The sequence below is a fragment of the Sphingomonas suaedae genome, assembly GCF_007833215.1.
GTDB classification, from domain to species: Bacteria; Pseudomonadota; Alphaproteobacteria; order Sphingomonadales; family Sphingomonadaceae; genus Sphingomonas; species Sphingomonas suaedae.
This window is the reverse complement of sequence record NZ_CP042239.1, coordinates 3,670,811-3,896,910: the sequence shown is the minus strand read 5'-3', so window position 1 is coordinate 3,896,910 and position 226,100 is coordinate 3,670,811. Positions and strand designations below refer to the sequence as shown.

General features: G+C 65.9%; 219 protein-coding genes and 1 tRNA gene (2 of these 220 running past the window's edge). 118 read left to right on the top strand and 102 right to left on the bottom strand.

Annotated elements, in window-relative coordinates; genetic code table 11:
- On the top strand, positions 1-768 hold the 3' portion of the coding sequence (locus tag FPZ54_RS18440; protein WP_145849266.1) for an aminotransferase class V-fold PLP-dependent enzyme. 390 nt of this gene lie to the left of the window's left edge; the window shows 768 of its 1,158 coding nt (coding positions 391-1,158); the start codon falls outside the window, past its left edge; it ends in the stop codon at positions 766-768.
- On the opposite strand, the gene FPZ54_RS18435 is transcribed toward FPZ54_RS18440, so the two are convergent.
- Together FPZ54_RS18435 and FPZ54_RS18430 are read right to left on the bottom strand one after the other, a co-directional pair.
- Positions 733-1,173, bottom strand: a complete 441-nt coding sequence (locus FPZ54_RS18435; RefSeq protein WP_145849265.1) for a CoA-binding protein — start codon at positions 1,171-1,173, stop codon at positions 733-735. The two genes, FPZ54_RS18440 and FPZ54_RS18435, sit on opposite strands and share 36 nt — an antisense overlap.
- A gap of 3 nt (positions 1,174-1,176) precedes the next feature.
- Positions 1,177-2,151 (bottom strand): Mrp/NBP35 family ATP-binding protein, encoded by a 975-nt coding sequence (locus FPZ54_RS18430; protein ID WP_145849264.1) that lies wholly within the window; start codon positions 2,149-2,151, stop codon positions 1,177-1,179.
- 70 nt (positions 2,152-2,221) lie between these two features.
- Between FPZ54_RS18430 and hflK the strand changes: the two genes are divergently transcribed.
- The 4 genes from hflK (at position 2,222) to FPZ54_RS18410 (ending at position 7,639) form a co-directional block, all read left to right on the top strand.
- Positions 2,222-3,376: an FtsH protease activity modulator HflK gene (hflK, locus tag FPZ54_RS18425; RefSeq protein WP_422396545.1), complete on the top strand. Its 1,155-nt coding sequence runs from the start codon at positions 2,222-2,224 to the stop codon at positions 3,374-3,376.
- On the top strand, positions 3,373-4,236 hold the full coding sequence (hflC, locus tag FPZ54_RS18420; RefSeq protein ID WP_145849262.1) for a protease modulator HflC: 864 nt from the start codon (positions 3,373-3,375) through the stop codon (positions 4,234-4,236). The genes hflK and hflC overlap by 4 nt, the downstream gene beginning before the upstream one ends.
- Positions 4,237-4,403: 167 nt before the next feature.
- Positions 4,404-5,915, top strand: coding sequence for a DegQ family serine endoprotease (locus tag FPZ54_RS18415; protein WP_145850038.1), 1,512 nt, complete (start codon positions 4,404-4,406; stop codon positions 5,913-5,915).
- Between the two features lie 62 nt (positions 5,916-5,977).
- Positions 5,978-7,639, top strand: a complete 1,662-nt coding sequence (locus tag FPZ54_RS18410; protein WP_145849261.1) for a helicase HerA-like domain-containing protein — start codon at positions 5,978-5,980, stop codon at positions 7,637-7,639.
- Positions 7,640-7,763: 124 nt separating this feature from the next.
- Here FPZ54_RS18410 and FPZ54_RS18405 read toward each other — a convergent pair whose 3' ends face one another.
- The 3 genes from FPZ54_RS18405 to queF form a co-directional block, all read right to left on the bottom strand.
- On the bottom strand, positions 7,764-9,044 hold the full coding sequence (locus tag FPZ54_RS18405; protein WP_145849260.1) for a glycoside hydrolase family 130 protein: 1,281 nt from the start codon (positions 9,042-9,044) through the stop codon (positions 7,764-7,766).
- Between the two features lie 36 nt (positions 9,045-9,080).
- Complete coding sequence (locus tag FPZ54_RS18400; protein ID WP_145849259.1) at positions 9,081-11,357, bottom strand: glycosyltransferase family 4 protein; 2,277 nt, start codon at positions 11,355-11,357, stop codon at positions 9,081-9,083.
- A 139-nt stretch (positions 11,358-11,496) separates the two neighbouring features.
- On the bottom strand, positions 11,497-11,943 hold the full coding sequence (gene queF / locus FPZ54_RS18395; RefSeq protein ID WP_422396577.1) for a preQ(1) synthase: 447 nt from the start codon (positions 11,941-11,943) through the stop codon (positions 11,497-11,499).
- Between the two features lie 72 nt (positions 11,944-12,015).
- Between queF and sseA the strand changes: the two genes are divergently transcribed.
- Genes sseA through FPZ54_RS18375 form a run of 4 tightly spaced genes read left to right on the top strand, consistent with a single transcriptional unit; the run spans position 12,016 to position 16,513 of the window.
- Positions 12,016-12,852: a 3-mercaptopyruvate sulfurtransferase gene (sseA, locus tag FPZ54_RS18390; protein WP_145849257.1), complete on the top strand. Its 837-nt coding sequence runs from the start codon at positions 12,016-12,018 to the stop codon at positions 12,850-12,852.
- The gene (metC, locus tag FPZ54_RS18385) at positions 12,849-14,027 is read left to right on the top strand and encodes a cystathionine beta-lyase (protein ID WP_145849256.1); all 1,179 of its coding nucleotides are present in this window, start codon (positions 12,849-12,851) and stop codon (positions 14,025-14,027) included. The genes sseA and metC overlap by 4 nt, the downstream gene beginning before the upstream one ends.
- A complete protein-coding gene (locus FPZ54_RS18380; protein WP_239019639.1) occupies positions 14,024-15,364 on the top strand; it encodes a mechanosensitive ion channel family protein in 1,341 nt (446 codons plus the stop codon). Before metC ends, FPZ54_RS18380 begins: the two co-directional genes overlap by 4 nt.
- A 9-nt stretch (positions 15,365-15,373) precedes the next feature.
- A complete protein-coding gene (locus tag FPZ54_RS18375) occupies positions 15,374-16,513 on the top strand; it encodes a GNAT family N-acetyltransferase (RefSeq protein WP_145849255.1) in 1,140 nt (379 codons plus the stop codon).
- 76 nt (positions 16,514-16,589) lie between these two features.
- On the opposite strand, the gene FPZ54_RS18370 is transcribed toward FPZ54_RS18375, so the two are convergent.
- Positions 16,590-18,290: a hypothetical protein gene (locus FPZ54_RS18370; protein ID WP_145849254.1), complete on the bottom strand. Its 1,701-nt coding sequence runs from the start codon at positions 18,288-18,290 to the stop codon at positions 16,590-16,592.
- 10 nt (positions 18,291-18,300) lie between these two features.
- Positions 18,301-20,019: a hypothetical protein gene (locus tag FPZ54_RS18365; RefSeq protein WP_145849253.1), complete on the bottom strand. Its 1,719-nt coding sequence runs from the start codon at positions 20,017-20,019 to the stop codon at positions 18,301-18,303.
- A 77-nt stretch (positions 20,020-20,096) separates the two neighbouring features.
- On the opposite strand from FPZ54_RS18365, the gene FPZ54_RS18360 reads away from it, so the two are divergent.
- Positions 20,097-20,945 (top strand): metallophosphoesterase, encoded by an 849-nt coding sequence (locus FPZ54_RS18360; protein ID WP_145849252.1) that lies wholly within the window; start codon positions 20,097-20,099, stop codon positions 20,943-20,945.
- On the opposite strand, the gene FPZ54_RS18355 is transcribed toward FPZ54_RS18360, so the two are convergent.
- Positions 20,902-22,119: an argininosuccinate synthase gene (locus FPZ54_RS18355; RefSeq protein WP_145849251.1), complete on the bottom strand. Its 1,218-nt coding sequence runs from the start codon at positions 22,117-22,119 to the stop codon at positions 20,902-20,904. The two genes, FPZ54_RS18360 and FPZ54_RS18355, sit on opposite strands and share 44 nt — an antisense overlap.
- 33 nt (positions 22,120-22,152) lie before the next feature.
- A complete protein-coding gene (locus tag FPZ54_RS18350) occupies positions 22,153-23,481 on the bottom strand; it encodes an MATE family efflux transporter (RefSeq protein ID WP_145849250.1) in 1,329 nt (442 codons plus the stop codon).
- Positions 23,482-23,616: 135 nt separating this feature from the next.
- Here FPZ54_RS18350 and FPZ54_RS18345 point away from each other — a divergent pair, with 135 nt between their 5' ends.
- Together FPZ54_RS18345 and FPZ54_RS18340 are read left to right on the top strand one after the other, a co-directional pair.
- Complete coding sequence (locus FPZ54_RS18345) at positions 23,617-24,036, top strand: DUF1801 domain-containing protein (protein WP_145849249.1); 420 nt, start codon at positions 23,617-23,619, stop codon at positions 24,034-24,036.
- A gap of 69 nt (positions 24,037-24,105) precedes the next feature.
- Entirely contained in the window at positions 24,106-24,483 is a 378-nt protein-coding gene (locus tag FPZ54_RS18340) for an EF-hand domain-containing protein (RefSeq protein WP_145849248.1), read from the top strand.
- Positions 24,484-24,575: 92 nt separating this feature from the next.
- Here the strand turns inward: FPZ54_RS18340 and FPZ54_RS18335 are convergent, their stop codons facing one another.
- The 6 genes from FPZ54_RS18335 to rlmN form a co-directional block, all read right to left on the bottom strand.
- Positions 24,576-25,805, bottom strand: a complete 1,230-nt coding sequence (locus tag FPZ54_RS18335; RefSeq protein WP_145849247.1) for an SAM-dependent methyltransferase — start codon at positions 25,803-25,805, stop codon at positions 24,576-24,578.
- Positions 25,806-25,864: 59 nt separating this feature from the next.
- Positions 25,865-26,614, bottom strand: a complete 750-nt coding sequence (locus FPZ54_RS18330) for a molybdopterin-binding protein (protein WP_145849246.1) — start codon at positions 26,612-26,614, stop codon at positions 25,865-25,867.
- Positions 26,611-27,351 carry a cytochrome b/b6 domain-containing protein gene (locus tag FPZ54_RS18325; protein ID WP_145849245.1) on the bottom strand — a complete coding sequence of 247 codons (741 nt, stop codon included), beginning with the start codon at positions 27,349-27,351 and terminating at the stop codon, positions 26,611-26,613. Before FPZ54_RS18325 ends, FPZ54_RS18330 begins: the two co-directional genes overlap by 4 nt.
- Positions 27,344-28,099: a sulfite exporter TauE/SafE family protein gene (locus FPZ54_RS18320; protein ID WP_145849244.1), complete on the bottom strand. Its 756-nt coding sequence runs from the start codon at positions 28,097-28,099 to the stop codon at positions 27,344-27,346. The genes FPZ54_RS18325 and FPZ54_RS18320 overlap by 8 nt, the downstream gene beginning before the upstream one ends.
- 102 nt (positions 28,100-28,201) lie before the next feature.
- The gene (locus FPZ54_RS18315; protein ID WP_145849243.1) at positions 28,202-28,657 is read right to left on the bottom strand and encodes an outer membrane beta-barrel protein; all 456 of its coding nucleotides are present in this window, start codon (positions 28,655-28,657) and stop codon (positions 28,202-28,204) included.
- A gap of 154 nt (positions 28,658-28,811) precedes the next feature.
- Positions 28,812-30,020, bottom strand: coding sequence for a dual-specificity RNA methyltransferase RlmN (gene rlmN, locus FPZ54_RS18310; protein WP_479685470.1), 1,209 nt, complete (start codon positions 30,018-30,020; stop codon positions 28,812-28,814).
- 153 nt (positions 30,021-30,173) lie between these two features.
- Between rlmN and FPZ54_RS18305 the strand changes: the two genes are divergently transcribed.
- Positions 30,174-30,575 (top strand): DUF4168 domain-containing protein, encoded by a 402-nt coding sequence (locus FPZ54_RS18305; RefSeq protein WP_186456837.1) that lies wholly within the window; start codon positions 30,174-30,176, stop codon positions 30,573-30,575.
- Between the two features lie 46 nt (positions 30,576-30,621).
- Here FPZ54_RS18305 and FPZ54_RS18300 read toward each other — a convergent pair whose 3' ends face one another.
- Both FPZ54_RS18300 and FPZ54_RS18295 read right to left on the bottom strand, forming a co-directional pair.
- Entirely contained in the window at positions 30,622-31,098 is a 477-nt protein-coding gene (locus FPZ54_RS18300; RefSeq protein WP_145849240.1) for a hypothetical protein, read from the bottom strand.
- On the bottom strand, positions 31,095-31,721 hold the full coding sequence (locus FPZ54_RS18295; RefSeq protein WP_145849239.1) for a histidine phosphatase family protein: 627 nt from the start codon (positions 31,719-31,721) through the stop codon (positions 31,095-31,097). The genes FPZ54_RS18300 and FPZ54_RS18295 overlap by 4 nt, the downstream gene beginning before the upstream one ends.
- Before the next feature lie 145 nt (positions 31,722-31,866).
- On the opposite strand from FPZ54_RS18295, the gene FPZ54_RS18290 reads away from it, so the two are divergent.
- From FPZ54_RS18290 to FPZ54_RS18280, 3 genes are all read left to right on the top strand, one after another.
- Positions 31,867-32,526 carry an outer membrane beta-barrel protein gene (locus FPZ54_RS18290; RefSeq protein WP_145849238.1) on the top strand — a complete coding sequence of 220 codons (660 nt, stop codon included), beginning with the start codon at positions 31,867-31,869 and terminating at the stop codon, positions 32,524-32,526.
- Positions 32,527-32,673: 147 nt separating this feature from the next.
- Positions 32,674-33,777: a DNA polymerase III subunit beta gene (dnaN, locus tag FPZ54_RS18285; RefSeq protein ID WP_145849237.1), complete on the top strand. Its 1,104-nt coding sequence runs from the start codon at positions 32,674-32,676 to the stop codon at positions 33,775-33,777.
- Positions 33,778-33,842: 65 nt separating this feature from the next.
- Positions 33,843-34,592, top strand: a complete 750-nt coding sequence (locus FPZ54_RS18280) for a Coq4 family protein (protein ID WP_145849236.1) — start codon at positions 33,843-33,845, stop codon at positions 34,590-34,592.
- Between the two features lie 28 nt (positions 34,593-34,620).
- On the opposite strand, the gene FPZ54_RS18275 is transcribed toward FPZ54_RS18280, so the two are convergent.
- Entirely contained in the window at positions 34,621-35,478 is an 858-nt protein-coding gene (locus tag FPZ54_RS18275; protein WP_145849235.1) for a hypothetical protein, read from the bottom strand.
- A 68-nt stretch (positions 35,479-35,546) separates the two neighbouring features.
- Between FPZ54_RS18275 and recF the strand changes: the two genes are divergently transcribed.
- Together recF and FPZ54_RS18265 are read left to right on the top strand one after the other, a co-directional pair.
- Positions 35,547-36,611, top strand: coding sequence for a DNA replication/repair protein RecF (gene recF / locus FPZ54_RS18270; protein ID WP_145850034.1), 1,065 nt, complete (start codon positions 35,547-35,549; stop codon positions 36,609-36,611).
- A 67-nt stretch (positions 36,612-36,678) separates the two neighbouring features.
- On the top strand, positions 36,679-38,286 hold the full coding sequence (locus FPZ54_RS18265) for a GNAT family N-acetyltransferase (protein ID WP_145849234.1): 1,608 nt from the start codon (positions 36,679-36,681) through the stop codon (positions 38,284-38,286).
- Positions 38,287-38,293: 7 nt separating this feature from the next.
- Here the strand turns inward: FPZ54_RS18265 and FPZ54_RS18260 are convergent, their stop codons facing one another.
- Both FPZ54_RS18260 and FPZ54_RS18255 read right to left on the bottom strand, forming a co-directional pair.
- Positions 38,294-38,887: a TetR family transcriptional regulator gene (locus FPZ54_RS18260; RefSeq protein WP_145849233.1), complete on the bottom strand. Its 594-nt coding sequence runs from the start codon at positions 38,885-38,887 to the stop codon at positions 38,294-38,296.
- Complete coding sequence (locus FPZ54_RS18255; protein ID WP_145849232.1) at positions 38,887-39,300, bottom strand: ester cyclase; 414 nt, start codon at positions 39,298-39,300, stop codon at positions 38,887-38,889. The genes FPZ54_RS18260 and FPZ54_RS18255 overlap by 1 nt, the downstream gene beginning before the upstream one ends.
- A gap of 126 nt (positions 39,301-39,426) precedes the next feature.
- Here FPZ54_RS18255 and gyrB point away from each other — a divergent pair, with 126 nt between their 5' ends.
- The 3 genes from gyrB to FPZ54_RS18240 all read left to right on the top strand — a co-directional run bounded on the left by gyrB (position 39,427) and on the right by FPZ54_RS18240 (position 42,867).
- Entirely contained in the window at positions 39,427-41,982 is a 2,556-nt protein-coding gene (gene gyrB, locus FPZ54_RS18250) for a DNA topoisomerase (ATP-hydrolyzing) subunit B (protein ID WP_145849231.1), read from the top strand.
- A 90-nt stretch (positions 41,983-42,072) separates the two neighbouring features.
- Positions 42,073-42,465, top strand: a complete 393-nt coding sequence (locus FPZ54_RS18245; protein ID WP_145849230.1) for a septal ring lytic transglycosylase RlpA family protein — start codon at positions 42,073-42,075, stop codon at positions 42,463-42,465.
- Positions 42,466-42,519: 54 nt separating this feature from the next.
- The gene (locus FPZ54_RS18240) at positions 42,520-42,867 is read left to right on the top strand and encodes a hypothetical protein (RefSeq protein WP_145849229.1); all 348 of its coding nucleotides are present in this window, start codon (positions 42,520-42,522) and stop codon (positions 42,865-42,867) included.
- 87 nt (positions 42,868-42,954) lie between these two features.
- On the opposite strand, the gene FPZ54_RS18235 is transcribed toward FPZ54_RS18240, so the two are convergent.
- The 3 genes from FPZ54_RS18235 to FPZ54_RS18225 form a co-directional block, all read right to left on the bottom strand.
- Complete coding sequence (locus tag FPZ54_RS18235; protein WP_145849228.1) at positions 42,955-44,247, bottom strand: homoserine dehydrogenase; 1,293 nt, start codon at positions 44,245-44,247, stop codon at positions 42,955-42,957.
- A 128-nt stretch (positions 44,248-44,375) separates the two neighbouring features.
- Positions 44,376-45,326, bottom strand: coding sequence for an isopenicillin N synthase family dioxygenase (locus FPZ54_RS18230; RefSeq protein ID WP_145849227.1), 951 nt, complete (start codon positions 45,324-45,326; stop codon positions 44,376-44,378).
- 141 nt (positions 45,327-45,467) lie between these two features.
- On the bottom strand, positions 45,468-45,959 hold the full coding sequence (locus FPZ54_RS18225) for a hypothetical protein (RefSeq protein WP_145849226.1): 492 nt from the start codon (positions 45,957-45,959) through the stop codon (positions 45,468-45,470).
- Positions 45,960-46,062: 103 nt separating this feature from the next.
- On the opposite strand from FPZ54_RS18225, the gene FPZ54_RS18220 reads away from it, so the two are divergent.
- The 4 genes from FPZ54_RS18220 to FPZ54_RS18205 all read left to right on the top strand — a co-directional run bounded on the left by FPZ54_RS18220 (position 46,063) and on the right by FPZ54_RS18205 (position 48,696).
- Complete coding sequence (locus FPZ54_RS18220) at positions 46,063-47,304, top strand: multidrug effflux MFS transporter (RefSeq protein WP_145849225.1); 1,242 nt, start codon at positions 46,063-46,065, stop codon at positions 47,302-47,304.
- Positions 47,305-47,385: 81 nt separating this feature from the next.
- Positions 47,386-47,727, top strand: a complete 342-nt coding sequence (locus FPZ54_RS18215) for a DNA primase (protein ID WP_145849224.1) — start codon at positions 47,386-47,388, stop codon at positions 47,725-47,727.
- A 90-nt stretch (positions 47,728-47,817) separates the two neighbouring features.
- Positions 47,818-48,231 (top strand): ExbD/TolR family protein, encoded by a 414-nt coding sequence (locus FPZ54_RS18210; RefSeq protein ID WP_239019637.1) that lies wholly within the window; start codon positions 47,818-47,820, stop codon positions 48,229-48,231.
- Between the two features lie 69 nt (positions 48,232-48,300).
- A complete protein-coding gene (locus tag FPZ54_RS18205) occupies positions 48,301-48,696 on the top strand; it encodes an acyl-CoA thioesterase (protein ID WP_145849222.1) in 396 nt (131 codons plus the stop codon).
- 169 nt (positions 48,697-48,865) lie between these two features.
- Here FPZ54_RS18205 and ppc read toward each other — a convergent pair whose 3' ends face one another.
- Positions 48,866-51,541 carry a phosphoenolpyruvate carboxylase gene (ppc, locus tag FPZ54_RS18200; protein WP_145849221.1) on the bottom strand — a complete coding sequence of 892 codons (2,676 nt, stop codon included), beginning with the start codon at positions 51,539-51,541 and terminating at the stop codon, positions 48,866-48,868.
- 170 nt (positions 51,542-51,711) lie between these two features.
- Here ppc and glpX point away from each other — a divergent pair, with 170 nt between their 5' ends.
- Both glpX and FPZ54_RS18190 read left to right on the top strand, forming a co-directional pair.
- Positions 51,712-52,683 carry a class II fructose-bisphosphatase gene (gene glpX / locus FPZ54_RS18195; RefSeq protein ID WP_145850032.1) on the top strand — a complete coding sequence of 324 codons (972 nt, stop codon included), beginning with the start codon at positions 51,712-51,714 and terminating at the stop codon, positions 52,681-52,683.
- A 40-nt stretch (positions 52,684-52,723) separates the two neighbouring features.
- A complete protein-coding gene (locus FPZ54_RS18190) occupies positions 52,724-53,485 on the top strand; it encodes a CPBP family intramembrane glutamic endopeptidase (protein WP_145849220.1) in 762 nt (253 codons plus the stop codon).
- 95 nt (positions 53,486-53,580) lie between these two features.
- On the opposite strand, the gene FPZ54_RS18185 is transcribed toward FPZ54_RS18190, so the two are convergent.
- The 5 genes from FPZ54_RS18185 to FPZ54_RS18165 form a co-directional block, all read right to left on the bottom strand.
- A complete protein-coding gene (locus FPZ54_RS18185; protein WP_145849219.1) occupies positions 53,581-54,351 on the bottom strand; it encodes an ABC transporter permease in 771 nt (256 codons plus the stop codon).
- The gene (locus FPZ54_RS18180; RefSeq protein WP_145849218.1) at positions 54,348-55,304 is read right to left on the bottom strand and encodes an ABC transporter ATP-binding protein; all 957 of its coding nucleotides are present in this window, start codon (positions 55,302-55,304) and stop codon (positions 54,348-54,350) included. The genes FPZ54_RS18185 and FPZ54_RS18180 overlap by 4 nt, the downstream gene beginning before the upstream one ends.
- A 66-nt stretch (positions 55,305-55,370) precedes the next feature.
- Positions 55,371-56,126, bottom strand: coding sequence for a DsbA family protein (locus tag FPZ54_RS18175; protein ID WP_239019636.1), 756 nt, complete (start codon positions 56,124-56,126; stop codon positions 55,371-55,373).
- Positions 56,123-57,472, bottom strand: coding sequence for a M48 family metalloprotease (locus FPZ54_RS18170; protein WP_145849217.1), 1,350 nt, complete (start codon positions 57,470-57,472; stop codon positions 56,123-56,125). Before FPZ54_RS18170 ends, FPZ54_RS18175 begins: the two co-directional genes overlap by 4 nt.
- A gap of 157 nt (positions 57,473-57,629) precedes the next feature.
- Positions 57,630-60,308, bottom strand: a complete 2,679-nt coding sequence (locus FPZ54_RS18165) for an Rne/Rng family ribonuclease (protein WP_145849216.1) — start codon at positions 60,306-60,308, stop codon at positions 57,630-57,632.
- A 459-nt stretch (positions 60,309-60,767) separates the two neighbouring features.
- Between FPZ54_RS18165 and FPZ54_RS18160 the strand changes: the two genes are divergently transcribed.
- From FPZ54_RS18160 to FPZ54_RS18145, 4 genes are all read left to right on the top strand, one after another.
- Positions 60,768-62,018, top strand: coding sequence for an N-acetylmuramoyl-L-alanine amidase (locus tag FPZ54_RS18160; protein ID WP_239019635.1), 1,251 nt, complete (start codon positions 60,768-60,770; stop codon positions 62,016-62,018).
- 134 nt (positions 62,019-62,152) lie between these two features.
- Positions 62,153-64,660: a penicillin-binding protein 1A gene (locus FPZ54_RS18155; protein WP_145849214.1), complete on the top strand. Its 2,508-nt coding sequence runs from the start codon at positions 62,153-62,155 to the stop codon at positions 64,658-64,660.
- A gap of 114 nt (positions 64,661-64,774) precedes the next feature.
- Positions 64,775-65,902 (top strand): peptide chain release factor 2, encoded by a 1,128-nt coding sequence (gene prfB / locus FPZ54_RS18150; protein ID WP_145849213.1) that lies wholly within the window; start codon positions 64,775-64,777, stop codon positions 65,900-65,902.
- Positions 65,903-65,940: 38 nt separating this feature from the next.
- Positions 65,941-66,666 carry a class I SAM-dependent methyltransferase gene (locus tag FPZ54_RS18145; protein ID WP_145850028.1) on the top strand — a complete coding sequence of 242 codons (726 nt, stop codon included), beginning with the start codon at positions 65,941-65,943 and terminating at the stop codon, positions 66,664-66,666.
- 1 nt (position 66,667) lies between these two features.
- Here the strand turns inward: FPZ54_RS18145 and FPZ54_RS18140 are convergent, their stop codons facing one another.
- Positions 66,668-67,069, bottom strand: coding sequence for a JAB domain-containing protein (locus FPZ54_RS18140; protein WP_145849212.1), 402 nt, complete (start codon positions 67,067-67,069; stop codon positions 66,668-66,670).
- A 123-nt stretch (positions 67,070-67,192) separates the two neighbouring features.
- Between FPZ54_RS18140 and FPZ54_RS18135 the strand changes: the two genes are divergently transcribed.
- From FPZ54_RS18135 to FPZ54_RS18105, 7 genes are all read left to right on the top strand, one after another.
- Positions 67,193-67,987 (top strand): thymidylate synthase, encoded by a 795-nt coding sequence (locus FPZ54_RS18135; RefSeq protein ID WP_145849211.1) that lies wholly within the window; start codon positions 67,193-67,195, stop codon positions 67,985-67,987.
- On the top strand, positions 67,984-68,460 hold the full coding sequence (locus FPZ54_RS18130) for a dihydrofolate reductase (RefSeq protein WP_145849210.1): 477 nt from the start codon (positions 67,984-67,986) through the stop codon (positions 68,458-68,460). Before FPZ54_RS18135 ends, FPZ54_RS18130 begins: the two co-directional genes overlap by 4 nt.
- 109 nt (positions 68,461-68,569) lie before the next feature.
- Positions 68,570-69,736: a dipeptidase gene (locus FPZ54_RS18125; protein WP_145850025.1), complete on the top strand. Its 1,167-nt coding sequence runs from the start codon at positions 68,570-68,572 to the stop codon at positions 69,734-69,736.
- A 210-nt stretch (positions 69,737-69,946) separates the two neighbouring features.
- Positions 69,947-70,876, top strand: coding sequence for a bifunctional riboflavin kinase/FAD synthetase (locus tag FPZ54_RS18120; protein WP_145849209.1), 930 nt, complete (start codon positions 69,947-69,949; stop codon positions 70,874-70,876).
- Between the two features lie 155 nt (positions 70,877-71,031).
- Positions 71,032-74,112 (top strand): isoleucine--tRNA ligase, encoded by a 3,081-nt coding sequence (locus FPZ54_RS18115; RefSeq protein ID WP_145849208.1) that lies wholly within the window; start codon positions 71,032-71,034, stop codon positions 74,110-74,112.
- Positions 74,109-74,633 carry a signal peptidase II gene (gene lspA, locus FPZ54_RS18110; protein WP_145849207.1) on the top strand — a complete coding sequence of 175 codons (525 nt, stop codon included), beginning with the start codon at positions 74,109-74,111 and terminating at the stop codon, positions 74,631-74,633. The genes FPZ54_RS18115 and lspA overlap by 4 nt, the downstream gene beginning before the upstream one ends.
- Positions 74,626-75,066, top strand: coding sequence for a DUF3035 domain-containing protein (locus FPZ54_RS18105; RefSeq protein ID WP_145849206.1), 441 nt, complete (start codon positions 74,626-74,628; stop codon positions 75,064-75,066). The genes lspA and FPZ54_RS18105 overlap by 8 nt, the downstream gene beginning before the upstream one ends.
- A 96-nt stretch (positions 75,067-75,162) precedes the next feature.
- On the opposite strand, the gene FPZ54_RS18100 is transcribed toward FPZ54_RS18105, so the two are convergent.
- From FPZ54_RS18100 to FPZ54_RS18085, 4 genes are all read right to left on the bottom strand, one after another.
- A complete protein-coding gene (locus FPZ54_RS18100) occupies positions 75,163-75,891 on the bottom strand; it encodes a TorF family putative porin (protein ID WP_145849205.1) in 729 nt (242 codons plus the stop codon).
- 324 nt (positions 75,892-76,215) lie between these two features.
- Positions 76,216-76,686, bottom strand: a complete 471-nt coding sequence (locus tag FPZ54_RS18095) for a RidA family protein (protein ID WP_145849204.1) — start codon at positions 76,684-76,686, stop codon at positions 76,216-76,218.
- Positions 76,687-76,689: 3 nt separating this feature from the next.
- Entirely contained in the window at positions 76,690-77,334 is a 645-nt protein-coding gene (locus FPZ54_RS18090) for an HAD family hydrolase (protein WP_145849203.1), read from the bottom strand.
- Positions 77,331-77,603, bottom strand: a complete 273-nt coding sequence (locus FPZ54_RS18085; RefSeq protein ID WP_145849202.1) for a DUF3572 family protein — start codon at positions 77,601-77,603, stop codon at positions 77,331-77,333. The genes FPZ54_RS18090 and FPZ54_RS18085 overlap by 4 nt, the downstream gene beginning before the upstream one ends.
- Before the next feature lie 54 nt (positions 77,604-77,657).
- On the opposite strand from FPZ54_RS18085, the gene FPZ54_RS18080 reads away from it, so the two are divergent.
- Positions 77,658-78,020: a response regulator gene (locus tag FPZ54_RS18080; RefSeq protein ID WP_145849201.1), complete on the top strand. Its 363-nt coding sequence runs from the start codon at positions 77,658-77,660 to the stop codon at positions 78,018-78,020.
- A 154-nt stretch (positions 78,021-78,174) separates the two neighbouring features.
- Here the strand turns inward: FPZ54_RS18080 and rpmG are convergent, their stop codons facing one another.
- Complete coding sequence (gene rpmG / locus FPZ54_RS18075) at positions 78,175-78,342, bottom strand: 50S ribosomal protein L33 (RefSeq protein WP_066483558.1); 168 nt, start codon at positions 78,340-78,342, stop codon at positions 78,175-78,177.
- Positions 78,343-78,533: 191 nt separating this feature from the next.
- On the opposite strand from rpmG, the gene FPZ54_RS18070 reads away from it, so the two are divergent.
- From FPZ54_RS18070 to FPZ54_RS18060, 3 genes are all read left to right on the top strand, one after another.
- On the top strand, positions 78,534-78,851 hold the full coding sequence (locus FPZ54_RS18070; protein ID WP_145849200.1) for a hypothetical protein: 318 nt from the start codon (positions 78,534-78,536) through the stop codon (positions 78,849-78,851).
- Positions 78,852-78,855: 4 nt separating this feature from the next.
- Complete coding sequence (locus FPZ54_RS18065; RefSeq protein WP_145849199.1) at positions 78,856-79,422, top strand: TMEM165/GDT1 family protein; 567 nt, start codon at positions 78,856-78,858, stop codon at positions 79,420-79,422.
- Positions 79,423-79,524: 102 nt separating this feature from the next.
- Positions 79,525-80,022, top strand: a complete 498-nt coding sequence (locus tag FPZ54_RS18060) for a Dps family protein (RefSeq protein ID WP_145849198.1) — start codon at positions 79,525-79,527, stop codon at positions 80,020-80,022.
- A 26-nt stretch (positions 80,023-80,048) separates the two neighbouring features.
- Here FPZ54_RS18060 and FPZ54_RS18055 read toward each other — a convergent pair whose 3' ends face one another.
- The 5 genes from FPZ54_RS18055 to FPZ54_RS18035 form a co-directional block, all read right to left on the bottom strand.
- The gene (locus FPZ54_RS18055; RefSeq protein ID WP_145849197.1) at positions 80,049-82,139 is read right to left on the bottom strand and encodes a PQQ-dependent dehydrogenase, methanol/ethanol family; all 2,091 of its coding nucleotides are present in this window, start codon (positions 82,137-82,139) and stop codon (positions 80,049-80,051) included.
- 3 nt (positions 82,140-82,142) lie between these two features.
- On the bottom strand, positions 82,143-83,033 hold the full coding sequence (locus FPZ54_RS18050; RefSeq protein WP_186456836.1) for a helix-turn-helix transcriptional regulator: 891 nt from the start codon (positions 83,031-83,033) through the stop codon (positions 82,143-82,145).
- Positions 83,033-84,223: an alpha/beta hydrolase family protein gene (locus FPZ54_RS18045; protein WP_145849195.1), complete on the bottom strand. Its 1,191-nt coding sequence runs from the start codon at positions 84,221-84,223 to the stop codon at positions 83,033-83,035. Before FPZ54_RS18045 ends, FPZ54_RS18050 begins: the two co-directional genes overlap by 1 nt.
- A 16-nt stretch (positions 84,224-84,239) precedes the next feature.
- Positions 84,240-85,451: an FAD-dependent monooxygenase gene (locus FPZ54_RS18040; protein WP_145849194.1), complete on the bottom strand. Its 1,212-nt coding sequence runs from the start codon at positions 85,449-85,451 to the stop codon at positions 84,240-84,242.
- Positions 85,452-85,574: 123 nt separating this feature from the next.
- On the bottom strand, positions 85,575-87,083 hold the full coding sequence (locus FPZ54_RS18035) for an aldehyde dehydrogenase family protein (protein WP_277872297.1): 1,509 nt from the start codon (positions 87,081-87,083) through the stop codon (positions 85,575-85,577).
- Positions 87,084-87,275: 192 nt separating this feature from the next.
- Here FPZ54_RS18035 and FPZ54_RS18030 point away from each other — a divergent pair, with 192 nt between their 5' ends.
- The 3 genes from FPZ54_RS18030 to FPZ54_RS18020 are packed head-to-tail and all read left to right on the top strand — an operon-like array spanning position 87,276 to position 91,158.
- Positions 87,276-88,886, top strand: coding sequence for a GMC family oxidoreductase (locus tag FPZ54_RS18030; RefSeq protein WP_145849192.1), 1,611 nt, complete (start codon positions 87,276-87,278; stop codon positions 88,884-88,886).
- Complete coding sequence (locus FPZ54_RS18025) at positions 88,886-90,076, top strand: acyl-CoA dehydrogenase family protein (RefSeq protein ID WP_145849191.1); 1,191 nt, start codon at positions 88,886-88,888, stop codon at positions 90,074-90,076. Before FPZ54_RS18030 ends, FPZ54_RS18025 begins: the two co-directional genes overlap by 1 nt.
- On the top strand, positions 90,073-91,158 hold the full coding sequence (locus FPZ54_RS18020) for an acyl-CoA dehydrogenase family protein (RefSeq protein ID WP_145849190.1): 1,086 nt from the start codon (positions 90,073-90,075) through the stop codon (positions 91,156-91,158). Before FPZ54_RS18025 ends, FPZ54_RS18020 begins: the two co-directional genes overlap by 4 nt.
- Positions 91,159-91,183: 25 nt before the next feature.
- Here the strand turns inward: FPZ54_RS18020 and FPZ54_RS18015 are convergent, their stop codons facing one another.
- The 3 genes from FPZ54_RS18015 to FPZ54_RS18005 are packed head-to-tail and all read right to left on the bottom strand — an operon-like array spanning position 91,184 to position 94,537.
- Complete coding sequence (locus tag FPZ54_RS18015) at positions 91,184-91,516, bottom strand: carboxymuconolactone decarboxylase family protein (protein WP_145849189.1); 333 nt, start codon at positions 91,514-91,516, stop codon at positions 91,184-91,186.
- Between the two features lies 1 nt (position 91,517).
- Positions 91,518-92,381, bottom strand: a complete 864-nt coding sequence (locus FPZ54_RS18010; protein ID WP_186456835.1) for a p-hydroxycinnamoyl CoA hydratase/lyase — start codon at positions 92,379-92,381, stop codon at positions 91,518-91,520.
- A gap of 14 nt (positions 92,382-92,395) precedes the next feature.
- Positions 92,396-94,537: an acetate--CoA ligase family protein gene (locus FPZ54_RS18005; protein ID WP_222428329.1), complete on the bottom strand. Its 2,142-nt coding sequence runs from the start codon at positions 94,535-94,537 to the stop codon at positions 92,396-92,398.
- A 234-nt stretch (positions 94,538-94,771) separates the two neighbouring features.
- Here FPZ54_RS18005 and FPZ54_RS18000 point away from each other — a divergent pair, with 234 nt between their 5' ends.
- The 3 genes from FPZ54_RS18000 to FPZ54_RS17990 are packed head-to-tail and all read left to right on the top strand — an operon-like array spanning position 94,772 to position 98,021.
- Positions 94,772-95,689, top strand: a complete 918-nt coding sequence (locus tag FPZ54_RS18000) for a cupin domain-containing protein (protein WP_145849188.1) — start codon at positions 94,772-94,774, stop codon at positions 95,687-95,689.
- Complete coding sequence (locus tag FPZ54_RS17995) at positions 95,686-96,609, top strand: DUF6282 family protein (RefSeq protein ID WP_145849187.1); 924 nt, start codon at positions 95,686-95,688, stop codon at positions 96,607-96,609. Before FPZ54_RS18000 ends, FPZ54_RS17995 begins: the two co-directional genes overlap by 4 nt.
- Positions 96,606-98,021: an aldehyde dehydrogenase family protein gene (locus FPZ54_RS17990; protein WP_145849186.1), complete on the top strand. Its 1,416-nt coding sequence runs from the start codon at positions 96,606-96,608 to the stop codon at positions 98,019-98,021. The genes FPZ54_RS17995 and FPZ54_RS17990 overlap by 4 nt, the downstream gene beginning before the upstream one ends.
- A 47-nt stretch (positions 98,022-98,068) precedes the next feature.
- Here the strand turns inward: FPZ54_RS17990 and FPZ54_RS17985 are convergent, their stop codons facing one another.
- From FPZ54_RS17985 to FPZ54_RS17975, 3 genes are read right to left on the bottom strand one after another with little or no spacing between them, the layout of a single operon-like run.
- Positions 98,069-98,872: an amidohydrolase family protein gene (locus FPZ54_RS17985; RefSeq protein ID WP_145849185.1), complete on the bottom strand. Its 804-nt coding sequence runs from the start codon at positions 98,870-98,872 to the stop codon at positions 98,069-98,071.
- Complete coding sequence (locus FPZ54_RS17980; RefSeq protein WP_145849184.1) at positions 98,869-99,765, bottom strand: amidohydrolase family protein; 897 nt, start codon at positions 99,763-99,765, stop codon at positions 98,869-98,871. The genes FPZ54_RS17985 and FPZ54_RS17980 overlap by 4 nt, the downstream gene beginning before the upstream one ends.
- On the bottom strand, positions 99,746-101,116 hold the full coding sequence (locus FPZ54_RS17975; RefSeq protein WP_145849183.1) for an MFS transporter: 1,371 nt from the start codon (positions 101,114-101,116) through the stop codon (positions 99,746-99,748). Before FPZ54_RS17975 ends, FPZ54_RS17980 begins: the two co-directional genes overlap by 20 nt.
- A gap of 164 nt (positions 101,117-101,280) precedes the next feature.
- Between FPZ54_RS17975 and FPZ54_RS17970 the strand changes: the two genes are divergently transcribed.
- Positions 101,281-101,676, top strand: coding sequence for a c-type cytochrome (locus FPZ54_RS17970; protein WP_239019633.1), 396 nt, complete (start codon positions 101,281-101,283; stop codon positions 101,674-101,676).
- A 9-nt stretch (positions 101,677-101,685) separates the two neighbouring features.
- On the top strand, positions 101,686-102,165 hold the full coding sequence (locus FPZ54_RS17965; RefSeq protein ID WP_145849182.1) for a heme-binding protein: 480 nt from the start codon (positions 101,686-101,688) through the stop codon (positions 102,163-102,165).
- On the opposite strand, the gene FPZ54_RS17960 is transcribed toward FPZ54_RS17965, so the two are convergent.
- Positions 102,159-102,548 (bottom strand): carboxymuconolactone decarboxylase family protein, encoded by a 390-nt coding sequence (locus tag FPZ54_RS17960; protein WP_145849181.1) that lies wholly within the window; start codon positions 102,546-102,548, stop codon positions 102,159-102,161. The genes FPZ54_RS17965 and FPZ54_RS17960 overlap by 7 nt on opposite strands.
- 14 nt (positions 102,549-102,562) lie before the next feature.
- Positions 102,563-103,504 (bottom strand): alpha/beta hydrolase, encoded by a 942-nt coding sequence (locus tag FPZ54_RS17955; RefSeq protein ID WP_186456834.1) that lies wholly within the window; start codon positions 103,502-103,504, stop codon positions 102,563-102,565.
- Positions 103,505-103,637: 133 nt separating this feature from the next.
- On the opposite strand from FPZ54_RS17955, the gene FPZ54_RS17950 reads away from it, so the two are divergent.
- Positions 103,638-104,417 (top strand): HpcH/HpaI aldolase family protein, encoded by a 780-nt coding sequence (locus FPZ54_RS17950; RefSeq protein ID WP_145849179.1) that lies wholly within the window; start codon positions 103,638-103,640, stop codon positions 104,415-104,417.
- Positions 104,414-104,743 (top strand): carboxymuconolactone decarboxylase family protein, encoded by a 330-nt coding sequence (locus tag FPZ54_RS17945; RefSeq protein ID WP_145849178.1) that lies wholly within the window; start codon positions 104,414-104,416, stop codon positions 104,741-104,743. Before FPZ54_RS17950 ends, FPZ54_RS17945 begins: the two co-directional genes overlap by 4 nt.
- Here the strand turns inward: FPZ54_RS17945 and FPZ54_RS17940 are convergent.
- The 8 genes from FPZ54_RS17940 to FPZ54_RS17905 all read right to left on the bottom strand — a co-directional run bounded on the left by FPZ54_RS17940 (position 104,740) and on the right by FPZ54_RS17905 (position 111,895).
- Complete coding sequence (locus tag FPZ54_RS17940) at positions 104,740-105,468, bottom strand: SDR family oxidoreductase (protein WP_145849177.1); 729 nt, start codon at positions 105,466-105,468, stop codon at positions 104,740-104,742. The genes FPZ54_RS17945 and FPZ54_RS17940 overlap by 4 nt on opposite strands.
- Positions 105,465-106,772, bottom strand: a complete 1,308-nt coding sequence (locus tag FPZ54_RS17935; RefSeq protein ID WP_145849176.1) for an LLM class flavin-dependent oxidoreductase — start codon at positions 106,770-106,772, stop codon at positions 105,465-105,467. Before FPZ54_RS17935 ends, FPZ54_RS17940 begins: the two co-directional genes overlap by 4 nt.
- A 126-nt stretch (positions 106,773-106,898) precedes the next feature.
- Positions 106,899-107,420, bottom strand: coding sequence for a flavin reductase family protein (locus FPZ54_RS17930; protein WP_145849175.1), 522 nt, complete (start codon positions 107,418-107,420; stop codon positions 106,899-106,901).
- Entirely contained in the window at positions 107,413-108,531 is a 1,119-nt protein-coding gene (gene ribB, locus FPZ54_RS17925) for a 3,4-dihydroxy-2-butanone-4-phosphate synthase (RefSeq protein WP_145849174.1), read from the bottom strand. The genes FPZ54_RS17930 and ribB overlap by 8 nt, the downstream gene beginning before the upstream one ends.
- A 7-nt stretch (positions 108,532-108,538) precedes the next feature.
- Positions 108,539-108,919, bottom strand: a complete 381-nt coding sequence (locus FPZ54_RS17920) for a carboxymuconolactone decarboxylase family protein (protein ID WP_145849173.1) — start codon at positions 108,917-108,919, stop codon at positions 108,539-108,541.
- Entirely contained in the window at positions 108,916-109,884 is a 969-nt protein-coding gene (locus FPZ54_RS17915) for an alpha/beta hydrolase (RefSeq protein WP_145849172.1), read from the bottom strand. Before FPZ54_RS17915 ends, FPZ54_RS17920 begins: the two co-directional genes overlap by 4 nt.
- On the bottom strand, positions 109,868-111,058 hold the full coding sequence (locus FPZ54_RS17910; RefSeq protein WP_145849171.1) for an LLM class flavin-dependent oxidoreductase: 1,191 nt from the start codon (positions 111,056-111,058) through the stop codon (positions 109,868-109,870). Before FPZ54_RS17910 ends, FPZ54_RS17915 begins: the two co-directional genes overlap by 17 nt.
- Positions 111,059-111,079: 21 nt before the next feature.
- Positions 111,080-111,895: an alpha/beta fold hydrolase gene (locus FPZ54_RS17905; RefSeq protein ID WP_186456833.1), complete on the bottom strand. Its 816-nt coding sequence runs from the start codon at positions 111,893-111,895 to the stop codon at positions 111,080-111,082.
- A gap of 108 nt (positions 111,896-112,003) precedes the next feature.
- Here FPZ54_RS17905 and FPZ54_RS17900 point away from each other — a divergent pair, with 108 nt between their 5' ends.
- The 3 genes from FPZ54_RS17900 to FPZ54_RS17890 all read left to right on the top strand — a co-directional run bounded on the left by FPZ54_RS17900 (position 112,004) and on the right by FPZ54_RS17890 (position 114,507).
- Positions 112,004-112,909 (top strand): LysR family transcriptional regulator, encoded by a 906-nt coding sequence (locus FPZ54_RS17900; protein ID WP_186456832.1) that lies wholly within the window; start codon positions 112,004-112,006, stop codon positions 112,907-112,909.
- Between the two features lie 90 nt (positions 112,910-112,999).
- Positions 113,000-113,506, top strand: a complete 507-nt coding sequence (locus FPZ54_RS17895) for a VOC family protein (protein ID WP_145849168.1) — start codon at positions 113,000-113,002, stop codon at positions 113,504-113,506.
- A 203-nt stretch (positions 113,507-113,709) separates the two neighbouring features.
- Positions 113,710-114,507 (top strand): IclR family transcriptional regulator, encoded by a 798-nt coding sequence (locus FPZ54_RS17890; protein WP_145849167.1) that lies wholly within the window; start codon positions 113,710-113,712, stop codon positions 114,505-114,507.
- Between the two features lie 3 nt (positions 114,508-114,510).
- Here FPZ54_RS17890 and FPZ54_RS17885 read toward each other — a convergent pair whose 3' ends face one another.
- Entirely contained in the window at positions 114,511-115,452 is a 942-nt protein-coding gene (locus FPZ54_RS17885) for a VOC family protein (protein ID WP_145849166.1), read from the bottom strand.
- 68 nt (positions 115,453-115,520) lie between these two features.
- The gene (locus FPZ54_RS17880) at positions 115,521-116,048 is read right to left on the bottom strand and encodes a MarR family winged helix-turn-helix transcriptional regulator (RefSeq protein WP_186456831.1); all 528 of its coding nucleotides are present in this window, start codon (positions 116,046-116,048) and stop codon (positions 115,521-115,523) included.
- Positions 116,049-116,268: 220 nt separating this feature from the next.
- Between FPZ54_RS17880 and FPZ54_RS17875 the strand changes: the two genes are divergently transcribed.
- The 3 genes from FPZ54_RS17875 to FPZ54_RS17865 are packed head-to-tail and all read left to right on the top strand — an operon-like array spanning position 116,269 to position 118,890.
- On the top strand, positions 116,269-117,621 hold the full coding sequence (locus FPZ54_RS17875; protein ID WP_186456830.1) for an MFS transporter: 1,353 nt from the start codon (positions 116,269-116,271) through the stop codon (positions 117,619-117,621).
- Positions 117,611-118,432: an amidohydrolase family protein gene (locus FPZ54_RS17870; protein ID WP_145849163.1), complete on the top strand. Its 822-nt coding sequence runs from the start codon at positions 117,611-117,613 to the stop codon at positions 118,430-118,432. The genes FPZ54_RS17875 and FPZ54_RS17870 overlap by 11 nt, the downstream gene beginning before the upstream one ends.
- Positions 118,429-118,890: a hypothetical protein gene (locus FPZ54_RS17865; RefSeq protein WP_145849162.1), complete on the top strand. Its 462-nt coding sequence runs from the start codon at positions 118,429-118,431 to the stop codon at positions 118,888-118,890. The genes FPZ54_RS17870 and FPZ54_RS17865 overlap by 4 nt, the downstream gene beginning before the upstream one ends.
- Before the next feature lie 82 nt (positions 118,891-118,972).
- Here FPZ54_RS17865 and FPZ54_RS17860 read toward each other — a convergent pair whose 3' ends face one another.
- The 3 genes from FPZ54_RS17860 to FPZ54_RS17850 form a co-directional block, all read right to left on the bottom strand.
- Positions 118,973-121,861: a TonB-dependent receptor plug domain-containing protein gene (locus tag FPZ54_RS17860; protein WP_145849161.1), complete on the bottom strand. Its 2,889-nt coding sequence runs from the start codon at positions 121,859-121,861 to the stop codon at positions 118,973-118,975.
- A gap of 227 nt (positions 121,862-122,088) precedes the next feature.
- Positions 122,089-123,081, bottom strand: a complete 993-nt coding sequence (locus FPZ54_RS17855) for an ABC transporter substrate-binding protein (RefSeq protein ID WP_145849160.1) — start codon at positions 123,079-123,081, stop codon at positions 122,089-122,091.
- A 61-nt stretch (positions 123,082-123,142) separates the two neighbouring features.
- Positions 123,143-124,171 (bottom strand): uroporphyrinogen decarboxylase family protein, encoded by a 1,029-nt coding sequence (locus FPZ54_RS17850; protein WP_222428327.1) that lies wholly within the window; start codon positions 124,169-124,171, stop codon positions 123,143-123,145.
- A gap of 223 nt (positions 124,172-124,394) precedes the next feature.
- Between FPZ54_RS17850 and FPZ54_RS17845 the strand changes: the two genes are divergently transcribed.
- Positions 124,395-127,331: a TonB-dependent receptor gene (locus FPZ54_RS17845; protein ID WP_239019632.1), complete on the top strand. Its 2,937-nt coding sequence runs from the start codon at positions 124,395-124,397 to the stop codon at positions 127,329-127,331.
- A gap of 6 nt (positions 127,332-127,337) precedes the next feature.
- Here FPZ54_RS17845 and FPZ54_RS17840 read toward each other — a convergent pair whose 3' ends face one another.
- Positions 127,338-127,811 (bottom strand): YkgJ family cysteine cluster protein, encoded by a 474-nt coding sequence (locus FPZ54_RS17840; RefSeq protein ID WP_145849158.1) that lies wholly within the window; start codon positions 127,809-127,811, stop codon positions 127,338-127,340.
- Positions 127,812-127,990: 179 nt separating this feature from the next.
- Here FPZ54_RS17840 and FPZ54_RS17835 point away from each other — a divergent pair, with 179 nt between their 5' ends.
- Positions 127,991-130,813 carry a TonB-dependent receptor plug domain-containing protein gene (locus FPZ54_RS17835; protein ID WP_145849157.1) on the top strand — a complete coding sequence of 941 codons (2,823 nt, stop codon included), beginning with the start codon at positions 127,991-127,993 and terminating at the stop codon, positions 130,811-130,813.
- Here FPZ54_RS17835 and FPZ54_RS17830 read toward each other — a convergent pair.
- Positions 130,803-131,669 (bottom strand): ABC transporter substrate-binding protein, encoded by an 867-nt coding sequence (locus tag FPZ54_RS17830; protein ID WP_239019631.1) that lies wholly within the window; start codon positions 131,667-131,669, stop codon positions 130,803-130,805. The genes FPZ54_RS17835 and FPZ54_RS17830 overlap by 11 nt on opposite strands.
- A 510-nt stretch (positions 131,670-132,179) precedes the next feature.
- Here FPZ54_RS17830 and FPZ54_RS17825 point away from each other — a divergent pair.
- Positions 132,180-132,701, top strand: a complete 522-nt coding sequence (locus FPZ54_RS17825; RefSeq protein ID WP_186456829.1) for a phage tail protein — start codon at positions 132,180-132,182, stop codon at positions 132,699-132,701.
- Between the two features lie 143 nt (positions 132,702-132,844).
- On the opposite strand, the gene FPZ54_RS19985 is transcribed toward FPZ54_RS17825, so the two are convergent.
- From FPZ54_RS19985 to FPZ54_RS17800, 6 genes are all read right to left on the bottom strand, one after another.
- Entirely contained in the window at positions 132,845-133,006 is a 162-nt protein-coding gene (locus FPZ54_RS19985) for a hypothetical protein (protein WP_186456828.1), read from the bottom strand.
- A 3-nt stretch (positions 133,007-133,009) separates the two neighbouring features.
- Positions 133,010-134,746 carry an asparagine synthase-related protein gene (locus FPZ54_RS17820; RefSeq protein ID WP_186456827.1) on the bottom strand — a complete coding sequence of 579 codons (1,737 nt, stop codon included), beginning with the start codon at positions 134,744-134,746 and terminating at the stop codon, positions 133,010-133,012.
- A 141-nt stretch (positions 134,747-134,887) separates the two neighbouring features.
- On the bottom strand, positions 134,888-135,118 hold the full coding sequence (locus FPZ54_RS17815) for a PqqD family protein (RefSeq protein WP_239019830.1): 231 nt from the start codon (positions 135,116-135,118) through the stop codon (positions 134,888-134,890).
- Between the two features lie 64 nt (positions 135,119-135,182).
- Positions 135,183-136,040 carry a sulfotransferase domain-containing protein gene (locus FPZ54_RS17810; protein ID WP_222428326.1) on the bottom strand — a complete coding sequence of 286 codons (858 nt, stop codon included), beginning with the start codon at positions 136,038-136,040 and terminating at the stop codon, positions 135,183-135,185.
- A gap of 8 nt (positions 136,041-136,048) precedes the next feature.
- Positions 136,049-136,810 carry a phosphoenolpyruvate carboxykinase (ATP) gene (locus tag FPZ54_RS17805; RefSeq protein WP_186456826.1) on the bottom strand — a complete coding sequence of 254 codons (762 nt, stop codon included), beginning with the start codon at positions 136,808-136,810 and terminating at the stop codon, positions 136,049-136,051.
- A 250-nt stretch (positions 136,811-137,060) separates the two neighbouring features.
- Positions 137,061-137,981, bottom strand: a complete 921-nt coding sequence (locus FPZ54_RS17800) for a LysR family transcriptional regulator (protein WP_145849151.1) — start codon at positions 137,979-137,981, stop codon at positions 137,061-137,063.
- A 118-nt stretch (positions 137,982-138,099) separates the two neighbouring features.
- Between FPZ54_RS17800 and FPZ54_RS17795 the strand changes: the two genes are divergently transcribed.
- Genes FPZ54_RS17795 through FPZ54_RS17765 form a run of 7 tightly spaced genes read left to right on the top strand, consistent with a single transcriptional unit; the run spans position 138,100 to position 145,911 of the window.
- A complete protein-coding gene (locus FPZ54_RS17795; protein ID WP_145849150.1) occupies positions 138,100-140,421 on the top strand; it encodes a TonB-dependent receptor in 2,322 nt (773 codons plus the stop codon).
- A complete protein-coding gene (locus FPZ54_RS17790; RefSeq protein WP_145849149.1) occupies positions 140,421-141,392 on the top strand; it encodes an MBL fold metallo-hydrolase in 972 nt (323 codons plus the stop codon). The genes FPZ54_RS17795 and FPZ54_RS17790 overlap by 1 nt, the downstream gene beginning before the upstream one ends.
- 10 nt (positions 141,393-141,402) lie before the next feature.
- Positions 141,403-142,518, top strand: a complete 1,116-nt coding sequence (locus FPZ54_RS17785) for an FAD-dependent oxidoreductase (RefSeq protein ID WP_145849148.1) — start codon at positions 141,403-141,405, stop codon at positions 142,516-142,518.
- 10 nt (positions 142,519-142,528) lie between these two features.
- Positions 142,529-143,689 carry an MFS transporter gene (locus FPZ54_RS17780; protein ID WP_145849147.1) on the top strand — a complete coding sequence of 387 codons (1,161 nt, stop codon included), beginning with the start codon at positions 142,529-142,531 and terminating at the stop codon, positions 143,687-143,689.
- 2 nt (positions 143,690-143,691) lie between these two features.
- Complete coding sequence (locus tag FPZ54_RS17775; RefSeq protein ID WP_145849146.1) at positions 143,692-144,258, top strand: cupin domain-containing protein; 567 nt, start codon at positions 143,692-143,694, stop codon at positions 144,256-144,258.
- On the top strand, positions 144,258-145,151 hold the full coding sequence (locus FPZ54_RS17770) for an NAD-dependent epimerase/dehydratase family protein (protein ID WP_145849145.1): 894 nt from the start codon (positions 144,258-144,260) through the stop codon (positions 145,149-145,151). Before FPZ54_RS17775 ends, FPZ54_RS17770 begins: the two co-directional genes overlap by 1 nt.
- On the top strand, positions 145,138-145,911 hold the full coding sequence (locus FPZ54_RS17765; RefSeq protein WP_239019630.1) for an SDR family NAD(P)-dependent oxidoreductase: 774 nt from the start codon (positions 145,138-145,140) through the stop codon (positions 145,909-145,911). Before FPZ54_RS17770 ends, FPZ54_RS17765 begins: the two co-directional genes overlap by 14 nt.
- On the opposite strand, the gene FPZ54_RS17760 is transcribed toward FPZ54_RS17765, so the two are convergent.
- From FPZ54_RS17760 to FPZ54_RS17750, 3 genes are read right to left on the bottom strand one after another with little or no spacing between them, the layout of a single operon-like run.
- Positions 145,908-146,858 (bottom strand): fumarylacetoacetate hydrolase family protein, encoded by a 951-nt coding sequence (locus FPZ54_RS17760; RefSeq protein WP_145849144.1) that lies wholly within the window; start codon positions 146,856-146,858, stop codon positions 145,908-145,910. The two genes, FPZ54_RS17765 and FPZ54_RS17760, sit on opposite strands and share 4 nt — an antisense overlap.
- Positions 146,858-148,015 carry an alpha/beta hydrolase family protein gene (locus FPZ54_RS17755; protein ID WP_145849143.1) on the bottom strand — a complete coding sequence of 386 codons (1,158 nt, stop codon included), beginning with the start codon at positions 148,013-148,015 and terminating at the stop codon, positions 146,858-146,860. Before FPZ54_RS17755 ends, FPZ54_RS17760 begins: the two co-directional genes overlap by 1 nt.
- 3 nt (positions 148,016-148,018) lie before the next feature.
- Complete coding sequence (locus tag FPZ54_RS17750; RefSeq protein WP_145849142.1) at positions 148,019-148,921, bottom strand: VOC family protein; 903 nt, start codon at positions 148,919-148,921, stop codon at positions 148,019-148,021.
- Between the two features lie 104 nt (positions 148,922-149,025).
- On the opposite strand from FPZ54_RS17750, the gene FPZ54_RS17745 reads away from it, so the two are divergent.
- The 3 genes from FPZ54_RS17745 to FPZ54_RS17735 are packed head-to-tail and all read left to right on the top strand — an operon-like array spanning position 149,026 to position 150,915.
- Positions 149,026-149,925 carry a LysR family transcriptional regulator gene (locus FPZ54_RS17745; protein WP_145849141.1) on the top strand — a complete coding sequence of 300 codons (900 nt, stop codon included), beginning with the start codon at positions 149,026-149,028 and terminating at the stop codon, positions 149,923-149,925.
- A 16-nt stretch (positions 149,926-149,941) separates the two neighbouring features.
- Entirely contained in the window at positions 149,942-150,151 is a 210-nt protein-coding gene (locus FPZ54_RS17740) for a hypothetical protein (RefSeq protein ID WP_186457020.1), read from the top strand.
- A gap of 14 nt (positions 150,152-150,165) precedes the next feature.
- Positions 150,166-150,915 carry an IclR family transcriptional regulator gene (locus tag FPZ54_RS17735; protein WP_145849139.1) on the top strand — a complete coding sequence of 250 codons (750 nt, stop codon included), beginning with the start codon at positions 150,166-150,168 and terminating at the stop codon, positions 150,913-150,915.
- Between the two features lie 56 nt (positions 150,916-150,971).
- Here the strand turns inward: FPZ54_RS17735 and desA are convergent, their stop codons facing one another.
- Both desA and FPZ54_RS17725 read right to left on the bottom strand, forming a co-directional pair.
- Positions 150,972-152,363: a syringate O-demethylase gene (gene desA, locus FPZ54_RS17730; protein ID WP_145849138.1), complete on the bottom strand. Its 1,392-nt coding sequence runs from the start codon at positions 152,361-152,363 to the stop codon at positions 150,972-150,974.
- Positions 152,364-152,382: 19 nt separating this feature from the next.
- Positions 152,383-153,096: an alpha/beta fold hydrolase gene (locus tag FPZ54_RS17725; RefSeq protein ID WP_239019629.1), complete on the bottom strand. Its 714-nt coding sequence runs from the start codon at positions 153,094-153,096 to the stop codon at positions 152,383-152,385.
- A gap of 116 nt (positions 153,097-153,212) precedes the next feature.
- Between FPZ54_RS17725 and FPZ54_RS17720 the strand changes: the two genes are divergently transcribed.
- From FPZ54_RS17720 to FPZ54_RS17705, 4 genes are read left to right on the top strand one after another with little or no spacing between them, the layout of a single operon-like run.
- A complete protein-coding gene (locus FPZ54_RS17720; protein ID WP_145849136.1) occupies positions 153,213-154,100 on the top strand; it encodes a methylenetetrahydrofolate reductase in 888 nt (295 codons plus the stop codon).
- Positions 154,097-154,951 (top strand): formyltetrahydrofolate deformylase, encoded by an 855-nt coding sequence (gene purU / locus FPZ54_RS17715; protein WP_145849135.1) that lies wholly within the window; start codon positions 154,097-154,099, stop codon positions 154,949-154,951. Before FPZ54_RS17720 ends, purU begins: the two co-directional genes overlap by 4 nt.
- Positions 154,952-154,954: 3 nt before the next feature.
- On the top strand, positions 154,955-155,356 hold the full coding sequence (gene ligA, locus FPZ54_RS17710) for a protocatechuate 4,5-dioxygenase subunit alpha (protein WP_145849134.1): 402 nt from the start codon (positions 154,955-154,957) through the stop codon (positions 155,354-155,356).
- A gap of 1 nt (position 155,357) precedes the next feature.
- On the top strand, positions 155,358-156,197 hold the full coding sequence (locus FPZ54_RS17705; protein WP_145849133.1) for a class III extradiol dioxygenase subunit beta: 840 nt from the start codon (positions 155,358-155,360) through the stop codon (positions 156,195-156,197).
- Between the two features lie 53 nt (positions 156,198-156,250).
- Here the strand turns inward: FPZ54_RS17705 and FPZ54_RS17700 are convergent.
- The 3 genes from FPZ54_RS17700 to dapB form a co-directional block, all read right to left on the bottom strand.
- Positions 156,251-156,327 (bottom strand) — tRNA-Arg (locus FPZ54_RS17700).
- 53 nt (positions 156,328-156,380) lie between these two features.
- Entirely contained in the window at positions 156,381-157,043 is a 663-nt protein-coding gene (nth, locus tag FPZ54_RS17695) for an endonuclease III (protein ID WP_145849132.1), read from the bottom strand.
- Complete coding sequence (gene dapB / locus FPZ54_RS17690; RefSeq protein ID WP_145849131.1) at positions 157,040-157,768, bottom strand: 4-hydroxy-tetrahydrodipicolinate reductase; 729 nt, start codon at positions 157,766-157,768, stop codon at positions 157,040-157,042. Before dapB ends, nth begins: the two co-directional genes overlap by 4 nt.
- 124 nt (positions 157,769-157,892) lie before the next feature.
- Between dapB and FPZ54_RS17685 the strand changes: the two genes are divergently transcribed.
- Both FPZ54_RS17685 and FPZ54_RS17680 read left to right on the top strand, forming a co-directional pair.
- A complete protein-coding gene (locus FPZ54_RS17685; RefSeq protein WP_145849130.1) occupies positions 157,893-158,819 on the top strand; it encodes a M28 family peptidase in 927 nt (308 codons plus the stop codon).
- Positions 158,820-158,912: 93 nt separating this feature from the next.
- The gene (locus tag FPZ54_RS17680) at positions 158,913-160,943 is read left to right on the top strand and encodes a DUF3857 domain-containing transglutaminase family protein (protein WP_239019628.1); all 2,031 of its coding nucleotides are present in this window, start codon (positions 158,913-158,915) and stop codon (positions 160,941-160,943) included.
- Positions 160,944-160,985: 42 nt separating this feature from the next.
- Here the strand turns inward: FPZ54_RS17680 and rpoN are convergent, their stop codons facing one another.
- From rpoN to FPZ54_RS17650, 6 genes are all read right to left on the bottom strand, one after another.
- A complete protein-coding gene (rpoN, locus tag FPZ54_RS17675; protein ID WP_145849129.1) occupies positions 160,986-162,491 on the bottom strand; it encodes an RNA polymerase factor sigma-54 in 1,506 nt (501 codons plus the stop codon).
- 119 nt (positions 162,492-162,610) lie between these two features.
- Positions 162,611-163,387, bottom strand: coding sequence for an LPS export ABC transporter ATP-binding protein (gene lptB / locus FPZ54_RS17670; RefSeq protein WP_145849128.1), 777 nt, complete (start codon positions 163,385-163,387; stop codon positions 162,611-162,613).
- Positions 163,388-163,509: 122 nt separating this feature from the next.
- On the bottom strand, positions 163,510-164,067 hold the full coding sequence (locus FPZ54_RS17665; protein WP_145849127.1) for an LptA/OstA family protein: 558 nt from the start codon (positions 164,065-164,067) through the stop codon (positions 163,510-163,512).
- Positions 164,068-164,071: 4 nt separating this feature from the next.
- Positions 164,072-164,713, bottom strand: a complete 642-nt coding sequence (gene lptC / locus FPZ54_RS17660; protein ID WP_145849126.1) for an LPS export ABC transporter periplasmic protein LptC — start codon at positions 164,711-164,713, stop codon at positions 164,072-164,074.
- On the bottom strand, positions 164,706-165,326 hold the full coding sequence (locus FPZ54_RS17655; protein WP_145849125.1) for a ribonuclease D: 621 nt from the start codon (positions 165,324-165,326) through the stop codon (positions 164,706-164,708). The genes lptC and FPZ54_RS17655 overlap by 8 nt, the downstream gene beginning before the upstream one ends.
- A 46-nt stretch (positions 165,327-165,372) precedes the next feature.
- The gene (locus tag FPZ54_RS17650; RefSeq protein WP_145849124.1) at positions 165,373-166,167 is read right to left on the bottom strand and encodes a TerC family protein; all 795 of its coding nucleotides are present in this window, start codon (positions 166,165-166,167) and stop codon (positions 165,373-165,375) included.
- Positions 166,168-166,371: 204 nt separating this feature from the next.
- On the opposite strand from FPZ54_RS17650, the gene FPZ54_RS20375 reads away from it, so the two are divergent.
- Positions 166,372-167,175, top strand: coding sequence for a cold-shock protein (locus tag FPZ54_RS20375; RefSeq protein ID WP_145849123.1), 804 nt, complete (start codon positions 166,372-166,374; stop codon positions 167,173-167,175).
- Positions 167,176-167,186: 11 nt separating this feature from the next.
- Positions 167,187-168,017, top strand: coding sequence for a glutaminyl-peptide cyclotransferase (locus FPZ54_RS17640; protein WP_277872296.1), 831 nt, complete (start codon positions 167,187-167,189; stop codon positions 168,015-168,017).
- Between the two features lie 121 nt (positions 168,018-168,138).
- On the opposite strand, the gene FPZ54_RS17635 is transcribed toward FPZ54_RS17640, so the two are convergent.
- Positions 168,139-169,140, bottom strand: coding sequence for a DUF1176 domain-containing protein (locus FPZ54_RS17635; protein WP_186456825.1), 1,002 nt, complete (start codon positions 169,138-169,140; stop codon positions 168,139-168,141).
- A 68-nt stretch (positions 169,141-169,208) separates the two neighbouring features.
- Between FPZ54_RS17635 and FPZ54_RS17630 the strand changes: the two genes are divergently transcribed.
- Entirely contained in the window at positions 169,209-170,078 is an 870-nt protein-coding gene (locus tag FPZ54_RS17630) for a 3-hydroxybutyryl-CoA dehydrogenase (protein ID WP_145849121.1), read from the top strand.
- 70 nt (positions 170,079-170,148) lie between these two features.
- Here FPZ54_RS17630 and FPZ54_RS19980 read toward each other — a convergent pair whose 3' ends face one another.
- Both FPZ54_RS19980 and FPZ54_RS17625 read right to left on the bottom strand, forming a co-directional pair.
- Positions 170,149-170,325, bottom strand: coding sequence for a hypothetical protein (locus FPZ54_RS19980; RefSeq protein ID WP_186456824.1), 177 nt, complete (start codon positions 170,323-170,325; stop codon positions 170,149-170,151).
- Entirely contained in the window at positions 170,322-171,590 is a 1,269-nt protein-coding gene (locus tag FPZ54_RS17625) for a NupC/NupG family nucleoside CNT transporter (protein ID WP_145849120.1), read from the bottom strand. The genes FPZ54_RS19980 and FPZ54_RS17625 overlap by 4 nt, the downstream gene beginning before the upstream one ends.
- Positions 171,591-171,840: 250 nt before the next feature.
- Between FPZ54_RS17625 and FPZ54_RS17620 the strand changes: the two genes are divergently transcribed.
- Positions 171,841-172,476: a queuosine precursor transporter gene (locus tag FPZ54_RS17620; RefSeq protein ID WP_145849119.1), complete on the top strand. Its 636-nt coding sequence runs from the start codon at positions 171,841-171,843 to the stop codon at positions 172,474-172,476.
- A 150-nt stretch (positions 172,477-172,626) separates the two neighbouring features.
- Here FPZ54_RS17620 and FPZ54_RS17615 read toward each other — a convergent pair whose 3' ends face one another.
- On the bottom strand, positions 172,627-172,998 hold the full coding sequence (locus FPZ54_RS17615; protein ID WP_186456823.1) for an SdpI family protein: 372 nt from the start codon (positions 172,996-172,998) through the stop codon (positions 172,627-172,629).
- Positions 172,995-173,288, bottom strand: a complete 294-nt coding sequence (locus FPZ54_RS17610; protein ID WP_145849118.1) for an autorepressor SdpR family transcription factor — start codon at positions 173,286-173,288, stop codon at positions 172,995-172,997. The genes FPZ54_RS17615 and FPZ54_RS17610 overlap by 4 nt, the downstream gene beginning before the upstream one ends.
- Before the next feature lie 81 nt (positions 173,289-173,369).
- Between FPZ54_RS17610 and argB the strand changes: the two genes are divergently transcribed.
- From argB to FPZ54_RS17585, 5 genes are all read left to right on the top strand, one after another.
- Positions 173,370-174,269, top strand: coding sequence for an acetylglutamate kinase (gene argB / locus FPZ54_RS17605; RefSeq protein WP_145849117.1), 900 nt, complete (start codon positions 173,370-173,372; stop codon positions 174,267-174,269).
- A 170-nt stretch (positions 174,270-174,439) separates the two neighbouring features.
- Positions 174,440-174,754, top strand: coding sequence for a YggT family protein (locus FPZ54_RS17600; RefSeq protein WP_239019626.1), 315 nt, complete (start codon positions 174,440-174,442; stop codon positions 174,752-174,754).
- Complete coding sequence (locus FPZ54_RS17595) at positions 174,751-175,071, top strand: DUF167 domain-containing protein (protein ID WP_145849116.1); 321 nt, start codon at positions 174,751-174,753, stop codon at positions 175,069-175,071. Before FPZ54_RS17600 ends, FPZ54_RS17595 begins: the two co-directional genes overlap by 4 nt.
- Positions 175,061-175,936 (top strand): bifunctional methylenetetrahydrofolate dehydrogenase/methenyltetrahydrofolate cyclohydrolase FolD, encoded by an 876-nt coding sequence (gene folD / locus FPZ54_RS17590; protein ID WP_145849115.1) that lies wholly within the window; start codon positions 175,061-175,063, stop codon positions 175,934-175,936. Before FPZ54_RS17595 ends, folD begins: the two co-directional genes overlap by 11 nt.
- 106 nt (positions 175,937-176,042) lie before the next feature.
- A complete protein-coding gene (locus FPZ54_RS17585; RefSeq protein ID WP_145849114.1) occupies positions 176,043-178,223 on the top strand; it encodes a TonB-dependent receptor in 2,181 nt (726 codons plus the stop codon).
- Between the two features lie 149 nt (positions 178,224-178,372).
- On the opposite strand, the gene ung is transcribed toward FPZ54_RS17585, so the two are convergent.
- Positions 178,373-179,050 (bottom strand): uracil-DNA glycosylase, encoded by a 678-nt coding sequence (ung, locus tag FPZ54_RS17580; protein ID WP_145849113.1) that lies wholly within the window; start codon positions 179,048-179,050, stop codon positions 178,373-178,375.
- A 58-nt stretch (positions 179,051-179,108) separates the two neighbouring features.
- Here ung and FPZ54_RS17575 point away from each other — a divergent pair, with 58 nt between their 5' ends.
- Together FPZ54_RS17575 and FPZ54_RS17570 are read left to right on the top strand one after the other, a co-directional pair.
- Positions 179,109-179,480 carry a tRNA-binding protein gene (locus FPZ54_RS17575; protein ID WP_145850003.1) on the top strand — a complete coding sequence of 124 codons (372 nt, stop codon included), beginning with the start codon at positions 179,109-179,111 and terminating at the stop codon, positions 179,478-179,480.
- 86 nt (positions 179,481-179,566) lie between these two features.
- Positions 179,567-180,076, top strand: coding sequence for a hypothetical protein (locus tag FPZ54_RS17570; RefSeq protein WP_145849112.1), 510 nt, complete (start codon positions 179,567-179,569; stop codon positions 180,074-180,076).
- A gap of 19 nt (positions 180,077-180,095) precedes the next feature.
- On the opposite strand, the gene ubiG is transcribed toward FPZ54_RS17570, so the two are convergent.
- Complete coding sequence (gene ubiG, locus FPZ54_RS17565; protein ID WP_239019625.1) at positions 180,096-180,857, bottom strand: bifunctional 2-polyprenyl-6-hydroxyphenol methylase/3-demethylubiquinol 3-O-methyltransferase UbiG; 762 nt, start codon at positions 180,855-180,857, stop codon at positions 180,096-180,098.
- Positions 180,858-180,920: 63 nt separating this feature from the next.
- Here ubiG and FPZ54_RS17560 point away from each other — a divergent pair, with 63 nt between their 5' ends.
- Positions 180,921-181,688 (top strand): helix-turn-helix transcriptional regulator, encoded by a 768-nt coding sequence (locus FPZ54_RS17560; protein ID WP_145849111.1) that lies wholly within the window; start codon positions 180,921-180,923, stop codon positions 181,686-181,688.
- A 7-nt stretch (positions 181,689-181,695) separates the two neighbouring features.
- On the opposite strand, the gene FPZ54_RS17555 is transcribed toward FPZ54_RS17560, so the two are convergent.
- Positions 181,696-182,079: a hypothetical protein gene (locus FPZ54_RS17555; protein ID WP_145849110.1), complete on the bottom strand. Its 384-nt coding sequence runs from the start codon at positions 182,077-182,079 to the stop codon at positions 181,696-181,698.
- Between the two features lie 183 nt (positions 182,080-182,262).
- Between FPZ54_RS17555 and FPZ54_RS17550 the strand changes: the two genes are divergently transcribed.
- On the top strand, positions 182,263-183,522 hold the full coding sequence (locus FPZ54_RS17550; protein ID WP_145849109.1) for an aspartate kinase: 1,260 nt from the start codon (positions 182,263-182,265) through the stop codon (positions 183,520-183,522).
- On the opposite strand, the gene FPZ54_RS17545 is transcribed toward FPZ54_RS17550, so the two are convergent.
- Both FPZ54_RS17545 and FPZ54_RS17540 read right to left on the bottom strand, forming a co-directional pair.
- Entirely contained in the window at positions 183,486-183,962 is a 477-nt protein-coding gene (locus FPZ54_RS17545) for an AAC(3)-I family aminoglycoside N-acetyltransferase (protein WP_145849108.1), read from the bottom strand. The two genes, FPZ54_RS17550 and FPZ54_RS17545, sit on opposite strands and share 37 nt — an antisense overlap.
- Before the next feature lie 5 nt (positions 183,963-183,967).
- Positions 183,968-184,384 carry a secondary thiamine-phosphate synthase enzyme YjbQ gene (locus FPZ54_RS17540; RefSeq protein WP_145849107.1) on the bottom strand — a complete coding sequence of 139 codons (417 nt, stop codon included), beginning with the start codon at positions 184,382-184,384 and terminating at the stop codon, positions 183,968-183,970.
- A gap of 51 nt (positions 184,385-184,435) precedes the next feature.
- On the opposite strand from FPZ54_RS17540, the gene FPZ54_RS17535 reads away from it, so the two are divergent.
- From FPZ54_RS17535 to ftsH, 9 genes are all read left to right on the top strand, one after another.
- Positions 184,436-184,942, top strand: a complete 507-nt coding sequence (locus tag FPZ54_RS17535) for a hypothetical protein (RefSeq protein ID WP_145849106.1) — start codon at positions 184,436-184,438, stop codon at positions 184,940-184,942.
- A gap of 59 nt (positions 184,943-185,001) precedes the next feature.
- The gene (locus FPZ54_RS17530) at positions 185,002-186,021 is read left to right on the top strand and encodes an NAD(P)H-dependent flavin oxidoreductase (RefSeq protein ID WP_145849105.1); all 1,020 of its coding nucleotides are present in this window, start codon (positions 185,002-185,004) and stop codon (positions 186,019-186,021) included.
- Positions 186,022-186,707: 686 nt separating this feature from the next.
- Complete coding sequence (locus FPZ54_RS17525; RefSeq protein ID WP_145849104.1) at positions 186,708-187,391, top strand: hypothetical protein; 684 nt, start codon at positions 186,708-186,710, stop codon at positions 187,389-187,391.
- A gap of 79 nt (positions 187,392-187,470) precedes the next feature.
- Positions 187,471-188,700, top strand: a complete 1,230-nt coding sequence (locus tag FPZ54_RS17520; RefSeq protein WP_145849103.1) for a hypothetical protein — start codon at positions 187,471-187,473, stop codon at positions 188,698-188,700.
- Between the two features lie 32 nt (positions 188,701-188,732).
- Positions 188,733-191,015, top strand: coding sequence for a phosphoenolpyruvate--protein phosphotransferase (gene ptsP, locus FPZ54_RS17515; RefSeq protein WP_145849102.1), 2,283 nt, complete (start codon positions 188,733-188,735; stop codon positions 191,013-191,015).
- 106 nt (positions 191,016-191,121) lie between these two features.
- Positions 191,122-191,919 carry a helix-turn-helix domain-containing protein gene (locus FPZ54_RS17510; protein ID WP_145849101.1) on the top strand — a complete coding sequence of 266 codons (798 nt, stop codon included), beginning with the start codon at positions 191,122-191,124 and terminating at the stop codon, positions 191,917-191,919.
- 74 nt (positions 191,920-191,993) lie between these two features.
- Positions 191,994-192,923, top strand: a complete 930-nt coding sequence (locus FPZ54_RS17505) for a tetratricopeptide repeat protein (RefSeq protein ID WP_338419529.1) — start codon at positions 191,994-191,996, stop codon at positions 192,921-192,923.
- Entirely contained in the window at positions 192,886-193,917 is a 1,032-nt protein-coding gene (tilS, locus tag FPZ54_RS17500) for a tRNA lysidine(34) synthetase TilS (RefSeq protein ID WP_145849100.1), read from the top strand. Before FPZ54_RS17505 ends, tilS begins: the two co-directional genes overlap by 38 nt.
- A gap of 69 nt (positions 193,918-193,986) precedes the next feature.
- Positions 193,987-195,945: an ATP-dependent zinc metalloprotease FtsH gene (gene ftsH / locus FPZ54_RS17495; protein ID WP_145849099.1), complete on the top strand. Its 1,959-nt coding sequence runs from the start codon at positions 193,987-193,989 to the stop codon at positions 195,943-195,945.
- Positions 195,946-195,950: 5 nt separating this feature from the next.
- Here the strand turns inward: ftsH and FPZ54_RS17490 are convergent, their stop codons facing one another.
- Together FPZ54_RS17490 and FPZ54_RS17485 are read right to left on the bottom strand one after the other, a co-directional pair.
- A complete protein-coding gene (locus FPZ54_RS17490; protein ID WP_145849098.1) occupies positions 195,951-198,272 on the bottom strand; it encodes a J domain-containing protein in 2,322 nt (773 codons plus the stop codon).
- 10 nt (positions 198,273-198,282) lie between these two features.
- On the bottom strand, positions 198,283-199,983 hold the full coding sequence (locus FPZ54_RS17485; RefSeq protein WP_145849097.1) for an Hsp70 family protein: 1,701 nt from the start codon (positions 199,981-199,983) through the stop codon (positions 198,283-198,285).
- Between the two features lie 138 nt (positions 199,984-200,121).
- On the opposite strand from FPZ54_RS17485, the gene FPZ54_RS17480 reads away from it, so the two are divergent.
- On the top strand, positions 200,122-200,475 hold the full coding sequence (locus FPZ54_RS17480) for a hypothetical protein (RefSeq protein ID WP_239019624.1): 354 nt from the start codon (positions 200,122-200,124) through the stop codon (positions 200,473-200,475).
- Entirely contained in the window at positions 200,469-200,849 is a 381-nt protein-coding gene (locus tag FPZ54_RS17475) for a hypothetical protein (protein ID WP_145849095.1), read from the top strand. Before FPZ54_RS17480 ends, FPZ54_RS17475 begins: the two co-directional genes overlap by 7 nt.
- 28 nt (positions 200,850-200,877) lie before the next feature.
- Here the strand turns inward: FPZ54_RS17475 and FPZ54_RS17470 are convergent, their stop codons facing one another.
- A complete protein-coding gene (locus tag FPZ54_RS17470) occupies positions 200,878-201,933 on the bottom strand; it encodes a DUF3667 domain-containing protein (protein ID WP_145849094.1) in 1,056 nt (351 codons plus the stop codon).
- A 72-nt stretch (positions 201,934-202,005) separates the two neighbouring features.
- Here FPZ54_RS17470 and FPZ54_RS17465 point away from each other — a divergent pair, with 72 nt between their 5' ends.
- From FPZ54_RS17465 to FPZ54_RS17395, 15 genes are all read left to right on the top strand, one after another.
- Positions 202,006-203,262 carry a glutamate-5-semialdehyde dehydrogenase gene (locus FPZ54_RS17465; protein ID WP_186456822.1) on the top strand — a complete coding sequence of 419 codons (1,257 nt, stop codon included), beginning with the start codon at positions 202,006-202,008 and terminating at the stop codon, positions 203,260-203,262.
- A 31-nt stretch (positions 203,263-203,293) separates the two neighbouring features.
- A complete protein-coding gene (locus tag FPZ54_RS17460; RefSeq protein WP_145849092.1) occupies positions 203,294-203,542 on the top strand; it encodes a CopG family ribbon-helix-helix protein in 249 nt (82 codons plus the stop codon).
- Positions 203,543-203,547: 5 nt separating this feature from the next.
- Entirely contained in the window at positions 203,548-203,829 is a 282-nt protein-coding gene (locus FPZ54_RS17455; RefSeq protein ID WP_239019829.1) for a type II toxin-antitoxin system RelE/ParE family toxin, read from the top strand.
- Positions 203,826-204,446 (top strand): nicotinate-nucleotide adenylyltransferase, encoded by a 621-nt coding sequence (locus FPZ54_RS17450; RefSeq protein ID WP_145849090.1) that lies wholly within the window; start codon positions 203,826-203,828, stop codon positions 204,444-204,446. The genes FPZ54_RS17455 and FPZ54_RS17450 overlap by 4 nt, the downstream gene beginning before the upstream one ends.
- Before the next feature lie 91 nt (positions 204,447-204,537).
- Positions 204,538-204,861: a ribosome silencing factor gene (rsfS, locus tag FPZ54_RS17445; RefSeq protein WP_145849997.1), complete on the top strand. Its 324-nt coding sequence runs from the start codon at positions 204,538-204,540 to the stop codon at positions 204,859-204,861.
- 107 nt (positions 204,862-204,968) lie between these two features.
- Complete coding sequence (locus tag FPZ54_RS17440) at positions 204,969-205,391, top strand: 23S rRNA (pseudouridine(1915)-N(3))-methyltransferase RlmH (RefSeq protein ID WP_145849089.1); 423 nt, start codon at positions 204,969-204,971, stop codon at positions 205,389-205,391.
- A 2-nt stretch (positions 205,392-205,393) separates the two neighbouring features.
- Entirely contained in the window at positions 205,394-206,587 is a 1,194-nt protein-coding gene (locus FPZ54_RS17435; RefSeq protein ID WP_145849088.1) for a murein hydrolase activator EnvC family protein, read from the top strand.
- Positions 206,588-206,678: 91 nt separating this feature from the next.
- Positions 206,679-208,019: a S41 family peptidase gene (locus FPZ54_RS17430; RefSeq protein WP_145849087.1), complete on the top strand. Its 1,341-nt coding sequence runs from the start codon at positions 206,679-206,681 to the stop codon at positions 208,017-208,019.
- Between the two features lie 8 nt (positions 208,020-208,027).
- On the top strand, positions 208,028-208,495 hold the full coding sequence (locus tag FPZ54_RS17425; protein WP_145849086.1) for a disulfide bond formation protein B: 468 nt from the start codon (positions 208,028-208,030) through the stop codon (positions 208,493-208,495).
- Complete coding sequence (locus FPZ54_RS17420) at positions 208,492-209,025, top strand: demethoxyubiquinone hydroxylase family protein (protein ID WP_145849085.1); 534 nt, start codon at positions 208,492-208,494, stop codon at positions 209,023-209,025. The genes FPZ54_RS17425 and FPZ54_RS17420 overlap by 4 nt, the downstream gene beginning before the upstream one ends.
- A 22-nt stretch (positions 209,026-209,047) precedes the next feature.
- The gene (locus FPZ54_RS17415) at positions 209,048-209,449 is read left to right on the top strand and encodes a hypothetical protein (RefSeq protein WP_145849084.1); all 402 of its coding nucleotides are present in this window, start codon (positions 209,048-209,050) and stop codon (positions 209,447-209,449) included.
- Between the two features lie 138 nt (positions 209,450-209,587).
- Positions 209,588-211,021 (top strand): hypothetical protein, encoded by a 1,434-nt coding sequence (locus FPZ54_RS17410; RefSeq protein WP_145849083.1) that lies wholly within the window; start codon positions 209,588-209,590, stop codon positions 211,019-211,021.
- A 46-nt stretch (positions 211,022-211,067) separates the two neighbouring features.
- A complete protein-coding gene (locus FPZ54_RS17405; RefSeq protein ID WP_145849082.1) occupies positions 211,068-211,550 on the top strand; it encodes a hemerythrin domain-containing protein in 483 nt (160 codons plus the stop codon).
- A gap of 70 nt (positions 211,551-211,620) precedes the next feature.
- On the top strand, positions 211,621-212,820 hold the full coding sequence (locus FPZ54_RS17400) for a parallel beta-helix domain-containing protein (protein WP_145849081.1): 1,200 nt from the start codon (positions 211,621-211,623) through the stop codon (positions 212,818-212,820).
- Positions 212,817-213,839 (top strand): SO2930 family diheme c-type cytochrome, encoded by a 1,023-nt coding sequence (locus FPZ54_RS17395; protein ID WP_145849080.1) that lies wholly within the window; start codon positions 212,817-212,819, stop codon positions 213,837-213,839. The genes FPZ54_RS17400 and FPZ54_RS17395 overlap by 4 nt, the downstream gene beginning before the upstream one ends.
- 653 nt (positions 213,840-214,492) lie before the next feature.
- Here FPZ54_RS17395 and FPZ54_RS17390 read toward each other — a convergent pair.
- Both FPZ54_RS17390 and FPZ54_RS17385 read right to left on the bottom strand, forming a co-directional pair.
- A complete protein-coding gene (locus FPZ54_RS17390) occupies positions 214,493-215,005 on the bottom strand; it encodes a YceD family protein (RefSeq protein WP_145849079.1) in 513 nt (170 codons plus the stop codon).
- Complete coding sequence (locus FPZ54_RS17385; RefSeq protein WP_145849078.1) at positions 215,002-215,526, bottom strand: ubiquinol-cytochrome C chaperone family protein; 525 nt, start codon at positions 215,524-215,526, stop codon at positions 215,002-215,004. The genes FPZ54_RS17390 and FPZ54_RS17385 overlap by 4 nt, the downstream gene beginning before the upstream one ends.
- A 116-nt stretch (positions 215,527-215,642) precedes the next feature.
- Here FPZ54_RS17385 and FPZ54_RS17380 point away from each other — a divergent pair, with 116 nt between their 5' ends.
- Both FPZ54_RS17380 and FPZ54_RS17375 read left to right on the top strand, forming a co-directional pair.
- A complete protein-coding gene (locus tag FPZ54_RS17380) occupies positions 215,643-216,116 on the top strand; it encodes an outer membrane protein assembly factor BamE (protein WP_186456820.1) in 474 nt (157 codons plus the stop codon).
- Positions 216,117-216,238: 122 nt separating this feature from the next.
- Entirely contained in the window at positions 216,239-216,769 is a 531-nt protein-coding gene (locus FPZ54_RS17375; RefSeq protein WP_145849076.1) for an RcnB family protein, read from the top strand.
- A 282-nt stretch (positions 216,770-217,051) separates the two neighbouring features.
- Here FPZ54_RS17375 and pbpC read toward each other — a convergent pair whose 3' ends face one another.
- The 4 genes from pbpC to FPZ54_RS17355 all read right to left on the bottom strand — a co-directional run.
- Complete coding sequence (gene pbpC, locus FPZ54_RS17370) at positions 217,052-219,148, bottom strand: penicillin-binding protein 1C (RefSeq protein WP_239019828.1); 2,097 nt, start codon at positions 219,146-219,148, stop codon at positions 217,052-217,054.
- 246 nt (positions 219,149-219,394) lie between these two features.
- Positions 219,395-225,148: an alpha-2-macroglobulin family protein gene (locus FPZ54_RS17365; protein ID WP_145849074.1), complete on the bottom strand. Its 5,754-nt coding sequence runs from the start codon at positions 225,146-225,148 to the stop codon at positions 219,395-219,397.
- A 102-nt stretch (positions 225,149-225,250) separates the two neighbouring features.
- Positions 225,251-225,934, bottom strand: a complete 684-nt coding sequence (locus FPZ54_RS17360; RefSeq protein ID WP_145849073.1) for an RlmE family RNA methyltransferase — start codon at positions 225,932-225,934, stop codon at positions 225,251-225,253.
- A 10-nt stretch (positions 225,935-225,944) separates the two neighbouring features.
- A protein-coding gene (locus FPZ54_RS17355; protein WP_186456819.1) for a Ppx/GppA phosphatase family protein crosses the window boundary here: on the bottom strand, positions 225,945-226,100 show its end. Its footprint extends 903 nt past the window's final position; 156 of the gene's 1,059 nt are visible here — the last part of the coding sequence; its start codon lies beyond the right edge, outside the window — the gene reads right to left on this strand; its stop codon occupies positions 225,945-225,947.

The window sequence follows — 226,100 nt, the reverse complement described above, 5'->3', positions numbered from 1 at the left end:
ACGGTGGCGCGCGGCACGGATTTCGACACCCGCTTCCTCGCCGCAGCCCGTAGCGGCGCCCACGATCTGATCTTCATCAGCCAGGTGATGTTCGAAACCGGCGCGGTATTCGGCGCGCTTGCCGACCTCGCCGCACTTGCCGATCCGGACGGCCCCTGGGTCGTCGTCGACGGCTATCACGGCTTCATGGCGATGGAGACCGACCTGTCTGCGGTGGCCGACCGTATCTTCTACCTCGCCGGGGGCTATAAATATGCGATGGCGGGCGAAGGGGTCGCGTTTCTCCACTGCCCGCCCGGCTTCGGACCCCGGCCCGAAATCACCGGCTGGTACGCCGAATTCGCCGATCTCGAAGCCCCGCCGCCGGGCCGGATCGGCTATGCCGCGGATGCGATGCGCTTCATGGGATCGACCTTCGACCCCAGCGGACTCTACCGCTTTGTCGCGGTCCGCGACATGCTGGCCGAGGAAGGGCTGACCACCGCTGAGATCAACGCGCATGTAGCGCCACTGCGCGAGGCGTTGCTCGCCGAAATGACCGCGACGCCGCTGTCAGAAACGGAATTGCTCAACCCGGGCGGCGACCCGCGCGCGCGTTTCCTTGCTTTCCGCTCGCCCCACGCTCCGGAATGGAAGCAGAAATTGATGGATCAGGACATCGTCACCGATGTCCGCGGGGACGTGTTGCGGATCGGATTCGGCCTCTATCACGACCAACGCGATGTCGAGCGGTTAGTCGGCACTCTGCGCGATCTTGGCGACGCCTAGCCGCGGAATTTCGATCGCCGGACAGCGGTCCATCACGACCGTAAGCCCCGCCGCCTCGGCCCGCGCAGCGGCTTCGTCGTTGATCACGCCAAGCTGCATCCACACCGCCTTGGCCCCGACCGCAATCGCTTCGTCCACCGCCTCGCCAGCCGCCATCGGCCGACGGAAGATATCGACGATATCGATCGGGTCGCCGATCTGACCAAGGTCGCGGAACACGAATTCGCCGTGCAGATGCTCGCCGGTGATCTGCGGATTGACCGGGATGACGCGATAGCCATGCTCCTGCAGCATCGCCATCACCCGATAGCTCGGCCGGTCCGGCCGGTCGCTGGCCCCGACCATCGCGATGGTCCGCGCATTTTCCAGCAGCGCCTTGATCTGCGCATCGTCGGTCATCGGCATGGCTCAGCCTTTCTGGGTGTCCAGCCAGGCATTCACCTTCCCGGCCACCTCAGCAAACGCTGCGCCCTCGACCCCGTTCCCCGCGGCCGGGGGGCTGCCCACGTCGGATGCCGTGCGAATCGCAATGTCGAGCGGGATGCGGCCAAGGAATGGCACGCCCAGCCGCTCCGCCGCCGCCTCTGCCCCGCCCTTGCCGAACGGGTCCGACACCTCGCCGCAATGCGGACAGGCATAGCCCGCCATATTCTCGACAATCCCGATCACCGGAATCCCCGCCTTGGCGAACAGGTCGATCGCCCGCGTCGCATCGATCAGCGCAAGATCCTGCGGCGTCGAGACGATCACCGCCCCCGCCGGGCGATGCTTCTGGATCATCGTGAGCTGCACATCGCCGGTGCCGGGCGGCAGGTCGAGCACCAGCGTATCCGCCGCGCCCCAATTGGCATCGACCAGCTGGGTCAGCGCGCCCGCCGCCATCGGCCCACGCCAGGCAATCGCCTGCCCCTCCTCGACCAGCCCGCCCATCGACAGCATCGGCACGCCATATGCGGTCGCCAGCGGCACCAGCTTCTTGTCATGCGCCACGGGCTTGCGCCCCTCGACCCCCATCAGCTTGGGCTGCGACGGGCCATAGATATCGGCATCGACCAGCCCGACCTTGCGTCCCGCCCGCGCGAGCGCGATGGCAAGATTCGCAGAGACGGTCGATTTGCCCACCCCGCCCTTGCCGCTCGCTACCGCGATGAGCCTGCGGTTCACCCGCTGCGCAGTGCGGGCGACGCGGACCTCATCGATGCCGGGAATCGCCGCCGCCGCACGGATATCCGTCTCAAGCGCATTCTGGGCGCCGTCGGGAAGCCCGGTCACGTCGAGGATGATGCTGGCACGTCCGCCTTCTACGCGAACGGTGGCGCGGCCTGCGGCGATCGGGGCGAGCACCGCCTCGATCGCGGCGCGGTCGTTGGTCTGATCGGTCATGCGGGGCACATAGGGCGGCTTTCGCGCGCTGCCACTGTAAATCCTCCGCGCGGTCCCTATAAAGACCTGCATGGCGAGAATGACTGACTGGATTGCACGCGCTCCCGGACTCCGGGGCGTGCTGTGGAACGAGAACAAAGGCCCCTGGGGCGGCGGCAAGGGCGGCGAGGGCAACGGCGGCAAGGACGGCGACGGCAGCGGCCCGCGCAATCCCTGGGCCTTTCCGCCCGAGGGCAAGCGCGGGGGTCGCGGTAATGTCAGCAGCCTCGACGATTTCCTGAAGCGCGCGCGCCGCAGTGGCGGTAGCGGCGGCGGGGGCACGGGCGGGCTGCCGGGCGGGATGCCCGGCAAGCCGGTCGTGCTCGTGGCGATCATCCTGCTGGTACTAGCCTGGATCGTGTTCACCAGCGCGCACGTCATTGCCCCCGAGCAGCGCGGCGTGGTGAAACTGCTTGGCCGCTATTCGCATACGATGGAGCCGGGCATCCGGTTCACCCTGCCCGCTCCGATTACCACGGTCGAAAAGGTGAATGTCCAGGCGATCCGTAACGAGGATTTCCCGGCGTCTAGCAGCGAAAACCTGATGCTGACCCAGGATCAGAATATCGTCGATCTGGCCTATTCCGTGCGCTGGGATATCGCCAATCCGGAGGATTTCGTCTTCCAGATCGCGAAACCGACCGAAACGGTCCGCGCGACCGCGGAGAGCGCGATGCGCGCCGCAGTGGCCGGCGTGTCGCTCAACGACGCGATTGGCCCGGGCCGAACGGTGATCGAGGCGCGCGTGCAGCAGACGATGCAGGCGATCCTTGACGACTACAACTCCGGCGTCCGCGTGCAGGGCGTGTCGATCAAGAACGCCTCCGCCCCGGCCGCGGTGGACGAGGCGTTCAAACAGGTGACTGCCGCGCAGCAGGAAGCCGAGGGCGAGCGCAACCGTGCCCGCGCCTATGCGCAGCAGGTGACTGCGTTGGCGCAGGGTGCGGCGACCGAATTCGACAAAATCTATGAGCAATATCGCATGGCGCCTGAAGTGACCCGGCGTCGCCTTTATTACGAAACGATGGAGGCGGTGCTGGCCAAGTCGAACAAGACCATCGTCGAGGCACCGGGCGTCACCCCCTATCTGCCGCTTCCTGCCGCACGCGGCGGGTCGACCACTCAGCCTTCGGTCCAGCAGGGACAACAGGCCCAGCCAACGCAGCAGCAGGGAGGCCAGCAATGAACGCGATCGTAACGCGGCCGATCCTGTTGGGCGGCATCGCCCTTGCGCTGCTGTTCGTGCTGTTCAACACGGTGTTCATCGTACCCGAGACGAAGCAGGCCGTGATCCTGCAGCTCGAACAGCCGGTACGAACGATCAACGCCTATAAGGCAGGCGAGCAGTTCGGGCGCAGCACCGGAGCAGGGCTCAAGGTCAAAATACCGTTCTTCCAGCGCGTGGTCTGGGTCGACAAGCGCGTGCTCGACATCGACCTCGAGAACCAGCCGGTGCTCTCGACCGACCAGCTGCGGCTTGAGGTCGACGCTTTTGCGCGCTTTCGCGTCGTCGATCCGCTGCGAATGGTGGTGACAGCCGGGAGCGAGTCTCGCGTTGCCTCGCAGCTCGGCCCGCTATTCGGCTCAGCGCTGCGCGCGGAGCTGGGCAAAAGACCGTTTGCATCGTTGCTCAGCCCGGAACGGACCGCAGTGATGGACAATATTCAGGCCGGTCTGCAACGTTATGCGAGCCAGTATGGCGTGGAAATTGTCGATGTGCGGATCAAGCAGGCCAATCTGCCTGAAGGGAGCCCGCTGCAATCGGCGCTGAACCGCATGGCGACCGCCCGTCAGCAGGAAGCGACGACGATCCGCGCAAACGGACAAAAGGACGCGCAGATCATCCGCGCCGAAGCCGATGCGAAGGCGGCGGAAGTCTATGCCGCAGCGTTCAACAAGGACCCGCAATTCTACGACTTCTGGCGCGCGATGCAGTCTTATCGCACCACATTCATCGGCAATGGCCGGGACGCGAATGGCGAGACGTCGATCATCCTGTCCCCCGACAATGACTATCTGCGCGAGTTCAGGGGGCGTAGCAGATAGCGAATGTCAGGAACGGACCGGACCCCGATGGCTGTCGGTTCGTTCATATTCAATCGCCGTTCAGCTATCCTAGGCGAGTAACACACATGACCGATCCCATGCCCGGCAAGGGCGACATGTCCAAGGGCGAAATGACCAAAGGCCATATGACCAAAGGAAAGACCCCCGTGCGCTACGCTTATGCGATCACCTCCGCTCTCCTCGTCGGCGGCGCGAGCGCCGCGCTGGTGCTCCAGAACCCGGCGGGTGCGCAGACCGCGCAGAACGAGCCGGGCGCGATTCAGGCGTCGAGCCCGCGCGCCGGCGCGCCGATGAGTTTTGCCGACATGGTCGCGAAGCTCCAGCCCGCCGTCGTCAACATCTCGACCACCCAGCGCGTGCAGGTTCAGACCAATCCGTTCGCCGGAACCCCGTTCGGCGGCCTGTTCGGCGGACAACAGGGCGGCCGTCCGGTGACGCGCCAGGCCGAATCGCTGGGATCGGGCTTCATCATCTCGGCCGACGGCTATGTGGTGACCAACAACCATGTCATCTCGGCAGGCCAGCGCGGCGCGGTGGTTGAATCGATCAAGGTGACGCTGTCCGACCGGCGCGAATATACCGCCAAGCTGATCGGCCGCGATCCCGAGTCCGATCTCGCGGTGCTGAAGATCGAAGGCGCCAATCTGCCCTTCGTGAAGTTCGGCGATTCGAATCAGTCGCGCGTCGGCGACTGGGTGGTGGCGATCGGCAACCCGTTCGGCTTGGGCGGATCGGTGACGGCGGGCATCATTTCCGCGCTTCACCGCGTGACCGGCCAGGGCGGTCCGCTCGACCGGTTCATTCAGACCGATGCGTCGATCAACCGCGGCAATTCCGGCGGTCCGATGTTCGACCTCAACGGTAACGTCATCGGCATCAATTCGCAGATCCTGTCGCCCACCGGCGGCAATGTCGGCATCGGTTTCGCGATTCCCGCGACCGAGGCCAAGCCGATCATCGACACGCTGATGAAGGGCGACAAGGTCGAACGCGGCTATCTGGGCGTCGGCATTCAGCCGCTGACCGACGATCTCGCCAAATCCTTCGGCGTGCCCAAGGGCAAGGGCGAACTGATCAGCCGCGTCGAACCGGGCGAGGCTGCGGCCAAGGCCGGGATCAAGCAGGGCGACATCATCATGAAGGTGGACGGCAAGGAGGTCACTCCCGACACCACTCTGTCCTACCTCGCGGGGGCGCTGCGCCCGGGCAGCCGCGTGCCGATCGAACTGATCCGCGACGGCAAGCGGATGACCGTTCAGATCACCGTCGGCACCCGGCCACCAGTCGAGCAGCTTGCCGGGTTCGACCCCGACGCCGACGAGGGCGCACCGAGTGAGGAGGATGCCCAGCAAAGCGCAACCGCATCGCTCGGCCTCAGCGTCGCCGCGCTGACGCCGCAGATCGCGCGCAGCATCGGTGTCGATCCGGACATGAAGGGCGTGGTCGTCGTCGGCGTCGATCCCTCGAGCGACGCGGCGCAGAAGCAGCTTCGCCGCGGCGATGTGATCGTCTCGATCAACCGTACTCCCGTGGCGACCCCCGCCGAAGTGGCGCGGATCGTGAGCGAGGCGAAGCAGAATGGCGACGGTCAGGTGCTGCTCTATGTCACCCGCCGCGGCGGCGTCGGCGGCTATTTCGCGGTAGATCTCACCGACTGATTTTCGCTGACCTCGTTCGCGTTTCACCCTAAGGCTGCGCTCCTGAACATCGGGAGCGCAGCATGACGGGTGAGGGCGAGCTGTTCATCGGGGTTGGCGGCGGCGAGCGACAGGCGCTCGTCCTCAAGCGCGCAAACCGCCACGGGCTGATCGCCGGCGCGACCGGCACCGGCAAGACAGTGACGCTTCAGGGTCTTGCCGAGAGCTTCAGCCGCGCGGGCGTTCCGGTCTTCGCCGCTGATGTGAAGGGCGACCTGTCAGGCATCGGCATGGCCGGATCGCCGACCGCCAAGACCCACACCCCATTCAGCAACCGCGCCGCCGAGATCGGATATAGCGACTGGCAATATGCTGCGGCGCCGGTTCAGTTCTGGGATCTGTTCGGCGAGCAGGGCCACCCGATCCGCACCACCATCTCCGAAATGGGGCCGCTGCTGCTCGCCCGGCTGATGGGCCTCAACGAAACGCAGGAAGGCGTGCTGACGATCGCCTTCCACGTCGCCGACGATGACGGGCTGTTGCTGCTCGACCTCGACGACCTTCAGGCGATGCTGGTCCATTGCAGCGAGCGCGCCGACGAGATCAGTGCCCGCTACGGCAATGTCGCCAAAGCGTCCGTCGGCGCGATCCAGCGCCAATTGCTCCAGCTCCGCAGTCAGGGCGGCGAGCATTTTTTCGGCGAACCCGCGCTGAGCATTCAGGATTTCATCAAGACCGACGACAATGGCCAGGGCGTCGTCAACATCCTCGCCGCCGACAGGCTGATGGCCTCGCCCCGACTCTACGCGACCTTCCTGCTCTGGCTGCTCTCCGAACTGTTCGAATCGCTTCCCGAAGTCGGCGACCCCGAAACGCCCAAGCTCGTCTTCTTCTTCGACGAGGCGCATCTGCTGTTTGACGAGGCCCCCAAGGCGCTGCTCGACAAGGTCGAACAGGTCGTCCGCCTGATCCGCTCCAAGGGGGTCGGCGTCTATTTCGTCACGCAAAACCCGATCGACATCCCCGAGGATGTCGCCGGACAGCTCGGCAACCGCGTCCAGCACGCACTGCGCGCCTTCACCCAGCGCGAGCAGAAGGCGATCAAGGCGGCTGCGGAAACCTTCCGCGTCAATCCCGACATCGATGTCGAAACCGCCATTACCGAATTGAAGGTCGGCGAGGCGCTGGTGTCCGTGCTGATGGCAGACGGCGCCCCCTCTCCGGTTCAGCGCACGCTGGTGAAGCCCCCGCGCGGCCGGGTCGGGCCGGTAACGCCGGAGGAACGCCGCGTGCTGATCGACACCGACCTGGTCGGCGACAAATATGACACGCGCATCGACCGGGAATCCGCCGGGGAACTGCTGACCGCGAAGGCGACCGAGGCCGCCGCCGCCGCTGCGGAGGCCAAGGCGCAGAACGACGCCGAAAAGGCGGCGCTCGCCCGAGCGAAGGAAGAGGCCCGCGCCGCCAAGGAGGCCGAGCGTCAACGGCTGGCCGCGCAGCGCGAGACGGACCGTCAGGCGCGGCTTGAGGAAGCGGCGAAGCGCAAGGCCGAGCGCGAAGCTGCCAACAATCCCTGGAACCGCGCGATCAAATCGGCAACCCAGTCCGCCTCCACCGCAGCGGGTCGCGCGGTCGCTGGCGAGGTGTCCAAGGCGATCTTCGGCAAGAAATCCGGAGTCGGCGCCAGCGTCGTCGGCGGGATCGTGCGCGGCGTTCTGGGCGGGCTGTTCAAGGGACGCTGAGATCAGCGTCACAGGACGGCACCGGCCCGCTCCCCACCTGGCCACTCAACGCAAGTATCTATGGGTGGCCGGGTGGGGAGCGGGCCGGTGCCGGATCAGCGTGGGTGAGGCAAATTCGCGCGCCCTACATCACCGCCAGCAGCGACTTGATCGATACGAACGCGAACGCGACCGAACTGTCAGCGACGCCATACGGAATGAAGAGCGACGTGCCGTGGCGGATAGCACCGCACGAATAGACGACATTGGGGACATAGCCCTCACGGTCCTCACTCGCCGCAGCGAGGATCGGCTCGCGCGTCCGGCCGATCACCTTTGAAGGGTCGTCCTTATCGAGCAGCGCCGCGCCGATCGAATATTTTCGCATCGCGCCGACGCCATGAGTCAGCATCAGCCAGCCTTCGTCCAGCTCGATCGGCGGGCCGCAATTGCCCATCTGCACCAGCTCCCACGGGAATTTGGGCGTGATCAGCTTCACGCCCTCGTCCCAATGGGTCAGACGATCGGATTCGATCAGGAAGATATTCTCTCCGTCCTGCCGCCCGATCATCATATATTTGCCGTTCACCTTGCGCGGGAACAGGCCCATGCCCTTGTTGCGTGCGGCGCTGCCGGTCATCGGCACCAGGTCGAACTCGCGCCAGTCGCGCGTACGCAGCATCTCCGACTGAATCTGCGATCCATTATAGGCGGTATAGGTGCCGAGCCATTCGTCGCTGCCATCGTCATGCCGGAAGTGGGTCAGGCGCATGTCCTCCAGCCCGTTCGACTGCGCGCGCGTGATCGGGAAAAGCAGCGTCCCGGACAGCGTCGAATCGCGATGGCGATAGACCTTGACGGGCCCCTCCGGTGCGTGCGCTTCCTCCTCGCGCGCATCGGCGGAGGTGGCGAAGGGCGGCTCGGGCGCCAGTTTCAATTCGTTCTGTTCGGTAATGATCCCCTCGCGAAACGCGACCGAGGAGATATGCCCCTCCCCCACCGCGCGCAGGCTCATCAAAATGCGGAGCGACCCCTTGGGCATACCCGTCTGATCGTAATGCGGAACAGCGCTGGGATTCATCAGCGCGGCGGCGGCGTAACTGTATTCGTGGCAGAAATAGGCGCCGATCAGCTGGCGCTTCTCGTCGCCGATCATCCCACCGTCCAGGCCCAACTGCGCCTCGATCTCGTCATAACGAGTCATGAAGACGCGTCGCGTCTGCCAGTGCCGGGCCTCGAAATCCTTGAGCACCACGGCGAGCTGCGCACGCGCCTCGCCCGGCGACATATCGAGCACCGCCTGAACCAGCCGCTCGGTCCGGCTCGGCGCGCCGTTCGTCGACTGCCAGCCGATGTGAAAGGGCCGAACCACGACGCGCGAGGGATCGGCATGAAGGCGCAGCGGGTGATGGTACAGATCGAGCAATGCGTCCCCCCGGACAATAAGCGCGCCGCGCGCTTCCTATGCGGCGGCCGGTTCCGGGTCTGCCACGATTTGCGCGCGTTGCGAAAGGGCGGAAATCGCGCAATTGGCCAGTTGCAACGCGAGGATCGACTCTGCGCCCTGGTTCCGGTTCAGCCCATGCGGGTTGAGGCCGTCGAAACAGCCACCATCGCCAACGCTGGCAAGTGGCAGGTCGAGATCATTCTGCCCGAGATACCAGCGATAGGCGCGATGCGCTTCCTGCGCCCAATGCGCGTCTCCGGTGGCGGCAAATGCGGCCGCACAGGCATCGATCGTCGCCTGCGCCTCAAGCGGTTGCTGGTCGAATTGCATCGGTTCGGCATAGGCGCGGCCGAAGCTCTCGGTACCGACCGCACGAAACCGCCCCTCGGGCGAGGTCTGTCGGCCCACAATCCAGTCCAGCGTGGAAAGGCCACAAGCAAGCAGGTCAGACCGATTCAACGCATGTCCCGCGCGGATCAACGCTTCGGGGAGCCGCGCATTGTCATAGGCGAGGACGATCTCGAACCATTCCCATTCGGGACGCCGCGCCTCATCCAACAGGTCCATCAACTCGCCGCCGAACCGCTCCAGGATCTGCGTCGAGAGCGCATGGCCCGGATGCGCCTCCAGCATCGCCGCCGCCCCCAGCATTGCGAAAGCGCAGGCGCGTGGGCTGCCGAACTCCAGGCTGATCGATGCGGTGTCGTCGAACAGCATCCGCGCCCAATCCCGATATTTGCGATCGCGCGCTTCGGACGCGGTAACGCCCAGCGCCCAGAGCGTGCGGCCGTTCGAATCCTCCGATCCCGCGTCTTCGCACCATTGGCGGTCGAAACGCATGAAATTGCGGAACCGGCGCTTGTCGGGGTTCCACGCATATTGGACGAAAGCGGCATAGACGCTGGTCCAGCGGTCCCGCTCGCTTTCGTCGATCGGATCGATCCGGTGCATCAGGATCAGCGCCCGGGCATTGTCGTCGATGCAATAGCCGTGGCGCCGGTCGGGGACGGCATAGATCGAATGCTGAAGCATCCCCGTCGCGTCGCTCATCCGCTCCACGGCACGAAAGTCAGGCGTCAAGATCGCCGCCGGGGCCATCGGCGCCGCGCCGATGCGGGGCGGCCGACTGTCGCGCACCGCATCGATCAGGTCGGCCACCGCCTCGGCGATCCGCGGCCAGATCATCGTCCGGCCGCGCGCATAGGCGCGCTGCGCCAGCGTGACGCGCTCCTCCGCATCGTCGAGCAACCCGACGATCGCCCGCGCAAAAGCGGCGCTGTCGCCGAAATCGACGAGCACGCCATGATCGTCGGCCAGGATTTCCGTCGCATGGACATAGGGCGTCGAAACGACCGGTTTCCCCATCGCCACTGCGTAGGACAGCGTTCCGGACGTGATCTGCGCCGGGTTGGGATAGGGTGTCGCATAGATATCCGCCGCCTGGATATGGTCGAGCAGTTCCTCCTGCTCGACAAAGGCGTTCACGAACGCGATGTTCCGTTCGACCCCCAGCGTCGCGGCAAGCGCGTGGAGGCGGTCGCGATAGGCTTCCCCCTCATGCGCCACCAGATTGGGATGAGTCGCGCCCAGGATCACGTAGAGCGCATCCGGATGCCGGGCGACGATGGCGGGCATCGCCTCGATCAGCGTTTCGATGCCCTTGCTCGGCGCCAGCAGGCCGAACGTCAGGATGACCTGGCGCCCCTCCCAGCCGAACCGTTCCTTCATGGCGTCAGGATCGACCAATGCTCGATCGGGAACGCCGTGCGGAACGACCGCGACCTTGCGCATATCGACCCCATGGACCCGATGCAGGATGTCGCGCCCTTTCTGCGCCATCACGATCACCCGTGCGGCGCGGCGGAGCAGGGCTTCCATCACGCGCCGCTCATCGGCGCTCGGCCGCTCCAGCACCGTATGGAGCGTGGCGATCACCGGCAATGTCGTGCGATCGAGCAACGCGATCAGATGTTCGCCCGCTGCACCGCCATAGATCCCATATTCATGCTGGACCCAGATCGCCTGTGCACCCGAAGCATCGATCGCTCGGGCGGTGTCGAGATAGGCGTCACGATCCTGCTGGGGAATGCTCGCGGTGACCTCCGGCGGATAGGCATAGCCCCCGGGACGGTCATCCATCGCATAGACATCGACGCGCATGTCCGGAAAACGGGCGCGCAGCGCCGCGAAGCAATCGGTCGTAAAGGTCGCGAGACCGCATTTTCGGGGCAGGAAATTCCCGATCAGCGCGATGTGATCGACCCTGTCTGGACGCTGCGACCCCTGGACCATTTCGACTTCCTTCGCATCGGCAACATCTGCCGGCCCGGCATTTCGGGCGATGACTCTCCAAACGTTGATGTTTCACTATGGTTGCAACATTGCTGCGATGCAACATCACGACTCGCGACAAAGGACCAGAATCGCGCGCTCAACCGCGTCCGCGATAGCCCGGAACGTCCTGCGTCGGCACCCACACTCCCTCCGGCGGCGCGCCCGATTGCCAGAACACATCGATCGGGATGCCGCCGCGCGGATACCAATAGCCGCCGATCCTCAGCCATTTGGGTTTCATCTCGGCGAACAGACGCTGTCCGATTCCCACCGTACAATCCTCATGGAACGCGCCATGGTTACGAAAGGCGCCCAGGAACAGCTTGAGCGACTTGGATTCGACGATCGTCTCGCCCGGCACATAATCGATCACCAGATGCGCAAAATCCGGCGCGCCAGTGATCGGGCATAGCGAGGTGAACTCGGGCGCGGCGAAGCGAACCAGATAGTCGGTTCCCGCGCGCGGATTGGGTACATAGTCGAGCACCGCCTCTTCGGGGGTGGCGGGGAGTGCACTGTGTTGGCCGAGATGCTTGGGTGTCATGCGCGTCATTTAAGCACTTTCGGCCGATCTGAAAACTCGACGCGGTAACGCGGGCGGATTAGAGGTGACCGCATGGAAGCGCTCGTAACCCCGCAATGGCTGGCCGACGCGCTTGGCGCGTCCGACCTCAAGATCCTCGACGCAACCTGGTTCCTGCCCGATACCGGGCGAAATGCGCGTGCGGAGTTTGAGGCTGCGCATATTCCCGGCGCCGCCTTTTTCGATATCAACGCCATCGCCGACGCCAGCAGCCCGTTGCCGACGATGCTGCCCGATGCCGAACAGTTCGCGCGCCAGCTGGGCGCGCTCGGCGTCGCGACGGGGGACCGCATCATCCTTTACGACAATGCCCCCCACCACACGGCGACGCGCGCCTGGTGGATGCTGCGCGCATTCGGGATCGACGCCGCCCTGCTCGATGGCGGGTTCGCACGCTGGGTGCGCGAGGGGCGGCCAGTCGAGACCGGCCCAGCAACGCCAGCCGCGGCGATAGTGGCAGTAGAACCGAACCCGTTGCGTATCCGCTCGCTCGATCAGGTGAGGGCGAATCTGACGGCCCATGCCGAACAGCTGGTCGATGCCCGTTCCCCCGCCCGGTTTACCGGGGAGGAGAAGGAGACCCGCCCGGGCCTTGCCAGCGGCCACATTCCCGGCGCCGCGAACATCCCCTATTCGGCGTTCTTCAATGCGGACGGCACGTGGAAACACCCAGCCAGCCTGCGCCAGCTGTTCGAGGATGAGGGGGTCGAGGTCGAGCGCCCGGTGATCGCCACCTGCGGCTCCGGCATCAGCGCCGCCGTGATCGTCTTTGCGCTGCACCTGCTGGGCCACCCGGCCGCGCTGTATGACGGCAGCTGGGTCGAATGGGGCGCGCATCCCGACACTCCCAAGGCGACGGGCGCGGCATGAGTCAGGGCGACGGGACGAAGCTGGTCGGTGCGGGGCGCCGCAAGGAATGGACGCAGGGCATCGTCAGCCCGCCGGTCTGGCGCGCATCGACCATCCTGTACGACAATGTCGCCGAACTTCGCGCGGCTGCGGGCAAGGACAGCCATCACCGGCTGTTCTACGGACGCCGCGGCACGCCGACCCAATGGAGCCTCGCCGAAGCGCTGACCGAACTGGAGCCAGGGGCGGAGGCGACCTTCCTCTACCCATCGGGCGTCGCCGCTGTTTCTGCCGCCCTTCTCAGCGTGCTTTCCCCCGGCGACGAGCTGCTACTGGCCGACAGCGTCTATGATCCGACGCGCAGTTTCGCGACCGGATTCCTCGCGCGCTTCGGGATAACGACACGCTTCTACGACCCGATGATCGGCGGCGGCATCGCGGACCTGATCGGCGAATGCACGCGCGCGATCTTCATGGAAAGCCCCGGCAGCCTGACCTTCGAGGTGCAGGACGTTCCCGCCATCGTCGCCGCCGCGAAGGCGCGCGGGGTGACCACGCTGATCGATAACACCTGGGCGACGCCGCTGCTGTTTCCCGTGATCGAGCTGGGCGTCGATCTCTCGATCCTTGCCTGCACCAAATATATCGTCGGCCATAGCGACGTGATGCTGGGCAGCGTCACCGCCACTCCGTCGCACTGGGCCAGGCTGCGCGATACCAGCTTCGCGCTGGGCCAGACCGCGAGTCCCGACGACGCCTGGCTGGGATCGCGCGGTCTGCGCACCATGGCGGTGCGGCTGAAGCATCACGGCGCCGCGGCGCTTGAGATCGCGCGCTGGCTGGAAGTAAGGCCGGAGGTGGCGCGGGTGCTGCACCCGGCACTGCCATCCTGTCCCGGCCACGACCTGTTCCTGCGCGACTTCAAAGGTCCGTCGGGTTTGTTCTCTTTCGTCCTCAACGGCGGCACCGAAGCCGCGCGAGCTGCGCTGATCGACGGGCTGGAATTGTTCGGCATCGGCTATAGCTGGGGCGGGTTCGAGAGTCTGGCGATCCCGGTCGACCCCGGCCGCATCCGTAGCGCAACCCGTTGGGAGGCCGAAGGGCCGATCGTGCGGCTTCAGATCGGACTGGAAGATCCCGCCGATCTGATCGCCGATCTGGCCGCCGGGCTCGACCGCTTCCGGGCGGCGTCGTGATTCCTCCCGCGCTCGCCCGCTGGCTCGCCGCCAACGACCTCACCACCCCGACCACGCCGGAGCTGATCGAAGCGGCTGTGGCAGGCAGCCTTGCGCTTGTTGCGCTGGCCGCCGGATGGCTGGCGGGACGGCGGATCGGACCGAAGATCGCGGCCTTCTGGCACCAGCGCGTCGGCAATCATGCCGGGGGACTGGCGCACCGGATGCACGCGCTGGTCCGCCACGGCAGTGCCGCGTTGTTGCTGGCGATCGTTATCAACGCCTGGCCCTGGGCGGCGTTGGCCGCTGCGGTTCTCGGCTTCGCGCTCGCATCCGCGAGCGCGATGACGATGCTGGTGTTCATGCGGGGGCTGCACATGCCGCGCTGGAGCGCCTGGCTGGCGGCGGCAGTGGTGTTCGTTGCGATCCTGAGTAACGCGATCGGTGGATTCGACGTCATCACAACTACGCTCGACCGGATCGGCATGGATGTCGGCAAGCGTCGGCTGTCGCTGCTCGCGGTGGTGACGGTTCTGGTCACTGCGGTCGCTCTCTATGCCGGCGCGCGGCTCGCCAATCGCATCATCGGCCATTCGATCGCCGAGGCGCGCGGCTTCGATGCGACGCAAAAACTGCTGTTCCAGAAGCTGGCGAGTATCATCGTCATCGTCATCGCCTTCTTCTTCGGCATCGACCTGCTCGGCATCGATCTCACCAGCTTCGCCGTCTTCTCCGGCGCACTTGGGCTTGCGGTCGGCTTCGGTCTGCAAAAGACCGTCGGCAATCTGATCGCGGGGATCATTCTGTTGATGGACCGCTCGATCAAGCCGGGCGACGTGATCGTCGTCGGCGAGAGCTTCGGCTGGGTCAACAAGATCGGCGTGCGCGCGGTCAGCGTCATCACCCGCGACGGCAAGGAACATCTGATTCCGAACGAGAATCTGATGACGCAGGAGGTGGAGAACTGGTCCTTTTCGGACCGCAACGTCCGGGTCCGTATCCCCGTTGGCATCGCCTATGAGTCCGACGTGAAGCTCGCGCAGAAACTGATGCTGGAGGCGGCGCTGGAAAGCCCGCGGGTGCTCGATTCGCCGCGTCCCAATGTCTGGCTCGCCTCGTTCGGGGATTATGCGCTCGAGCATGAAATCCTGGCGTGGATCAGCGATCCCGAGGGGGGCGTCGGCAATGTGAAATCCGACGTACTCAACCGGCTATGGGTGAAGTTTCAGGAGCACGGGATCGAAATCCCCTTCCCGCAACAGGTGCTCCACTTCCGCAGCACCAGGGGCGACCGGATCGGCAGTATTGCCGGGGTTCGTGGCGAAGGACCGGTTGGCGGGAACGAGGACGCTCCCTAAATCGGGACCGTGGACGCCTCGCCAATCACCGCCCGCATCGCCGATGGAGTCGCGTCGATCCCGGCGGCGCATTGGGATGCGTGCGCGGGGAACGGCAATCCCTTTCTCTCCCATGCGTTTCTGTCGTCCCTCGAACGGTCGGGATCGGTGGGCGTTGCTGCGGGGTGGCAGCCCGTGCCGGTCGTCATCGACGGCGCCGACGGAATGCCCGCGGCCATCGCCCCCGCCTATGCCAAGAGCCACAGCCAGGGCGAATATGTGTTCGACCACGCCTGGGCCGATGCCTGGGAGCGGGCGGGCGGGGACTATTATCCCAAGCTGCAGGTCGCGGTCCCCTTCACCCCCGTTCCCGGCCCCCGCCTGCTGTTGCGCGATGGCGCAATGGCCCCCGCCCTGATCGCGGGGCTTGAGGCGCTGGCGGACAATAACCGCCTGTCCTCGGCGCATGTAACCTTCGTCGATGCGGCGCAATTACCGCTGTTCCAACAGGCAGGATGGCTGGTGCGCGCGGGAACGCAGTTCCACTGGCACAACCGCGGCTACGCCGATTTCGACGGCTTTCTGGCCGATCTGTCCTCGCGCAAGCGCAAGGCGATCCGCAAGGAACGCGAACGCGCACGCGAAGGGCTGACGATCCGGCATGTGACCGGCGCGGAGATCATCGAGGCGCATTGGGACGCCTTCTGGATCTTCTATCAGGATACCGGCAGCCGCAAATGGGGCCGCCCCTATCTGACCCGCTCCTTCTTCTCGATGCTGGGCGCGGCGATGGGCGATCAAGTGCTGCTGATGTTCGCCGAGCGCGATGGGCGGCCGATCGCGGGAGCGCTCAACCTGATCGGTGCGGATGCGCTGTACGGGCGCTATTGGGGCTGCGTCGAGGACGTGCCGTTCCTCCATTTCGAGCTTTGCTACTATCAGGCGATCGATGCGGCGATCGCACGCGGGCTGGCGCGGGTCGAGGCCGGGGCACAAGGCGAGCACAAGCTGGCACGCGGCTATGCGCCAGTCACGACCTGGTCGGCGCATTACATCCCCGACCCGGGCTTTCGGCGCGCGATCGCGGACTATCTGGTGCGCGAGCGTGAAGCGGTCGCGCAGGAACAGGAATTTCTGGGCGACATGACGCCGTTTCGAAGGGGCGGTTAGGGCGGCCCACGGCCCGTTTGCCCTGAGCTTGTCGAAGGGCCGCGCCCCGCCGACAAGCTCAGGGCAAACGGAGCGCTTAGACCGCCTTCTTCGCGGCCTCCCATGCCTCCAACTGCTTGCGCTTGTCGCGCTCCAGAAACTCGCGCATCTGCCGAATCTGGCTGCGATAGGGGCCAAGGTCGACCGGGTTCAGGATCGCTGCGGGCGTGCCGTGATCGATCTTGAACAATGCGCTGTTGCCGTCGCGCCAGACCGGAATCAGACCCGCCTCCAGCCTCTTGTCATAGGGCGGCGGGCTGATGACCCACAGATAATCATAGGCATGGCGCGGGAAGCGCGCGAGGCTGACCGCCACCGGGCGCCACCATTCGCGCGGGCATTTGGTGTCGGTCACGATCTGCGACGGATCGTGGCTGAACCCGCGCGCCTGCTGGTAACGAACGGTGAGCAACTGCCCGCCCGCCATCGACCATTGATCGTTGGTATAGGCGAGCTTCCGCACCATCGCCATGCCCGGGAGGTGCTGGAGCCGCGTCATCGTCCATTCGTTGTAACAGGTTTCCCCGACGAAGCTCAGCAGCCGCGCGCCTTCCGGCACATGCTCCAGCGCCGCCAGTTCGCGGTCATAGGATTTGTCGTAGAGAACATTGCTCCACGTGGTCGCCCCCATCCGGACAAGGAAGAAGGCAAGCCCGGCCAGCGCAAGCACCTTGGCTCCGCGGATCGTCATGCCCGGCTTGGGCCGCAGCGAGATCACCGCGATGGCAAGCATGTACGGGGCCAGCCGCATATCGGCATAGGCCGACCCGAACACCACGCGCGGCAGCAGGATGAAAACCGCGATCAGGAACAGCGCCGAAATGCCGAGATGCCGCGAATATTCGATGTTCGGATCGCGCAGCCCCTTGAGCAGCACGAGATAGAGAACGCCGAGGCAGGCGATGTCGAACAGCTGCCACCGGTCGCGCAGCACCATCAGTACCCACCAGATCTTGGCGCGCCAGTTGAACCAGTCGCCGGTGATGCCGCTGACATCGCCCGCACTGCGCCACATCAGCATGAGGATGGCCGGCGGCACCAGCACCAGACAGTGGATGCCCGCCCGGAACCACGGCACCACCCAGCTCTGCACGAAATTCGCGTGCCACGGGCCGGTGCGCGGCGCGCGCAGATCATGCTGGCGGATCAGTTCGGCGGCGAAGCACAATACGCCCAGCGTTCCCCAGCCGAAGGTATGGGTGACCCAGATGATCGCGCCGATCGGCACGAACAGGAACGCGCGCAACCGGATCTTCCCCAGTCGCGCCAGCCGCAGCCACAGCGCAAAGGCATTGAGCGCCAGCGCCATCGACAGCGCGAAGTTCGCGAAACCGAAATGGAAAGCATAGTTATAGGCGAGCGGGAGCGCGAACAGCGCGGTCGCCGGGATGCGGCCATGCACTTCGCGCGCGATCCACAACAGGCCGGTGACGGTCAGCATCGGGATCGTGATGACGATCAGCTTGACCGCCAGCTCCAGCCCGAAAATCGGTTCGAGCGGGATGATCAGCAGGTCGAGCCCGAGATTGCCGATCAGGCTCCATTCGAACTTGTACCAGTCGTTGAGCCAGGGCACCTCGCCATGGCTCAGCTGGACGCGATAGCGCGCCATATGGCCGGGCAGATCGACCTGGGGGGGAACATCGGGCCACAGCAACGGCACCGCCGCCGCAAGCGCGGCGAACAGCACGAACCAGCGCGTCTGCCACCAGCGCAGATCTTCGGAGCCCCCCTGCATCCGACCGCCTTTACTGCGGTGCGCTATCCTCCGGCAAGCGGGTTGGCGAACCGTCTATCGCATAGAGGCCCGAACCGCTCCGTTTCCAGATCGGGACCAGCCATGCAGGAGGGCTCCCCGCGCGCAAGGAGGCAAGCAGCGACTCCGGCGGCGGTGAACCGAGTTCCTCCCACGCTCCCGCGCAATCCGCCAGATAGTCGAGATCGAGCCGCGCGGCCGCGCCTCGCGCCTGCTCCACCGGCATCAGCAGCAACCGGTAAACCGCCAGATTGCCCGAAGCATTGCGATGATAGGGCGCGGCCAGCGCGCGGTGCGGTGTCGCGGCAAGCATATAGGGGCCGAGGTCGATCGGCGCGGCGACCACTCCGGCGGGCTGCACGGCGAGGACATCCAGCAACGCGCCGCCATCGCATTGCGGCGCGGGCAGCTCAGGCGCAAGGAGGCTCCCCAGCGCGGGATAGACGAACCCCGCCGAAGCGATCCAGGCCGCCGCCAGCGCGAATGGTCCACGTTCGCGTGCTTGGGCGATCAACGCAGCCAGCCCCGGCGCGGCGAGCAGCGTTCCGGCATAGACGCCGCGCAACTGCACCAGCGCGAGTGCGAGTGCGGCCAGTTGGAACCCGGCCAGCACGGCCCAGCCTGAACCGCGCGTCCGCCGCCACTGCCACAGCGTCGCTGCCAGCCCGGCAAGCGCCAGTCCGACATAGCCGATCGCATGATCGAGCGGCGCGGCGAATAGCGGCTGCGCCTCCGCCACCCGCGCCAGCCACAGCCGTTCGAGCAACGGATCGACGCTGCCATAGGGCGACAGACATGCGGGTGAGAGGGTCAGCGCAACGGTAAGCGCAACGCCGCCCAATGCTACTGCCGCAACCAGCCTCCCGGGCGCGGCGAGCCAGCGTCCGGCCAGCGCCAGCGCAAGCGGCGCAAGCGCGGCGACCTGCGCCGCCCGCCACAGCGGTGCGGCGAAAGCGTCGCAGCTTGCGGTATTCCAGCCACTCGTGCGGAACAGCAACGCGGCCAGCGCGAGGCCGGGGACCAAGGCAACGCCATAGCCCAGCAGCCGCGACCGCTCCCCCTCCCCCTCCACCGCCCAGCGCAGCGCCAACGCCCCGCCACCAAGCGCAAGGAATGGCGCGGTCTCCATGCCCACGGCCAGCGACGCGACGCTCGCCACCCCCGCCGCAACGCCGCTGCGCCACCCGCCGGGACCGATCACTGCACGAACGAGGACCAGCAGCAGTACAAGCTGCATCCCATGATGGTCGATCCGCCCGGGCAGGAACAGCGCATTGGCCGGATAGGCGAGCGCTGCGATTATCACAGCGACCGGCGCCGACACCGCCACCCGCCGTGCGATCGCTGCGACCAGCACCAGCGCTGCGGCGAACAGCAGCAGCGGCCACAGGATCACCGCGACCAGTTCCGCCACATCCGCGCCCGTCACCGGGGTCAGCACCGCAATGATCGCGCCGGGCACCAGATCGGGCAGCCGCGACCAGTGCATCTCCAGTCCTGCCGCGCCGAGCCGGTGTTGCGACAGATCGCCAAAGTCCTGCCCCGCCAGCCAGTCGCGAACCTGCTGAAGCCGCATGACGTCGTCGGTATCGGGCAACCGCAACACCGACAGCGCCGCCCAGTCGCGCCACGCCCACATGGCGACGAGCAGCAGCGCAAGCCCCACCGCCACCGCATTATCGCGCCAGATCCCGGATCGCGCCGCCCCCATGGCCCTTGCCTATCCCATTCCGGTTAACGTTCGTCGAGCGGCATTGCGGACCCGATGCCGTGCGCTAGGCTGATGGGATGAAGCGCATTCTCATGATCGGCCTGTGCCTGGCACTCGCATTTGCGGGATATGGCTATTGGGAAGCGTTGCGCGATCCTGTCGTGCGGACTGCTGCGATCGGGATGGCGGACTGGCCAGAAGGGCAAGCCCCGCTGCGGGTTGCGCTGCTAAGTGACCTGCACGTCGCCGGGCCCGATATGCCACCCGCGCGGCTGGCGGGGATCGTGGAGCAGGTCAACGCGCTGAAACCGGACATGGTGCTGATCGCGGGCGATCTGGTCAGCGACAAGCGCGTTTCCACCCATCGTTACAGCGAAGATGAGGCAATCGCCCCGCTCGGTAGGCTGCGCGCCCGGTTCGGGGTGGTCGCGGTGCTCGGCAATCACGACCATTGGCGCAGCACCGCCGGCATCCGCCACGCGCTCGAGGCCAACCGCGTCACGGTGCTGAGCAATTCGGTTATTCGCCGCGCCGGGCTGATCATCGCGGGCGCCGATGACGACTTCACCGGCCGCGCCGACCCCGCAGCGCTCGCCCGCGCGGTCACGCCGCTCAAGGGGCCGGTCGTGGCGCTGAGCCACTCGCCCGACATCGTGCCCGCGCTACCGCCCCGCTTCGCGCTGGTCCTCGCCGGACACACGCATTGCGGCCAGATCGCGCTGCCGCTGATCGGGCGGCCGGCCACCATGTCGCGCTACGGCGATCGCTTTGCGTGCGGGCTGATCCGCGAGGGCGAGCGGACGATCATAGTCGGCGCCGGGCTGGGCACCAGCCTGCTGCCCCTGCGCATCGGCGCCCCGCCCGACCTGTGGCTGCTGACCCTTACTGGCCCCGCCGCCCCAGCAACCGCAACCGCAGCGCGTTGAGCTTGATGAACCCCGCCGCATCGCGCTGGTCATAAGCGCCCTGATCGTCCTCGAACGTCACCACCTTTTCACTGTAGAGCGAATAAGGCGACTTGCGCCCGACGACATAGACGCCGCCCTTGTAGAGCTTGAGCCGCACGGTCCCGGCAACCTTCTGCTGCGAATAGTCGATCGCGGCCTGCATCATCTCGCGCTCGGGTGCGAACCAGAAGCCGTTATAGATCATCTCGGCATAGCGCGGCGCCCATTCGTCCTTGAGGTGCGCGGCGCCGCGGTCGAGCGTGATGCTCTCGATCCCGCGATGCGCGAGGTGATAGATGGTGCCGCCCGGCGTCTCGTACATGCCGCGCGACTTCATGCCCACGAAGCGGTTCTCAACCAGGTCGAGCCGCCCAATGCCATGCTTGCGCCCCAGATCGTTGAGCGCCGCCAGCAGCGTCGCGGGCGACATCGCCATGCCGTTCAGCGCGATGCCGTCGCCCTTCTCGAAATCGATCGTGATATATTCGGGCGTGTCCGGCGCGTCCTCCGGGTTCACCGTGCGCGAATAGACATAATCGGGCGTCTCGTCCCACGGATCCTCCAGCACCTTGCCCTCGGAACTGGTGTGCAACAGGTTGGCGTCGGTCGAGAAGGGCGCCTCGCCGCGCTTGTCCTTGCTCACCGCAATCTGGTGTTGTTCGGCGAATTCGATCAGCCTGGTGCGGCTGGTCAGGTCCCATTCGCGCCACGGCGCGATGACCTTGATGTCCGGGTTGAGCGCATAGGCCGACAGCTCGAAGCGGACCTGATCATTGCCCTTGCCGGTCGCACCGTGGCTGACCGCGTCCGCACCGACTTCCTTGGCGATCTCGATCAGCCGCTTGCTGATCAGCGGGCGCGCGATCGACGTGCCGAGCAGGTACAGCCCCTCATAGAGCGCATTGGCGCGCATCATCGGGAACACGAAGTCGCGGACGAACTCTTCCTTGAGGTCGTCGATGAAGATGTGCTCGGGCTTCACCCCGGCGTTCAGCGCCTTTTGCCGCGCGGGCTCGAGCTCCTCGCCCTGTCCCAGATCGGCGGTGAAGGTGACGACCTCGCACTGATATTCCTGCTGAAGCCATTTCAGGATCACGCTGGTGTCGAGACCGCCCGAATAGGCGAGAACCACACGATTGATCTTGTCGGCCATTGCTGTTGCTCCAGAGGGAAAGTCGGTGCGCCTCTAGGCCCGCGCGGGCGGTTCGGCAACCGTGGCGAACAGCCGGGGCAAGTGGATCGCGAGCAACCCGGCGCGGAAGAAATAGCTCGCCAGCAACGCCAGCCAAAGTCCCGTTGCGCCGAACGGACGCAGCAACAGATCGGTCGCAATGTAAAGGCTCGTGGCGAGGCTCGCGGCATTGCGCAGCGCCCGCCCCTGCGTCGCGCCGATGAACACCCCGTCGAGCAGCCAGGCCGGAACGCCGACGATCGCTGCCAACGCTGCCAGCGGCAGGACGGAGCGGGCGGCTTCGCGCACCTCAACATTGGTGGTCAACAGGTCGATCAGCGCGCCGCCGAACAGCAGCGCAGCAAGCGTCGCCAACAGACCGAATCCAAGCGAGAACTCACCCGTCAGCCGGATCGCCCGAAGCAATTCCGCCCTTGCGCGCTTCCCCACCGCCTGGCCCACCCGCGATTCAGCGGTGAAGGCAAAGCCGTCGAGGACAAAGGCGAAGATGCTCACCAGCTGCATCAGCACATGGTTGGCGGCGAGCTGGACCGTGCCGAGCCGCGCACCGGCATTGGCGAGCCACAGGAATAGCGCGAGCAGCGCGATCGTGCGGACCATGATGTCGGCATTGACCGCAAAGAGTCGCTTCCACGCCGCGCCGTGAAAGAAACCGGCACGCTGAGCGAGCAGCGCGCGCAGGCCCGCGATCCGGACCACAAGCGCGATACCGGCGATCAGCCCGACCCATTCGGCGATCGCGGTACCAAGGCCCACGCCGCGTGCGCCCATGCCGAACTGCCAGACAAAAACGATATCGAGCACGCCGTTGACCAGATTGACGAGGATCTGGAGCGCCAGCGTCTCGCGGGTGCGGCCAAGACCGAACAGCCAGCCGCTGATGGCATAAAAGCCCAATGCTGCCGGGGCACCGATAAATCGCGCGGTCACGAACTCCCGCGCCGCCGCGTCCAGCGCGCCACCTCCCGCCAGCAACGCAAAGACAGCCGGGACGAGGACGATCTGGAGCGCGACGAGCACCACGCCGATACCGACCCCCGCCGCGACGCCGCGCACCAGCAGCCCGTCCACCTCCTCCCGCGCGGCGCGCCCATGCGCCTGCGCAGTCAGGCCCGTCATCCCCATGCGCAGAAAACCGAACGCCCAGAAGATGAAGCTGATGATCGCCGTTCCCAGAGCCACCCCGGCGAGCGCGGCGGCGTCGCCGGTCCAGCCGATCACCGCAGTATCGACCAGCCCCACCAGCGGCACCGTCGTCTGGCCGAGCATGATCGGCCAGGCCTGCGCCAGGATCGAACGGCGGGTGAGCGGCTGGGCGGTCATCTGTGCCCCATAGCCCCGCTCGTCATCCCGGCGAAAGCCGGGATCTCGTGAGGCAATCCGCTCCCGCAATCACGAGAAATCCCCGCTTTCGCCCGGATGACGGATCAGGCTATGCCTTCCCTCGGGAGATCGCAAATGGCCGAGATCAAGACCAAGCCCACCCCCGCCGACGTCGCCGCCTTTATCGACGCTGTCGAGCCGCCGGTCCGACGCGAGGACGCCAAGACGGCCTGCGCGATGCTCGAACGGATCACCGGCGAAAAGCCGGCCATGTGGGGACCCTCGATCATCGGCTTCGGCAGCTATCATTATCGCTACGAAAGCGGGCATGAGGGCGACATGTGCCGTCTCGGCTTCAGCCCCCGCAAGGCCGAGCTGGTATTCTACATGCTGACCGACCGCGCGGGCGAAGCGGGGGATCTGGCGCGGCTGGGCAGACACAGGACCGGGAAGTCCTGCCTTTACATCAAGAAGCTGGCGGACGTGGACCTGGCCGTTCTCGAAGAGATGGCCACCGCCGCCTGGGACCATATGAACGCGAAATACCCGGCCTGACCGGTTCGCCTGATTGGTTCGCCTGAGCGGTTCGATTGCCGTTCAGCCGCGTGCCGCTATGCTGGATCCATGCTGATCGCACTCACCCTGCTCGCCCTCCAGGCCCAACCGGTTGGCGTGGCCCCCGACCCGCTACCGAAGGCGGAGGCCGAACGCCGCGTCGCCGAGCGCTTCGCCGATCTCGACCTCAACGAGGATGGAAGCGTGGAGCGCGACGAGGTCCGCGCGCGATTCGATTTCGACGCAAGCGCGGAGGCGACCTATCAGGCATCGCGCCAGTCCAAAAAGGCGAGCGATCCCCGCCCTGAGGTGCGTTCGCCCGCGATGGGCTGGGCCAAGGCCGATGCCTGGTTCGCGGCGGCGGACAAGGATGGCGACGGCAAGGTCACGCGGGCCGAACTGAGCGCGCATCTGGGCGCCGATGTCGAGCAATTAGGCGTCGAATAGTGGTCATCACACCCGCCCCTTTGCCCTGAGCCTGTCGAAGGCTGATCAGCACCCGCGCGGAACGGCGCTTCGACAAGCTCGGCGCGAACGGCTCAGCATGTGCGCAGCCGCGCTTCCGCCTGCGCCATATAGTCGCGCGTGATCGGCAGCGCGGTGCGCGACCGGCTATACTGAAGCTGGTAATTCACCAGCCCGCCATTCTCGAAACTGACCAGCGACCCGGCGAGATAATAGGTCCACATCGCAAAGAACCGCTCGTCATACAGCGCGACGATCTGATCGCGCGCGGCAACGGTGCGATCGTACCAGTGCTGAAGCGTATAGCCATAATGCAGCCGCAGCACCTCCACATCGGTGAGGAAATAGCGCAGCCCCTCATGCCCGCGCACGATCTCCGACAGGGCCGGGATATACCCTCCAGGGAAGATATATTTGGCGGTAAAGGCGTCGGTGACCCCGGGTCCGCCCGCACGACCGATGGTGTGGAGCAGCATCACGCCCTCGGGGGTCAGCAGCTCGCGGCATTTGCGAAAGAAGGTGCGGTAATGCGCCGGACCGACATGTTCGAACATGCCGACGGACACGATCCGGTCGAACTGCCCGGTAACGTGGCGATAATCGATCAGCTCGAACCGCACCTTGCCCGCGACCCCTGCCGCATCGGCGCGATCGCGCGCGACCTTCAGCTGTTCCTCGGACAGCGTCACGCCCAGCACTTCGGCGCCGGTCTTCTCGTGCAGATACAGCGCCATCCCGCCCCAGCCACAGCCGATGTCGAGCACCGTCATGCCCGGCTTGAGCGCCAGCTTGGCGGCGATATGCGCCTTCTTGTCCGCCTGCGCCTGTTCCAGGCTGTTGGCCGGATCGGTGAAATAGGCGCAGCTATATTGCCGGTCGGCATCGAGGAAGAGGTCGTACAGCCGCCGCGACAGGTCGTAATGATGCGCCACGTTGCGCTTCGACCGGCGAGCCATGTTCACCCGGTCGAGCCGGAAGCGGACATTGTCCAGCGCCTGCTTCACGGGGCCGGGGGCGAGATTGCCGGTCTTGTCCTCCCATCGGTTGTTGGCCGTGACCAGGCGCAGCAGCGCGAGAATGTCGCCCTTCTCGATCACCAGCCGCCCGTCCATGAAGCTCTCCGCCGCGCCCAGCGCCGGATCGGTGACGATGCGCCGCGCGACCGAGGGGTCGGTGAACCGGATCGTCACCGGGGACAGCGCCGGATCGGGCGCGCCAAAGCTGCGCGCGCTGCCATCGGCATGGATTACGGTGAGTTCGCCGCGCTTCACGGCGCGAGTGAAGAAATGATCGATCAGCGCCATGCCCGGCACGCTAACGACTGGACGGTCTTTCGCAAGTGCGAAGGTGGTAACAAAGGGCCCTAAATCCCTGCATACCATTCATAGTCGGCGACGTCCTCCCAATAGCCGCCCTTGCCCCGCCCGACGCCGTCGAGCGATGCCACCGCCTCGACCCGCATGACATATTTGGCGTGTTTGTAGCCCAGTTGACGCTCGACGCGCAGGCGGACGGGCGCGCCATGCGAAACCGGCAGGATCCGGTCGTTCATCGCCCAGGCCAGGATCGTCTGGGGGTGGAAGGCGTCGATCAGGTCGATCGATTCATAATAGGCGCCGCCGCGCAAGCTGTCGGCGCAGTGGAACACCAGATAGCGGGCGGTGTCGCGCAGCCCCGCCGCGTCGAGGATCGCGGAGAGCTTCGGCCCCTGCCATTTGCCGATCGCGCTCCACCCCTCCACGCAATCATGGCGGGTGATCTGCGCACGTTGCGGCATGGCGCGCAGGTCGGCGAGCGACAGGCTGAGCGGGCGGGTCACCAACCCATCGACGCGCAGCCGCCAGTCGACGAAGCGGTTTTCCGCCAGCGCGCGGTACGCATCGGTGTTCGGGTTGCGCGTGCCGTTCGAGCGAAAGCGCGGCGACATGTCCTCGGGCGAAAATTCGCGGGCGAGCGCGTCGCGGTTCATGATCGTGCGCTGAAGGCTGCGATGCACCGCCTCCGCCTTGAACAATATGTCGCGCCCGGTCGCGCTTTTGCCGATCGAATCGCACCCCGCGAGCAGCCCGCCCGCGCTGGCAACGATCAGATTGCGGCGGGTGATGAGCGTCACGCCTCCTCCTCCTCCTCCGACGGCACGCGCCAGTTGCCGGTCAGCATCGAGCGGACCTCGTTCAACGGCCCCGCGAGGATAACCAGCGCGAGATGGACGATGATGAACAGCGCCAACAGCATTGCGACGATGAAGTGGATCGAGCGCGCGCTTTGCCGCCCGCCGAAGATGTCGATCAGCCAGGGCCAGGCCGCATTCATCCCCGGCGACATGGCAAGCCCGGTAAAGATCACCAGCGGGAGCAGGACGAAGATGACCCCGGCATAGGAAAGCTTCTGGAAGATATTGTAGGCGCGCGGATTCTCGGGATCGTGGAAGCGCAACGCCAGATGGGCGCGCAGATCGGCCTTGAGATGGCGCCCGGCAAGCTCGCCTGCGCGGATGCGCAGGTCGCGCTGAAAATGGCGGTTGAGCAGGCTGACGACCATGTAGAGCAACAGCGCGAAGCCCAGCACCAGCGCGAAGAACAAATGCCAGCGTCGCGCCAACGCGAGATTATAGGTCGAGGGGATGGTCAGCCACCCCGGCACCCGCGCGGTATCGAACAGCCAGATCAGCTTGAACCAGGGCTGGTCGTAATTGGCGCCGTACTCGCCCCAGTAGAGCTGGCCGTGCGCGTTGAGGATCATCAGCCCGCTGCCCAGCAGCACGATCACGCTGATCGCGGTGATCCAGTGCCAGATGCGCGTCGCCAGCGCGTGGCGGCGAATCACCGCCGGGGGTGGAGCTTCATCCATAGGCACGGGCGAAGAATATCACGGTCGTCGCCGCCGTCACCAGCAATGTCCAGCCGCGCACCACCCCCGGCGACATGCGCTTGCCGATCGCAGCTCCGCTCCATCCGCCGACAATCGCGCCGATCAGCATCGGCGCTCCCACGCGCCAGTCGACCATCGCGAAGCCGATAAAGACGAATGCCGCAGCAAGGTTGGCGATGGCGAGCATCAGCGTGCGGATCGCGAACAGCGCGCGCGGCTCGATATTGGCGAGCAGCCCGTAGGTGGCGGTGGTCATCAGCCCCACGCCTCCACCGAAATAGCCGCCATAGATGCCGAGAATCCCCTGTGCCCCGACCAGCGTGCGCCGACCGATCGTGACGCGCGCATGGAGCCAGTCCGCGGCGCGGCGCCCGAACACCATCACGACGAACGCGAACAGCAACAGCCAGGGAATGATGAAGTCGAACATATCGCTGGGGGTCAGGACGAGCAGCAAGCTGCCCCCCAGCCCCGCGACAAAGGTGATCGTCGCAAGCAACGCCACCGACAGGCCCGCGACCGGACCCAGTTCGTCGCGAAACCCCCATGCGCTCGCGGCAGCACCGGGCAGCAGTGCGACATTCGAGGTCGCGTTGGCGATATTGGCGGGCAGTCCGAGCGCGATCAGCGCAGGCAAGGTCGCAAAGGTCCCGCCCCCCGCCAGGCCGTTCATGATCCCGCCGATGCAACCGGCCCCGGCGGCAAGGAGAAGTGCGGCGGCATCCATCCCCGCCCCTTGCGCCACCCGGCCCGGCGCGACAAGCCTGCAACGAAAAAGGGCGGCTCCAATGGAGCCGCCCTCACCCTCGTCTCGATATCGTCGAGGCGATCAGAAGCGCAGGCCGACGCCGACGCCCGCGAAGTTCACGTCCGGCCCTTCGACCAGCGTGCGGCGATATTCGATCTTGGCGAAAAGCTTCTCGCCCAGATTGTGCTGGTAGCCAGCGCCCGCAAATGCGCCATCGTCACCCTCGGTGAAGCCATAGCCGCCAAGCGCATAGACGCGGCCTGCATCGCCGACCTTCGCACCCACGCGGCCGCCGACGCTGAACAGCACGTCCGCGCCACCGGCAAGGACCTTGTCGGCCGACACTTCGGCGCCGACAAACGCGGTATCGCCCAGGTCGAAGTCATAACCGGCCGCGATTCCCGCAAACGCTTCTTCCTGGCCCTGTGCCCAGGCAATGCCGCCACGAACTTCGGCGCGGCCTTCGCCGGACTGAGCGAGCGCAGGCGAGGCGACGGTGGCGGCAGCAAGGGCCGCAAGAATTACGATCTTACGCATATTGGTATCCCACAGAATGTTATGTTTCTTTGGCTGCAACAGGACGTTGCGACGCCCAGCTAGGCGCGCCTCGCGTGCTTTACAAGACTAACACGGTCCATTTATGCAACAACGCGTGAAAGATGTTGCGCAAATGCAACATCCCGCTCCGGGCCTAGCCCAGTGCTGCCTGTTTCTCTTCCGCCAGCCGATCCAATTCCGCCCGGCTCTTCTTCTCCGCCGCAGTCTTTAGCTGGCCGCAGGCGGCGTCAATGTCGCGGCCACGCGGCGTACGGGCGGGGGCGGAAATGCCCGCACCGAACACGATCTCCTGAAACGCGCGGATCCGTTCGGGCGTCGAACATTCATAGGGCGCGCCGGGCCAGGGGTTGAACGGGATCAGATTTACCTTTGCGGGCAGCTTATAGTGTTTGATGAGCCGCACCAGCTCGTGCGCGTCGGCGTCGCTGTCATTCTTGTCCTTCAGCATCACATATTCGAACGTGATGCGCCGGGCATTGTTCGCGCCGGGATAGTCGGCGCACGCCTGAAGCAGTTCCTCGATCCCGAATTTGCGGTTGAGCGGCACGATCTCGTCGCGCACCTCCTTGGTCACGGCATGGAGCGAAACGGCGAGGTTGACCCCGATCTCCTCGCCCGCGCGCGCCATCATCGGCACCACGCCGCTGGTGGACAGGGTGATACGGCGCTTCGACAGCGCAAGGCCGTCGCCATCCATCACGATCTTCAGCGCGTCGCGGACATTGTCGAAATTATAGAGCGGCTCGCCCATCCCCATCATCACGATGTTGGTCAGCATCCGCCCCTCGGGCTGGCTCGGCCACTCGCCCAGCGCATCGCGCGCCAGCATCACCTGTCCGACGATCTCGCCCGGTTCCAGATTGCGGACCAGCCGCATCGTGCCGGTATGACAGAAGCGGCAGTTGAGCGTGCAGCCCACCTGGCTGGAGACGCACAATGTTCCCCGATCCGCGTCGGGGATGAACACCATCTCGTAATCCTGCCCGTCATCGGATCGGAGCAGCCATTTGCGCGTCCCGTCGGTCGAGACCTGCGCCTCGATCACTGCGGGGCGCGAGACGACGAAGCGCTGGTCGAGCCAGGGTTGCATCGTCTTAGAGATGTCGGTCATCAGACTGAAGTCGGTCACGCCGCGATTGTAGATCCAATGCCACAATTGCTTGGCGCGCAGTTTCGCCTGCTTGGGCTCCAGCTGCGCGGTCTCCAGCGCCATGCGCAGATCGTCGCGCGACAGGCCGAGCAGGTCGATACGCCCATCCGCGCGCGGCTTGAGGCTGCGGGGAACGGGTACGGGATCGATATGCCCGGGTATGGGCATGGAAGGCGCCGAGACTGTCTGCATCGCGCGCCTATAGCGAAGTTCGGGACAGATTTCCATGCCCCACCCATCCCGCAGAGACAACGATCCACCGAGGAAGGGTTGCGAGAGCGTGCCGCAGTCTGGAACCTTGTCGGCGGTGTATCGCATATCCCATCAACGACCCGGAGTGGAATTTTGATTAAGCTGACCCATGCGGCCCTGGCGGCCGGCGTTCTTGTGACCGTTCCCGCGCTGGCCCAGACGACTCCGCCGGCACCCCCCGCACCTCAGACGACGCCTGCGACTCCCGCACCGGTGACCGACGAGGAAGTGACGAAGTTCGCCAAGGCCGCACTGGCCGCCGATGCGGTGAGCAAGGATGCGGCGATCCCGGCAACCGAAAAGCAGGCGAAAATGGCCGAAGCGGTTGTCAGCAACGGTCTGGAAGCCACGCGCTTCAACGAGATCGCGCAGGCATCGCAATCCGACCCCGCGCTTCAGCAAAAGGTCCAGGCGGCGATCATCGCGATCCGCGACGCCAAGCCCGCCACTCCGGCAGGCCCGGCGGCGACCCCGACGCCGACCCAGACCCAGTGATTTTCCGTCGCGCGGTGCCGATCCTTTGATCGGTGCCGCGCAGCCATCAGCGCCGGGCGCATCCCATCGCCGCTGCGTCGATCGCAGTCGCCGCACCTGCCAGCGCATAGACATCGGCAAAGGCGCCGCCGCCGCGCGCCACGCTCTCCACACTCATCGACCGGCTTGACCGCATCGCCGCGACGATCGCGCGATCCGTGCGCGCATCGGGCGCCCAGGCATCGCTCGCCCCGGCCTTCAGCTCGAACCGGCGCTCGCCGATCGCCAACGTCACCTTGGCGCGGGGATCGCGCGCGCGGCTGAGGCGCACATGAATCTGGTTACGCGCGCCCGATCGCGGCCAGTTGGCGACGCTGGCAAAGGCTGCCGAGCGCCCGCGCACGGTGCGCGCGATCGCATAGCAGCGGGCAGGCGCGGCGTCGCGGAACGCGCCCCAGCCATCGAACACGCCCAGCGATTCGCGATCCTGTCCCGTGCTTGGTCCCTGCGCCACAAGGGCAACCAAAAGCAGAAGCGCGATCATGCCGGGGCGTAGCCGGAGCCAAGATGGACCACCGTCTCGACGCCCTGGGCGATCATCGCCACCGATCCTTGCGGCAATCCCGGCGCGATCGGTGCCTCGAACTGCGGATGTACGTCCTGCCCCGTCATCACCCCGCGCAGCACGCGGCTGGAAATGCCGTGCATGATGACCAGCCGATCGCCCGGATCGTCATCGGTGTCGGCCAGCCAGGCGGACACGCGCGCCGCGATCTGGTGGTACCGCTCGCCATCGGGCGCCGGGTGCAGCAATCCCCCCTCGGCGATAATCGGCAGGTCGTCCGCCATCAGATCGGCATAATAGCGCCCGCCCCAGCTCCCCATCCCGATTTCCGTCAGCCGCACATCGCGGCGCGCCGCGTGCCAGTCGAGTTCGAGATGCTCGGCGATCACCGCCAGCGTCTGCAGCGCGCGGCCGGTGTCGGAGGCCCATAAGGTCAGCGCCGGACGCGGACCCAGCCGGTCGCGCAATGCCCTCCCCATCGCGTCCGCCTGCGCGAACCCGGCGCGGGTCAGCGGCGTATGCGGATGATCGCCCTGCAACCGGCGCGCGGCGTTGAACACCGTTTCCCCGTGACGGGCGATGAAGTCGCGACCCTGTCTCATGCTGCCGCGCAGCTACGAGCCGCTGTGGCCAAAAAGCAACGGTTTTTCGCGTTTATTTGACGTTCATGCAACTTGCGCCGCGACGCACCATTTAGCTCCGGACCCGGCGGGCGTGGCCCGCGGGGCGTGTAAAAGGAGTTTAGTTATGCGTACCGTTTTCGCAGCCGCACTTGTCGCTTCGACCATGTTGGCCGCTCCTGCAGCCTTGGCTCAAGACGGCGAAGCCACCTTCACCGGTCCGCGCATTGGCGTGATCGGCGGCTATGACATCATCCGTCCGGGCAGCACTGAAGACAGCGACATCGACGGCGACGACCAGAGCGTCGACGGCTTCCTCTATGGCGTCGAAGCGGGCTACGACATCGGCGTCGGCGGCGCGGTGGTCGGTGTCGAGGCTGAGCTGTCCGAATCGACCGGCAAGGTTAATGTAAACTCGACCGATCCGAATTATTTCGGCTTCGGCGAAGTCGGCACCGGCCGTGACATCTATGTCGGGGTCCGCGCCGGCGTTCTCGCCACGCCGAGCACGCTGATCTACGCCAAGGGCGGCTATACCAATGCCCGCCTGAACGTGTTGGCCAGCGACGGCACCACCGAACTGCGCGAGAATTTCGAGCTCGACGGCTGGCGCATCGGCGCGGGCGTCGAGAAGGCGATTGGCACCAACACCTTTGCGAAGCTCGAATACCGCTATTCGAATTATTCGAACGCGAATTTCGAGTTCAACAACGGCGCGGTGACCGAGGATTTCGACATCGATACCGACCGTCACCAGATCGTCGCGGGCGTCGGCTTCCGCTTCTAAGCGTGATTCCGTCCACAAATGAATGACAGGAAGGGCCGGAGCGGCTTGCTCCGGCCCTTTTTGACGTTAAGGATATCTCGAACTTCCGACGGCAATCCGCACGCCGTCAGTTGAATTGGGGCGGCCGCCCGGGGGTTTGGAATACACATGAAAGCGACGATCGAACGCGCAACGCTGTTGAGGGGCCTCAGCCACGTCCAGTCCGTGGTGGAGCGACGCAACACGATTCCCATCCTCTCCAACGTGCTGATCGAGGCATCGCTTGACGGATCGCTGCGCCTGATGGCGACCGATCTCGACCTGCAGATCGACGAGACGGTTCCCGCTGCGGTCGATCAGGCCGGCGCGATTACCGTTCCCGCGCACACCTTGTTCGACATCGCCCGCAAGCTGCCCGAAGGGTCGCAGGTCGAGCTGACTGCGGCGGAAGGCAAGATCAAGGTCAATGCCGGCCGCGCCAAGTTCGAGCTCGGCACGCTGCCGCGCGACGATTTCCCGGTGATCGCGGAAGGCGAACTGCCGACCGTGTTCGAGTTGCCGGCCGAGATTCTCAAGCAGATCATCGACAAGACCCGATTCGCGATCTCGACCGAAGAGACGCGCTATTATCTCAACGGCATCTTCCTCCACGTCGCTGACGATACGCTGAAGGCGGCCGCGACCGACGGCCACCGTCTCGCCCGCGTCACCGTGCCGCGCCCCGAGGGGGCCGAGGCGATGCCCGACGTGATCGTCCCGCGGAAGTGCGTGGCGGAGCTGCGCAAGCTGCTCGACGAGGTCGACGGGTCGGTTGGTGTGTCGCTGTCGGGTTCGAAGATCCGCTTCGACCTCGGCGCGGCGATCCTGACGTCGAAACTGATCGACGGAACCTTCCCCGATTACAGCCGCGTCATCCCGACCGGCAACGACAAGATCCTCAAGATCGATCCCAAGAGCTTCATGGAAGGCGTCGATCGCGTCTCGACGATCGCGACGGAGAAGACCCGTGCGGTGAAGATGGCGCTCGATCGCGACCGCATCACCCTGTCGGTCACCAGCCCGGACAACGGCACCGCCGCCGAGGAGGTGCCCGGCGACTATGCGGCGCAACCGTTCGAGATCGGCTTCAACTCGCGCTATCTGATGGACATTCTTGGGCAGATCGAAAGCGATCTGGTCGAGGTCCATCTCGCCGACGCAGCCGCGCCGACGCTGATCCGCGAGAATGACAAGTCGCCGGCGCTGTACGTGCTGATGCCGATGCGGGTGTAGCCCCCCTCTTGCGTCGCTTCGCATAATCACTTATTTACATGACTGTCAGTAAAGGCAGTCGCACTATGGCTACGCAGGTAATCGACTGGAGCAAGCCGCGCCGGCGCGAATGGGGTACGGCGCTTGCCGCGCTCCGCCGCCTGCTCGCCAATGGCGATGATACGGTGCAGGTGTTCCGCATCATGCGCGCGCTCAACGGCGATACGCTGGCGCGCAATTATCGCAGGCTGCTGACGACCGCCAATGGCGGCCGAATCGCCTATCAGCGGGTCGAGCTCGCGGAGCGCTTTTCCGACCGCGCCTGGATCGATTCGCTGCCCGAGGGTAGCGTCGGCGCCGCCTATCGCGATTTTCTGGACCGCACCGGCTATTCGGCGACCGGCCTTGCCGAGGTCAGCTATACCGATGCCGATGTCGAACGCGGGGTCGAACACCCGCACGCCTGGTATGGCCGCCGCGAGCGCGACATTCACGATATCTGGCACGTCATCACGGGCTATCAAGCCGACGAGCCGCTGGGAGAGGCGTGCCTGGTCGCTTTTTCCTACGCGCAAACCGGTGGTCTGGGCTGGGCCTTCATCGCCGCGGGGGCGGCACTCAAGAGCCTTCGCGTTACCGGATCGCGTGCCTTCGCGCGGGCGGTGCGCGAAGGCTATCGCCATGGCAAGGCCGCCAGATGGCTATCGGGCGAGGACTATGTCCAGCTGCTCGCCGAACCGCTCGACGCGGTGCGCAAACGGCTGAACATCGGCGATCCTGTGCTGTACCGCGCGGCGCAGACCGAATTGCGCGCCAAGGGCCTGATCGGGATCTGATCACCCACCCGGTCGCGTCGCGACCGCGCTAGATCATGGTCATCGGCGCGACTTCGTCGCTCGGCGCAAGGACCTCCAGGTCGCCGCGCAGCGTCTTGCGATCAAGGATGGTCGGCGGCAGTGCCAGCACCGATCCGCGGAACGATCCGGGGCCGAATCGCTCCAGCCTGAACAGTTCCTGTGTCTGCCCCGCATCGCCGCGCACCGACAGCCGCAACAGCGCGCCGGTCCCGAGCAGATCGGCGAGCGCGCGCGCGAAGTTGCGCCGCGTCCCCTCCTGCTGCAACTCCGCCACTTCGGGCGGGGCGAGATGCAGCGCGATCAGCCTGCCCACCGGTGACAGCGCCTTGTCGGTCGTCGTGACCGCCTCCAAACCGTTCGGTCGGCCATCGCCGATCACGCTCAGCCGCCACACCTGCCCGCGACGCCCGGCAACCTCCTCTGTCCCGATCTTCTCGACCTTGAACTGGAGCACGGGCGGCGGCTCGAAGCGGAACACCCGGCCGTCCGGCAGCCGGACTTCGCGCGCGCCCGGCGTCGCGTCGGGCTCCGCCGCCCGGCGCCGTCGCGCCGCTTCCGCCAGATCCTCCAGCATACCGATGACGTCGGAGCGCAGCGCCGCGATCGGCTCCATCCGGAACTTGGTACCGTCGATCGCAACGCGCTTCTCGTTCATCAGATAGTCGAGCCCGTCGCGCCGGACGATTCCGCGACGCTTGCCGGCATACAGGCGCGCATCGCCATTCCCGGCCAGGCTGACGACGATTGCGTCCGGGCGGCCGTCCTTGCTGTAGCTCGCCTCGAGCCCATCGATGACGGCGGTGGCCGGATCGCCTCCACAGCCGGTCATCCCGAACAGCGTTGCAGCCAGAATCAATCGCTTCATAAATCCCCCCGCCCGCGATGATTGCGCAAGCGCTATGCCTCGGCAAGCCGGAACGCTACATGCCGCCCATGGCCGTGACCCGCCTCGTCCTTACCGATTTCCGCAACCATGCCGACACGCTCCTGACACCGGGCGCGGGGTTCGTCGTGCTGGCGGGCGATAATGGCGCAGGCAAGACCAATGTGCTGGAGGCGGTGTCGCTGCTCGCCCCGGGACGCGGGCTGCGCCGCGCACCGCTGGGCGATATGGCGCGGCAGGGCGGTACCGGCGGCTTCTCGGTTGCCGCGACCCTGTCAGGGGGCAGCGAGATCGGCACCGGCACGCTGACAACGGCGCCGGAGCGGCGCGTGGTGCGCGTCAATGGCGCGTCGGCCGCGGCGACGTCGCTCGGCGAATGGCTGACGGTGCTTTGGCTGACGCCCGCAATGGACCGGTTGTTCGTCGAGCCGGCCAGCGAGCGGAGGCGCTTTATCGACCGGCTCGCGCTGGCGCTGGCGCCGGGACATGCCCATCACAGCGCGCGCTACGAAGCGGCGATGCGCGAGCGCAACCGGCTGCTCGCCGCCGAGGAGCCCGCCGATCCCGACTGGCTCACCGCGCTCGAAGCGCGCATGGCTGAGCATGGCGCGACGATCGACCAGGCACGGCGCACGACCGTTGCCGCGCTCGCCGAAAGCCTTGCCGATCAGCCCCCGGGCCCGTTCGCGCGTGCGGGACTGGCACTGGAGGGGGAAGGCGCGGACGATCTCGCCGCGCGGCTGCGTGCAGGGCGCGCGCGCGATGCGGCGGCCGGACGCACCCTGACTGGCCCCCACCGCCAGGATCTTGCGGTGACGCATCTCGACAAGGCGCAACCCGCCCATCTCTGCTCCACCGGCGAGCAAAAGGCGCTGCTGCTCGGGATCGTCCTCGCCCATGCCGAACTGGTCGCGATGCGCACCGGACGCGCGCCGATCCTGCTCCTGGACGAGGTCGCCGCGCATCTCGATCCCAGCCGCCGCACAGCGTTGTTCGATCGGCTCGCAGGCCGGGGCCAGGTGTGGATGACCGGCACGGAGCCTCAATTGTTCGCCAGCGTGCCGAAGCCGCTCCACCGTTATCGCGTTGCGGGCGGCATCCTCGGCGAGGTTTGATCCGCGTGCGGATTGAACTTTCTCGTATCGCGCGCGTATCGAAAAGCGTCGCAGAACCGGAGCATCGATGACCAGAGCCACCCCCGCCAAGCTCGAAATTCGCAACGCCACGACCGAAGACATACCGGGCATTCTGGCGCTGACGCGCAAAACCTATCGCAACGTCGAAAACTACAGCGCGGGCATGATCCGCGGCCATATCAACAACTACCCATCCGGTGTGTTTGTCGCGCTCTATGAAGGCGAGGTTGTCGGCTATTGTGCGGCGAGCCGGATCGACGAGGAAGTGGCGCTCGCGCCGCACGATTGGGAATCCATCACCGGCAACGGCTTCGGCAGCCGCCACGATCCCACCGGCGACTGGTTGTACGGCTATGAAATGGTCGTCGCGTCCAAACAGCGCGGGCTGCGCATCGGCAAGCGACTCTATGACGCGCGGCGGATGCTGGTCGAGCGGCTCGACCTGAAAGGCATCGTGTTCGGCGCGCGAATGCCCAATTTTCGCCGTTCACTGACACGAATCGACGGGCCACAGGATTATATCGACAAGGTGGTTGAGGGGGAGATTCGCGACCCCACGCTCGGCTTTCAAATCGCCAACGGCTTTCGCCCGATCGGGGTGCTTCCCGACTATCTGCCGGAGGACAAGCCGTCGGGCGGCCATGCCGCGCACATGGTCTGGCGCAATCCCTATGTCGATCCGAATGAGCCGCCGACCCATCGCGTCCCGCGCGATATCGAGAGCGTCCGGCTTGCCACCGTTCAGCTTCAGGCACGCGCCGTCGCCGATTTCGACGAATTCCTGCGCAACGTCGAATATTTCGTCGATGTCGCGTCCAACTATCGCTCCGACTTCGTGGTGTTCCCCGAGCTGTTCACCCTGTCGCTGCTCTCGTTCGAGCCGCACGACCTGACCCCGGCCCAGGCGCTGGACAAGCTCACCAGCTGGCGCAAGCCGCTGGTCGACCGGCTGTCGGAGCTGGCGCTGTCGTACAACGTCAACATCATCGGCGGGTCGCATCCGACCTATACCGACGATGGCGAGATCCAGAACGTCGCCTATGTCTGCCTGCGCGACGGATCGGTCCATGCGCAGGAGAAGATCCACCCCACCCCCGACGAAGCCTATTGGTGGCGGATCAAGGGCGGTGACAGCGTCGACGTGATCCAGACCGACTGCGGCCCGATCGGCGTCCTGATCTGCTATGACAGCGAATTCCCCGAACTCGCCCGCCGGCTGGTGGACGAGGGCGCACGGATCATCTTCGTTCCCTTCTGCACCGACAGCCGCCAGGGCTATATGCGTGTGCGCTACTGCGCCCAGGCCCGCGCGATCGAGAACCAGTGTTTCGTGGTGATGAGCGGGAATGTCGGCAACCTCCCCGGCGTCGAGAATATGGACATCCAGTACGCCCAGAGCTGTATCCTCACGCCGTGCGACTTCCCCTTCGCGCGCGACGGCATCGCGGCGGAGGCGAGCGAAAATATCGAGACGCTGACCATCGCCGACGTCAACCTCGCCGACCTCACCTGGGCGCGCGCCGAGGGAACGGTGCGCAACCTCACCGACCGCCGCTTCGACCTCTACCGCATCGACTGGACGCAGAGCCCGCGCGGCGAGCAACAGATGCCGATCGGCCACGGGCATGAGAAGAAGGGACCGGGCGGGGGATAAGCGCGGGTCAGCCCACGGTCCCCGCTGCGTCGTCACGGGCGGCACGGACCAGCGCCCGGATCATCCACCGGCGGACCGCCTCGGCATCGCCGTCCTCCAGCTCCAGCACATCCTTGAACACGATCATCGCCTCGGTCCCGATGACTAGCGCGAGCGCGTTGGAGAGCATCGTTGCCACCGGCGCGGGGAAGCGCTCGCCCGCACCGGCAATCGCCGCATCGATCAGCGGGGAACGGCGATTCTGGCGTGCCGGGCCCGCCTCGCCCCCTCCCTGCTGGACGGCGCTTGCCAGCATCGCCCGCAAGGCTGGCTCCGTCCGCGCCATCATCGCGGCGACTGCGCCATCGGCAAGCGTGAGCCGCTCGACCAGATCGCTCGGCGCATTTGCGTCGAACAGATCCGGCCCGGGCATCGCGACATGCAGCGCCGCTTCGGTCAGCAGCGCATCGATCCCCGGGAAATAGCGATAGACCGTCGCCCGCGAAACGCGTGCCGCCGCCGCCACCTCGTCGAAGCCGGGCGTGGCGCCCTCGGCGACCAGCCGCGCCGCCGCGTCGAGCAGGTCCTTGCGCGTGCGCTGGCGCTGATTGTCTCGCGCCATCAGGCGAGCTGGGCCTGGATGGCCGCGAGGTCGATCCAGACATTCTCCCGCTTGATCGCGCCGGAGTCGGTGAATTCAACCACATGAAGCAAACGGAACGAGAGCGGGCGCCCCCGCCCCTCCAGCCCGAACGGCCGCCCCACCGCGCGGCCGTGCCACATCGAATCGTCGACGAGGAAGCGGTCGCCATGGAGGCGTCGGAGGCATTCGACACGTCCGTCGGCCAGGTCGGCGAAGAGCGCCTCGTAAAATCCGCGCGCGGCGGAGGGGCCATGGACGGGGCCAGTGGGCCAACCGACGATATCATGCTCGACATCGTCGCTGAACGTGGTGAGCACCCCTTCCACGTCGTCGTGCATCTCGAACGCGAAATGCGCGTCCATCCTGCTGTCCATCTGTGCCGCGCTGAGCATTGTTCCCGTCCTCCCTTTCCCATAGAAGAAATACCGTTATGAGATTCATATCTCATAACGCGACATGATTCGCAATAGTCATCGGAAAGACGCATTTCGCTTCCGTTGTGGGGGTCGCGACCCTATATGCTGGGCATGGCATCCGAAGACGATAAAACCCCCGAAAACACCCCCAACAGCAACAGCTACGGCGCCGACAGCATCAAGGTCCTCAAGGGCCTGGACGCGGTTCGCAAGCGGCCGGGCATGTATATCGGCGACACCGACGACGGGTCCGGCCTCCACCATATGGTGTTCGAGGTTTCGGACAACGCGATCGACGAGGCGCTGGCGGGGCATTGCGACAAGATCATCATCCAGCTGAACGCCGACGGGTCGGTCAGCGTCGAGGATAATGGCCGCGGCATCCCCACCGGCATCCATGCCGAGGAAGGCGTCAGCGCCGCCGAGGTCATCATGACCCAGCTCCATGCAGGCGGGAAGTTCGAAAACACGTCCGACGACAATGCCTACAAGGTGTCGGGCGGCCTGCACGGCGTCGGCGTTTCGGTGGTCAACGCGCTCAGCGAATGGCTCGATCTCAACATCTGGCGCGACGGCGAGGAGCATTACATGCGCTTCGCCTATGGCGACGCCGTGGCGCCGCTCAAGGTGATCGGCCCGGCGAACGGGAAGAAGGGTACGCGCGTCACCTTCCTCGCCTCGACCGAGAAGACCCCCGGCGACGGCGGCACGTTCAAGAACCAGATCGAGTACGACTTCGACAAGCTCGAGCATCGCTATCGCGAGCTCGCCTTCCTCAATTCGGGCGTCCGCCTGTTCCTGCGCGACGCGCGGCATGAAGAGGTGAAGGAAGTCGAGCTGTATTACGAGGGCGGCATCGCCGCGTTTGTGAAATATCTCGATCGCAACAAGACCGCGCTGATGCCCGATCCGGTGGCGATCGCCGGCACCCGCGACGACGTCACCATCGACGTCGCGCTGGAGTGGAACGACAGCTATTACGAAAACGTCCTCTGCTTCACCAACAACATCCCGCAGCGCGACGGCGGCACGCACCTTGCCGCCTTCCGCGCCGCGCTGACGCGTACGATCAACAACTACGCCGATAAGTCGGGCCTTCTGAAGAAGGAAAAGGTCACGCTGACCGGCGACGATATGCGCGAAGGCCTGACCGCCATCGTGTCGGTCAAGCTGCCCGATCCCAAGTTCAGCAGCCAGACCAAGGACAAGCTGGTCAGCAGCGAGGTCCGCCAGCCGCTCGAAAGCCTGATGGCCGACAAGATGGCGGAATGGCTTGAGGAAAATCCCCAGAACGCGCGGCAGATCATCCAGAAGGTGATCGACGCCGCCGCCGCACGCGAAGCCGCGAAGAAGGCACGCGAACTGACGCGGCGCAAGGGCGTGATGGATATCGCCTCGCTCCCCGGCAAGCTCGCCGACTGCCAGGAACGCGATCCCGCCAAGTCCGAACTCTTCCTGGTCGAGGGCGATTCAGCAGGTGGCTCCGCCAAACAGGGCCGTGACCGTCATTTCCAGGCAATCCTGCCCCTGCGCGGCAAGATCCTGAACGTCGAGCGCGCGCGCTTCGACCGGATGCTGTCGTCCAAGGAAATCGGCACCCTGATCCAGGCGATGGGCACCGGCATCGGCCGCGACGACTTCAATATCGAGAAGCTGCGCTACCACAAGATCGTCATCATGACCGACGCCGACGTCGACGGCGCGCATATCCGCACGCTGCTGCTCACCTTCTTCTACCGCCAGATGCCCGAGATTATCGAGGCCGGGCACCTCTTCATCGCCCAGCCGCCGCTGTACAAGGCGAGCAAGGGGCGGTCGGAAGTCTATCTGAAGGACGATGCCGCGCTCGACCAATATCTGGTCGATGCGGGTGTCGGCGGCACCGTGCTCGATACGGCTGGCGTCCACCGTACCGGCGAGGATCTGCGCGACCTGGTCGAACATGCCCGCCGTATGCGCACCCTCGTCCGCTACGTCCCGCGGCGCTACGATCCGATGATCATCGAGGCGCTGGCGCTGGGTCACGGGCTGGACCCGCAGGCGACGCGCGACCAGCGCGCCGAAAGCCTGACCACGGTCGTCACCCGGCTCGACGCGGCGGACGCCGATGCGCGCTGGTCGGCACGCGTGACCGAGGATGGCGGCTATCATTTCGAACGCGCATGGCGCGGCGTGACCGACCATCATATCGTCGAGGCGGCGTTCCTCGCCTCCGCCGAAGCGCGCAAACTCCACGCGCTTGCGGTCGAACATGCCGACAAATATCTCGTCCCTTCCAGGCTGATCTCGTCCAAGGCGAGCGCAGCTGCGGATGCCGCCGAAGCCGAGGCGCCGGCCGACGGCGAGGAGGCGGGCGCCCCCGTCACCGCCGCCAAGGGAGAGGCTCTGGTCTCGAGGCCCAGCCAGCTGCTCGACGCCATCCTCGCATTCGGGCGCAAGGGGCTGTCGATCCAGCGCTACAAGGGCCTGGGCGAGATGAATGCCGAGCAATTGTGGGAGACCACGCTCGATCCGGCCAATCGCTCGATGCTGGTTGTCCAGGTCGATCAGGCCGACGTCGCCGATGAAATCTTCACCCGCCTGATGGGCGATGTGGTCGAACCGCGTCGCGAATTCATCCAGGAAAATGCGCTCAGCGTCGCCAATCTCGACGTCTGATCGCGGAATCCCAACATTGCGGCGCTGGATGGATTGCCGTCCGGTGCCGCTTCTGTTTCATCGCCGCCACCGGAATAAGGGGCCGGATCGATGCGGGGATTCATCGCTTTCACATTGTTGATCGCTGCGGCGCCTGTAGTCGCGCAGGATGCGGCGCCTTCGGCCTCGACGGCCCTCGCGAGCGGCGTGGCCAGCTATTATGGCGATGCCCATGCCGGCAACCGCACCGCCAGCGGCGAACGCTTCGATCCCGATGCCATGACCGCCGCGCACCGTACCCTGCCGTTCGGCACCCGCCTCCGCGTGACCGACCCGTCGACCGGTCGAAGCGTCGTCGTCCGGGTCAACGATCGCGGGCCGTTCCACAAGAGCCGCGTGCTCGACCTGTCCGAAGCCGCCGCGCGCGAACTCGGCATCGTCCGGCGCGGGCGAGCGCTGGTGGAGATTTCCGTCGTCGAGGATCAGCTGGCGGGCGCCGACTGACTCGTTCCCGACTGGCCGCGACCATGCTATGGGCCGAGCGGGAGGTTCGACATCATGCCCCTGTTGCTGCTCGCCCTGGCATTCCAGTCCGGCCCCGATGCCGATCCGATTGCCGCCTATCGCGAAAAGACCCGCGCGGTCATTCCCTGCAAAGCGACCGCCGACCCCGACGAGGTCACCATCTGCGCCTTGCGTGAGGCGGACAAGAAATATCGCGTTCCCTTCGTCACCGCCCGCACAGTGGACAATCGGCCGGCAGAGACCGAACGCGTCCTTGAGGATACGATGTTTCAGTGCGGCGTCTCCGGCCCGTTCCTGGCGCAGTGCAGGGGGATGGTCGGGGTGACGGTGGGCGTGGGGTTCGACGGCAAGGTGGTGCGCAAACGCGAACCCGCGCCGTGACGCCTCACTTTCCTTTGGCGGCGGTCCCGCTCCCCTGAGCGAGCTCAGGGGCGGAATCACAAGGCAAATGCCAGCCGCCCCGCCCGCTCACTCGCCCAATATGTGCATCCACATCGGTTCGCCAGACAGGCTCTGTGAGCCGCGCAGCTTTTCCAGCGCCTGCGCGACGCAGCGCTCGGGGCCCTCATGCGTCACGATCACCAGCAGCACGCTGCCATCGGCCATCGCGCCGCGCTGGATCAGCGATTCGATCGACACGCCGGCATCGCGCATCGCCGCCGCGATCTCGGCCAGCACGCCGACCTTGTCGGGCACGGTGAAGCGCAGATAGGCGCGGCTGCGGCGATCGCCGGTGGGCGCCGCTGGCTCCGCCGCGAGGCTCGCCGACGGCATCGCATAGGGCGGGCCGAATTCGGTGCGCGCAATGTCGATCAGATCGGCGACCACCGCGCTCGCGGTCGGCCCGTCGCCCGCGCCAGCGCCCTGGAACAGCAGCCGCCCGACGAAATTGCCCTCCGCCACCACCGCGTTGGTCGCGCCGGTGACATGCGCCAGCGGATTCGCGAAGGGGACGAGGTGCGGATGGACGCGCTGGAACAGCCCCTCGCCATTCAGGTCGGCGATGCCCAGCAGGCGCACGCGATAGCCCAGCGCCGCCGCCTCGGCGATATCCGCGGCCACCACGTCGCGGATGCCGCCGACGGCAACGTCCCCGAACGCGGGCTGTGTCCCGAACGCAAGGCTCGCTAGGATCGAGAGCTTGTGCGCGGCATCGACGCCATCGATGTCGAAACCAGGATCGGCCTCGGCGTAACCCATCGCCTGCGCCTCGGCGAGCACGTCGTCGAAGTCGCGGCCTTCGGCTTCCATCTTCGACAGGATGAAATTGCACGTGCCGTTGAGGATGCCATAGACGCGGTCGATCACATTGGCTGCCGCGCCCTCGCGCAGCCCCTTGATCACCGGAACGCCGCCCGCGACCGCAGCTTCGAACTTCATCGGCGTATCGGTCTTCTCCGCCATCTCGGCGAGTTCGAGGCCATGATGCGCGATCATCGCCTTGTTGGCGGTGACCAGCCCCTTGCCCGCCGCCAGCGTCGCCCGCGCCAGCGCAAGCGCCGGTCCGTCGGATCCGCCGATCAGCTCGACCACCACCTCGGCATCGGGATGATGCGCGAGCTGGGTCATGTCGTCGATCCAGTCGAAGCGCGTGATGTCGACGCCGCGATCCTTTGACCGGTCGCGCGCCGACACCGCAACGATCTCGATCGGCCGCCCGGCGCGGCGCGCGATCAGATCGGCATTGGCATCGATCAGGCGAATCACGCCCGCCCCGACGGTGCCAAGTCCTGCAAGTGCGACGCGGAGCGGTTCGGTCATGGTCATCCTCGAAATTGCCCCTCCCCCTTAGGGGACGGGGCGGGGCAGAGGAAACCCCGAGGGCACGCAAGTCCGGGCGAGAAAATATCGCCCCCAGCCAACCCCCGGTTTGTGCGGAAGGCCGCCGCTCAGCTCTTGGTCAGGCCGATCTCGGCCAGCCGCTCCGCCAGATAGTCGTGCGCGGTGATCGGCGGCTCGCGCTCGGGATTCTCCTCGCTCACGCATTGCGGCAGCGCCTTGATGAGGAAATCGGGCGCAGGATGCAGAAAGAAGGGCATCGAATAGCGCGAATGGCCGCGCCGCTCGACGGGCGGATTGACCACGCGATGCGTGGTCGAGGGAAGGACATGGTTGGTCAGCCGCTGGAGCATATCGCCGACATTGACGACCAGCGCGCCCTCGGGCGGCTTGACCGGCAGCCAGCGCCCATCCTTGTCGAGCAGTTCAAGCCCGGCCTCCTCGGCGCCGAGCAACAGGGTGATGAGGTTGATGTCCTCATGCGCGCCGGCGCGCACATTGGGCGCATCCTCGGTCACCGGCGGATAATGGAGCAGGCGCAGCACCGAATTGCCGTCCGCGACCGCATGGTCGAACCAGTCGGGCGCAAGCCCGAGATGCACCGCGATCGCCGAGAGCAGCTTGTCGCCCGCCGTATCGAACGCGGCGAACAGCTCGATAAAGGTCTCGCGGAACCCCTCGGGCGCATCGGGCCAGACATTCGGCGCCATCAAGGCCGAAAAGCGATGCCCCTCGGGCAGTTCGCGGCCGATATGCCAGAATTCCTTGAGGTCGACATGGGTGGCGCCCTTGGCGATCTCGGTCTTGAACGGCGTATAGCCGCGCGCGCCACCGCCGCCTTCGATGAAATAGCCGCGCTTCTCGGCTTCGGGGCGGTCGAAGAACGCCTTGGTCATCGCCCAGGCGCGATCGACCAGATCCTGCGGGATGCCGTGATCGCGCACCATCGCAAAGCCGAACCGCTCGAACGAACCGCCAAGCACGGCGGCAAATCCCTGCGGATCGCCCGCCTGATCGGCGAGGCTGACGAGCGGGACTTGCGCTAACAGGGTATCGGGCATTTCAAAGCGACTCCGGGAAACGATTCCCCCGCAGATAATCGCTCTGAGCGTGATCGAACAGTGGCGCGGGAGGGGCGCGGTGCCGTGCGCCCCTCCCGCTGCGCCGTCCGCCTACGCTTCCGGACGGCGGGTTGCGAAATCTCAGCCCTCGGTAACGGACAGCGTACCGCGGCTCTTGCCCTCGCCCGCCGGATCGATCTTCAGCGTATAAGGGCTGCCCTTACCCGTTTTTCCGGTCAGTTCGGCACGGTTGCCGGTAACGGTGAAGCCCGCGCCCTCCATCTGCTCGCGGAACCAGGCACGGACACGCTCGGCATCGGCGGGCGCATCAAATGCGACCCGCACCCCGCCCTTGGCGGCATCGCCGCCGCGATCCTCGATATTCAGGCTGGAGATGGTCGATCCGGGATAGAGCTTTACCCCGTCGATATCGAAATTGTCCGCATCCATCCTGAACCTGGGCAGCTTGATCGATCCCTCGAAGCCCGGCGCCTTGACCTCGACCCGGCCGTCCTTGTCGGCCTTCGCCGTCACCGATCCGTTATCGCCCTCGATCGAGATCGTTGTCCCCTCGCCGTCGCCGCACGCGGTAAGCGCGGCGGCAAGGGGAAGTGCGAGCCAGATGGTTTTCATCACAGTCTCCAAGCGTGTTATTTGAGCAATACACTAACGGGGTTTGTCGTGAACGTCAATTCACGGGGTGACGCATCGGTTGCGATGCGGCATGGGACCGCGAATGGACGCGCGTACAGAGATTTCCCAGTCCGAACCGATCGACCGGTCCCCCATTCCGATGGGCGAATTCGTCGCGATGATCGCATCGATCATGGCGCTGACCGCGCTCGGGATCGATTCGATGCTGCCCGCCTTGCCCGCGATCGGCGAGCAATTGGGAGTCAGCGAGCCCAATCATCGCCAGTACATCATCACCGCCTTCATGCTGGGCTTCGCCGTCGGCCAGCTGTTCCACGGCCCGCTCGCCGACCGGTTCGGGCGGAAGCCGGTGATCGGCATTGCCCTCGCGCTGTATGTCGTCACCAACGTCGTCGCTGCCTTCTCGTCGAGCTTCGAACTGCTGCTGGTCGCACGCGCGGCGAGCGGCGCTGCGGTCGCGGCCGGACGCGTGGTGACCGTGGCGCTGGTGCGCGACTGCTTCCAGGGCCGGGCGATGGCACGGGTGATGAGCCTTGCGTTCATGACGTTCATGGTCGTCCCGGTCCTGGCACCCGCCTGGGGCCAGTTGATGGTGATGATCTTCGGATCGTGGCGGCTGATCTTCGGCGGAATCGGCATCGTCGCGGCGCTGGTGCTCACCTGGTTCCTGATCCGAATGCCCGAAACGCTGGACCCGAAGTCGGTCAACCCGCTCGACCTGCGCGAGATCTGGCGCGGCTATCGCATCATGTTCCGCGATCGCTGGGCGGTGGGCTATACCTTCGCGACCGCGGCGATCACCGGCTGCTTCTTCGCCTTCATCGGTTCGATCCAGCAGATCGTCTATGACGTATTCAAGCGACCCGAACTGCTGACGGTGGTGTTCGCCTCGGTCGCCGGACTGATGGCGGTCAGCGCGTTCGCCAATTCGCGGCTGGTGATGCGGTTCGGGATGCGCTTCCTGTCGCACCTCGCGATTCTGGTCACCACGATCCTCGCCATGGTCCATCTCGCGGTGATCCTGTTGGGGGGCGAGAATCTGGTCGTTTTCATCGTGTTGCAGGCACCGATGATGGCGGCGATGGGCCTTGCCAATTCCAATTTCTCGGCAATGGCGATGGAGAATATGGGGGAGATCGCCGGGCGCGCCTCCAGCCTTCAAGGCTTTATCGCGACCTTGGGCGCCGCGGTGTTCGGCGCGGTGATCGGCCAGGCGTTCGACGGCACGACGGTGCCGCTCTATATCGGCTTCACCGTGCTCGGCCTCGCGGCGCTCGGCATCGTTTTCGTGACCGAACGCGGCAAATTGTTTCGCCGCAACTGAAGGCGCTCGTCGCAACGCGCGGAACCAGCCGCGCCCGCCCGCCGTTCGCGCCTCCAGGAAAATCTGACGGAGGCGTTGAACATGGGTGGTCATCAGGTGCCGGGGCAAGGAACCGGCGACGACGGATATGACGAAGACGGCTATGACGAAAGTCAGCGTGCCGAAATACTCGAGGCAACCGGCGGCGGCCCGAGCAATGGCGTCCTGCTGACCGATCTCGACCCCGATCTGGGTCAGGAAATCGACGAAGAGGATGACGAGGACGATGTCCTTGGCCTCGCCGATGAACCGACCGAGGAAGAGATTGGTGATCCCGATGAAGATGTCGATGCCGAAGAGGATGCGGCCCAAACCGAATTCGATTCCAGTACGATCGACGAGGATGGCCTGGACGACAGCACGTCCACGGCACTGAGTCCCTGATCGCGGAACCAGAACATGCAACGATAGCGGCTTGCGCGGTGTCGGATTTGTGTCATGATACACCATCTCTTTTTTTGAGAGGAGATTATGATGGCCCGCGCCGCTACCTATCGCCGCAATGAGTTCGAACCGCTCAGCGCGCTCAACATCACCCCGCTGATCGACGTGATGCTGGTGCTGCTCATCATGCTGATCGTCACCATCCCGATCGCCAGCCACAAGATTCCCGTCGATCTGCCGACCGGCGTGAGCAAGCCGGATGACGGCATTACCCACCGGCTCGATATCGCCGCCGATGGCACGCTGAGCTGGGATGGCGCCCGGATCGCCGACGCGCAGCTCCCCGCCCTGCTCGCTTCAGGCGTCGCGGCGAACGAACCGCTGCACATGAAGACCGACGCCGCCGCGCGCTACGAACGGTTTGACGATGTGCTGGCAGTGGTGAAGCGTGCCGGGGTGACCAAATTGGGCTTTGTCGGCCATGAGGCGATGACTCTCGACTGACGGCACGGATTGAGGGCGCGCGGGTCGACGCCACTTTCGCGACCCGCGATCCTCCCCTATTCGTCTGCCATGGCGCGCTTCACGCAAGACATCACCGCCCGGCCCGACGACATTGACGAGCTGGGGCACGTCAACAATGCCGTCTGGGTCCGGTGGATTCAGGATGTGGCGGTCGCGCATTGGAACGCGGTGGCGCCGCCCGCGCATCGGGACGCCTATATCTGGGTCGTGACTAGGCACGAGATCGACTATCGCGGCAATGTGAAGGCGGGCGAGACGGTGACTGCGGAAACCTGGGTCCCCGACCCACCGAAGGGCGCGCGCTTCGATCGCCATATGCGCTTCACCGACGCCGACGGCCGCGTCAAGGTGGAGGCAGTATCGACCTGGGCGATGCTCGACCGCGCCAGCGGACGGCTGGTCCGGGTGCGACCCGAAATCGCCGCGCCGTTTCTGGGGGACTAAAAAATCCTCCCCTGCCCCGCAGGGGGGGGGGCAGCGAAGCTGACGGAGGGGCCGCCCCGCAGAGGGCGGAATTTTGCCGAGCTGTTCACGGCCGTCTGCGCGGCCACCCCTCCACCACCCGCTGCGCGGGCGGTCCCCCTCTCCTGAGACAAGCTCAGGGGAGGAATGGCTAGCCGCTATTCCGCAGTGCCGTCGCGATCGCGTTGATCGACAGCAATATGCCCTGTTCGATCTTGGGATCGGTCTCGCCCGCGCGATGCCGCTTGAGCAGTTCGACCTGAAGCAGGTTGAGCGGCTCGATATAGGGCAGGCGCAGCTTGATCGACGTCTCGAGCGCCGGATGCTTCTCCAGCAGCCGCGTCTGCCGCGTCACCTCCAGCAACTGGTCGTGCGTCATGCGCCAGCCGTCACCGATGCGCCCGAAAATACCGTCCGCCAATGCGCGATCCTCGACCAGCGCGGCATAGCGACCGGCAATGCCCATATCGGACTTCGCCAGCACCATCTCCATATTCGCCAGCGTCGAAGCGAAGAGCGGCCAGCCCGCCGCCATCTCGCGCAGCAATCCGCGATCCTTGAACGCGGCAAGCGCCTGCCCCACGCCATACCAGCCCGGCAGCATGACTCGCGCCTGGGCCCAGCTGAATACCCAGGGAATCGCGCGCAGATCCTCGATCGCGTCGCTCTTCTTGCGGCTCGCCGGACGGCTGCCAATCTTTAGGCCGGCGATCTCGGCGATCGGCGTCATCTGGCGGAAAAAGGTGGTGAACCCTTCGGTGCCATAGACGAGGTCGCGATAGGCCGCGAACGCCGTGGTCGAAAGCTGCTCCATCGCCCCTTCGAACCGCGCCGCGTCAGCATCCGACAGCCGCTGCGGCTCCAGGCTGGCGAGCAACGTCGCCGACGCCATTGCCTCCAAATTGGTCTGCGCGCTTTCCCGCGTGCCATATTTGGCGGCGATCACCTCGCCCTGTTCGGTGATGCGGATGCGGCCCTGCACCGTGCCCGGCGGCTGCGCCTGGATCGCCGCGAAGGACGAGCCGCCCCCGCGCCCCACCGCACCGCCGCGGCCATGGAACAGCTGCATCCCGATCCCGGCCTCCTCGAACACGGGCTTGAGCGCGGTCGATCCCTTGGACAGGCCCCAGGTCGAGGTGAGGTAGCCGCCGTCCTTGTTCGAATCGGAATAGCCGATCATCACTTCCTGATGCCCGCGCGCCTTCGAGATCGCGGCGATCTCGGGCAGCGCGAACCAGGCGCGCATGATGTCCGGCGCGGCCTCCAGATCGCTGATCGTCTCGAACAGCGGCACCGCCATCACATGCGCCTGCGGCGTCTCGCCGGGGATGTAAAGGCCCGCTTCCTTGAGGAGGATGTTGACCTCCAGCAGGTCGGAAACCGACTGCGCCATCGACACGATATATTGGCTGATCGCCGCGCGGCCGTAGCGCTGATGCGCCTGTGCCGCTTCATGAACGATGGCGAGTTCGGACGCGGTCTCGTCGCTATAGTCGGCATAGCGGCTGGTCAGCGGCCGTGGGCTCGCCAGTTCGCGACGCAGCAGCGCGACACGCGCGTCCTCGTCCAGCGACGCATAATCGCCCTCGACCCCCGCGACCTTCAGCAATTCCCCGACGACGCGCTCATGCACCGCACTATTCTGGCGCATGTCGAGCGTCGCGAGGTGGAATCCGAAAATATCGACCGAACGGATCAGCCGCCCCAGCGCGCCGCTCGACGCCAGCGTCTCTCCGCCCTGCGCAGCCAGCCCCTTGGCGATGGCGGACAGGTCGGCGCGGAAGGCCGCCGGGTCGGCGTAACGTTCGCCCTTGAGCGCGCCGGGCCGTGGCGGTGCCTTGCCGGTCAGGTCGCGATAGGTCGCGGCGAGCCGCGCATAGATGCCCGAAATCGCCCGGCGATAAGGCTCGTCGCTGCGGCTTGCCGCCGCGTCTCCGCTCGCATCGGCCAGCGCCTGAACCCCGTCGTCGATCCGCGCATGGTGCGCCGAGATCGAGATTTCCGCGCCCAGCGCATGGACCGCGTCGAGATAATGGGCGAGCACCGCTTCCGACGAGCGCGCCAGCGTAAGGCGCATCGACTCTGCGGTGACGAACGGATTGCCGTCGCGATCGCCGCCGATCCAGTTGCCGGGGCGCAGGAAGGGCGGGACGCGACTGCCCAGCGCGCGATCCCAGCGGGCATAGAGCGCGGGCAAGGTCGGCAGGAACACGTCGCGCAGATAGGACAGCGCATTCTCGACCTCGTCCGCGACATAGAGCCGCTCGAAGCGCAGCACTCGCGTCTGCCACAGCAACGCCACCTGGCGCACGATCGCCTCATCCACCAGATCGCCGTCCGGGGTTTCGGCGATCTTCTCGTCCTTCATCCGCATCAGTTCGGCGATGCGGTTGCGGTGATCGAGCATCGACTTGCGCCGCACCTCGGTCGGATGCGCGGTCAGCACCGGGGCGACCAGCGCATGTTCGAGCAGCTCCGCGATCCGATCGCGGCCGATGCCATGTTCCTTCAGCTTCGCAACGGCATGTTCGACATCCGCGCCGGGCTCTGCGGCGATCCCCTGCCGGTCCTCCGCCAGATTGGCGAGCATCGAGAACAGCATGAAGCTGCGCACGAAATCGAGCGTCTCGTCGAGGCTGAGGCTGTCCAGCCCCGGATCGATCGAGTCCGCCCCGGCAACGCCGCGGTGCCGGTCGACCGACGCCGATCGGATATATTCGATCCGCCGGAACAGCGGTTCGCCGCCATAGGCGCGGATCACATCGCCAAGGACGCGGCCCAGAAAACGGACATCGGGATTGTTGGTGATCGGGGGTGAACTGGCCATGGGCGCGTGCTGCACTGCGGGATGGTTCACGTCAACGAGTCGGTATCGTCTGTTACCATCCCGCCGCCCATGTCGATTTGCGTGGACTGACAGCGTTGGCGGGCATCGACAAGCCCGGCGCGCCCACCTATCGCCCCGGTGACACAGCAAAAATGAGGACCGCCCAGCCCATGCAGCCCGCCAGCCAGCTTCTCGACCGCGTCCTTGTCCTCGAAATGGTCCGCGTGACCGAAGCCGCGGCGATCGCCGCTTCGACGCTGGTCGGTCGCGGCGACGAAAAGGCCGCCGATGCCGCCGCGGTCGAGGCGATGCGCGCTGCGCTCAACGAACTCTATATGGACGGCACCGTCGTGATCGGCGAGGGCGAGCGCGACGAGGCGCCGATGCTCTATATCGGCGAAAAGGTCGGATCGGCGCCGGGCAAGGGGCCGAAGATCGACATTGCGCTCGATCCCCTGGAAGGCACCACCATCTGCGCCAAGGCGGGTCCCAACAGCCTCGCCGTTTTGGCGATCGCCGAGGAAGGCAATCTGCTCAACGCCCCCGACGTCTATATGGACAAAATCGCGGTCGGCCCGGGGTACCCCGCCGACGCCATCGACCTCGACCGCTCGGTGACCGAGAATATCCGCGCGATCGCCGCGGTGAAGGGCGTCGAGCCGCATGAGATCATCGCCTGCGTGCTGGATCGTCCGCGCCACGAAAAGCTGATCGCCGAACTGCGCTCGCTCGGCTGCGGCGTCGTGCTGATCGGCGATGGCGACGTCGCCGGGGTGATCGCCACCACCGACCCCGACACCACGATCGACGTCTATATGGGCCAGGGCGGCGCGCCGGAGGGCGTGCTCGCCTGCGCCGCGCTGCGCTGCGTCGGCGGCCAGTTCAAGGGCCGCCTGTTGTTCCGCAATGAGGATGAGCGCGCCCGCGCCCGCAAATGGGGCATCACCGATCTCGACAGACAGTACGACCTGTCCGAACTCGCCAAGGGTGACTGCATCTTCGCCGCAACCGGCGTAACCGACGGCTCGCTGCTTCAGGGAGTCAAGCGGATGAAGGGCAAGATGACGACCGAGAGCGTCGTGATGCGCGCCAGTTCGGGCACCGTCCGCTGGGTCAAGGGCGAACATCGCACCGATCGATGAGCGCTGTTCCGGGGGCTCATGCTGATCTGACGGGCGCGGATTGACGGGCGCCCTGCCGTTCGCGCCGCTCGATGCGCTGCTGCTCGCCGCGCTTGCCGCCGCCTATCTCTGGTACGTCCGTGGCGATGGCGGCGGCATCGGGCGCGACGACCGGATCGGCCGCTATCGCCGCTGGATGCGCCGCGCGCCGCTCGCCTTCGGGGCAAGCGCGCTGGCGGCACTGCTGCTGGCAGGGCAATTGAGCGCGCTGGCGAGCCCGCCGGTCGCGTTCGACCCGCTGATCGAACCGGCGCGCACGCTCGCCGGGTTCGGGGGCGATATCCTCCACCTCAAGCTTGCGGTGCTGGCCGGGTTCGGCGGCGGATCGCTGGCCGGCCTGCTGATCGCCTGGTGGCGCGCACGGCGTGGTAAGCGCCAGCTGATGGCGGGCAAGATCGCGGCGCTGCTCCCCCGCACGCCAGGGGAAATAGGGTGGACCGCAGCGCTCGGCATCGTCGCGGGGATCGTCGAGGAACTGTTCTTCCGCCTCGCCCTTCCGCTATTCGCGGCGCGGGTGTCAGGCAGCGCGGAGGTCGGCATGGCGCTCGCCATCGCGCTGTTCGCCTATGCCCATCGCTACCAGGGCTGGGTCGGCATGGCGATGTCGACGCTGGTCGGCGCGCTGCTGGCGATCCTCTATCTCGCCACCGGCCAGCTCTGGTTCGCCATGACCGTCCACGCGCTCCTCAACCTCAACGCGCTCGTGATCCGGCCGTTGTTCGTCAGACCGCACCGGCCCACTCCCCCACCCGGCCACCCATAGAATATACTGAATGGGTGGCCGGGTGCGGGTAACCCCGCAAAGTACTACTTTGCGGGGACCCGTGGGGAGTGGGCCGGTGCCGCCTCAGCAAAGCGCTAGTTCTTCAAACGCCAACCGCTCTTGAAGATCCAGCCGATCACGCCGAGGCAGACCAGCAGGAACGCGGCGGTGAAGCCCAGGCTGATCCCGATCGCGACATCGCCCTTGTCGAAAAACGCCCAGCGGAAGCCGCTGACCAGATAGACGACCGGGTTGGCGAGACTCACCGTGCGCCACGGTTCGGGGAGCATGTTGATCGTATAGAACGCACCGCCCAGGAACGTCAGCGGCGTCACGATCAGCGCGGGGACGAACGAGAGCTGCTCGAACCCCTTGGCCCAGATGCCGATGATGAAGCCCAACATGCTGAACGTCACCGCGGTCAGCACCAGCATCGTCAGCATCATGAATGGATGCGCGATCGGCACATCGACGAACAGCATCGCGGTGACCAGGATCAGCAGTCCGATCGCGATCGACTTGGTCGCCGCCGCGCCGACATAGCCCAGCACCATCTCCCATGCCGATACCGGGGCGGAGAGGAGTTCATAGACGGTGCCCGTGAACTTGGGGAAATAGATGCCGATCGAGGCATTGGAAATCGACAGCTGGAGGAGGTTCATCATGATCAGCCCCGGCACGATGAAGCTGCCGTAAGAAACGCCGTCCAGCTCCTGCATCCGGCTGCCGATCGCCCCGCCGAACACCACGAAATAGAGCGCGGTGGTGATGACCGGCGTGACCAGGCTCTGCCACAAGGTGCGCAGCGCGCGCGCCATTTCGAAGCGATAGATCGCCCAGACGCCGTGATGGTTGAATCCCTTCACGCCGCTTCCTCCCGCTTGGCCGCCACCAGGTCGACGAAAATGTCCTCAAGGCTCGACTTGGACGTATCGAGATCCTTGAACGCGATGTTGAGATCGGCGAGCGTGCGCAGCAGCGACGGGATGCCCGTCCGCTCCGCCTGCGCGTCGAAGGTGTAGCGCAACCGGTGCCCCTCATCCTCCAGGCTCAGCTGCCATCGCGCCAATTCGCCCGGAATCACGGTCATCGGCTCGACCAGCGCGATATCCATTTCGCGCTTGCCCAGCTTCTTCATCAACGCGGCCTTTTCCTCGACCAGCAGCAATTCGCCCTTGTTGATGACGCCCACCCGGTCGGCCATCTCCTCGGCCTCTTCGATATAATGGGTCGTCAGGATGATCGTCGTCCCGCGCTCACGCAGCCGGTGGACCAGCTTCCACATGTCCCGCCGCAGTTCGACATCTACGCCCGCAGTCGGCTCGTCGAGGAACAGGATTTCGGGTTCATGCGCCAGCGCCTTGGCGATCAGGACGCGGCGCTTCATGCCGCCTGACAATTCCATGATCTTCGACTTGCGCTTGTCGTCGAGCGACAGGTCTTTCAGCACCTGATCGATATAGGCGTCGTGCCCCGCACGACCGAACAGGCGGCGGCTGTAGCGCGTTGTCGCCAGCACCGTTTCGAACATGTCGACCGACAATTCCTGCGGCACCAGCCCGATCTTCATCCGCGCGGCGCGGGCATCGGCGATGGTGTCATGGCCATCGACGGTGATCGTCCCGCTGCTGGGCGTGACGATACCGCAGATGATGTTGATCAGCGTCGTCTTGCCTGCGCCGTTCGGCCCGAGCAGCGCGAAAATCTCGCCCTGGTTGATATCGAGATCGACTGCGCCCAGCGCCTTGTGCCCGGAGGCATAGGTCTTGCTGACGCCCCTAACAGATAAAATAGGGTGCCCGGATAAGATCGGCTGCATAGACTGCCCCCGCATGTGGAGCGCGCCATCTAGGGTGGGGGCATGGGCGGAACAAGGCCGCGCCGGTTATTTCGCCTTGGTGCGCGAGGCTTCGACCGCCTGTTTCAGAACTTCATAGGGCACCATGCCGGAGATCACCTGATCGCCGATCACCCAGCTCGGCGTCCCGGTGACACCCAGCTTGCCCGCGGTGTCGAGGTTGCGTGCGACTTCTTCTTCGACCCGCTCGCTGCCGATCGCCTGTTCCGCGCGCGCAGTGTCGAGTCCCGCCGAAGCCGCCGCGGATGCGATCGATGCCTCGCTCAGCTGTCCGGCGGAATAGAGGGCGGTGTGAAAAGGCTTGAACTTACCCTGCTCCGCAGCGGCGAGGCCCCAGCGTGCGGCGACGCGACTCCCCTCGCTCAACACCGGCAGTTCGCGATAGACGATGCGGACGCGCGGGTCCTCGGCCATCAACCGCGCGATCATCGGCAGGCTGGCGCGGCAATAGCCGCACGCATAGTCCATCCATACCGAAACGGTGACGTCGCCCGAGGGATTGCCCTCCCAGGCGCCCGAATAGGGTTCGAAGATCGCGGCGCGATTGGCCGCGACCGCCTTGCCGCTCTCGCGCTCCTGCAACCGCTTCATCGCCTCGGGCAGCAGTTCGGGGTTTTCGAGCACATAGTCGCGCACGACCTGACCGATCGCCTTGTCGTCCTGCTCGCCGTCCGATCCGGCAGTCAACGCCTGCACGCCAAGCACCAGTGCGCCACCGATCGCGCCGGACAACACCAGCGTGCCGACAAGCGCCAGCGGGCTTTTCGCCAATCGTTCGATCACTTGCGCTTCCTGTCCTGCATCATGCCCTGTCCGGCCATGACGATATCCTGCGCACGAATCCAGTCCGGCGATCCCTGGGGCAGCCCGGCCATCGCCGCCTGGCCGCTGGGGATGGCGCGGCCATAATCGCCCATCATGCTCGCCCGCTCCGCCGTGGCGAGCGCAGCGCGTGCAGTGTCGCCCTTGCGTTCATACAGCATCCCGAGCTGATACCAGGCAAAGGGGTTTTCCTTGTCGCGCGCCACCGCCTGCCGCAGCACCCTCTCCGCCTCTTCCAGATGCGCGCGATCCTCGGTCGCGAGCAGGGCATGGCCAAATGTGGTCGCGATCAGCGGCTGGTAATTGGTCAGCGTCGTCGCCTCGCGCAGCGGGACCAGCGCCTCTTTCGGCTTGCCCGATTCGAGCAGGATCTGACCTTTCAGCTCCAGGAAATAGGGGTTTTTGGGTTCGGCCTTCACCAATGCCATCGCTTCGCCCGCCGCCTCCTTGGGATAGCCGCCGAGATGATAGGCATAGGCGCGCGCATAATGTGCGGGGATACTTGTGTCGCTTGCCGGGTAGCGGCGCAGCGTGTCCTTGGGCTCGGCCACATAGCCGCGCAGCTTAGCCTGGACGCGCTGGAATCGCGCCTCGATGTCCGGATCGCTGGGCTTGTTCCAAGCGGGATCCGCCTGAAGATCGGCGGTCAGCGTCGAGATGCGCTCGCCCGACATCGGGTGGCTCATCACATAGCTGGTCTCGCTGCCGCGCTTGAGGCCCCAGCGATATTCCTGCTGCTGGAGCCGCTTGAAAAAGGCCAGCATTCCCTTGCCGGTGATGCCCGCGCCCGAGAGGAACTTGACGCCCGCGGCGTCGGTCGTCGCTTCCTGTGCACGGCTGAAGGCGAGGAAATTGCCGAGTGCCGCCCGTTGTCCAAGCTGCATCAACCCGACGCCCGCTTCGGCGGACCCCGCCGCCATCGCCGCAGCCCCGAGCAACAGGCTCAGGATCGTGATCCCCGTCGCGCCCTGGGCCATCCGTCCCTGCAAGGGCACATGCCCCCCGGTGATATGGCCGAGCTCGTGCGCGATCACGCCCTGAACCTCGTTCGCGCTGCCGGCGGCATCGATCAGCCCGGAATGGAGATAGACTGCCTGTCCGCCCGCCACGAACGCATTGATCGACGGATCGCTGATGACCACGATCCGGACATTGGCCGGCGACAGGTTCGCCGCGCGGATCAGGTCGCGCGACATATCCGCCAGCAATGCCTCGCTCTCCGCATCGCGCAGGATCGACTGGGCATAGGCAGGACTGGTGACGCACAGCAGCAACAGCAGCGCGAACAGGGAGATTAGGCGCTTCATCGGCGGCATCATGGCGGAAAATCCCCCGCGATCAACGGTCGGTTTGACCGGACGCATGGTGCGCACGATGGCCCGAGCCGGATGAACGCGGCCTGAAAAAAGGGCGGAGGCGCACTGATCGCGCCCCCGCCCCTGTTCTGGCTGACCTTCCGATCGGTCAGGCGCCGAAGGTGCGCTGCCACCAGCCGCGGCGCGGAGATCCGCTTTCTTCATCGCCTCCGGCCGTCTCGCCCTCCGACCTTTCGGGTGACGCAGATACGGCAGCGGGCGCTGCAAGGTCCTGGCTGACGGCTTCGACCGCAACCGGCTGCTCTGCGGCAACGGGTTCGGCATCGACCTTCTTGCGACGCGTCCGTTTCGGCTTGGCAGGCGCTTCCTCAGCGACCGGGGTCTCAGCGGGAGCCTCAGCAGCCACGGTTTCCACCGCCGCCGTCTCGGCCATGGCCGGTGCCGCGTCCGTATCGGCCTTTTTGCGGCGAGTCCGCTTCGGCTTGGCCGGAGCTTCCGCCTCCGCAGGAGCCTCTTCGCTCACCGCCTCGGCCCGAACGCCATCGGTGCCAGCGGCATCGGCGTCGGCAGCGGGCGCCGCCTCGGCCTCGACATCGGCTTTCTTGCGACGGCTGCGCTTGGGCTTGGCCGGGGCCGCGTCAACCGCGTCCGCAACCGGCTCGGGCTGGACTTCCGGTTCTGCCGCCTCGGCGGTTTCCTCTGCGCCCTCGCCCTCTCCGGCACCACGGCGACCGCCACGGCGACCACGACGGCGGCGCTTGCGCGGCTCGCCATTCTCGTCCGAAGCCACGGTCTCGGCCGCGTTCGCGGCCTCCTCCTCGCCCTCGGCATTGTCTGCGCCATCCGATTCGGCCTCGGCGGCGTCGTCGCGCGGCGCGTCCGATTCGTCGTCACGACGATTGCGACGGCCACGGCGGCGGCGGCGGCGCTTGCGCCCGGCCTCGCTGTCGCCCTCGTCACGCTCGCGACGTTCGCGCGGCGCGCGTGCCTCGACCTCTTCGTCCTCTTCCTCCTCGTCGATCTCCTCGACGACATCCTCCTCGACCTCTTCGATCGCGGCAGCGAATTTGGGCGCGTGCAGCGGCGGCGGGCCGCTCGCTTCTACCGACATGCGCGCGCCTTCCAGCTCGCCGTCGGAGAGGATTTCGACCCTCACCCCATAACGATCCTCGATCTCGGCGATGTCGGCGCGCTTGTTGTTGAGGACGTAGAAGGCCGCTTCCTGGCTGCACCGCAGCGTGATGTGCGACCCGCGGCCGCGTGCGGCCTCGTCCTCGATCATGCGCAGCGCGCTGAGCCCCGCCGACGATGCGGTGCGGACCAGCCCGGTGCCCTCGCAATGCGGGCACTGGCGCGTCGACGCTTCGAGCACCCCGGTGCGCAGCCGCTGGCGGCTCATTTCCATCAGCCCGAACGCGCTGATCCGGCCGACCTGGATGCGGGCGCGATCGTTCTTCAGCGCCTCCTTCATCGCCTTCTCGACCTTTCGGACGTTGGACGAGTGGTCCATGTCGATGAAGTCGATGACGACAAGGCCGGCCATGTCGCGCAGCCGCAACTGGCGCGCGATTTCCTGCGCGGCCTCAAGGTTGGTGGCGGTCGCCGTCTGCTCGATCGAATGCTCGCGAGTCGATCGGCCGGAGTTGATGTCGATCGACACCAGCGCCTCGGTCGGATTGATGACGAGATAGCCGCCGGACTTGAGCTGCACCACCGGGTGGTACATTGCCGACAATTGCTCCTCGACCCCGGCGCGCTGGAACAGCGGCACGGCGTCGCTGTAATGCTTCACCTTCTTGGCGTGGCTCGGCATCAGGAGCTTCATGAAGTCCTTGGCCTGGCGATAGCCGTCATCGCCCTCGACGATCACCTCGTCGATATCCTTGTTATAGATATCGCGGATCGCGCGCTTCATCAGGTCGCTGTCGCCATAGACCAGAGCGGGCGCCGAAGATTGCAGCGTCTTTTCGCGAATCTCGTCCCACAGCCGGGCGAGATAGTCGAAGTCGCGCTTGATCTCGGTCTTGGTGCGCTGAAGCCCGGCGGTGCGGACGATGCAGCCCATCGACGGCGGCAGCTTCAGGTCCGACATGATCGTCTTGAGGCGCTTGCGATCGGCAGCCGAGCTGATCTTGCGGCTGATCCCGCCGCCATGCGCGGTGTTGGGCATCAGCACGCAATAGCGACCGGCGAGCGACAGATAGGTGGTCAGCGCCGCACCCTTGTTGCCGCGCTCTTCCTTGACGACCTGAACCAGCAGCACCTGGCGGCGGCGGATCACGTCCTGAATCTTGTAGCGGCGGCGCAGGCTCATGCGACGCTGGCGCAGCGCCTCGACCTGATCGTCATTGCCCTTGCGCCCGCGACGGCGGCGACCGCCCTTGCCGGACTCGCCTTCACCCTCGGCGTCGCCTTCGGCCGCCTCGGCATGTTCCTCGTCCTCGTCGGCCGGACGCTCGAGCACCTCGACCTCGCCGTCCTCGTCGTCATGATCCTCGTCGCCGTCATCCGCCTCGCGCAGCGCGGCTTCCTCGGCGGCGTGCTCGGCTTCCTCGCGCAACAGCGCCTCGCGATCCTCTTTGGGGATCTGATAATAGTCGGGATGGATTTCGCTGAACGCCAGGAAGCCGTGGCGATTGCCGCCATATTCGACGAACGCCGCCTGAAGCGACGGTTCGACGCGGGTTACCTTTGCCAGATAGATATTGCCCTTGAGCTGTTTGCGCTCGGCACTCTCGAAATCAAACTCCTCGATTCGGTTTCCTTTGACGACCGCCACGCGGGTCTCTTCCCGGTGGCGTGCGTCGATCAGCATACGCATGGTCATTGATGAGTCTCCGGGCGCGCCGGGCGGATGTCAGCCGCGGCGCGCGAACAAGATTGCGCCCCGTCAAAGCGGGGGCGCAGGGGTTTGGTGATGCCTCTGCTGCACTGGCACGGCCGGACCCGTGGGTCCCGGCCTCCGCCGCCGCGCGCGCGACCGCCTGAGCGGTGCGGTGCGGGATGGACGGAAATTGCCTCATGCAGCGTCAACCTGAAATGCCGGGCCAAATGGGGCCGACGATGGGTTGCCGGATACGCAGATGCGGTCCGACAGGCTCGCTGCCTAGCACCCGCCGCGCGGCGCGGCAACATTTCGCGTGCGATCCGTCCAGCGGCAACTTCATGCCGCCGCAGCGGCAAAAACATGCCGAATCAGGAATTAACCGCACCGCTTCACTGCGATGGAAGGTGCCGGGGTCTAGATCGGGAGGGTCAGGGTTACATTTGTTGTGAGTAACTGTGCATGCTTTTGGGCTGGACCCCCCCCAGCCCGGCGCGGCATATCGCCCGGGTGTCTTTTTTCCTCGCCCTCCTCGCCGGCTTTCTGAACGGCGCGCCGAGTTGGGCAGGGACCATTCGCGACATCGACGTCCAGTCGAGCCGCATCGTGATCCGCTTCGACGCGCGGGTGGCAGAGGCGAGCAGCTTTCTGCTCGCCGGGCCGAACCGGATCGCGATCGATCTGATGGGCGCGCGCCCCGGCGCTGCGCCCGACCGGACACGCGGCCCGGTCGCAGCGGTGCGACAGGCCGCGCATGGCGACGGCGCGCGCGTCGTGTTCGACCTCGCCCGTCCGGCGATCGTGACCGAGGGGCGCTTCGCAGCCGATGGCGCGACGCTGACGCTGGAATTGCGCACGGTCGATGATGCCCGCTTCGCCCGCGCTGCCGCGGAAGGCCGGATGAGCTTCCTCCCGCCGTTCAGCTTCGCGCGCGCGTCCAGCCGCCACGTCTATAGCGTCTCCGCCCCGGTGCCCCCCAAGCCCGCACCATTCACGCTGCCGCGCATTTACGGCCGTGACGACGATCGCCCGCTGGTGGTGATCGATCCCGGCCATGGCGGTCGCGACCCCGGTTCGATCTCGGCGGACGGACTGCACGAGGCGGATCTTGCGCTCGAGATTTCCAAGGCGATCCGCGACGAGCTGGTCGCATCGGGCCGGGTGCGCGTCGCGCTGACCCGCGAGGACGATCGCTACCTGATCCACCGCGACCGGTTCGAAATCGCCCGCAAGCTGGGCGCCGCGCTCTTCATCTCGGTCCATTGCGACGCGGCGCACACGCCAAGCGCCAGCGGGGCAACCGTCTATACGCTGTCGGAAGTCGCATCGGACAAGGAAGCCGCGCGCCTCGCCGCGCGCGAGAACAAGTCCGACATTCTCGCCGGGATCGACCTCGACGGCCAGAATCGTGACGTCTCCTCGATCCTGATCGACCTGACCCAGCGCGAAACGATGAACGCGTCGGCAAAGTTCGCCCGGCTGCTCAGCCGCGAGGCACAGGGGCTGATCCCGGTGAAGGAAAACCCGCATCGTATGGCATCGCTGCTGGTGCTCAAGGCGCCGGACATGCCGTCGATCCTGTTCGAAACCGGCTATATCTCGAACCCCGGGGATGTCGCGCTGCTCAATTCGCGCGACGGCCGCAAGCGGATCGCGCAAAGCGTCAATCGCGCGGTGGCGATCCATTTCGCGACACGGATGGCGTCGCGCTAGGTTCGATCCACCCGGCATTCGATTTGAGCCGTCCTGCGCTATCCTCGCTTTCGGTGTCGCGACCCCCGTCCCGTCCCCCGTCCGTCGCAAAGGCGGGTGGCATGACCGGCGTATCCTGCTAAACCCCGCGCGCGATGGCCGATCAGTACCAACCCAATTTCACGCTCAAGTTCACGCGCGAGGATGTCGGCAACCGTTTTGCGGAACTCCGCAAAAAATGGTGGTTTCGCATCCTGGCCTGGCTTGCGCTGCTCGCCGGGCTCGGCACGATCGCGCTCTGGGCGCTGTTTTTGCGCGACCTGCCGTCGGTTGACAGGCTGCGCACCTACGAGCCGCCGCTGCCGACCAATATCCGCGCCGGCGACGGGATGCCGCTGCGCAGCTATGCGCGCGAGCGCCGTGTCGAATTGTCGTTCGAGGAATATCCCGAACTGATGGTCGGCGCGTTCCTCTCGGCCGAGGACAAGACCTTTTTCCAGCATAGCGGCGTCGACTATCCGGGCCTGATCCGTGCCGCCTGGCAAGGGCTGGTGAGCGGCGAGACGCCGCGCGGGACCTCGACCATCACCCAGCAGGTGGCAAAGAACCTGCTGCTGACCAACGAGGTCAGCTATGTCCGCAAGGCACGCGAGGCGATCCTCGCCTTCCGCATCGAAAATTCGCTGAGCAAGCAGCAGATCCTTGAGCTCTATCTCAACCAGATCGCGCTCGGCCGGAACGCCTTCGGCGTCGAAGCTGCGGCCAACGCCTATTTCGACAAGAGCGTCCGCGAGCTGACGCTGCCGCAATTCGCCTATCTGGCGATCCTGCCCAAGGGGCCGAGCAACTATATGCCCGAGCGGCACGAGAAGCGCGCGATCGAACGCCGCAACTGGGTGCTGGGCCAGATGCGAGAGAATGGCTATATCGATCAGGCGCAGCTCGACGCCGCGCTCGCCGCGCCGCTGGGCGCGGTGCCGCGCAAGACGCCCAGCACCGATCCATTGGGCGGCTATTTCATCGAAGAGGTCCGCCGCCAGCTGATCGACAAATTCGGCGAGACCGAGGAGTCGGGACCGTACAGCGTCTATGCGGGCGGGCTGTGGGTGCGCACCTCGTTCGATCCGGAAATCCAGAAGGCGGCGCAAAAGGCGCTGCGTGAGGGCCTGCTGCGGTACGACCGCGGGCGCGGCTGGTCCGGCCCGATGCGCGAGGCCTCGTTCGAGGGCGATGGCTGGCGCAGCGCGCTGCTCAACCACAATATCGACCTCGATTATGAGGACTGGCGCGCCGCGATCGTCATTTCGAAAGACGCGTCGAGTGCGCAGATCGGCTTCGGCGACGGCCGTACCGGCACCCTGCCGCGCGGCGGCGCGCAGATGCCGGTGCGTGGCAAGGGCGGAACCGCCTTCGCTGCACTGAAGCCCGGCGACGTGATCGCGGTGGCCCCCGCAGGCGGCACATTCGCGCTACGCTCGATCCCCAAGATTTCGGGCGGCATGGTGGTCGAGGACCCGCGCACCGGTCGCATCCTGGCGATGCAGGGCGGGTTCGACGCGACGGTCCAGGCGTTCAACCGCGCCACCCAGGCGCAGCGCCAGCCGGGATCGACGATCAAGCCGATCGTCTACGCCGCCGCACTCGAAAACGGGATGACCCCTGCCTCGATCATCGTCGATGGCCCCTTCTGCGTCTGGCAGGGCGCCGCGCTGGGCGAAAAATGCTTCCGCAACTTCGGCGGCACCCGCGGCGCGGGTCCCAAGACGATGCGCTGGGGCATCGAACAGTCGCGCAACCTGATGACCGTCCAGGCGGCGAACCAGACCGGCATGGACAAGGTGGTCGACCTGATGCAGCGCACCGGGGTCAGCCAGCAGAAATATCCGCCCTATCTCTCCTATGCGCTCGGCGCGGGCGAGACGACGGTGATGCGGATGGTCAATGCCTATTCGATCCTGGTCAATCACGGCCGCGCGCTCAACCCGACGCTGATCGACTTCGTCCAGAACCGCCACGGCAAGGTCGTCTGGCCGGAAAATTGGCGCCCCTGCGATCGCTGCAACATGCCCGACTGGGACGGCAAGCCGATGCCGCGCCCCGTGATCCGCTCGCGTCAGGTGCTCGACGCGATGAGCGCCTATCAGATGGTCCATATCACCGAAGGCGTGATCCAGCGCGGCACCGCGACGGTGCTGCGCGACCTCGGCCGCCCGATCATGGGCAAGACCGGCACCTCGTCCGGCCCGCGCGACGTATGGTTCGTCGGCGGCACGCCCCAGATGATCGCCGGCCTCTATATGGGCTATGACACGCCGACCAATCTGGGCGGCTATGCCCAGGGCGGAACGATCGCCGCGCCGATCTTCAAGGCGTTCGCGCAAAAGGCGTATGAGGGGCTCGACGTGCTGCCCTTCACGGCACCCGCCGGCATCCGCATGGTGCGCATCGACCGCACCACCGGCAAGCGGGTGTTCGGCGCCTGGCCCGGCACCGACCCCAAGGGCGCGGTGATCTGGGAAGCGTTCAAGCCCGAAAGCGAGCCGCGCCGACGGACGATGCGCGACGAAGAGGAAGCGCCCAAGGCGGAGGTCAAGAAAAAGGCCGTGCGCCAGGAAGGGCCGCGCGACAGCGACTTCTTGCAACGCGAGGGCGGAATCTATTAGCGGCACTATTTCGTCGCCCCAGCGGAAGCTGGGGCCTCGTGCCTCACGCCGCTCGCTTGCGGCTTGAGACCCCAGCTTCCGCTGGGGTGACGATTTGTTTGAAAGGTTTCTACGATGCGCGCCGAAGCGCAGGCTTACGCCGACAAGATCAATGCCGCGCTCGCGCTGCTCCGCCGGTTCATCGACTGGGACAAGGCGCTGCGTCGGCTCGACGAACTCAACGCCCGGGTCGAGGACCCGACGCTGTGGGACAACCCCAAGGCCGCGCAGGACGTGATGCGCGAGCGCCGTCGCCTCGACGAATCGATCACTGCGACGCGTGCGATCGAGCGCGAGCTCGCCGAGACCAGCGAGCTGATCGAGATGGCCGAAGCCGAGGGCGACGAAGAGATGGCGGTCGAGGGGACGCAGGGCCTCGCCGCGCTGGCCGAACGCGCCGAGCAGGACAAGGTCAAGGCCCTCCTGTCGGGCGAGGCCGACGCCAACGACACCTATCTCGAAGTCCATTCGGGCGCGGGCGGCACCGAAAGCCAGGACTGGGCCGAAATGCTCCAGCGCATGTACACGCGCTGGGCCGAGCGCCATGGGTTCAAGGTCGAGCTGATGGACTATCACGCCGGCGAGCAGGCGGGAATCAAGTCCGCGACGCTGCTGATCAAGGGCGAGAATGCCTATGGCTATGCCAAGACCGAAAGCGGCGTGCACCGGCTGGTCCGCATCTCGCCCTATGACAGCTCTGCGCGGCGCCACACCAGCTTCTCGTCGGTCTGGGTCTATCCGGTGATCGACGATTCGATCGATATCGAGATCAACGAGAGCGACCTCAAGATCGACACCTATCGCGCGTCGGGTGCGGGCGGACAGCACGTCAACACCACCGATTCGGCGGTGCGCATCACCCACGTGCCCAGCGGCATCATCGTTGCCAGCCAGCAGGACCGCTCGCAGCACAAGAACCGCGCGACCGCGATGGGGATGCTGAAGGCCCGGCTGTACGAGGCCGAACTGGCCAAGCGCGAGGCCGCGGCGCTGGGCGAATATACCGCCAAGACCGAAATCGGCTGGGGCCACCAGATCCGCTCCTACGTCCTCCAGCCCTATCAGCTGGTGAAGGACCTGCGTACCGGGGTGACCTCCACCGCACCGTCGGATGTGCTTGACGGAGCACTCGACCCGTTCATGGCTGCTGCGCTATCACAGCGCGTGACCGGCGAGACGGTCGAGGTGGAGGACGTGGATTGAGACTGGCGGGCGCTGCGCTGATCCTGACCCCCGCGCTGATGCTGGCCGGGTGCGACGAGACGCGGCCGCGCCCCCAGCCGACCCCGGCGGAGGAGGTCAGATTCCCAGATGCGGACCGCCCGGTCGCCACCATCGTGTCGGCGCGCTGGTCGACCGAGGAGGCGCGCGACCGGCTCAATGAAGCCGACACGGTGATGAACCGTGCGGACATCCGCCCCGGCATGACCGTCGCCGATATCGGCGCGGGCGAGGGCTATTACACGATCCGCCTGGCCCAGCGCGTCGGCAAGGACGGTCGGGTGCTGGCCGAGGACATCATCCCCGAGGTGCGCGATGCACTCGCCCAGCGCGTCGCGCGCGAGCGGCTCGACAATGTCAGCGTGCGCCTCGGCGAACCCGACGACCCCAAGCTGCCCGACAACAGCTTCGACCGGATCTTCATGGTCCATATGTATCATGAGATCGAGCAGCCCTATGAGTTCCTCTGGCGAATGCGCCCATCGCTGCGCAAGGACGGGCTGGTCGTCGTCGTCGATGCCAATCGCGAAACGCAGAATCACGGCACCCCGCCCGACCTGCTGAAATGCGAATTCGCGGCGGTCGGCTATAGGTTGGTGTCGATGCGCGACATGCCCTCGGCGGGCGGCTATCTCGCCATGTTCCGGGCCGAGGGGCCGCGCCCCGATCCCGCCGCGATCCGCGCCTGCCCCAATCGCGGCGTGCCTTCACCCAGCGCTGGCGCGACGCCGCAGGGCGACGAGTAGGTCACAGCAATCCCGCGGCGCGAAAGCTCCACATCGCCCCGCTCCGCCCGACCACGACATGATCGACCAGCCGCGACTCGATCGTCTCAAACGCACGGGCGAGGCGACCGGTGGTTTCGCGATCGGCACGGCTGGGCCACGCCTCGCCCAGCGGATGGTTATGCGCCATCATTACGCGCGGGGCATCGAGCAGAAGCGCATCGGCAACGATCCGCCGCACCGGCAGGTCGAGCGATCCGCTGCACGGCGACACGATCCGCAAGGTGCCAAGCACCTGTCCGCCGGGCGTGCAATAGGCGAAGGCAGCAACCTCGCGCGGCTCATGCGCGATACTTGCCGCAAGCAGGTTGGCCAGCGCGCCGAAACGGGAATCCGGGGTGGGGTCGCACGACTCGCCAGCCATGGCTCCAGCCTCGCCAGCGTCGGCTGCCGGGTCGAGCGCAACCACATCCGGTCTGGAGCATCATTCCTCCATTTCGGATCAACCGTGCTTGGCGGACCTCCGGCGCTCGGCTAGGCTCGCTTCATGCGGCAATATCTCCACCTGATGGAACGCGCGCTGCGCGACGGCGCGGTGCAGAACGACCGGACCGGCGTCGGCACGCGCAGCGTGTTCGGCCATCAGATGCGCTTCGATCTCAGCGAGGGCTTCCCGCTGCTGACGACCAAGAAGCTGCATATCCGCTCGATCTTCATCGAACTTCTCTGGTTCCTGCGCGGCGACACCAATGTGAAGTGGCTGCAGGACCGCCGGGTCAGCATCTGGGACGAATGGGCCGATGAACAGGGCGATCTCGGCCCGGTATACGGCAAGCAATGGCGCGACTGGGAGGCGCCCGATGGCCGCCATATCGACCAGATCAAGGAGTTGATCGAGACGCTGAAGACCAATCCGGCGTCGCGCCGCATGGTCGTCTCCGCCTGGAACCCGGGCGAACTCCACGCGATGGCGCTCGCGCCGTGCCACTGCCTGTTCCAATGCCATGTCGCGGACGGCAAGCTGTCGCTCCAGCTCTACCAGCGCAGCGCCGACATCTTCCTCGGCGTGCCCTTCAACATCGCCAGCTACGCGCTGCTCACCCATATGCTCGCCCAGCAATGCGATCTCGAGGTCGGCGAGTTCATCTGGACCGGCGGCGATTGCCATCTCTATTCCAACCATGTCGAACAGGCCGAATTGCAGCTGTCGCGGGCACCCGGCCCGCTCCCGCGCCTCGAAATCCTGCGCAAGCCGCCGTCGATCGACGCGTACGAGTATGAGGATTTTGCTCTGCACGACTATGTCGCGCAGCCGCACATCAAGGGCGCGGTGGCGGTCTGATCACCTTCCATCTCGCACGCGCCGATAATGGCGTGATCGGGGTCGATGGCGACCTGCCCTGGCGGCTGCCCGCTGACCTCAGGCGCTTCAAGGCGCAGACCATGGGCAAGCCGATGGTGATGGGCCGCAAGACGTTCGAGAGCTTCCCCAGCCCGCTGCCCGGTCGCCGCCATATTGTGCTGACCCGCGACCCCCACTGGCACGCGGACGGCGCGGAGGTGGTGCATTCGGTCGAACAGGCGCTCGCGACCGCAGGCGATGGCGAAATCGCGGTGATCGGCGGCGCGGAAATCTTTGCGCTGTTCCTCGACCGCGCCGACCGGGTCGAACTGACCGAGGTGCATGTGTCGCCGAAAGGCGACGCGATCGTCCCCGCCTTCGGGCCGGAGTGGCAAGAGATCGCGCGCGAGGATCACCCGACGGAGGGCGAGCGCCCCGCCTATAGCTTCGTCACCCTCACCCGCTCACCCTGATCGTCACCCCGGCCTTGTGCCGGGGGCCACTGTGCCGCAAAACCCTGAGCGATCGGATGCGCGGCACGGTGGATGCCGGGACATGTCGGCATCACGAATGGGGGATGCGATGAAGAAATGGCTGTGGGGCGCACTCGCCCTCATCGTAGTGGCAGTCGCCGCCTTCCTCATCCTCGCCCCCGGCATCGTCGAGCGCGGCATGAACAAGGTCGTCGCGACCAGCCTCCCCAATGTCACCCCCGAGACCCGCAGGCTGCACGCGACCCTTCCGATCGCCGACATGCACGAGGACACGCTGCTGTGGAAACGCGACCTGCTCGACCGCGCCGATCGCGGCCATGTCGACCTGCCCCGGCTGATCGACGGCAATGTCGCGCTCCAGGTCTTCTCCTCGGTCACCAAGACGCCCAAGAACCAGAATTACGACGCCAACAGCGCCGACACCGACAACATCACGCTGCTCACCGTCGCCCAGCTCCAGCCGCCCCGCACCTGGACCTCGCTGCTCGAACGCTCGCTTTACCACGCGCAAAAGCTCGACCGCGCCGCCGCCCGCTCCGGCGGGCAACTCCACGTCATCCGCTCGCCCGGCGAGCTCGACGCGCTGCTGGCCGCACGCGCGGCGGGGCAAAAAGCGGTCGGCGGCCTGCTCTCGATCGAGGGGCTGCACAATATGGAAGGCAAGCTCGACAATCTCGACCGGCTTTACAATGCGGGCTTCCGCATGGCGGGCCTTGTCCATTTCTTCGACAACGAACTCGCCGGATCGATGCATGGCGAGAAGAAGGGCGGGCTGACCCCGCTCGGCCGCCAGACCGTGCGACGGATGGAACAGCTCGGCATGATCGTCGACATCGCCCATTCGAGCCACGCGACCGTCGCCGAGGTGCTCAGGATCGCCAAGCGCCCCGTCGTCTCCAGCCATGGCGGGGTACAGGCGGTGTGCAAGGTCAACCGCAACCTCTCCGACGCCGAGATTCGCGGCGTCGCCAAAACCGGCGGGGTGGTCGGCATCGGCTATTGGGACGCCGCGATCTGCGGCACGGAACCGGCGAAGGTAGCCGAAGCGATCGCGCATGTCCGCGATCTCGTCGGGATCGACCATGTCGGCCTCGGTTCCGACTTCGACGGCGCGGTGACCACCGGCTTCGATACGTCGCAGCTGATCTATGTAACCCAGGCGCTGGTGGATCGCGGCTTCACGCCGGAAGAGATCGGCAAGGTCATGGGCGGCAACGTGCTGCGCGTGCTGCGCGCGGGGATGGTGCCACGCTAATTCCTCCCCTGCCGCGCAGGGGAGGTGGCAGCACGAAGTGCTGACGGAGGGGCCGCCCCGCAGAGGGCGGAATTTTGCCGAGATGCTGTCGGCCGTCTGCGCGACCGCCCCTCCACCACCCGCTGCGCGGGCGGTCCCCCTCCCCCAGCAAGCTGGGGGAGGAATTGCGGAGGATTTGATTCCTCTCGTCCTGACCTTATAGCCCCGCGCATGGAGCGCCTGGACGGAGCGGCTTCGGTCCCCGCGCAGTTGCGCGGCGGGATCGTCGCGCTGGGGAATTTCGACGGCTTTCACCGCGGCCACCAGGCGGTGGTGGGCCGGGCGGTGAGCCGCGCCCGCGCCGAAGGCCGCCCGGCGATCGTCGCGACCTTCGATCCGCATCCGGTGCGGCATTTCCAGCCCGACACCCCGCCTTTCCGCCTCACCACGCTCGACCAGCGCGAGCGGCTGTTCGCGGCGGCGGGCGCGGACGCGATGCTGGTCTTCCAGTTCGACGGCACGCTCGCCTCCCTTTCGGCGCGCGCATTCGCGGAGCAGCGGCTGTGCGGCCTGATCGGCGCAGGCGGGGTCGTCACCGGCGCGGACTTCACCTTCGGCAAGGGCCGCGACGGTAATGTCGCGGTGCTGGCGCAACTGGGCGCGGAGCTGGGCTTCAGCGTCGATACCGTCGCCCCCGTTTCGGAGGATGACCAGATCATCTCCTCGAGCCGCATCCGCGATGCGCTGCGCGAAGGCCGCCCGCGCGATGCCGCCGCGCTGCTCACCCGCCCCTTCGCAATCGAGGGGGTGGTGGAGCCCGGCGCCAAGCTCGGCCGCGACCTCGGCTACCCCACCGCGAACCTCCGCCTGGGCAGCTATCTGCGCCCGCGCTACGGCATCTATGCGGTGCGCGGACGGCTGTCGGACGGCACTGTCCTCGATGGCGTCGCCAATCTCGGCATTCGCCCGACCATCGACCCGCCGGTCGAGCTGCTCGAACCCTATTTCTTCAACTTTTCGGGCGATCTCTACGGTCAGACCATCGAGGTCGAACTGATCGAATTCCTCCGCGACGAGGCGAAATACGACGATCTCGACGCGCTCAAGGTCCAGATCGCGCGCGATTGCGATGCGGCACGGGAAGCTTTGCGAATTATCTAGCCCCTCCCCTTCAGGGGAGGGGTTGGGGTGGGGCCTGTCCTCTTGGCGGTCGGTCTCGGTGAGACTGAAATGCCCCACCCCCAACCCCTCCCCTGAAGGGGAGGGGCTTGAGATGCTTCCACCTTCCGCAGCTTTCCTCTAATCGGCGCAAACTCATGACCGACACACCTGACTCGCAGCGCGCCCAAGCGCCCGACTATCGCGACACCGTCTTCCTGCCGAAGACCGACTTCCCGATGAAGGCGGGCCTCGCCGCCAAGGAACCGGCGATCCTCGAACGCTGGGCCAAGCTCGGCGTCTACGACCGCCTCCGCGAGCAGCGGAAGGGCCGCGAACGCTTCATCCTCCACGATGGCCCGCCCTATGCGAATGGCGACATTCACATGGGCCATGCGATGAACAAGGTCCTCAAGGACATCATCGTTCGCAGCCAGTCGTTGATGGGCAAGGACGCGCCCTATGTCCCCGGCTGGGACTGTCACGGCCTGCCGATCGAGTGGAAGATTGAGGAAGCCTATCGCGCCAAGAAGCTGAACAAGGACGAGGTCCCCGCGGCCGAATTCCGCGCCGAATGCCGTGCCTATGCCGAGAAATGGGTCGCAGTGCAGCGCGAACAGTTCGAGCGGATCGGCATCATGGGCGATTGGGAAGACCCCTATCTCACCATGAAGTTCGACGCCGAGGCGACGATCGCCGGTGAACTGCTCAAATTCGCGACCAGCGGCCAGCTTTATCGCGGGGCCAAACCGGTGATGTGGTCGCCGGTCGAAAAGACCGCGCTGGCCGAGGCCGAGGTCGAATATGAGGACGTCGTCTCGACCCAGATCGACGTCGCGTTCGAGATCGTCGATGCGCCGAATGCGCCATGGCTGCACGGTGTCTCAGCCGTAATCTGGACGACCACGCCTTGGACGATTCCCGTGAACCAAGCCCTCGCTTATGGCGAGGACGTCGAATATGCCGTGATGACCGTCCATTTCGAGACTACGCCCGGTACCGGTGACGGTTTTAATCGGATCGCACAGACCGATCCCGTGCTGCGTTGTCTGGATGATGGACGGGTTCTGATAGCGTCCAAACTTGTGGGTGAGGTTCAGAAGCGCATCCGATCTTCGGTTGCCAGCGCAGCCGGAAATGAAGGCTACGAGATCTCGTTCGACGTCAGCGACGCCTTCCCAGGCTCCGACCTCGCCGGTGCCACCGCCCGACACCCGATGCACCACCTCGGCGGCTTCTTCGCCAAGCCGCGCCCCTTCCTGCCCGGCGAGTTCGTCACCACCGACGCCGGCACCGGGCTCGTCCATATGGCGCCCGATCATGGCGAGGACGATTTCCTGCTGTGCAAGGCGCATGGCATCGACCCGGTGTTCGCGGTCGATGGGGCCGGCATGTACCGCGCCGACTGGGCGTGGCTCGGCGGTCAGGGATCGGTGATCAACAAGAAGTTCGTCGCTTCCGACGGCCCGATCTGCACCGACCTGCGCGAAGCGGGCGCGCTGCTCGCCGCGTCGGATGATTTCGCGCACAGCTATCCGCATAGCTGGCGGTCCAAGGCGAAGATCATCTTCCGCGCCACCCCGCAATGGTTCATCCCGATGGATGGCAATAAAAGCCCCTCCCCTTCAGGGGAGGGGTTGGGGGTGGGGCCTGTCAGTCTCACAGAGACCGACCGCCCAGAGGATAGGCCCCACCCCAACCCCTCCCCTGAAGGGGAGGGGCTAAGAACGCCCGGCTCCGCCGCCGACGAACTCCCCGCCTTCGCCGCGCCTGCAGGCTTCGGCCCGATCGTGAACCCCACCCATGGCAACGCCCCCACCCTCCGCAACCTCGCGCTCGACGCCATCGAGCGGACCCGCTGGGTCCCCGCGCGCGCCGAAAACCGAATTCGCTCGATGGTCGAACAGCGCCCCGACTGGGTCATCTCCCGCCAGCGCGCCTGGGGCGTGCCGATCCCGCTCTATGTCCATCGCCAGAGCGGCGATTACCTCCGCGACGAGGCGGTCAACGCCCGCATCCTCGACGCCTTCCGGGCCGGAGGTGCCGATGCGTGGTTCGGGGCGGATCATCAGGCGTTGCTCGGCCCGGGCTACGACCTCGCCGATTATGAGGTGGTCAACGACATCCTCGACGTGTGGTTCGACTCGGGTTCGACCCACAGCTTCGTGATCGAGGCGCGCTATGGGACAGGCACCCGCGCCAACCTGTATCTCGAAGGGTCCGACCAGCATCGCGGCTGGTTCCAGTCCTCGCTGCTCGAAAGCTGCGGCACCCGCGGCCGCGCGCCCTATGACGCCGTCCTGACCCACGGCTTCGCGCTCGACGGACAGGGACGCAAGATGTCCAAGTCGCTCGGCAACGTCGTCGATCCGCTCAAGATCATCGGTGAGAGCGGCGCCGACATCCTGCGGCTATGGGTCGCGCAGACCGACTATTTCGAGGATGTCCGCATCGGCAAGGAGGTGCTCGCCGGAACCAGCGACGCCTATCGCAAGATCCGCAACACCTTCCGCTACCTGCTCGGCGCACTCGACGGGTTCGGCGATGCCGAGAAGGTCTCGGTCGAGAAGATGCCCGAGCTGGAGCTATACATTCTCCACAAGCTCGGGATGCTGGACGTCGAATTGCGCGCGGCGGCCGAAGCGTTTGAGTTCAATCGCTACGCCCGCGCCTTGTCGGACTTCATGAATGAAGACCTGTCGGCCTTCTTCTTCGATATCCGCAAGGACTGTCTCTATTGCGACGCGCCCGGCGATCCCAAGCGGCGGGCGTACAGAACGGTCCTCGACATCCTGTTCCACGCCCTGGTCCGCTATGCCGCGCCGATCCTCGCCTTTACGGCGGAGGAAGTGTGGCAGGCGCGCTTCCCGTCCGAAGACGGATCGGTCCATTTCCTCGAATGGCCCGAGCTGCCGTCGCTCCCCGGTGACGACGCCGTCTCGACCGAATGGGAGGATATCCGCCGCCAGCGCGAGGCCGTGACCGAGGCGATCGAGCCGCTGCGCCGCGAAAAGACGATCCGCTCCAGCCTCGAGGCAGAAGTGACCGTGCCGGACATGCTGCGCCCCGCTGCCGAACTGGCCGAAGTGTTCATCGTCGCGGACGTCCATCAGGGCGATGGCGAGACGGTGCGCGTGACCCGCACCGACCACAAGAAATGCGGTCGCTGCTGGCGGCTGTTGCCAGAGGTTGAAGCCGATGGCGCGCTGTGCCACCGCTGCACCAAGGTGGTATCATGACACGCAACCGGACGATCGGCTTCATCCTCGCCCTGCTCATCTTCGTCGCCGATCAGGCGATGAAGGCGTGGGTGGTCGAGGGGCTGGGCATCGATGCGCCGGGCAAGGCGATCGAGGTGGTGTCCTTCTTCGACCTGCGCTTCGTCGCCAATATCGGCGTATCGCTCGGCCTGCTGGCGGCGGAGACCGATACGATGCGCTGGGGGCTGGTCGCGCTCACCGCCGCGATTGCGGGCGGCGTGGGCTGGTGGATGCTCAAGGAGCAGAACCGCCAGGACCTGTTCGCCCTGTCGCTGGTGCTGGGCGGCGCGCTCGGCAATATCGTCGATCGGGTCCGCTTCGGCTATGTCGTCGATTATGCCGATCTGCACTTTGGCGAATGGCGCCCTTTTTTGGTCTTCAATGTCGCCGATGCTGCGATTACCATCGGCGTCCTGATCCTGCTCATCCGGGCGCTGTTCGTGCGTGAGAAACCCAAGGCCGAGAATAGCGGCGCCCCTGTGGAGAATGCCAATGCGTAAGTCCGTGCTTGTCGCCGCTGTTTGCGGCTCGGCGACCCTGCTCGCCAGCTGCGGCGGCGGCCTGTTGGACCGCAAGCGTCCCGACGAATTCGCCGTTGCGCGTCAGGCGCCGCTGGTGATCCCGCCCGATTTCGCGATGCGACCGCCCCAGCCCGGCGCCCCGCGCCCGCAGGACGCCGGCGGCCCCTCGCAACAGGCCCTCGACGCCTTGTTCGGCGGCACTGCGCCGCGCAGCGCCTCCGAGACCGCTGCGATCGACGCCGCCGGTGGTCGCAGCGCCGCCGATGCGGGCGTTCGCTCGGCCGTGGGCAGCCCCGACACCAATGTGGTCGACAAGGGCAGCACCACGCGCGACATCGTCGCCGCTCCCGAGGGCGACGGCCGCGAAGCGCAGACCCAGGTCGGAAACGCACCGACCCCGCCGCAGAACTGAGACGCGTCTGCCCTGCGCTGCAGTGGAACGACTGACGGCAAAAGGGCCGCGGAACCCAGGTTCCGCGGCCCTTCGCTTTGTCCGAAACGGCGTGCCTTAGAAAGCGGCGCCCAGCGTGAACAGCACGGCGCCGTCCGCGCCGATCGAGTCCTTCCAGCCGAGCGCGGTGGTTTCGTCGGTGTTGACGTAGGAAACGCCCAGCGTCAGCGCCTTCCAGCTCACTTCGGCCCCGATCGAATAGTCAAGCACTTCGCCGTCGAGACCGCCCAGGAAGCTGTCGCTCTTGGCATAGCCGAGATGCGCCTTGAGCTTCACCGGGGTCGACGGGATACCGACCGCCGCATCCGAATAGACATAGACGCCGCCCGCATCACCGAGCGAATCCTGTCCCTCCGGTGCCCAGGCGAGGCCGACCTTCAGCGATGCCGGCCCAACCGTGCCGCTGACCGCGACATAAGGCTCGATGATCGAGCTGTCGGCGGTGCCGGGATAGAGATACAGCGTCGCGCCGACGTCAAAGGTCACGCCCGAAGTGACTTCGGTCGCGAAGCCGGCGAACACGTCGATTTCCGACCCGTTGGCAAAGCCGACGCCCGAACCCCAGGTACCGACATAAAGGCCGCTCTCATGCCCGACGGTGAAGCCGCCCTGGATGGTCGCTTCTTCATTGGTCTGCGAGAAGCCGCGGAAACGATAGTCGCTGACCACCGTCGCGCTGCCGGTGATGGTGAAGGCGTCGGGCGCCTCGGTCTCGTCCTGCGCGAACGCGGGCGTTGCGGTGGCGGCGAGCAGCAGCGCGCCGAGAAGTGGCTTGGTGATACGCATGGGATCCCTTTCGTCTTGGTGCGATTTCGGTCCCCACCTGCAGCGGGAGGCTCGCCACCTTGGCTCGGGTTTCCCCGGCGTGGCTATTTCCTCCCACCGCGGTAAAGTTGCAGCAATTCGTTGCGCTGCACAATTCCATTTCGCGCCGCCTCGGCAAAAGGAACGCAGCTGTTGCGGCGGCGCAACAGAATTGTCACGTTTGTGACGGTTCAGCACTCGCCCGGTCCCCCGTCCGACCACCCATTCAGTAGATTCCGTGGGTGGTGGGGTGGGCGGGGGAGCGGGCCGGTGCCGTCACAACGCGCCGGGGCGCGTTCAAGAAGCTCAGCGCACCGCCACGACCGCGTCGACCTCCACCGCAGCGCCGCGCGGCAGCACCGCGACGCCCACCGCAGCGCGGGCATGGCGCCCGGCTTCGCCAAACAGCTTTTCCATCAGTTCCGATGCGCCGTTCGCGACCTGGGGTTGCTGGGTGAAGCCAGGGTCCGAGTTGACGAACACGCCCAGCTTCACGATCCGCTCCAGCCGGTCGAAACCGCCCAGCGCCTTTTCGATCTGTGCGGCGATCATCAGCCCGCAACGCTCGGCGGCCTCCTGTCCATAAGCGAGGTCGCGATCCTCGCCCAGCCGACCGGTCATCACGACGCCGTCCTTGAACGGCAACTGCCCCGAAATATGCATCAAGCCGCCTACGGTGACGGTCGGAACATAGGCGGCGACCGGCGCGGCGGCTTCGGGCAGAGTGAAGCCGAGATCGGCAAGGCGCGCCTGCACATCGGCGGTGGTGATGGTCATAAGTCAGTCTCCCTGAGCGGTGTGAAGGGTGTCGGCCGGTTGCCCGGCGTTAAAACGCGCGGAGATCCAGCGCTGCGCCTCGCGCCAGTCGTCGATCCGGGCATGGGCGTGCGGCGCGGCAGGCACGAAGCGCGCCATTGCGGGTTCGGATATCATGTGCAGCCGGAATACCTGGGGCGCTTCCCGTGCGACCGATTCGTGATGCTGGGCCAGATCATCGACGAACACCGCGACGCTGGCGCCATGCTCCTCCACCAGCCGGGCGACCGGCGCACCCTTGCCGCCCTGATTGCATTCGACGCGATGGACGATTCCGTGGCTGTCGAGCTGCGCGATGCGGTGCTCGCGGCAATGATCCCGAAGATTGGTTAGGATGACGATATCCGCCAGGTTGGACAGCGCCTCCAGCGCCTCGCGCGCGTGCGGCACCAGCGTCTGGCGTCCCATCTCTGCCGGGAAGAACCCGTCCAGATAGCCCCACATCGCCTCGGGCGACAGCGTGCTGCCGTTGCGCGGGCGCATCGCCCGGCTCCAGTCATGGTGGCTCATGTCGAATTCGATATCGTGCGCCTCGTCCAGCCAGGTGCCGAAATGCCGCACCATGTGCAGCAGCACCTCGTCGCAGTCGCAAATCAATAACGGCTTCATTCACCCTCCAGCCGGGCATGGGCGGCGATCAACGCCGCAGGGGTGCAGTCGATCGCATCGGCACAGGCGATCAGATCTGGCTCGTGCGCCGCCAGGAACCCCAGCACAGCGGCGAGCACGTCCGCCTCTCCGGCCCGTGCGCGCAGATCGGTGGGGGTGAGGCCGGTCAGGTCAAGCAGGCGGTTGGCGCGCGTCAGATCCGTGACGATCCACGCCAGCGCCGCCAGCGCCAGCGTCATCGCCTCGTCATTTGTCTCCGCGCCGCGCATCGCCTAGAGCTTCGCCCAATCGTTCGTTGGCCAATCGTTCGTCGAAGGGATCGCGTGGCAAAAAGGGTGCTGGTTGTCGAGGACAACGAACTCAATCTCAAACTTTTCTGCGACCTTCTGCGCGCGCACGGGTTCGAGACCGCACCGGTCCGCGACGGGCGCGAGGCGGTGGCGACGGCGCGCAGCTTCAACCCCGACCTGATCGTCATGGACATTCAGCTGCCGCATGTTTCCGGGCTGGACATCATCGGCCGGATGCGCGGCGATCCGGCGCTTCGGACGATCCCGGTGATGGCGGTGACCGCCTATGCGGGGCAAGAGGACGAGGCCCGCATCCGTGCCGCAGGCGCCAACGCCTATGTCACCAAGCCGATCTCGGTGATGCGCTTCGTGGAAGAGGTGCAGGGGCTTTTGTGACCATCCCGTCGCCCCGGCGCAGGGCGGGGCCGCCAGCTGCAAGCCGCCCAGCCTAAACACACAAAAAGCCGCAGAAGCGATCCTCCTGCGGCTCGGCATGTGGCGCGCGGTCCCGGTCTGCGCCGGGACTGCGTAAACGTCGCTGGCGCGACGTTTACTTGATCTTCGCTTCCTTGAACTCGACATGCTTGCGCACGACGGGGTCGTACTTGCGGAAGCTCATCTTCTCGGTCTGGTTGCGCGGGTTCTTCTTGGTCACATAGAAGAAGCCGGTATCAGCGGTGCTGACGAGCTTGATCTTGACGGTAGTCGGCTTGGCCATCGCCCGGGTCCTGATATTGTATAAACGAATAAAGCGGCCGCGCGCTGGCAGACCGCTGTCAGGGGTGGGCGCATGACGCTTTGTCACGACAATGTCAAGTCTGGGGTCAAGGCTGGATGGCCATTAGCGAGGTGTTAACCATCTTGTAGCACGCTGGCGCGATGGAGTGATACAGGCGGGCGGAGGCCGACATGGCGACGGGACGGAACTGGGTGCTGGCAAGCGACCTCAACCAGCGAATCGATTCGATCGGCGCCCGCGCGGCGCGTGCAGCGACCGCCGAACTTGCCGCCGATCTCGATGCGATCCGGGTCATCGCTGCGGCCAATGGCATCACCCCCGCGCTTCCGATCGTCCATGCGCTCGAATCGGCGCTGGCGGCGGGACAGCGCGGCCCTATGATCGCCGACGGCCTGTCGCTGCTGCGCGACGCGGTGGCCTGCGGCCGCAGCGATCCGCGCACCGGCGCCGCCTTTGCGGCCGCGTGCGCGATCCGACTCGCCAGCTGACCGGGTGGAAGCGGCGGTCCCAGCCTTTATCGCCGCGCTGCTGACGCAGATCGGCGACCGGTCGCCCTGGCTCACCGCCATCCTGGCCGATCGCTATGGCCGCCCCTTCACCGTTGCCTTTGCCGCACTGCTCGCCCATGGCGCGGGCAATGCCGTCGCCGCGACAGGCGGCATGTTGATCGCCCCGATCCTGACGCCCAACGCGAAGCAGTTGCTACTCGCCCTCGCGCTGATGTTCGCGGCGATGGGGGCGCTGTGGCGGCTGAAGGCACCAGATCGGCTTGAAGGCTGGCGGCTTGGCGCCTTCCTGACCCCCCTGCTCGGCATCTTCATCCTTGCGCTTGGCGATACGACGCAATTCTTCACCCTCGCCTTCGCGGTCCGCGCGCCCTCCCCCTGGTTTGCGCTGGGCGGTGCCTGTGCCGCGATCCTGATCGTCAATCTCGCCGCCGCGCTGATGGGCGAATTAAGCTGGCGGCAATTGCCGATCCGCGGCTTCCGAATCGGCTTCGGCCTGCTCACACTGATCGCTGGAGTCATCAGTGGCGCTGCCGCGTTGCGGGTGATCTAAGGGCTCGATCAAACTGATCTGACAATTGCAGCGACGCTAAGGGACCCCAAATGCTAGAGAGTCGTTTCATCACCGACTCAATCATCAGCAAGGAACCCGATCATGGCCGACACCGACGCCGCCCTGAAAACGCCGACCGACCTCAGCCGCAACGATACCAAGACGGTGGCGGATGCGCTGAACGGCATTCTTGCCGACAGCTATGCGCTGTACCTCAAGACAAAGAACTTTCACTGGCACGTCTCGGGCCCGCATTTCCGCGATTATCACCTGATGCTCGACGATCAGGCGACGCAGATCCTGGCCACGACCGACGCGATCGCTGAGCGCGTGCGCAAGACCGGCAACACCACGCTGCGCTCGATCGGCGACATCGCCCGCCGCCAGACGATCAAGGACAATGACGCCGAGTTCGTCAGCGCGGACAAGATGCTGGTCGAACTGCGCGAAGACAATCTCAAGCTCGTCGAAATCCTGCGCGAGGCAAAGGAGATCGTCGACGAGGCGAAGGACAATGCTACCAGCGGCATCCTCGACGACTGGACCGATCAGGCCGAGGAGCGTGCCTGGTTCCTGTTCGAGGCCAGCCGCAAGGGCTGAGCGACCGGGACGGGATCGCCGGGTGATTATTCTCCCTTGGCGATCTCGTCCCAATCCTCGTTGGTGCGCCGGATCAGATAGGCGTGGATCGCCTCGGTATCGCCGTGCGACAGCACATCGGCGAAGCTGACCATGCCCTTCTCGATCCGGGTGCCCTTGAGCACGATGTCGTTGAACTCCGCATGGGTCGAAGCGCTCATCCGGCGCAGGTCCTTGACCCCGCCCCGCGCCCGCTCGGCGTGGCAGCTGGCGCAGTTCTGGGCATAGAGTTGTTCGCCGCGCGCGATGATTTCCGCGCTCGCCTTGGTGTCCGCCGGGCGTTCGAGCTTTGGCGCCGCTTCCGCCATCGCGGGTAGCGTCTCGGTGCCTCCGAGCTTGAATACCAGCAGCCGCGGCGTCGCCAGCGGAAAGCCGAAGGCCTTGGCGCTCGCCGCATGGCCAAGTCCCCCGCCCCATCCGGCATTGACTGCGATATATTGGACGCCGTCGATCATATAGCTGATCGGTGCCGCGATCGGCACCTGCTGGACTGGCATGTCCCAGACCTTCTCGCCCGTGTCCGCGCGATAGGCCGCGAAGGTACCGTGCACCGTGCCCTGAAATACCAGATTGCCTGCGGTCGCCAGGATGCCGCCGCTGCCGCGCAACGGGTAGGGCACGCGCCACCGCTCCTTCTGCGCGACCGGATCCCAGGCGGTGAGCCAATATTTGTTGTTTTTCGCGGCAAAGTCCGCCGCCGCCTTGCGCGTCAGGTCATAGCCGGTGGTCGAAATGCCGAGCTGGCTCATATTGCCCGGCGTTTGCTTGAAATCGGGGTTGATCGAGAAGGCCATGTACATCTCGGTCACCGGAAAATAGGCGAGGCCGGTCTGCGGGCTGTACGCCATCGGATGCCAGTTATGGCCGCCGCCCGGGCCGGGGGTAATGATGACCGGCACCTCCCCGTACTTCGCCTCCGGGTTCATGATCGGCCGCCCGGTCGCCTTGTCGATCCCGCTCGCCCAGTTCATCGCGACATAGGGCTCGGCGGAGATCAGCTTCCCGGTCGCGCGATCGAGGACGTAGAAGAAGCCGTTCTTGGGTGCCTGCATCAGCACCTTGCGCATCTTCCCCTCGATCTTGAGGTCGGCGAGGATCATCGACTGGGTGGCGGTGTAATCCCACTGCTCGCCCGGCGTGGTCTGATAGTGCCACACATAGTCGCCGGTCTTGGCGTTGAGCGCGACGATCGAGGAAAGGAACAGATTGTCGCCGCCGCCGGGGCTGCGATATTTCTGCGGCCACGGACCACCATTGCCGACGCCGATATAGACCAGGTCGAGTTCGGCGTCATAGACAATCGAATCCCACACCGTTCCGCCGCCGCCGCGCTTCCACCATTCGCCGGTCCAGGTCTTCGCGGCCATCTCCATCGCCTTGTCCGCCTGCGGCTTCGACGGGTCGCCTGGGACGGTGTAGAAGCGCCACAGCTGCTTGCCCGTATCGGCGTCATAGGTGGTTACATAGCCGCGCGCCGCGCCCTCCGCGCCCGAATTGCCGATGATCACCTTGCCGTCGAACACGCGCGGCGCGCCGGTGATCGTATAGGGCCAGACGGGTTCGAGCGTGTCGACGCTCCACGCCTGCTTGCCGGTCTTCGCATCGATCGCGATCAGCCGCCCGTCGAGCGTCGCGATGATCACCTTGCCCTTCCACGCCGCCAGCCCGCGCGTGACGATGTCGCAACAGGCGAGCCGGCCCTTCTCGCGATCGACCTGGGGGTCGAAGCGCCACAATTGCCTGCCGGTCACCGCGTCATAGGCGGTGGTCACGTTCCACGGCTCGATATTGTAGAGGACGCCGTCGATCATCAGCGGCGAGGCCTCGACCCCGCGATCGACCGCGATATCGGCATACCAGGCAAGACCGAGCTTGGCGGCATTGTCGGCATTGATCTGGTCGAGCGGGCTGAAGCGCTGCTCGCCATAGGTGCGCCCCGGCGCCATCCACTGGCCCGGTTCGCGGTCGGCGGCGATCAGCCGCGCGTGATCAACCGTGCGCGCCGACTGGCCAAGACCCTGCCCCGCCAGCGCCAGACAGCCGAGCGCGAGAAGTAGCCGCGGGAAGGTGAACGCCATTTCCTACTCCTTTTCGCGCGCGACGCGCGGGCGCGTTCGCGCCGCTGATAGTGGGTCCGCCGCGGTCATCAATCGCCGGTGCAGCGCCATCAGGTCGCGGCGGTTCGCGACCCCCAGCTTGCCATAGGCACGGCGGCGGTACGTGATGACCGTGGTCGCCGACAACCGCTTGGCAGCAGCAATACCCTCTTGCGTTTCGCCCAGCATCAGCGCCGCGACAATCTCCGCCTCCCGCGCGCTAAGCCCATAGTCCAGTGTCGCCAGCCGCCCCGCCAGCGCGGTTTCATCACCGACCGGCCCGCATGCCTGCTCCGCGCGCAGATGCTGGCGCAGCGCGGCGATCAGCAACCCGGCATGTAGCTCCAGCTGTTCGACATCCTGGGCGGAAAAGGGAGAACTCCCGCTGGTGCGATAGCCGTTCACAGCAAAGCATGGACGACCCGGCGACAGGATCGAGACTCGCTCCGCCACCCCTGCCCGGTCGTAACAGACCGCGCGATAGGCCGGATCAGCAATGTCACAGGCGCGGCGGCGGATTACTACGGGCACGCCGGGTGGCGCCTGTACCAGCCGGGCCAACTGCCGGTCCGACCGCCAATAGCTGCGGGCATAGGCATGGGACGCACGCAGCGGAAATCCGGGTACACCGGGCAGTTCGCCATGCGCGAAGATCAGTTCGACATGTTCCCCACGGTCGCGCAGGAACACCGAACATAATTCGACCCCGGCGAGCGTTCGCAACGCATCCAGCAGAGCGTTCGGAAATGCCGGGCTTCCGATCGCGGCAACCAGATCGGCCAGCGCCCGCGCGGTCAGCCGCGCGTCGCCGGTCCCGCCCGTCGCCATCGCCGGGCGATCACGCGGGCTCGCCGCGTCGATCTGCCCGGCAGGCATCACGGCGCCAGCAATCCCTTGCGCCGGCTCCACCCGATCACCGACTCGATGCAGCGCGCGAGCAGTTCGGGCTGGCCCAGATAATAATGCGTCGCCCCCTCGAGCCGGACATATTCCTTGTCCGGCGTCGCCAGCGCCGCGAAGATCGCCGGATTGTGCGTCGACGGCACCGCCTCGTCCGCCGTATTCTCGATCAGCAGCACCGGCGTCTTGTGGATCTTCGCCGCATTGAGCGGCCCCTTGGCGTTGGACTTGTCATAGCTCCACTGGCTCAGCCACGAGCGCAACGTGGTGTAGCGCGCGAGGCCGACAGGCCCGACATTCACCGCGCGCGGATCGCCCATATAGGACCAGCCGACCCGGCGGTCCGAAGGATCGACCGCCGGATCGAACCAGCGCACGTCGCACATGGTGCGGTGGACGACGAAGGCACGCTCCTGTTCGACCCCGCCCGCTGCCTTGAGTTCGGCGAGCTTGTCCTGCGCCCATTGCGTGATCCGCCGGTTGCGCGCGACCTGCGCGGCGCGGAAGCGGGCGACGAATTCGGCGCTGTAGGGCGGCTGGTTGGGGCAATCGGGCGAGTAGATGTCCAGCTCGGGATCGCGATTGTCCGGGTCCAGCTCGTCGGTCACCGACGGGTCGAGCCATTCGGTCAGCGTTTCCGCACGCGACAGGTGCGCGGCGATGAAGATAACCCCGTCCGCCGGTTGCAGCGCCGCGCCGACCAGATCGACCGGATCCCCGGCGGGGGTGTGCGTGATCGTCGGCGTCTCCGCCTGCGCCTGGTAGAAGAGCGAGAGCGATCCGCCGCCCGACCAGCCGAGCAGCACGACCTTGTCATAGCCAAGCTCTTCGCGGGCATAAGCAATCCACTTGCCCAGATCGATCGCGACCTTTTCCTGGATCAGCGCCGCGTCGTTGCGCGGATAACGGCTGGCGGCGCACAGCACGTCGAGCCCGGCATCGGCGAGCGCGACCGGCATCGGCAACAGATGCAGCACCGAGGTGGGATGCATGAAGATATAGACGGTGCGCGCGGTCGACTCCGGACGGCGCATCAACTGACCCTCCAGGTTCACATGCCCCGAATTGCCCGCAAACCCGTAGGTTTCGGTGAACTTCGGATTGTCCGCGAACGACAGGATCAACGGGGTGCGCGTCCATTGCGCGCTGCTCTGGCTCGATGTCATCTCGTGTCTCTGGTCGTCATGCGTCTGCGGTCGCGAGCGGCACCCGCGTCGGATCATATTCGAACAGCCACGAATAGCGCTCGACCACCTGGTCGGCCGCCCATTGCTCGTCGACATAACGTTGCGCGCCCTCCGGGTCGGCGAGCGTCGGGTTATGGAAGCGTTCGGCATTGGCGTTCGCGCCCTCGACTGCGCGGGTCGTGCGCGGAATCCGCATCCGCTGATACCGGTCGAGCGCCGCGTCAATCGTGTCGAACTCCTCGAACGCGCGGGCGAGGATGCACGCATCCTCCAGCGCCATCACCGCGCCCTGCGCCAGGAACGGCAAGGACGGGTGACACGCATCGCCGAGCAGCGCGACGCGCCCGTTCACCCAGGTCTGCATGGGCGGCCGCGCGATCAGCGCCCATTTGAACGGCTGCGGGATCGCCGCGATGTACGCGTGCACATCTTCGTGCCAGCCGGGATAATCGTCATGATATTCCTGGTTGGTGCCCGCCGAAGTCCAAGATTCGGTCTTCCAGTCCTGCCGCTCGATCACGCTGGTGAAGTTGATCAGCTCGCCCCGCCGGATCGGATAATGAATCACATGCCCGCCCGGGCCGATCCAGTTGGTGCCGATCGGCCGCGTCAGCCGCTCTGGCAGCAGCTCGGCCGGGATCACCCCGCGCCAGGCGACGATGCCGGTGAACTTCGCCGGCCCCGCACCGAAGAGGATCTCGCGCATCTTCGAATGCACGCCGTCCGCGCCGATCACCACGTCGAACGTGGCATCGGGCTTGTCGTGGAACGACAGCGTCACCTGCCCGCCGCGCTGCTCGACACCGGTGAAGCGATGGTCCAGCCGGATCGTGCCCGGCGATGCCGCCTCGACCGCCTTGACCAGCACCTGGTGCAAATCGTTGCGATGCACGGTGATGTAGGGAACGCCGTAGCGCGCCTGCGATTCGACGCCCAGATCGAACAGCTTCCAGGTATCGCCCGTATTCCACAGGCGGATTTCCTTGCCCTCCGGCTCGAAGCAGATGTCGCGGATCTCGCGTTCAAGGCCGAGGTCGAACAGGACGCGACAGCCATTGGGGCTGATCTGCAATCCGGCCCCCACTTCCTGAAGCTCCGCCGCCTGCTCGAACACGGTGACGTCATGCCCCTTGCGCAGCAGCGCCAGCGCCGCCGTCAGACCGCCGATGCCCCCACCGACGATCCCGATCCCCGGATTATTCCTCAACGCATGTTCCCCTTGTTCGGCGCGGCTCGACGATGACGAACGACGTTCATCAAATTCGAGTTGGGCGCGCGATAGTGCCTGTTCATCTGACCCGTCTGTTCCTCTGAAATCCGTCGGCGCCGCTCAGATCGCGATCGCCACCGCCTTTGTCTCGGTATAGGCGTCGATCCCCTCGCGCCCGTTCTCGCGGCCCCAGCCCGATTGCTTGAACCCGCCGAACGGCAGCGCCGGATCGAGCCCGCCGCCATTCACCCGCACCGTCCCGGCCTTCAGCTTGCGCGCGAGGCGGTGGGCGGCGGACAGGTTGTTGGTCCACACCACCGCGCCCAGCCCGTAATCGGTCGCGTTGGCGTCCACCGCGATCCGGTCGAGATCCTCGTCGGCGAACGACATGGCGCACAGCACCGGACCGAAAATCTCCTCGCGCCGCACCGACATGTCCTCGGTGGTCCCGGTCAACACCGACGGCGCGACGAAATAGCCCTCGCTCTCGACCTCTCGCCCGCCAGCCCGCAACGCTGCGCCTGCATCCACGCCCTGGCGCACATAGCCGCGCACCCGGTCGCGCTGTGCGGCGGAGATCACCGGTCCCATCTGCGTATCGGCCTCGAAGCCTGAGCCGAGCTTGATCGATTCGGCGATCCGCGCGACACCCTCGACCACCTCGTCGTGTAGCCGCTCATGCACGAACAGCCGCGATCCCGCGTTGCAGACCTGCCCCGCATTGGTGAAGATCGCCCGCGCCGCCCCCTCGATCGCCTTGGCCGGATCGGCATCGGGCAGTACGATCACCGGCGTCTTGCCGCCCAGTTCCAGCGTCACCCGCTTGAAATTGCCTGCCGCCGCGCGAAGGATCAGCCGCCCGACCTCGGTCGATCCGGTGAAGGTCACCTTGTCAACACCGGGATGCGCGGTCAGCGCGGCCCCCGCAGTCTCGCCGTCACCGGTCAACAGGTTGAACGCCCCGTCGGGAAAGCCGATCTCGGCGATCAGATGCGCCAGCCGCAAGGCGGTCAGCGACGTCTCTTCGGCGGGCTTCAGGATGACGGCACATCCGGCCGCCAAGGCGGGCGCGATCTTCGCTGCGGCCATCGCCAGTGGCGCGTTCCACGGCACGATCTGCGCCACGACGCCGACCGGCTCCTTCAGCGTATAGGCGTGCCAGTCGCCCATTCCGGACAGCGCGATCGTGTCGCCATTGAGCTTGGTCGCCCAGCCGGCATTGTAACGCAGCGTCTCGATCGCGTGCGGGAGATGGAAGAAGCGCGCGTCGCGCATCGGCATCCCGTTGTCGAGCGTCTCGAGCGCCGCAAACTCGTCGATATTGGCTTCCAGCGCGTCTGCCAGCCGATTGAGAAGCCGCGCGCGGACAGCTGGCTTCATCCCGCTCCATTCCGGACTCTCCATCGCGGCGCGCGCGGCGCGGACGGCGGCATCGGCATCCGCCGCCCCCGCCTCGGCGATCTCGCCCAGTCTTTTGGTGGTGGCAGGATCGAAGGTCTCGAACCGGCGCCCTTCGGCCGACTCGATCCAGCGCCCGCCGATGAACAGCTGGTGCCGCTGCGCCGCGAATGCTCTCGCCTTGTCCAGCGGCGTCGAAACCGCCGTTTCCATGATCGCCGCGCCCGTCATCCCGTTCCTCTCTCAACTGCCGTCATCGTCCGTGCGACCGACGCGGCGACGTGTATCATAACCAACGGCATTATATCTTGTCGAATGCTATTTGAAATGCCAGAACGGATTTCGTCGCAATGCGGGAACGAAAATGCCGGAAATCGGAGAGGGATGGGCGGCATCGCCCCTGGGTAAGGGACGCGCCTGACCATGCGATCGCACTATGATTATGTGATCGTCGGCGCCGGGTCGGCCGGCTGCGTCCTCGCCAACCGGTTGAGCGAGGACGGGCGCGACTCGGTCCTGCTCATCGAAGCGGGCGGTCCCGACGACAATTGGCTGTTTCGGATGCCGCTCGGCTTCATGATGACGGCGGCCAATCCCGATTACGACTGGGGCTATGCCAGCGAGCCGGACGCGAAGCTCGCCGGCCGGTCGCTGCCGGTGCCGCGCGGCCGCGTGCTGGGCGGCTGTTCGTCGGTCAACGGCATGATCTACATGCGCGGCCATTCGGGCGATTATGACGAATGGCGCCAGATGGGCGCGACGGGATGGAGCCATGCCGATGTGCTCCCCTATTTCCGGCGGATGGAAAGCAGCTGGCGCGGCGCCGGTCCGCATCACGGCGGCGACGGCCCGCTCAGCGTCACCCAGGTGCCCGGCGCGCATCTCCTGACCGATCCGATCCGGCGATCCGTCGCGGCCGCAGGCTTTGCCGAAAGCGACGATCTGAGCGGCGCGCAACAGGAGGGGTTTTCCCCCTGCGAGGTCACCGTCGATGCGCGCGGCCGCCGCGCCAGCACCGCCGCCGCCTATCTCCGCCCGGCCCTGCGACGCCCCAAACTGACCGTATTGACCCATGCACAGGCGACGCGAATCCTTTTCGAGCACGGTCACGCAGTCGGCATCCAATATCGGCGGCAGGGTGAGTTGACCGAAGTTCGGGCGCGCAAAGACGTGATCCTGAGCGGCGGCGCCTACAATTCGCCGCAGCTGCTGATGCTGTCGGGCATCGGCCCGGCGGATCATCTGACCGAACACGGCATCCCCGTGCGCGTCAACGCCCCCGACGTCGGCCGCAACCTCGCCGAGCATCCGCTCGTCTATATGAGCTTCGACGCGCGCGAGCCGACCACCTTTCTGCGTGCGCTTCGCTCGGACCGGGCGGCGCGGTCGGTCGTGCGCTGGGCACTGACCGGCAAGGGCGCCTTCGCCAGCCAGATCACCAGCGGCGTCCTGATGCTGCGCACCCGCCCCGAACTCGAACGGCCCGACATCCAGTTGGTGTTCCTGCCGGTCCGGCTCGACGCCAAGCTGTGGCACCCGTTCGGGCCGCAGCAATCGCACGTCATCTCGGTGATGGTGATGCAGTTGCACCCCGAGAGCCGCGGCAGCGTCACGCTGCGCTCCGCCGATCCGCTCGAAAAGCCGCGCATCGACCTCAACCTGCTCTCGACCGAACGCGACTTCGCCGACATTCGCGGCGGGATCGAAGCGGTGCGCCGCATCTTCGAGCAGGCGCCGCTGCGCGACATGGTCAGCGGCGAGCGCGCGCCCGGAAACGGCGCGGACATCGATGATTTCATCCGCAACAATCTCAAGATCACCCAGCATCCCGCCGGCACCTGCCGCATGGGCGAGGACCCGGCGGCAGTGCTCGACAGCGAGTTGCGGGTAAAGGGGGTCACCGGCCTGCGCGTGGTCGATGCCTCGGTGATGCCGAGCGTGCCGGGCGCCAATATCAACGCCGCCGTCATCATGGTCGCCGAGCGCGCATCCGACCTGATCCGGGGGATCGCACCGCTGCCCCGGGAACGCTGATGGACCTGCAACTGACGCCAGCCGAGCGTGACTTTCGCGCCGAGGTGCGGGACTATCTGCGCAGCGCTATGCCCCAACGCATTCGCGACGCGGTCTATGCGGAAAAGCCGCTGCCGCGCGCCTGGACAGTCGAGGCGCAACAGGTGCTCAATCGCGCGGGCTATGCCGTCCCGCACTGGCCGGTCGAATGGGGCGGGCGCGACTGGTCGCCCGTCCAGCGCGCGATTCTGGCCGAGGAAATCGATCGCAATGCGTGCCCCAAGCCGCTGGCGTTCAACACCGCGTTGGTCGGCCCGGTGATCGCGGCGTTCGGCAGCGAGGATCAGAAGCGCCGCTTCCTTGCCCCCATCGCCAATCTCGATTTGTGGTTCTGCCAGGGCTTTTCCGAACCCGGCGCCGGGTCCGACCTTGCCAGCCTCAAAACTGCGGCGGTGCGTGACGGCGATCACTATCGCATCAACGGGCAAAAGATCTGGACCACCTATGCGCATGAAGCGGACTGGATCTTCTGCCTCGTCCGCACCGACACCAGCGGGCGCAAGCAGCAGGGCATCTCCTTCATCCTGATCGACATGGCGACGCCCGGAATCAGCGTTCGGCCGATCCGGACCATCGACGGCTATCACCACGTCAACGAGGTGTTCTTCGACGATGTGCGCGTGCCGGTGGACAATCTCGTCGGCGAGGAAGGGCGCGGCTGGGACTATGCCAAATATCTGCTGGGGCAGGAACGCACCTCGATGGGCAATGTCGGCTTTTCCCGCCGTCGGCTCGAACGGGTGCGCGCGCTGGCACAGGCGAGCGGATTGATAGAAGACCCCGCATTCCGCCGCCGCCTGACGCTGGCGGAGATCGAGCTCAAGGCGCTGGAGGTCACGCAGATGCGCGTCGTCGCCAGCGAACGCGCGCCGGGCGCGGGCGTCGATCCCAAAGTCTCGATCCTCAAGATCAAGGGCGGCGAAGTGCTGCAAATGGCGGCGGCGCTGCTGCTCGAAGCACTCGGCCCCGGCGCGTTGACGGCAGGCTTTGCCGATGCCGGCCCCGACGCCGAATTCCACGGCCTCGATACGCAGTCGGCGGTCCTCTCGGCCTATTTCACCTCGCGTAAATATTCGATCTTCGGCGGCTCGAACGAAGTGCAGCGGAACATCCTCGCTAAATCGGTGCTGGGGCTGGGAGGCACGCGATGAATTTCGACCTCGACGCCGATCAGCAGATGCTGCGCGAAACCATCGATCGCCTTTTCGACGCCCATGCCGCTACCCCCGATCCGGCAACGGAGTGGGATGCATATCGCGACTTGGGCCTGCTGGCGTTGCCCTTTGCGGAGGCGCAGGGCGGCCTGGGCATGGGGCATGAAGCGGTCATGCTGCTGATGGAGTCCTATGGCCGCACTTTGGGGCGGGCGCCCTATCTGCAATCGGTCATGATGGCTGGCCAATTGCTAGCCCGCGTCGGCGGTGCGGTTGCCGACAACGCGCTTGCCGCAATGCTGGAGGGCAGGTCGCGCCCCGCGCTGGCGCTGTTCGAGCCGGGCATGCGCTATCGGTGGGACGCCCCCGCAATGACCGCGACGCGAACCGCAAGCGGCTGGCGCCTGTCCGGAAGCAAAGTCGCGATCCTCGACGGCGACCGCGCCGACCTGCTGCTCTGCCCCGCACGGGTCCAAGACGGATTGGGCCTGTTCCTCGTCCCCGCAGATACGCCCGGCGTCACGCGCCGGTGTCGCCCGACCCCCGACGGGCGCGGCGCGGCGGAGTTCGACCTGGCGGATGTCGATGTCCATTCCGACCACGCGCTGGGCGATCCCGCCACCAACGCCGATCTGCTCGCGGCGGTGCTCGACGGCGCGATCGCCGCCACCTGCGCCGAAGCGGTCGGCGCGATGGACCGGCTGATCGTTATCACCACCGACTATCTCAACACCCGTACTCAGTTCGGCGTAGCGATCGGATCGTTTCAGGCGTTGCAGCACCGCGCCGCCGACATGCTGGTGGCCATGGAACAGGCGCGCTCGATGACCTTTCACGCCGTCTCGATGCTCGACGCACCGCCAGCCGAGAGCACCATCGCGGTCGCCGCCGCCAAGGTGCTGGTCAACCGCGCCGCGCGCTTCGTCGGCAGCGAGGCGATCCAGCTTCACGGCGGCATGGGGCTCGCGAGCGAATATCCCGCCGGGCGCTATTTCCAGCGGCTGACGGTGATCGAGACGCTATTCGGCGACACCGACCATATGCTGAATATCGTGGAGGCGGGTGGCGGCCTTTCCTGAGGCCAACCCACCCGCAACAGGCGTGTCAGCCCTCGGCGTCCTGCCGGTTGACCACGTCGAGCAGCATCCGCGACGCGGTGATCGAGGCGGGCCAGGAGGCGTAGAACGCCAGGTGCAACATCGCCTCGCCCAGTTCCTCCCTGGTCACGCCATTCTTGAGCGCGAGGCCGAGATGCGCTTCGAGCTGCTGGTGCCGGTTCGCGGTCATCAGCGCCGCGACGGTGAGCAGCGAGCGGTCGCGCTTGGACAGCCCCTCGCGCTCCCACACTTCGTTGTACAGCACCCGGTCGGTCATCTCGACCAATGCGGGGACGACGCTGGCGAGTTCGTCGCCCTTGGCTGCGCTGGGTCGCTTCATCTCACTCGCCCTCGCGCTTGTAGTTGCCGAGCCCCGGCTTGTAGGTCTTTTCGTCAAGGAACTGGACCATGCCCTTCTCCCGGCCCTTTTCCTTGTCGACGAACGTCGTCTGATCGCCCTTGGCGGTCAGATATTCCGCCGCCAGCTCCCAGTTCATCTCGCGCGCATATTTATACGCCATGCGCGCCTGGCGCAGCGTGGTCGGGTTCTTCTCGAGCAGCACCTTGGCCAGCTCGCGCGTACGCGCCTTCAGCCGATCGGCAGGCACCGCCTCGTTGACCAGCCCCAGCTCCTTGGCGCGCGCACCGTCGAACTTTTCGCCGGTCATCACATAATAGAGCGCCTCGCGGTCGCCCATCAGCGTCGAGATCGCCTTCGAGACGACACCGCCCGGAATGATCCCCCAGTTGATCTCCGACAGGCCGAACGTCGCCGCCTCGTCGGTGATCGCAAGGTCGCAGCAGATCAGCGGGGTGAACGCGCCGCCGAAGCACCAGCCATTGACCATCGCGATCGTCGGCTTGGCGTAGAACATCAGCGTGCGCCACTGCCAGGCGCGCGTCTCGCGATAGGCGCGGTGGCGTTCGACATCGCTGACCGCATCGGACGCGCGGAAAAAGCCCTGCAGGTCCATGCCCGCCGAAAACGCCTCGCCGCTCCCGGTCAGCACGATCACGCCGCAGCGGTCGTCCAGTTCCAGCGCGTCGAGCACGGCGTTCATGTCGCGCGCCATCTCCATGCTCATCGCATTGCGCTTTTCCGGGCGGTCGAGATGGACCCAGGCGATTCCGTCCTCGAACTCCACCCGCACGGTGTTGCCGCCCGGGATCGGCTTGTCCTGCGTCGCTTCCATCGTCTGTTCCATCCTCAGTCCTTTGATTATGCGCCGGTGACGATCAGCGCGTCGAGCGCGACCGCGCCCTCGCCTGCCGCCATCACCATCAGCGGGTTGATGTCGATTTCCTCGATATTGAGTCCCGCGCGCATCGCGGCGCCGACGCGGACCACCACGTCCGCCACCGCCTCGACGTCACGCGCCGGCCGCCCGCGAAATTCGCCGAGCAGCTTCGCGCCGCGCAGGCCACGAATCCGCTCCACCGCGCGCGCATGGGAAATATCGGCGGGCAGCAATTCGGCCGCGTCGAGCGCCTCGATCAGCACCCCGCCCAGCCCCACCATCACCGAAGCGCCCCATTCGGGATGGTGGCGCGCGCCGACCACCAGCTCGAGCCCCGGCGCGGACATCTGCTCGACCAGCACGCCGTCGATCGCCGCGCCGTTGAGGTTGGCCATCAGCCGCGCCCAGCCGTCGCGCAGCGCAGCCGCGTCGCGCAGGTTCAGGATCACCCCGCCGATATCGCTCTTGTGGCTGAACGCCGCGGCCTGCACCTTGATGACGACCGGAAAGCCGATGCGGCCGGCGATCGTCACCGCTTCGTCCACCGTCGTCGCCAGCCCGCCCTCGGGCACGCGCACGCCGATCTCGCGGAGGAACTGCTTGCCGACGAACTCGGTCTTGACCCCCGGCTCCGCCCATCCGGTGAGGCCCGTCGCGGCGGGACTGCGGTCGGCGACGCTGGCCAGCGCATTGGCATAGCGCCGCGCCGCACCGAACGCGCGCATCGCGCGCTCGGGCGAGCGGAACAGCGGCGTCTCGCTGTCGCGCATCGCGGCGACGAAATCCGGGTCGAGCGGCGAGGTGTCGCCGGTGATCGCGACGACGACCGGCTTTTGCGACGCCAGCGCCTCGGGGATGATCGCCTCGCCCTTCGCGCGCTGCTGCGACGGTCCGCCGCCCGCCATCGGCAGCAGCACGCCGCTCACCGCCGGATCGGCCAGCATCGCCGCGGTCGAAAGCCCGAAAATATCCGCCTTGGCAAAGCCCGTCGTCCCGACGTCGAGCGGATTGTCGATCTCCATCCCCGCCGGCAACAGCGCCGCCAGCCGCTCGAGCGTCGCGTTCGACACCGTCGCGATCGGCAGCCCGATATCCTCGGCGAAATCGAACGCGGTGCCGCGCAGCGCGCCCGAATTGGTGATCACACCCAGTTCGCCGGTAACCGGCGTGGGAAAGCGGTGGAGGATGGCGACCGCGTCGAACAGCTCGTCCATCGTGTCGACCATCACCACGGCCTCGTTCTCGACCGCGACGCGCATCAGCGCATAGTCGCCGACCATCGCGCCGGTATGCGACTGCGCCGCTTCCTGCCCGCGCTTGCTGCGGCCGGGGTGCAGCACCACCACCGGGATACCGGCTTCACGCGCGCGGCGCGCGGCGGAGAGGAATGCGATCGGATCGCGGATCTGCTCGATATACAGGGCGATGGCATTGGCCCGCCCCTCGTCGACGATATGGTCGATCAGGTCGGCGGCGCGCACCACCGCCTCGTTGCCGGTCGCCGCCTGCAGCGCGACCGAAATGCCGCGCCCCTGCATCGCCGCGCGAATGCTCGACGCCATCGCGCCGCTCTGCGCGACCACCGCGACGCTGCGCCGTTCGCCCAGCGGCTGGGGATGCGCGGGCTCGAAGGTCAGCGCCATGCCGCCCGCATAATTCACATAGCCCATGCAATTGGGGCCCATCAGCGCCATGCCCGCGTCGCGGCACACCGTCGCCAGCACCTCCTGCTCGCGCCGCCCGGCCTCGCCACCCTCGGCAAAGCCCGATGCGAACACGATCACGCCGCCCACGCCCCGCCGCGCGGCGGCTTCGACCGCGGGCAGGATCGCGGCACGCGGCACGTTCAGCACCAGCGCGTCGACGCCCTCGGGCAGGTCGTCGACCGACCGGATACAGGGCCGTCCGCCAATCTCGTCGCGGGTCGGGCTGATCAGATGGATATCGCCGTCAAAGCCGAAGCGGTCGCAATTGGCCAGGATCGTGCCGCCCATCGTCGCAAGGTCGGGTGAGGCGCCCGCGATGGCGACCGAGCGGGGCTGCAACAGCCGCGCGAGGCCCGAACGTGCGGACACTGGTCGGTCCACGATATCCTGCGCGCCCGCATTGATGCCCTGCGACAATCCGATCCTCCCCGCTCGACTGATATCAGCTTGCCTGCTATCTTGGCGCAGTCGCACGGAAGGTCCAATGCCTATTTTGCGCGGCTACGATAGGATCACGATATGGGTTCGCTTCGCTAGGTTCGATACCATAGGGGCATCGGTCGACCGGCGACAAGGAATTAGACGCAGGCACCACTGCGATCCTAAACATGAGAAAATGCCGCGGATCGACCGGCGGCGAGAGGAGAGCCGATGTACGGGCGCAACGACCTGAGAGCCAGCCTCGCCCCCAAGGCGACCAAGCCGGCGCCGACCGCATTCAAAAAGGCGAGCTACGAACCCTTCTACGACGCGCCGCCCCAGCAAAGCACCGACCTTGCCCGCACCTGGCTGGCGCGCGGTCAGAACCTGATCGTCGCCTATAGCGAGGTCGAACCGGGCGCCGTGTTCGAACGCACCGCCCAAATCGACGAATATGCCGTCGTCCTGCCCGAGGACGGCGCCGAGGTCGAAATCGAAATCGATGAAGGGCGCACCATCGCGCGCGACAAGAGCGTCGCCTTCGTACCGCCCGGCGACAGCAAGGTGACGGTGGTCAAGGGCGGCCGTATCCTGCGCCTGTTCACCGTCAAGTCCGAAGACCTCGCCGCCTTGTGCAGCAACGCCGATGCCTATGCGCAGCGCGATCCCAATGTCGCGCCGTTCCAAGCCTGGCCCGATCCGGTCGGCGGGCGCAAGGTGCGCGTCTATTCGGGCAATGTCGCGCCCGAACAGGGGCGGTTCGGCCGCCTCTATCGCGGATCGACGATCATGGTGAATTTCGGCGACGGCCGCGTCGGCCCGCGTGCAGCGGACAATCTCTCGCCGCATCACCATGACGATTTCGAGCAATATTCGATCGCGCTCGACGGCGACTATATCCACCATCTGCGCTGGCCGTGGATCAGCGATTCGACGCAGTGGATCGACGACGATCACGAACGCATCGCCGCGCCCTCGGTCGCGGTGATCCCGCCCCCCGCCACGCACACCTCGCAGGGCGTCGGCGAAGGGCTCAACCGCCTGCTCGACACCTTCTGCCCGCCGCGCTTCGACTTCTCGGCCAAGCCCGGCTGGGTGCTCAACGCCGACGATTATCCGATGCCCGAACCCAAGGAAGACGCCGCATGAGCGACCGGATCACAGAGCTGCTGAAAGGCGCGATCGACCTGCATTGCCATAGCGGCCCGTCGGTCATGCCGCGCCGTCTCAACCATGTCGAGGCGATCAAGGAGGGCGAGGAAGCCGGCCTGCGCGCGATCCTGTTCAAGGACCATTACTATTCGGTCACCCCGGTCGCCGCGCTTCTCGACGAGATCATGCCCGGCACGGTCAAGCTTTTGACGGGCGTGCCGTGCAACAACACCACCGGCGGCATCAATCCTTACGCGGTCGAACATGGTTTCAAGCTCGGCGCGCGCCTCGTCTGGATGCCGACCTTCTCGGCGGCCAACCATATCCGCCATTCGCACCGCAAGCAGTTCCTGCCGACCAAGGACAAGATGCTCGACCCGACGATGCTGACCGTCATCGACGAGCGCGGCAAGCTGAAGGAAGAGGTGTTCCAGGTCCTCGACCTGATCGCGCAGTACGACGCGGTCTTGTCTGCCGGGCATCTCCACATCAGCGAGATCTGGCCGCTGTTCACCGAGGCGAAGGCGCGCGGCATCACCCGTCTGCTGGTCAACCACCCCACCTTCCTGATCGGCTGCACCCCGCCCGACATGGCCGAACTGGCGAAGATGGGCGCCTATCTCGAACATAGCTGCTGCATGTGGGCGGGCGTCCAGGGCAAGAATTACAGCCACGACAGCCTGAAAATGTGCATCGAGGCGGGCGGCGTTCCCAACACGATCATCGGCTCCGACCTCGGTCAGGTCGGCAATCCGACCCCGGTGGAGGGGCTGCGCTACGTCATCCAGATGCTGATCGACCTGGAGTATGGCGACGACGACATCCGCGCGATGATCGGCGGGAACGCGACCACCCTGATGGGACTGGACGATGGGCCGAGCGCGATGGCGATGGCATCCGAGGCGCTGACCGTATGACCAACCGTGCCTATCATCTGCTGATCGACGGCACGCTGCATCCCGGCGCCACGACCTTCGACGTCATCAACCCCGCCACCGCCCAGCCCTTCGCGCAATGCCCCAAGGCCGATACGGCGTTGCTCGAAACAGCGGTCGCGGCGGCCAAGCGCGCCTTTCCCGGCTGGGCGGCGACGCCCGCTGCCGAGCGTGCGGCATTGGTCGGCAAGATCGCCGACGCGCTCGATGCCCGCGCCGAGGAGTTCGCCGCGCTGCTCACCGCCGAACAGGGCAAGCCGCTCGACCAGGCGATCAAGGAGATCCGCGGATCGGTGTTCGTGCTGCGCACCTTTGCGGGCATGACGCTCGAACCGCGCGTGCTGCGCGACGAACCCGGCAACCGGGTCGAGGAGCATCGGATGCCACTCGGCGTCGTCGCGGCGATCACCCCGTGGAACTTCCCGCTGATCCTGCTGGTGAACAAGGTCGGCCCGGCGCTGGTCGCGGGCAACACTATGGTGTGCAAGCCCGCGCCGACCACCCCGCTCACCACCTGCCTGTTCGGCGAGCTGTGCGGCGACATCCTGCCTCCCGGCGTACTCAACGTGATCTGCGACGAGAACGAACTCGGCCCCGCGCTGACATCGCATCCGGATATCGCCAAGATTTCCTTCACCGGCTCCACCGGCACCGGCAAGCGCGTGATGGCGAGCGCCGCCGACACGCTCAAGCGCGTGACGCTCGAACTCGGCGGCAACGACGCCGCGATCGTGCTCGACGATGTCGATCCGCTGCCGGTTGCAGCCAAGGTATTCGAAGGCGCGATGCGCAACGCCGGACAGATCTGCGTCGCGGTCAAGCGCGCCTATGTCCCTGCCGCTTTCTACGACGAGTTCTGCGACGAACTTGCCCGGCTGGCGCGCGAGATGGTGGTCGATGACGGCGCCAATCAGGGCGCGCAGATCGGCCCGGTCCAGAACCGCCAGCAGTTCGACAAGGTCGCTGCACTGATCGCCGACAGCGCCGCGGAGGGCACCGTCATCGCCGGCGGCGCGCCGCTCGACCGCCCCGGCTATTTCATCCCGCCGACGATCGTGCGCGACATCGCCGACGACGCGCCGCTGGTGCGCGAGGAGCAGTTCGGACCGGTCCTGCCGGTAATGAAGTACGACGATCTCGACGATCTGATCGATCGCGTGAACGGCACCGACTATGGCCTGGGCGGCACCGTCTGGGGCCGCGATCTCGACCGCGCCACCGCCGTCGCCCGGCGCGTCGTCACCGGTACGGTCTGGGTCAACCAGCTGATGGCGATCGATCCGCGCATCCCGTTCCGCGGCCTGCGCCAGTCGGGCATGGGTACCGAAATGGGGCAGGAGGGGCTGGAGGAATATACCCAGGCCCAGGTCGTCAACGCCGTCCCGCTCGCCTGAACGCTTTGCGGCGCCGCTCCGTTGGGGAACGGGGCGGCGCCGCAATCCTAGAAGAAGTAGAAGCGCAACGCCGCGTCGGACATGGCGCGCCGCGTCGCCGGATCCGGGACGATGCGATAAAGCGTCTCCAGCGTCTGTGCGTAGCTGACGCGATCCTCCGCCCCGACGAACGGCGCATCGCTTCCCCAGAACAGCCGCTCCGGCCCCGCCTCGGCCAGCAGCCGCGCGGCATAGGCCGGCAGCCGGCCCTCGGGTAGCCGGAACCCCGCCGAGATCTTCACCCGCGTCCGCCCCAGCGCGATCGATCGCAGCAGCGCGGTGAACCCCGCACCCTCCATCTCGCCCTCGCTGCGCAGCAGGCCAAAATGGTCGACCACCACCGGCACACGATGATCGGCCAGCGCGGGCAGCATCTGTGCCAGTTGCTCGCCACCCAGGTTCAGCTCGAGATGCATCCCCGCATCCGCCAGCCGCGTCACGAAGCGTCGGAATCGATAACCGTTGAGATCGGGCAATTCCGCCTTCAGCGGAATCTGATACCGCACCCCGCACACGCCCTGCGCGCGCAATGCCACCATCTCGGCGGGTCCGGTATCGGGATCGAGCATCACCGTCGCGCGCAACCGCTTGTGCTGCGCCAATGCTGCAAGCGTATAGTCGTTATACTCGCCGAACAGACTCGCCGCCGTCACCACCCCGAACGACACGCCATGTGCGTCCAGATCGGCGAGGTACGCCTCGACCGGATAATCATAATCCGGCCGCGTCCAGGCCGTGTCCGTGAACGGCATCGCGCGGGTGAACACATGCGCGTGCGCGTCGATCACCGGCGGCTCGGGCGTGGTGCTCACGGCTTCAGGCGGTCCGCGAACAGCCGCGCGCCATTGTCGTGCAGCACCTTTGCCCGGTCGGCATCGCTCAGCTGCGCGGTCGCGGCAATCGCTTGCTCCACCATCTCGGCATAGCTGTTCTGCGTGTTGCCGTAATCCGACCCCCACATCACGCGATCCGCGCCATAGGTGTCGACCAGCAATTTGACGAACGCCGCCGCGTCGATTCCGGTCTCGGCAAAGCGGTTGAAGTTGATCTGCGTGAACTTGAACTGGATGTTGGGCACATCGACCAGTTCGAGATGCTCCGGCCCGATCGTCCCTGCCACCCCATTCTCGACCCCCGGCCACCCGCAATGGTCGAGCGCGATGGTCGTCTTTGGATAACGCTTCGCCAGCGCGACGATCCGCCGCAGCGCCGCGAACGAGGGCCTGCCCGGCGCATACATGATGATCATGTGCAGCCCCAGCTCGGCGGCGACATCCCAGGTCTTGAGCGCTGCGTCCGAATCCAGCCAGGGGTAATCGCCTTCGGCGTCGGGATAACCGAACAGCCGCAGCCCGGTGACATTGTGCGCGGTGGCGATCGCGCGCAGCTTGCCCGGCGTCTCGGGATCGTGCGCCCGCAGGATCAACACCGCCGAAACCCGGTCGTGATGCGCGTCCGCCACATCGACCGTGTAGCTGTTGTCGGTCTTGTAGACCGTATTGTACTGCACTGCCGCGCCGCCCGTGACGCCGCATTCGTCCCACAGCGCCAGCACCCGCGCCGCGGTCGACGGATCGCGCTCCAGCCGCGCCGTCAGCGCCTCGGGCGTCTCGCGCGCGCCGGTCAGGTCGACCGGATAGCGGGCGGTGTCGTTGGTGAAGAAATGGGCGTGGGTATCGAACAGCTTAACGCGCGGGTTCGGCATTCAACTCTCCAGCAGGGGTGTCGGTCGCGACGTGCGTCGCGCGCGCCGCGATGCGATAGGCATAGTACATGGCGACCACGGGGATCACTGCGATCGCCGAGAAGACGAAATAGGTATCCTCCCGGCCAAGCCCGGCGCTGAGCAGGAAGCCGCCGATCATCGGCCCGGCGATCGCGCCCACGCGACCGAAGCCGACGACGAAGCCGACGCCCGAATTCTGCATCGCCGGCGGATACATCACGACCGCGACCAGGAAGAGACCGGTATAGGCGCCTACCACGAAGAAGGTGGTCAGCCCCGCCATCGCCAGCAGCCCGATCGGATTGGGCGGCTGAAGCCCGAAGATCACCAGCGTGACCGCGGCGGCCGCGAAGAAGATCGTCGTCAGGCGACCTTCGCCGACCCGCCGACCCCAAAAACCCATCGCCAGATGGCCGAGCGTTCCGAATGCGCCGGTGATGATGCCGCTCGCGGCCGCCAGCGACGGCGTCAGGCCCGCATTGGCGAGGATCGTCGGCTTCCAGTTCATCAGGAAGTATCCGACGATCGCATAGGTCGCCGATGCCACCCAGATCAGGATGGTCTGCGACCGCAATTCGGGCGCCAGCATCGATCGGATCGCCGCGCCGCGCAGCTTGGCGGCGGGCTTGGGCGGCATCGCCGACAGTTCGGGAAGTCGCATCCGCCGATGCAACTTGTTCAGCCGGTCCAGATCCCCCGGCGCCTGACGGCGCACCAGAAATTCGCGCGATTCACCCAGCAGGAACAGGCTGAGCAGGAAGGTGACGAGATTGAGCGCCCCGGCGGCCAGGAACACGACGCGCCAGCCCGATGTCTCCAGCGCGAGCGCGGCGATCCCGCTGCCCAGCATCATCCCGAAGGTAAAGCCGATATGCAGGATCGCGAGCGCCATGTTGCGCGCCTTGTCGCTGGCATATTCCGCGACCGTAGTGTTGAGGCAGACGACCAGCGTGCCCAGGCCCACCCCGGTAATGGTCCGCAGCACGAACAGCTGCTGGATATTCTGCGCGATCCCGCTCAGCAGCAGCATCGCCGCCAATGTTGCCAGTGCGCCGAGCATGATCGGTCGCCGTCCGACCTTGTCCGCCATCGGCCCGATGACGAACGCGCCGACGACCAGCCCGACTGCGGACGCGCTGAACATCGAACCGAGAATGGCGGGATCAAGCTGCCAGTCCTTCGACAAAACGGGCGCACTGACGGCGAGCGAGACCACATCGAACCCGTCGGCGATGTTGATGAGACAGCACAAGGCAACGACCAGGAACTGATAGACGCTCATGCCAGTGGGCGCGTCCAGCACCCGCTCCCGATCTACAGTCGCCGCCACATCGCTCTCCTCGTTCGCGTCGGCGGCAATGACCTGCCGTCCAGTGATTCGCGTGCGTTCATATCTAACGTCATTCAGCGATATCTGATTTTTCGCTTGCCGCCTAGCCGCGATCTGCGCAAATTGGCAGTCCGAAAGCGGGCCGAACGTTGAAGGAGAGACAGGTGCTGCGTATCAAACCCGCCATCATCGGGACTGCGATCATGGCGCCGTTGGTCGGCCTTGCCGCCCATGCCGCTACTGGGAGTCCGGCCCCCGCCGCAACCCAGCCGCCCGCCGCTTTCGCCCAGTGCAAGGCGTGTCACAGCGTCGATCCCGGCGGCAAATCCGGGATCGGCCCGAACCTGTTCGCGGTCGGCGGGAAGATCGCGGGCACGAAGCCTGGCTATGCCTATTCCCCGGCGATGAAGGCGTCGCGCAAACGGTGGGACCGCGCCAATCTCGACGCCTATCTCGCCAACCCCAAGGGGCTGGTGCCCGGCACCAAGATGATGACGCCGGGTGTGTCGGACGCGAAGAAGCGCAAGGAACTCGTCGATTATCTGATGGCACTGAACTAGGAGCCACCAATGAACCGCCACCTGCTGCTCGCCGCAAGCCTGTGTATCGCCCCCGCCGCGATCGGCCAGACCGCGCGTCCCGCGCTCGACTATGCCAGCGCCGCGACGATCCGCGACACCTGCCTCGCCTGGGCCAAGCAGCGCGGGCTGAAGGTCGCCATCGTCATCCTCGATCCGCGCGCCATGCCGGTGACGCTGGCGCATATGGACGGCGTCTCGACCGCCGGCGGTGAGATCGCGCAGTGGAAGGCGGTGTCGTCCGCCAAGTTCGGCCGCGCGACCGCCGATTTCGCGGCGATGACCGTGCCCTCCGGAATGCCCAATGTCGCAGCGATGGCGGGTGGCGTGCCGATCTATACCGCCGATGGCGTGCTGCTCGGCGGAGCGGGAGTTTCGGGCGCCAGGCCCGCCGAAGACGCCGCCTGCGCCGCCGCCGGGATCGAGGCGGCGGGCCTCAAGCCCGCACGCCCTGCCCCGCCCGCTCAATAGGCGTCGATTTCCTTCAGCGCCTCGGCCGCCAGCCCCCAGCTTTCGACGCCTCCGGCCACGCCGATATACAGGGTCGTCTGGAGCAACGTCTCGCGGATGTCCTCCTTGGTCGCGCCATTCTGCACCGCGCATTTGACCAGCCGTTTGAGCGGGACGTGGCGATTCAGCGCCGCGCAGATCGCCATGGTGATCAGGCTGCGCTCGCGCAGCGTCAGGCCCTCCCGCGTCCAGGTCTCTCCGAAGCAGGCCGAGGTCACGTAATTTTCCAGCGGCTCGTGAAAATCGTCCGCCGCGTCGAGCCGCGCGATGCTGCCCTCGCCGAACAGTTGCTTGCGCATATCGCGGCCCGCTTCGAATGCGGGATCGCCGGTCTTGAGTGCCATGATGTTGTCCTTGGTTAGGGGTGAATGGATTGGAGAAGCGTTCGGAATGCGGCGCCGATCCACTGCATCTCCGCACGCGCGGGTTCCGAAAAATGCTGTGCGCGCAGAAAGCCGTGGCACATGCCAGGCGCGGTCCGCGCTTCGACCGCCACCCCCGCAGTGCGCAGCGCGTCGGCAAACTCCTCCCCCTCCGTGCGCATCGGATCATGTTCCGCCGAAAGGAGGATCGTGGGAGGAAGCCCCGCGAGATCGGCATGGAGCGGTGCGGACACGACCGTCGCGTCCCGCGCGGCGCAATCGTGCCAGGTGGCGATCATCGACTCGATCACCGCGCGCGGCAGGCCCGGATCGTTGGCGAGCGCATAGGCCTCGCGCTGCGGATCGAGCGCATAGACGCCATAGCAGAGCAGCTGCCCGATCAGCGCCGGGCCGTCGCCGTCGCGCGCGCGCATCGCAACATGGGTCGCAAGGCACGCGCCCGCGCTGTCCCCCGCCACGGCGATCCGCGTGGGGTCGATCATAAGCGGCCCGGCCATCCGCGCCATCCAGCGCAGCACGCCATGGCATTGCGCGATCGTCGCACCCGGCGTCGACTCCGGCAGCCGCGCATACTGGACGCTAACCACCACCGCGCCGCACGCCTCGGCCAGCGCGGCGGCAAGGCAGTCGTAAGTCTCGATGCTCCCAATCGTGAAGCCGCCGCCGTGCAGATACAGAATCGCGGGCAGCGCACCCTCCCCGGCCGGGCGATAGATGCGAACAGCCGTCTCGATCGCCACATCGGGGACATAGCTGTCGGTCACCCGCATCCCCGCCGGGCGCGGACCCGCGATCCGATGCGCATCGCGATCCGCGATCAGCCGCGCCGCTTCCAGCGAAACCGCAGCTTCGGGAGGGCGCCGGACTGCAGCCAGATAGTCCGCAATCCCCTCGGCCAGCAGCGGTGCGTCAGCCATGATCGGTCCCGACGCTCCGCACCCATCCTCCTGTCGTGCCGCGCTCCGGCATTTGCTATCAAGGTTTAGCTTGACGAGATCGGGTGCCATGCTGAATGGCGTTTGTAAATAGCAAGCGACGGAGAGATGCCCGATGTTCAATTCGGCGGTAAAGCGCAAGCTGGAGGCGGGGGAGACCGTCTTCGGCAGCTTCTTCAAGGTGGACTCCCCGGCGATCGCCGAACTCTATGGCCTGGCCGGATTCGACTTCCTGATCGTCGATGCGGAACATGGCTGCTTCACCCATGGCCAGATCGAGAACCTCATCCGCACCTGTGAACGGATGGGGATGAGCAGCATCATCCGCACTCCGGACGCACAGGAAACGAACATCCTCCACGTCCTCGACAGCGGCGCCAGCGGCATTCAGGTGCCCTCGCTCAAGTCCGCCGCCGAGGTCCGCGACCTGATCCGCAAGGCGAAATACTGGCCGCAGGGCGAACGCGGCTCCGCCCGCGCCTGCCGCGCCGCGGGCTATGGCACCGTCCCCGACTATGAAACGCGCGCCAATGCCGAGACGCTGGTGAGCGTGCATGTGGAGAACAAGGAAATGGTCGAGGATATCGAGGCGCTGTGCGCGATCCCCGAACTCGACGTCGTGTTCATCGGCCCGGGCGATCTCAGCCAGTCGCTCGGCCATCCCGGCAATGCGAGCCATCCCGATGTCGTCGCGGCGATCGACCGCGTGATCGAGGTCGCGGCGGGCCGCAAGCATATCGGCACCGTCGTCGGCAATGCCAAGGCACTCGACTCCTATGTCGCGCGCGGCGTCCATTATATCGCCTGGCTGTCCGACCTCGGCATGATCCGCGGCGCGCTCAACGGAGCCGCTGCCAATTTCGCACCCTATCGCGCAACGGGAGATGGCAAATGAAACGCCCCGCAGGCGGCCGTGGCCGCGAACTTGCCGCCGTCGCGCCCCTGCTCGACGAACTCACTCAGGACATTCTCTACGACAAGGTGTGGGAGCGCGGCGAACTCTCGCCCCGCGACCGCAGCCTCATCACCATCACCTGCCTGATCGCGCTCAACCGCGAACAGACGCAGGGGCATATGGAGCTGGGCCTCGAAAACGGGCTGACCGTCGAGGAACTGGGCGAAGCGATCGCGCACATCGCCTTCTATGCTGGCTGGCCCGTCGCGGTCAGCGCCGCGCGCAAGCTCAAGACGCTGGTCGACGCACAGAAAGCGCCGGACTAACCCCGCCCCAGGAACGGGATCTTGTTCTGCACGACCAGCGCCTCGTAGAAATTGAGGTGATCGGGCAGGTCGGCCATGTGCACGATGACGTCCGCCGCATCCTCGGGCCGCGCGACCAGATCGTCGGGCAGGCTGCTCATCCCGCCGCCCAGTTCGGTCGCGACGATGCCCGGATGGAACACCGACACCGCGATATTGTCCGCACGGCAGTCGATCGCAAGCGCGCGCGTCAGACCGTCGAGCCCCCATTTGCTGGCGGTATAGGCCGGGCTGTTGGCGCGCGGCACCTTGGCCGAGATCGACCCGACATTGATGATCCGCCCATGCCCCTGCGCGCGCATGATCGGGATCGCGCCCCGCGCGCACAGGAAGGCGGAGGTGAGGTTGGTGTCGATCACCTTGCGCCACAGGTCGAGCGGCGTGTCCTCGGCAGGCGTGCTGTCGGCGATGCCGGCATTGTTGACCAGTACATCGACCCGCCCGAACCGCGCCATCGCCTGTTCGAACAGCGCGGCCACCGCATCCTCGTCGGTCACGTCGGTGGCGACGGCCAGCGCCTCGCCCCCCGCCGCCCCCAGCTTTTCGACCAACAGCTTCAGCCGCTGAGCGCGCCGGGCGGCGAGAACAACCTTCGCCCCCCTGGATACAAAGGCCAGCGCGCACGCCTCCCCGATGCCCGAGCTCGCGCCGGTGATGATAACGACGCGCCCCAGTAAGATGCTCATCCGGCCGCCTTCTCCGCCTGGCTCGAGACCAGCGCCAGCGGATCGTCCGCGACCACCGCCAGCCCCCCGCCGCGATCGGAGCGGGTATTCTCGAACGTCCCCGCTTCCTTCTTGCGCAGGCCATAGGAGCGCACCGGTTCGATCTCGTCCTTGGCGATCTCCGCCATACGCGGCTTGCGCGCCAGCGCCGCCGCGATATGCGGCGCCAGTTCTTCCTTCTTCTTCGCCAGTCGCGCGTCCTCGTCGGCCTTCAGCCGCGGCATCACCTTGTCCGCGAACAGCTGAAGCGATTCGCAGATATGGTCGTGATTGGCCGGGCCGGTCTGCTGGACGAAGATGATCTGATCGACGCCGACATCGGCATAGGCCTTGCAGTGCTCATACACCTGATCCGGCGTGCCGATGCCGCCATTGCCGTGATTGTCCTCGATCCCGGCCTCGGCCTTTTTAAAGCCTTCCCAGACGTTGGAATGGCCGGGGACATGCTTGCCGAACGCCGCGTAGAAACCGAGCGAATAGCCGAAATATTTGAACCCCTCGGTCCCGCGCGCAATCGCTTCCTGCTCGTCCTCATTGACCGACAGCGCGGTGACGATCGCGAAGTTGGCGTTCACCGCATGTCCGATCGGCACGCATTCCTCGGACCGGATGATGTCGTAATATTCCTGCACCCATTTGCCCGCCTGCTCGGGCGCGGCAAAGCCGAACACGAGCGCCCCCATGCCGTTGCGCGCGGCATGCAGGATAGTATCGCGGCGCGAGCACGCGACCCAGAGCGGCGGGTGCGGACCCTGCAGCGGCTTGGGCACGATGTTGCGGGTCGGCATCGAGAAATGCTCGCCCTCGAACCCCGGATAGGGCGTCATGGCGAGCATGTTGGCAGTCTGCTCGGTCGCCTCGCGCCACATGCCCTTTTTGTCGTCGGGATGGACTCCGAACCCTTCCAGCTCAACCGCGGTGCCGCTCTCGCCGGTGCCCCATTCGACGCGACCGTTGGACAGCAGGTCCAGCGTCGCGATCCGCTCGGCGACGCGCGCGGGGTGGTTGATCTTGGGCGGCATCACGCAGATGCCATGGCCCAGCCGCATCCGCTTGGTCCGCTGGCTCAGCGCGCCCAGGAACACTTCCGGCGCGGAGCTGTGCGAATATTCCTCCAGGAAATGATGCTCGACCAGCCAGGCATAATCATAGCCGAGCTTGTCGGCGAGTTCGAGCTCGTCCAGCGCGTTGTGAAAGATCACGCGATCCTTCTCGGCCGTGAACGGGGCCGGCGACTGATGCTCATAGAACAGGCCGAATTGCATGGCGTAACCCTCCGCTTCCTCTCCCGCCCGACCTTTTCGACCAGCGCGGCACTAAATGACAGCCAGGCTTATAACAGGTGTGCTGACAAATTGGAAGGGATAAGCAGCCTGGCTGATATAAATGCCCTATGCGGGGAGCGGTGCGGCGCGCGCATAGCCGCCGTCCAGATAGATCAACGGATCGACATCCCCCGCGACATCGACGCTCAGCACCTCGCCGATCACCACGGCATGGGTCCCATGCTCGACATGCTTTTCGTAGCGACAGAAGAAACTCGCCTGCGCGTCGCGAAGATAGGGAGTGCCATCCTCCCCCGCACCCCAGTCGCCCAGTTCGAACCGCGCCTCGCCCTTCAGCTTGCCCGCGCACGCATTCGACACGGCGAGCTGATCGCGATGCAGGATGTTGACGCAGAAGGCGGCGCCCGCGGTGAGCGGACCGTGCAGGCTCGCGCTCTTGTTGACGCACACCAGCAACGACGGTGGGTCCATGCTCAGCTCGCTCACCGCCGTCGCGGTCATCGCCCAGCGGCGCTCGTCATGCCATGCGGTGATGACCACCACCGCCTTGCCCAGCCGCCGCAACCCGGTGCGCAGCTGCTCGGCGACCGTCGGCGCCACCGCGTCTGTCACAGCCGTCTCAGGCATCGCCACCCAATCCTTCCCTGCCGATGATCCGCAACCCATAGCCTTCGATCCCGGACAATCGCGCTTCGCTGTCGGTCAGCAGCACGATGTCCCGCACGCCCAGATCCAGCAGGATCTGCGCGCCCACGCCATAATCGCGGATGCGCTGTTCGCTGGTGGGCGTCAGTCCGTTGGTGCGCCGTTCGGAAACCGCGCTGACCGAAGGATCGCGGATGAACACGATCACTCCCGCGCCATCATGGCCGCCAATCCGGGTGAGCGCGCGCTGCACATATTCCCGCCGGTCGGTCGGGGGACCCAGCATGTCGGACACGAAGTCCAGCCGGTGCATCCGCACCAGCGTCGGCAGGTCGGGCGCGATCCGCCCGCGCGATAGTGCGACATGCTCGACCTGGTCGATCATGCTGCGGAACACCGTCAGGCGGAACCCCTCGCCATAGACGGTCTCGAACGCTTCCTCATGCACGCGCGTGACGCAGCGTTCCGTGCGGCGGCGATAGGCGATGAGGTCGGCGATGGTCCCGATCTTGAGCCCGTGGAGCTGCGCGAAGGCGACCAGCTCGGGCAGCCGCGCCATCGACCCGTCGTCGTTCATGATCTCGCAGATCACCCCCGACGGCATCAGCCCGGCGAGCCGCGATACGTCGACCGCCGCCTCGGTATGGCCCGCGCGCACCAGCACGCCACCGGGCCTGGCGACCAGCGGGAAGACATGGCCCGGCGAGACGATATCGTCGCAATCCTTGGTCGCGTCGATCGCGACCGCGATGGTATGCGCGCGGTCCTGCGCGGAAATCCCCGTCGTCACGCCCTCGCGCGCCTCGATCGAGACGGTGAAGGCGGTGCGGTGGCCGCTATTGTTGTCGGCGACCATCGGCGGCAGGCGCAGCTTCTTCGCCCGCTCCTCGGTCATCGCAAGGCAAATCAGGCCGCGCGCGTGCCGGGCCATGAAGTTGATCTGCGCAGGGGTCGCGAACTGGGCGGGGATGATGACGTCGCCCTCATTCTCCCGGTCCTCGGCATCGACCAGGATATAGGGATGTCCGTCGCGCGCCGCCTCGATGATCTCCTCGATCGGGGAGATCGCATTGTGCAGATCGTCCGCGTGCATGGTCGCCTCAATATGCACCGGCGGCCTTCAGCGCTTCGCGGGCATGGCGCCAGCTGTCCGAACCGGCGGGCAGGCCGACATAGATGGTGGCGTGAAGCAGGATCTCGCGAATCTCCTCCTTCGTCACGCCGTTCGCCAGCGCACCGGTGATGTGGTTCTTGAGCTGGTCGGGGCGCGACTGGCCGATCAGCAGCGCGATCGTTAGCATCGATCGCGTCTTGCGGTCGAGTTCGGGGCGGCTCCACACATCGCCGAAGCACATCCGCGTGACCAGGTCCTGCAGCGGCTCGTTGAAGTCGTCGGTATTGTCGAGCGTAGCGACCCCCGGCTCGCCGAACATCTCGAACCGCATCGCGCGGCCCCGGTCGTAGCTCTCGTCCTTCTTCATGCGTCCAGTCCTTCGATGATGGTGCGCGCCGCATCCGCCGCGCGCGTAAGTTCGGCGCGGGCGGCGGCCGACACGCCGATGGCCCTCAAAAATCCGTGGATCATGCCCGGCGCGACCTGCAACGTCGTCGCCACGCCGGCGCTTGTGAGGCGGGCAGCAAGTTCCTCCCCCTCCTCCCGCAACGGATCGAGCTGCGCGGCGACGACCAGCGTCGGCGGCAATCCGGCGAGGTCCGCGCGGTCGACCGGCGCAGGCTGGCGGAACAGCCCGCCCCGGCTGCGGAACAGCGCGATATAGTTTCGCACGCGATCAGCGGTCAGCATCGGGTCGCGGCTCTGCGCATAAGCGGGCCGGTCCGGGTCCATCGCGAAGGTGCCGTAAAAGAGCAGCTGAAACCCTGGAGCAACGCCGCCCGCATCGCGCAGGTTCGCGGCGCAGGCGAGCGCCAGCAGCGCCCCCGCGCTGTCGCCCGCCACGCCAACGCGACGCGGATCGATCCGCAGCGCTTCCGCCTGCCGTACGATCCAGGCAAACGCCTTGTCGCAATCGTCCTGCGCAGCGGCATAGTCCGCCTCAGGCAGGCGGCGATAGTGGACGCTGACCACCACCGCACCCGTCGCCTCGGCCAGCGCGGCACAGGCGATGTCGAAGCTCGCGACGCTGCCCATCGCAAAGCCGCCGCCATGGAAATAGCAGATCGCCGGGCGTGCGCCCTCCCCGCCCGGGTCGAACACCCGCACCGGGATTTCGCGCCCCACCGCCGGAATATAGCTGTCGAAGCGCGTTACCCTTGGCGACAGGCCCTGCGCGAACCGCCCGGCACTCAGATCGCCATAAAGCCGCAATGTCTCCAGGTCGGGCGCAGGCGACTGGTCGCGGCACAGCGCGACATAGTCGGCGATCCCGTCGGCGGGCACGGGCGGATGCTCGGCGACAAGACCCTCGGTCTTAGCCAACCGCCTCATAGCGCACCTCGACCGGAAGTTCGGGCAGTTCCGCCAGCCGCGGCGCGACCTCGCGCGCCACCAATGTCAGATTGTCGGCGGTGTCGCGGTGATCCAGCTCGCCTGCCTGCCCCATCATCAGCAGGTTGCCGAACCCGCCGGTCTCGCCATGGAATTGGGCGAGCTGGTCATAGACCTCGTCGGGCGTGCCGACGAAGAAGAGCCCTGCATCCATATATTGCTCGATCGACCCGTCGACCGGCAGCGGCTGGCCGTTGCGCATCCGCGGGCGCATTGCCGAAGGCCCGGCCTGCAGCATCCGCACATTGGCCTCGACCGCGTTGAAGCCCCATGGATTGCGGAACTGCGGGTCGAGCCGCGCGGCGGTGGTGAAATAGCTTTTCATCTGCTCGGCGCGCTTGAACGCGGTCGCGGTGTCGTCGGCACAGGCGACCAGCGCCAGATAGGCGAGCTTGTCGTTGGTCGCTTCGCGGCCATGCGCCTCCGAATAGGCCTCGCGATAGCCTGCGAACACCGACCGCGCGACCGCGCCCGACAGGAATGTCGCGCAGACATAGTCGCGCCGCCCATATTCGCGCGCGCTCGACGCGCTCGACGCGGTGCCCCACATTGGCGGGCGCGGCTGCTGGATCGGGCGCGGCCACAGGCTGGCGGTGCGATAGTGGAAATGCTCGCCTTCCCACGAAAAATTCTCGCCCTCATTGCCCAGCGCGTCGAGGATCAGGTCGTGCGCTTCCCAGAACCGGTCCATGAACCCGGTCGGCTGGCGGTTCGACATGAACAGCTCGTATGCCGCACCCTTGACCAGCCCGACCTCCAGCCGCCCGCCCGACAGGCAGTCGACCATCGCGATCTCCTCGGCCACGCGCAGCGGGTTGGAGCGGTTGGCGAGCGGGATGCCGAGCGCGAGCAGCCGCGCCTTGCTGGTCTGCCGCGCCAGGATCGCGAGCGTCGTCATGCACGATGTCGACATGCAGGTGGCCGCGGCATGATGCTCATTGACCATGATGTTCAGGCCAAGCTCGTCAGCGAGCAGATATTCGTCGAGATAGCGGTTGAGCAATTGCCCCGCCTCGACCGGATCGCAATGATGCTGCGGCAGCGTGACCCGCATCGACCCGGGCACCCCGAAGGCGGGGTGATAGGCCTGTTCGCTGAATTGCCAGATCTTCATCTCTTGTCTCCGAACGGACGGTCAGCGGCCGGCAAAGGCGGCAATGCGCGCGGCGAGCGCGGCGGGCTGGTCGGCATGGATGCGATGGCCCGCCTCGGCGATCGTCTCGACTTCCGCCTGAGGCAACGCCGCGCGCCAGCGCTCGCGATAGGCGGCGCTCACGATCGCATCGGAATCACCCCACAGCATCAGCGTCGGGGTCGAAATGCGGTGCAGCCGGTCGGCCAGCTTGGGGTTCGACATATAGGGCGTCCAGCCATACAGGCTCGCCGCCTCGTCGTTGCGCATCAGGCGGCGGATGCGTTCCTCGGGCAATTTGGTCAGCACCGCCATGTCGCTGCCCGGCTCGGGCGCGCCGACCTGCATCCGCTTGCCGAGTTCCTGGCGCGACAGCATGAAGATATCGGCGACATGCTGCACCCGCCGGTCGGCGGTCGGCAGCCCGAGCGGCGACACCAGCACCAGCTGCGCCGCGCGCGCCGGCTCCTTGGTCAGCGTCTCCGCCGCCACCCAGCCGCCGAACGAGATGCCGACCACGACGGGCCGGTCAAGACCCAGCTGGGCCATCAGGTCGAGATAGAAATAGCCGAGATCATCGACCCGATCGAGCCGCGCAGGCCGTTGCGAATTGCCGAATCCTGGATGCGACGGCGCATGGACGGTGAAGGTCTTCGCCAGCTCGCGCAGCACCGCCGCCGAACCCTCCAGCCCGTCGATGCCGTGCAGGAACAGCAGCGGATCGCCGCTCCCGGCGGTGAACATCTCCACCCCGGTCCCGAGCAGATCGACGGTCGACAGCGTGCCGAAGTCCAGTTCGTCCAGGCAGGCCGTTTCCATCGCTCTCCACTCACCCTCGCTTTTGATACGCCCAGAGTGTTGTCGGGAGACTGATACGTCCAATTCTTTGTTCTTGAGCGATCGATGCCCCGCAAGTATGAGTTGCACATGGAGCTGAGGCATCTGCGCTATTTTCGCGCGATCGGGCGTGAGGAACATTTCGGCCGCGCGGCGGTGGCGCTGCGCGTCGCCCAGCCCGCACTGACGCGCCAGATCCGCGATCTCGAAACCGAGCTCGGCGTCGAGTTGTTCGAACGCCTGCCCCGCGGCGTCCGCCTCTCCAGCGCGGGCCGCGCCTTTCTCGACGAGGTGGAGGAAATCCTCAAACAGGTCGACCGCGCCGTCGATCGCGCCCGCCGGATGGGCAGCGGCCATCTCGGCACGATCCGCGTCGGCCTCAGCGAAATCATGGCCGCCTACGACTTCATCTCGCGCGGCCTGTTCGACTTTCGCGAGAATGAACCGTCAGTGGTACTCGACCTGCGTTCCACCGGCTCCCTCGCCCAGATCGCTGCGCTCAAGGACGGCACGCTCGACGTCGGCATCGTCTATGACGCGCATATCGACGATCGCGACCGCGAGACGCTCGATTGCGCGCCGATCGGCACCGGCGAAACGATGCTCGCCGTGCATGAAAGCCACCGCTTCGCAAACCGCAACTCGGTCATGATGGCGGAAATCGCCAACGAACCGGTGCTCGGCCCCGCACGCATATTGGCGCCGGGCTATTACGACCGCGTCATGGCCGCCTGCATCGCCAGCGGCAGCGCGCCGCGCTTCGTGCAGGAATGCACCACCAACTCGATCCTGTTCAGCCTGGTTTCGGTCGGCATGGGCGTCGGCATCGTCACCACCGCCGGGCCGCATTCGCCCAGCCACAATATTCGCCTCGTCCCGATCGCCGATCTCGGTCTCAAATTCCGGGTGATGCTGGTGTGGCGCGCGCGGGACGGATCGGCTGCGCTGCGCCGCTTCCTCGACATGATGATCCAGCGCGCAGCCCAGGCGGCCTGATCGTCGGCCTGGTCGCCAACGCTGTCCTCCCGTCGGGGGGACAAGCCTGGCGCCCGCGTCTGCTAAATGATGCGCAAAGAGGAGCCTGTGATGACCGACCCGCGCCCGCTGAACGGCCTGTATCATTTCGCCTATCCCTGCCGCGATGCCGAGGAAACGCGGCATTTCTATGAGGACATTCTCGGCCTGCCTCTGGTCAATTGCATGTTGTCGGAACGCGTGCCGAGCACCGGCGAAGAAACGCCCTATGTCCATTTCTTCTTCCAGCTTGGCGACGGCTCCTACATCGCTTTTTTCGACCTTGGCGGCGACGAGAAACCCGCCCCCTCGCCCAACACCCCCGACTGGGTGCAGCATTTCGCGATCGAAACCGACTCAGTGGAGAATGTCGAGGCAATGCGCGAGCGGCTCGCCGCGCATGGCGTGAAGACGACGCCGTTGGTCGATCATGAATTCGTCCGCTCGATCTATTTCTTCGACCCCAACGGTCTGCGCCTCGAAATCGCGGCGCGGACCGAAGCGCCCGGCTTTCTCGAACAGGCGGCGCGAGAGGCCCATGCGACGCTCGCGACCTGGAACCGGCGCAAGCACGGATAGGAGGCGTTTCGATCAGACGGCACCGGCCGGCTCCCCCACCCGGCCACCCAACGAGAGTATATTCTATGGGTGGCCGGGTGGGGGAGCGGGCCGGTGCCGCTTCGGCGAAGCCAAAACCGGACCCGATTCAAACGCGCGTGGACAGAGCGCCCCCCACTTGGCAAGGATGAACGCAGAGAAAAACGAGGCGTTCGAGGGGCCCGATGGCAGATACAGAGCAATCCCGGCGGCGGGTTCAGTCGATCGAGGTCGGGTTTCGCGTGCTGCGCGTGCTGCGCATGGCGGAAGGACCGCTACCGCTACGCGAGATCGCTGCGCGTGCGGGGATGCCGCCCAGCAAGGTGCATCTCTACCTGGTCAGCTTCGTGCGGGAGAACATGGCCTATCAGGACCCGCAGAACGGCCATTACGGCCTCGGCTCCTTCGCAATCCAGCTTGGCCTTGCCGCCGTCCGCCAGCTCGATGTCGTCGCGCTCGCGGCAGAGGCGCTGACCGACCTTCGCGACAAGACCGATTGCGCGGTCTATCTCTCGCTGTGGGGCGATCGCGGCCCGTGCATCGTCGCCAAGGCCGACGGGACGCTGCAAGGCGCCTTCTCGCTGCGTCTTGGCTATATCCTGCCGCTGACGACCAGCGCGACGGGCCTCGTCTTCCTCGCGCATCTGCCCAATTACGAAACCGATCGCGCGCTCGCGGCGCTCGCCGCCTATGAGGCGGAACGCAATCCGCGCACGCCTTCCGATCCCGAAATCGCCGAGAGCGTCGAAAAGGTCCATAAGCTGGGCTACGCCTCGACCGTCGGCAATCTCAACCGCAACTTCGCCGGCCTCGCCGCGCCGATCTTCGATTACAGCAACCAGATCGCCGCAACGCTGACGATCCTCGGCCCCAGCGAATATATGAGCCGCACCCGGCAAAAGGAATTCGTCAAGCTGCTGCTCAAGGCCGCCCACGACGTGTCGGAGCGGATGGGCGCGTTCGGTTCGCAGGACGAAGCGTAGGGATCAATCGCGTACGAAGTCGGGCGCCCGCATTCCCCTGGCCGCTGCGCCCAACCGCAGCCGCAGCGCCTCCGCCCGCGTTTCGGCATCGAGCCAGGACCGCTCATGCCCCCAAAGACTGGGGCCGTCCACGCATTCGAAGGGCTCCCAGGTCGCTGGATCGATCGACCTGCCGCCCCAGCCATATTCGATCATGAATCCCGATGGCGTCCGCGCGTAAAAGGACGTCATATGGTCGTTGCTATGCCGCCCCAGCGTCACCGCGACCCGTCGCTCTTCCAGCTGCGCCAGATCATAGCCCTGGCCGACATCGTCGAGCGATTCGAGTTCGACCATCAGATGGTGGAACCCGTCCACCCCCGTCTCGATCGCCGCGAAGCTATGGTGACGGCTGTTGAGGTGGAAAAAATACGCCTTGAACGGCCGCAGTGCATAGTCGCTGAGCCGGAAGCCGAGAAGGTCGGTATAGAAGGGCAGCAGCGTATCGAGCGACCGCGCGGTCAGCACCACATGGCCCAGCCCCAGTGATCCGGTTCGAAAGCCACTGATCGCCCGACCGGGTAAGAAGGGCGCGGCCCCTTCCGCCGCGCCGTGGAAGAATTCCACCCGGTTTCCCACCGGGTCCTGCGCAATCAGCAGCGCGGCAACGCGCCGCTGCTCTGCCTCCAGCGCGGTGCCCGCCCGCACCGGGTAGCCCGCGTTTGAGAGCCGGGCCGCGACGATGCCAAGCGCAGCGACGTCGGCGACTTCCCATCCCATCGCGGCGACCCGATCGGCCTCGCCACGCTCGACGAACACGCGCCCTGCCCGCGCATCGGTACGCAGCGCAAAGCCGCGGGAGTCGCGATCCGCGACCTCCATGCCGAGCAGTCCGGGGGCGAACTCCGCCCAGCCTGCGTCGTCGCGCGTGGCGACCGCGATATAGCCGAGCGAACGGAGCAGCATGGGCGCAATTCCACAAAATCGAATTGCACTCGACAATAACGAACGATTGGAGGCTTGTCAGCCAGGGTCTAGAGCCGCTGCACTCCTGCGCGGCGATATTCGGGAGTCAGCTCCTCGATATCGTCGCCATCGGCAGGTTCGTCGCCGCCGGCATTCAGCGAATCGAGCAGACGGACCAGATAACCGCGCAACGCCGCCTGTTCGTCGCCGTCCAGAGGGCTCAGCAGCTGCTTTTCGAGCGCGCGCGAATCCTTTTGCAGTTGCTTCAGCGTGGCGGCGCCGGTGTCGGTCAGCCGCACCTCCAGCAACCGCTTGTTGGCATCGCTCACCCGCCGCTCGATCAACCCCTTGGTTTCAAGCAACGCGATCTGCTTGATCATCGTCTGCGGCTTGACGTCGTACAGCCGCGCCAGTTCGGCCGAGGACATGTCGGGCCGCGTCGACAATGTCGTCAGGATACGAAACTGGACCGCCGTCACGTCGAACGGATTGAGCACCGCCTCCAGCCGGACATAGGCCTTATACTGCACCTGCTTGACCAGGTGGAGGATCGAATGTGCATTGGTCCCGGATGCCGGGCGAACCGTTTTCCCCATATGCCACTTACTGTCCGATCCCCATCCGCCTGTCCAGCACCGCTGCTCCGGGGGACGGCGGCACATCTGGAAATCTGCTCTGGACGCTTGTTTATTTCTAAGCCAAGCTGACAATGAATTTCGATTGTCGTTTGCATATATCAAATGGCATATGATATTCGCTTATCGAAGGCAGGCGACGCGCGACGATGCGATGCCCTGACACGGGAGGGGAATGCAGATGGCGACAACAGGCCGAGCGATCGACGTGGACAGCTTCCTCGACGGGCTCAAGTTCAACCGGTTTCACCTCACCGTCCTGATCCTTTGCACGATCCTCACCGCGATCGACGGCTATGAACTGTACATCGTCGGCTGGGTGCTGCCCGATCTCGCGCGCGATTTCGGCGTGTCGCGCACCGCGATCACCTCGGCGATGGTCGCCCAGCAGGTGGGGATGCTGCTCGGCGCCTTCGTCATCCCGCCCTTGGCCGACCGGATTGGGCGCCCCCGCCTGTTGTTCTTCTGTTATACCGGCATGGCGCTAAGCGCGTTCGCGATCCTGTTCACCTCGTCGCTGCTCCCCTTCGCCATCTGTCGCTTTATCGCCGGATTCTGTGGAACCGCGATGATCCCGATCCTCGTCTCGCTCGCTTCGGAGACCGCACCGCAACGCCTGCGATCGACGATGAGCACGATCACCGTCAGCGGTACGATGATCGGGGCACTGCTCGGCGCGCTGATGCAGGGGTTCGTGCTGGAACCGTTCGGCTGGCGCGGGGGGTTCTGGATCGCGGTCGCTCTGCCCACGATCATGCTGCCCTTCATCTATTTCCTGCTGCCCGAATCGCTGCGTTCGCTCGCGGCACGCAATCCGGGCGACCCCAAGATCCAGACGCTGGCGCGCAAGATGGATCCAACGCGCGAGGAGCCGGTGCTGCTGGTCGCCCCGCCCAAGCCCGAACGCGCCGCCGGGGCGGTGCTGTTCGGCGACGTGCTCGGCCCGGATCAGCGGATGAAGACCTTCCTGATGTGGGCGATCACCATCTCCAGCTTTGTGTTCATCACCGCGGGCGTGTGGAAGACGACGATCTTCAAGGATGTCGTCGGACTTCCCTGGTCGCAGGTGGCGCTCATCAACGGCGTCAACACCGTGGCCGGATTCATCGGCATGTTGACGATCGGTTTCTTCATCGACCGGTTCGGGTTCAAGCGGGTGATGGTCTCCACCTTCCTGCTCGCGGCGGCTTTCTCGGTGCTGATCGGGCTCACCGCGCCGACGATCGGCATGTTCGTCGCGGTCGCATTCATGGCGATGTTCCAGCATGGCGGACAGGCGAGCATACCCGCGCTCGCCGCTGCCCTCTATCCCCCGCGCAGCCGCGCGACGGGCATCGGCTGGGCCTATGGCGCGGCGCGTGTCGCGTCGATCTTCGCGCCTTTGTTCGGCGCCTTCGTGCTGGGCGAAGGGTTCGGCGCGATCACCATCTTCGCGCTGCTCGGCGTCCCCCTGGCCTCGGCGGGCATCTTCACCTTCTGGCTGATGAGCCTCAAGGGCGCACCCAAGCCGGTGCGCGCCGGTCATGGCCACTGAGGGACAGGCGCCTGCGGTCGACGCGCACGCACATGTCTTCACCCGCGCCATGCCGTTCGCGGCGGACGCGCATTCGCGGCCCGATTACGACTATGGCGTCGACGCCTGGCTCGCCGATCTCGACCGCCACGGCATCGCCCATGGCGTGATCGCGGCGGCGAGCCTGTTCAACGACGGCAACGCCTATACGCTCGCCGCCTTGGCCGCGCATCCCCGTCGGCTGCGCGGGACGGTGATCGTTCCGCCCGAAACCGATGTGGCGACGTTGCGGCAGATGGCCGATCTCGGCGTCGTGGGCGTGCGCCTGACCTGGCGACGGATCGACGAATTGCCCGATCTCGACAGCGACCCGTGGCGCGCATTCCTGCGCCGCATCGCCGATAGCGGGCTGCATGTCGAACTGCTCAGCCGCAGCGCCAGCCTGCCGCATCTGCTTCCCGCGCTGGACAAAGCGGGGGTACGGATCGTGATCGATCATTTCGGCGTCCCCTCACGCGACAACGCCGAACGGCACGTGGGCACCGATGCGCTATGCCGCGCCCTCGACACCGGCCGTGTCTGGGTAAAGCTGTCCGCCGGGTTTCGCATGTCGTTCGACATCGCTGCGGAAGTCACGGATCGACTGCTCGCGCATGTCGGTCCGAATCGTCTGCTTTGGGGCAGCGACGCCCCCTTTGTGAACCATGAAGGCAGCACCCGTTTCGGCGACACGATCGATCTCTACCGCCGCCTCGTCCCCGATCCCGCCATCCGCGCCGCGATCGACCGGACGGCGCTCGCCCTGTTCTTCAATGAGGAAAGCCCCGCATGACCCGTCCGATGACCCGCCGCGAGCGCGCCGCCGCCACCGCCGAACTCGAAATGGGTCTCGCCGATTTCTGGCATGACGTGGACACCAACTGGGGTCGCAACGCGGGCGATTATTATGCGCCCGAAGGAGTCTACAGCTCCGGCAAGCTTCATCTCGAAGGCCGAGAGGCGATTCAGGGCTTCTACAGCTGGCGCGAGGATCGCGGCGAACGGGTGGCGGTCCATGCCTACAGCAACTTTCGCGCCGAGTTCGACGATGCGGGCGGGGCGACCGCCAACTGGTATATGCTGCTCTGGGCCGCCGACGGCGCCGCGCCGCAGGAAAGCACCGCCCCCACCCGCATCAGCCGCGCCACCGAGACCTTTCGCTGGGACGAAGGCGAACAACGCTGGCTCTGCACCCGGCGCGAACTGGTCAACCTGTTCAAGGGCGGCGCGCAACTGAACTTCAGCGGTTAGGCCCGCTCGCAAAAATCGACATTGCCGGGATGAAAAAGGGGCACCGCACGGGCGCCCCTTTCCCCTATTGCGTTGCCCTTGCTCAGAAGCGCACGCGGGCGCCGATCGTGAAATTGCGGCCGACCTTGTCATAATATTGACCATTCGTCGGGAAGTTCAGAATTGTATAGGGGATTGGTGGCGGATCCTTGTCCAGCAGATTGTTGATCGCCCAGAACATTTCGAACTTCTTGTTGTCGCCGACGAAAACTTTCCCGAACAGGTTGAAATAGGCGACAGCGGGAACGTCATTGTCGTTGATCGTGTTCGTGGGCAGCGTGTTGTACGTCACGTCCTGCACGCCACTGCTGATGAAGATCGTTTGCAGGGTCAACTCCCACGCCCGGTTGCCAATCGTCTGCGACAGATTGCCGCGGAAGCGCGGGATCGCACCGAGGTTCGACCAGCCATTTTCGCCGGCCCGGTCGACCGGCGCTGCGCCGGTTCCCGAGTCGACAAAGGCGTTGAAGATATAGGTTCCGCTGGCCGACATGCTGTAACGCCCGCCCTCGCCCAGGAAGCCGACATTGCTGGCATAGCTCAGCGTCACGTCGATGCCCTTCTGCTCGAACGCGCCCACATTCAGCGACCCGGTGATGAGACCGGTGTGGATGCGGTCATTGGGATCGGCGGTGTTGGTATCGGGGCCGTATGAGAACAGGCCGCAGAAATAATCGTCGCCATTGCTGCACAGATTGGCGATGTTCACCGTGGAGAGGTTTGTGATCGCGTCGCTGATCTTGATATTATAGTAATCGACCGACAGACCGAACCCCCGCAAGGCGCCCGTTCCACGATAGGCCGCGCCGATGGTCAGCGTATCGGCAAATTCCGGCCCGACATCCGGATTGCCCCGGCTGGTATTCTGGGGGATCGACGCACTCTTGGTCACGCCATCGACCACCAGGGTGACGGTGTTGGTGACGTTGCTTCCCGGACTGAACAATTCGTTGATCGCGGGCGCGCGAATGTCACGCGAGCGGGCGACACGGATGTTGAGCCCGTCCACCGGCTCCCAGGTACCGCCGAGCTTCCACGCCGTCTGCCCGCCCACCGTGCTGTAATCGGCATAGCGGAAGGCGCCGTTGAGGTTCAGCCCCTGCAGGAACGGCATGTCGCGCGCCAGCGGAACGGTCGCCTCGATATAGGCCTCCTTGACGTTGAACGCCCCGCTATAGGGAACCGCATTGCCAGCCGTCAGGAATCCGTTGTTCGCACCGATCTCGTCCGCGGTCAGTTCCTGGGTTTCGCGGCGGTATTCGCCACCGAATGCCACCGATACCGGCCCGGCCCAGGTCGAGAAGGGCTCGCCGACCATGTTGGCGCCAAATGCCAACTGATCATATTTGACCTCCGACAGGCCGGAGCCCCAGATATATTGGCGCGCGGCTTCGGTGAAATTATTCTCGCCGAACAGGTTGAGCGGCTGGCACCCGGCTGCGGCCGGATTGCCCTGCAACACCGCGCGACAGACGATATCTCCGCTCACCGGATCGCGCACGGCATCGATCGCGAAGTTCAGATTGGCGCGCACCGGATTGCTGAAGGTACGCGATGCATAGTTGTTCACGCCATAGGATGCGTGCGCGTCCCATTTCCAGGATCCGCCCAGACGCCCCTCGAACCCGACAACGGCGTGCGGCGTTTCGTTGGTGACCTCGTAGAAATTCTGGCCGATGTCATAGGCAATGCGGCTGATGTTGAACGACTGGGTCGTTGCAGGCAGCAGCGCCGCCACCGATGCGGGGATATAGGGGTTGTCGCGCTGGATGGTGATCGTCGGCAGGCGGATCGCGATGCCGTCAAGGAACCCGACCGATCGCGAATAGCCACCCTCGATATAGCCGGTCAGCGAATCCGAAAATTCGAAATAGATGCTGCCATAGGTGGTGAAGCGCTCGACATCGGGCATCTGCGCGACGCCCTTGATGATCGATTGGCCCTCGCCGCCAATCATCACCTGGCCACCGAAGATATCCCCCTTGTCGAACGGACGGATCGACCCGTCGGGGTTGAACGTCATGTTGTTGAGGCCGGGGATATTGCTGGTGATGACGCCACCCGAACCCAGCGACGCATGGACGTTGGGCGAAAGGATGAAGGCGGGCTGGCCAAAGCCCGGCGTGCCCGGCGTCGTCCGCTGCGAATTGCTGACGATCATCCATTCCTCGCGACCCCAGTCGCGCGAATAGATGTCCTCCATGCCGTTGTTGTTCGAATAGTCCGCGCTGATGACGACATCGCCACGGCCGTCGGCAAAGCTGGTACCCGCGATGAAGCCCAACCGCTGCGTCGCATAGTCGCCGCGCTGCGAAATGCCGGCCTGACCGGTCACTTCGACGCCCTCATATTTCTTCTTCATGATGATGTTGACGACGCCGGACACGGCATCGGAGCCGTAGAGCGCGGATGCGCCGCCGGTCACCACATCGACGCGCTCGATCATGTTGGTCGGAAACAGATTGAGGTCGGTCGTCGTCGGAACGCCCAGATTGCTGGCCGGAGCGAAGGGCACGACGCGCGATTGGTTGACCAGCACCAGTGTGCGCTGTCCGCCCAGTGCGCGCAGATCGGCGGTCGCCTGTGCGGGGCTGGAGGTGTTGGTGGCGTTCGCGCCCGGCGAGCGGGTCGCCTTGAAAGCCGGGTTCTGGTTGAGCACTTCCATGACGGTGGTGACCGCCTGCCGCTCCAGCACCTCGACACCGACGACCTGGGTGGGGGTCGGCGCCTGGAGGCCGTTGGTCGCGGTACGGGATGCAGTGATGATGACCTCATCCGCGGCGGGCGCGGCGGTCTCGGCCTCATCCTCCTGCGCAGACGACGCCTCCTGCGCAACGGCAGTGTGCGCGGCAACGGCGGTTGCGGTCAGCGCGGTGGTCGCCAGCATCCGATGGAACCACGACGCAGCACGACGATCGATTGAGCGTGTCATATTAGCCTCCCCTCCAGCAGATGGGGTCGGCTTAACGCCGCTCTCCCACCGGTTAGTTTCGCTTCGCCGCCTGTTGCGCAGTTCCTGTCGCGCGATTCGCGGCAGGAAAGAGCCCGGGACGATATTCTAAATAAACGAACGATGATTGTTTATGACAGATAAGCCAGGCTGACAACCCCCAATATCATAATACCGAATGCCGTTCGCTTTGATACAATATCCGTCTTCTATCGTGCGCGTGCCTCCGCCAGGACGCTGGGGTCAATCAATCCGGCCAGCACCGCGCGAGGCCGCACCGCCCTGCCCTCCTGCGCCGCAAGCCATTGTTCTTCAGACTCCAGCGTGTCGAGCAGGTCGGGCGGAAGCGCGGCCGGGAAGGTGAGTGTCGGCCAGGCGCGCGCAACCTCGTCGAGCGAAAACCCCGCAGTCGCGGCGACCAGCTTTCGCGCGCGTTCGGAATCGCGCCCGATCGCCTGTGACGCATCGATGATCGCGCGGACAAAGGCGACGATACGGCGCCGCTTGTCCGGATCGGCGAGGTTGGCGGTCGTGGTATTGAGGTTGAACAGCTCACGATAGACGCCGTCGCCCGGAAATTCGACGCGGTCCTCCCCCAGGGCCAGCGCCGCATTGCCGCCATGCGGCTCCCAGATCGCCACCGCATCGACCTCGCGTCGCGCCAGCGCCTCCGCCATCCCCTCGATCGGCGAGATGCGGACCGGGACGATATCCGTGAAGTCGAGCCGCACCTGCGCCAGCATCCGGGCCAGGAAGAATCCGGCAGATGTCGTCGCGATCGTTGCGATCCGCTTGCCCTTGAGGTCGGTGAGGCTGGCGATCCCGGCGGAGCGCCGCGCGATGATGCGATAACGCCCTTCGGTCACCGTCAGGATGATGCGGATTTCGGGATTGGCGACCGAATAGCGCAGTGCCTGTGTCTCCGCATGGGTGGCGACATCGGCAGGTCCTTCGTCCCCCAGCCCCGCCACCCGCGCAGCGCCAACCAGATTGCCGATACCCCCGTTACGCACGATCGCACGCCCCGGATAATGGTCGCGCGCTGCGAGAAGGACCGGGGCGATCTCCAGCGTCGCGGTGCTGCCGCGCACCGCCAGCGGCCCCGCCCCGCCCCCGGCAGGTTTTCCGCTCCGCGCGCATCCGCCGACGCATAAAGCGGGCAGCCCCAGCAGCGCGGCGACCGCGTCCCGCCTGTTCGCCATCACATCCTCCCGTCAATATCCGCCGGCCTATTCCACAACCGGCGTTGCAACCGTCACCTGATCAGAGCGTGTCGCGCACCAGTGCGGCGCCCGCCACCATCGCTTCCATCTTTGCATAGGCGATGTCACGCGGCACATATTTGAAGCCGCAATCGGGGGCGACGATGATCTTGTCGACCGGCACCTCGGTCATCGCGCGACGGATTCGCTCGGCGACCTTCTCCGGCGTTTCGACGCTGGGGTCGTTGAGGTCGATCGTCCCGACCATGATGTATTTGTCGCGCAACGGCCGCAGCTCGGCAGGGTCGAGATTGGGCTGCGCCGTTTCGACCGAGACCTGATCGACCCGCGTGCCCGCCAGCTCGCCCAGATAGTCATAGCCATGAGGCCGGTCGCCGTGGATGATCGCGGCATAGCCGAAGCACAGATGCAGCGCAGTCACGCCCTCGACATCGCGCAGCGCCCGGTCGATCGCCCTGGGGCCATAGGCGCGCGCCTTTTCGGGACGCGCCTGAAGATAGGGCTCGTCGATCTGGACGATATCGGCGCCCGCGGCGAACAGGTCGCGAATCTCCTCGTTGACCGCAGCGGCATAGTCGAGCGCCAGCTCCTCCTCGCTCTCATAGAAATCATTCTGCGCCTGTTGGGTCATGGTGAACGGGCCGGGCACGGTGATCTTGATCTTGCGGTCGGTATGGCGGCGCAGGAATTCGACATCGCGCACCTGCACCGCATGCTTGCGGCGGATCTTGCCGGTGATGCGCGGGACCGGATTGGGATGGCCGCTGCGATCGAGCGCGGTGCCGGGATTGTCGAGATCGACCCCCTCCAACGCGGTGGCGAAGCGGTTGGAATAGCTTTCGCGCCGCATCTCGCCATCGGTCAGGATGTCGATCCCCGCGCGCTCCTGCATATGGATCGCGACGATCGTCGCATCGTCCTGCGCCTCGTCGAGAAACTCCGCAGCCGGGCGCCACAATTCCCGCGCGCGCACCCGGGGCGGAAACCGCCCGGCCAGCCGCGCGCGATCGATCAGCCATTCGGGCATTGCATAGGAACCCACCAGCGTCGTGGGAAGCAGCTTGTCCATGTCCATTCCTCTCCATCGGAACCCATCGCCGCGACAGGGTCTCACCCCTGCACAGATACGAACGCATTTATATAATGACGAACGAATAGGAGGGTGGGAAGGCAGATTCGGAAACCGTCGCATACCCCGTCGCTATCGGAAGCAGGCTGATAAAGAATTGGACTGTTCGTCATGAGCGAACGAAGTATGATAAATACAAAAACGAAAATGATGGAGGGGAGTAATGAAGGATTCGATCCGGCAGGGCACCGTGTTGCGAGCGCAAGGTGCGACCGATCCGCTGGAGGCGCTGTCGCGCCGCACCCGCACACATATCAAGCCCCTTCACGCGACCGCGCTGTTCGCGCTGCTCGCCGCGGGTCCAATGTTGTCACTGCCCGGCGTCGCGCACGCACAGGAGGCACCTCCTGCTGCCGAACCCGCCGAACCGGCTGACGACGCCGTCGAGGCGATCACCGTCACCGGCACCCGCATCAGCGGCTTCACCGCCCCCACCCCCCTCACCACGCTGCGCAGCGAGGATATCGAGCTCAAGGCGGCGAGCACGGTCGCCGACCTGCTCGACGACGTGCCGCAGCTGCGCGTGAACCAGAATATCGGCAAGTCGAGCGAGCCGATCGGCGCCTCCAACGCCGACCTTCGCGGCCTGGGCAGCCAGCGCACGCTGGTGCTGATCGACGGGCGCCGCGTCGCCTTCACCGACCCCGCCGGCACGATCGATACCAATATCATCCCGGTATCGCTGATCAGCAGCGCCGAGATCGTAACCGGCGGCGCCTCGGCCGCCTATGGTTCGGATGCGGTGGCGGGCGTGGTCAATTTCGTGCTCGACAAGAATCTTCAGGGGTTGAAGCTCGACGTCTCGTACGGCCAGACCATCTATGACGACCATCGCCGCCCCTCGGTCAGCGCGGCCTATGGCACCAAGCTGCTGGACGACCGGCTGCAACTGACCTTCGCGGGCGACTATCTGCGCAACAGCGGCCAGACGTCGCAGGCGGAACGCCCCTGGGGCGACAACCAGACCGCGTTGCTGACGAACCCGGCCTACACCCCGACCAACGGCCAGCCGCGCCTGATCATCTCGGACAATGCCCGCTTCACCCAGATGACCGCAGGCGGCGTCATCACCCGCAGCAACGGCAATCCCAATGCCACCGGCCCCTCGCTCGCCCAGCGGCTCGGCTTTGCGGCGGGCAGCGGGGTCCAGTTCGACGCCAATGGCAACCCGATCCCCTTCACCTACGGCACCAATATCGGCGGCACCTTCATGACCGGCGGCGATGGCGCACAGGTCACCGATGGCGGCAACATCATGCCGCAGATCGAGCGGATCACCGGCTATGGCGGGCTGCGCTTCGACATCAGCGACAGCGTGACCTTCTTCACCGACTTCCTCTATTCGCGCGTCGACACCCTGTCCGATCTGACCCCCAATCCGGACAATGGCGGCATCACGATCCAAAGCGACAATGCGTATCTGGCAACCTCGATGCGCAACGCGATGGCGGCCGCGGGCATCACCAGCTTCACCATGGGCCGGATGAACTATGAGGATGGCTATTCGCTGTTCGACAGCCGCACCGAAAGCCGCCGCTTCACCTTCGGGGTCGAGGGCCGGTTCGGCAATGGCTGGACGTGGGACGTTTCGGGGCAGATCAGCCGCAACGATTATGAGCAGCTGAGCCATAACAACCGGATCAACGCCCGCTGGTTCCTGGGGCTGGACAGCGTGATCAACCCGGCGACCAACCAGCCGATCTGTCGCGCGCTGCTCAACAACCCGAACCCCACCGCTGCGCAGGATCCCTATGGCGATATCCGCTCCTGCGTGCCGATCGATCCCTTCGGCGCCGGGGCGGTCAGCGACGCCGCGCTGGCTTATTATCGCGGAACCTCGTTCACGCGCGCCAGCCAGCATCAGGACGTGTTCGCCGCAAACCTCTCGGGCAGCCCCTTCTCGACCTGGGCGGGCGAGGTGAAGATCGCAGTCGGCGCCGAATATCGGCGGGAGAAGACCACGCTCACCTCGGACGCCGACTCGGCGGCGCGGCGCTGGCGCTCGGTCAATTCCCAGCCGTTCAGCGGCGAGTTCGACGTCAAGGAAGGCTATGCCGAGATCGTCGTGCCGCTGGCAAAGGACGCACCCTTCGCCGACAATCTCGATGTCAACGGCGCGATCCGTTACACCGATTACGAGCTGAGCGGCGGCGTGACAACCTGGAAGGTCGGCGTCAATTATTCGCCGATCCCCGATGTCCGGTTCCGCGCAACTTTGTCTCGCGACATCCGCGCGCCGAACAATTGGGAGCTGTTCTCGCGCGGCAATCAGGTCATCAACGCGATCGTTGACCCGCGCACCAACATCTCGCGCCAGACGGTTCAGATCACCAGCGGCAATCCCGCTCTGGAGCCCGAAAAGGCCGATACCTTCACCGGCGGCGTGGTGTTCCAGCCAGGCTTCCTTCCGGGCTTCAGCGCCTCGATCGATTATTACCGCATCAAGATCAACGGCGCGATCGCGACCGTGGCGCCACAGAATATCGTCAATTTCTGTGAGGAAGGGCGGACCGAATTCTGCGCGGGCGTGATCCGCGATCCGGTCAGCGACATCATCACCCAGGTCAATGTGACCCCGTTCAACGCGGATTCGCTCAAGACCAGCGGGGTCGACGTCGAGCTGCAATATCGCTTCGATCTGGGCGGCGGGCGGCTCAACCTGCGCGGCCTCGCCAACTATGTCGCGGAAATCTCGACCACCTCGAACGGCGTCACCAATGACTATGTCGGCCTCGCCGGCATCTCGCCGCCGCCGCAGGGGTTGCCCGAGTGGCGCGTCAATATCGACGCCAATTATTCGATCGGCGGATTCAAGCTGGGCGCCAGCTATCGCTATGTCGATGGCGGCAAGTTCGACACGCGGTTCAACACGCGCGTGCTCGATATCGCCGACAACACGGTCGCCGGACGCAGCTATGTCGATCTTTCGGCGGCCTACAAGCTGACCTCGGCGGTCGAAATCTATGGCCGGGTCGAGAACCTGTTCAACACCTATCCGCCCGTGACGCCGAACGGCATCACCCAGCCGACGATCGCCAACTCGCAATTCTTCGACCGGCGCGGTACCTTCTTCGTGGTCGGGGGGCGCCTGCGGCTCTGACCCGCGTCATCTGCGTCGTGGCGTCGCGGCAATGATGCGCTCGAACGCCGCGACCTGCATGTCGGTATCCAGCACGCCGTCGAGCCCATGCTCGACGGCGTAGCCGTATCGATCCCGCCCGCGCTCGACGATCGCTTCCTCCAGCACATCCCCGCGCGCCCACAGAATGTCCCGCTTCGCACGGGAGAGTCTGCCAAGCGCCTTGAACATGCGCGCGCAGTGAAACCGCCGGCAGGTCCAGGGTGCGCGGCCATGGATCGCGCAACCGCTGTCGCGCAGATACACGCAATGACCGGTACGGGAATCGCGCTTGAGCGCCGGTACCCGCTGCCCCGGATACAGCGCGCTTTCAATATATTCGAGATCGTAGAATTCCAGATCGTCCCCGGCCTCGGGCCGCAGGATCACCTGGTCGGTCTTGCAGCATTCGGTGCACCCGCCGCAGGGGATCGCATTCTGATCGGGCTTTTCGTCGGTCATCCTCTTGCTCCGGTCCCGCGCGCATCCATGCCCGCTCGCTATCCATAGCCCTCACAATCGGCATTAGATTGTTCGCTATTGGCGAATATAGTTTGTTGATAGCTAATAGCATCGCGCATCAGAAGCGTTTCGACAAGAAAACGTGCGCCAGCGGCGAAAGCCGATTGAGGGGAGGAACCATGACCAAGCCACGTCCGAATTCATATCGTCGTGCCATAAGCGGCCTGACGTCCACAGCATCGCTGGCCGTCGCGCTCGCGTTCGGCACCCCGGCTTTCGCGCAGGAAGCGGACGTACCGGTCGAGGCGGCAAACGAGGCTGAGGCACCGGGCGAGATCACCATTACCGGCACGCGCATCTCCGGATTCACCGCGCCAACCCCGGTAACCACCGTCAGCAAGCTGGAACTGCAGGACAAGGGCGTGCGCAACCTCGCCGACCTGATCTCCGATATCCCCGCGCTCAAGGCCAATCAGAACACCGGGACGTCGAGCCAGCCGATCGGCGCCAGCAATCTCGATCTGCGCGGCCTCGGCCCCAACCGCACGCTGCTGCTGGTCGATGGGCGGCGCTTTGCGGCAACCGACCCGTCGGGCGGCGTGGACATCAACGTCATTCCGGTCGGCCTGATCCGCCGGATCGACATCGTCACCGGCGGCGCGTCGGCGGCCTATGGTTCGGACGCCGTGTCGGGTGTCGTCAACGTGGTGCTCGACGATCGGTTTGAGGGGTTCAAGGGCGATGTCCAGTACGGCGTCTCCACCTATGGCGATGTCGAAACGCCCGGCGCCTCGCTGACCGCAGGCCGCGCCTTTGTCGACGGACGGCTCCATATCGTCGCCTCTGCGGACTATTTTCGCAATGGAGGGCAACTCGCGCAGGAAAGCCGTCCCTGGGCGCGGGGCGATTATGCCGTCCTCACCAACCCCGCTTATCCGGGCACGCCCGGGGCGCCGCGCCAGCTGATTCTGCCCAACGCGCGCTTTTCGCAGATGACGTTTAGCGGCGTCACCGCGCGCAACAGCATCGCCGCGCTGCGCGGCATCCAGTTCGGACCGGGCGGCACGGTACTCCCGTTCAACTACGGCACGACCGTGGGCAACGTCTATATGTCCGGCGGCGACGGCGCATCGCTCGCGGCGACCTCGAACATCCTGCCGGTGCTCGAGCGCATGTCGGGTTATGGCCGCATCACCTTCGATGTCAGCGACACTATCAGCATCTATGCCGATGCGCTGGTTTCGCGCGCTGACATCTTCTCGGACGGCACCACTGCGACCGACAATGGCAACCTCGTCATCCGCCGCGACAATGCCTTCCTGCCCTCCCCAATCCGCGACATTCTGATCGCCAACAATCTGAACGATTTCCGCATCGGACGCGTCGCGGGCGAGGACGGGGCGTTCACCAACAGCGTCGACAATACGGTCCAGCGCTATGGCTTCGGCATCGATGGAAAGATCGGCGCGAGCTGGAAATGGAACGCCTTCGTCCAGCTCAGCCGCAACGATTATTATCGCGAGGACGGCAACAACCGGAACGAGGATCGCTGGCTGCTCGGGATCGACAGCGTCATCAACCCGGCGACCGGCCAGCCGATCTGTCGCGCGCTGCTGAACAACCCCAATCCGACGGCGGCGCAGGATCCCTATGGGAATATTCGCGCGTGTATCCCGATCAATCCGTTCGGCGCGGGATCGATCAGCCAGGCTGCGCTCGATTACTATAAGGGCACGGCCGTGATGATGGCCCGCCAGCGGCAGGACGTCTATGCGGTCAGCCTCGAAGGGTCGGTGTTCGACACCTGGGCCGGTACCGTGTCGCTGGCGGTGGGCGCCGAATATCGCTCCGAAACGGTGCGCGCCGATGTCGACGACGTGTCGGTGCGTCGCCGCTGGAAGACCGTCAACCCGCAGCCGCTGAGCGGAGAGCTCGACGTCAAGGAGGCCTTTGCCGAGGTGGTCGTCCCGTTGTTGCGCGACTCCGGTCTGGGCAAGCATCTCGACATCAACGGCGCGGTTCGCGTCACCGACTATTCGACCAGCGGCAGCGTGACGACGTGGAAGATCGGTGCGAACTACACGCCGTTCGACGATCTGCGGCTGCGCGCCACCTATTCGCGCGACATTCGTGCGGCGAACATCAACGAGCTGTTCTCCGGCCAGTCGCAATTCTTCAACAACATCACCAATCCCGACACCAATCTCGTCCGAAACACGCTGCAACTGACCGGCGGCAACCCCAACCTCACGCCCGAACGCGCCAAGGCGCTGACGGCGGGTGCAGTCTATCAGCCGTCCTGGGCGCCGGGGCTGCGGCTTGCGGTCGATTATTATTCGATCGATCTCAACAACGCGATCACGTCGCTGACCGGCCAGCAGATCGTCGATGGCTGCCTCATCCGCGACCAGGCCGATCTTTGCTCAGCGATCACCTTCAACGGCAATGTCATCGAAGCGGTCGAGGCGACGCTGATCAACGCCGCGGGTGCCAAGAGCAGCGGTGTGGATATCGAGGCCAGCTATTCGATGCCCGTTGGCGGGGGGCGGCTCGAAACACGCGCGCTGGTCAATTATGTGGAGGAACTGTCGATCACCGTGAACGGCGAGACGACCGACTATGCGGGCCAGACCGGTACCACCGGCACGATCGGTCCGGCGGGCGGCATCCCGAAATGGCGCGGCATCCTCTCCACCACTTATCGCGACGATCGCGCATCGGTTGGCGTCGCGGTGCGTTATGTCGGCGGCGGCTTGCTCAACGTCAGCTTCGAGGAAGGCGTCGATATCGACGACAATGACGTTCCGGCACGCGCCTATGTCGATTTGAACGCCTCCTATCGCATCACCCCCAACGTCCAGATCTTCGGCAGCATCGACAATCTTCTGAACCAGAAACCGCCGCTGACGCCGAACGCGATTACCGCGCCCAGCTATGCCTCATCGGTCTTCTACGATCGCGTCGGGCGGTTCATGACCGTGGGCGCGCGGTTCAGCTTCTGATCCCCGCCTCGGCGAGGAGCGTGCGATCGATCAGGCGATCCAGTTCGGGACGGGTGCGCGGTGCGCGCCCGTCCTGAGCCGCCAGCCAGCGCTCCTCCGCCACCATCGTATCGAGCAGGGCCGGAGCGAGCGTCGCGGGAAAACGGTGGTGCGGCCAGCCCGCCGCGACCAGCTCTGCGGGAAACCCGCTGCTGGCAGCGACCAGCGGCCACACCTCGCCAGGGCGCTCCGCGCTGATCCGGCATGACAGGACGAGCGCGCGCATCAACGCGACCAGCGCGGCGCGACGCACCGGGTCCGCCAGCGCGGCGGCGGTGGTGTTGAGATTGTAGAACTCGCGATACACGTCCGGATCGGCGAAGGTGACGGCATCTGCGCCAAGCGCGCGAACCGCCCGCTCGCTTTCCGGCTCCCAGATCGCGATCGCATCCACGCGTTGCTCGATCATCGCCTTCGCCATGTCCCCGGGGCGCAGCGCGACGCGGACGATATCGGCGTCGCCCAGGCCCACATGATCGAGCATTCGGTGCAGGAAGAATGCGGCGGACGTCCGTTCGAAAATACCGACGCGCTTGCCCGCCAGATCGGCGACGCGGGTGATCCCGGCTGAGCGCCGCGCGACGATGCGATAGACGCCCTCGGTCACCGTCATGACGATGCGCAGGTCCGGATTGGCGACCGACAGGCGCAGCAACTGCGTCTCCGCCTGCCCCGCCGCGTCCGCGCGACCGGGGAAGCTGTCGATCGCCCCGGCGACCGGCCCGTCGATCAAATTCGGCACACCTCCGCCGGAAACGACGACCCGTCCCGCGCCCATCGCCCCGGCCGCATGAAGGATCGGACCGACTTCGAGCACATCGGGCCGTGCGGCAATCCGAAGAGGACCGCTCGCGACACCATGCGGAGCCACTGGTCGCGACGCGCAGCCAGTGGCAAGCGTTGCCCCCGTGGCGAGTGCCGCACCTGTCAGCGCCCTTCGTGTCCACAAATTCGGTCGCGGGTCCACAATCGCCATGCCCCAAACACTCCATGTCCCAATCGCAGTTTGTGTTTATAGCATATGTTGTTCGTTAATAGCCAATTTGAGGGCGCGAGCGATCGGGAGTGCCGACAACTGGCCGTCTTGCGCGCGCGGCCTTTTTGCGCAGCGGAAATAGGGTCCACGCCACCAGGACGGGTCGATGTTTCAACCAGCAAAATGGGACAAACCATCTATGGCGATTTAACAAAAAAGGGTGGTGAACTATTTGAAAATTGCTTCGTCGCGACCGTATAACGCGCGAACCAGACGATTCGCAGTTCAGCTGATCTGGTCAGCGCGCGTTACGACCTCAGTTTCAACATCAAGTCCAAAAGGGGAGCGATTATGGACCCATTTATTGGCCAGATCATCATGTTCGGCGGCAATTTCGCACCACGTGGCTGGGCGTTCTGCGACGGACAGATAATGTCGATCGCGTCGAACACAGCGCTGTTCTCGATTCTCGGCACCACCTATGGCGGGAACGGCCAGACAACGTTCGCATTGCCGGACCTTCGCGGTCGCTCGCCGGTCCATCCGGGGACGGGACCCGGCCTGCCCCCTGTCGCGCTCGGGCAAATGGCTGGATCGCCCACGCATACCTTGACGACACTCGAAATGCCGATCCACAATCACAGCTTCCATGGCGAATTGGCGAACGCAGACAAGCAGACGCCGCAGGGCAACATGCTGGCCTTGACCCCGGGCACTCCGATCTACGCTGCGCCGGTCCCTGCCGACGACCGGACCATGGCGCCGACCTCGATCGGAATGGCCGGCGGCAGCCAGCCTTTCGATCTGCACAGCCCCTATCTGGCCGTGAACTTCATCATCGCACTGTTTGGCGTTTTCCCCTCGCGGAACTGACGAACAACGCAAACCGCCCGGTCGATCACGACCGGGCGGCAAAGCGTTTGAATTCAAGCAAATCCCGGCAGCGATCATGAAATATGATCCCCTGCGCGCAGCTCTCCTGTCCGCAGGGTCAGATCATCGCCCGGATCGAATCATCAGCTGAGATAATAGGTGGTATTTTCAAGCGTCGGGCTGGGGATGAATTGCCCACCCGCAGTCTCTTTCGCATCCAGTTCGATCAGCAGCGGGCGCTGATAGTTCGGCTTGGTGTCCCGAATAGCGTCCTGCGCCGCTTCCAGTTTGATTTCGCTCGCCATCGCTTAGATTCCCCTATGCCAGTGGTTGTTCAACCAGATATCCAGAGTGGTCAACGCACGCAAATTGTTTCTTTCCGGTGCCTTAGCTAACCATAGATCGCCGTCGTCGAATATAGAGTTCAACATTTCAACTTGTGCCAGAACGGCACCGCGATCGACGATGTCGTCCAGCGCAGCGGGGATCGCATCGACATCGATCGCAGGGAGTCGCCTGTCGCGCCCGAAGTAGCGGATACGCCCCATTTCTTTGCGCTCCTTCCACAGGATTTGATCCGGAACGGTACCGTTACAGGCGCGACGGTGGAGATATCGGCCCCATTGCCGGTGGCGCTTTTCGATGGATGGCGTGGCGAGAAACCGGGCGATCAACGCACGATCGAGCATCGGCCAGCGATAGTCGATCCGATAGCTCCCCGCCATCAGACTGCAGCCCTCAAGCCGTCCGATCAGCGCCGTCCGGATCGCGGGCTTCGCCAGGAGATGGCCGTTGAGCGTGCGCGCCTGACGATAGGCCGCCACATTGGCTTCATGATGACCGGTCAGGCCATAGTCTTCGATGACCTCGCGACGCAGGATGGTCCGGGCAAGCCTGGGCGTGCCGCCCCCCGGCACGGTTCTCCGCGTCTTCGGCAAGCCCGTGCCGAACATCGCGACGGCACGGGCAGCGCGCGTCGCCATATTGCCGGGCAATTCGTTGAGGAGCTGCGCATATCGACCGGCGAGAAAGAGTTCGCGAGTCAGAAATTCCGCCTGGCTCGTCACAATCTCATCGCCGCCAAATCCGGACAGCAAGGTTCGGATGCCGGCCGCCTGACACCGTTCGAAGAACGGCACATGAAGCAGGGCATGATTATGCTCGGGCGGGTAGCCGAGAACACGGTTCGCCCGTTCATATATCTCGGTTTCAGGCTGGTACGCCGGGCGGGCCAGGACATAGTTGTCCTTGATGCCGCAGTGCATGGCGAGATCAAGGATATAGCCCGGTTCCCGCTCCATGTGACACAGGCTGAAGCACGGCAGATTCGCACCCCCACCGGGCAACTGGCCAACCGCATGGGCGATGATCGTCGCACTGTCGATGCCGCCGGAATTCTCCGCGCCGATCCGCCATGCGCTGCGAAGCCGGGCCTCGACGGCGCGGTGAAAGGCGTCGCGATAGGCGTCGACCCGGCGTGCATCGCGCCGCCAGATCTGGGGCGCGCTGTCCTCGAACCCGAAATATCGCACGGGTTCCGCAGCGCCTTCACGGGCTACCGAAAGGATGTGCGCGGGAGGCAATTTTTTGACCTGCGCATAAGCGGTGTTCATCCCGTCCGCGGACTCGCCGATCAGGAAGCGCGCCATCCATTCCCGCGACGGTGCGGCGTCGAAACGGCGTAACACGGGATAAACCGCCGCCGTACTCGCGAAAACGAACAGCTCGCGACTGAGATGATAGAAAAAGGGTCTGACCCCCAGCGCGTCGCGCGCGCAAAAGGCGGTGTGCCGGGCGGGGTCGTAAATCAGAAAGCTGAAATCCCCCTCGATTCGATCGGGGCAAACCTCGCCCCAGGCCCGGTGCGCGGCAAGCACGAGTTGCGGATCGGTCAGATCTGCGCGAAGTTCCAGGCCCAGCTGCACGCAAAGTTCCGCGCGATTGTCCAGCCGGATCCAGCCGACGATTACGCGCCCGGTGTCGGCACAAACTTCCGGTACGGTTTCATGCTTCGATTCCGGGGTGTTCCAGGTCAGCGCCTGCACCAGCAGCGCTCCATCGCTCTGCCACGCGCCCGTCCGGTCGGCCTGGTCGTAGGGCGTGAGCGCCGCCAGCAGCGTCTCCGCCCCCGCATGGTCCCGCGGGTCGGCGCGGCTGTCGCGCATGATGATCCCCGCGAACATGGCCTAACCGACGATCGTCACCAGTCCCTTGTCGACCAGCTCCTGGACAAAATGCGTGACATCCTGGTCAACCATGTCACCGGCGCCGATCGCAAACTCGGCTTTGACGTCCGCGATGATCTCCCCGACGCTGCGATCCTGTTCGAGCATGGTCCAGATGTGCGGGCCGATACCGGAAAGTCCGAAATAATGGCCGCTTTCCACATCGAGCATCACCGTTTCGCCATCCATCATCGATGCCAACAGTCTCGGCCTGCGCCGCAATATCGTATCCGTCCTCAACACGCCGTCTTGCCCCTCACATGGTTCTCGGCGATCCCGTTTGGTCGAGATAGCCAAAACGCTCCATCACCGCGCCGTGCGCGGCGACGATCCGGTCAATCTGTGCACGGGTCAGCGTTGTTTGCCAATCGCCGACCAAGCCTTTGCGAAAAAAGCGAGAACTTCGCGGATTTCGCTCGCGGAACGGCTCCTCGTCCTCCTGCGCCCTCAGGCGTTCGAAGGTCGAGAATTCAAGCGCCCTCGCAATCGCCTCGGGATCGGTCGACAGGTTCAGGAAACGGGCCGCCAGCGAAAAGACCCGGTGCGTATCCGTCTTCATGTCCTCGTAGCGAAGCACATGGGTTCGGATGTCGGGATTATCGACCCAGCTGCGCACATGGTCGGACCAGGTCAGCATTCGCTGCTCGATCTGCGGCTTCGGTTTTTCACTGTCATGGGGCGCCATGTGATGGTCGGGATCCTCCATCTTCGCGATGGACTCGTCGATCGAGCAATCGTCATGATGGGCGTAGGAGATTGCAACGTCGAGCGGATTGCGGATCAGATAGAGCGCCCCGGCCGTCGCGTCGGCATTGACGATCCACTGGTCGTCATCCACCCGATGGCAGGCATCGTGAATCTTGTGATAGCTGAATGTGCGCAACTGCGCCGACGTAAAGCCGTAAACAGCGGGACGCAGCCGTGCGATTTCATCACGGTCCAGGTCGGCGGTGTCGAACCCGAGCATCTCGTCCATCCAGGCGCGCGAACTCGCGATGCCGGTGCTGCTTAGATCGTTGATCGACGCGGGAGCGTCGGCTTCACCATTCAGATTGCGAATGAAGGCGCGGAACCAGGTGTTGCCCGATTTGGGATAGGAAGCGAGCCAGAACAACCGTGCCGTCATCCCGCTCCCCCACGGCCCGACAGATCGGTGAGGATGAAGTCCGCGAGTCCATCGATATCGAACCCGACGCGCGGCCGGGATATCTGGGCCAGGGGAACGGTCCCGGCCAATGCGCTGCATTGCTGCAAATGCCACGGCCCCAGATCCATGCCCTTCAGGAAGCGGTAGCGATAGCTGTTGGCGCGCAATGCCTGGAACTTCTCGATTCCCTTGATCTCATCGATCGCAAAGTGATCGCGATTCCAGGGCTTCAATATATAGATTGCCGCGATCGACGCCGGGTCGGTCCGGAATGCGTCGCCGATCGGCAGGTCGAACTTGGCGATGCTGGGGCGAATGCGTTGCAATCCCGCAATGTCGATCCCCAACCGGCGCGCAGTCTCCTGCCAGAGTTTCAAGCGCGGCATACCCGGCACGGCGCGGCCCTGTGGATCGATGGCACACACATCGTCGGCAATGATCCGGTGGCCCCGTTGCAGCATCCGCGCCGCCAGCGTGGACTTGCCTGCGCCCGAAGAACCGACGCAGATCACGCATCGGTCCCCGACCTCGAACGCATTGCCGTGCAGCACCATCTGTTGGCGCTGCAACAACAGGGCGCCGATGCAGCTGCCGAGCATGAAGACCCGCACGCTCCCCTCGTCGGCGCCCGTTTCCGGCGCATAGGTCAACTCCCGTCCGTCGCGGATCAGGTACCGGGCAACGCCAGGAACATGAAGCCAGAGCGCATGTTCGGCCGCGTGGCAGAACGGCCCCACCTTCGGCCCTATCGCCGCGCCGTCGACGGGAACCGGCCCATGGCGGATTTCAACGTCGGCCGGTATGTCCTCTCGGTCGGACGAAAGCCCAGGCAACTGGATATCGCTAGACATTCGCAAGCCGAATAGCTTGTAGTTTTCCGGGGCAGCGTTCATCCCGCGTGCTTAAACGCGAACCGTGTCGCGACAAACATCTATTCGTCAGGCATCTATTCGTCAGGCATCTATTCGCCCGGTATCTATCCGCCCGTCACTTAGCCCGGCCAGCCCGAAAATTGCTCTTTGTCGCCATCTTCAACCGCTCGCAGAACCAGGACAGTCCCCGGTCCATGGCGCGTGCGCTGTGAAACTGCATCATCTCCCGCATCAGGGGGAGCGGAAAGGGTGGCTCCTGGATGACGAGGCCGAGCGGCGGCGCGAGTTCGCGGGCCAGCCGCTCGTGCATCAGTGCCAGCCTTGTCGTGCCGGGCAGGACCCAGGGAACTTGCGAAAAAGCGGCACAGACGACTTCGACCCGGCGCTGCTCCCCCTGCCCGCGCAGGAAATTGTCGATGAATGTCCCGTCACGTGAGACGCTGGTCGCGACATGTCCGCTCGCGAAATAGGTTTTGGCATCCAACGGGCGCTGCATCGCCGGGTTCGTCGCACAGCCGACGACGACATGCCGTTCCTCAAACAGCAATTCGCGCGGATGATCGGGGCTGAGAAACTGTTCGGGCGAGATCAGCAGGTCGATCTCGCCATCGTCGAGCATTTCGAGAATGTCCGAGCGCGGCAGGGTGATCTCGATCTGAATGTGCGGCGCTTCCTTGTGCAGCAGCCGCAATGCCGGGCCGAGCAGCACGGTGGTGATGTAATCCGACGCGACCACGCGGAACCTTCGCTGGGAATGGGCCGGGTCGAACCGCATCCCGCTCGCGAGGATAGCACGCATATTGAGCAGCGCGGCGGAGACGTCAGGGGCCAACGAAAGCGCGGCGGCGGTGGGTACCATACGCTTGCCATGCTGCACCAGAATCTCGTCCGAAAACGACTCACGCAGCCGCTTTAAAGCCGCGCTCATCGCCGATTGGGTGAGATTCAGCCGCTGGGCGGCGCGGGTGACGCTGCGCTCCTCGATCAGAACATCGAACGCGATCAACAGGTTGAGATCGAATTGATCGAGCCGCATCCATCAATTCCATTTGTGCTAAACGATAGAAACAAATCGTTATGATAAATGATCGGCTTTGACCATCCTCAATGACGAGGCGCGCTCACCGAAGCGGCGCCCATGGGAGGGTTGTCTGATGAAAAAATTGCTTCTTGCGGGGACTGCGATCCTCGTCGCCCATGCTTCCGCCGCGATGGCGCAGGAAGCGCCTGAAACGCCCGAGACGTCGACTCAGACTCAGGCGGGCGAGGAGACCGACGGGCTTCAGGACATCGTCATCACCGCGCAGCGCCGTTCGGAATCGCTCCAGCGCGCCGCAGTTGCCGTGACCGCCGTCACCGGCGACGACCTTGCCCAGTCGGGCATCACCGAAACCGCCAATCTCGGCAAGCTGGTCCCCTCGCTGGTGGTCCAGCCGACCGGCGGCACGACCAGCTTCTTCCTGCGCGGGGTCGGCACCAACTCGCAAAACTCCTTCTCGGAAAACGCCGTCGCCTTCAACTTCAACGGCGTCTATGTCGGCCGCCCGACCGCGCCCGCCGGCGTCTTTTATGACCTGGAGCGCGTCGAAGTGGTCAAGGGGCCGCAGGGCACGCTCTATGGCCGCAACGCCACCGGCGGCGCGATCAACGTGCTGCCCAAGAAACCGATCCTCGGCAAGTTCGGCGGCGAAGCGCTGCTGGAATATGGCAATTACGACAGCAAGAAGGGTTTCCTGGCGCTGAACGTGCCGCTGGGTGACACAGTCGCGCTGCGCGTCGCGGGCCAGATCGTCGATCGCGACGGCTATATCTCCGATGGCTATGACGACGACAAGGGTGAAGCAGTCCGCGCGTCGTTGCTGATCGAGCCGTCGGACCGCTGGTCGATGACCCTGGTCGCCGACTACTACAACCAGCATGGCAAGGGGGGCGGCGCCGTCCTGTTGCCCGAGGCACGCTACAGCGTTCCCGCGCTGGAGGACCGCGTCAGCGTATCCGATCCGCGCGCACATGCCGCGATCCGTCAGCTCGCCTCGACAATCTTCGCGCCGCCCTTTTGCGGTGGCGCGGGCGGCTTCGTCACCAGCGGCTGCGTTGCGCTGGCTGGCACCGACGGCTTTCTCGACAATCAATTCTATGGCGTCAGCGCGACCGTGGTCGGCGATCTCGGCTTCGGTACGCTGACCGTGATCCCTGCCTGGCGTCGGTCGGACGTGAAGTTCCGCACCTATCTGCCGGGCTTTGCGGGCGATATCACCGATCTCGCCGAGCAGACCTCGGTCGAGGTGCGGCTGGCGTCGAACGAGGACGGGCGGCTGCGTTACGTCATCGGCGGTTTCTATTTCGGCGAAAATCAGGCGACGGAGAACTATTTCCGCCAGGGTAACATCTCGACCACCCGCTTCACCCCGCGCCTCAATACCGAGAGCGTCGCCGCATTCGGCCAGTTGACCTTCGATCTCAGCGACACCTTCCGTCTGGTGGCCGGCGGTCGTTACACGCGCGAGGACAAGAAGCAGCTGACCTCGACCGCAGCGGGCGGCCTTCCCGGCCCGGTCGAGCCGCCGCTCAGCGCCCCGTTCACCGGTAGCCTGAGCTTTGAGAAGTTCACCTGGAAGGCTGGCGTGGAGTTCGACGCGGGTCCGGCATCGCTGGTCTATGCGAACGTCGCGACCGGCTTCAAATCGGGCGGTTTCTTCGTCGCCCAGCCACCGAACAACACCTTCGCCCCCGAATCGCTGACGGCTTACACGGTTGGTGCCAAGAACCGGTTCTTCGACAACAAGCTCCAGCTGAATTTCGAGGCGTTCTATTGGGATTATAAGGACCAGCAGATCACCTATGTCGGCGGCGTGCCGACCGGCAACGGGTTGTTCGCGCAAGGGTCGATCACCGTCAATGCGGGCAAGTCGCACATCTATGGCGCCGAGTTCGAGGCGCGCTTCGCACCCAGCCGCAACGACCTGTTCAACCTCAATGTCCAGTATCTCAAGGGCGAGTACGACACCCTGCTCACGGCGAATTTCTCGCCTACCGGAGCACCGGTGACCACGGGCTGCACCACATTGGGCAGCCGCGCGGCCAATCCGGGGGTCAATAATGCCCGCTTCTACGACATCGACTGTTCGGGCAAGCCGACGGTCAACTCGCCCGAATGGGCGATCAATGTCGGATACGAGCGGACGTTCGAACTGACCGGCGACCTCGATTTCATCGCGGGTGCGCGGGCGAATATCGAGAGCAGCCGGTTCATGAACTCCAACTACCGCCCCGAAGAGGTGCAGGACGGGTTCGTGATGGCCGACGCCTTTGTCACGCTGCGCAGTCGGCAGGGGTGGAGCATCACCGGCTTCGTCAACAACATCACCGATGAGGAAGTGCTGGCGCGTGCCGGCACCCGACCGATCCTCGACTTCCCGGTCGGCACGCTACGCCCGCCGCGCACCTATGGCGTCCGCGTCGGGTTCGACTTCTGATGCGCGCGTCGCTTCTGGGGCTGGCGGCTGCGGCGGCACTCGCGGCATCGCCCGCCACCGCTCAGCAAGTACCGCCCCAGGGCGACGCGTTCATCACGCTGGGCACAATGGGCGGACCGGTGGCGAGCCGCGACCGGTCGCAGCCCGCCAATGCGCTGGTGCATGACGGGCGCGTCTATCTGGTCGATGCCGGCGACGGCGCGGTCCAGCAGCTGACCCGGGCAGGATACCAGCTGCCCCGCGTGCACGCGGTGTTCCTGAGCCACCTCCACACCGACCATACCGGCGGCCTGTCGGCGGTGCTGGGGCTGCGCAACCAGACCAATGTGGCGGAGAAGATCACCGTCTATGGACCACCGGGCACGCGGGAGCTGGTCGCGGGCATGGTCGCGTCGATGCAGCCGGCGGCGAAGGTCGGCTATGGCATTCCGGGTCAGCCCTGGGCGCCGCCCGCCGATACGGTGACCGTCATCGAGCTGACCGATGGCGACAAGATGGTGGTGGACGGCATGACCGTCACCGCCGCGCAGAACACGCACTATGATTTCGCACCCGGCAGCGTCGAGGATCGCAACTACAAGTCGCTGTCGCTGCGGTTCGACCTGCCCGGCCGGTCGATCGTTTATACCGGCGACACGGGGCCGAGCGCGGCGGTCGAGAGGCTTGCCAAGGGCGCGGACCTGCTGGTCAGCGAGATGATCGACATGGCCGCGACGATGGCGGCGGTCGCGCGCAATTCGCCGAACATGCCGGCCCCGGCCAAGCAGAAGCTGGAACAGCATCTGTCGACCCATCACCTCACCCCCGAAGCGGTCGGCGACCTTGCCGCGCGCGCCGGGGTGAAGGCGGTGGTCATCACCCACTTTGCGGGCGGAACGCCCGATCCGGTCCGCACCCAGGGCTATATCGCCCAGGTCCGCGCGCGCTTTGCCGGGCCGATCACCCTCGCCAACGATCTCGACCGTTTCTGAGAGAGCAGACATGAATTCCGGCACTATTCTCGTCATCGGCGGCGGCATTGGCGGCCTGACCGCCGCCATCGCGCTGCGCGCCAAGGGCTTTACCGTCACGGTGATCGAGCGCGATCCCGACTGGTCGGTCTATGGCGTCGGCATCATCCAGCAGTCGAACGTGATCCGCGCAATGGCGCAGCTTGGGCTGATCGACGAATATGTCGCGTCCGGCGTCGGCTTTGACGCGGTCGAGATTTTCACGCCCACCGGGCAGAAGGTCGCGCGCGTGCCGACCCCGCGACTGGTCGATGGCTATCCGGCGAATATGGGGATTGCCCGCCCGGCGCTGCACAAGATTCTGGGCGACCGCACGATCGCCAGCGGGGCCAAGGTGCTGCTGGGTGTGACCGCGACACAGCTGAACGATGATGGCGACGGCGTCGATGTTACCCTGTCCAATGGCGAGAGCGCGCGTTTCGACCTCGTGATCGGTGCGGACGGCGTCTATTCTCAGACGCGTGCGATGCTGTTCCCGGAGCTCCCCGGGCCGCAGTTCACCGGACAGGCCGTGTGGCGCTACAACCTGCCGCGCCCGGCCGATCTCGACGCGCTGCAAGCCTATAACGGGCCGACCGGGGTTGGGCTGGTGCCCATCTCCGAAGATCTCATGTACATCTATGTGACGACGCCCGAGCCCGACAATCCGCGTTATCCACGCGAAGGATTGGCCGCGGTGATGCGGTCGAAGATGGCGAATTGCGCGCCCTATATCCGCGAGCTGTCGGCACTGGTCACCGATGACGATGGCGTGGTCTATCGCCCGCTCGAAGGAATGCTGGCCGAGGGGGACTGGCATCGCGGGCGGATCGCGCTGCTCGGCGACGCCGTGCACGCCACCACCCCGCATCTGGGTCAGGGCGCGGGAATGGCGATCGAGGACAGCCTGGTGCTGGCCGAGGAACTGACGCAGCACGACAATGTCGAGACCGCGCTGACCGCTTATCGCAACCGCCGCTTCGACCGCTGCGCCTATATCGTCCGCTCCAGCCTGGCGATCTGCATGGGCCAGATCGGCAAGGGCCCACCGGTCGATAATGCCAAGGCGACCCACGAGATGTTCCAGGTCGTCGCGGAACCGATCTGAGGGAAATGACATGACCCAGCACGCGACGACCCGCCATGGCGTGATCCTGATGCTCACCGCGGTGATGCCGACCATGGCGATCATCGCACTGGTCCCGGTGCTGCCGTTGTTGCTGCGCGAATTTTCGGGGGTACCGGGCGCGGCGGTGCTGGTGCCGATGGCGCTGACCATCCCTGCGCTGTGCGTGGCGCTGTTTTCGCCGGTCGCAGGCTGGCTGTCGGACAGACTGGGGCGCAAGCGGCTGCTGATTGCCGCATTGGTCGGCTATGCCGGGTTCGGCCTGTTGCCGCTGCTGCTCGACGATCTCCGCCTGATCCTTGCCGCGCGCATCGCGCTGGGGGTGACCGAGGCGATCATCATGACCGTCGCGACGGCGCTGGTGGGCGACTATTTCACCGGCGAGCGGCGCGAGCGCTGGGTGTCGATCCAGATCGCGACGGCGAGCGTCAGCGCGATCGTGCTGATCGCGGCGGGCGGCGCGCTGGGCGAGGCTTTGGGGTCGCGCGGGCCGTTCTGGCTCTATCTGCTGGCGCTCCCCGTGGCGCTTGCCGCCACGCTGATCCTGTTCGAGCCGACCAAGACTGCCGCGAGCGCGCCCGCAGCTGCGGGCAAGGCGCAGGGTATCGCGATGCTGGTCGCGATCACCTTTGGCGTCGGGATGCTGTTCTACACGCTGATCGTCCAGCTCGGGCCGGTGATCGAAGCTACGGGTATTACCTCCCCCGCCACCATCGGTCTGGCGGGCGCCGCGGCCAATCTCGGCGTGATGGCCGGATCGATGCTGTTCGGGCGGCTCAAGGGCTGGTCGGGCGAGATCCTACTGTCGATCGGGCTGCCGCTGGTTGCGCTGGGCTATGTCGGGATCGCGCTGTCGACGAGCTTTGCGCTGACCGCCGCCTGTGCGGTGGTGATCTCGATCGGCAATGGCCTGATGCTCCCGACGATGCTCGCCTGGGTGCTGCGTCGCCTGCCGCCCGAGACGCGCGGGCGCGGGACGGGTGTGTGGACCGGGTCGTTCTTCCTCGCGCAGTTTGTTGCCCCCATTGTCGCAGTCGCGCTGTCGGGCGTGCTCGGCGGCCTGTCGGGCGTCTTCCTTTTCTACGCAGCGGCGGCATCAATCGGCGCGGGCATCGCGCTGCTGCGCCGCCACCCTGTACCTCAAGGAGCATGAACATGACCAAGCCAGTCCGCCGCGTCGTCACCGGCCATGACGCCAGCGGCCGCGCGATCATCCAGGAGGATGGCGCCGCCCCGCGCGTCCAGCAGATTGGCGGGCCGTCGGGTCCGCTGTTCCACGAGATCTGGAATACGCAGCAAACCCCGGCACTGCTCGACGCTGCATCGGGCGAGCCGCATGAGGACGGCATCAAGCTCGCTCCGCCCAAGGGCGGCACGCGCATCCGCGTGCTCGACATCCCGCCCGAGAGCGACGAGATCCGCACCATGTCGCCCGAAGAGGCGCAGGCGCATTTCGCCGAGGTCGGCGCGGGTGACGCGTCGGCGCATTCTGGCACGGGTAGCCGCCATGCGCTGATGCACCGCACCGAGACGATCGACTATGGCATCGTGCTGGAGGGCGAGCTGGTCCTGATCATGGACGAGGGCGAGACGACCGTGCGCGCGGGCGACATCGTGATCCAGCGCGGCACCAACCATGGCTGGTCGAACCGGTCGGACGCCAATTGCCGCATCGCCTTCATCCTGATCGACGGCGAATTCGCGCCGGAACTGAAGCGGTAATGTTGCTGGCGATCACCGGCGCGGCGGGGTTCGTCGGCCGGGCGGTCGTGCGCCACATTGAGGCGCAGCAACCGGGGGTCGATTTGCTGCTGGCGGATCGGGAGCTGGCGGGGTTCGATGCGCACGAAACGCTTGAAGGCGATCTGTCCGACCCGGCAATAATCGCAGCGCTGACGGCGCCACGCATCGACGCGGTGCTGCACCTTGCCGCGCTGCCTGGCGGCGCAACAGAGCGCGAACCCGCAACGTCGCGCGCGATCAATCTCGGCGTGCCGCTCGCGTTGATCGAGGCGATGCGGGGTCGGCGGTTGGTGATCGCCGGGTCGATCGCGGTGTTCGGCGGCGCGCTGCCCGACCAGATGGATGATGCCACGGTGCCGACCCCGGCCAGCGTTTATGGCACGCACAAGCGCATGGTCGAGCTGGCCTTTGCCGACGCGGTACGGCGCGGCGCGGTGAGCGGCCTTGCGCTGCGCCTGCCCGGCATCGTCGCGCGCCCTGCAGCGGCGGGCGGGTTCGGCTCGGCGTTTCTCAGCGACATTTTTCACTCGGCACTGGCCGGGACGCCGCTGCGTGTGCCGGTGGCGGCGGACGCCACCAGCTGGCTGATGTCGGTCCGCTGCTGCGCGACCAATCTGATTGTCGCAGCGCTCGGCGAACGGACGGCGCAAGACGCGGTGACGCTTCCCGCGCTGCGCGTGACCATCGGCGATCTGGTTGCTGAACTGGCGCGCCATGGCGATGTCTCGGGCATCCGGTTCGAGGAGATTCCGGCGACGCGCGCAATGTTCGGCAGCTATCCCGACCTGGCCACCCCGCGCGCCGATACGCTTGGCTTCCGGCATGATGTCAGCCTGGCGGAGCTGGTCGAGGCGGTGCTTGCCGACCTCTGACCCCCTCGCTGCCTTCCGCCTCGACGGGCGCACCGCGCTGATCACCGGGCCGGTGCGCGGGATCGGGCTGGCGATAGCGCACTTGTTTGCGGGAGCCGGGGCGCGGCTGGTCCTGGCCGACATCGATGTGGCGGCGTGCGATGCGCTGGCCGAAGAGCTGGGCGGCATTTCGATCCCGACCGATGTCGGCGATGCGGCGGCGATCGCGCGCCTCGCGGAACAGGCTGAGACGCAGGCGGGCGGCGTCGACATCCTCGTCTGCAATGCCGGGATCGCGGGACAGGCGTCGCCGCTGCACACGATGGACGAGGCGGAACGCGAGCGGCTCTATGCGATCAATCTGCTCCACCCGCTCCGCCTGACGGGCCATATCGCCCCGGCGATGGCGGCGCGCGGCCGGGGCAGCATCGTGCTGCTGTCGAGCATCGCCGGGCTGCGCGGCAATGCGATGCTGGGCCATTATGGAATGACCAAGGCGGCGCTGGCACAGCTGGCGCGCAACCTTGCGGTCGAATGGGGGCCGTCCGGGGTGCGCGCCAATGCGATCGCGCCGGGACTGATCGAAACCGACTGGGCGGGCGCGATCCTGTCGAGCCCGGAGCGCGCCGCGCGACGGCTGGGCATGACCCCGTTGCGCCGCGCCGGATCGCCGGACGAGGTTGCAGCGACCGCGCTCTACCTCGCCAGCGATGCGGGCGGCTTCACCACCGGCCAGACCATCGTGGTCGATGGCGGGACGCTGATCTCGGACGGGAGTTAACCCTTCACCACAAGCTGATCGATCGCGCCGAAGGGCGACGCACCCTCCCCTGCCCGCATCGCGACGCGGCTGCCGAAGGACAGGAACGGCGTCTTGGGCGCGCCATGGGCGATCATCTCGATCGCGCGGCGTTCGGACAGGCAGGTCGATCCGACCGTTTCATGTTCCGCATTCGACACCGTGCCCGAACCGATGATGGTGCCGGCGGGCAGCGACCGGGTGCGTGCGGCATGGGCGATCAACTCGTGAAAGCCATAGCCCATTGCCGCGCCATTGGGGCTGCCGAACCACTTCCCATCGACCTCGACCGTCAGCGGCAGATGGACGCGCCCGTCGCGCCAGGCATCGCCAAGCGCATCGGGCGTCACCGCGAACGGTGCGACGCTGCAGGCCGGCTTGGCCTGCACCCAGCCAAAGCCGGTCTTCATCTCGGGGATCGCAATCGCGCGCAGCGACCAGTCGTTGATCAGCACCACCAGCCGGACATGGGCCAGCGCCTCATCGGCCGAACACCCCATCGGCACATCGCCGGTGATGACGCCGAACTCGCCCTCGAAATCGATCCCATCGGCTTCGCTGGGCAGCGGCACGTCGGCGGTCGGGGCGATGAATGCGTGGCTCATCCCCTGATACATCAGCGGCAGGTCGGTCTCGATCGGCGCGTGGCCGAAAGCGAGCTGCATCAGCGCGCCGTGATTGGCGAAGGCCGATCCGTCGAGCCATTGCCACGCGCGCGGGAGCGGGGCGGCGAAGTCGTCCGGCTGGACCGCCTCGCCGCTCTCCGCTGCCTGCGCCGCGGCGGTCAGCGCGCCCTGTGCCGCATCCCAATCGTCGAGCGCGACCTGAAGCCTCGCATAGCCCGCGACTGGCGCAACCCGCGCGCCGTCGCGGCTGACCGCTACCAGCGTCCCGTCGCGCCCGCCGCGCCGCAGCGTTGCGAGGCGCATCAGGACAGCTTCCCGCCGAGCGTGTCGGCGAACCAGTCGGCGATATAGTCGCGACCAAAGCTCATATTGTCCGCGCCGACATGCTCGACCCCGCCCTCGCGGTCGGTGAACAGCTTGAGCTCACGACGCGGCGAGTTGATCAGCTGGTCGTAGCAATCCTGCGCATAATCGACGCTGATCTGCCGGTCCTTCGCGCCATGGGTGACGAGGAAGGGAACCTTCACCCCGCCCATATGGCCGTTGAGGTTCATCTCCTGTGCCTTGGCGAGGAAGTCGTCCATGTCCTTGGCACCAAACGCCCAGATGACGTGCGCCCAATAATGCGGAACGGGATTCTCGCCTTCGCGCTTCAGCCGCTTCTGCTGCACCTCGGCCCAATTATGGTTGGCGCCCCAGCACGCGCCGCTGGAGAAGCGGGGTTCGTAGGCGACTGCACGCGGGGCGAAATGACCGCCGAGCGAGATGCCGGTCATGCCGATCCGCTTGGGATCGACATCGCTCTGGGTTTCCAGCCAGTCGACCGCCTTGCTCGCCCAGGTCTCGCTGTGCGGATCGACGGGCAAGTTCTGCAGGCGCAGCGCCTCGCCGGTGCCCGGCTGGTCGACGCACAGGGTCGAGATGCCGCGCTTCGCCAGCGCCTCGGGCAGGCGCGACCAGTAGAGCAGCTCCTTGCAGCTATCGAGGCCGTTGCAATAAACCACCACCGGATGCGGTCCCGGCCCTTCGGCGCGGGTGTAGAGTGCGGGCATGGTGCCGGTGGCCAGCGGGATTTCGACGCGCTCGCGGTTGATCGATCCCAGCCGGGTCGAGCGCGCGAAGGCGTCGAGCGCGCGGGCATAGGTCTCGGCGCGGCCGGGGTGACCATGGCCCTGCATCCGCTCGGCCACCAGCAGGTAGAGCGAAGCACGTTCGAGCTTGTCGGAGGCGGAGAAGCCGCGCCCGGCGGCCTCGTCCTCGTCCGCGAGGCCGATCAGCTTGTCGCCCATCTCGACCCATTTGGCCATGAACTGCGGCGTGCCCGCGTCCGATCCCGATGCGGCGGCGTCCTTGATCGGCTGGCACATGTCGACGATCTCGCCGATCCGCCCACCGCTCTCCAGCGCGATCGCGACCGACAGGTTCCAGATGTAATTCGGGAAATATTCGAACAATGCCATGGTTCAGGCCTCCGCCGCCTGGAACAGGCCCGCATCGGGCTCGGGATGCGGCATGGTCTGCGGGCCGCCGACACCGACGCCCCACTGGTCCATCACTTGCGGACCGGGGACGTGCACCTGGTCGACATGATTGTCGAAATCGACCTCCTCCAGCTCCGAGGTATATTCGACGGCAAAGCCGCTCGGCGTGGTGAAATAGCTGAAGGTATTGTTGCCCGCCGTGTGCCGCCCCGGACCCCAACGGATGTCGGTGCCCTTCTTCCGCAGCCGGCTGATCCCGCGCATCATGTCGTCCACCGTCAGCATGTCATAGGCGACATGGTTGAGGCACGCCGGCCCGGGCAGGATCGCGATGCGGTGATGCGCGCTGTTGCAGCGCAGGAAGCACATGAAATCGCCCAGCCAGTCGCTGACACGGAAGCCGAGCACATCCACGAAGAATTTCACCATCGCCTGATGATCGGGCGAGTGCAGCACGATGTGACTGATCTTCTGCGGCACGCCGTCCCAGCGCTGCATCTCGCGGCTCGATCCACGCGCGACATCGCTCGAAATCTCGAACGGCAGACCGTCGGGCGAGAAGAAGCGAAAGCCATAGCCGCCGCCGGGCGCCGTCAGGTCGCGCGGGGCGTGGATGATCTGGCACCTTGCCGCCTGCACCTTCGCATGGAGCGCGTCGACATCGGCGCGGCTGTCCGCCGCCAGCGCGATCACGTCGATCCGCTTGGAGTCCGCTGCGCGCAGCCGGACGACATGATGCTCGTCATGCCCCTGCGCCTTGAAATAGACCATGTCGTCATCCGACGGAACCGGCTCCAGCCCCCAGACATCGGCGTAGAAGGCGCGCTCTTCCTCAAGCGCCGTGACGGCATATCCGACATAGCGGATTTCGCTTACCCTGCTCATACATCCTGCTCCGAAATTGATTGCGCCTGACCTACCGCCAACCGGGAGCATTGAAAAACTTATAGTTCTGATCCATTTTGATTGATCTGAATGATGGATCGGCGATGCGCTTCAAGGGACTGGACCTCAACCTGATCGTCGCGTTCGAAGCGCTGATGAGCGACCGCAGCGTGTCGCGTGCGGCGGAGCGCCTCAACCTCAGCCAGCCGGCGATGAGCAACGCGCTCGCCCGGTTGCGCAGTTATTTCGGCGACGAGTTGCTGATCGCGCGCAACAAGCGGATGTATCCGACTCCCTTTGCCGAAACGCTGCTGCCGCAGGTGCGCCAGGCACTGGAGACGATGGAGGGGGTGATCGCGACCTCGCGCCATTTCGATCCCGCGACGACCAACCGCACCTTCCGGATCATGACGTCGGACTATATCGCGACCTCGATCCTGTTCCCGATCATCACCCGCCTCGCCACGACCGCGCCGGGCGTGCGGATCGAGTTGCTGCTGCCCAGCCCGCGCCGGATCGAGCTGCTCGAAAGCGGCGGGATCGACCTGCTGATCACGCTGCAGGAATATGTGACGCCCGAACTGCCGTCGGAACGGCTGTTCGAGGATGCCTACGCCCTTGTCGGCCGCGCGGGACATCCGGCGCTGAACGGCGCGCCGACACTGGCAGCGATGCTGGACTATGACCATGTCCATGTCGCGATCGGCGACGAGCGGCTGCCCAGTTTCGGCGACGCCTATCTCGACCGGATGGGAATCCAGCGCCGCATCGCGATGATTGCCCCCAATTTCGGGATGCTGCCTTGGCTGTTGCAGGACACCGACTGGCTTGCGCTGATCCAGGGGCGGCTGGCGGCACAAATGGCACGCAACTTTCCGCTCGTCGCAGTCGCCCCGCCGCTACCGATCCCGCCGCTCGTGGAAATGGCGCAATATCATGTAACGCGCAGCAACGATCCGGGGCTGCGCTGGCTGATCGACCTGATCCGCAGCTCCGCTAGTTAATTCGCGAATATGAATCTTGCGCATCCATGAAGCGATGCGCATCACGGGCTTCTCAATCAGGGAGTCGGTGATGATCGCGACAACGCATATGGGCGGTCTCCCGCGCGGCGATGAACGCACGCCGCTGCTGCGCCCCCGCGACAAGAGCGAATCCCATGACGCGGCGCTGTTCCCCACCGACGCCGGATGGCGGTTTGCCGAACGCCGGGATAGTCTGACTTTCTGAACAGCGGAATCCCGATGACCAAATCTTCGCAACCCACGGTCAAATCCGCGATGCGGACGCTCGACATCATCGAATATGTCGTCGGCAACCCCGGCGGCGTCGCCGCGCAGGACATTGCCGCCGCGCTGCAAATCCCGGTCAGCAGCCTTTCCTACCTGCTCGCCACCCTGTGCGAGCGCAACTATCTGCGCCGCGAGGGTCGCCGCTACAGTGCCGGGACAGGACTGGATCGGCTGCGGCTGCCCGCCAGCGCCATCTCGGTGGAGGACCGTATCGCCCCGCATGTCCGCGCACTGCGCCGGGCGGTCAACGAGACCAGTTCTTTCTTCACCGCGATCGACTGGGAGATCGAAGCGCGGGTGACGGAGACGGCCGAACAGGCGTTGCGTTATGCGGTCAGCGTCGGCGCGCGCGCGCCGCTGCATTGTATGGCGGCGGGCAAGGCGATCCTGTCGACCTTCGGCGATACCATGTTCGCGCGCTATTTCGCCGAAGCGCCCCGCCCGCTGTTCACCCCGCGCACCGTTTCCGACGAAGCGACGTTGCGCGACCAGATCGCAGCGGTGCGCGACACCGGCTTCGCCTTTACCGATGAGGAATATACGCTCGGCGTCTGCGGCATCGCGCGGCCTGTATGGATCGGCGGCGTCGCGGTCGGCGCGTTGGCGGTGGCGCTGCCGAAGCTGCGCCAGACGCCTGATGCGCGCGCGCAGATCATGGACCGCCTGACCGCCGCCTGCGCCGCAATCGACGCAGGGGCGTAGCGGGACGAGCAACCATTCCTCCCCTGAGCGAGCTCAGGGGAGGAATTTGCGTCCCGTCACCCGCGCGTGCGCCAGCCCTCGGCATAGGAATCCCGCGCGACTTCCGAATAGGGTGCGGGCGCGACGGTCGCCTTGATCTCGACCTGCACATGCCGCTCCACCGTCGGCTTGCGCGTGCCGCCATCGGGCTCGCCCCACACGAAGGTCACTTCGGTGCCGGGCTCGGCAACATCGGCATCGACCATCGCCAGCGTCAGGAAGCGGCCTTCATTGGCGGTGTAGCCGATCCAGGTCGAGATGCCGACCGGGCGGCCATCCTTGAGCACTGCGTCATAGGGGTGCATCGCATAGACCGCGCTGGGGAAATCGAGGAACTTGGCGCGATCGCCCTTTTGCAGCATCGAGCTCATTACCCGCACCATATCCTGCGTATTGAGCGCCAGCGTCACCTTGCGGCGGTGCGGCTGGTCCTTCATCCGCTCGAGCGCCTCGCGGCCGATAAAATCATGGTCGAACTTAACCATGTGGCCGTAACCGAGGTCCCACGGCGTCAGGTAATAATCCTCGATCCGCTCCGACACAAAGCTGCCGCCGACCGACGCGCCCGCCTCATAGGATTTGGCCGACAGCCAGGCGCGATACTCGGCCAGCGCTTCGCCGGTGTAGATCGCCGGCAGTGGTGAGGGGATCCAGCCGGATTCGAGCGTGTTCGACGCATAGGTCCGCCCACCGCACAGCGTCAGGCCAAAGTCCTTGCCGGCTTCGATCAGTGCGTTGCGGACCGTGTCATAATCCTTCCACGGGCCGAACAGCTCATAGCCCGGCTGGCCGACCATGCCGTGGCGCAGCGCGCGCACTTCGACCCCGGCGATCTGAACCGGGGCCATGTGGAAGAATTTGAGCTCGGGCGGGGTCGTTCCCATTGCCTTTTCGAGCACCTTCATCGCGTTCGGGCCCTGCAGCTGGAAGCGATAGTTGCGGCGACTGTCCTTGTCGGGCCGCGCGGCGGTGCGTTCGTCGCGCTCGACCTTCACGTCCCATTTGCCCGATGAAGCGTGATATTCGACCCACTCGATCGACGGCGCGCGGCCGACCAGCTCGAATGTGTTCTCCTCAAGGTAGAACAGGATCACGTCGCCGATCACATAGCCATCGGGGGTGACTGGCGCGAACTGCTTGGCGCGGTTGGGGACGAAGCCCTTGAAGCTGTTGGGCGCGAGATAGTGCAGCATCTCGAACGCGTCCGGCCCGGTGACGAGGAGGTCGACCATGTGGAAGCTCTGGTTGAACAGCACCGCCGTGTTCGCCCAGGACAATTGCTCGTCGCGCCAGTTGGAATATTCCGCCGGAACGCCGGGATAGGCATTGGGGCCGACCTGCTGGTTGCGCAGGAAGTCGACGATATTGCCCTGTTCGTCGAGCAGTTGCTGAAGCGTCTTGTCGGTCATGGTCGTGCCTCTCCTAAGGTCAGGTCGTGGAAGGGATGGCAGGGACATCCAGCCATTCCCGGATCAGGGCGTTGAAGGCTTCGGGCTTCTCGGCGGGTGCCATATGCCCGGCCCCGGGAATGACATGGAGCACGGCGCCTGCGATCCGCGCCGCGATCGCTTCGTGCTGGGCGACGCTGGACCATTGATCCTCGTCACCGACCACCACGGTCACGGGACAGGCGACTGCCTGTAGCACGGCGTCGGTGTCGGGGCGGTGCAACAGCGCCTCAGTCTGCGCCTCGAACACCGCTTGCCCAGCGCGCAGGCACATTGCCCGCAGCGCCGCCATCAGCGCCGCATCGGCGCGCGCGCCTTCCCCGACCATCGGCGGTAGCCAGGCATCGACAAGCCGGTCGAACCCCTCGCGGCGACCGAGGTCGCGCAGCGCATAGCGGCTTTCAGCTTCGCCCTCACGCACGCCATGCACGCCGGTGTCGGCGATCATCAGCCGGGTGACGCGATCGGGTGCGCGCGCGATCACCTCCAGTGCGACGCGCGCGCCCATCGAATGTCCGATCAGTGCGAAGCAGTCCGGCGCTGAGGCCAAGACATGCTCCGCCATCACCCCGATAGCGTCCGCACCGCCATAATGGTCGTCGATCGCGCGCGCCTGCGGCAACGCCGCGAGCGTCGCCGCAAACATGCCCGCGTCGCACATCAATCCTGGCAGGATCAGCAGGTCTTCGCGCAAGCTCGCCTCAATCCACATACATGAATTATTCGTCTATGCGAATTTGAGTCCCCACGCTAGACTGGAAATGTCCGGACGCGTCGCCGGGCGATGCTCCACTCAGGACGAGGACCCCGGTGCCCCCTCCCCTCATCCATCCCAACTGGTCGCGCCCCGCCACCTCGGCGATCGACGGCTATTCGCTCGAGATCACCGCCAAGGATGCCGACGCCCTGCGCGCCGTCGCCTCGCGTATCCCCGCGGCGACACCGATCGCCATCGCCTATCTGCCCGGCGAAAGCCTCGACGCACGGGTGCGTGCTGCCCAGACGATCCGCGCGCTGGGGTTTGAGCCGATGCCGCATTTTTCGGCGCGGCGGATCGAATCGCGCGATGCGTTCGAGGCATATCTGGGCGCCGCGGTCGAACAGGCCGGGGTGCAGCGTTGCTTCGTCGTCGCGGGCGACCCGTCCACTCCAGCCGGGCCGTTCGCGGACAGCGCGTCGCTGATCGCGACCGGCGCGTTCGAGCGCAGCGGCATCCGCGCGATCGGCGTCGGCGGGCATCCCGAGGGGCACCCCAACATGACCGAGGCCGAGTGTTTCGCGGTGCTCGACGGCAAATGCCATGAGATCGAACGGCGCGGCATGGCGCCGCTGATCGTCACGCAATTCGGCTTCGACGCCGACGCGGTGGTCCGCTGGCTCGGCGAACTGCGCCGCCGCGGGATCGACGCGCCGGTGCGGCTCGGTGTTCCCGGGCCAGCCGGGATCAAGACACTGATGCGCTATGCCGCGCTGTGCGGGATCGGTGCATCGACCGCGGTGCTGCGCAAATATGGCCTGTCGCTCGGCAATCTGATCGGCACGGCCGGGCCGGACCGGCTCGTCGCCACCCTGGAGGCCGGGTTGACGCCAGACCATGGACCGGTGCGGCTGCATTTCTACCCCTTTGGCGGGCTCGCGCGCACGCTCGACTGGATCGACGGCTATGCGCGGGCGACAGGACTGGACCCGAGCGCATGACCGAGACCTGCACCATCACGCTCCACTGCACCGACCGGCAGGGCATCGTCGCCGCAGTGGCAGGGTTCCTCACCCAGTCGGAGTGCAACATCGTCGAATCGCAGCAATATAATGACGCGATCACCGGCGGCTTCTTCATGCGCACCGTGTTCGACGCCCCGGCGGCTGATGTCGCCGCGATCGAGGGTCGCTTTGCCGAGCTTGCCGCAAATTGGGCCATGGAGTGGAAGTTCCGGGTCAATTCGCGCCCGACCCGCGTGCTGCTGATGGTGTCGAAGTTCGATCATTGCCTGGGCGACCTTCTCTATCGCCGCCGCATTGGCGAGTTGAAGATGGACGTCGTGGGCATTGTCTCCAACCATCCGCGCGCCGCGCTGGCGACGTCGATGATCGGCGATATTCCCTATCACCATCTCCCGATCACCCCGGACACCAAGCCCGAGCAGGAGGCAGCGATCAAGGCGATCGTCACACAGACCGGCGCCGAACTCGTCGTGCTGGCGCGCTATATGCAGATCCTGTCCGACGATCTCGCCGCATTCCTCTCGGGCCGGTGCATCAACATCCACCACAGCTTCCTGCCCGGCTTCAAAGGCGCAAAACCCTATCATCAAGCCTATCGGCGCGGGGTGAAAATGATCGGCGCGACCGCGCATTATGTGACCGCCGACCTCGATGAAGGTCCGATCATCCATCAGGATGTCGAGGCGATCTCGCACGCCGACATCCCCGACGATCTGGTGCGCAAGGGCCGCGACATCGAACGCCGCGTGCTGGCGACCGCGGTTCATTATCATCTCGACGATCGCGTACTGCTCAACGGCGCACGCACCGTCATTTTCAAGGCATAAGCGATGCCCGACCTCCCCTACGATCTTGCCGATCTGCACGACATTCCGGGCACCACCATCTTCACCGCCGACAGCGCCCGGCGTGCCTATCACCTCCACCGGTTCTGCATGTCGCTGATGAAGGAGGAAAACCGCCAGCGCTTCCGCGCGGACGAAGCAGGCTGGCTCGCGACCTTTGCGATGACAGCAGAGCAGCGCGATGCGGTGCTGGCGCGCGATTACAACCGCATGATCGCGCTGGGCGGAAACATCTATTTCCTCGTCAAGATCGCCAGCACCGACGGCATCAGCGTCGCACAGGCGGTCAGCACCATGACCGACCTCGACGTCGCGGACTATACCGCGATGATGATCGCGGGCGGGCGCACACCGCAGGGCAATCGTTCGATCAAGGGAGGCTGGTAAGATGGCCCGGATTACCGCAGGCGTCACCACCAGCCACGTACCCGCAATCGGCGCGGCACTGGACAATGGCAAGACGGCGGAACCCTATTGGGCACCGATTTTCGATGGCTACGCGCCCAGCCGCGCCTGGATGGCCGAGGCGGCACCCGAGGTCGTCATTCTGGTGTTCAACGATCACGCGACCAGCCTGATGCTCGACGTCGTGCCGACCTTTGCGATCGGGTGCGCCGACGCCTACACCCCTGCCGACGAAGGCTGGGGGCCGCGCCCCGTGCCGGTCGTCGAAGGACATGCGGAACTGTCGGCGCATATCGCGCAGAGCCTGATTCTCGACGAATTCGACATGACCCTCATCAACGCGATGGATGTCGATCACGGCCTGACCGTGCCGCTGTCGCTGATGTTCGGCGCGGTGGACCGCTGGCCGGTGCGCGTGGTGCCGATCATGGTCAACGTCACGCAATTCCCGCCGCCCTCTGGCGACCGGTGCTGGCGGCTCGGCGAAGCGCTGGCCCGCGCCGTTGCCAGCTTCCCGCAGGATCTGCGGGTTCAGGTTTGGGGCACGGGCGGGATGAGCCACCAGATCCAGGGACCGCGCGCGGGCCTCATCAACCGCGCGTTCGACACTGACTTTCTCGACCGCATGGTTGGCGATCCGCAATCGCTGCGCGGGATCACCCATCTCGACTATCTGCGCGAGGCGGGCAGCGAGGGAATCGAACTGATCACCTGGCTCATCATGCGCGGCGCGCTGGGCGAGGGCGCGGTCGAGCGGCACCGTTTCTACCACGTTCCCGCTTCCAATACCGCGGTCGGGCATCTGGTGCTCGAGAACGTCTGAGCCGACACGAGGGGGCGCGTCGTCATTGCGGCGCTCGGGACGGCGTTGAGGACTGGCGCACCCGACAGGATTCGAACCTGTGGCCTCTGCCTTCGGAGGGCAGCGCTCTATCCAGCTGAGCTACGGGTGCGTGGTGAACGCGCCTAGCAAAGCGCGATGCGCGACGCCAGCCTAAACGCCAGCCTAAATGATCGCTGTTTTCCCGGCCCTGGGCGCGGGCGTTTTTGGCTTGTAGGCGCACAGGTCCATAACGGGGCAGCGCCAGCATTCGGGGGTGCGCGCCTTGCAGATATAGCGGCCGTGCAGGATCAGCCAGTGATGGGCGTGAAGGCGAAACGGCTGCGGCACGCTTGCCTCCAGCTTTTTCTCGACCGCCAGCGGGGTCTTGCCGCGTGCAAGGCCGGTGCGGTTGCCGACGCGGAACAGATGCGTGTCGACCGCGAAGGTCTCATGCCCGAACGCAACGTTCATCACGACGTTCGCGGTCTTGCGTCCGACGCCGGGGAGCTTCTCCAGCGCATCGCGATCCTCGGGTACCTGGCTGCCATGCTCGGCGATCAGCGTCTCGCTCAGGGCGATGACGTTCTTCGCCTTGCTGTTGAACAGGCCGATCGTGTTGATGTGTTCCTTCAGCCCATCCTCGCCCAGCGCGACCATCTTTTCGGGCGTATCGACTGCGGCGAACAGGCGCCTGGTCGCCTTGTTCACCCCGGCATCGGTCGCCTGGGCCGACAGCACCACGGCGACGAGCAACGTATAGTCGTTGACCGATTCGAGTTCGGTTTCGGGGTGCGGATTGGCGGCAGCCAACCGCTCGAAAAAAGCGAATATATCCGCCTTCTTCAAAGCCCGAGTACCGCATCCATCGTGTAGCGCCCGGCTGGCTGGTCGGCGAGCCACAACGCCGCCCGCACGGCACCGCGGGCGAAGATCGCGCGATCCTCCGCGCGATGCGACAGCTCGATCCGCTCGCCCTCGGTCGCCAGCATCACGCTGTGATCGCCGACGATGCTGCCGCCGCGCAGCGAGGCGAAGCCGATCGTCCCCTCGGCCCGCGCACCCGACAGGCCGGCGCGGTCAGCGACACGCACCTCGCCCAGCGATACGCCGCGTCCCGCAGCCGCCGCCTCGCCCAGCATCAGCGCGGTGCCGGACGGCGCGTCGAGCTTGTGCCGGTGGTGCGCCTCGACAATCTCGATATCCCAGTCGGGGCCGAGCCGCGCCGCAGCCTCGCGGACCAGCCGCGTCAGCAGTACGACGCCCAGCGACGTATTGCCGGTCTGGAGCACCGCAATGTCGCGCGCGGCGGCGTCGATCAGTTCGTGGTCCGCCGCGCTCAGCCCAGTGGTGCCGATCACCATCGGCGTCCCTGCATCCCGCGCGGCCGCCAGATGCGCGGCGAGCGCCACGGGCGTCGAGAAATCGACCAGCGCATCAGCCTGTCGCGCCAGATTGGCGGGATCGTCCCCGGCATCAGCCCCGCCTGCATAGCGGACGCCCTGTGCGGCCATGATGTCCCGGATCGCCGCGCCCATCCGGCCAAGGCTGCCATAGATACCGATGCTGGTCATGCCCGGTGCTTGGCCGGGGACGGCGCGGACTGCAACAGCGGATTTGGCGTTCCGAAGCGTCCACCGGGTCGAATCGCGGTGCTTTTCGCTTGCGAGGCAGGCGGTTGGCAGCGACACATTGGCGATGTTTCTCCGTCTCCTGGCGCCGGTCGCCGCCGCCTGCCTGACCATTGCCGCCAGCGATTCCCCACCCTGGCCGCAGTTGTATGAGGATGTCCGAATCCTCGCGGCCGACGATATGGAGGGGCGACTGGTCGGCACGGCAGGATCGGCAAAGGCGCGCGCCTATCTGCTCGAACGGATGCGGGCGATCGGCCTCGAACCTGTGATCGCGACCTTCGAACAGCCGTTCGCGGCCGAGCATGACGGCGCGACGCTGAACGGCGTCAATTTGATCGGCGGGATTCGCGGCTCGGGCAAGAGCGACCGGGTGCTGCTGATCGGCGCGCATTACGACCATTTCGGCATCCGCGACGGCAAGGTGTTCAACGGCGCCGACGACAATGCGTCGGGCGTCGCGGTGCTGCTGTCGATCGCCGAGGCGTTCGCGCACGAGCGGCCCGCGCATGACGTGATCTTCGCGCTATGGGATGCCGAGGAACAGGGGCTTTACGGCGCGAAGGCGTTCACCGCCGCCCCGCCGATCCCGCTCTCGCGCATCGCGCTGAACCTCAATCTCGACATGATGAGCCGCAGCGACCGGAACGAACTCTGGCTGGCCGGCGCACACCACTATCCGTTCCTGCGCGCGCGCTTCGAACGGCTCGTCGCGCAGGCGACGGTGACACTCAAGCTTGGGCATGACGGCCCACCGTGGACGGGCGTCGACGACTGGACCGACGGCTCGGACCATGCGGTCTTCCACCGTAAGGGCATCCCCTTCGCCTATTTCGGGGTCGAGGATTATGCCGATTATCACCAGCCGGGGGACGATTACGCGGCAATCCCGAAGGACTTCTTCGCCCGCTCCGCCTTTACCGCGCTGCAGGCGGCGCGGCTGTTCGACCGCGAACTGGACGCGATCGCGCGCGATTCGGGACGAACCGAGTAACTGCACCCGCGTCCGGCCACGCCGCGCTGCAAAACCCTTGCAAGATCGCGGCCGCTGCGATCACTATACAAATCAGGGCTATAGGGGGAATGTGTGGGACATTGGCTTGGCGTGCTCGCCATCGGCGCAATCTGGGCAGCGCCCGCGCTGGCACAAACCGACAAGGTGGGCCGGGGTCCGGTACCGGACTGGGCCCGCCCCTCCGACCTGATCCCCGTTCCCGCCGAACCTGAGGGCCAGATCTTCGTCCGGCGTCAGGACACGATCATCCATCTCGACGATGCCGGCCAGTTCCAGCACAATGCCTATCGGATCAAAATCCTTCACGCCAATGCGCTTCGGGTCGGCAATATTGCCCTGTCATGGAGCCCGGCGTCCGGCACCCCGGTCGTCCATCTGATCAAGGTCTATCGCGGCGACACCGTCATCGATGTGCTGGAGACCGCGTCGTTCGATATTCTGCGCCGGGAGGATCAGCTCGAAGCTGCCCAGCTCAACGGCATCCTGACCGCAGTGCTGCGCGTGCCCGATTTGCGCGTCGGCGACGAGCTGGAAGTCAGCCTCACGCTTCCCGGAAACGACCCGACGCTGGGGAATGCGAATGCCGGACTGCTGCTCCTCGGCCCGCAGCCGGCGGCGGGACGCTATCGGCTGGGACTGAACTGGACCGAAAAGGCACGCCCGGCGATCAAGATGACGCCGGACATGTCGGCCATCGTGCAACAGGCGACCGGGGCCGTCGACTTCCGGTTCGACAATCCGGAATACCTGACCCCACCCAAGGATTCCCCGCCCCGCTATCAGTGGCAGCGCATTGTCGAATATTCCGACTTCGCCGATTGGGCCGCGATTTCCCGGCATTTCGCGCCGCTCTACGCCACAGCGGCCAAGCTCGCGAAAGGCTCGGCGCTCACGCAGGAAGCCGCCCGGATCGCCGCCGCGCACAGCGACCCCGCGGAACGCGCGCGCGCGGCGCTCAAGCTGGTGCAGCAGGATGTGCGCTACATCTATGTCGGCTTGAACGGCGGGAATCTGAAACCGGCGTCCGCGGAGGAAACATGGCAACGCCGCTATGGCGATTGCAAGGGCAAGACAGCAATGCTGCTCGCCCTGCTCACCGAACTGGGCATCGAGGCGGAGGTCGTCCTCGCGAACAATAGCGGGATGGATGACGGGCTGGATCAACGGCTGCCGAACCCCGGCATGTTCGACCATGTTCTCATTCGCGCGCGGATCGGCGGCGTGCCGCATTATCTGGACGGCACGCTCCCACCGGTGGCGGCCCCCTCGATCGAGCCCGTGCTGCCCTATCGATGGGTTCTTCCGCTATCGAGCGCCGGAACCTCGATCGAACGAATTGCATGGCGCCCCGCCGCACGTCCCGATGAGATCGTGCTGTACGAGATCGACGCGCGGGAGGGGTTCGACAAACCGGCGCGCATCACCACCACGAACATCAGCCGCGGGCTGAAGGGTCTGGGAGAGCATGCCCAGCTATCCGGGGTGACCTCGCGCCAGCTGCTCGACGGCCTGCGCCAGCAAATGGTCGGCGACACCTGGCAAAGCATCGACGACGTGCGCTGGCACTATGATGAAAAAAGCCAGGCGAGCGTCATGACCATTAGCGGCACAGGTACGGTGGATTGGGACAATGACGGCGGCGGAAATCGCTCGCTGTCATTGCCCGGCGGCGGGTTCAATCCGCCGGACAAGCGTGTCCGCGCCGCCGAGCAGGACGCGTCCATTCCCTTTTACACCGAACCCGGCTTCAGCTGCCATGTCACCACGGTGCGGGTGCCGCGCACCACCAAGAGCAGCCAATGGTCCTTCAAGAGCGATTTCGACACGCGGTTCTTCGGGCGCAATTATTACCGCGCATTCGAATTGCGCGACGGCGCCATCCGGATGGTTCGGGGAAGCCGTGTCGAAACGCCCGAAATCGACGCGGCGCGCGCACGTGCGGACAATGCCCGGTTGCCCAAGTTCGACAACAGTATGGCCTGGATCTATTTCGACCCGGCTCAGGAGGGCGAGATCGCCAAGCGCACGCGGGTGCCGGCGACGTTCGAAATCGACTGGACGGCAGACGACGTCCCCTGCCTGCACGCATCGACGAAACGGTAGCGGTTGAATCCGGTCGGTCCTGAAGGGCTGGCCGGCTCCGCCTCAGGCGCCCTGCAACGCCTTTTGCCGGCGCCGTTGGACCGAGCTGCCGATCCCCATCGATTCGCGATATTTGGCGACGGTACGCCGGGCGATGTCGAAGCCCTTGGCGTTGAGCAGTTCGACCAGCGTGTCGTCGGACAGGATCTTCTTCGGATCCTCCGCCTGGATCAGCGCGCGGATCGCGCTCTTCACCGCTTCGGCCGACACCGCATCGCCGCCTTCGGACGACTGGATCGCCGAGGTGAAGAAATATTTGAGCTCGAACAGCCCGCGCGCGCAGGAGAGATATTTGTTGCTCGTCACGCGGCTGACGGTGGACTCGTGCATCTCGATCGCATCGGCGATCTGGCGCAGCGTGAGTGGCTTCAAATGGCTGACGCCGTGGCGAAAGAACGCCTCCTGCTGCTTCACGATCTCGCCCGCCACCTTGATGATCGTGCGCTGGCGCTGGTCGAGCGCCTTGACCAGCCAATTGGCACTGGCGAGCATGTCGGACAGCCAGGCCTTGCTCGACTTGTCCTGCGGCCCGGTCGACACCTCGGCATAATATGCGCGGTTGACGAGGACGCGGGGCAGCGTCGCGCTGTTCAGCTCGACCGCCCAGCCGGTTCCGCGCTGCGCGACGAAGATGTCCGGAGTCACCGCCTGCATCGGATCGCCGCCATAGCGACAGCCGGGCTTGGGATCGTAGCTGCGCAGCTCGCGGATCATGTCCGCCATATCCTCGTCGTCGACGCCGCAAATGCGCTTGAGCCGCCCGAGCTCGCCGCGCGCGAGCAGGTCGAGATTGGCGATCAGCGCCGCCATGCAGGGATCGTAGCGGTCCGCCTCCTTCGCCTGAAGCGCCAGGCATTCGGCCAGGTCGCGCGCGCCCACGCCGGTGGGATCGAGCGTCTGAATCACCGCCAGCACCGCCTCCACCCGCGCGAGCGGGACGCCCAGCCGCGTGGCGATGTCGAGCAACGAGGCGGTGAGATAGCCGCACTCGTCGATCTGGTCGATCAGATGCTGCGCGATGAACAGATCGGCACCGTCGATAACCGCGCCGATCTGGGCCGTCAGATGATCGGCAAGGTTGAGATCGGGCGCGGAAAAACTGTCGAAATCGGCCCCGTCCTCCGCTCCGCCAGCGCCGGTACCACTCATCCCCAGCCCGCCATCGAGACCGCCGACCGAATCGGAGGGGCTGTCATGGTGAAACGTCTCGGCGGTCAGATCGACATCCAGCGCGGCCTCGCCGGTGGCGTCGCCCGCCGCGATCAGTTCGCTCGAATCCGCCGGGCCGTCGCGTTCGACGACCGGATCGGTCGGTTCGGGCGTATCGATATCGCCGCGCTCATCGTCGCTCCGGGTCGCGTCGAGCAGCGGATTCTTTTCCAGCTCCTCGGCGATGAAGGTTTCGATTTCGAGATTTGAGAGCGCCAGCAGCTTGATCGCCTGCTGAAGCTGCGGCGTCATCACCAGCGATTGCGACTGGCGCAGATCGAGGCGGGGGGCGAGGCTCATGTCAGCGGTTCGTCACCCCAGCGAAAGCTGGGGTCTGATGGTGCAAGCGCACGCTCCGAAACCACAGGACCCCAGCTTTCGCTGGGGTGACGGAGGGGATGGGCGCGCGGGCACATAAGCTAGAGCGAGAATCCTTCGCCCAGATACAGGCGGCGGACATTGGCGTCGGCGACCAGATCGGCGGGCGAACCCGCGAACAACACGCGGCCGTCATAGATGATCGAGGCACGATCGACGATGTCGAGCGTCTCGCGGACATTATGGTCGGTGATGAGCACGCCGATATTGCGCGTCTTCAGCTCCTTCACCAGGTCGCGGATATCCGCGATCGAGATCGGGTCGATGCCCGCAAATGGTTCGTCGAGCAGCATGATCGACGGATCGGCGGCCAGCGCACGGGCGATCTCGGCGCGCCGCCGCTCGCCGCCCGACAGCGCCATTGCGGGCGCATCGCGGAGCCGCGTCAGCCCGAATTCCTCCAGCAGCTGCTCCAGCCGCCGCGCGCGCGCCGCCTTGTCCGGTTCGGCAAGTTCGAGCACGGCGGAAATATTCTTGGCGACGGTCAGCCCGCGAAAGATCGACGTCTCCTGCGGCAGATAGCCAAGGCCCAGGATCGCACGGCGATACATGGGCAGTGGGGTGATATCCTGCCCGTCGAGCATGATCCGGCCGGCGTCCGGCTTCACCAACCCCATCACCGAATAGAAGCAGGTCGTCTTGCCAGCACCATTGGGGCCCAGCAGCCCGACCACCTCGCCCCGCCCGACCGAGAGCGACACGTCCGAAAGCACGACACGCTTGTCATAGGATTTGGCAATCGAGACCACGGCCAGGCCCGAAGCAGGCACATTGCCCAGATCCGCAGCGGCCGGTTCCAGCGTTTCGACGTCAGCCATGATACCCTTTCCGTTGGCGCGCCCTGTCTAGCGAATCCGTGGCCGCCCGTCACTTGGCAAGTTTCGTGCATGTATGACGAATGCGGCGACCCGCAAGGATCGCGGGCCGTTCGATCGCGGGATCAGTCGCGTTCGGGAACCGTGAAGCGCCCGGTGACCCGCCCGCCGGATTTGACGACACTGCCATCCGGCGCCCTGGTCGTGCCGACGCCCGATCCGTCGATCGACGCGCGACCGGTGTCGAGGTCGAGCGTCAGCCGCCCGCCGCTCACCGTATTGCTGCCCTGGGTCAGCGTCACCGCACCCAGCATCGTGATGACCCGGCGGTTGATGTCGTACACGCCATATTGCGCGCGCGCGGTCTGGTCCGGGCGCGATACGGTGACCCCGCCCGACGCGTCGAATCGCGAGACCGAGGGCGAGCCGTCGATCACCTGCCCCGTGTAGCTGACCGTCACGCGCGATGCGGTGAGCGTCATGTTCGCCTGCTTGATCGTCACCCCGCCCGACAGGATCGCGCGATTCGCCCGGTCCTGGAGCTCGATGCTCTGCGCGTCGAAATCGATCGGCGCGTTGGAATCATGGCGCGACTGGCCGAGCGCGGCGCCCCCGATCGCGATGGTCGTGGCGAGCGCGGCGGTCGCGGCGATCAGAAGGGGGCGGTTGGGCGCAGCGGGCATGATGTCACCTATTTGCGTGCTTGGGATCGATCCGCAAGCGCGCATTGCCTTCGATCTTCACCGTCCGCTTGTCGAGATCGGCGGTCATCTTGTCGCCGCTGAAATTGCCGAGCGGTGTGCTGCCCGAAACTTCGCCGGTCCCGGTGAGTTTGCGTGACTTGAGATCGAGCGTCGAATCGCGCGTGTCGAGGCGATAGCCGTCCGACGTGCGGAACTGGATCGGCCCGTCGACCGCGACCTGCTCGGTCTCCATGTCGTACCGCCCGCGCTCCGCCTTCACCTCGGCGGGGCCCTCGGGCAGGCGGATGCCCGCGGTCAGGTCGTTGAGCTGAACCACCGGCTCGGCGGAGCTTTTCTGCACGGCGGACCCGGCCTGGAGCACGAAGGGCTGCCCCTTGGCATCCGCGCCGCGATAGCGCGCCGACTGGATGCGCAGCCGTTCGCTCGCGACATCGACCTTGTTCTTGTCGAGCATGAATGACACGTCGCCGCCCATAAACAGTGGCGCCATCACCAGAAACGCGCCCAGCACCCCAATTCCCGCCGGAAGGATTGCGAGCAGCGTCTTCACGATCCGGTCATGGCTGCTGCCCGGACGCGCCCAGCGCTTGCGCCGCGAGCGTTCCTGGACAGCAATCTCAGACATGCGCGAAGATATCGGTTTCGGGCCATCCCGCGAGATCGAGATCGGCGCGGTGCGGCAGAAAGTCGAAACAGGCCTGCGCCAGCGCCGTCCGCCCTTCACGCGCCAGGCGGCGGTCGAGCTCCTCGCGCATCGCGTGGAGATAGCGCACGTCGGACGCAGCATAATCCTTCTGCGCGTCGGACAGCACCGGCCCGCCCCAGTCGGACGATTGCTGCTGCTTGCTGATCTCCTGCCCCAGCAGCTCGCGGACGAGATCCTTGAGCCCGTGCCGATCGGTATAGGTCCGCACGAGGCGCGAGGCGATCTTGGTGCAATAGACCGGCGCGGCGACGACGCCCAGATAATGGCGGATCGCGGCGAGATCGAAGCGCGCGAAATGATAGAGCTTTACCCGTTCCGGGTCGGCGAGCAGCGCGCGCAGGTTCGGCGCGGCATAGTCGCTGCCCGGCCCGAACCGCACCAGATGCTCGTCGGCGCCGCCATCGGACAGTTGGACGAGGCACAGCCGGTCGCGCGGCGTGATGAGGCCCATCGTCTCGGTATCGACGGCGATATCGGCGCCCGGCGCGAATACGTCCGCGGGCAGGTCTTCTTCGTGCAGGTAAACGGCCATCGCCTGCGCCTAGCCGCTTATCCCTGAACTCACAATAACGTGCCGATCATTCGCCGGTGGCGGCGGCCTTCTTCTCCGCCCGGCGGCGGGCCGCCATGTTCAGCATCTCGACCGTCGCCGAGAAGGCCATCGCCGCGTAGATATAGCCCTTGGGAACATGCACCCCGAACCCGTCGGCGATCAGCACCGCGCCGATCATCAGCAGGAAGCCGAGCGCGAGCATCACGACGGTGGGGTTGCGCTTGATGAAGTTCGCCAGCGGATCGGCGGCGACCAGCATGATCCCCACGGTCACGATCACCGCGACGAACATGATCGCGATCTCGTCGGTCATGCCCACCGCGGTCAGGATCGAATCGACCGAGAACACCATGTCGAGCAGGATGATCTGAAAGATCGCCGATCCGAAATTCATCGTCGCGACCTGTTTCTTATCGAGCACGGCATGATCGGTCGGCACCGGATCGATCGTGTGGTGGATTTCCTTGGTCGCCTTCCACAGCAGGAACAGGCCGCCAGCGATCAGGATCAGGTCGCGCCACGAAAATGCGGTTTCGAAACTGGGTTCGCCATGCGGACCGGTCGCGCCCTGAATGCCCAGATCGAATACCGGAGTCGTCAGCGAGACGATGACAAAGATCATCGAGAGCAGAATGATTCGCATGACCAGCGCCAGGCCGATGCCGATTCGGCGTGCCTTTTGCTGCTGGTGCTCGGGCAGCTTGTTCGTCAGGATCGAGATGAAGATCAGATTGTCGATCCCGAGCACCACCTCCATCACGATCAGGGTGACGAGGGCGGCCCAGGCGGCCGGATCGACGATTAATGAGGCGATATCCATGGCGCGTTCTGTGCCGCCGGACGGGGTGCCGCGCAAGTATCTGCGGGAGCGGTGGCGAAAATACGACGAAATCGTTCGCGCATTGTGCCGTTCTGGTCTATGAGTCGAATCCATAGGCGTGTCGAAAACGCCGGAATACCCACGTCTTCGTCCGGCGTAGGTCTTCGAATTTGAGTTGGGCGAACCGGGAAGACGAACAGGGCAATGAGTTTCGATCGAGGGCGCCGCGGCGAGCGCGGCGGACGTGGCAGGGACAAGCGCGAAGGCTTCGGCGACGATAATTTTTACGGCGGCGGCGGCGGCGGATTCGAGGAACGCGGCGGCTTCGGCGGCGGTGGTCGTGGCGGCTTTGGCGGCGGTGATCGTTTTGGCGGCGGTGGTGCTGGCGGTGGCGGCTTTGGCGGCGGCGGCGGCGGTGGATATCGCGGCGGCGGTGGCGGCGGCTTTGGTGGCGGTGGCGGCGGTGGTCGCGGTATGCCCCCCCAGGTTGTCGGCGAAGGCACCGGCGTGGTGAAGTTCTTCAACGCGCAAAAGGGTTTCGGTTTCGTCGTGCGTGACGATGGCGGTGAGGACGTGTTCGTCCATATCAGCGCCGTCGAGCAAGCGGGCCTGACCGGTCTGGCCGAGGGTCAGCCGCTCGGCTTCACGCTGGTCGATCGCGGTGGCCGAATCAGTGCGACCGACCTGAAGATCGAGGGCGAACCGCTCCCGGTCGAGGATCGCGGTCCTCCGCGCGACCGTCCCGAACGCGGCGCGGCAGGCGGCATGGGCGGCCCGCAGCGTCAGCTGACCGGTGAAAAGGCGACCGGCACGGTCAAGTTCTTCAACGCGATGAAGGGCTTTGGCTTCATCCAGCGTGACGATGGCCAACCCGATGCGTTCGTGCACATCAGCGCCGTCGAGCGCGCCGGTATGCCGACGCTGAACGAAGGCGACCGGCTTGAGTTCGAGCTCGAGGTGGACCGTCGCGGCAAATATGCTGCGGTGAACCTGACGCCCGGCTCGTAAGGGCCATTTCCGTGATCCGGCTTGCCGGACTTGGAATCATCGCGGGGGCTGCCCTGGCCATTTTGGCTGCGGCAGCCCCCGTCGATTCTGGCCCGGTCGATTCTTTAGCGACACAATCGGCGGTCACAGCTTCGCCCGAGGCCGAGGTCCCGGTCGAGCCTGCAAGAGTGCTGGCCACCTACCCACATGATTCGGGCGCCTTCACCCAGGGGCTGTTCTTCCTCGACGGTGCGCTGTTCGAAAGCACCGGCCAGCATGGCGAGTCGGCGATTCGCGAGGTCGATCTCGCAACCGGCAAGGTGAAGCGCGAGGCGAAGTTGCCCGACCGGTATTTCGGTGAGGGCAGCACAGGCTGGGGCAATTCGATCATCAGCCTGACCTGGAAACATGGCAAGGCGTTCCGGTGGAGCCGCAAGACGCTCAAACAGATCGGCAGCTTCGACTATGCCGGCGAGGGATGGGGGCTGACACAGGATGGGACCAGTCTGATCCTCTCCGACGGCAGTTCCGAATTGCGCTTCCTCGACCCCAGGACCTTCGCCGAACAACGGCGGATCACCGTCACTTATCGCGGCCGCCAGATCCGGCGGCTCAATGAACTCGAATATGTCCGTGGCGAGATCCTGGCGAATATCTGGCATCAGGATCTCATCCTGCGCATCGATCCCGCGACGGGTGCGGTGCGCGGCATCCTCGATCTGCGCGCGCTCGCCGAGTCGGTGCCGGTGCGCGATTCGGAGGCGGTGCTGAACGGCATCGCCTATGATTCGAAGACCGGGAAACTCTATGTCACCGGCAAGAACTGGCCCTCTTTGTTCGAGATCGCGTTGCCGACGCGTTAGTTTGAGTGCGGCACCGGCCCGCTCCCCCACCCGGCCACCCATTCCAGAATATCCTGCCGATGGGTGGCCGGGTGGGGGAGCGGGCAGGTGACGGTTAAGCGCGCGCTGAACAGAACCGCACTCAACGCGGCACCGCCTTCGCCTGCCAGATCCTCAACCAGTTGATCGATCCGCGGCACTCGCCCATCGCGCGCGCCTCGATCAGGCGAAAGCGGGTGCCGTCCCAGACATAGCGCTCGGCGCTGCCACAGTCACCGATACCGCGCCCCTTGGCGTAGCTCGCCAGTTCGCCGCTCTTGGCATCGAACCCCGCATTGACCAGCATTGGCGGACCATCGTCGGTCCAGCCGGGCGGCGAATCGAACGTCGCGACCTGCACCTTGCCGCCGGTCACGACATAGGGAACCGACGAGAAATTATACGCTCCCGCGCCGCACGGGATCAGCACGAGCGTCGCGCCGCCGCCGAGCGCGTGGCGCTCGATATCGGGGCGGCTGCCATCCTCGTAATTCTCGGCGCAGTCCGACTGCGACCATAGCTGGTCGAGCTGCGCGGCAGACAGCGTGGTCGGCGCTCCCGCGGCGCGCACGGCGGGGACGACCGGAAGCGGCGGCGCGGCGGGTACGGCGCTGGCCGGCTTCGCCCCCGTCGCGACGGCAGCGGTAACCGTCCCCGCCCTCCCCTGCTCCGCATCGATGAACCGCAGCGACGCCGAGGATCCGGCGAGCGAGACGCGACCCAGCTGCTTGCCCGCGCCGTCGCGCACCACGGCGGTCTTGCCGTTCGCCATCGCTCCGACGATCGCCAGCGCCTCGCCGCCGGTGAACCGCGTTCCACGCCACACCGCCGCCGCACCCGCCGCAGGGACACCCTCGACCTGCAGCCGCACGCCCGATGCGGGTCCATCGCCGTCCAGCTCGACCGTCCATGTGCCGCCCGGCCCGGCTTCGCGGACGACCGACATCTGCCAGCCATCGTCCGACCAATCGCCGTCTTCGGGCTGGAGCGCGGTCATCTCGCATCGCTTCACATTGTCGCAGGCGACCGCCCAGTCGCCGAACGTCTTCACGGGCCCCTGTTGCGGGGCGGTCTGCATCAGGGCGAGCAGTGTCGGGATCAACATGGCCACCATCCTAGCCGTTCGCGATTCGAATCGGTAGGAGGCCGCGAACGAAGATGATGGAGATGGCGATGAAGACGGTTGGCGTGATCGGCGCAGGGCAGATGGGGGCGGGAATCGCCCAGGTTTCGGCGCAGGCGGGCTATCGCGTGCTGCTGTCCGACATGGACGTCGAGCGCGCCGAGAAGGGCAAGGCCGGAATCGCCAGGCAACTCGCCCGCGCCGTGGAAAAGGAAAAGATCAGCGCCGATGCACGCGACGCCGCGCTCGGCAACATCGAATGCGTCGGCGGAACCGATGCGTTCGCGCCGTGCGACCTCGTCATCGAGGCCGCGACCGAGCGGGAGGAGATCAAGCGGACGATCTTCACCAATGTCGGCAAGGTGCTGGGCGACACCGCGATCCTCGCCAGCAATACCTCGTCGATCCCGATCACGCGGCTGGCACAGGCCGCGCCCGATCCGGCGCGCTTCATGGGGGTGCATTTCTTCAACCCGGTGCCGGTCATGGGCCTGATCGAGCTGATTCGCGGCCTTGCCACTTCGGACGCGACGGTCGCGGCGGTCGAAGCCTATGGCAAGACGCTGAACAAGCGTATCGTCCACGCCAATGACGCGCCGGGCTTCATCGTCAATCGCGTGCTCATGCCCTTCCTGAACGAAGCCTGCTTCGCGGTGGGCGAGGGCGTGGCGACGATCCCCGATGTCGATGCGGCGATCCATCTCGGCCTCAACCACCCGATGGGTCCGTTCACGCTGGCCGATTTCATCGGCCTCGACACCTGTCTCGAGATCACCCGCGTGCTGTTCGAGGGCACCGGCGACCCCAAATTCCGCCCTGCCCCGCTGCTGATCAAATATGTCGAAGCCGGCTGGTACGGGCGGAAGACCGGGCGCGGCTTCTACGACTATTCGGGCGCGGAACCGGTGCCGACGCGCTGAGCGCGCGAGGCTAAGTGGGCATCGACCACCTTGACCAGTCGCTCGAAGCTCTGGTCGGTGCCCTGCGTGCTCAACGCGATGTCGCCGAACCCCATTGCCCGCCCCATACCAGAGCAACATCGCCAAGCCGACGATTAGGCTCCGGATCTGCCACCACCCATATGCCGATCGCGACAAAACCAACTGCGATCAGCACCAGACCCGTTGTCTTGCTTCTCGATACTCGGGCGACCAGCGCCTCGATCACGGCAGCATCAGCCCCGCCAGCGCGGCGCTCAGCAGGTTGGCGAGGCTGCCCGCGAGCAGTGCCTTGACGCCCAGCTTGGCGATCATCGGGCGCTGATTGGGGGCGAGGCTGCCGGTCGCGGCCATCTGGATCGCGATCGAGCTGAAATTGGCGAAGCCGCACAATGCAAAGGTGATGATCGCGGTGCTCCGCTCCGACAGACCTTGGATCTGGCCGAGGTTGAGGAAGGCGACGAATTCGTTGAGCACCATCTTGGTGCCGAACAGTCCGCCTGCCGCCGCGGTCTCGTTCCACGGAATGCCAACGAGGAACATGACCGGGGCAAAAGCGGTGCCGATGATCCCCTGAAAGGTCAGCTCGGGATAGCCGAACATGCCGCCCACCGCGCCGAGCAGGCCATTGGCGAGCGCGACCAAGGCGACGAAGGCGAGTACCATCGCGCCGACCGCAACCGCGATCTTGACGCCGGTCTGCGCGCCCATTGCAGCGGCCATGATGATGTTGGCGGCGCGCTCCTCGTCCACCTCATTCTCAACCGCGCGGATCACGGCGTCCTCGCCATCGACCAGCGCGTCGTCGAGCGGGAGTTCTTCCGGCTTCGCCACGGGTTCGTCGGGCATCATGATCTTGGCCATCAACAGCCCGCCGGGCGCGGCCATGAAGCTGGCGGCGAGCAGATACTGGATGTTGATCCCCATCGCGGCATAGGCGGCAAGGATCGTGCCCGCGACGCCCGCCATGCCGACCGACATGATCGCGAACAGCTGCGACGGGGTCAGGCTGGCGAGATAGGGGCGAATCACCAAGGGCGATTCGCTCTGGCCGACAAAGATATTCGCCGCCGAACACAGCGATTCGACCTTGCTCACGCCCGTCACCTTCTCGATCGCGCCGCCAATCCAGCGGACCAGGAATTGCATGATCTTGAGGTGGTACAGCACCGAAACGAGCGCGGCGAAGAAGATGATGACCGGCAGCGCGGCGATCGCGAAACTCTGCCCGCCGACCTCGGGCCGGGCGAGCGGGCCGAAGATGAAGTCGGTCCCCGCCTGCGCATAGCCGAGCAGCGCAGACACGCCCCGTGCCATCCCCTCGATGGCGGCGCGGCCGGCGGGGACATAGAGAACGAGGAAGGCGATTCCTGCCTGGAGCGCGAAGGCCGGGCCGACGACCCGGAGCCGGATGGCGCGCTTGTTCGAGGAGAGCAGGAAGGCGATCGCGAGAATCGCGACGATGCCGAGAATGCCGATCGGAAGATTGTTCAAACTGGAGACCCCTTCGTGCCGCGTCTGCGCGCAGCGTTCGGGGTCGCACCATAGCGCGCGTTTCGGTTGCGGCTAGGGGCGGATTCAGCTGCGCTGAACGCGGCACCGGCCCGCTCCCCCGCCCGACCACCCAGCGCGAGCATCATATGGGCGGCCGGGTGGGGAGCGGGCCGGTGCCGCCGCCGTTTCAGCTTTGCTGAAGCCAACCCTGGACGCTTCCGTATCGCGTGAAACCGCGTTACGCAGCGCAATGACCACACCGGCCCCGCTGACGCGCTCGCTCTTCGTCCTTTCGATCTTCTATGGCGGCATGGTCTGCATCGCGGGCGTGCTGGGGAACAAGCAGGTGGCATTGGGGCCGCTGGCGGTGGAAGCGGGGATCTTCGCCTTTCTGCTGCTGGTCGCCGTTTCGAGCGCAGTGGCGGAATTGCACGGGCGCGTGACCGCCAACAAGCTGGTCCGCTTCGGGTTCATCCCGCTGCTCATGTCGATGCTGCTGTCCTGGCTGGTCTGGGCGCTGCCCGCATCGGACAAGATGGGGCCGGAATATCGCGACGCGATCCAGCTGATCCTGGGGACGACATGGCGGATCTGGGGCGCGGGCATCGTCGCTTATGGCGTGTCCCAGACGCTGAACGTCACCATCTTCAGCGCGATGCGCGGCGGCGAGGGCAGCAAGATGCTGTGGCTGCGCGCGGGAGTCGCCGGCATCCTCAGCCAGATCGTCGACACGCTGATCTTCATCACCCTCGCCTTTTACGGCGAATTCCCGATCGGCCCACTGCTGGTCGGACAGCTGATCTCGAAGATCGTGCTGTCCGCCCTGCTGGTGCCGGTGCTGATCTATGCTTTCGTCGCGCTCGGGCGGCGGCTGGACCGGGTGTGACTGCTTGCTAAATCCTCCCCGGGACGGGGAGGTGGCAGCGCGAAGCGCTGACGGAGGGGGCCCTCCTCGAAGCAATTCGCTTGCCTCGCGCCCCCTCCACCACGCCCTGCGGGCGCGGTCCCCCTCCCCGTTCCGGGGAGGATTTAACTGTCACGCCCGCGCCTTGGTCCGCACCGACTGGCAATAGCCGAGGGTGATCGCCAGGCCGGCGATGATCGCACCGCATCCCACGAACACTGCGGTCTGGATCGGCAGCCATGCGAAGGCCCCTGCATAGATCAGCCCGCTGATCACCATCGACCAGCCCCCGACGCGGTGAACGCGGCGCGCCACTTCGCTGGGGACGAAACGCTTGGGCATCATGTTGCCGAACCACACGACCATCAGGCCGGTGGCGCCCAGAATGATCCGCGTCACCGTGTCGTGATCGATCTGGCCCGCGCTCCGCGCCGAGCTCAGGCCCAGCGCGAGCACGATGATTCCCGCGCCCCAGGCGAGGCTGACTTTGGTTTCGCTGTTCATCCTGCAATCTCCTTGTCGGGGGCGGGCGATCCGCTGCTTCCGAATGACTCGACAAAGCCCAGCAGCGCCTCTTCCAGCACCGAGAGCTTCAGGTGATAGATGACGGACTTCCCCGCCTTTTCCGCATGAACCAGGTCAGCGTCCTTGAGCACCGCGAAATGCGCCGACATGGTCGGTTTCGACACGTCGAACTGGTCGCTCAAGTCTCCCGCACTCATCGGCCCCTTGCGCAGCAATTGCAGCACGCGGCGGCGGGTGGGATCGGACAATGCCTTGAAGACCTGGCTCATGATTCGTTAATTAGCTAATTATCGAATTGAGTCAAGTGACCGGTGCTTTCACGATCGGCCAAGTCCCGCTAAGGGCGCCGGATGACCGATCATGCTCCCGATCCCGCAATGCTGGCCAAAGCCGAAACGCTGACCGACGCGCTGCCCTATATGCAGCGGTACAAGGGCAAAACCTTCGTCGTGAAATATGGCGGCCACGCGATGGGCGATCCCGAACTGGCACGCGATTTCGCCGAGGATATCGTGCTGCTGAAAGCGGTCGGCATCAATCCGGTCGTCGTCCATGGCGGCGGGCCGCAGATCGGACAGATGCTCAAACGGCTTGGCGTCGAATCGCAGTTCGTCGGAGGGCTTCGCGTGACCGACGCGGAAACCGCGCGCATCGCGGAAATGGTTCTGGCGGGGTCGATCAACAAGGAGATCGTCAGCTGGATCGGCGCCGCCGGGGGCAAGGCGATCGGAATTTCGGGCAAGGATTCGGGCCTGGTCACCGCCAAGAAAGTCCAGCGCAGCGAAGCCGATCCGTTGCAGGGTATCGAGCGGCATGTCGATCTGGGCTTTGTCGGCGAGCCGGTCGCGGTCGATGCGTCGGTGCTGACGACTCTGTCGGGACAGGGCTTCATCCCCGTCATCGCGCCGATCGCGCTGGGCAAGGACGGCCATACCTACAATATCAATGCCGATACGATGGCAGGCGCGATCGCGGCGGCGCTGGGGGCCTCACGCTTCTTCCTGCTGACGGATGTGCCGGGCGTTCTCGACAAGGACAAGCAGTTGCTGACCGATCTCGATCCCGGCCGCATCCTGGCGCTGAAGGCCGATGGAACGATCAGCGGGGGCATGATCCCCAAGGTCGAGACCTGCGTCGCGGCGGTCGATGCCGGAGTTGACGCCGCGGTCATCCTCGACGGGCGCATTCCCCATGCGATGCTCCTCGAAATCTTCACGACCCAGGGTGCGGGCACCTTGGTCCATCGCTAAAGCGTATTATATGAGTACGGCACCGGCCCGCTCCCCCACCCCGCCCCCCAGAGAATATATTGTCCTTGGGTGGCCGGATGGGGGAGCGGGCCGGTGCCGCCGCCAACTGAGTATGTTGCCGTCTGCCCGGGCTTTCCGGTAGAAGCGCGCATCAACCCCGGAGGACCCTCTTGGAAACCACGCTCGCGATCCTTTTCGACATCGTCCAGATCCTGCTGAACGTGTTGTGGTGGATCATCGTCGTCCAGGCGATCCTGTCGATCCTGATCGCGTTCAACGTGATCAACACCTACAATGATTTCGTCAGCTCGCTGTGGCGCGGCCTCAACACGCTGACCGAGCCGATCTATCGGCCGATCCGCCGCATCCTGCCCGACACCGGGCCGATGGATTTCGCACCGTTCGTGGTGCTGATCCTGATCGCGATCATCAACTATGCGGTGATCCCGAACCTCTACGTCGCGCTGGCCGCGCCAGCGGCTTGAGCGCCGACCCCCGCCCCTGGCATAGCACCGAGGGCGGGCTGAGGATCGCGGTCCGCGCAACGCCGCGCGCGTCCAAAAGCGTGCTTTTGCCCGGCACCGCTGAGCATTTCGCCGCACGCATCGCCGCGCCTCCAGTCGAGGGCGCGGCCAATACCGCGCTGATCGAACTGGTCGCCAGAACGTTCGGTGTCGCGAAGCGCGACGTGAATCTCATCGCGGGAGAAACCGCGCGGGTAAAGCGGATCGTGATTTCAGGCGATCCCAAGGCGCTGGCGGGAATCGCCGAGAGTCTTTATGGGGCGGGCCATGAGCGCTGAGATCATCGACGGCAAGGAATTCGCGGCCGCGTTGCGCGCCCGTGTGGGTGAGGCTGCGACGGCATTCGAAGCAGCGGCGGGCCGCAAGGCGGGCCTTGCCGTGGTGCTGGTCGGCGACGACCCCGCCTCCACCGTCTATGTGCGCAGCAAGGGCAAGGCGACCGTTGCCGCCAATATGGCGAGTTTCGAGCACCGCTTGCCCGCCGATACCGATCAGGCGACGCTGGTTGCGCTGGTCGAGCAGTTGAATGCCGACGATGCCGTGGACGGGATCCTCGTCCAGCTGCCGCTTCCGAAGCATCTCGACGAGCAGGCGGTGGTCGCTGCGATCGATCCGGCCAAGGATGTCGATGGCCTGACCCCGGTGAGCGCCGGGCGGCTGGCACTGGGCATTGATGGGCTGGTCCCCTGCACGCCGCTCGGCTGCCTCTTGCTGTTGCAGGACCAGATCGGCGACCTGTCGGGCATGGACGCGATCGTGATCGGGCGGTCGATCCTGGTCGGCAAGCCGATGGCCGCGCTGCTGACCGCGGCCAATTGCACCGTCACCCTCGCCCATTCGCGCACCCGCGACCTCGCCCATCATGTCGCGCGCGCGGATATCGTCGTCGCGGCGGTGGGACGCGCAGGCTTCGTGAAGGGCGAATGGCTGAAGCCGGGTGCGACGGTGATCGATGTCGGCATCAATCGCGTGGACGGAGCGCTGGTTGGCGACGTGGAGTTCGACAGCGCGGCTTCGGTCGCTGGCGCGATAACCCCCGTTCCGGGCGGAGTCGGGCCGATGACCATCGCCTGCCTGTTGCGCAATACGCTCACGGCAGCGCACCGCCGCGCCGGGGTGACGCTGGACGAAGCCCTAGTCTGACGTCGTGAATGCGCCACATATCGCATCCGCAGCAAATTTGAACTTGTTATGATGTAACATGGCACTTAAGGGTGCGCGTAAATCACAATTTAGGAATCGCGTACCCATGAAGCATTGCGCCGCCGCCCTGCTCGCCACCAGCATTCTTGCCGCCCCCGCGCTTGCCCAGACCAGCGACCATGAGGCGCGCGACCGCAGCAGCCGCAGTGTCGTGCATGGCGATGCGACCGAAGAAGTGGTCATCAGCGCTCCGGGCATCGCACAGCTCGACCTTCTTGCCGGAACCTCGGTCGTCACCGGCGACGAGCTGGTCCGCAATATTCGCGGACAGATTGGCGATTCACTCACCCAGGTACCGGGTGTCTCCGCGACCTCGTTCAGCCCCGGCGCGTCGCGCCCGGTGCTGCGCGGCTTCCAGGGCGAGCGGGTCCGCGTCCTCACCGACGGCCTCGGCACGCTCGACGTGTCGAACACCTCGACCGACCATGCCGTGTCGATCGACCCGTTGACCGCCGAGCGGATCGAGGTGCTGCGCGGCCCTGCAGTGTTGCTGTTCGGCAGTCAGGCGATTGGCGGCGCAGTCAACGTGCTCGACCGCCGCATCCCGCGCGCGGTGCCGGAGAACATGATCCATGTCGATGCGGTCGGCACCTATGGCTCGGCAGCAGATGAGCGCAGCGGCGGCGCGGCGATCGACTTTCGCCTCAGCCCACAGATCGTCGCGCATGTGGACGGTAGCTACCGCAAGACAAACGATGTCCGGATCGGCGGATTCGTGCTGAGCCCGAGCCTGCGCGACGAACAGCTCCACATCGCCGAGGAAGAGGCTGAAGAAGGCCATGCCGAGGAAGCGGCCGAAGCATTGGAACTGGCCAACCAGCGCGGGCGCCTGCCCAATAGCGGAACCCGCACCTATACGCTGGGCGGCGGCATCGCGCTGATCAACGACGGTGGCAGCCTCGGCTTCTCGGCCGGCTATTACGACACGCGCTACGGTATTCCGACGCGCCCGGGTGCGGAACATCATCATGAGGATGAAGATCATGATGACGAGGATCATGACGAGCATGAACATGGCGAGGAGCCGGTGACGATCGCGCTCAAGCAGTTCCGCGCCGACATGCGCGGCGAAGTGAAGATCGGCGGCTTCATCGACGCACTTCGCGTCCGGGCGGGTTATTCGGATTATGAACATACCGAGTTCGAGGGCGACGAGGTCGGCACCGTGTTTTCGGCCGAGGGATTCGAGGGGCGGCTGGAACTGGTCCAGGCGGACCGCAATGGCTGGCGCGGCGTCAGCGGATTCCAGGGCTTTACACGAGACTTCTCGGCCGTCGGCGCCGAGGCTTTCGTGCCTGAGAATGTCACCGATCAATATGGCTTCTTCACGCTTCAGGAGCTCGATCTCGGCAAGCTGGGGATCGAGGGCGCGCTGCGCTATGAACGCACCAACGCCCGCGCGAACGCCGTAAAGCTCGGGCTGGAAGAAGATTCGCCCACCGCTGCGTTCGACCGCAAGTTCGACGCCTTTTCGGGCGCCTTCGGCCTGTCCTACGCAATCGCGCCGCGCGTGAAGATCGGCGCCAACGTCTCCCGTGCGGTGCGTGCGCCGTCGGCAGAGGAGTTGTTCTCCAACGGTCCGCACATCGCGACCCAGGCCTATGAGGTCGGCAACCCCAATTTCCGCACAGAAAAGAGCTGGGGCGGCGAGATTTACGCGCGCGGCAGCGCGGGGCCAGTGAAGTTCCAGGTCGCGGGATACGCCAACTGGTTCACCGACTATATCTATGAGGTCGCGACCGGCGACGAGAAAGACGAACTTCCGGTGTTCGAGTTCCGCCAGTCGGACGCACGCTATGTCGGCGTCGAGGGTGAGGTTTCGACGACCTTTATCGAGGGCGAGGAAGGCGGCTTCACTTTGGGCGGCAATCTGGTCGCCGATTATGTCCATGCCGAACTGGAAGATGGCAGCCCCGTTCCCCGCATCCCGCCGCTGCGGGTGCTTGCGGGAATCGATGCGAGCCAGGGCCAGATCGGCGGGCGGGTCGAGGTCGAACATGTCACCCGCCAGACTCGCGTCGCCGCCTTCGAGAGCGAGACGGCGGCGTTCACCCTCGTCAACGCATCGATCACCTGGCACCCGTTCGGCGAGGCGCGCGAGACCGCGCTGATCCTGTCGGCGAACAATATCTTCGACGTCGATGCGCGCCGCCATGCGAGCTTTACCAAGGATTTCGCCCCGCTGGCCGGGCGTGACATCCGCGTTGCTGCGCGGGTGAGTTTCTGACCATGCCCCCACCCCGGCGCGAGCCGGGGGTAACCCCTCCGTTTGCCCTGAGCTTGTCGAAGGGCCTGTCCTGAGCCTGTTGAAGGACGGCGAGCCCAGCGCTGTTGGGATCGCCCTTCGACAGGCTCAGGGCAAACGCAACTTTGGGTTCAAACCGGGGGCAGCGCCCAGTCGATCGCGCCGCGCCCGTTCGCTTCAAGGAAGGCGTTCGCCTTCGAGAAATGCCGACACCCGAAAAAGCCGCCGTGCGCCGAGAGCGGCGACGGGTGGACCGATTTGAGCACCAGATGCCGCGGATCGACCGACGCAGCCTTTTTCTGAGCGTGGCTGCCCCACAGCATGAACACCACTGGATCGGGCAGCGCGTTGACATGCGCGACGACCGCGTCAGTGAACCGCTCCCACCCCCGCCCCTTGTGCGACGCCGCCAGCCCCATCTCGACCGTCAGGACGTTGTTGAGCAGCAACACGCCCTGCTTCGCCCAATGCTCGAGGAAGCCGTGGCCGGGCGGATCAATGCCGAGATCGGCCTTCAGCTCCTTGTAGATATTGACCAGGCTCGGCGGCACGCGGACGCCGGGCTGGACCGAGAAGCACAGGCCATGCGCCTGCCCCTCACCATGATAGGGATCCTGCCCCAGGATCACGACGCGGATGCTGGACGGCGGGGTAAGATCGAGCGCGCGGAACCAATCACGCCCGCGCGGGAAAATGCGCTTGCCCGCCGCTTTCTCCTCCAGCAGGAACTGGCGCAGCGCGGCCATGTACGGGCTATCGAATTCGCGCTGGAGCGGTTCGAGCCAGTCGGGATGGAGATTGACGGCCATAGCGAAGGACTGGGCGAAGCGCCCCCAATCTGTCAATCGGCCGCACCAGGAGACGATGATGCACGTAAACCACGCCACCAACGCCCCCGCTGCACCGGAAATTGCATTCGATCAGTTTCTGGCCGTCGATATCCGCGTCGGCACGATCGTTGCCGCCGAACCCTTTCCAGAGGCGCGCAAGCCCGCCTACAGACTGACGATCGATTTCGGTCCGGCGATCGGGATCAAGCGATCCTCGGCGCAGATCACCGAACATTATGCGCTTGAGGACCTTCCCGGTCGACAGGTGGCCGCCGTAGTGAACTTCCCCCCGCGCCAGATCGGGCCGATGATGTCGGAAGTGCTGACGCTGGGCTTTCCCGATGCGGACGGGAAGGTCGTGCTGTTCCACCCGAGCGTGGCCGTTCCCAATGGCGGGCGACTGTTCTGATCGGTGCGCTTGCCAAGGCGGGCAGCATCAGCAAGTCTGGGGGAATCAACCCGTGGTCCAGCGGGTCTTTCACTCTGGAGGTCGAATTGCTCCGTCTTGCTCCCACTCTCTTCGTCCTTGGCTCCACCCTGTTCACGATCGCGCTGACCGCGTCGCCTGCGCTCGCCCAGCGGCTGGGAACGCCTACCCATTCCCAGCTGAATGAAGATGGAATGCGCACCACGAAAACGGCCGACGCGGCTACGGACGCCGGCGAAAAGGTCGATACGGTCGCGATCAATGCCGGGGAGACCAAGGTCGTCCGCGTCGCTGCCGGGGCAGATGCCGCGACCGAAGTCTATCTCCTGTCCGGCGGCAACCCCGCCAACACGCTGAAGATTACCGTCACCGTCAAGGGGACGACCACGACGCTCAAGGCAGCGAACACCACCGGCGGGTTGATCGGCTTCTCGATCGAGGGCGACACGAGCGGCACCGGGAGCTGGGCGCAGGCGGGCGAGGTAAAGGACCTCAAGAACCGCCAGACGTCGAGCACCGATTACCCGGTCGAACTCAAGGCGATCCGGCTGAGCGATTTCACCTTCAAGAAGAAATGACGCAATCCGCGCGGCGCGTTCAGGCGTGCCGCGCGGCAAGCAGATAATTCAAGCTCATGTCCCCGCTCAGGTGAAATCCGACAGTAGGCGAGAACCCAAGACCGGTAATGTCGGTCACCGCCATCCCCGCGTCTTCGAGCAACGCGGTCAGTTCGTCGGGAGTCAGAAATTTGTCATGATCGTGGGTGCCGCGCGGGATCATTCCCAGCCCCTCGCCCACCGTGATCATCGCGAGCCGAGAGAGAGGCGTTCGATTGGGGGTGGAGAGAACCATCAGCCCGCCCGGCGTCAGCGCGGCCGCAAGACCCGCAACGAAGGCGGCGGGATCGGCGACATGTTCGACCACCTCCATCGACGTCACCAGATCGAACGTCCGTCCGGAAACCTCCCGCTCGAACTCGCCCGCGCGATAGTCGATGGACAGGCCCGCGGCTGCGGCGTGCGCGCGGGCCGCACCGATATTCTCCGGCGCAGCATCCACCCCGGTCACCGCCGCGCCGAGCCGGGCAAGCGGCTCGCACAACAGCCCGGCGCCGCATCCGACATCGAGCGCGGTCCTGCCCTTGAGCGGCAAAAAGTCGCGCGGGTCGGTGCCCCAATGCGCATCGACTGCTTCGCGGATATAGCGCAGGCGCACCGGGTTCAGCCGGTGCAGCATCGCCGACTCGCCCTTCGGATTCCACCAGTCCGCCGCGAGTCGGCCGAAATGTTCGGCCTCGCGCGGATCGATCGTTGCAATGTTCACGCCCATCCCCGGCTTGTACCAGCCGCGCGCGGCCATCGAAAGTTAATTGACCGGTTTCGACCGGTTGCCTGACCGGACCTGGCCGTTACGCTGAACACCATGGCACCCGATCTCTCCGATCTGCTCGGCGCGCTGTTGCTCGCCCCGCGGCGCGACGCGGCGTCGGCGGATAAGGCGTGGCAGCAATTCCTGCGCTTCGTGCAGGGACGCGGGATTGATTATTGCAATTTCGCTGCGTTCGATTTCGATGCACAGGACCGCGCGACCGCGTCGATGATGGTCTCGAACATGGACCCGGCCTGGATCGAGGAATATCTGGACCAGCGCATGGACGCCCGTGACTATGTCGCGCTGCGCCGCCCGGCCAACACGGGCGGGTTTGATTGTTTCGCATTCGGAGACTGGCTGGTCCCGCATCTCGACGCGCGCACCGAAATCTCCGCCCCGGTGCTTCGTGGGGCAGCCGATTCGGGAATGCACGATGCGCTCGCGATTATCGGACGAACGCCGGTGGCGCCGGGGGCGGAAGCCAGCCGCTATGTCGGCTTCGGCCTGGGCGGTAGCGCGGGTAGCGCAGCGCACGCCGTTGCGCAGCGCAACGAACTGCTGGTGGCAGCCTATGCGCTGATCCATGCCATGCGCCCCCGTATCGACGCGGCGTTGGATGGGTTCGAGGGCGCCCTGACCCCGCGCGAGCAACAGGTTCTCGCCGCCTTTGCCCAGGGACTGCGCCGCGACCGCATCGCCCATCGGCTAGGCATCTCGCACCAGATGGTCGATCTGCATGGCGCCAATTTGCGCCGTAGACTGAAGGCCCAGACAATCGCGGAGGCCGTGGCGAAAGCGTTTCGCCACGGCCTCCTCTGACGCGCGATCAGGTAGAGGGTTTTACCGTCCGCCAGGTCACGCGGGTCAGCCCGCCGCCATTTCGGCGGTTACAGGACGAGCAGCTCGACCTGGCCTCTTCGCCGGCACGAATGCGGAAATTGCACCCCTTGAACTCGCGACCATTGCCGTAGTGGAAGGTCCAGCAGACATGCATGTCGCGTCGGGACGTGTTGCGCAGGATCGTGAAGCCCGACGTGCCCTGATTATATTCGCACGCCTCGATCTCGACCTCTCGTCCGCTGGGCCAGAAGGTGCGGTAGCAGGTCGACGCCTGCGCAACCGCCGGGGCTGCGCCGATCATCGGCAAGGGCGCGGCCGTCCCTGTCGCCAGCACCGCGGCTGCCGCCAGAACCCGGATCGATCCATTCATCTTGCTCACTCCTTACAGCAGGTCCGGAATGAAGCTGGCACCATTGACCGCTGCTCAATAGCTGGAGGAACTTCCAGCTTGCGCGCTGCAATCGGATATTTCGACCGCGTAAATTGCAGCTTTGTTGCGCAACCTAGCCTGCGCCCCTATCAGCCGCGACACATTCCGGGAGGCAGATCACAGATGGCGCGTATCGTGATGAAGTTCGGCGGCACGTCGATGGCGGGCATCGAGCGGATTCGCAATGTCGCTGCGCGGGTGAAGCGCGAATGGGAGGCGGGCAACCAGGTCGCGGTCGTCGTCTCCGCCATGGCGGGCGAGACCGACCGGCTGGTCGGCTTCTGCAAGGAAGCCAGCCCGCTCTACGACCTGCGCGAATATGATGTCGTCGTCGCATCGGGCGAGCAGGTGACGAGCGGACTGCTCGCCATCACGCTCCAGGCGATGGGGGTACCCGCGCGCAGCTGGCTCGGCTGGCAATTGCCGATCCATACCAGCAGTGCGCATGCCAGCGCACGCATCGGCACGATCGAGACCGATGCGCTCAACGCCAGCCTCGCCGATGGTCAGGTCGCGGTGGTTCCCGGTTTCCAGGGCCTGGCCGAGGACAATCGCGTGACCACCCTGGGACGCGGCGGATCGGATACCAGCGCGGTCGCGGTCGCAGCAGCGATGAAGGCCGACCGGTGCGACATCTATACCGATGTCGACGGCGTCTATACCACCGACCCGCGCATCGTTCCGCGGGCGCGCAAGCTGTCCAAGGTCACGTACGAAGAGATGCTGGAACTGGCGAGCGTCGGGGCGAAGGTGCTCCAGACCCGCTCGGTCGGGCTGGCGATGAAGGAGGGGGTGCGCGTGCGCGTCCTGTCCTCGTTTGAAGACACGCATGACGAAGAGGGCCATCGCGGCACGCTGATCGTCGGCGAAGAGGAGATCAACGACGTGGAACGGCAGCTCATCACCGGCATCGCCGCCGACAAGAACGAAGCCAAGGTGACGCTTACCAATGTCCCCGACCGGCCGGGCGCCGTCGCGCACATCTTCGGCCCGCTGGCAGAGGCCGGGATCAATGTCGACATGATCGTCCAGAATGTCGCCCACGCGACCGGATCGACCGACGTGACCTTCACCGTGCCGCGCGCCGAACTGGCCCGCGCGCTCGACGTGCTGGGCAAGGCGAAGGGACCGATCGGCTATGACGAACTGATCCACGATACAAAGATCGCCAAGATCAGCGTCGTCGGCGTCGGGATGCGCAGCCATGCCGGCGTGGCAGCGACGATGTTCGACACGCTGGCGGATCGGCGGATCAATATCCTTGCGATCACCACCAGCGAGATCAAGGTTTCGGTGCTGATCCATGAGGACGAGACCGAGCTGGCCGTCCGCGTGCTCCACACCGCCTATGGGCTGGACGCGCCGGAGGACGAAGCGGCCTGATCCAACGCGATGTCGAAGTGCAGCACCTCCTCGCGCACGCCGAGCTTGGTGTAGAGCGCGATCGCTGGCGGATCGGCATAGTCGGCCTGCACATAGATGACCCATGCGCCGGCCGCGCGTGCGATCGGCTTGAGCGCTTCGATCAATGCCGTCGCGATGCCCTTTCGTCGATGCGCCGCGGCGACGGCGAGGTCGTAGATATAGACTTCGCTTCGCGCCTGTTCGAACTTGGGCAGGATATAGGCCACAAGCGCGCCGACCACAGCGTTGCCCTCGCGCGCGACGAGCGCGACGAAGCCGGGATTGGCAAGCAGGGCCGCGACATGGGCGGCGTCGGGCGGCGCGCCGAGATAGGTTTCGGGATCGTCGAACTCGGTTCCGAACAATGCGTTCATCGCCGCGAACAGAGTATCGTCGCCGGGCTTGAGGCGATCGATCATCGCCGTCACTCCCCGATCAGATGAAGCGCGACCCGGCGGCGATGCGCCGCGGCGCGATGTTCGAACAAGAATATGCCCTGCCAGGTGCCGAGCATCGGTACGCCGCCCGTCACCGGGATCGACAAGGACGTCGCGGTGATCGCCGCGCGCAGATGCGCGGGCATGTCGTCCGGTCCCTCGTCATCATGTTCGTAGCCGCCATTTTCCGGCGCGATACGGGCGATCCAGCGTTCGAGATCGCGGCGTGCCGCCGGGGCGGCGTTTTCCTGAATCAAGAGCGAACAACTGGTGTGCCGAACGAACAGCGTGAGCAGTCCGGTCGCGATTCCGGTGTCCGCGACCCAGCGAAGCACCGCGGGGGTGAAGTCATGCAGCCCCTGCCCCGGGGTTTCTATCGCCACCTCCTGCACTGCCTGTCGCATTCAGCCGTTCTGGCGGATTGAACCTCCGTTCGTCCATGGCATTGTTGCGACATGCGTATCCTGATGCTCACAGCCTTTGCCGTGCTTGCCGCCTGCTCGCCCGCGCCGGCCCCGCCCGCCAACGACAGCGCCGGCGACCCCGTACCGATCGAATCGCCGAGGGCCCCCGCGCCGACGCCGGCACCTTCGCCCATTGCACTGCAAGCGGTCACCGAAAGCGCCGTAGGGACTCTGGAGGGAGAGCTGCGCTGCGCGTTCCTGTCTGACGAAGGGATGCTGCTGCTCGCCGGAGCGGCCGATGTCGGCGCGGACAAACGGGCCACCGCTGTCGTCATGCGCGCCGGGAAACCTGTCGGCCTGACCGCAAGCGAGACGGGCGGGTTCGACGCGCTCAGCCGTGGCGGCGCCTTTACGGGCGAGGGCCTCACCGCGTCGCTGACGCGCGGTGCAGAACGCCCGACCGATCATGAAGGATCGGGCCACACTGCCACTCTGTCGATCGAGGGCACAGGCCTTGCCGCACGCGCGATCGACGGCGTGTGGGAATGCGGCCCCTGAACTCGCCCATGCGCGCTCGCCGCTTGCCTAAGCCGGTGCCGCCCGGCTAGGCGGCAAGCATGACCATTGGTGAAGAGCGCCTTCAGCGCCGCATGGCGCGCGGTATCGAATTTCTCGGCAGCGAGACTGCGATCCTTTGCGGGGCGATGTCCTGGGTGAGCGAGCGGAACCTCGTGGCCGCCATCTCCAACGCAGGCGGCTTCGGCCTGATCGCGTGCGGGGCGATGACGCCCGAACTGCTCGACGCCGAGATCGCGGGCACGAAGGCGCTGACCGACAAGCCGTTCGGCGTGAACCTGATCACCATGCATCCGCAGCTGTTCGATTTGATCGCGGTCTGCGCCAAGCATGAGGTCACGCATATCGTGCTGGCTGGCGGCCTGCCCCCGGCGGGGTCGCTCGACGCAATCAAGGGCAATGGCGCAAAGTTGATCTGCTTCGCCCCGGCGCTCAGCCTCGCCAAGAAGCTGATCCGTTCGGGCGTCGATGCCTTGGTGGTCGAGGGGATGGAGGCCGGCGGCCATATCGGCCCGGTCTCGACCAGCGTTCTGGCCCAGGAAATCCTGCCCGAGGTCGCCGAACAGGTCCCGGTGTTCGTTGCGGGTGGAATCGGGCGGGGGGAGGCGATCGCCGGCTATCTCGACATGGGCGCGGCGGGCGTCCAGCTCGGCACCCGCTTTGCCTGTGCGACCGAAAGCATCGCGCACCCCAATTTCAAGAAAGCGTTCTTCCGCGCCAGTGCACGCGATGCGATCTCCAGCGTCCAGATCGACCCGCGCCTGCCGGTCATCCCCGTCCGCGCGCTCAAGAACGCCTCGTCCGAGCTGTTCACCGCCAAGCAGCGGGAGGTCGCGCAGCTATTGGACGAGGGCAAGGTCGAGATGATGGAGGCCCAGCTCCAGATCGAGCATTATTGGGCGGGCGCGCTGCGCCGCGCGGTGATCGAGGGCGATGTCGACAATGGTTCGCTGATGGCCGGCCAGTCGGTCGGCATGGTGACGAAGGAAGAACCCGTCGCGGACATCATCGCCCAGCTGATGGCCGAGGCGGCAGCAGCGCTGGAGAAGCGGGCGGCTTAGCTCGAGCGCGCCGAAAAACTGCCCGACAGGAAGCGACCCCGTTGCGGGCGTTGGCATAGCTTCGCCAATCGGAGACAAGTTGCAGTTAGTCCGTCAAGTCAATTGCCGGGACAATCTACCTTCCAAAATGGAACTGGAACCCATAAGACAGTCTGAACGCAGACGCCGGTTCTTACAAATCTGTGAACCCTAAATGGGTTCCACCATGCCCCACCCCTTGCACCAGAAGCCATTCAATTACCCCCCTACTTTCGATATTCATGAGTAAATTAGGTAAGAAGATATAGCAATACGTATTTCCCATTTGCCCTGTCCTTTTGAGTGTAAGCGCGGCGACCGGTTTCGACCAAGCATTTAGATCGGGCTGTCGGACTAATCGACAACTTGTCTCCGATTGACGCTAGATACCATTTCCCAGAACTGGCCCAAGCCACGAGATTTCGCCACTCAACCAATGCGGTTGAGCGGGCGATCTTGTAGCTTGACGTCTGATAACCACCCACTTCCCGCCGTTTAAACATCGGCGAGGTCGCACTGAAAGCGGTCAGGCCAGAGGGCGTCACTTCGCGACGTTCCGTCGCAATCGCTTCACGGCCCAGCCAAGTCGGGCGGCGACCGGCACCGGCTCATCCCATTTTCCCGCGCATTTAACCACTCATTGACTCTCCCCTGCTTGGGTGGGCGCCATGAACCGCGTACTCCTTGCCATGCCCCTGCTCGCGCTGGCGAGCGCGTGCGCGGCGCCCGAACGCGTCTCCGCACCCGCGCCGCTTCCCGTCGCGCCGCCGGTGCGCGCCGTCGCGCCCAGCCCGCCCGATGGCGCTGCGGCCGGGCTTGCCATCCCCGCACGCCTAGCCGACGGCAGCTATGCGACGCCCAACCGGGCGCCGTCCCCCGCCGCGGCGATGTGGCATCTGCGCGCCGCCTTCAACGTCGCTGCGCTCAGCTGTCCGGATGACGATGGGGCAATGGCGTATAATCGGATGCTCGCCGCGCATCGACGCGACCTGGCGGCGGCACATCGCGAACTCGCCGCGCAGCATGGCGACCGCTTCGATTCCGTGATGACGCGGCTCTACAATTATTTCGCGCAGCCGCCGGTGATGGCGCAGTTCTGCGCGGCGGCGCTTCCGCTGCTGCGCGAGGCGACGACGCTGCCAGCGGGAGAGTTCGCGACCTTCGCGCCCCGGGCGCTCGCCGCAGTCGACCGCCCGTTCACCGAATTCTACGCCCGCTACGACGCTTGGCGCATCGATCTTGCCGCTTGGCAACGCGGCGAGAGCGCGGTTCCCCAGTTGCGCTACGATACCGCCGTCTTCGAGGCAGTGCCGACGGTCACCGGCGGCACGCAGCGATTGGCGGGCCGCTGACGATCGTTTCGGACCCGAACGCGCCTCGCCGCGTTTGATCCGGCGAAGCCCGTCGGGCTGCGGTACGGAGAGTCAAGGTGTGAGCGGGACCATCGTCATTCCGGCAGCGGCGCTGGCGGTCGCGATTGCGATCACCGCCGCGCTGATGCTCAGCAAATTTGGCCGCTCCGACCAGTGGATCGCCACCGTCACTCCGCTCGCCTCGATCATCGGATCGGGCTTTCTGGTATGCGGGCCGCTGCTGGCGCGCGAATTCGGCCTCTATGCCACGCCGGCGATGGCGGTGCTGTTGCTGCTCGCCTATGCGATCGGCGGGGTGGTCCGGTTCAACATCGCACATGCCGAGCCGCATCTGGCACAGGCCGGGGGCAGCGACACGGCGCACTGGCTGGCACGGGTGGGACAGGTCGTCCTCGCCATCGCCTATGCCGTGTCGGTCGCCTATTATCTGAAGCTGCTGGCGATGTTCGCGCTCAAGGCGGCGGGCTCGCATTCGGAACTGATCGCCAATGTCATCGTCACCGCGATCCTCGGCGTGCTGGCCCTGCTGGCGCTCAGCGGGGGCCTGCGCCGCGTCGAGCATGTCGCCCATGCCAGCGTATCGATCAAGCTGGGGTTGATCGGCGGCCTGCTCGCCGCGCTGGCGATCGGATGGACATGGCACGGCGAGTCGGCGGGATCGGCACCTGTTCCCGTCGCGCACCTCGACTTTCAGAGCCTGCTCCTGCTGCTCGGCCTGCTCATTACCGTGCAGGGCTTCGAGACCTCCCGCTACATGGGCGAGGAATATGACGCGCCGACGCGCATCCGCACGATGCGCCATGCGCAACTGATCGCGGCTGGGATCTACATCGTCTTCCTCGTCCTGCTCACGCCCTGGCTCGGCGATGCCGCACATAGCAAGGGAGTAGCAGGCGTGCTCGACGTGATGACAGGCATCGCGGCACCGCTCGCATCCTTGGTCCTTGCCGCCGCCGTCGCCAGCCAGTTGTCCGCGGCGGTTGCGGACGCGATCGGATCGACCGGCATCGCGATCGAACTGTCGGGCAAGCGGCTGGGCGTGCCCGCCGGGTTCATGATCGCGGCGGGGCTCTCGGTCGCGGTAACCTGGTTCACCAACTCGGTGATGGTGATCGCCCTCGCCTCGCGCGCATTCGCCGCCTATTATGCGATCCAGTGCGGCATCGCGATCGTCGTCGCGCGGACGGACGAAAAGGCGGGGTGGATCCGGATGGCCGGCTTCGGCGCGCTCGCGCTGATCTGCGTCGCCGCGCTGCTTTTCGGCGCCCCCGCAGAGGGCGAGGGCTAGGCCAGTCCGCGACGATCTGATAGCGCCATCCCATGCCCGTTTCCGCCGCCGCCTCCGCCCGCGAAATCCTGACGCGGCTGCACGATGTGATGGCGTCGCGCACCCCCGCGCAATCGAAGCTGAACGCGGTGGTCGAGATCATCGGCGAGTCGCTGCGCAGCGAAGTCTGTTCGATCTATCTGCTGCGCGAGGGCGTGCTGGAGTTGTTCGCAACGCGCGGGCTGGCGCAGGAGGCGGTGCACGTCACCAAACTGGCGCTGGGCGAGGGTCTGGTCGGCATGATCGCGCGCAATGTCGAGACGCTGAACCTCGACGAAGCGGCCAGCCACCCCGACTTCGCCTATCGCCCCGAAACGGGCGAGGAGAAATATCACAGCTTCGCGGGCGTTCCGATCATCCGCAAGGAGCGCGCGGTGGGCGTGCTCGCGGTGCAGCATTCCGATCCGCGCCGCTACGAAGAAGTCGAGATCGAGGCGCTCCAGACCGTCGCGATGGTGCTTTCCGAACTGATCGCCAATGCGGGACTCGTCGACGAAGCCGGCGCGACGGGGGGGGCGACGCGCCCGCAATCGACCGCCACCGCGCGGATCACCGGGTTCAAGCTGGTCGAGGGCATGGCGGCGGGCGCCGCGGTTTTTCACCAGCCGCGCATCACCATCGAACATACCGTCGCCGAGGATACCGAGGCCGAGCGCCATCGCGTCTATGCCGCATTCGACAAGATGCGCGAGCAGATCGACCGGATGACCAGCCAGGCCGATTTCGGCGCTGCGGGCGAGCATGACGAGGTCCTCGAGACCTACAAGATGTTCGCCTATGACGAAGGCTGGAGCCGCCGCATCAACGAGGCGATCGACAGCGGCCTGACCGCCGAGGCGGCGATCGAGCGCGTTCAGCAACGCACCCGGATGCGGATGCGGCAGATCGACGATCCGCTGCTGCGCGACCGGATGCACGATCTGGAGGACCTGTCGAACCGCCTGCTGCGGATCGTGTCGGGCCAGCTCGGCACTGCGGCCCAACTCGGCTTGCGGCAGGATTCGATCCTGATCGCACGCAATCTGGGTCCCGCCGAACTGCTGGAATATGACCGCCGCCGCCTCAAGGGCGTGGTGCTTGAGGAAGGATCGCTGACCGCGCACGTCACCATCGTCGCGCGCGCGATGGGCGTGCCGGTGCTGGGCCGGGTCAAGGACATCCGCCGCCTGGTCGCGGAGGGCGACCGGCTGCTGATCGACGTGACCGAGGAAACGCTGGTCATCCGTCCGTCGCTGGCGATGGAAGAGGCGTTCGACGCCAAGCTGCTGGTTACCCAGAAGCGCCGCGCCGCCTTTGCCGCGCTCAAGAATGTCGCGCCGGAGACGAAGGATGGGCAGCGGATCACGGTGATGGTCAATGCGGGCCTTCGCGACGATGTCGCCGCGCTCGACCTCACCGGCGCCGACGGGATCGGCCTGTTCCGCACCGAATTCCAGTTCCTCGTCTCCGCCACTTTGCCCCAGCGCGAGGGGCAGAAGCGGCTGTATAAGGATGTCCTGGACGCAGCGGGCGACCGCCCGGTGATCTTCCGCACGGTCGATATCGGCGGCGACAAGGCGCTGCCCTATCTCGACCATGACGAGAATGGCGACGAGGAAAATCCCGCCATGGGCTGGCGCGCGCTGCGCCTCGCGCTCGACCGCGAAGGCTTGATGAAGGTGCAGGCGCGTGCGCTGCTGGAGGCGGCGGCGGGGCGCACGCTCAACGTCATGTTCCCGATGGTGTCGGAACCCTGGGAGTTCGATGAGGCCCGCGCGCTGTTCGAAGCGCAGCGCATCTGGCTGGAGGGTCGCGGCCATAAATTGCCGTTGCATATCCGCTATGGCGCGATGCTGGAGGTGCCGGCGCTCGCCGAAGTGCTCGATATCCTGCTGCCACGGCTCGATTTTCTGTCTGTCGGCACCAACGATCTGACTCAGTTCCTGTTCGCCGCCGATCGCGCGCATCCCAAGCTGGCGGTGCGCTACGACTGGCTCAGCCCCTCGATTCTGCGCTTCATTCGGCGCGTCACGCGCGAGGCGAATGCCGCAGGGATTCCCATCGCGGTGTGCGGCGAGATGGGTGGAAGGCCGCTGGAGGCGATGGCACTGATCGGCCTTGGCATCGATCGCCTGTCGATCACCCCCGCCGCGGTGGGTCCGATCAAGGCGATGGTCCGGTCGCTCGACCGCGCCGCGCTGGCTCCCGCACTGGAAACGCTACTCGCGAAGCCTCCGGGCGACATGCGCGCAGCACTCGAAGCGTGGGCGGTGGCGCACGGAGTCGAGCTTGCCTGATCGAATCGCCCGAAAAACCGGGCATTTCAGGTAGTGCGCACGTTGACATGGCTTTAAGGATAGGCGCAGGCGCGAACCTTGGCCCATTACGACCGGAGGGAATTGAATGGACGGCGAACCCGGCGAAACCCCGAACCTTTTTCCGGAGAAGGTAGGGGAAAAGCTGCGCGATGCGCGGCTCGCCCAGGGGATGGAGCTGTCCGACGTGGCCGCGCGCACCCGCGTGCCGCTCCGCCACCTCCAGGCGATCGAGGCGTCGGACTATTCGGGGCTGCCCACCCCGACCTATGCGATCGGCTTTGTAAAGGCCTATGCGCGAGCGGTCGGCGCGGATGAGGTAGCGCTGGCCAAGGAGTTGCGCCAGGAAACTTCCGACACCTTCGCCGCGCGCGAAGTCTATGAAAGCTATGACCCCACCGATCCGGTGCGCGAACCGCCCAGCGGGATCGTCTGGGCGGGAGCGGCGATCGCGCTGCTGCTCGTCGGCGCGCTCGCGCTTTGGTACGGCACCGATCTGTTCCGTGGCGGCACCGCGATTGCTCCCGAACCGGCGGTGACCGCGACACCGACTCCCGCGCCGACCCCAAGTCCGACGGCATCGCTCACCGGCGGCCAGGTGACGCTGACCGCGACCCAACCTGTGTGGCTGCGCATCTATGATGCGACCGGCGCGCGCTTGTTCGAGAAGGAGATGGCGGTAGGCGAGCGGTATGATGTGCCGCGCGACGCCAATAATCCGATGATCAACCTTGGCCGTCCGGAGGCGGTCCAGGTGACGATCAACGGATCGAACGTGCCGCCGCTGGGCGAGGCGGGACGCGCGATCAAGGACGTGCCGGTGAGCGCAGAGGCATTGCGCGCGCGCGCATCGACTGCGGGCGCGGTGCCGACGCCGGGCACTTAAGGCTGGGGTCAGATTCTCTCGGCCAATTATCATGCTATAGTGAATGCAGCGTAAGGGTATCGCGGGTGGGGAAGATGATGCGTTTTCCGGGCAAGGGTGCGGCGACGGCGGTGGTGCTGGCGGCGATGGCAGCGGTCGCGCTGCCGGTTGCGGCGCAAAGCAGCCGTGACGGGATCGAAGGCCGGGTCGACCGGCTGGAGCGCGAGATGCGCGCGGTGCAGCGCAAGGTATTTCCGGGGGGCGCCGGTCAGACGGTCGAGCCCCAGATTACTGCGCCCCAGCAGGGGCCCGGTGCACCGGGCATCCCGGCAAGCGGCGTGGTCACCGACCTGACCGCGCGGGTCAACGCGCTCGAATCGCAATTGTCGGGCCTGACCGGCCAGATCGAGCAGAGCCAGTACCGCATCCGCCAGCTGGAGGATGCGTTCAACGCCTATAAGCGATCGACCGATGCCCGGCTGAAGGCGCTGGAGGATACCGCCTCATCGGTCGGCGGCGCCGAGACGTCTGCTCCCGTCCCGGGAACGCGCCCCGCCACGGGGGGGCCGACAACCAGCACGCCGACACGCCCGACCACGCCGGTCGCCGGCGTCGAGCGACCCTCGACCGACGATCCTGCGGAGGATGGCTATATCTACGGTTTCCGTCTGTGGTCCGCGAAACAATATGACAAGGCGATCGCCGAACTGCGCACGGTGGTTCAGAAGCATCCCAAGCACCGCCGGGCGAGCTATGCGCAGAATCTGCTGGGTCGCGCCCTGCTCGACCAGGGCAAGCCCGCGCTCGCAGCGACCGCATTCTTCGAGAATTATCAGAAGATGCCCAATGGCGAGCGCGCCGCCGATTCGCTCTATTATCTCGCCCAGGCGCTGGTGAAGATGAAGAAGCCCGCGAGCGAGGTCTGCAAGGTCTATGACGAGCTGACCCAGGTCTATGGCGACCGCATCAGCGAAGCGATGAAGATGGATGTCGCCACCGGCCGTTCCGCCAGCAAGTGCAAATAAGCTGAACCCGCCCGATCCGGAATGGCTCGAGCGGTTCGCGGCGGATTTCGACGGCCTGTGCGTCAGCGCATTTGGCGGTGCGCTGGCCGATGACGCGCGCATCGCCCTCGCGGTGTCGGGCGGGGCGGACAGCATGGCGATGCTGTTGCTCGCTGCGGCAGCGCTTCCCGGCCGCGTGGTCGCCGCGACGGTTGATCACGGGCTGCGGCCCGAGGCTGCGCAGGAGGCGGCGATGGTCGCGCGGGTCTGTGCCTTGATCGGTGTGCCGCACGCAACGCTGAGCCTCGCCGCGCCGATCAGTGGCAGCAATATCCAAAGCCAGGCCCGCGCGGCGCGGTACGATGCGCTGTTCGCCTGGATGCAGCAGATCGATGCCGCCGTTCTGCTGACCGCGCACCATGCCGACGATCAGGCCGAAACCTTGTTGATGCGGCTCAACCGCGCCGCGGGAGTCGCTGGCCTCAGCGGCATTCGTCCGGTCCGGTTCGACAGCTTCCCGGTGCTGCGTCCCCTGCTCGGCTGGCGACGCGAATGGCTGCGGATGCTCACTGCGGCGAGCGGCGCGCCCTGGACCGAGGACCCGAGCAACGCCGATCCCGACCATGACCGCACCCGCTTTCGCGCGCTACTCGCGGGCCAGAAGTTGCTCGATCCGGCGGCGCTGGCGCAGTCCGCCGCCCACATTGCCGAAACCAACGCCGCGCTCGACGCCGTCGTGGCGCAGTTCTGGGCGGATCGCTGGAGCGAAACCGGTCCGCAATTGCGAATCGGCGATCTGCCGCGCGAGGTCCAGCGCCGTCTCGTTCGCCGGGCGATCGCCGAAACGCGCGATCGGCACGGCATCGCAACGCCGCCCTTTTCCAGCGCAAGCAACATCGAATCGCTCCTCGACGCGCTCGAACGCGGATCGGGGGCAACGCAGGGGGGCGTGATGGCGGTGGCAGAAAGCGAGTTCTGGACCTTTCGCCCCGCCCCACCGCGCCGATCACACTGATCGAAGCTGTTCCATTGCCATTAACCTGCGCGCGCCTATCTTGTGCGCTGAGGAAGGTACAAGCGACACATGAGCGACGACAACAAGCAGCAGGGTCCCGAGAATAACGGCAATCCGTGGATGAAGAGCCTGCTCATCTGGGTGGGCATTCTCGCTGCGCTGGCGCTGTTCGTGACGATGTTCGACACGCGCACCAGCGGTGCTGCGGGACCGACGATCGCCTATTCCGATTTCCTGAACAAGGTCGAGGCGGGCGAGGTCAAGGACGTCAATGTTGCAGGCAGCGTCATTACCGGCACCTTCGACAATGATACCAAGTTCCGCACCAATGCCGTTGCAGACTCCCAGCTGATCCCCACGCTGCGCAAGCAGAATGTGACGATCAGCGCGCGGCCGGAGGAACAGCCCTCGATCTGGCAATATGTGCTGGTGCAGGCGCTGCCGTTCCTGCTGTTCCTGGGCATCGCCTTTTTCGTGCTGCGCCAGATGCAGAAGGGCTCGGGGTCGGGCGCGATGGGCTTCGGCAAATCGCGCGCGAAATTGCTGACCCAGAAGGAAGGCAAGGTCACCTTCGACGACGTCGCCGGTATCGACGAGGCGCGCGAGGAGCTGGAAGAGGTCGTCGAGTTCCTCAAGGACCCGACCAAATTTGCCCGCCTCGGCGGCAAGATTCCGAAGGGCGCGCTGCTGGTCGGTTCGCCCGGCACCGGCAAGACCCTGCTCGCCCGCGCGATCGCGGGTGAGGCGGGCGTGCCCTTCTTCACCATTTCGGGTTCGGATTTCGTGGAGATGTTCGTCGGTGTCGGCGCCAGCCGCGTGCGCGACATGTTCGAACAGGCCAAGAAGAGCGCGCCCTGCATCGTCTTTATCGACGAAATCGACGCGGTCGGCCGCCATCGGGGCGCGGGCCTCGGCAATGGCAATGACGAGCGCGAGCAGACGCTGAACCAGCTGCTGGTCGAGATGGACGGGTTCGAGGCGAACGAAGGCATCATCATCGTCGCGGCAACCAACCGCCCAGACGTGCTCGATCCCGCATTGCTGCGTCCGGGCCGGTTCGACCGCCAGGTCGTCGTGCCCCGCCCGGATATCGAGGGTCGCGTGAAGATCCTGCAGGTCCATATGAAGAAGGTGCCGCTGGCCCCCGACGTCGATGCGCGCGTAATCGCGCGCGGCACGCCGGGCTTTTCGGGCGCCGATCTCGCCAATTTGGTCAACGAAGCCGCGTTGATGGCCGCACGCAAGGGCAAGCGGCTGGTCGCAATGCAGGAGTTCGAGGAGGCCAAGGACAAGGTCATGATGGGCGCCGAGCGGCGGTCTATGGTCATGACCGACGACGAGAAGCGGATGACCGCCTATCACGAGGCAGGCCATGCCATCGTCAGCCTGCACGAACCGGCATCGGACCCGATCCACAAGGCGACGATCATCCCGCGCGGTCGCGCGCTGGGTATGGTCATGCGCCTGCCCGAGCGGGACAGCTATTCCTACCACCGCGACAAGATGTACGCGAACCTCGCCGTCGCGATGGGTGGCCGCGTCGCCGAGGAGATCATCTTCGGGTACGACAAGGTTTCGTCGGGCGCGAGCGGCGACATCCAGTACGCCACCGGCCTTGCCCGCGACATGATCACCAAATGGGGCATGTCCGACAAGCTGGGTCCGATCGAATATGCCCAGCCGGAGGGTGAGAGCTTCCTCGGCTATTCGGCATCGCAACCGCGGCACATGTCGAACGAGACGCAGCAGCTGATCGATTACGAGATCAAGGCGACGGTCGAAGGCGGCCTGAAGCGGGCGCGCGACGTGCTGACCGAGCATATCGATCAGCTCCACACGCTGGCAGGCGCGTTGCTCGAATATGAGACGCTGTCGGGCGACGAGATCAAGAAGCTGCTCGCCGATGGCGATATCGGTCGCCCCGACCCGGCGACCCTTAAAGGTCCGGTTGCGGTCGGCGGAACGTCGATTCCCAAGACGCGGCGCCCCAAGGGGCCGTTCGGGAACCCGGCACCCCAGGGGGCGTAGGCCGCTTATTTCTTTACTGATTTCGGTTCGGCCCGCGCGATGAGTGCGGGCCGCATCGTTCTGGCGATGTCCGCATCGCTTTGCGCGACAAGTGCTTCCAGGATCGCAATCCGCGCAGCGCATTTGGCGGACGGGTCGGTCCCTTCCATCGCCGCCTGAATCCGTCTTGCCGCTGCGGCATCGCCATTGGCGGCACTCCGCACGAGATCGGCGGCGGGGATTTCGCGGCCCCGGCCCAGTTCGTCTCCGCGCATGGGCGCGCTCGCGGCGACGCGCAACGCATGGGCATAATGGCGCCGTTGCAGCGCGCGGCTCAGCGAAGCGGCGGCCTCTCCCCGGTCTTCGCCGCTGCAGCTCCTTGGATCACCGGCCCGCCACTCGCGCAGCTGCGCCAGCCGAATGTCCATTTCGGCGGCGATCAGCGGTGCCGGAGCAAAGGGCAGGCGCGCGCGATAGGCGGCGTTGACCAGCGCGTCGATCGCGCGCGCGCCCTCGACGTGCTTGCGCGTTCCATCGGCGATCGCGTCCCGGATCGCCTTCACCTGCACATAGAGTTCGGGATTGCCCGTCTTGACCTCTCGGAAGCCGGGCTCCCGCTCCTCCAGCGCCGCCATCGGACTGACCGGCACGACCTGAACCGGTGGGGCAAGATTGTCACGCTTGCCGTCCGGTGCCGACAAGACGGCCGCGAACACCAGGATGATCCACAATCCCCAGCCGATCAGATCGGCTACCGCGCCCTCGCGGCCCTTGGGGTCGCGGGTGCGCAGTCCGCTCATCAGCAACAGCCCGGTGCCGCCAGCGGCGCCCCAATATAGGAGCGACGACCCGGCCGCCCCGATATCGCCGCGTAGCACTGCGCCGCCGAGCAGCACCAACGTTCCAACCGTCGCGATCAGGATCGGACGCGGCGCGATCAGTCGGCCGATCGCGGTCGGCGCGCATATGCCGATCACCCCGCAAGTGGCGAAAAAGGCGAGCAATGCCGCCTGTTCCGCCGCCGCCATCGCCATGAAGCCCGCAGCGCTCAGCGCGCCAAGCAGGCCGAGGCCGACGGTGCGCTTCCACGGCACCTCCCCGCCGTCGTGCTCCCCCGCGTCGAGCAGCAGGATCGCGATCGCGCTGGCCACCGCGAGCAGGATCGCGCCACCCGCGATCCATGGAGTCATCGGCGCGCCGATAAAGGTGACGACCGTGACAAGCCACAGGCCAAAGCGCCAGCCAAAGCCGCGCACCACCTCCCCGCCCGCATGTGCGCGCCGCCAATGCATCGGCGCGACCACCCGCCAGTGGAGCAGGGCAAAACCGACCCCCACCGCTCCGGTCGCAATGGCGCCACCAATCCGTAACGCGGGCGTCGCGCCCGCCAGCGCGAACAGCAGCGCACCGAGTGCGCCGAGCGCCAACAGCAAGAGTTCGACGAAGCCGAAATGCGGCCGCTCGAGATAGACGCGCCACCAGTCGGCCGCCCGTGGCTCGAAGCTATGGGCGATGCCGGGCAGATCATACTCGGCCAGGTCGAACAGCTGCCGAACCTGATCGGTCACGCCGGGGCGCAGCGCGCCGAGCCGCCGCCGCCATGCCGGAACATTGCCCAGCGTCAGTGCGCGCCATCCGGCGTGCAGCGGATGCTGATCGCCCTGGAACCCCGCAATCATCCGCCATTCGTCGAGCCGGGCGCGAACCTGCCACACTGCGGGCGGGTGGTTGCCCTCCGCCTCCCAGCCGAACGCCGCCATCGCCTGTTTGAGGATCGCGTCGCTGCGTGGGATGGTGTCCGCGATCAGCGCAGCAAGCCAATATTCGAGCCGGTCGCGCCGGTCGATCTCCATCAGCGCGGGCGCGGCCATCAGCGCCTCGAACGCGGCGATCAGGCCCGGCCTGTCCTTGAACCACGGCCCGCGCAGCCCGGCTTCGAGCGCGGCCTTGAGCCGTTCGAGTTCGGCAGCTTCGGCGATGCGCGCCTGTTCCGCCGGATCATCAGCCGGCGGCGAAGGCGCGGCTTCGGGTGGAAGCGGGATAAAGGCCGGTTCGGCGACGGCCTCAGTCGGCGGCGGATCGGCCGGGACCGGGATCACCACGGCGCCGACGGGCGGGGCTTCGCTTACCGGCTGGGCATCGGCATCCGCGTCGGCGTCCTCCTCATCGTCCCAGCCATAATCATACTCCACCCAGCGCAGCGCCGCCTCATAGGCTTCGCGCAGCGCGATAAATGCCTTGGCGTCGTCTTCGGGATTAGTGGTCTTGAGCTTCGCGGCATAGGCGCGGCGGATGGTGGCACGGTCGCTTCCGCGCGCTACGCCCAGCACCTGCCACCAGGGCTTCACGCAGAATGCTTCACAGGAAGGTCTCGCCTTCCAGCTGGTCGAGCGCGCTGTGCAGTTCCTTGCGCGCGGTCTCGATTGTGCGCGGGTCCTGGCTCTCCAGCGCGGCGGCGAAGCGCGACATCAGTTCGCCGACCCAGTAACGCTGATCGCCCAGGAAATTCTCATAGCATTTCTCGCCGCGCGCGATCGCCGCCTTGTTCTCCGCCTCGTCGCGCGGATGGACCTTCAGCCCCGCCAGCGCCGCGCGCGCCTTTTCCAGCGCCGCCGGATCGGCGACATTGCCGTCGTTGATCGTCAGGCTGACGCTCTCGCCGGTCTGGGGGACGACGATATCGACCTCCAACAGCCCGGAAATGTCATAAGAAAAGCGCACATCGACCGCCTGCCCCGCCGGACCGCGCGGCACGCGGACGGAGGTGCGGCCGATCTCGACATTGTCGCGGACCAGCCGCGCTTCGCCCTGAAAGATGCCGAATTCGACCTTGGTCTGGTTGTCGTGCATCGTCCCGAAGGTGTGGATGCGGCTGGCCGGAATGACGGTGCCACGTTCGATGATCGGCGCGAACAGCCCGTCCTCGATCCCGCCGCCGGGCAGGCGCCGCGCGGTCTCCACCCCCAGCGAATAGGGGCAGACATCGGTGACGACGACTTCCTTCAGCGCCGAATCGCGCGATTTGAGCGCGGCCTGCACCGCCGCGCCCAGCGCCACCGCCTCGTCCGGGTTGACCGTCGCGTTGGGAAAGCGACCGAACATGCGCGTCACCGCGCTGCGCACCACGGGCATTCGCGTTGCACCGCCGATCAGGATGATCTCGCTGAGATCGGCGCTTTTCAGCCCCGAATCACGCATCGATCGCAGCACCGGTTCGCGCAGCCGGTCGATCAGCGGCTTGGCCGCCTCCTCGAACAGGGCGGTGGTGACGGTGTGGCGGTATTCGGCGTCCTTCCAGACGATCCGCATCTCCGCCTCGTTCCCGCCGGACAAAGCGCGACGGGCACGCTCCGCCGCCTCGCGCAATTTCTGGTGCAGTGGATCGTCGCCGCGCCCGGCCTCGCCGAACTCAGTGGCGTGCGCGTCGCGCATCATCGCCACGAGCAACTCGTTGAAATCCTCCCCGCCCAGATGATTGTCGCCGGTCGAGGCGCGGACTTCGATGATCCCCTCGAAAATCTCGACGATCGACACGTCGAACGTGCCGCCGCCGAGATCGAACACCAGGAAGCGCGATTCGTCGGCGAGCTGGTGGATGCCATAGGCGAGCGCGGCAGCGGTCGGCTCGTTGACCAGCCGCTCGACCTTCAATCCCGCCAGCTCGCCGGCGCGATGCGTCGCCTTGCGCTGCTTGTCGTTGAAATAGGCAGGGACGGTGATCACCGCCTCGGTCACCTCCTCCCCCAGAAACGCTTCGGCATCCGCCTTGAGGCTGCGCAACACAAGCGCCGAGAGCTCCTCGGGCGAGAAACTGCGCTTGCCCAGCCGCGTCGAGCGCTGGGAGCCCATATAGCGCTTGAACGCGATCGCGGTGACGTCCGGATGGCTCGCCATCCGCTCGCGCGCGGCAAGGCCGGTGATGACCTCGCCCTTCTCGTCGATGCTCACCGCGCTGGGAGTCAGCATGTGCCCGAGCCGGTTGGGGATCAGTTCCGCAGCTCCGTCGCGAAACACCGCCGCGGCACTGTTCGTGGTGCCGAGGTCGATACCGATAATCATTGCACTGCGTCCCCCGTCGAATCGCCCGGACTCTAACGGGCGGAACGCGGCTGTGAAGCTGACGAATTCATATGGCGTTCAAGCCGCTTGTCGTGTTTTCTCGCCATTTCGACGGCGGAGGTCCGAATGCGAAAGGCGATGATAGCAGCGCTCATGTTGGCGCTCGTGCCGGGAAGCGCGCAGGCAATGAGCGTGGCAGAGTTTCTGGCCAAGGCGAATGCGCTGAAGGCCCGGGGCATCCTTGCCATGGGATCGCCCGACATCAAGCTGCTACGCACCGAGATGGAGGGCGTCTCCACCGCCTATCACGCCGATCTGGATGCCGCGCGCAAGGCCGGACGTGCGCCCCACAGCTGCCCGCCGCCCAAGGGCAAGGCGAAGATCGGCGGCAAGGAGCTGATGGCCGAATTCGAGGCGATCCCTGCGGCGCAGCGCGGGATGAGCGTCAAATCGGCTTTTTATGCGATGATGAAGAAGCGCTTCCCATGCTGAGGCCCCTTATTCTCGCACTCGCGCTGGTCGCCCTGCCCGCAGCGGCACAGGACCTGTCCCCCTCCACCGTCACGCTCGGTCAGTTTCTCGTCAAAGTCGATGAGGTCGAGGCACGCGGCGCTCAGGCGGACGATCCCGAACTGCTGGAGGTGACCAGCCTGATGGGCGCGGTGGCCAGCAGCTATCGCCAGCGCCTTGTCGACATTGCCGCGTCCGGCCAGGCCGCGCCGGCCTGTCCCCCGCCGCCCGGCAAGGCGGTGCTCGATTCCGACATCATTATCCCGAAGCTGAAAGCGTTGCCGACGGACCAGCGAGACCGGTCGCTGCAAAATGCCATGTGGGAGGTGATGGACGCCCTGTTCCCCTGCACCTGAACGGCGCCAGGCGTCGCTGCGCCCGGGCCTATCCCAGCAGCCCGAGCCCGAGCAGGAGCAGCGCGAACAGCGTCACGATGAAGGTGATGAAGAACAACAGCACAAAGGTGCGCAGCAGCGCGCTCCACCAGCGCAGACGATAGGCGCCCTTGAGCTGGAAGAAGATGTGGACCGGGGGCACGAAGGTCGCCAGGGTCGATACCACGCCGCTTGCCAGCCCCAGCGCCGAACCGATCAGTAGCGCGATGAACAGCAGCGACATGAATGCGAGCGAATAGGTGACGAACACCGCGTGGTCATAACCCCTGAACCGCGGTCGCCACGCGAACAGCGCCCAGACGAACGGGATCGACAGCGGGATCAGCGCCCAGCTGAACTTGTAGCTGTTGGTCTGCAGCTTGTAGAGCGCGAGGCCGGGGTTCTTCTCTGCTTTCTCGATTCCCTCGTCGAGCCGCTTCCACCCGGTCTTGAACCGCGGCGCATAGCCCGCCCGTTCACCCAGCGACATTGGAATGCGCTGTAAATCGGCGAGATCGGCGGATAGTTTCTCGATGCGCTGATCGAGCCTCTGCGCGCGCTCACTGCCCGGTTCCGCTTTGGCACGTGATTCCCGCGCATCGGCGAGCGCCTCGGCCGTGTTGGTGCGGGCATAGTTGATCGTTTGTTCGAATTGGGCGCTGCTGCCCAGATCGGTGGGCGGCGACACGCCCATGATCTGCATCGCCGCGAACATGGTGAAGACCGAAAACAGAAACATCGCCATCGGCGACACGAAATGCGCGCGTTCGCCGAAGATGTAGCGGCGCGTCAGTTCGCCGGGGCGGAAGGTCAGCAGCGGAAGCGTATTCCACAGCTTCCCCTCGAAATGGACGACGCCGTGCAGGATCTCGTGCCAGATCGCGCCGATCGTGCGATGCACATGCCCCACCTGGCCGCACCGATGGCAATGCGGCCCGACCAGTTCGGCCCCGCAATTGAGGCAGATGCCGGGACCATGATCCTCGCCCGCACGCGAATCGCGCTCGACCGCGCGGCCCATCAGCGTACCGGTGACGAGATCGCCAGCTGCGTCGATTTCCCCCATGAAGCCCATCTATCAGCTTGGAAAAGTCCGCGCGATAGGGACTTTGCAGTTGCAGCATGATAGCTGAGCCGGATGGAACAGGACGCTGAGACTCTGATCGCCAACATGGGGGCCCGCGCCCGCCACGCCGCAACCCGTCTGGCCGGGCTGCCGACCGCAGACAAGGCCCAGGGGCTGCGCGCCGCCGCCGCCGCCATCCGCGCCGATGCCGATGCGATCCTCGCCGCCAATGCGCGCGACGTGGAGGCGGGCGCGGCGAACGGTCTGTCCGGCGCGTTGCTCGATCGGTTGCGGCTCGATCCGGCGCGGCTGGAGAGCGCGGCAAAGGGCGTCGAGGCGGTCGCTACCCTCCCCGATCCGGTCGGCGCCGTGATCGATTCGAGCGCCCGTCCCAATGGCCTGAAACTCAGCCGCGTGCGCGTGCCGATCGGGGTGATCGGTATCATCTATGAGAGCCGCCCCAACGTGACCGCCGATGCGGCGGCGCTGTGCGTGATGAGCGGCAATGCCGCGATCCTGCGCGGCGGATCGGAAGCGGCGCACAGCAACCGCGCGATCCATGCGGCGTTCGCGCGCGGATTGGGCGATGCGGGCCTTCCCGCCGACGCGGTCCAACTGGTCCCCACCACCGACCGCGCGGCGGTGGGCGCGATGCTGAAAGCCGATGGCGCGATAGACCTGATCGTCCCGCGCGGGGGCAAAAGCCTGGTCGCACGGGTGCAGGAAGAAGCGCGGGTGCCCGTGCTCGCGCATCTCGACGGCATCTGCCACAGCTATATCGACCGCGCCGCCGACCCCGATATGGCGCGCGACTTGGCGGTCAATGCCAAGATGCGCCGCACCGGCATCTGCGGCGCGACCGAGACGCTGCTGATCGACCGCGGCTTTGCCGGTCCCGCGCCGGTCCTGGCCGCGCTGATCGAGGCGGGGTGCGAATTGCGCGGCGACAAGGACGTCCGCGCGATTGATCCGCGCATTGGCGCTGCGAGCGAGGCCGACTGGGACACCGAATATCTCGATTCGATCCTGTCGGTCGCACTGGTCGACGGGGTCGAGGATGCGATGGCGCATATCGCCCGCCATTCCAGCCACCACACCGATGCGATCATCACCGAGGATGCGGCGACCGCCGAGCGGTTTCTGAACACGGTCGACAGCGCGATCGTGATGTGGAACGCCTCGACCCAGTTCGCCGACGGCGGCGAATTCGGGCTGGGCGCAGAGATCGGCATCGCCACCGGCCGCCTCCACGCCCGCGGCCCGGTCGCGCTGGAGGGGCTGACGACCTATAAATGGGTGGTGCGCGGGAGCGGACAGGCGCGTCCTTGAGTCATCGACGTTATCTGTATACATTTGATGCATGAAGACATCTGTCGTCACCGCCCGACTCGATCCGGATACGCTCGCCGGTCTCGACAAGCTCGCAGAATATCATGAGCGCTCACGCGCCTGGCTCGTCGCTAAAGCCGTCAAACAATATGTGAAGAACGAAACTGAGTTCTTCGATTTCCTGCAGGAAGGCGAAGATGCCATCGAACGCGGCGAATATTTGACGCACGAAGAATTGATGGCGGAAATCAAGGGAATGCGGCAGCGAGACGCCGCTTGAGACAAGTGATCTGGTCGTTTCCAGCGCGGCGGGACCTCTATCGCATCGCCGCCGAATATCGCGAACTGGACCCAACGCTCCCGCTCGAAGTTTTAATGCGTATCGAGCAGGCGCCGTCGGCGTTGCTGGATTATCCCGACATCGGCAGCCCCACACCGCGCAAGGGCATTCGCAAATGGCATGTGCGGAAAACACCATTCCTGCTATTCTATGCCAGCACATCCGTTCGGCTCGAAATTCGCCGGGTCGTGCATGAGCGATCGGACTGGATTGGCCTGGAACCGTGAAACGCATCGGTCTCCTCGGCGGGTCGTTCAACCCGGCGCATCGCGGCCACCGCGCGATCTCGCTCCATGCCCTGCGCGCGCTGGATCTGGATGAAGTGTGGTGGATGGTGTCGCCCGGCAATCCACTCAAGGAGGCAAAGGGCATGGCGCCCTTTGCCGCGCGGATGGCGTCGGCGCGGGCGATGGCGCGCCACGCGCCGATCCGCCCGACTGCAGTCGAGAAGCGGCTCAAGACCCGCTACACCGTCGATACGCTGACCAAATTGCCGCGCCTTTATCCCCGGCATCGCTTCATCTGGCTGATGGGCGCCGACAATCTCGCGCAGTTCGATCAGTGGCGCGGATGGCGACAGATCGCGCGACAGGTTCCGATTGCGGTCATCGCCCGCCCCGGCTATGATCGCGACGCCCATGCAAGTTCTGCCATGGGCTGGCTGCGGCGTTATTTGCGGCCCGCACGCCAGGCGAAGAACTGGACGAAGTGGAGTTTGCCGGCCCTGGTGCTGTTGCGCTTCCGCCCCGACCCGACTTCGGCGACCCGCCTGCGCGCCGCCGACCCCGGCTGGCACCGGCGATTTACTCGCGTCCGCGCCGCCGCGACGCACCCCTTAGCTTAGCCCAGGAGTCCCCTTGCCCGCTTCCCCACACACCGATGCCCCCGCCGCCGCACAGGCCGCGGTCAGCGATGGCGCCGAGGCGCTGCATCGGATGGTCCTCACCTCGCTTGACGACGATCAGGCGGTCGAGACCGTATCCATCCCGCTGGCGGGCAAGAGCAGCATCGCCGACTATATGGTCGTCGCCAGCGGCAAATCGACGCGCCAGGTCGCATCGATGGCGCAGAAGCTGTCCGAGAAGATCAAGGCCGAGTTCGGCCGCAGCCCGCGGGTCGAGGGCCTGCCCACTGCCGACTGGGTGCTGATCGACGCGGGCGACGTCATCGTCCATCTGTTCCGGCCCGAGGTACGCAGCTTCTATAATCTCGAGCGCATGTGGGCGTTCGGCGACACGCCTGCCGCCGGCAACGCCTGATGATACGGTCCGGCACCAGCCCGCTCCCCCACCCGGCCACCCATATCACGCTATCGCTGGGTGGCCGGGTGGGGGAGCGGGCTGGTGCCGTAACCCAGAACTGACCCGTGCTGCTGCATATCGTCGCGCGCGGGAAGATCGGCCGCAGCCCTGAGGCCGAACTGGTGGACCGCTATCTCAAGCGCGTCACCTGGCCCTCCCGCGTTACCGAACTGCCCGATACCGGCGGCAAGCTGCCCGCGACCGAACCCGGTACACGCATCGTCATGCTCGACGAAAAGGGGGAGAATATCCCCTCGCGCGTCTTTGCCGAGCGGCTTCAGGCGTGGCGCGAGGACGGGGTGCGCGAAACGCGCTTCCTGATCGGCGCGGCGGACGGGTTCGATGACGAAGCGCGCGCGCAGGCGGACATGCTCATCTCCTATGGCCGCGCGACCTGGCCGCACATGATGGCGCGCGCGATGCTGGCCGAGCAATTGTGGCGCGCGACCAGTATCCTTTCCAACCATCCCTATCACCGCGAGGGATAAGGGTGCGCCGATTCCTTCCCGCCGCACTGGCGATTGCCGCATCGGGCGGGGTCGGCCTTGCCGCGCTCCAGGCACAGGCCCCGACGCTCGCCGAGCAGCAGGATCAGCTCAAGACCGCGAACAAGGCGGCGAAGGATGCCGAGGCGCGCGCGCGCCGACTCCAGCGCGCCGCCGCGAACGAGCGCGACAGCGCGCGCCGGGCAAGAGCGCGCGAGGCTGCGATCGCCGCGAGCATCCAGGCTGCCGAGGCGGAGATCGCCGCCGCCCGCGCGCGGATCGCGATCGTCGATCGGATGCTCGCTCGTCAGCGCACCCGGCTCGCCGAGCGCCAGGGCCCTATCACGCGCCTCGTCGCCGCGCTCCAGTCCTTTGCGCGTCGCCCGGCGGCGCTGGGGCTGGTCCAGCCCGGTTCGACCCGCGACATCGTCCATGTCCGCGCCGTGCTGGGCGCGGTCACGCCGATCATGCGCGAGCGCACTGCGGACATTCGTGCCGAAGTCGCGCGCACCCGCCGCCTGCGGGAAGGCGCGCAGACGGCGGTGAAAAGCCTCGCTGATGGCCGGGCACGGTTGCAGACCGAACGGCTCGCGCTGGTGAGTGCGGAGGCCGAGCATCGGCTGAAATCCGCCGGATACAGTCGCGACGCGATGTTCGAATCGGATCGCGCACTGGCGCTGGGCGAACAGGCGCGCGATCTGGTCGACCTGATGGATACGCTGGGCGAGGCGGCGGAGACGCGTGCCGCGCTGGAGGCGCTGCCCGGCCCCCTGCCCCGTCCCGATGAGGGCGATGCCGAAGTCGCCGCCGCGCCGCCCCCCGCGCGCGGCGGGCCGCCGCCCTATCGGCTGCCGGTCGCGGGCAGCGTCGTCACTGGGCTGGGCGAGATATCGGATACCGGCGTGCGCTCGCGCGGCCTCACCCTTGCCACTTGGTCGGGCGCGCAGATCGTCGCGCCGACCGGCGGGCGCGTGATCTATGCCGGACGCTTCCGCCGTTATGGCAACATCGTGATCCTCGATCATGGCAAGGGATGGACCTCGCTGGTCGCAGGGCTCGACCGGGTGATGGTGCGCGTCGGCGACGACGTGATTCAGGGCGCGCCCATCGGGCGGGCGCCGCAGGTCGATGCCCCGCGGATCACCGTCGAGCTGCGCCGTCAGGGCCGGCCGGTCGATCTGGCGCAGCTGCTCGACTGATGCCGTATCGCCGCCGCGCGCTTGCCGCTTTGCCGCCACGCCGTTCCGGTCTATCCTGTCCCCCAAAGCCCTGCCCAGGAAAGTAACGCGTATGATCCGTCCCGTCCTTCAGGTCACCGCCGCTGTCGGCGCGCTCGCACTGGTGCCGGTCACCACCGGCGCGATGGCGAGCGTGGACACCTCCAGCTATCGCGAACTCGACGCCTTCATGGACGTCTATACCCGCGTGAAGGCCGATTATGTCGAGAAGGTCGATGACAAGACACTGATCAAGGGGGCGATCGACGGGATGCTCGCCAGCCTCGATCCGCACAGCTCCTATGTCGACGCGCTGGCGTTCGACAATATGCGGCTGCAGACCGACGGCAATTATGGCGGCCTCGGCCTCTCGGTCACGATGGAGGATGGCGCGGTCAAGGTCATCACCCCGACCGAGGATACCCCCGCCTGGCGCGCGGGGATCAAGGCGGGCGACTATATCACGCATATCGACGGCAAGCTGATCTATGGCGGCACGCTGGACGAGGCGGTGAGCCAGATGCGCGGCGAGCCGGGCAGCAAGATCAAGCTGCGCATCGTCCGCGCCGGGCGCGAAAAGCCGCTGGAACTCGAACTGACCCGCGAGACCATCGTCCAGAAAGCGGTGAAGTGGGAGGTGCAGGACGGCATCGGCATCCTCAACATCAACACCTTCAGCGCCAGCACCGCGTCGGACATGCGCGCCGGCATCGCGGCGATCGAGAAGCAGCTGGGCGGCAAGCCCAAGGGCTATGTCATCGATCTGCGCGGCAATGGCGGCGGGCTGCTCGACCAGGCGATCGAGGTGAGCGACGCCTTCCTCTCGCACGGCGAGATCGTCTCGCAGCGCGGGCGCGACAAATCGGAGATCGAACGCTGGTACGCCAAGGCCGATGATCTGGCGCGCGGGCTTCCGCTCGTCGTGCTGGTCGATGCCGGAACCGCCTCGGCTTCAGAGATCGTCGCTGGCGCATTGCAGGACCATCATCGCGGGCTGGTGCTGGGCGAAAAGAGCTTCGGCAAGGGATCGGTGCAGACCTTGCTCCAGCTGGGGCCGCGCACCGCACTGCGCCTGACCACCGCACGCTATTATACGCCCTCGGGCCGGTCGGTGCAGGAGGGCGGGATCGAACCCGACCTGATCGTGCCGCAGATTTCCGACCCCGATTACAAGTCGCGTCCGGTGTTCCGCGAGGCCGATCTGCGCCGCCATCTCATCAACGAGACCAAGGTCGATAACGCGGTGCTCGAGGAAGACACCAAGACCGATCCGCGTTTCGCCGCGACTGCCGAGGAACTGGAGAAAAAGGGGATCAAGGACTTCCAGCTCCATTATGCCTTGCAAACCATCGCCCGCACCGCCGCGCCCGCGCGCATGGCGGGCGGCGGCGCGGCCAAGACCGGGAAGCGCTAGGGCCCACCATGCCGCCCCGCCGCACCGCCCAGCTGCTCGCACTGCTCATCCCGCTCGGGCTGATCGCGGGGGCGCTGACCAGTCAGTATGGCTTTGGCTTGTTCCCGTGCGAGATGTGCATGTGGCAACGCTGGCCGCATTATACCGCCATCGTGCTGGCGGCGCTGTCCTTCGTCGTCCGCCCAGCACGCGATCCGCTGGTGTGGATGGCGACGCTCGCCATCGCGATCAGCGGGGCGATCGGCGCCTTCCATGCCGGGGTGGAATATGGCTGGTGGGAAGGGCTGACCCGCTGCGCGACCAATTTCGCGACCGGGGGCAACGCGCTCGATGCGATCCTGAATGCGCCGCTGATCCGCTGCGACGTTGCACCCTGGGACTTGTACGGAGTGTCGCTGGCCGGGTGGAATGCGATCTTTTCGCTGGGTGGTGCGTTGGTGATCGCACTGCTGATGCTGAAAGGTCGCCGCAGATGAAGTGGAAGCCGGGAGATCCCCGTCGCGATGTCGACTCGATGATTCGCGTCGATCAGGCCGGCGAATATGGCGCGACGCGCATCTATGCGGGGCAGCTCGCGGTGATGGGCGACCGCCACGACATGGCACGCGCGATTTCCGGCATGGCGAACCAGGAGGAACGGCACCGCGCCTATTTCGATGCATTGATCGCGAAGCGCGGCGTGCGGCCGACTGCGCTGCAGCCGATCTGGAACATCGCCGGGTTTGCGATGGGCGCGGCGACGGCAGCCATCGGACCGACTGCGGCGATGGCGTGCACCGTGGCAGTGGAGACCGAAATCGATCTCCACTATCAGGAACAGCTCGAGGCGCTGGGCGCGGACGACCCCGAACTGGCCGCAGCGGTAGCCGAGTTCCGCGCCGAAGAACTGGAACATCGCGATTCGGCGCTGGCGGCGGGGGCCGAGACCGCACCCGCCTATCCGCTGCTCGCCGGAGTGATCCGGCTGGCTTGCAAGGCCGCGATCGCGGTATCGAAACGGGTCTGACGGCCGCGAGGAGTCGATGAAAATGAAGACGATCCTGCTTTCCCTGACAGCGGCTGCGGCGACCCTCGCTGTTCCCGCGTTCCCCGCTGCGGCGCAGAACGCGCCCCAGAATGGCGTCCTCGTCATTTATGGCGATGATAAATGCCCGACCAATGCCGATGGCGACGAGATCGTCGTCTGCGTCCGCCGCCCCGCCGGGGAGCGGTTCCGAATTCCGCAGGAGTTGCGCGATCAGGAAGTTGCCCCCTCCCGCGAAAGCTGGGCGGTACGTCAGCGTTCGGCGCTGACGGCGGGGGATACCGGCATCGGCAGTTGCTCGACGGTTGGGCCGGGCGGCGGCATCGGCTGTTCGACGCGCGACATTCAGGCGGGCAAGGCCGAAGCCGACCGCCGTAAGAAGGCGGAACAGGTTCTGCCCGACTGAGGCTCACTTGAGGGTCGGATTCAGCGGCGCTGAATCACGGCACCGTTTCCGCTTTGCTGAACCAAATGCCAAACGCGCGTTGTCCTGTCGGACGTCAACCGCTAACGGGCGCGCTCCTTGTTCGTGCGGGGAGTGTAGATGAGTTCGGTGTTCTCGCGGCGGCGCTGGCACGCGCCCGCTTTGCTGTTCGTGCTGGTCTGGCTGTCCTGCGTCTGGTTCGGCTCCTGGGCATTCAATCCCAACAGCGCGACCCGGATCCTCGCCGCTACCGCCATTGCCGAAACCGGCAGTGCCCGGATCGACGATTTCGGCGACATGACGATCGACAAGGCGCAGTTCGACGGCCACCTCTATATGGACAAGGCGCCGGGCATGACGCTGATGGCGCTGCCCTTCGTCGCGGCGACCAACTGGATCACCGACCGGACCAGCTTCGATATCGCGCACCGGTTGTTCGATCCGGGTGCCGAGGCGTTCCTGCGTCTGCGGATGCGGATCGCCATCGCCTTTACCGGCGCGGTGCTGACCGCGCTCGCCGCCCTCGCCTTGCTCGATCTGGGAACGGGTATGACCCGCAATCGCGCAGCAGGACTGTTCGCGGCGACCGGATTCGCGTTCGGCACGATCGTCTGGGGCTGGACCACCACCTTTTTCGGTCACGCCGCGACCACCGCCCTGTTCGTGATTGCGCTCTGGGCGGTGTGGAAGGGGAGCAGCGGGGCCAGTCCCGGGCGCCACACGCTGATCGCGGGCCTCGCGCTCGGCTGGGCGGTGGTGGTCGAACATAGCGCGGTGCTGACCGGCGGCCCCATCGCGCTCTGGGCGCTTTGGCGCCTGCGTCACTGGGATCGCCCGGCACAACTGCGCACGCTCGGTTTGGCAATGGGGGGCGGGCTCATCGCTGCGATCCCGCTCTTCACGTATAACATCGCGACCTTTGGCGACCCGTTCCAGACCGGTTATTCAGGCGTGGTGGGGTTCGAAGGGATGAAGCAGGGCTTTTTCGGCCTGACCTATCCCAAGCTCGACGTGCTGTACGAACTCCTGATCGGCAAGCGGCGCGGCATCGTCTGGGTCTCGCCGGTGCTGGCGCTCGCGCCGTTCGGCGTCTGGACGCTGCTGCGCGATCCGGCACGGCGCGACATCGGCGCGGTGGCGATCGTCGGAGCGGTGCTGTGCTTCCTCTATCACGCCGCCTATGTCTATTGGGACGGCGGCAATGCCACCGGACCGCGCCACGCGCTACCGGCGATCGCCTATCTGGCAGTCGGTCTCGCCGCATATTGGGGCAGCGCCAATCGGATCGAGAAATGGCTGGGTCTGGGCTTCCTCGTCGCCAGCATCGCGATCAACCTGATGGTCGCCTCAACCGAAATTCTCGCGCCCTTCGACTTTCCGGCCCCGCTCACCCAGTTCATCCTGCCGCGCTTCCTGGCGGGCGAGATTCGCACCATCCCCAACGAATTCTGGGGCTGGTCGCCGCTGGCGGGCATGGCCCTCTATCTCGGTCTCGCCGCGATCCTCGGCGTGCTGTTTGCGCGGGCCTGGGGCGTGAGAATGAGTCGCGGGTGAAACAAGCGACGCTCCGGGCGGTTTGATCGGCCAGAGGAGAAATTGCATGGCCAATGAGCGGATTTTCGAAGATTTGAAGCGCGATCACGACCGTCAGCGCGACCTGCTCGCGCGCATCGCGGAAACCAGCGGCGACAGCGACGATCGCCGCACGCTGTTCGAGGAGCTTCGCCAGGAGCTTCAGGCGCACGCCGCCGCCGAGGAGGAGTCGCTCTATGCGACCATGTTGGCGAATCCCGACCTGCGCGACGACGCCCGCCATTCGGTGAGCGAGCATAAGGAAGTCGACGACATGCTTGGCGAACTGGTCGAGATGGACATGGCGTCGGGCGGCTGGCTGACCAAGTTCAAGTCGATGCGCGACCGCTATATCCACCATATCGACGAGGAGGAGGAAGAGATGTTCCCCGAAGCGTCGAAGGATCTGGACGATGCGACCAAGGCAAAGCTGGCGGCCGTGTTCGAGAAGCGCAAGCCGAAGGAACTCGAACGCGCCGAGGACGAGATGCCCGGCGATGCGCGCGAATAACTGACAGGCATGTAAATGGCTGGACGACGGCGGCGCAGGAGGTAAGCTGACTCCAAAACAGGAGAGGCCCATGATCCGCACCGCCGTCGCGGCCGCCGCTTTGTTCGCTCTCGTCCCGCTCGCGCAGGCCGAGACGCTGACCGTTTCAGCCGGTCCGGATGCGCAGGAGCGACTCCAGGAAGCGTTGCTTGACGCACAGCCTGGTGACACCGTCGCAATCGGCCCGGGCCGGTTCGACCTGACCGACGGACTCAGCCTCGACGTGGATCGCGTCACCGTGCGCGGCGCGGGACCCGACCAGACCATCCTAAGCTTCAAGGGCCAGCTCGGCGCGGGCGAAGGTCTGCTCGTCACGTCCGATGACGTCGTCCTGCGCGGCTTCGCAGTCGAGGACAGCAGGGGCGACGGTATCAAGTCCAAGGGCGCCAACCGCATCGTCTACAAGGACATCCGGGTCGAATGGACCGGCGGGCCAAAGGGGACCAACGGCGCCTATGGTGTCTACCCAGTGTCAAGTTCCGCGATCCTGATCGACGGAGTCACGGTGAAGGGCGCGTCGGACGCGGGCATCTATGTCGGCCAGTCCGAACGCATCATCGTCCGCAATTCGACCGTCTCCCAGAATGTCGCCGGGATCGAGATCGAGAACAGCAATCAGGCGGATGTCTATGGCAACACCGCCACCGCGAATACCGGCGGCATCCTCGTCTTCGACCTGCCCAATCTGCCGCGCATGAACGGAGGCGGGGTGCGCGTCTATGGCAACAAGGTGTTTGCCAACGACACGCCCAATTTTGCGCCCAAGGGCAATATCGTCGCGACCGTGCCCAGGGGGACCGGCATCCTGGTGATGGCCAATGACGGGGTGCATGTCTTTGATAACGACCTGTCGGAGCACGCGACGGCGAACGTCATCATCATGTCCTATCGCCAAGGCTATGAGGACGCGAACTACAACCCCTATCCCCGCCGCGTCGTCATATCGGGCAACCGGCATGGCCGGGCGGGTTTCGCGCCCGGCGTGGAGGGCGGCGACTTTCTGACCGCAGCGTTCGGCGGCAACGCCCCGCCGGTCTGGTGGGATGGCACCGGAGCGGTGGACGCGCTGGGCCTGCATGTCACCGATGCGGTCCCGGTTCTGAGCCTAGGCCTCGCGCTCGCTGCGCCGACCAGTTCGGCCAAACCTGCCAAGGTCGAGCTGAACGCTCCCGCAGCGCCGCGCCCCGCAGCGGTGGTGCTGCCGCCCGCGATGGAGGCGGCGGCGCGGTGAAGCGCGCGGGACTGGCCCTGCTGGCGCTTGCCGGGGCGCTGTTCGGCGCGGCGACGGCGAACCAGCCGGCGCGGGTCAACGACGCTGCGATTATGGAGGATGGCTATCCCGCCAAACTCTCCGATTATGGTTTTTTCCTCGATCTGAAGACGCGTACCCCCGCGCGGCGGGTCGTCGGCTATGATCTCGAAACCCCGCTCTTCTCCGACTATGCGACCAAACAGCGCTTCATCTATGTGCCTGAAGGGGGACAGGCGATCTATGATCCGAAGGGCGCGTTCGACTTCCCTGTCGGATCGGCGCTCATCAAGACCTTTGGCTATGGCGCGGGCGCCGCGTTCAGGCCCCTGGAGACGCGCTTGCTGCTGCGCCGCGCATCGGGCTGGGTCGCAATCCCCTATGTCTGGAATGCGGAAGGCACCGATGCGGTGGCTAAGCGCGCTGGAACCCGGCTGCCTGTGTCCTTCACCGACCCTTCGGGCACGGCGCGGCAGATCAGCTATGCGGTTCCCAACCAGAACCAGTGCAAGGATTGCCACGCGCTCGCCGGACAGATCGCGCCGATCGGAGCCAAGGCGCGCTACCTCAACCATCGCGGGCAATTGGCGACACTGGTGAAGGCGGGCCTGCTCGACCGCGCCCCGGCGAACGCGCCGCGGGTCGCCCGCTGGGACGATGCCAGCGCACCGCTCGATGCCCGGGCACGCGCCTATCTCGACATCAACTGCGCGCATTGCCACAATCCGCAGGGGGCGGCGTCCAATTCCGGCCTGTTCCTCGAATTCGACCGCACCAATCCGGTCGCACTCGGCATCGGCAAACGCCCGGTGGCGGCAGGCCGGGGAAGCGGCGGGCGCGACTTCGCGATTGCGCCCGGCGACGCAGAGGCATCGATCCTGATCTATCGACTGCGCAGTACCGACCCGGGCATCGCCATGCCAGAACTGGGCCGGGCGACGGCGCATGAAGAAGGCATTGCACTGCTTTCGAAATGGATCGATTCGCTGCCCGCGCGGTGACCGGTATCGCGGGGGTTTTGACTTCGGCGCGCCGCAGGTTCATCCTTCCTTCCGGGGAAATGGACGATGCGACACAAACCGTTGCCGACCGTCATCTTGGCATTCGCACTGCTTTCCGCGGGTTGCGGAACGATCGGGCGGGTCGACGCGCAGACCATGCCGCCGCCCCCGCCGCCACCGCCCGTCATGGTGCCACCGCCGCCACCGCCGCCGGCAGCCCCCGCGCCCGATATGGGCGAATCGGAGACAGCTCCGACGAAGTGCACACCCCGCACCGCCACGCCCAAGACCGCCACCGGAGCAGCCGCACGTCCATCGGGATCGACCCAGCGGACCGAGGCGCAGCAGAACTGCCCCACCTGCCCCCCGCCATGCGACTGAAGCAGCAGCATATCGCAGAGCGGTTCACGCTCGGGTGCGCGATTGCGCTGACGCTGGCGACCCTGGCGGCATGCACGGCGCCCCCGCCCGAGCGGGACGAGGCGATAACCTGTTCCAGTCCTGCCGAGCCGGAAAAGACGAGCGCCGCACCTGCCAAAGGTCCGAGCGCCAGCACGCAGCGGTCGGACGGTGCACAATCCGATTGCCCCACTTGCCCGCCGCCTTGTTGAAGTCTGATTCAGCTCCGCTGAGTCGCAGCACCGGGCCGGAGTTCAGTCCAGCTTCTTGAACTTCGCCAGCGCCGCGAACGGACCAGTCGCTTCTTCGTTCAGTACCCCGGCATCGCGCAGTGCCGCCTCCGCGCCCGGGCTGCGCGGGAATGGGTCGAGCGCCAGTGCCAGCGTCTCCGCCGCCGCCTCGCCCAGGTCGATCGACCCGCCGGTGTAGAAGACCGTGTCGCAGTCCTCGTCCGTCAGTTCGACCTCATCGGCCATCGCCTCTCCCTCGGGAAGGAAGCGGATCGCAAATTCCTCCTCGACGGTAGCGGGGACCGGGTCGCCGGTGACGCTGCACGGCTGCACCACCGCTCCTGACAGATGGCCGCGGGCGAGGATGCCGGTGGCGTCGCGTCGGACGGCCATCTGCGCGACCAGCCGGTCGATCGCGATCAGCCCGAAGCGCCGGGCGAGCGCCTTGCGCTCCTCCGCATCCGCCTCGATCGCCACCCGCCGCTCGCCCGTGCCGATCGCATCCAGCCGTTCGGATCGTGAAAATTCGGGAGTCATTCCGGCAGATCCCCTGTCCGCAAAGCATCGAACGGCGTCGCCGCCAGCGTCACATGCAATGCCCGCAGGCCCCCCACGCTGTGCGTCAGCGCCGCATCACCCGGATCCTCGCCGCGATACAGGTTGCGTAGCAGCGCCGCCGCGAACGCCCCGTGTTCGGCTTCGGGAGCAAGGCCGCTGCGATAAGCGTCCAGCCGCCCGCCGACCAGCCCCATGATCTTGCCTACCCGTTTGCCGACCACGACATCGCCGACGCCGAACTGGCGCAGTTGCGCGTCCATATCGTCGACGAAGCATTCGGTCAGCCGCGCCGCCGTCTCGCCCGCCTCCGGCTCGCTTTCCAGCCGCAGGATCACCAGTGCAAAGATGCTGGCGATCATGTCGAACCGGCCATCGACCGTGTCCGGTACACCGCCCGCCTGATACCAGTGCGGTTCGCGTCCCTTCGCCACGACCGCACGGTACAGCGCGGAAGCGGGATTTTCCGCCTTGCGACCGGTCAGCCGCTGCCACAAAGTCATCGTCTCACTCCAGATGCCCTCTCGGCGCTTGTTTGCCGGGGCCGGGCCGCATATTGAGGGGAACGGCGCGCGATGCAATGCGTGCGCGGGTACCCGTGCTTGGGAGAGTGAGTTTGATGAAGTCCGCCCGTCTCCTGTCCGTAGCGCTGTGCGGCACGATCCTGCTCGGCACCAGCGCCTGTGTTAAGCCGTTGCGCGGCTATCAGGGCTATGTGGTCGATGCGGATCTGGTGAACTCCGTCCAGCCGGGCGTCGACAATCGCGAATCGGTGCTCGCCACGCTGGGCAAGCCGACGCTGACCAGCCAGTTCAATCAGGGCGAATGGTATTATGTGGGCCGCGCGACCCGCAACTTTGCCTTCAACGATCCGAAGGCGAAGGAACAGACCACGCTCCGCATCCGCTTCGACGACAAGGGGACGGTAACCGAAGTTACCCGCACCGGCGCCGAACAGATCGCATCGATCAACCCATCTGACAAGAAGACCCCGACGCTGGGCCGCGAGCGCGGCTTCTTCGAGGATCTGTTCGGGAATATTGGCACGGTCGGCGCGCCCGGCACCGGCGGTGGTGGCCCGGGCGGCCCATAGCCCCGACAAGGCGCCCCGGTGCCTTTCGTTTCGCTGAATCCTTCATTCCCGGCGCGTTCAGTCGCGCTCCTCTAATTTCTCCCTCATGCCGGAACACTGGCACGTGCCTAGGAGGAATTGAGATGAGAAAGTTGATCGCAGCCGCACTGATCGCAACGGTCGCCATGCCGGTCATGGCTCCCGCTGCCGCCAGCGCCCAATCGCGTGGCGAGATCCGCCGCGACCGCCAGGATTTGCGTGAGGAACGCCGCGAGTTGCGCGATGCGCGTCGTAACGGTTCGCAGCGCGAGGTCCGCCGCGAGCGCCGCGATGTGCGCGAAGCGCGCCGTGACGTGCGCGAGAGCCGTCGCGACTATCGCGAGGACCGCAACCGCCGCTGGGGCAATGACGACTGGCGCCGCTATCGCAGCACCAATCGCCGCATCTACGCCCGCGGCAACTGGCGCGCGCCGTTCCGCTATTATGGTTTCCGCGCCGGTGTTCGGATCGCGCCGACCTATTATGGCAGCCGCTACTATATCTCCGACCCGTGGCGTTATCGCCTGCCCCCGGCGGGCCGGTACCAGCGCTGGGTCCGTCACTATGACGATGTGCTGCTGGTCGATACCCGCCGCGGCTATGTCGTCCGGGTGATCCGCAACTTCTTCTGGTGATCCCCGAATTGGCCGCGTCGGCGGATACGCTGCCGACGCGGCCGACACTTGGTTTCGGCCCCGAAAGGGAAAGGACCAGATGCCGAAACGCGCGTGATTCCGTTTGGTTCATCGCGCGTTAGGCAGATGCCGGGCGTCGCCTCTTTTCTCGTGCTCCAGTGGCAATGTGTGGGGTGCAAGGGAATGACGCGGCACCCGGCATCGATATTTGCCCGGCATGGATTCAGCTTCGTTAAATCGCGGCACCGCAACCGTTTCAGCTTTCTGAAACCAGGTCCAAACTCAGCGCACCGTGAACAGCAACTGGTCAACCACCCGCCCGCCCGGTGCAATCAACCGCAGCCGGTGACGCCCCGGCCCCGCCAATACCATCGGTCGCGCATCTGCCGCGCCGAGATCGCGTCCGTCGAGCTGGAGCCTGTGGCCGACGACCTCTCCCGACACGGTAATCGCCATGCGTTGGCGGTCGATCGGGATATCGGGATCGAGCGCATAGACACTGCCCGCCACCGGGCTGACGATGCGGGGTCGTCGCGCGACGGCGGGCGCCGCCGCAACTTCCGCCATCGCGGTTCCCTTCAGGAAATATTCGCGGCGCGGCTGTTCGATATTCCCGGCAAAGCGGATCGTGCGGGCTTCGATCCCCTCGGGCCGTGGCGGTGCGCGACCCGCGCGATCGGCGTGGAGCGCCATCATCACGTCACGCCACACCGGCGCGGCGCCGCTGGTGCCGGAAACCGCACGCATTGGGTCGCCCTCCAGATTCCCCACCCACACGCCGACCGTGTAGCGATCCGAAAAGCCGATGCACCAATTGTCGCGCATCGCCTTTGAGGTACCGGTCTTCACCGCCGCCCAGAACGGCAGTCGCAGTGCCGAATCCATCCCGAAGGTCGATGCGCGCGCGTTGGGATCGGCCAGCATATCGGCGACCAGCCATGCGGCCTGCGGCGTCGTCGTGCCGCGCGGCGCGACGGCCTCCTCACCCTTGCGGACGCGGAGCGGTACCCAGCGGCCGCCGCGCGCCAGGCTGCGATAGGCGGCGACCTGCTCGACCAGCGTCACCTCCGCCGATCCAAGCGCGAGGCTGTAGCCATAATAGTCCCCGCTTTCCGTCAGCCCGCGATAGCCGGTGTCCCATAGCCGGTCGCGAAACGCCTCCACTCCGGTCAGGATCAGCGTGCGGACGGCGGGGACGTTGAGCGATCCTGCCAGCGCCGAGCGTGCGCTGACCGGTCCCTTGAATGCGCGGTCGTAATTTTGCGGCACGTACAGCCCCGACGCAGTGTCGAGTTGAACCGGCGAATCGTCGAGGATCGAGGCCGGGGTCAGATAGCCCTTCTCGATCGCCTGGGCGTACAGAAAGGGTTTGAGCGTCGACCCCGCCTGACGATAGCTCGATGCGCCATCGACCGACGGCGCGGTCGAGGCGCCCCCGATCCCGCCGACCCAGGCGCGAATCTCCCCGGTTTCATTGTCCGCGACGATCACCGCCCCGTCCCGTGCGCGCGTACCGCCCAGCCCGACCAGCTGGCGCCGCAATGCGCGGATCGCGATTTGCTGGATGCGCAGGTCCAGCGTGGTCTCGACGCGCAGGCCCGGCTCCGTCAGCATCCGATTGGCCAGATGCATGGCCAGCCCGGGGTCCAACGCCAGGCTGCGTGCCGGGCCGAGCATCGAGGCGGCCGCGCCTTGGAACCGTGCGCAATCGCTGTCGCGGGAGAGTGCGCAGGCCCGGCGCGCGACGGTCGGTGGGCCGGCGGCGGGATCGGGCAGCAATGCCGCAAGCAACAGTCCGTCGTCGCGGGTCAGCGCATCGGGCGTCTTGCCGAACAGACCGAGCGCGGCGGCGCCGATCCCCTGTGCCTCGCCGCGAAACCCCGCAAGGTTGAGATAGGCTTCGAGGATATGGTCCTTGCTCCACCCGCGTTCGAGCGCGGCACCAGCGCGCATCTGGCGCAATTTGTCGACGAGCCCGCGCGATCCGGGGGCGGCGAGATCGGGCGAGAGATAGGCCGCGACCTGCATCGACAGAGTTGAGGCACCGCGTGCGCGTTTGCCCTCGATCCGGTCGCGGATCGACCCGGCGATCGCCCACCAGTCGATGCCGTCATGGTCGCGGAAACGGCGATCCTCGGCCTGGGAAATCGCCTCGACCGCTGCGGGTGCGATCTTGTCGAGCGGCGTCCAGCCGAGTCGCCTTGCCTGGAAATCGACGCGCGAGCTATCGAGTAGCCGCCCCTCGCGGTCGTAGAGCCAGGCCTCCGACGGCTTCCACCCCGCCACGGTCGCGCGATGTGAGGGCAAAGGCGGGGGCAAGGTCGCCCAGTCGATCGCGACATGGATCGCGGCAAGCGACAGGATCGCGGCAATGGCGATGCGCGGGCCGGTCCACCAGGCGCGGTGGGTGGGCGCTTCGAGGCGGGCCCAGAGGCGCCGGAATTTGATCCTTGCCAAACGGGCCAACGCCTTCAGCGACCGGGGAGATACGACACTCACTCCATCGTCATCCCCGCGAACGCGGGGACCCATCTCCTGCCGGTATGGCAACCGCAGCGGGACGGTTGGGGGTCGTGGGGAAAATGGATCCGTGCGTCCGCCGGGATAATGCGTGAAGAAAAAGCATCACCGCTGCGCCACCACCATCGGCTGGTTCGGGACCGCCGCACGGATCTCCGGCGAATACATCGCCTCGACCCGGCTCGGCGGCAGCTGGAGCCGTCCGGCCGCATTCAGCCGCATCGCATAGCTGACGCTATGCGTGCCGCGCGGCAGCCACGCGAAATAGCCGCGCCAGGCGTCCTTGCCCCGCTCGACATAGCTGGTCCGGCCGCTGTCGGTGCCCTCCGCCAGCATCTCCGATTGCCCGCCGAGCGACCCCAGCACCGTCGCACCCGCCGGAACCGGATCGCTGATCACCACCCAGTTGCGATCGGCGCTCGCCTCGACTGTCAGCGTCACGCGCAGCACGTCACCACGCGTCAGCACGCCCTTGGTCTTGGCCTGAACCACCTCGACCTTGCGGGTCAGCTTGTAACCGGCATTGAGCGGCTGGGTCAGCGGCACCGCCGCCCGGGCCTGTACTGTCGCCCATGGCCCCGCCCCGCCGGACTGGCTGAGCGCCAGCGGCGTCTGCGCCTTGGGCAATGCAAAGACGAAGCTGCGTTGCGGATCGGGCAGCGGCCAGCCGCGCGTCACGGTCCGCGCCCCCAGCGTCGCGGTGGTGACGCCCGCTACCTGTTCGGCGGGATAGACGCTCGCAAAGCGCCGCGCCGCGATCACGCCCCAGGCATTGGCGGTGGTGGTATCCCAATGGCCGCGCTGCTGACGGAGCGCCGCGCCGACCATCATCTTCGGCCCCTCGCCCTGGAAGGACGGGCGTCCCAGCGTCGCGGTCAGCGCCTTGAGCACCGCCTCGTCGCCCGATGCCATCAGCCACCAGGGGGTGTTCGACTTGTCGGAAAGGTCGATCCGGGTGCCTTCATACACCAGTCGGGTCTTGAGCACATTCTCCGCCGCCGCACGCAACTGCGCGCCGTTGGCGAGGCCCGGCACCTTGCCGAGCGCGGCAAGATAGTCGGCGAGCGTCGAGGTCGGCATGTCCTGTGGCGTGATGCCGAGCTGCCCGAGCATCGCCGCCGATGCGGCGCCCTGCCGCGCCAGTGCCGCGAAGGCCGCGACCTTTTGCAGCCGCACATCGCCATAATCGTCATGCCGCAACCGCCCGTCCAGCACCGCCTTGAGCGCGTCGATCATCTTCGCACGCGGCCCGTCGGGGATCGGCAGCCCCGCCTCGGCGGTGATCGAGAGGATGTAGCTGGTCAGCGCCTCCGACCCGCGGAGATTTTCCGACGGGAAGTAACGCAACAGCCCATCACGATCGAGATAGACGGGCAGTTCGCCTGCCAGCCGGTTCCACGCACCCATATCGCCCAGCGCCACCGCCTTCGACGTGCGCTGCTCGAAACAGCCATAGGGATAGGCAGCCATATAGTCGCGCACGCCCTGGAGCGGCGGGACCAGCGTATCGGTCAGCCGGACGGTGACGTTGCCGATGCCCGGCAACGCCCCAGCGGGCGGCTGGATCGCGATCGGCCCGCCCTCGCCCACCCGCACCAGGCTCGCCGCCCAGGTTTCGACCGGCACCGCAGGTGCAATTTCCTGCGCCACGGTGATCGAATCCGCCGCCTTGCCGCTCGCATCGCGCGCGGTGACCTTCCACTGGAGGCGATCGAAACCGCCGGGTGCGGTAAGATTCCACGCGATCGGCACCGCGCCGCCCGCCGGGATTTTGACCGTGAGGTCGCGCCCCGTGGCGACGCGCGGCGACAGCTCGACCTTGGCGGTCACCTTCATCGGCTTGTCGGAGCCATTGCGCAGCGTGAATCCGGCGGAGAAGAAGTCGCCGTCGCGCACCAGCGGCGGGATGCCCGCAAAGATGCTGAGATCCTGCGCGGTCCGCACCGCCGCTTCGCCCATGCCGAAATTCTGTCCCCCCTCGCCCAGCGCGATTGCGACCAACTTGAACGCGGTGAGCGCATCGCTCAGCGGCACGTCGACCTGTGCGCGGCCCTGCGCATCGAGCGGGACGGTGCCGCGCCACAGCAACACCGGCTGGAAATTCTCGCGGTTGAGCGCGGACAGGTCGCCGCCGCCACCGCCGCCGGCCTCCACCGCCTTGCGGCCATAGTGACGCTTGCCGACCACCTGGGTCTGCGCGGTTGAGGTGAGGACCGAAAGCGGCCGCTCGCCCATCATCGCCTTCAGCACGTCCCAGCTTTCGTTGGGGGCGAGCTGGAGCAACGCCTCATCCACCGCGACGAAGGCGACATCGGCACTCGGTGCCACGCTGCCATCGGGGTTCTTGACCTCCAGTGCGACTTTCGCTGTGTCGCGCGCGGCATAGCGTTCCTTGTCCGCCTTCACGGTCACGCCCATCCGATGGCCTTCCCAGCCGACCTTGATCCGCGCCATGCCGAGGCGATAGCTCGGCTTGGCGAGATCGACCGTCGCGGTCGGCTTGGCACCCTCGCGCGAGAAGAAGGGCAGGTTCCAGCGGCGCGCCAGATCGGACCACCACAGGCTCCACCCGCCGATGCGTCCGCGCACCGCCATGACCGAGACATAGACGTCGGGGGCATAGACGCCCTTCAGCGGCACCTCGACCACCGGGTTTTCGCCAGACAATTCGGTCACAAAGCTCGACAGCACGCCCTCGCGCTCGACCGTCACCAGTGCGGTCGCCTCGCGGAACGGCATTCGGACCTGGAAGCGCGCGGTATCGCTCGACTTATACTCCTGCGCCTCGGCGATCACATCCATCCGGTCGCCATTGTCGCCGCCGAACCACCAGTCGTCCTCGCCCGCCAGCCAGACCGAGGTTGTTGCGCGCGCGACATTGCCGCTGCCGTCCTGCGTCGTCGCGACCGCATAGACCTCGCCCGACACGCCCGGGTCGATCTGGCATTGCGCTAGGCCCAGTTCGTCGGTGGTCGCCGAACAGGATGCGCCGATCTTCGTCGTGCGCATGTTGTTTTCGTAGGCGTAGAAGCCGCCGATCAGCCGCCGCCGTGCGGTCAGAATCTCGCGGCTGTAGAGCGCGACCTGCACCCGTTGGCCCTTGATCGGCTTGCCCTGCGTATCCAGCGCGACGAAGCGCAGGCGCAGATCGTCCTCCTTCATCAACCAGCCATCGGTCTTGATGCCCAGCTGCACGCCCGAACTGTAGATCGGGATCGCGCGCGACGCGGTGAGCACCTCGCCATTGGCGTCCTGATAATCCATCTCGACGCGCATCCGCGTGTTCCCGTCGAGCGTCTGGGGAATTTCGACGCTGGTACGCGCGGTTCCGTCCGCGCCCAGCGTGACGGGGATGGTCTGCATCGGCGGGAGCTGCATCGCATCCTCCTCGCCATCGCCGTTGAGCGGCTTGGTCCCCTCCTCGATCGCGCGACCGCCGAAATTATAGCCACGATAGCCATCGGGCGCGTCGAACCGGTCATAATAGCCGATGCGCAGCTCGACCGGCAGGTTCGACGCCCCGCCGCCCGACAGATAGCCGACGAAAAGATCGACCGGCAGCGTGCCCGGCTTCACCGCCGCCTCCTTCGGCCCCGCGACCGACGCCTTCATCGTCGGCAGCTTATATTCGTCGACCTTGATCGACTGGCTGGTCCAGACCGTCTCTTCCTCGCCCGCCTTCGCGCCGGGTCTGACGAATTGCAGGTTATAGTCGCCCATCGGCGCCCCCTGCGGCACGTTCCACTGCGTCTCCCCGGTTCCGGTCGCGCTGATCGTAACGGGCAGTTCGAACTGGGTGTCCGATCCGCTGTGCGACAGGCGCAACTTGCCCGTGAACCCCTTGGGCGTGACGAAGCCGCTCGCCACCGGGCGGCGCAGCACATGCTTCATGTTGACGCGTTCGCCCTGACGGACCAGCGCGCGGTCGAACACCGTGTGGACGATCTCCTCGGCCGCCTGATAGCCATAGGGCAGGTCGAAATCATAGGGGCGGATGCCCTCTCCCCACGCCGTCAGCGTGAAGCTCATATCGTCGCCCTTGCGCGCCGAAACCATCAGCGGATGCGAGTCCTCGCTCTCGCAATTGCCCCAGCTTTGCGGCTCGGGAACCCCGTCCACCACAGACAGGCGACCATATTGGTCGGTCTGGCCGGTCGCCAGCGGCTGTCCGGTGCAGCTGTCGGTGACCTTGACCGCCGCCCCAGCAACCGGCTTGCCGCTGTCGAGCGCAGTCACCCAGACGAGCGAGCTTTCGCGGCCCCATTTGAAATGCACCGCCATGTTGGTGACGAGTGCGCCCGCTGCCACGTATCGCGGCGCATCGCGGCCGAGCAGCGCCTGGCCCAGTTGGGGCGAGGCCAGTTCGACGACATAGAAACCGGGCTTGCCAAGCGGAATGCCGACGACCTCCATCTCCTTGCCCTTGGCAGGCAGGCCGATGTTGAGCGGGGCGCCCAGATTGCCTGGCAGGATCGATTTGGCACCGGTCTGGTTGATCCGCACCTTCATGCCGCGGCGTTCGATCTCGTCCGACTTGTAATCGTCCGCGTCGTCGATGGTGCGCAGCCATTTGGCGATGACCCCGTCGGCGGCATCGACGCGCATATGCTGGCCCACGACGGTCAGCCCCTTGCCCTGCAAGGCGGGTTCGACATTGCGGACGGTGACGGGCAGCACCCCGCCCTCCTTGGCTTCGAGGATGCCGAAGGGAGCCGCGAATTTCACCAGCGGCGGCGCCTCGTCAAAGCGGACCTCAAGCGGGAAGCGTTCGCCATTCGACAGGGGGCGGCCGCTCTCGTCCTTGATGTCGGCGGGCAGCACCAGCTTCGCGGCGGTGGCAGCGGGGAGCGGCCCTTCGAACTTGACGTCGCTGATCGTGTTGGCCCGCTTGTCCTCGTCGGAGAGCCTGGGCGTCAGTTTCTTGCCATCGGGCAGCTCGATGCGGATCGCCTCGGCGCTCTCGCGCGGGATACGCGCGGTGAAGCGGACCCAGGCTTCCTTGACCGGATTGCATCCCGCCTGCGGGTTCACCCGCGAGCATTCGAAGCGCGCAGTAAACGGCTTGCGGACGGTGAAGTCGAAACGCTGGTCGGCGCCTGCGGTCTTGCCGCCCGCCCCGGCGATCGATGCACCCCAGACAAGCGAAACGTCGCGTCCGGGCGGCAACGGGCGTCCGCATTTGAGCGCAACGACATTGGCGAGCACCTTCGCCCGGTCCTCGGCCTTTTCGGGCAGCGTCTCGGCCATCCCCGAATCGCGCAGGAAGCTACGGACTTCCCAGCGTTCGGGGTTCAAATCCTGGAGCAGCTTCCCGGGAACACTCGCATCAAGCAGCTCGACCGGAATTTTCTCGCCAATCCCCTCGACCGCGCAATAGGCGCCCCGGGCAATCGACTGGCGCGTCGCGGGCATGTTGGTGCCGATCAGGAAGACCTGATCCTCCTCGATCTCACCGCCCCAGCGGCTCGGCAACATGCCCTTGACCGTCGGGCCGCCCGCATCGATGGTGAAGCTGCTCGCGCCGGTGACTCCGTAACCCGACAGGCTCTTGAGGCGGGACTTGAGTTCGACCTGACAGGTGGTTCCGCCGGGCAGCGGGTCGGCGAATTCCCAGACATAGGTCTGCTGGTCCACCCAGCGCCCCTCGCCAGCGACGGCGCATTTGACGTCGATCGGCGAAGCGGCGCGCGGGTCGCCCAGCGGCACCATCGCTTGGTTGAACCGGATCGTGTAGCGTTCGATCGCGCCATCGCCCATGCCGGGGGTGGCGAGCACGACCTGAGGGCTGGAATCCCCCCAGGCGGCAATCGGCGCGAGCGCCAGCGCCAATACCGCAGCAACGCGTGCGAGGTGCTTCATCGAACCCTCCCCCTAGCAGGAGCCGGGAACCTACCGGCCCCGTTACGGTCGAGTCCAGAGACAGGTTTGCAATGGCGTCGATTTCGGACGCCGGAATGCGACCTATTCGGCCTCAGCGTCCTCCGCCCGACCCTTGAACCCCTGCGCCACCACGAACCATTCGACGGAACCCTTGCGGCTCGACGGCGGCTTGGCGTGCTTCACGGTGGCGAAGTTGCGCTTCATCTCGGCGACGAACTTGCCGTCGCCGCCGCTGGCGAACACCTTGCTGACAAAGGTACCGCCCGGCGCCAGCGTCTCGATCGCGAACTGGAACGCCGCCTCGACCAGGCCCATGGTACGCAGCGCGTCGGTTTGCGGGTGGCCGACGGTGTTCGCAGCCATGTCGGACATCACCAGATCCGGGGCGCCGCCCAGCGCCTCGATCAGCGTGTCGGGGGCCGCGTCGTCCATGAAATCCATCTGGAAGATGGCGACCCCCTCGATCGGATCGACGGGCAACAGATCGATACCGACGACCGCGGCCTTGGGACAGGTACGACGGACGACCTGGCTCCATCCCCCGGGCGCAAGGCCGAGATCGACGACGCGCTTCGACCCTTTCAGGAACGCGAATTTCTCGTCCAGCTCGATCAGCTTGTAGGCGGCCCGGCTGCGATAGCCCTCTGCCTTCGCCTTCTTCACATAGGGGTCGTTGAGCTGCCGTTCGAGCCAGCGCACCGACTGGCTGGTGCGTCCGCGCCCGGTGCGCACGCGGACATGACCGCGGGTTCCGCCCCTGCTCATTGCCGCCCCCTCATTGCTGGCGCCCGTTCATCAGGCGGCGCAATATGCCCTCACGAATGCCACGGTCGGCGATGCCGAGCCGTTGCGCGGGCCAGATGTCCATGATCGTCTCCAATATTGCGCAGCCCGCCACCACCAGATCGGCCCGCTCGGCGCCGATGCACGG

Bases quoted from the DNA above. Each gene is read 5' to 3' on its own strand.
- FPZ54_RS17360 (WP_145849073.1), bottom strand. From the start codon at position 225,934: ATGAGCAGGGGCGGAACCCGCGGTCATGTCCGCGTGCGCACCGGGCGC.
- FPZ54_RS18000 (WP_145849188.1), top strand. From the start codon at position 94,772: ATGTACGGGCGCAACGACCTGAGAGCCAGCCTCGCCCCCAAGGCGACC.
- FPZ54_RS17755 (WP_145849143.1), bottom strand. From the start codon at position 148,015: ATGGCATTGTTCGAATATTTCCCGAATTACATCTGGAACCTGTCGGTC.
- FPZ54_RS18090 (WP_145849203.1), bottom strand. From the start codon at position 77,334: ATGAAGCCGTTATTGATTTGCGACTGCGACGAGGTGCTGCTGCACATG.
- FPZ54_RS17415 (WP_145849084.1), top strand. From the start codon at position 209,048: ATGAAGACGATCCTGCTTTCCCTGACAGCGGCTGCGGCGACCCTCGCT.
- FPZ54_RS18105 (WP_145849206.1), top strand. From the start codon at position 74,626: ATGCGTAAGTCCGTGCTTGTCGCCGCTGTTTGCGGCTCGGCGACCCTG.
- FPZ54_RS18115 (WP_145849208.1), top strand. From the start codon at position 71,032: ATGACCGACACACCTGACTCGCAGCGCGCCCAAGCGCCCGACTATCGC.
- FPZ54_RS17665 (WP_145849127.1), bottom strand. From the start codon at position 164,067: ATGCCCGCTGCGCCCAACCGCCCCCTTCTGATCGCCGCGACCGCCGCG.
- rpmG (WP_066483558.1), bottom strand. From the start codon at position 78,342: ATGGCCAAGCCGACTACCGTCAAGATCAAGCTCGTCAGCACCGCTGAT.
- argB (WP_145849117.1), top strand. From the start codon at position 173,370: ATGACCGATCATGCTCCCGATCCCGCAATGCTGGCCAAAGCCGAAACG.
- FPZ54_RS18230 (WP_145849227.1), bottom strand. From the start codon at position 45,326: ATGCCCGATACCCTGTTAGCGCAAGTCCCGCTCGTCAGCCTCGCCGAT.
- FPZ54_RS17870 (WP_145849163.1), top strand. From the start codon at position 117,611: ATGGCCACTGAGGGACAGGCGCCTGCGGTCGACGCGCACGCACATGTC.
- FPZ54_RS17835 (WP_145849157.1), top strand. From the start codon at position 127,991: ATGACCAAGCCACGTCCGAATTCATATCGTCGTGCCATAAGCGGCCTG.
- FPZ54_RS17790 (WP_145849149.1), top strand. From the start codon at position 140,421: ATGCGCGCGTCGCTTCTGGGGCTGGCGGCTGCGGCGGCACTCGCGGCA.
- hflK (WP_422396545.1), top strand. From the start codon at position 2,222: ATGGCGAGAATGACTGACTGGATTGCACGCGCTCCCGGACTCCGGGGC.
- FPZ54_RS17850 (WP_222428327.1), bottom strand. From the start codon at position 124,171: ATGGACAAGCTGCTTCCCACGACGCTGGTGGGTTCCTATGCAATGCCC.
- ptsP (WP_145849102.1), top strand. From the start codon at position 188,733: ATGCCCGTTTCCGCCGCCGCCTCCGCCCGCGAAATCCTGACGCGGCTG.
- rsfS (WP_145849997.1), top strand. From the start codon at position 204,538: ATGGTCCTCACCTCGCTTGACGACGATCAGGCGGTCGAGACCGTATCC.
- FPZ54_RS17425 (WP_145849086.1), top strand. From the start codon at position 208,028: ATGCCGCCCCGCCGCACCGCCCAGCTGCTCGCACTGCTCATCCCGCTC.
- FPZ54_RS17900 (WP_186456832.1), top strand. From the start codon at position 112,004: ATGGAGCTGAGGCATCTGCGCTATTTTCGCGCGATCGGGCGTGAGGAA.
- FPZ54_RS17655 (WP_145849125.1), bottom strand. From the start codon at position 165,326: ATGGCCGTTTACCTGCACGAAGAAGACCTGCCCGCGGACGTATTCGCG.
- FPZ54_RS18095 (WP_145849204.1), bottom strand. From the start codon at position 76,686: ATGACCATCACCACCGCCGATGTGCAGGCGCGCCTTGCCGATCTCGGC.
- FPZ54_RS17915 (WP_145849172.1), bottom strand. From the start codon at position 109,884: ATGAGGCGGTTGGCTAAGACCGAGGGTCTTGTCGCCGAGCATCCGCCC.
- FPZ54_RS18020 (WP_145849190.1), top strand. From the start codon at position 90,073: ATGAATTTCGACCTCGACGCCGATCAGCAGATGCTGCGCGAAACCATC.
- hflC (WP_145849262.1), top strand. From the start codon at position 3,373: ATGAACGCGATCGTAACGCGGCCGATCCTGTTGGGCGGCATCGCCCTT.
- FPZ54_RS17385 (WP_145849078.1), bottom strand. From the start codon at position 215,526: ATGACTTTGTGGCAGCGGCTGACCGGTCGCAAGGCGGAAAATCCCGCT.
- FPZ54_RS17860 (WP_145849161.1), bottom strand. From the start codon at position 121,861: ATGACACGCTCAATCGATCGTCGTGCTGCGTCGTGGTTCCATCGGATG.
- FPZ54_RS17880 (WP_186456831.1), bottom strand. From the start codon at position 116,048: ATGGGGAAAACGGTTCGCCCGGCATCCGGGACCAATGCACATTCGATC.
- FPZ54_RS17890 (WP_145849167.1), top strand. From the start codon at position 113,710: ATGGCAGATACAGAGCAATCCCGGCGGCGGGTTCAGTCGATCGAGGTC.
- FPZ54_RS17405 (WP_145849082.1), top strand. From the start codon at position 211,068: ATGGCCAATGAGCGGATTTTCGAAGATTTGAAGCGCGATCACGACCGT.
- FPZ54_RS18225 (WP_145849226.1), bottom strand. From the start codon at position 45,959: ATGAAAACCATCTGGCTCGCACTTCCCCTTGCCGCCGCGCTTACCGCG.
- FPZ54_RS18205 (WP_145849222.1), top strand. From the start codon at position 48,301: ATGGCGCGCTTCACGCAAGACATCACCGCCCGGCCCGACGACATTGAC.
- FPZ54_RS17825 (WP_186456829.1), top strand. From the start codon at position 132,180: ATGGACCCATTTATTGGCCAGATCATCATGTTCGGCGGCAATTTCGCA.
- FPZ54_RS17965 (WP_145849182.1), top strand. From the start codon at position 101,686: ATGAACCGCCACCTGCTGCTCGCCGCAAGCCTGTGTATCGCCCCCGCC.
- FPZ54_RS18145 (WP_145850028.1), top strand. From the start codon at position 65,941: ATGCTGGCCGGGTGCGACGAGACGCGGCCGCGCCCCCAGCCGACCCCG.
- FPZ54_RS17630 (WP_145849121.1), top strand. From the start codon at position 169,209: ATGAAGACGGTTGGCGTGATCGGCGCAGGGCAGATGGGGGCGGGAATC.
- FPZ54_RS17530 (WP_145849105.1), top strand. From the start codon at position 185,002: ATGACCATTGGTGAAGAGCGCCTTCAGCGCCGCATGGCGCGCGGTATC.
- queF (WP_422396577.1), bottom strand. From the start codon at position 11,943: ATGACACCCAAGCATCTCGGCCAACACAGTGCACTCCCCGCCACCCCC.
- FPZ54_RS17865 (WP_145849162.1), top strand. From the start codon at position 118,429: ATGACCCGTCCGATGACCCGCCGCGAGCGCGCCGCCGCCACCGCCGAA.
- FPZ54_RS18290 (WP_145849238.1), top strand. From the start codon at position 31,867: ATGCGTACCGTTTTCGCAGCCGCACTTGTCGCTTCGACCATGTTGGCC.
- FPZ54_RS17705 (WP_145849133.1), top strand. From the start codon at position 155,358: ATGGCCCGGATTACCGCAGGCGTCACCACCAGCCACGTACCCGCAATC.
- FPZ54_RS18360 (WP_145849252.1), top strand. From the start codon at position 20,097: ATGAAGCGCATTCTCATGATCGGCCTGTGCCTGGCACTCGCATTTGCG.
- FPZ54_RS18210 (WP_239019637.1), top strand. From the start codon at position 47,818: ATGGCCCGCGCCGCTACCTATCGCCGCAATGAGTTCGAACCGCTCAGC.
- FPZ54_RS18260 (WP_145849233.1), bottom strand. From the start codon at position 38,887: ATGGCGCGAGACAATCAGCGCCAGCGCACGCGCAAGGACCTGCTCGAC.
- FPZ54_RS18060 (WP_145849198.1), top strand. From the start codon at position 79,525: ATGGCCGACACCGACGCCGCCCTGAAAACGCCGACCGACCTCAGCCGC.
- FPZ54_RS18320 (WP_145849244.1), bottom strand. From the start codon at position 28,099: ATGGATGCCGCCGCACTTCTCCTTGCCGCCGGGGCCGGTTGCATCGGC.
- FPZ54_RS18220 (WP_145849225.1), top strand. From the start codon at position 46,063: ATGGACGCGCGTACAGAGATTTCCCAGTCCGAACCGATCGACCGGTCC.
- FPZ54_RS18235 (WP_145849228.1), bottom strand. From the start codon at position 44,247: ATGACCGAACCGCTCCGCGTCGCACTTGCAGGACTTGGCACCGTCGGG.
- purU (WP_145849135.1), top strand. From the start codon at position 154,097: ATGACCGAGACCTGCACCATCACGCTCCACTGCACCGACCGGCAGGGC.
- FPZ54_RS18345 (WP_145849249.1), top strand. From the start codon at position 23,617: ATGGCCGAGATCAAGACCAAGCCCACCCCCGCCGACGTCGCCGCCTTT.
- FPZ54_RS17635 (WP_186456825.1), bottom strand. From the start codon at position 169,140: ATGTTGATCCCGACACTGCTCGCCCTGATGCAGACCGCCCCGCAACAG.
- FPZ54_RS17465 (WP_186456822.1), top strand. From the start codon at position 202,006: ATGGAACAGGACGCTGAGACTCTGATCGCCAACATGGGGGCCCGCGCC.
- FPZ54_RS18265 (WP_145849234.1), top strand. From the start codon at position 36,679: ATGACCAGAGCCACCCCCGCCAAGCTCGAAATTCGCAACGCCACGACC.
- FPZ54_RS17430 (WP_145849087.1), top strand. From the start codon at position 206,679: ATGATCCGTCCCGTCCTTCAGGTCACCGCCGCTGTCGGCGCGCTCGCA.
- FPZ54_RS18025 (WP_145849191.1), top strand. From the start codon at position 88,886: ATGGACCTGCAACTGACGCCAGCCGAGCGTGACTTTCGCGCCGAGGTG.
- FPZ54_RS18335 (WP_145849247.1), bottom strand. From the start codon at position 25,805: ATGGCGCTGATCGATCATTTCTTCACTCGCGCCGTGAAGCGCGGCGAA.
- FPZ54_RS17815 (WP_239019830.1), bottom strand. From the start codon at position 135,118: ATGATGGATGGCGAAACGGTGATGCTCGATGTGGAAAGCGGCCATTAT.
- ppc (WP_145849221.1), bottom strand. From the start codon at position 51,541: ATGGCCAGTTCACCCCCGATCACCAACAATCCCGATGTCCGTTTTCTG.
- FPZ54_RS17845 (WP_239019632.1), top strand. From the start codon at position 124,395: ATGAAGGATTCGATCCGGCAGGGCACCGTGTTGCGAGCGCAAGGTGCG.
- FPZ54_RS18325 (WP_145849245.1), bottom strand. From the start codon at position 27,351: ATGGATGAAGCTCCACCCCCGGCGGTGATTCGCCGCCACGCGCTGGCG.
- sseA (WP_145849257.1), top strand. From the start codon at position 12,016: ATGGAAGCGCTCGTAACCCCGCAATGGCTGGCCGACGCGCTTGGCGCG.
- FPZ54_RS18030 (WP_145849192.1), top strand. From the start codon at position 87,276: ATGCGATCGCACTATGATTATGTGATCGTCGGCGCCGGGTCGGCCGGC.
- FPZ54_RS17855 (WP_145849160.1), bottom strand. From the start codon at position 123,081: ATGGCGAACAGGCGGGACGCGGTCGCCGCGCTGCTGGGGCTGCCCGCT.
- FPZ54_RS17545 (WP_145849108.1), bottom strand. From the start codon at position 183,962: ATGATCGATCGCCTCAAGCCCGGCGACGATACTCTGTTCGCGGCGATG.
- FPZ54_RS17585 (WP_145849114.1), top strand. From the start codon at position 176,043: ATGAAGCATTGCGCCGCCGCCCTGCTCGCCACCAGCATTCTTGCCGCC.
- FPZ54_RS17775 (WP_145849146.1), top strand. From the start codon at position 143,692: ATGACCAAGCCAGTCCGCCGCGTCGTCACCGGCCATGACGCCAGCGGC.
- FPZ54_RS18275 (WP_145849235.1), bottom strand. From the start codon at position 35,478: ATGAAGCGATTGATTCTGGCTGCAACGCTGTTCGGGATGACCGGCTGT.
- FPZ54_RS17960 (WP_145849181.1), bottom strand. From the start codon at position 102,548: ATGGCACTCAAGACCGGCGATCCCGCATTCGAAGCGGGCCGCGATATG.
- ftsH (WP_145849099.1), top strand. From the start codon at position 193,987: ATGAGCGACGACAACAAGCAGCAGGGTCCCGAGAATAACGGCAATCCG.
- folD (WP_145849115.1), top strand. From the start codon at position 175,061: ATGAGCGCTGAGATCATCGACGGCAAGGAATTCGCGGCCGCGTTGCGC.
- FPZ54_RS17940 (WP_145849177.1), bottom strand. From the start codon at position 105,468: ATGAGCATCTTACTGGGGCGCGTCGTTATCATCACCGGCGCGAGCTCG.
- FPZ54_RS18100 (WP_145849205.1), bottom strand. From the start codon at position 75,891: ATGCGTATCACCAAGCCACTTCTCGGCGCGCTGCTGCTCGCCGCCACC.
- FPZ54_RS18255 (WP_145849232.1), bottom strand. From the start codon at position 39,300: ATGCTCAGCGCGGCACAGATGGACAGCAGGATGGACGCGCATTTCGCG.
- FPZ54_RS18125 (WP_145850025.1), top strand. From the start codon at position 68,570: ATGAAGAAATGGCTGTGGGGCGCACTCGCCCTCATCGTAGTGGCAGTC.
- FPZ54_RS17770 (WP_145849145.1), top strand. From the start codon at position 144,258: ATGTTGCTGGCGATCACCGGCGCGGCGGGGTTCGTCGGCCGGGCGGTC.
- FPZ54_RS18160 (WP_239019635.1), top strand. From the start codon at position 60,768: ATGCTTTTGGGCTGGACCCCCCCCAGCCCGGCGCGGCATATCGCCCGG.
- FPZ54_RS18245 (WP_145849230.1), top strand. From the start codon at position 42,073: ATGCGGGGATTCATCGCTTTCACATTGTTGATCGCTGCGGCGCCTGTA.
- metC (WP_145849256.1), top strand. From the start codon at position 12,849: ATGAGTCAGGGCGACGGGACGAAGCTGGTCGGTGCGGGGCGCCGCAAG.
- FPZ54_RS17375 (WP_145849076.1), top strand. From the start codon at position 216,239: ATGAGAAAGTTGATCGCAGCCGCACTGATCGCAACGGTCGCCATGCCG.
- desA (WP_145849138.1), bottom strand. From the start codon at position 152,363: ATGACCGACAAGACGCTTCAGCAACTGCTCGACGAACAGGGCAATATC.
- recF (WP_145850034.1), top strand. From the start codon at position 35,547: ATGGCCGTGACCCGCCTCGTCCTTACCGATTTCCGCAACCATGCCGAC.
- FPZ54_RS17575 (WP_145850003.1), top strand. From the start codon at position 179,109: ATGCACGTAAACCACGCCACCAACGCCCCCGCTGCACCGGAAATTGCA.
- FPZ54_RS17540 (WP_145849107.1), bottom strand. From the start codon at position 184,384: ATGCGACAGGCAGTGCAGGAGGTGGCGATAGAAACCCCGGGGCAGGGG.
- ribB (WP_145849174.1), bottom strand. From the start codon at position 108,531: ATGCACGCGGACGATCTGCACAATGCGATCTCCCCGATCGAGGAGATC.
- rpoN (WP_145849129.1), bottom strand. From the start codon at position 162,491: ATGAGCCTCGCCCCCCGCCTCGATCTGCGCCAGTCGCAATCGCTGGTG.
- glpX (WP_145850032.1), top strand. From the start codon at position 51,712: ATGCAGCCCGCCAGCCAGCTTCTCGACCGCGTCCTTGTCCTCGAAATG.
- FPZ54_RS17785 (WP_145849148.1), top strand. From the start codon at position 141,403: ATGAATTCCGGCACTATTCTCGTCATCGGCGGCGGCATTGGCGGCCTG.
- FPZ54_RS17620 (WP_145849119.1), top strand. From the start codon at position 171,841: ATGACCACACCGGCCCCGCTGACGCGCTCGCTCTTCGTCCTTTCGATC.
- lspA (WP_145849207.1), top strand. From the start codon at position 74,109: ATGACACGCAACCGGACGATCGGCTTCATCCTCGCCCTGCTCATCTTC.
- lptB (WP_145849128.1), bottom strand. From the start codon at position 163,387: ATGGCTGACGTCGAAACGCTGGAACCGGCCGCTGCGGATCTGGGCAAT.
- FPZ54_RS17525 (WP_145849104.1), top strand. From the start codon at position 186,708: ATGAACCGCGTACTCCTTGCCATGCCCCTGCTCGCGCTGGCGAGCGCG.
- FPZ54_RS17400 (WP_145849081.1), top strand. From the start codon at position 211,621: ATGATCCGCACCGCCGTCGCGGCCGCCGCTTTGTTCGCTCTCGTCCCG.
- FPZ54_RS18120 (WP_145849209.1), top strand. From the start codon at position 69,947: ATGGAGCGCCTGGACGGAGCGGCTTCGGTCCCCGCGCAGTTGCGCGGC.
- FPZ54_RS17485 (WP_145849097.1), bottom strand. From the start codon at position 199,983: ATGATTATCGGTATCGACCTCGGCACCACGAACAGTGCCGCGGCGGTG.
- FPZ54_RS18240 (WP_145849229.1), top strand. From the start codon at position 42,520: ATGCCCCTGTTGCTGCTCGCCCTGGCATTCCAGTCCGGCCCCGATGCC.
- FPZ54_RS18085 (WP_145849202.1), bottom strand. From the start codon at position 77,603: ATGCGCGGCGCGGAGACAAATGACGAGGCGATGACGCTGGCGCTGGCG.
- FPZ54_RS18165 (WP_145849216.1), bottom strand. From the start codon at position 60,308: ATGACCATGCGTATGCTGATCGACGCACGCCACCGGGAAGAGACCCGC.
- FPZ54_RS19985 (WP_186456828.1), bottom strand. From the start codon at position 133,006: ATGGCGAGCGAAATCAAACTGGAAGCGGCGCAGGACGCTATTCGGGAC.
- FPZ54_RS18350 (WP_145849250.1), bottom strand. From the start codon at position 23,481: ATGACCGCCCAGCCGCTCACCCGCCGTTCGATCCTGGCGCAGGCCTGG.
- FPZ54_RS17480 (WP_239019624.1), top strand. From the start codon at position 200,122: ATGATAGCAGCGCTCATGTTGGCGCTCGTGCCGGGAAGCGCGCAGGCA.
- FPZ54_RS17685 (WP_145849130.1), top strand. From the start codon at position 157,893: ATGTTTCTCCGTCTCCTGGCGCCGGTCGCCGCCGCCTGCCTGACCATT.
- FPZ54_RS18035 (WP_277872297.1), bottom strand. From the start codon at position 87,083: ATGACGGGCGCGGCGATCATGGAAACGGCGGTTTCGACGCCGCTGGAC.
- FPZ54_RS17610 (WP_145849118.1), bottom strand. From the start codon at position 173,288: ATGAGCCAGGTCTTCAAGGCATTGTCCGATCCCACCCGCCGCCGCGTG.
- FPZ54_RS18435 (WP_145849265.1), bottom strand. From the start codon at position 1,173: ATGCCGATGACCGACGATGCGCAGATCAAGGCGCTGCTGGAAAATGCG.
- FPZ54_RS18280 (WP_145849236.1), top strand. From the start codon at position 33,843: ATGGCTACGCAGGTAATCGACTGGAGCAAGCCGCGCCGGCGCGAATGG.
- FPZ54_RS18170 (WP_145849217.1), bottom strand. From the start codon at position 57,472: ATGAAGCGCCTAATCTCCCTGTTCGCGCTGCTGTTGCTGCTGTGCGTC.
- FPZ54_RS17475 (WP_145849095.1), top strand. From the start codon at position 200,469: ATGCTGAGGCCCCTTATTCTCGCACTCGCGCTGGTCGCCCTGCCCGCA.
- dapB (WP_145849131.1), bottom strand. From the start codon at position 157,768: ATGACCAGCATCGGTATCTATGGCAGCCTTGGCCGGATGGGCGCGGCG.
- FPZ54_RS17995 (WP_145849187.1), top strand. From the start codon at position 95,686: ATGAGCGACCGGATCACAGAGCTGCTGAAAGGCGCGATCGACCTGCAT.
- FPZ54_RS20375 (WP_145849123.1), top strand. From the start codon at position 166,372: ATGAGTTTCGATCGAGGGCGCCGCGGCGAGCGCGGCGGACGTGGCAGG.
- FPZ54_RS18315 (WP_145849243.1), bottom strand. From the start codon at position 28,657: ATGCGTAAGATCGTAATTCTTGCGGCCCTTGCTGCCGCCACCGTCGCC.
- FPZ54_RS17555 (WP_145849110.1), bottom strand. From the start codon at position 182,079: ATGAATGGATCGATCCGGGTTCTGGCGGCAGCCGCGGTGCTGGCGACA.
- FPZ54_RS17795 (WP_145849150.1), top strand. From the start codon at position 138,100: ATGAAAAAATTGCTTCTTGCGGGGACTGCGATCCTCGTCGCCCATGCT.
- FPZ54_RS17950 (WP_145849179.1), top strand. From the start codon at position 103,638: ATGTTCAATTCGGCGGTAAAGCGCAAGCTGGAGGCGGGGGAGACCGTC.
- FPZ54_RS17920 (WP_145849173.1), bottom strand. From the start codon at position 108,919: ATGAAGAAGGACGAGAGCTACGACCGGGGCCGCGCGATGCGGTTCGAG.
- FPZ54_RS17780 (WP_145849147.1), top strand. From the start codon at position 142,529: ATGACCCAGCACGCGACGACCCGCCATGGCGTGATCCTGATGCTCACC.
- FPZ54_RS18340 (WP_145849248.1), top strand. From the start codon at position 24,106: ATGCTGATCGCACTCACCCTGCTCGCCCTCCAGGCCCAACCGGTTGGC.
- FPZ54_RS18140 (WP_145849212.1), bottom strand. From the start codon at position 67,069: ATGGCTGGCGAGTCGTGCGACCCCACCCCGGATTCCCGTTTCGGCGCG.
- FPZ54_RS18155 (WP_145849214.1), top strand. From the start codon at position 62,153: ATGGCCGATCAGTACCAACCCAATTTCACGCTCAAGTTCACGCGCGAG.
- FPZ54_RS17955 (WP_186456834.1), bottom strand. From the start codon at position 103,504: ATGGCTGACGCACCGCTGCTGGCCGAGGGGATTGCGGACTATCTGGCT.
- FPZ54_RS18010 (WP_186456835.1), bottom strand. From the start codon at position 92,381: ATGGAACAGACGATGGAAGCGACGCAGGACAAGCCGATCCCGGGCGGC.
- FPZ54_RS17750 (WP_145849142.1), bottom strand. From the start codon at position 148,921: ATGAGCAGGGTAAGCGAAATCCGCTATGTCGGATATGCCGTCACGGCG.
- FPZ54_RS17875 (WP_186456830.1), top strand. From the start codon at position 116,269: ATGGCGACAACAGGCCGAGCGATCGACGTGGACAGCTTCCTCGACGGG.
- FPZ54_RS17510 (WP_145849101.1), top strand. From the start codon at position 191,122: ATGGACGGCGAACCCGGCGAAACCCCGAACCTTTTTCCGGAGAAGGTA.
- ligA (WP_145849134.1), top strand. From the start codon at position 154,955: ATGCCCGACCTCCCCTACGATCTTGCCGATCTGCACGACATTCCGGGC.
- FPZ54_RS17650 (WP_145849124.1), bottom strand. From the start codon at position 166,167: ATGGATATCGCCTCATTAATCGTCGATCCGGCCGCCTGGGCCGCCCTC.
- FPZ54_RS18050 (WP_186456836.1), bottom strand. From the start codon at position 83,033: ATGCCTGCCGGGCAGATCGACGCGGCGAGCCCGCGTGATCGCCCGGCG.
- FPZ54_RS17945 (WP_145849178.1), top strand. From the start codon at position 104,414: ATGAAACGCCCCGCAGGCGGCCGTGGCCGCGAACTTGCCGCCGTCGCG.
- FPZ54_RS17470 (WP_145849094.1), bottom strand. From the start codon at position 201,933: ATGGGGGAAATCGACGCAGCTGGCGATCTCGTCACCGGTACGCTGATG.
- prfB (WP_145849213.1), top strand. From the start codon at position 64,775: ATGCGCGCCGAAGCGCAGGCTTACGCCGACAAGATCAATGCCGCGCTC.
- FPZ54_RS17990 (WP_145849186.1), top strand. From the start codon at position 96,606: ATGACCAACCGTGCCTATCATCTGCTGATCGACGGCACGCTGCATCCC.
- FPZ54_RS17930 (WP_145849175.1), bottom strand. From the start codon at position 107,420: ATGCCTGAGACGGCTGTGACAGACGCGGTGGCGCCGACGGTCGCCGAG.
- FPZ54_RS18045 (WP_145849195.1), bottom strand. From the start codon at position 84,223: ATGACATCGAGCCAGAGCAGCGCGCAATGGACGCGCACCCCGTTGATC.
- FPZ54_RS18295 (WP_145849239.1), bottom strand. From the start codon at position 31,721: ATGAGACAGGGTCGCGACTTCATCGCCCGTCACGGGGAAACGGTGTTC.
- FPZ54_RS17615 (WP_186456823.1), bottom strand. From the start codon at position 172,998: ATGAACAGCGAAACCAAAGTCAGCCTCGCCTGGGGCGCGGGAATCATC.
- FPZ54_RS18135 (WP_145849211.1), top strand. From the start codon at position 67,193: ATGCGGCAATATCTCCACCTGATGGAACGCGCGCTGCGCGACGGCGCG.
- FPZ54_RS18215 (WP_145849224.1), top strand. From the start codon at position 47,386: ATGGGTGGTCATCAGGTGCCGGGGCAAGGAACCGGCGACGACGGATAT.
- FPZ54_RS17390 (WP_145849079.1), bottom strand. From the start codon at position 215,005: ATGACTCCCGAATTTTCACGATCCGAACGGCTGGATGCGATCGGCACG.
- FPZ54_RS18430 (WP_145849264.1), bottom strand. From the start codon at position 2,151: ATGACCGATCAGACCAACGACCGCGCCGCGATCGAGGCGGTGCTCGCC.
- dnaN (WP_145849237.1), top strand. From the start codon at position 32,674: ATGAAAGCGACGATCGAACGCGCAACGCTGTTGAGGGGCCTCAGCCAC.
- FPZ54_RS17550 (WP_145849109.1), top strand. From the start codon at position 182,263: ATGGCGCGTATCGTGATGAAGTTCGGCGGCACGTCGATGGCGGGCATC.
- FPZ54_RS18365 (WP_145849253.1), bottom strand. From the start codon at position 20,019: ATGGGGGCGGCGCGATCCGGGATCTGGCGCGATAATGCGGTGGCGGTG.
- FPZ54_RS18015 (WP_145849189.1), bottom strand. From the start codon at position 91,516: ATGAAGCGACCCAGCGCAGCCAAGGGCGACGAACTCGCCAGCGTCGTC.
- FPZ54_RS18410 (WP_145849261.1), top strand. From the start codon at position 5,978: ATGACGGGTGAGGGCGAGCTGTTCATCGGGGTTGGCGGCGGCGAGCGA.
- FPZ54_RS18055 (WP_145849197.1), bottom strand. From the start codon at position 82,139: ATGGCGTTCACCTTCCCGCGGCTACTTCTCGCGCTCGGCTGTCTGGCG.
- ubiG (WP_239019625.1), bottom strand. From the start codon at position 180,857: ATGGCCGCGCGCGGCTGGTACAAGCCGGGGATGGGCGTGAACATTGCA.
- FPZ54_RS18300 (WP_145849240.1), bottom strand. From the start codon at position 31,098: ATGATCGCGCTTCTGCTTTTGGTTGCCCTTGTGGCGCAGGGACCAAGC.
- FPZ54_RS17535 (WP_145849106.1), top strand. From the start codon at position 184,436: ATGCGTATCCTGATGCTCACAGCCTTTGCCGTGCTTGCCGCCTGCTCG.
- FPZ54_RS17735 (WP_145849139.1), top strand. From the start codon at position 150,166: ATGACCAAATCTTCGCAACCCACGGTCAAATCCGCGATGCGGACGCTC.
- FPZ54_RS17980 (WP_145849184.1), bottom strand. From the start codon at position 99,765: ATGCCGAACCCGCGCGTTAAGCTGTTCGATACCCACGCCCATTTCTTC.
- lptC (WP_145849126.1), bottom strand. From the start codon at position 164,713: ATGTCTGAGATTGCTGTCCAGGAACGCTCGCGGCGCAAGCGCTGGGCG.
- gyrB (WP_145849231.1), top strand. From the start codon at position 39,427: ATGCTGGGCATGGCATCCGAAGACGATAAAACCCCCGAAAACACCCCC.
- FPZ54_RS17800 (WP_145849151.1), bottom strand. From the start codon at position 137,981: ATGCGGCTCGATCAATTCGATCTCAACCTGTTGATCGCGTTCGATGTT.
- FPZ54_RS17410 (WP_145849083.1), top strand. From the start codon at position 209,588: ATGAGTTCGGTGTTCTCGCGGCGGCGCTGGCACGCGCCCGCTTTGCTG.
- FPZ54_RS17505 (WP_338419529.1), top strand. From the start codon at position 191,994: ATGATGCGTTTTCCGGGCAAGGGTGCGGCGACGGCGGTGGTGCTGGCG.
- FPZ54_RS17380 (WP_186456820.1), top strand. From the start codon at position 215,643: ATGAAGTCCGCCCGTCTCCTGTCCGTAGCGCTGTGCGGCACGATCCTG.
- FPZ54_RS18355 (WP_145849251.1), bottom strand. From the start codon at position 22,119: ATGGCCGACAAGATCAATCGTGTGGTTCTCGCCTATTCGGGCGGTCTC.
- FPZ54_RS17905 (WP_186456833.1), bottom strand. From the start codon at position 111,895: ATGGAAACGGCCTGCCTGGACGAACTGGACTTCGGCACGCTGTCGACC.
- rlmN (WP_479685470.1), bottom strand. From the start codon at position 30,020: ATGCAGACAGTCTCGGCGCCTTCCATGCCCATACCCGGGCATATCGAT.
- FPZ54_RS17365 (WP_145849074.1), bottom strand. From the start codon at position 225,148: ATGAAGCACCTCGCACGCGTTGCTGCGGTATTGGCGCTGGCGCTCGCG.
- FPZ54_RS17935 (WP_145849176.1), bottom strand. From the start codon at position 106,772: ATGCAATTCGGCCTGTTCTATGAGCATCAGTCGCCGGCCCCGTTCACG.
- FPZ54_RS17420 (WP_145849085.1), top strand. From the start codon at position 208,492: ATGAAGTGGAAGCCGGGAGATCCCCGTCGCGATGTCGACTCGATGATT.
- FPZ54_RS18070 (WP_145849200.1), top strand. From the start codon at position 78,534: ATGGCGACGGGACGGAACTGGGTGCTGGCAAGCGACCTCAACCAGCGA.
- FPZ54_RS17560 (WP_145849111.1), top strand. From the start codon at position 180,921: ATGGCACCCGATCTCTCCGATCTGCTCGGCGCGCTGTTGCTCGCCCCG.
- FPZ54_RS17895 (WP_145849168.1), top strand. From the start codon at position 113,000: ATGACCGACCCGCGCCCGCTGAACGGCCTGTATCATTTCGCCTATCCC.
- FPZ54_RS18370 (WP_145849254.1), bottom strand. From the start codon at position 18,290: ATGCAGGGGGGCTCCGAAGATCTGCGCTGGTGGCAGACGCGCTGGTTC.
- FPZ54_RS17460 (WP_145849092.1), top strand. From the start codon at position 203,294: ATGAAGACATCTGTCGTCACCGCCCGACTCGATCCGGATACGCTCGCC.
- tilS (WP_145849100.1), top strand. From the start codon at position 192,886: ATGTCGCCACCGGCCGTTCCGCCAGCAAGTGCAAATAAGCTGAACCCG.
- FPZ54_RS18400 (WP_145849259.1), bottom strand. From the start codon at position 11,357: ATGGTCCAGGGGTCGCAGCGTCCAGACAGGGTCGATCACATCGCGCTG.
- FPZ54_RS18180 (WP_145849218.1), bottom strand. From the start codon at position 55,304: ATGCAGCCGATCTTATCCGGGCACCCTATTTTATCTGTTAGGGGCGTC.
- ung (WP_145849113.1), bottom strand. From the start codon at position 179,050: ATGGCCGTCAATCTCCATCCCGACTGGCTCGAACCGCTCCAGCGCGAA.
- FPZ54_RS17910 (WP_145849171.1), bottom strand. From the start codon at position 111,058: ATGAAGATCTGGCAATTCAGCGAACAGGCCTATCACCCCGCCTTCGGG.
- FPZ54_RS17840 (WP_145849158.1), bottom strand. From the start codon at position 127,811: ATGACCGACGAAAAGCCCGATCAGAATGCGATCCCCTGCGGCGGGTGC.
- FPZ54_RS17745 (WP_145849141.1), top strand. From the start codon at position 149,026: ATGCGCTTCAAGGGACTGGACCTCAACCTGATCGTCGCGTTCGAAGCG.
- FPZ54_RS17760 (WP_145849144.1), bottom strand. From the start codon at position 146,858: ATGCGCCTCGCAACGCTGCGGCGCGGCGGGCGCGACGGGACGCTGGTA.
- FPZ54_RS17885 (WP_145849166.1), bottom strand. From the start codon at position 115,452: ATGCTGCTCCGTTCGCTCGGCTATATCGCGGTCGCCACGCGCGACGAC.